Source organism: Parvibacter caecicola (assembly GCF_003725335.1).
In the GTDB taxonomy this organism is placed as follows: Bacteria; Actinomycetota; Coriobacteriia; order Coriobacteriales; family Eggerthellaceae; genus Parvibacter; species Parvibacter caecicola.
The window spans coordinates 173015-403700 of sequence record NZ_QIBY01000001.1; the positions used below are offsets into that span (position 1 = coordinate 173015).

Annotated in this window: 185 protein-coding genes, 3 tRNA genes and 3 pseudogenes (2 of these 191 cut by a window edge); 30 read left to right on the forward strand and 161 right to left on the reverse strand. The window is 64.2% G+C overall.

Annotated features, from left to right (window positions below):
* The 11 genes from DMP11_RS00775 to mreB all read right to left on the reverse strand — a co-directional run.
* A protein-coding gene (locus tag DMP11_RS00775) for a DHHW family protein (RefSeq protein WP_123184586.1) crosses the window boundary here: on the reverse strand, window positions 1-946 show its 5' portion. Its footprint begins 569 nt before the window's first position; the window shows 946 of its 1515 coding nt (coding positions 1-946); it begins with the start codon at window positions 944-946; the stop codon falls past the left edge of the window.
* 22 nt (window positions 947-968) lie between these two features.
* The gene (locus tag DMP11_RS00780) at window positions 969-2396 is read right to left on the reverse strand and encodes an MBOAT family O-acyltransferase (RefSeq protein ID WP_123184587.1); all 1428 of its coding nucleotides are present in this window, start codon (window positions 2394-2396) and stop codon (window positions 969-971) included.
* A 126-nt stretch (window positions 2397-2522) separates the two neighbouring features.
* On the reverse strand, window positions 2523-2771 hold the full coding sequence (locus DMP11_RS00785; protein WP_123184588.1) for a TIGR03905 family TSCPD domain-containing protein: 249 nt from the start codon (window positions 2769-2771) through the stop codon (window positions 2523-2525).
* A gap of 34 nt (window positions 2772-2805) precedes the next feature.
* Window positions 2806-3447 (reverse strand): TIGR03936 family radical SAM-associated protein, encoded by a 642-nt coding sequence (locus DMP11_RS00790; RefSeq protein ID WP_123184589.1) that lies wholly within the window; start codon window positions 3445-3447, stop codon window positions 2806-2808.
* Complete coding sequence (locus tag DMP11_RS00795; RefSeq protein ID WP_123184590.1) at window positions 3440-5362, reverse strand: TIGR03960 family B12-binding radical SAM protein; 1923 nt, start codon at window positions 5360-5362, stop codon at window positions 3440-3442. Before DMP11_RS00795 ends, DMP11_RS00790 begins: the two co-directional genes overlap by 8 nt.
* A gap of 32 nt (window positions 5363-5394) precedes the next feature.
* Window positions 5395-6432, reverse strand: a complete 1038-nt coding sequence (locus tag DMP11_RS00800; RefSeq protein ID WP_123184591.1) for a YcjF family protein — start codon at window positions 6430-6432, stop codon at window positions 5395-5397.
* Entirely contained in the window at window positions 6429-7652 is a 1224-nt protein-coding gene (gene rodA, locus DMP11_RS00805) for a rod shape-determining protein RodA (protein WP_214646972.1), read from the reverse strand. Before rodA ends, DMP11_RS00800 begins: the two co-directional genes overlap by 4 nt.
* A gap of 39 nt (window positions 7653-7691) precedes the next feature.
* Window positions 7692-9851: a penicillin-binding protein 2 gene (gene mrdA, locus DMP11_RS00810; RefSeq protein WP_123184592.1), complete on the reverse strand. Its 2160-nt coding sequence runs from the start codon at window positions 9849-9851 to the stop codon at window positions 7692-7694.
* Between the two features lie 25 nt (window positions 9852-9876).
* On the reverse strand, window positions 9877-10398 hold the full coding sequence (gene mreD / locus DMP11_RS00815) for a rod shape-determining protein MreD (protein WP_123184593.1): 522 nt from the start codon (window positions 10396-10398) through the stop codon (window positions 9877-9879).
* Entirely contained in the window at window positions 10398-11285 is an 888-nt protein-coding gene (gene mreC, locus DMP11_RS00820) for a rod shape-determining protein MreC (RefSeq protein ID WP_123184594.1), read from the reverse strand. The genes mreD and mreC overlap by 1 nt, the downstream gene beginning before the upstream one ends.
* 14 nt (window positions 11286-11299) lie before the next feature.
* A complete protein-coding gene (gene mreB / locus DMP11_RS00825; protein ID WP_123184595.1) occupies window positions 11300-12355 on the reverse strand; it encodes a rod shape-determining protein in 1056 nt (351 codons plus the stop codon).
* 292 nt (window positions 12356-12647) lie between these two features.
* Between mreB and DMP11_RS00830 the strand changes: the two genes are divergently transcribed.
* Entirely contained in the window at window positions 12648-13508 is an 861-nt protein-coding gene (locus DMP11_RS00830) for a cysteine peptidase family C39 domain-containing protein (RefSeq protein WP_161555255.1), read from the forward strand.
* Here DMP11_RS00830 and DMP11_RS00835 read toward each other — a convergent pair.
* The 4 genes from DMP11_RS00835 to DMP11_RS00850 all read right to left on the reverse strand — a co-directional run bounded on the left by DMP11_RS00835 (window position 13505) and on the right by DMP11_RS00850 (window position 18066).
* A complete protein-coding gene (locus tag DMP11_RS00835) occupies window positions 13505-14344 on the reverse strand; it encodes a purine-nucleoside phosphorylase (RefSeq protein WP_123184597.1) in 840 nt (279 codons plus the stop codon). The two genes, DMP11_RS00830 and DMP11_RS00835, sit on opposite strands and share 4 nt — an antisense overlap.
* 27 nt (window positions 14345-14371) lie before the next feature.
* Entirely contained in the window at window positions 14372-15481 is a 1110-nt protein-coding gene (locus DMP11_RS00840; RefSeq protein ID WP_123184598.1) for a N5-glutamine methyltransferase family protein, read from the reverse strand.
* A gap of 66 nt (window positions 15482-15547) precedes the next feature.
* Window positions 15548-16606 carry a peptide chain release factor 1 gene (gene prfA / locus DMP11_RS00845; RefSeq protein ID WP_123184821.1) on the reverse strand — a complete coding sequence of 353 codons (1059 nt, stop codon included), beginning with the start codon at window positions 16604-16606 and terminating at the stop codon, window positions 15548-15550.
* 119 nt (window positions 16607-16725) lie between these two features.
* Window positions 16726-18066, reverse strand: a complete 1341-nt coding sequence (locus DMP11_RS00850; protein WP_161555256.1) for a cation:proton antiporter — start codon at window positions 18064-18066, stop codon at window positions 16726-16728.
* 258 nt (window positions 18067-18324) lie between these two features.
* On the opposite strand from DMP11_RS00850, the gene trxA reads away from it, so the two are divergent.
* Window positions 18325-18633, forward strand: coding sequence for a thioredoxin (gene trxA, locus DMP11_RS00855; RefSeq protein WP_123184600.1), 309 nt, complete (start codon window positions 18325-18327; stop codon window positions 18631-18633).
* A gap of 15 nt (window positions 18634-18648) precedes the next feature.
* Window positions 18649-19596 (forward strand): thioredoxin-disulfide reductase, encoded by a 948-nt coding sequence (trxB, locus tag DMP11_RS00860; protein WP_123184601.1) that lies wholly within the window; start codon window positions 18649-18651, stop codon window positions 19594-19596.
* Between the two features lie 142 nt (window positions 19597-19738).
* On the opposite strand, the gene thrS is transcribed toward trxB, so the two are convergent.
* The 6 genes from thrS to tig form a co-directional block, all read right to left on the reverse strand.
* Entirely contained in the window at window positions 19739-21652 is a 1914-nt protein-coding gene (gene thrS, locus DMP11_RS00865) for a threonine--tRNA ligase (protein ID WP_123184602.1), read from the reverse strand.
* A 157-nt stretch (window positions 21653-21809) separates the two neighbouring features.
* Window positions 21810-22307: a zinc ribbon domain-containing protein gene (locus DMP11_RS00870; protein WP_123184603.1), complete on the reverse strand. Its 498-nt coding sequence runs from the start codon at window positions 22305-22307 to the stop codon at window positions 21810-21812.
* A gap of 108 nt (window positions 22308-22415) precedes the next feature.
* Window positions 22416-25100 (reverse strand): valine--tRNA ligase, encoded by a 2685-nt coding sequence (locus DMP11_RS00875; RefSeq protein ID WP_123184604.1) that lies wholly within the window; start codon window positions 25098-25100, stop codon window positions 22416-22418.
* Window positions 25101-25190: 90 nt separating this feature from the next.
* The gene (gene clpX / locus DMP11_RS00880) at window positions 25191-26552 is read right to left on the reverse strand and encodes an ATP-dependent Clp protease ATP-binding subunit ClpX (protein ID WP_123184605.1); all 1362 of its coding nucleotides are present in this window, start codon (window positions 26550-26552) and stop codon (window positions 25191-25193) included.
* Between the two features lie 28 nt (window positions 26553-26580).
* Window positions 26581-27201 carry an ATP-dependent Clp endopeptidase proteolytic subunit ClpP gene (clpP, locus tag DMP11_RS00885; protein ID WP_123184606.1) on the reverse strand — a complete coding sequence of 207 codons (621 nt, stop codon included), beginning with the start codon at window positions 27199-27201 and terminating at the stop codon, window positions 26581-26583.
* Window positions 27202-27374: 173 nt separating this feature from the next.
* A complete protein-coding gene (gene tig / locus DMP11_RS00890) occupies window positions 27375-28802 on the reverse strand; it encodes a trigger factor (protein ID WP_123184607.1) in 1428 nt (475 codons plus the stop codon).
* A 281-nt stretch (window positions 28803-29083) separates the two neighbouring features.
* On the opposite strand from tig, the gene DMP11_RS00895 reads away from it, so the two are divergent.
* The 3 genes from DMP11_RS00895 to DMP11_RS00905 all read left to right on the forward strand — a co-directional run bounded on the left by DMP11_RS00895 (window position 29084) and on the right by DMP11_RS00905 (window position 30962).
* Window positions 29084-29168: transfer RNA gene (locus DMP11_RS00895), tRNA-Leu, on the forward strand.
* A gap of 43 nt (window positions 29169-29211) precedes the next feature.
* Window positions 29212-30501 carry a serine/threonine transporter SstT gene (gene sstT / locus DMP11_RS00900; RefSeq protein WP_123184608.1) on the forward strand — a complete coding sequence of 430 codons (1290 nt, stop codon included), beginning with the start codon at window positions 29212-29214 and terminating at the stop codon, window positions 30499-30501.
* Window positions 30502-30524: 23 nt separating this feature from the next.
* Complete coding sequence (locus DMP11_RS00905) at window positions 30525-30962, forward strand: phosphatase PAP2 family protein (RefSeq protein ID WP_123184609.1); 438 nt, start codon at window positions 30525-30527, stop codon at window positions 30960-30962.
* A gap of 65 nt (window positions 30963-31027) precedes the next feature.
* Here the strand turns inward: DMP11_RS00905 and DMP11_RS00910 are convergent.
* The 6 genes from DMP11_RS00910 to DMP11_RS00935 all read right to left on the reverse strand — a co-directional run bounded on the left by DMP11_RS00910 (window position 31028) and on the right by DMP11_RS00935 (window position 39401).
* Window positions 31028-31103 (reverse strand) — tRNA-Asn (locus DMP11_RS00910).
* Window positions 31104-31177: 74 nt separating this feature from the next.
* Complete coding sequence (gene rlmKL / locus DMP11_RS00915) at window positions 31178-33577, reverse strand: bifunctional 23S rRNA (guanine(2069)-N(7))-methyltransferase RlmK/23S rRNA (guanine(2445)-N(2))-methyltransferase RlmL (RefSeq protein WP_123184610.1); 2400 nt, start codon at window positions 33575-33577, stop codon at window positions 31178-31180.
* A gap of 64 nt (window positions 33578-33641) precedes the next feature.
* Window positions 33642-34928, reverse strand: a complete 1287-nt coding sequence (gene rpoD, locus DMP11_RS00920) for an RNA polymerase sigma factor RpoD (protein ID WP_123184611.1) — start codon at window positions 34926-34928, stop codon at window positions 33642-33644.
* Between the two features lie 87 nt (window positions 34929-35015).
* Complete coding sequence (gene priA / locus DMP11_RS00925) at window positions 35016-37340, reverse strand: replication restart helicase PriA (RefSeq protein ID WP_194950427.1); 2325 nt, start codon at window positions 37338-37340, stop codon at window positions 35016-35018.
* Between the two features lie 25 nt (window positions 37341-37365).
* On the reverse strand, window positions 37366-38628 hold the full coding sequence (metK, locus tag DMP11_RS00930; protein ID WP_123184612.1) for a methionine adenosyltransferase: 1263 nt from the start codon (window positions 38626-38628) through the stop codon (window positions 37366-37368).
* 182 nt (window positions 38629-38810) lie between these two features.
* Entirely contained in the window at window positions 38811-39401 is a 591-nt protein-coding gene (locus DMP11_RS00935) for a TetR/AcrR family transcriptional regulator (protein ID WP_123184613.1), read from the reverse strand.
* Between the two features lie 329 nt (window positions 39402-39730).
* Between DMP11_RS00935 and DMP11_RS00940 the strand changes: the two genes are divergently transcribed.
* Window positions 39731-41257: a radical SAM/SPASM domain-containing protein gene (locus DMP11_RS00940; protein ID WP_235869349.1), complete on the forward strand. Its 1527-nt coding sequence runs from the start codon at window positions 39731-39733 to the stop codon at window positions 41255-41257.
* A gap of 418 nt (window positions 41258-41675) precedes the next feature.
* Here the strand turns inward: DMP11_RS00940 and DMP11_RS00945 are convergent, their stop codons facing one another.
* From DMP11_RS00945 to DMP11_RS00965, 5 genes are all read right to left on the reverse strand, one after another.
* Window positions 41676-43292: a YwqG family protein gene (locus tag DMP11_RS00945; RefSeq protein ID WP_123184615.1), complete on the reverse strand. Its 1617-nt coding sequence runs from the start codon at window positions 43290-43292 to the stop codon at window positions 41676-41678.
* Between the two features lie 128 nt (window positions 43293-43420).
* The gene (locus DMP11_RS00950; protein WP_123184616.1) at window positions 43421-43804 is read right to left on the reverse strand and encodes a hypothetical protein; all 384 of its coding nucleotides are present in this window, start codon (window positions 43802-43804) and stop codon (window positions 43421-43423) included.
* 38 nt (window positions 43805-43842) lie between these two features.
* Window positions 43843-44961, reverse strand: coding sequence for a hypothetical protein (locus tag DMP11_RS00955; RefSeq protein ID WP_123184617.1), 1119 nt, complete (start codon window positions 44959-44961; stop codon window positions 43843-43845).
* 148 nt (window positions 44962-45109) lie between these two features.
* Window positions 45110-46693 (reverse strand): YwqG family protein, encoded by a 1584-nt coding sequence (locus DMP11_RS00960; protein ID WP_123184618.1) that lies wholly within the window; start codon window positions 46691-46693, stop codon window positions 45110-45112.
* Complete coding sequence (locus DMP11_RS00965) at window positions 46690-57237, reverse strand: AHH domain-containing protein (protein WP_123184619.1); 10548 nt, start codon at window positions 57235-57237, stop codon at window positions 46690-46692. The genes DMP11_RS00960 and DMP11_RS00965 overlap by 4 nt, the downstream gene beginning before the upstream one ends.
* Window positions 57238-57586: 349 nt before the next feature.
* On the opposite strand from DMP11_RS00965, the gene DMP11_RS00970 reads away from it, so the two are divergent.
* The 7 genes from DMP11_RS00970 (at window position 57587) to DMP11_RS01000 (ending at window position 63791) form a co-directional block, all read left to right on the forward strand.
* Window positions 57587-58126, forward strand: a complete 540-nt coding sequence (locus DMP11_RS00970; RefSeq protein ID WP_123184620.1) for a hypothetical protein — start codon at window positions 57587-57589, stop codon at window positions 58124-58126.
* A 37-nt stretch (window positions 58127-58163) separates the two neighbouring features.
* The gene (locus tag DMP11_RS00975; protein WP_211236142.1) at window positions 58164-58409 is read left to right on the forward strand and encodes a helix-turn-helix domain-containing protein; all 246 of its coding nucleotides are present in this window, start codon (window positions 58164-58166) and stop codon (window positions 58407-58409) included.
* A 70-nt stretch (window positions 58410-58479) separates the two neighbouring features.
* A complete protein-coding gene (locus DMP11_RS00980; protein WP_123184622.1) occupies window positions 58480-59706 on the forward strand; it encodes a radical SAM/SPASM domain-containing protein in 1227 nt (408 codons plus the stop codon).
* Between the two features lie 72 nt (window positions 59707-59778).
* Window positions 59779-61155 carry an ATP-grasp domain-containing protein gene (locus tag DMP11_RS00985; RefSeq protein ID WP_123184623.1) on the forward strand — a complete coding sequence of 459 codons (1377 nt, stop codon included), beginning with the start codon at window positions 59779-59781 and terminating at the stop codon, window positions 61153-61155.
* A 50-nt stretch (window positions 61156-61205) separates the two neighbouring features.
* The gene (locus tag DMP11_RS00990) at window positions 61206-61982 is read left to right on the forward strand and encodes a lipoprotein intramolecular transacylase Lit (RefSeq protein WP_161555258.1); all 777 of its coding nucleotides are present in this window, start codon (window positions 61206-61208) and stop codon (window positions 61980-61982) included.
* Window positions 61975-63591 carry a glutamate--tRNA ligase gene (gene gltX / locus DMP11_RS00995; protein ID WP_123184625.1) on the forward strand — a complete coding sequence of 539 codons (1617 nt, stop codon included), beginning with the start codon at window positions 61975-61977 and terminating at the stop codon, window positions 63589-63591. The genes DMP11_RS00990 and gltX overlap by 8 nt, the downstream gene beginning before the upstream one ends.
* Window positions 63592-63593: 2 nt before the next feature.
* Window positions 63594-63791, forward strand: a complete 198-nt coding sequence (locus DMP11_RS01000) for a hypothetical protein (RefSeq protein WP_123184626.1) — start codon at window positions 63594-63596, stop codon at window positions 63789-63791.
* Between the two features lie 101 nt (window positions 63792-63892).
* Here the strand turns inward: DMP11_RS01000 and mfd are convergent, their stop codons facing one another.
* Window positions 63893-67426: a transcription-repair coupling factor gene (gene mfd, locus DMP11_RS01005; RefSeq protein ID WP_123184627.1), complete on the reverse strand. Its 3534-nt coding sequence runs from the start codon at window positions 67424-67426 to the stop codon at window positions 63893-63895.
* A gap of 151 nt (window positions 67427-67577) precedes the next feature.
* Here mfd and nth point away from each other — a divergent pair, with 151 nt between their 5' ends.
* Window positions 67578-68240 (forward strand): endonuclease III, encoded by a 663-nt coding sequence (gene nth, locus DMP11_RS01010; RefSeq protein ID WP_123184628.1) that lies wholly within the window; start codon window positions 67578-67580, stop codon window positions 68238-68240.
* Between the two features lie 319 nt (window positions 68241-68559).
* Here nth and DMP11_RS01015 read toward each other — a convergent pair whose 3' ends face one another.
* The 6 genes from DMP11_RS01015 to DMP11_RS01040 all read right to left on the reverse strand — a co-directional run bounded on the left by DMP11_RS01015 (window position 68560) and on the right by DMP11_RS01040 (window position 74221).
* Window positions 68560-69321, reverse strand: coding sequence for a carboxymuconolactone decarboxylase family protein (locus tag DMP11_RS01015; protein WP_211329057.1), 762 nt, complete (start codon window positions 69319-69321; stop codon window positions 68560-68562).
* 128 nt (window positions 69322-69449) lie between these two features.
* Entirely contained in the window at window positions 69450-69998 is a 549-nt protein-coding gene (locus DMP11_RS01020) for a hydrogenase maturation protease (protein ID WP_214646971.1), read from the reverse strand.
* Window positions 69995-70441, reverse strand: a complete 447-nt coding sequence (locus tag DMP11_RS01025; RefSeq protein WP_123184629.1) for a viscotoxin-A3 — start codon at window positions 70439-70441, stop codon at window positions 69995-69997. Before DMP11_RS01025 ends, DMP11_RS01020 begins: the two co-directional genes overlap by 4 nt.
* 114 nt (window positions 70442-70555) lie before the next feature.
* On the reverse strand, window positions 70556-71257 hold the full coding sequence (locus DMP11_RS01030) for a cytochrome b/b6 domain-containing protein (protein WP_123184630.1): 702 nt from the start codon (window positions 71255-71257) through the stop codon (window positions 70556-70558).
* 1 nt (window position 71258) lies between these two features.
* The gene (locus tag DMP11_RS01035; protein ID WP_123184631.1) at window positions 71259-72932 is read right to left on the reverse strand and encodes a nickel-dependent hydrogenase large subunit; all 1674 of its coding nucleotides are present in this window, start codon (window positions 72930-72932) and stop codon (window positions 71259-71261) included.
* Window positions 72932-74221, reverse strand: coding sequence for a hydrogenase small subunit (locus tag DMP11_RS01040; protein ID WP_123184632.1), 1290 nt, complete (start codon window positions 74219-74221; stop codon window positions 72932-72934). Before DMP11_RS01040 ends, DMP11_RS01035 begins: the two co-directional genes overlap by 1 nt.
* Before the next feature lie 337 nt (window positions 74222-74558).
* Between DMP11_RS01040 and pheA the strand changes: the two genes are divergently transcribed.
* Window positions 74559-75410: a prephenate dehydratase gene (gene pheA / locus DMP11_RS01045; RefSeq protein WP_123184633.1), complete on the forward strand. Its 852-nt coding sequence runs from the start codon at window positions 74559-74561 to the stop codon at window positions 75408-75410.
* A 22-nt stretch (window positions 75411-75432) separates the two neighbouring features.
* Here the strand turns inward: pheA and DMP11_RS01050 are convergent, their stop codons facing one another.
* From DMP11_RS01050 to DMP11_RS01095, 10 genes are all read right to left on the reverse strand, one after another.
* Window positions 75433-76014, reverse strand: coding sequence for a manganese efflux pump MntP (locus DMP11_RS01050; protein WP_235869351.1), 582 nt, complete (start codon window positions 76012-76014; stop codon window positions 75433-75435).
* A gap of 131 nt (window positions 76015-76145) precedes the next feature.
* A complete protein-coding gene (locus tag DMP11_RS01055) occupies window positions 76146-77021 on the reverse strand; it encodes an HhH-GPD family protein (RefSeq protein WP_123184635.1) in 876 nt (291 codons plus the stop codon).
* Window positions 77008-78468: a ribonucleotide reductase subunit alpha gene (locus DMP11_RS01060; protein WP_123184636.1), complete on the reverse strand. Its 1461-nt coding sequence runs from the start codon at window positions 78466-78468 to the stop codon at window positions 77008-77010. Before DMP11_RS01060 ends, DMP11_RS01055 begins: the two co-directional genes overlap by 14 nt.
* A gap of 19 nt (window positions 78469-78487) precedes the next feature.
* Window positions 78488-79330 carry an HAD family hydrolase gene (locus DMP11_RS01065; protein ID WP_214646970.1) on the reverse strand — a complete coding sequence of 281 codons (843 nt, stop codon included), beginning with the start codon at window positions 79328-79330 and terminating at the stop codon, window positions 78488-78490.
* A gap of 175 nt (window positions 79331-79505) precedes the next feature.
* Window positions 79506-80681 carry a 4Fe-4S binding protein gene (locus tag DMP11_RS01070; RefSeq protein ID WP_123184637.1) on the reverse strand — a complete coding sequence of 392 codons (1176 nt, stop codon included), beginning with the start codon at window positions 80679-80681 and terminating at the stop codon, window positions 79506-79508.
* A 37-nt stretch (window positions 80682-80718) separates the two neighbouring features.
* Complete coding sequence (locus tag DMP11_RS01075; protein WP_123184638.1) at window positions 80719-81576, reverse strand: hypothetical protein; 858 nt, start codon at window positions 81574-81576, stop codon at window positions 80719-80721.
* A 514-nt stretch (window positions 81577-82090) separates the two neighbouring features.
* Window positions 82091-82654 (reverse strand): elongation factor P, encoded by a 564-nt coding sequence (efp, locus tag DMP11_RS01080; RefSeq protein ID WP_123184639.1) that lies wholly within the window; start codon window positions 82652-82654, stop codon window positions 82091-82093.
* A 196-nt stretch (window positions 82655-82850) separates the two neighbouring features.
* On the reverse strand, window positions 82851-84293 hold the full coding sequence (locus tag DMP11_RS01085) for a helix-turn-helix transcriptional regulator (RefSeq protein WP_161555259.1): 1443 nt from the start codon (window positions 84291-84293) through the stop codon (window positions 82851-82853).
* Window positions 84294-84630: 337 nt separating this feature from the next.
* Window positions 84631-86301 (reverse strand): FAD-binding protein, encoded by a 1671-nt coding sequence (locus DMP11_RS01090; protein WP_123184641.1) that lies wholly within the window; start codon window positions 86299-86301, stop codon window positions 84631-84633.
* 37 nt (window positions 86302-86338) lie between these two features.
* Entirely contained in the window at window positions 86339-86986 is a 648-nt protein-coding gene (locus DMP11_RS01095) for a cytochrome c3 family protein (RefSeq protein ID WP_123184642.1), read from the reverse strand.
* Window positions 86987-87443: 457 nt separating this feature from the next.
* On the opposite strand from DMP11_RS01095, the pseudogene DMP11_RS10665 reads away from it, so the two are divergent.
* From DMP11_RS10665 to DMP11_RS01115, 4 genes and pseudogenes are all read left to right on the forward strand, one after another.
* Window positions 87444-87827: pseudogene (locus DMP11_RS10665) on the forward strand (signal peptidase I); the annotation flags it as partial.
* A 130-nt stretch (window positions 87828-87957) separates the two neighbouring features.
* The gene (locus tag DMP11_RS10245; RefSeq protein ID WP_235869355.1) at window positions 87958-88602 is read left to right on the forward strand and encodes a hypothetical protein; all 645 of its coding nucleotides are present in this window, start codon (window positions 87958-87960) and stop codon (window positions 88600-88602) included.
* Between the two features lie 12 nt (window positions 88603-88614).
* Complete coding sequence (locus DMP11_RS01110) at window positions 88615-89304, forward strand: hypothetical protein (protein ID WP_123184645.1); 690 nt, start codon at window positions 88615-88617, stop codon at window positions 89302-89304.
* Window positions 89305-89376: 72 nt separating this feature from the next.
* A complete protein-coding gene (locus tag DMP11_RS01115; RefSeq protein WP_123184646.1) occupies window positions 89377-92907 on the forward strand; it encodes a BspA family leucine-rich repeat surface protein in 3531 nt (1176 codons plus the stop codon).
* Window positions 92908-92974: 67 nt separating this feature from the next.
* On the opposite strand, the gene rd is transcribed toward DMP11_RS01115, so the two are convergent.
* From rd to DMP11_RS01140, 5 genes are all read right to left on the reverse strand, one after another.
* Window positions 92975-93139 (reverse strand): rubredoxin, encoded by a 165-nt coding sequence (gene rd, locus DMP11_RS01120; protein WP_123184647.1) that lies wholly within the window; start codon window positions 93137-93139, stop codon window positions 92975-92977.
* A 186-nt stretch (window positions 93140-93325) separates the two neighbouring features.
* Window positions 93326-94060 (reverse strand): YczE/YyaS/YitT family protein, encoded by a 735-nt coding sequence (locus DMP11_RS01125; RefSeq protein WP_123184648.1) that lies wholly within the window; start codon window positions 94058-94060, stop codon window positions 93326-93328.
* 197 nt (window positions 94061-94257) lie between these two features.
* On the reverse strand, window positions 94258-95484 hold the full coding sequence (locus DMP11_RS01130; protein ID WP_123184649.1) for an ABC transporter permease: 1227 nt from the start codon (window positions 95482-95484) through the stop codon (window positions 94258-94260).
* Entirely contained in the window at window positions 95471-96658 is a 1188-nt protein-coding gene (locus DMP11_RS01135; protein WP_123184650.1) for an ABC transporter permease, read from the reverse strand. The genes DMP11_RS01130 and DMP11_RS01135 overlap by 14 nt, the downstream gene beginning before the upstream one ends.
* Before the next feature lie 9 nt (window positions 96659-96667).
* Entirely contained in the window at window positions 96668-97606 is a 939-nt protein-coding gene (locus DMP11_RS01140; protein ID WP_123184651.1) for an ABC transporter ATP-binding protein, read from the reverse strand.
* A 156-nt stretch (window positions 97607-97762) separates the two neighbouring features.
* On the opposite strand from DMP11_RS01140, the gene DMP11_RS01145 reads away from it, so the two are divergent.
* Together DMP11_RS01145 and DMP11_RS01150 are read left to right on the forward strand one after the other, a co-directional pair.
* Entirely contained in the window at window positions 97763-98854 is a 1092-nt protein-coding gene (locus tag DMP11_RS01145; protein WP_161555262.1) for a sensor histidine kinase, read from the forward strand.
* Window positions 98851-99513, forward strand: a complete 663-nt coding sequence (locus tag DMP11_RS01150; RefSeq protein WP_123184652.1) for a response regulator — start codon at window positions 98851-98853, stop codon at window positions 99511-99513. The genes DMP11_RS01145 and DMP11_RS01150 overlap by 4 nt, the downstream gene beginning before the upstream one ends.
* Here DMP11_RS01150 and DMP11_RS01155 read toward each other — a convergent pair.
* The 5 genes from DMP11_RS01155 to aroC all read right to left on the reverse strand — a co-directional run bounded on the left by DMP11_RS01155 (window position 99510) and on the right by aroC (window position 104531).
* Complete coding sequence (locus tag DMP11_RS01155) at window positions 99510-100649, reverse strand: M24 family metallopeptidase (RefSeq protein ID WP_123184653.1); 1140 nt, start codon at window positions 100647-100649, stop codon at window positions 99510-99512. The genes DMP11_RS01150 and DMP11_RS01155 overlap by 4 nt on opposite strands.
* A complete protein-coding gene (gene aroQ, locus DMP11_RS01160) occupies window positions 100639-101091 on the reverse strand; it encodes a type II 3-dehydroquinate dehydratase (RefSeq protein ID WP_123184654.1) in 453 nt (150 codons plus the stop codon). The genes DMP11_RS01155 and aroQ overlap by 11 nt, the downstream gene beginning before the upstream one ends.
* A 315-nt stretch (window positions 101092-101406) precedes the next feature.
* Window positions 101407-102513 (reverse strand): 3-dehydroquinate synthase, encoded by a 1107-nt coding sequence (aroB, locus tag DMP11_RS01165; RefSeq protein ID WP_123184655.1) that lies wholly within the window; start codon window positions 102511-102513, stop codon window positions 101407-101409.
* A gap of 8 nt (window positions 102514-102521) precedes the next feature.
* Window positions 102522-103061 carry a shikimate kinase gene (locus tag DMP11_RS01170; RefSeq protein WP_123184827.1) on the reverse strand — a complete coding sequence of 180 codons (540 nt, stop codon included), beginning with the start codon at window positions 103059-103061 and terminating at the stop codon, window positions 102522-102524.
* 303 nt (window positions 103062-103364) lie between these two features.
* Window positions 103365-104531 (reverse strand): chorismate synthase, encoded by a 1167-nt coding sequence (aroC, locus tag DMP11_RS01175; protein WP_123184656.1) that lies wholly within the window; start codon window positions 104529-104531, stop codon window positions 103365-103367.
* 278 nt (window positions 104532-104809) lie between these two features.
* Between aroC and DMP11_RS01180 the strand changes: the two genes are divergently transcribed.
* Window positions 104810-105889, forward strand: coding sequence for an XRE family transcriptional regulator (locus DMP11_RS01180; protein WP_123184657.1), 1080 nt, complete (start codon window positions 104810-104812; stop codon window positions 105887-105889).
* Here the strand turns inward: DMP11_RS01180 and DMP11_RS01185 are convergent.
* The 10 genes from DMP11_RS01185 to DMP11_RS01230 all read right to left on the reverse strand — a co-directional run bounded on the left by DMP11_RS01185 (window position 105886) and on the right by DMP11_RS01230 (window position 116637).
* Complete coding sequence (locus tag DMP11_RS01185; RefSeq protein ID WP_123184658.1) at window positions 105886-106290, reverse strand: HEPN domain-containing protein; 405 nt, start codon at window positions 106288-106290, stop codon at window positions 105886-105888. The genes DMP11_RS01180 and DMP11_RS01185 overlap by 4 nt on opposite strands.
* Window positions 106283-106804, reverse strand: coding sequence for a helix-turn-helix domain-containing protein (locus DMP11_RS01190; RefSeq protein ID WP_123184659.1), 522 nt, complete (start codon window positions 106802-106804; stop codon window positions 106283-106285). Before DMP11_RS01190 ends, DMP11_RS01185 begins: the two co-directional genes overlap by 8 nt.
* Before the next feature lie 75 nt (window positions 106805-106879).
* Window positions 106880-107827, reverse strand: coding sequence for a shikimate dehydrogenase family protein (locus tag DMP11_RS01195; protein ID WP_123184660.1), 948 nt, complete (start codon window positions 107825-107827; stop codon window positions 106880-106882).
* A 277-nt stretch (window positions 107828-108104) separates the two neighbouring features.
* Window positions 108105-108641 (reverse strand): YqeG family HAD IIIA-type phosphatase, encoded by a 537-nt coding sequence (locus DMP11_RS01200; protein ID WP_123184661.1) that lies wholly within the window; start codon window positions 108639-108641, stop codon window positions 108105-108107.
* Between the two features lie 6 nt (window positions 108642-108647).
* Window positions 108648-109784, reverse strand: coding sequence for an endolytic transglycosylase MltG (mltG, locus tag DMP11_RS01205; protein ID WP_123184662.1), 1137 nt, complete (start codon window positions 109782-109784; stop codon window positions 108648-108650).
* A gap of 20 nt (window positions 109785-109804) precedes the next feature.
* Window positions 109805-110221: a Holliday junction resolvase RuvX gene (gene ruvX / locus DMP11_RS01210; protein ID WP_123184663.1), complete on the reverse strand. Its 417-nt coding sequence runs from the start codon at window positions 110219-110221 to the stop codon at window positions 109805-109807.
* Window positions 110221-112860, reverse strand: a complete 2640-nt coding sequence (gene alaS / locus DMP11_RS01215; protein ID WP_123184664.1) for an alanine--tRNA ligase — start codon at window positions 112858-112860, stop codon at window positions 110221-110223. The genes ruvX and alaS overlap by 1 nt, the downstream gene beginning before the upstream one ends.
* Before the next feature lie 128 nt (window positions 112861-112988).
* The gene (locus DMP11_RS01220; RefSeq protein ID WP_123184665.1) at window positions 112989-114455 is read right to left on the reverse strand and encodes an AI-2E family transporter; all 1467 of its coding nucleotides are present in this window, start codon (window positions 114453-114455) and stop codon (window positions 112989-112991) included.
* Window positions 114456-114478: 23 nt separating this feature from the next.
* Entirely contained in the window at window positions 114479-115177 is a 699-nt protein-coding gene (locus tag DMP11_RS01225; RefSeq protein ID WP_123184666.1) for a DUF948 domain-containing protein, read from the reverse strand.
* A 146-nt stretch (window positions 115178-115323) separates the two neighbouring features.
* Window positions 115324-116637, reverse strand: coding sequence for a replication-associated recombination protein A (locus DMP11_RS01230; RefSeq protein ID WP_123184828.1), 1314 nt, complete (start codon window positions 116635-116637; stop codon window positions 115324-115326).
* 356 nt (window positions 116638-116993) lie between these two features.
* On the opposite strand from DMP11_RS01230, the gene DMP11_RS01235 reads away from it, so the two are divergent.
* Entirely contained in the window at window positions 116994-117860 is an 867-nt protein-coding gene (locus DMP11_RS01235) for an NAD(P)H-hydrate dehydratase (RefSeq protein ID WP_123184667.1), read from the forward strand.
* On the opposite strand, the gene acpS is transcribed toward DMP11_RS01235, so the two are convergent.
* The 6 genes from acpS to DMP11_RS01265 all read right to left on the reverse strand — a co-directional run bounded on the left by acpS (window position 117857) and on the right by DMP11_RS01265 (window position 126979).
* Complete coding sequence (acpS, locus tag DMP11_RS01240) at window positions 117857-118384, reverse strand: holo-ACP synthase (protein ID WP_123184668.1); 528 nt, start codon at window positions 118382-118384, stop codon at window positions 117857-117859. The two genes, DMP11_RS01235 and acpS, sit on opposite strands and share 4 nt — an antisense overlap.
* A gap of 2 nt (window positions 118385-118386) precedes the next feature.
* Complete coding sequence (glmS, locus tag DMP11_RS01245) at window positions 118387-120222, reverse strand: glutamine--fructose-6-phosphate transaminase (isomerizing) (protein WP_123184669.1); 1836 nt, start codon at window positions 120220-120222, stop codon at window positions 118387-118389.
* Window positions 120223-120324: 102 nt separating this feature from the next.
* Window positions 120325-122817, reverse strand: coding sequence for a phenylalanine--tRNA ligase subunit beta (gene pheT / locus DMP11_RS01250; protein WP_123184670.1), 2493 nt, complete (start codon window positions 122815-122817; stop codon window positions 120325-120327).
* A 72-nt stretch (window positions 122818-122889) separates the two neighbouring features.
* On the reverse strand, window positions 122890-123951 hold the full coding sequence (gene pheS / locus DMP11_RS01255; protein WP_123184671.1) for a phenylalanine--tRNA ligase subunit alpha: 1062 nt from the start codon (window positions 123949-123951) through the stop codon (window positions 122890-122892).
* Window positions 123952-124134: 183 nt separating this feature from the next.
* On the reverse strand, window positions 124135-125250 hold the full coding sequence (locus DMP11_RS01260; RefSeq protein ID WP_123184672.1) for a coiled-coil domain-containing protein: 1116 nt from the start codon (window positions 125248-125250) through the stop codon (window positions 124135-124137).
* 181 nt (window positions 125251-125431) lie between these two features.
* Entirely contained in the window at window positions 125432-126979 is a 1548-nt protein-coding gene (locus DMP11_RS01265) for a polysaccharide deacetylase family protein (protein WP_123184673.1), read from the reverse strand.
* Between the two features lie 309 nt (window positions 126980-127288).
* On the opposite strand from DMP11_RS01265, the gene uvrB reads away from it, so the two are divergent.
* Complete coding sequence (gene uvrB / locus DMP11_RS01270) at window positions 127289-129406, forward strand: excinuclease ABC subunit UvrB (protein WP_123184829.1); 2118 nt, start codon at window positions 127289-127291, stop codon at window positions 129404-129406.
* Between the two features lie 20 nt (window positions 129407-129426).
* The gene (locus DMP11_RS01275; RefSeq protein ID WP_123184674.1) at window positions 129427-131052 is read left to right on the forward strand and encodes a DNA repair protein RecN; all 1626 of its coding nucleotides are present in this window, start codon (window positions 129427-129429) and stop codon (window positions 131050-131052) included.
* A gap of 304 nt (window positions 131053-131356) precedes the next feature.
* Here the strand turns inward: DMP11_RS01275 and coaE are convergent, their stop codons facing one another.
* From coaE to DMP11_RS01310, 7 genes are all read right to left on the reverse strand, one after another.
* The gene (gene coaE, locus DMP11_RS01280) at window positions 131357-131959 is read right to left on the reverse strand and encodes a dephospho-CoA kinase (RefSeq protein ID WP_123184675.1); all 603 of its coding nucleotides are present in this window, start codon (window positions 131957-131959) and stop codon (window positions 131357-131359) included.
* Between the two features lie 106 nt (window positions 131960-132065).
* Complete coding sequence (locus tag DMP11_RS01285; protein WP_123184676.1) at window positions 132066-132740, reverse strand: hypothetical protein; 675 nt, start codon at window positions 132738-132740, stop codon at window positions 132066-132068.
* A gap of 109 nt (window positions 132741-132849) precedes the next feature.
* The gene (gene smpB, locus DMP11_RS01290; protein WP_123184677.1) at window positions 132850-133317 is read right to left on the reverse strand and encodes an SsrA-binding protein SmpB; all 468 of its coding nucleotides are present in this window, start codon (window positions 133315-133317) and stop codon (window positions 132850-132852) included.
* Window positions 133318-133390: 73 nt separating this feature from the next.
* Window positions 133391-133633: a hypothetical protein gene (locus DMP11_RS01295; RefSeq protein ID WP_123184678.1), complete on the reverse strand. Its 243-nt coding sequence runs from the start codon at window positions 133631-133633 to the stop codon at window positions 133391-133393.
* Window positions 133634-133635: 2 nt separating this feature from the next.
* The gene (locus tag DMP11_RS01300; protein ID WP_123184679.1) at window positions 133636-134856 is read right to left on the reverse strand and encodes a M42 family metallopeptidase; all 1221 of its coding nucleotides are present in this window, start codon (window positions 134854-134856) and stop codon (window positions 133636-133638) included.
* Between the two features lie 18 nt (window positions 134857-134874).
* The gene (locus tag DMP11_RS01305) at window positions 134875-135156 is read right to left on the reverse strand and encodes a hypothetical protein (protein WP_123184830.1); all 282 of its coding nucleotides are present in this window, start codon (window positions 135154-135156) and stop codon (window positions 134875-134877) included.
* A 62-nt stretch (window positions 135157-135218) separates the two neighbouring features.
* Window positions 135219-135848, reverse strand: coding sequence for a thermonuclease family protein (locus DMP11_RS01310; RefSeq protein ID WP_161555263.1), 630 nt, complete (start codon window positions 135846-135848; stop codon window positions 135219-135221).
* Between the two features lie 138 nt (window positions 135849-135986).
* On the opposite strand from DMP11_RS01310, the gene pyrE reads away from it, so the two are divergent.
* Window positions 135987-136673: an orotate phosphoribosyltransferase gene (gene pyrE / locus DMP11_RS01315; RefSeq protein WP_371826720.1), complete on the forward strand. Its 687-nt coding sequence runs from the start codon at window positions 135987-135989 to the stop codon at window positions 136671-136673.
* On the opposite strand, the gene DMP11_RS01320 is transcribed toward pyrE, so the two are convergent.
* From DMP11_RS01320 to DMP11_RS01460, 29 genes are all read right to left on the reverse strand, one after another.
* Window positions 136666-140232, reverse strand: coding sequence for a UvrD-helicase domain-containing protein (locus DMP11_RS01320; RefSeq protein WP_123184680.1), 3567 nt, complete (start codon window positions 140230-140232; stop codon window positions 136666-136668). The genes pyrE and DMP11_RS01320 overlap by 8 nt on opposite strands.
* Window positions 140232-143078, reverse strand: a complete 2847-nt coding sequence (locus tag DMP11_RS01325; protein ID WP_148041072.1) for a PD-(D/E)XK nuclease family protein — start codon at window positions 143076-143078, stop codon at window positions 140232-140234. The genes DMP11_RS01320 and DMP11_RS01325 overlap by 1 nt, the downstream gene beginning before the upstream one ends.
* A gap of 9 nt (window positions 143079-143087) precedes the next feature.
* Window positions 143088-143996 (reverse strand): rhamnulose-1-phosphate aldolase, encoded by a 909-nt coding sequence (rhaD, locus tag DMP11_RS01330; protein WP_123184682.1) that lies wholly within the window; start codon window positions 143994-143996, stop codon window positions 143088-143090.
* A gap of 135 nt (window positions 143997-144131) precedes the next feature.
* Complete coding sequence (locus DMP11_RS10630; RefSeq protein WP_194950426.1) at window positions 144132-144818, reverse strand: flavin reductase; 687 nt, start codon at window positions 144816-144818, stop codon at window positions 144132-144134.
* A 99-nt stretch (window positions 144819-144917) separates the two neighbouring features.
* The gene (locus DMP11_RS01340; protein ID WP_123184684.1) at window positions 144918-145892 is read right to left on the reverse strand and encodes a radical SAM protein; all 975 of its coding nucleotides are present in this window, start codon (window positions 145890-145892) and stop codon (window positions 144918-144920) included.
* Window positions 145855-146817, reverse strand: a complete 963-nt coding sequence (locus DMP11_RS01345) for an NAD(P)-binding domain-containing protein (RefSeq protein ID WP_123184685.1) — start codon at window positions 146815-146817, stop codon at window positions 145855-145857. Before DMP11_RS01345 ends, DMP11_RS01340 begins: the two co-directional genes overlap by 38 nt.
* On the reverse strand, window positions 146817-147746 hold the full coding sequence (locus DMP11_RS01350; RefSeq protein ID WP_123184686.1) for a DegV family protein: 930 nt from the start codon (window positions 147744-147746) through the stop codon (window positions 146817-146819). Before DMP11_RS01350 ends, DMP11_RS01345 begins: the two co-directional genes overlap by 1 nt.
* Window positions 147747-147798: 52 nt before the next feature.
* On the reverse strand, window positions 147799-148707 hold the full coding sequence (locus DMP11_RS01355) for a DegV family protein (RefSeq protein WP_123184687.1): 909 nt from the start codon (window positions 148705-148707) through the stop codon (window positions 147799-147801).
* A gap of 102 nt (window positions 148708-148809) precedes the next feature.
* Window positions 148810-150267, reverse strand: coding sequence for a nicotinate phosphoribosyltransferase (locus tag DMP11_RS01360; RefSeq protein WP_123184688.1), 1458 nt, complete (start codon window positions 150265-150267; stop codon window positions 148810-148812).
* Between the two features lie 33 nt (window positions 150268-150300).
* Window positions 150301-151758, reverse strand: coding sequence for a regulatory iron-sulfur-containing complex subunit RicT (gene ricT / locus DMP11_RS01365; RefSeq protein ID WP_123184689.1), 1458 nt, complete (start codon window positions 151756-151758; stop codon window positions 150301-150303).
* A complete protein-coding gene (locus DMP11_RS01370; protein ID WP_123184690.1) occupies window positions 151755-152891 on the reverse strand; it encodes a DNA polymerase III subunit in 1137 nt (378 codons plus the stop codon). Before DMP11_RS01370 ends, ricT begins: the two co-directional genes overlap by 4 nt.
* Window positions 152884-153600 carry a dTMP kinase gene (gene tmk / locus DMP11_RS01375; RefSeq protein WP_123184691.1) on the reverse strand — a complete coding sequence of 239 codons (717 nt, stop codon included), beginning with the start codon at window positions 153598-153600 and terminating at the stop codon, window positions 152884-152886. The genes DMP11_RS01370 and tmk overlap by 8 nt, the downstream gene beginning before the upstream one ends.
* Before the next feature lie 706 nt (window positions 153601-154306).
* Window positions 154307-156220: a UvrD-helicase domain-containing protein gene (locus DMP11_RS01380; protein WP_123184692.1), complete on the reverse strand. Its 1914-nt coding sequence runs from the start codon at window positions 156218-156220 to the stop codon at window positions 154307-154309.
* 30 nt (window positions 156221-156250) lie between these two features.
* Complete coding sequence (locus tag DMP11_RS01385; protein WP_123184693.1) at window positions 156251-157237, reverse strand: 4Fe-4S binding protein; 987 nt, start codon at window positions 157235-157237, stop codon at window positions 156251-156253.
* A gap of 15 nt (window positions 157238-157252) precedes the next feature.
* Window positions 157253-157903 carry a 4Fe-4S dicluster domain-containing protein gene (locus DMP11_RS01390; protein WP_123184694.1) on the reverse strand — a complete coding sequence of 217 codons (651 nt, stop codon included), beginning with the start codon at window positions 157901-157903 and terminating at the stop codon, window positions 157253-157255.
* Window positions 157904-157957: 54 nt separating this feature from the next.
* Complete coding sequence (locus tag DMP11_RS01395; RefSeq protein ID WP_214646967.1) at window positions 157958-158680, reverse strand: TorD/DmsD family molecular chaperone; 723 nt, start codon at window positions 158678-158680, stop codon at window positions 157958-157960.
* 51 nt (window positions 158681-158731) lie between these two features.
* Window positions 158732-159556 carry a hypothetical protein gene (locus tag DMP11_RS01400; protein ID WP_123184695.1) on the reverse strand — a complete coding sequence of 275 codons (825 nt, stop codon included), beginning with the start codon at window positions 159554-159556 and terminating at the stop codon, window positions 158732-158734.
* Between the two features lie 460 nt (window positions 159557-160016).
* Window positions 160017-161009: a ketol-acid reductoisomerase gene (gene ilvC, locus DMP11_RS01405; protein ID WP_123184696.1), complete on the reverse strand. Its 993-nt coding sequence runs from the start codon at window positions 161007-161009 to the stop codon at window positions 160017-160019.
* Window positions 161010-161078: 69 nt separating this feature from the next.
* On the reverse strand, window positions 161079-161561 hold the full coding sequence (gene ilvN, locus DMP11_RS01410) for an acetolactate synthase small subunit (RefSeq protein ID WP_123184697.1): 483 nt from the start codon (window positions 161559-161561) through the stop codon (window positions 161079-161081).
* A gap of 3 nt (window positions 161562-161564) precedes the next feature.
* Window positions 161565-163553, reverse strand: a complete 1989-nt coding sequence (gene ilvB / locus DMP11_RS01415) for a biosynthetic-type acetolactate synthase large subunit (protein WP_123184698.1) — start codon at window positions 163551-163553, stop codon at window positions 161565-161567.
* Window positions 163550-165217: a dihydroxy-acid dehydratase gene (ilvD, locus tag DMP11_RS01420; protein ID WP_183621448.1), complete on the reverse strand. Its 1668-nt coding sequence runs from the start codon at window positions 165215-165217 to the stop codon at window positions 163550-163552. The genes ilvB and ilvD overlap by 4 nt, the downstream gene beginning before the upstream one ends.
* A gap of 493 nt (window positions 165218-165710) precedes the next feature.
* Window positions 165711-167000 carry a Ni/Fe hydrogenase subunit alpha gene (locus DMP11_RS01425; protein ID WP_123184700.1) on the reverse strand — a complete coding sequence of 430 codons (1290 nt, stop codon included), beginning with the start codon at window positions 166998-167000 and terminating at the stop codon, window positions 165711-165713.
* 42 nt (window positions 167001-167042) lie between these two features.
* Window positions 167043-167810, reverse strand: coding sequence for an NADH-quinone oxidoreductase subunit B family protein (locus DMP11_RS01430; protein ID WP_123184701.1), 768 nt, complete (start codon window positions 167808-167810; stop codon window positions 167043-167045).
* Window positions 167811-168722, reverse strand: coding sequence for an FAD/NAD(P)-binding protein (locus tag DMP11_RS01435; RefSeq protein ID WP_123184702.1), 912 nt, complete (start codon window positions 168720-168722; stop codon window positions 167811-167813). It abuts the gene before it with no gap.
* A 4-nt stretch (window positions 168723-168726) separates the two neighbouring features.
* Window positions 168727-169752, reverse strand: a complete 1026-nt coding sequence (locus tag DMP11_RS01440; RefSeq protein WP_123184703.1) for a 4Fe-4S dicluster domain-containing protein — start codon at window positions 169750-169752, stop codon at window positions 168727-168729.
* Window positions 169753-169878: 126 nt separating this feature from the next.
* Window positions 169879-170670 carry a ribonuclease HII gene (locus tag DMP11_RS01445; RefSeq protein WP_235869359.1) on the reverse strand — a complete coding sequence of 264 codons (792 nt, stop codon included), beginning with the start codon at window positions 170668-170670 and terminating at the stop codon, window positions 169879-169881.
* A 206-nt stretch (window positions 170671-170876) separates the two neighbouring features.
* Window positions 170877-171224: a 50S ribosomal protein L19 gene (rplS, locus tag DMP11_RS01450; RefSeq protein ID WP_123184704.1), complete on the reverse strand. Its 348-nt coding sequence runs from the start codon at window positions 171222-171224 to the stop codon at window positions 170877-170879.
* 165 nt (window positions 171225-171389) lie between these two features.
* A complete protein-coding gene (locus DMP11_RS01455) occupies window positions 171390-171719 on the reverse strand; it encodes an AzlD domain-containing protein (protein ID WP_123184705.1) in 330 nt (109 codons plus the stop codon).
* Window positions 171716-172483 (reverse strand): AzlC family ABC transporter permease, encoded by a 768-nt coding sequence (locus DMP11_RS01460; protein WP_214646966.1) that lies wholly within the window; start codon window positions 172481-172483, stop codon window positions 171716-171718. Before DMP11_RS01460 ends, DMP11_RS01455 begins: the two co-directional genes overlap by 4 nt.
* A 159-nt stretch (window positions 172484-172642) precedes the next feature.
* On the opposite strand from DMP11_RS01460, the gene DMP11_RS01465 reads away from it, so the two are divergent.
* On the forward strand, window positions 172643-172996 hold the full coding sequence (locus DMP11_RS01465) for a hypothetical protein (RefSeq protein WP_123184706.1): 354 nt from the start codon (window positions 172643-172645) through the stop codon (window positions 172994-172996).
* Window positions 172997-173138: 142 nt separating this feature from the next.
* Here the strand turns inward: DMP11_RS01465 and DMP11_RS01470 are convergent, their stop codons facing one another.
* The 31 genes and pseudogenes from DMP11_RS01470 to DMP11_RS01625 all read right to left on the reverse strand — a co-directional run bounded on the left by DMP11_RS01470 (window position 173139) and on the right by DMP11_RS01625 (window position 209929).
* Window positions 173139-174182 carry a deoxyguanosinetriphosphate triphosphohydrolase gene (locus DMP11_RS01470; protein ID WP_123184707.1) on the reverse strand — a complete coding sequence of 348 codons (1044 nt, stop codon included), beginning with the start codon at window positions 174180-174182 and terminating at the stop codon, window positions 173139-173141.
* Between the two features lie 72 nt (window positions 174183-174254).
* Window positions 174255-175541, reverse strand: coding sequence for an S-methyl-5-thioribose-1-phosphate isomerase (mtnA, locus tag DMP11_RS01475; protein ID WP_214646965.1), 1287 nt, complete (start codon window positions 175539-175541; stop codon window positions 174255-174257).
* A 354-nt stretch (window positions 175542-175895) separates the two neighbouring features.
* Complete coding sequence (gene ppdK / locus DMP11_RS01480) at window positions 175896-178613, reverse strand: pyruvate, phosphate dikinase (protein ID WP_123184708.1); 2718 nt, start codon at window positions 178611-178613, stop codon at window positions 175896-175898.
* Window positions 178614-178767: 154 nt separating this feature from the next.
* Complete coding sequence (locus DMP11_RS01485; RefSeq protein WP_123184709.1) at window positions 178768-179652, reverse strand: pyruvate, water dikinase regulatory protein; 885 nt, start codon at window positions 179650-179652, stop codon at window positions 178768-178770.
* A 383-nt stretch (window positions 179653-180035) separates the two neighbouring features.
* Window positions 180036-182114 (reverse strand): glycine--tRNA ligase subunit beta, encoded by a 2079-nt coding sequence (glyS, locus tag DMP11_RS01495; RefSeq protein WP_123184711.1) that lies wholly within the window; start codon window positions 182112-182114, stop codon window positions 180036-180038.
* Between the two features lie 211 nt (window positions 182115-182325).
* A pseudogene (locus DMP11_RS01500) lies at window positions 182326-183213 on the reverse strand (glycine--tRNA ligase subunit alpha); the annotation flags it as partial.
* 85 nt (window positions 183214-183298) lie between these two features.
* Window positions 183299-183871 (reverse strand): signal peptidase I, encoded by a 573-nt coding sequence (gene lepB / locus DMP11_RS01505; RefSeq protein ID WP_123184713.1) that lies wholly within the window; start codon window positions 183869-183871, stop codon window positions 183299-183301.
* Between the two features lie 87 nt (window positions 183872-183958).
* Entirely contained in the window at window positions 183959-184777 is an 819-nt protein-coding gene (gene trmD / locus DMP11_RS01510; RefSeq protein ID WP_123184714.1) for a tRNA (guanosine(37)-N1)-methyltransferase TrmD, read from the reverse strand.
* Window positions 184778-184787: 10 nt separating this feature from the next.
* The gene (locus tag DMP11_RS01515; protein ID WP_214646964.1) at window positions 184788-185204 is read right to left on the reverse strand and encodes a ribosome maturation factor RimM; all 417 of its coding nucleotides are present in this window, start codon (window positions 185202-185204) and stop codon (window positions 184788-184790) included.
* 105 nt (window positions 185205-185309) lie between these two features.
* Entirely contained in the window at window positions 185310-185561 is a 252-nt protein-coding gene (locus tag DMP11_RS01520; RefSeq protein WP_123184716.1) for a KH domain-containing protein, read from the reverse strand.
* A 7-nt stretch (window positions 185562-185568) separates the two neighbouring features.
* Window positions 185569-185811: pseudogene (gene rpsP, locus DMP11_RS01525) on the reverse strand (30S ribosomal protein S16); the annotation flags it as partial.
* A 405-nt stretch (window positions 185812-186216) separates the two neighbouring features.
* On the reverse strand, window positions 186217-187635 hold the full coding sequence (gene ffh / locus DMP11_RS01530) for a signal recognition particle protein (protein WP_123184718.1): 1419 nt from the start codon (window positions 187633-187635) through the stop codon (window positions 186217-186219).
* A 9-nt stretch (window positions 187636-187644) separates the two neighbouring features.
* Window positions 187645-188571 carry a signal recognition particle-docking protein FtsY gene (gene ftsY / locus DMP11_RS01535; protein WP_123184719.1) on the reverse strand — a complete coding sequence of 309 codons (927 nt, stop codon included), beginning with the start codon at window positions 188569-188571 and terminating at the stop codon, window positions 187645-187647.
* 25 nt (window positions 188572-188596) lie between these two features.
* Window positions 188597-192151, reverse strand: coding sequence for a chromosome segregation protein SMC (gene smc, locus DMP11_RS01540; RefSeq protein ID WP_123184720.1), 3555 nt, complete (start codon window positions 192149-192151; stop codon window positions 188597-188599).
* A gap of 9 nt (window positions 192152-192160) precedes the next feature.
* Window positions 192161-192913: a ribonuclease III gene (gene rnc / locus DMP11_RS01545; protein WP_123184721.1), complete on the reverse strand. Its 753-nt coding sequence runs from the start codon at window positions 192911-192913 to the stop codon at window positions 192161-192163.
* The gene (plsX, locus tag DMP11_RS01550; protein ID WP_170155471.1) at window positions 192910-193911 is read right to left on the reverse strand and encodes a phosphate acyltransferase PlsX; all 1002 of its coding nucleotides are present in this window, start codon (window positions 193909-193911) and stop codon (window positions 192910-192912) included. Before plsX ends, rnc begins: the two co-directional genes overlap by 4 nt.
* A gap of 109 nt (window positions 193912-194020) precedes the next feature.
* Entirely contained in the window at window positions 194021-194200 is a 180-nt protein-coding gene (gene rpmF / locus DMP11_RS01555; protein WP_123184723.1) for a 50S ribosomal protein L32, read from the reverse strand.
* Window positions 194201-194535: 335 nt separating this feature from the next.
* Window positions 194536-195132: a cysteine hydrolase family protein gene (locus DMP11_RS01560; RefSeq protein ID WP_123184724.1), complete on the reverse strand. Its 597-nt coding sequence runs from the start codon at window positions 195130-195132 to the stop codon at window positions 194536-194538.
* Between the two features lie 85 nt (window positions 195133-195217).
* Entirely contained in the window at window positions 195218-196708 is a 1491-nt protein-coding gene (locus DMP11_RS01565) for a chloride channel protein (RefSeq protein ID WP_214646963.1), read from the reverse strand.
* A gap of 217 nt (window positions 196709-196925) precedes the next feature.
* Entirely contained in the window at window positions 196926-198083 is a 1158-nt protein-coding gene (gene nrfD / locus DMP11_RS01570; protein WP_123184725.1) for an NrfD/PsrC family molybdoenzyme membrane anchor subunit, read from the reverse strand.
* 18 nt (window positions 198084-198101) lie between these two features.
* Window positions 198102-198554, reverse strand: a complete 453-nt coding sequence (locus tag DMP11_RS01575; protein ID WP_328590233.1) for a 4Fe-4S dicluster domain-containing protein — start codon at window positions 198552-198554, stop codon at window positions 198102-198104.
* 170 nt (window positions 198555-198724) lie between these two features.
* On the reverse strand, window positions 198725-201145 hold the full coding sequence (locus DMP11_RS01580) for a molybdopterin-containing oxidoreductase family protein (protein WP_161555264.1): 2421 nt from the start codon (window positions 201143-201145) through the stop codon (window positions 198725-198727).
* A gap of 215 nt (window positions 201146-201360) precedes the next feature.
* On the reverse strand, window positions 201361-202281 hold the full coding sequence (locus DMP11_RS01585; RefSeq protein WP_123184728.1) for a slipin family protein: 921 nt from the start codon (window positions 202279-202281) through the stop codon (window positions 201361-201363).
* The gene (locus DMP11_RS01590) at window positions 202278-202742 is read right to left on the reverse strand and encodes a GntR family transcriptional regulator (protein ID WP_235869361.1); all 465 of its coding nucleotides are present in this window, start codon (window positions 202740-202742) and stop codon (window positions 202278-202280) included. The genes DMP11_RS01585 and DMP11_RS01590 overlap by 4 nt, the downstream gene beginning before the upstream one ends.
* A gap of 179 nt (window positions 202743-202921) precedes the next feature.
* Entirely contained in the window at window positions 202922-203803 is an 882-nt protein-coding gene (gene nrfD, locus DMP11_RS01595) for an NrfD/PsrC family molybdoenzyme membrane anchor subunit (RefSeq protein ID WP_161555265.1), read from the reverse strand.
* A 132-nt stretch (window positions 203804-203935) separates the two neighbouring features.
* Window positions 203936-204484 (reverse strand): YceD family protein, encoded by a 549-nt coding sequence (locus tag DMP11_RS01600; protein ID WP_123184839.1) that lies wholly within the window; start codon window positions 204482-204484, stop codon window positions 203936-203938.
* 4 nt (window positions 204485-204488) lie between these two features.
* A complete protein-coding gene (locus DMP11_RS01605; protein WP_123184730.1) occupies window positions 204489-204959 on the reverse strand; it encodes an ATP synthase subunit B family protein in 471 nt (156 codons plus the stop codon).
* A 188-nt stretch (window positions 204960-205147) separates the two neighbouring features.
* Window positions 205148-205726, reverse strand: a complete 579-nt coding sequence (gene rsmD, locus DMP11_RS01610; RefSeq protein ID WP_123184731.1) for a 16S rRNA (guanine(966)-N(2))-methyltransferase RsmD — start codon at window positions 205724-205726, stop codon at window positions 205148-205150.
* On the reverse strand, window positions 205701-207887 hold the full coding sequence (recG, locus tag DMP11_RS01615; RefSeq protein WP_123184732.1) for an ATP-dependent DNA helicase RecG: 2187 nt from the start codon (window positions 207885-207887) through the stop codon (window positions 205701-205703). Before recG ends, rsmD begins: the two co-directional genes overlap by 26 nt.
* A 3-nt stretch (window positions 207888-207890) precedes the next feature.
* Window positions 207891-209522, reverse strand: a complete 1632-nt coding sequence (locus DMP11_RS01620; RefSeq protein WP_123184733.1) for a DAK2 domain-containing protein — start codon at window positions 209520-209522, stop codon at window positions 207891-207893.
* Window positions 209523-209581: 59 nt separating this feature from the next.
* Entirely contained in the window at window positions 209582-209929 is a 348-nt protein-coding gene (locus DMP11_RS01625) for an Asp23/Gls24 family envelope stress response protein (protein WP_123184734.1), read from the reverse strand.
* A 242-nt stretch (window positions 209930-210171) separates the two neighbouring features.
* Between DMP11_RS01625 and rpmB the strand changes: the two genes are divergently transcribed.
* Window positions 210172-210363, forward strand: a complete 192-nt coding sequence (gene rpmB, locus DMP11_RS01630; RefSeq protein WP_123184840.1) for a 50S ribosomal protein L28 — start codon at window positions 210172-210174, stop codon at window positions 210361-210363.
* Window positions 210364-210444: 81 nt separating this feature from the next.
* Here rpmB and DMP11_RS01635 read toward each other — a convergent pair whose 3' ends face one another.
* From DMP11_RS01635 to rpe, 5 genes are all read right to left on the reverse strand, one after another.
* Entirely contained in the window at window positions 210445-211164 is a 720-nt protein-coding gene (locus tag DMP11_RS01635; RefSeq protein WP_123184735.1) for a zinc ribbon domain-containing protein, read from the reverse strand.
* A gap of 127 nt (window positions 211165-211291) precedes the next feature.
* Window positions 211292-212209: a Nif3-like dinuclear metal center hexameric protein gene (locus tag DMP11_RS01640; protein WP_123184736.1), complete on the reverse strand. Its 918-nt coding sequence runs from the start codon at window positions 212207-212209 to the stop codon at window positions 211292-211294.
* A gap of 37 nt (window positions 212210-212246) precedes the next feature.
* On the reverse strand, window positions 212247-213062 hold the full coding sequence (locus tag DMP11_RS01645; RefSeq protein WP_123184737.1) for a histidinol-phosphatase HisJ family protein: 816 nt from the start codon (window positions 213060-213062) through the stop codon (window positions 212247-212249).
* A gap of 8 nt (window positions 213063-213070) precedes the next feature.
* Window positions 213071-214276: a cysteine desulfurase family protein gene (locus DMP11_RS01650; RefSeq protein WP_123184738.1), complete on the reverse strand. Its 1206-nt coding sequence runs from the start codon at window positions 214274-214276 to the stop codon at window positions 213071-213073.
* An 8-nt stretch (window positions 214277-214284) separates the two neighbouring features.
* A complete protein-coding gene (gene rpe / locus DMP11_RS01655) occupies window positions 214285-214989 on the reverse strand; it encodes a ribulose-phosphate 3-epimerase (protein ID WP_123184739.1) in 705 nt (234 codons plus the stop codon).
* A 160-nt stretch (window positions 214990-215149) separates the two neighbouring features.
* Here rpe and DMP11_RS01660 point away from each other — a divergent pair, with 160 nt between their 5' ends.
* Window positions 215150-215635, forward strand: coding sequence for a methylated-DNA--[protein]-cysteine S-methyltransferase (locus DMP11_RS01660; RefSeq protein WP_123184740.1), 486 nt, complete (start codon window positions 215150-215152; stop codon window positions 215633-215635).
* A 29-nt stretch (window positions 215636-215664) separates the two neighbouring features.
* Here DMP11_RS01660 and DMP11_RS01665 read toward each other — a convergent pair whose 3' ends face one another.
* The 14 genes from DMP11_RS01665 to DMP11_RS01730 form a co-directional block, all read right to left on the reverse strand.
* Window positions 215665-217335: a hypothetical protein gene (locus DMP11_RS01665; protein ID WP_136845272.1), complete on the reverse strand. Its 1671-nt coding sequence runs from the start codon at window positions 217333-217335 to the stop codon at window positions 215665-215667.
* Between the two features lie 141 nt (window positions 217336-217476).
* On the reverse strand, window positions 217477-218421 hold the full coding sequence (locus tag DMP11_RS01670; protein WP_123184742.1) for a cation diffusion facilitator family transporter: 945 nt from the start codon (window positions 218419-218421) through the stop codon (window positions 217477-217479).
* 174 nt (window positions 218422-218595) lie between these two features.
* Window positions 218596-218684, reverse strand: a tRNA-Leu gene (locus DMP11_RS01675).
* A 72-nt stretch (window positions 218685-218756) separates the two neighbouring features.
* On the reverse strand, window positions 218757-219011 hold the full coding sequence (gene secG / locus DMP11_RS01680) for a preprotein translocase subunit SecG (RefSeq protein WP_123184743.1): 255 nt from the start codon (window positions 219009-219011) through the stop codon (window positions 218757-218759).
* A gap of 99 nt (window positions 219012-219110) precedes the next feature.
* On the reverse strand, window positions 219111-219557 hold the full coding sequence (locus DMP11_RS01685) for a PaaI family thioesterase (RefSeq protein WP_194950424.1): 447 nt from the start codon (window positions 219555-219557) through the stop codon (window positions 219111-219113).
* Between the two features lie 55 nt (window positions 219558-219612).
* Complete coding sequence (gpmI, locus tag DMP11_RS01690) at window positions 219613-221157, reverse strand: 2,3-bisphosphoglycerate-independent phosphoglycerate mutase (protein ID WP_123184744.1); 1545 nt, start codon at window positions 221155-221157, stop codon at window positions 219613-219615.
* Entirely contained in the window at window positions 221157-221930 is a 774-nt protein-coding gene (gene tpiA, locus DMP11_RS01695) for a triose-phosphate isomerase (RefSeq protein ID WP_123184745.1), read from the reverse strand. Before tpiA ends, gpmI begins: the two co-directional genes overlap by 1 nt.
* Window positions 221931-222002: 72 nt before the next feature.
* Window positions 222003-223202: a phosphoglycerate kinase gene (locus DMP11_RS01700; RefSeq protein ID WP_123184746.1), complete on the reverse strand. Its 1200-nt coding sequence runs from the start codon at window positions 223200-223202 to the stop codon at window positions 222003-222005.
* Window positions 223203-223512: 310 nt separating this feature from the next.
* Window positions 223513-224514, reverse strand: a complete 1002-nt coding sequence (gene gap, locus DMP11_RS01705) for a type I glyceraldehyde-3-phosphate dehydrogenase (RefSeq protein ID WP_123184747.1) — start codon at window positions 224512-224514, stop codon at window positions 223513-223515.
* Between the two features lie 269 nt (window positions 224515-224783).
* Complete coding sequence (gene whiA, locus DMP11_RS01710; protein ID WP_123184748.1) at window positions 224784-225722, reverse strand: DNA-binding protein WhiA; 939 nt, start codon at window positions 225720-225722, stop codon at window positions 224784-224786.
* Window positions 225723-225731: 9 nt separating this feature from the next.
* Window positions 225732-226871 (reverse strand): gluconeogenesis factor YvcK family protein, encoded by a 1140-nt coding sequence (locus DMP11_RS01715; RefSeq protein WP_123184749.1) that lies wholly within the window; start codon window positions 226869-226871, stop codon window positions 225732-225734.
* Window positions 226868-227785: an RNase adapter RapZ gene (rapZ, locus tag DMP11_RS01720; protein WP_123184750.1), complete on the reverse strand. Its 918-nt coding sequence runs from the start codon at window positions 227783-227785 to the stop codon at window positions 226868-226870. The genes DMP11_RS01715 and rapZ overlap by 4 nt, the downstream gene beginning before the upstream one ends.
* Window positions 227782-229860: an excinuclease ABC subunit UvrC gene (gene uvrC / locus DMP11_RS01725; protein ID WP_123184751.1), complete on the reverse strand. Its 2079-nt coding sequence runs from the start codon at window positions 229858-229860 to the stop codon at window positions 227782-227784. The genes rapZ and uvrC overlap by 4 nt, the downstream gene beginning before the upstream one ends.
* Before the next feature lie 73 nt (window positions 229861-229933).
* Window positions 229934-230686: the 3' portion of a hypothetical protein gene (locus tag DMP11_RS01730; protein ID WP_123184752.1), read on the reverse strand. It continues 102 nt past the right edge of the window; only the last 753 of its 855 coding nucleotides appear in the window; its start codon lies beyond the right edge, outside the window — the gene reads right to left on this strand; its stop codon occupies window positions 229934-229936.

A 230686-nucleotide genomic window follows, 5' to 3' on the forward strand; every position in this document is an offset into this window, starting at 1 on the left:
AGTAGGCGGCCAGCTGGGTCCAGTGGAAATCGGTGCGGAAGTACAGGTACTCGTCACGATGGGCGTAGAGGGTGTCGAAGGTGGGCACCGTGATGATGGCGTCGTCCATGCAGCTGTAGAAATAATCGATGGCCTGGTCTTGGTTGGGCACCCCCAGAGATGCCAGCACGCTGTCATCCAGCATCACGCCACCGTTGGTGGGAAGCACGATGGAATAGACGTCCGCTTTTCCTTCCAGCATCTTGGCGGCGTCGTTTATCACTTGGGCGTAGGCCTTCGTGGCCCCCTTGTCGAAGTAGTACAGCGTGTAGGCGGCGTTGCCGTTCACATAGATGCCATCGGAAATCTGGTTCTCGATGTTGGCAGCCCGCTGGCGCACCTCCGGCTCGGAAATATCGTGATCGCGCGGTTCGCGTTTGGGCCCTTCTGGCTCGGCTTCTGTTTCCAGCGGCTCCCCTTCGCCAGTATCAGGCAACTGGTCGCTCTGGCGGTTGCCGCCGATTAACTGGGTTTCGGGGCTGATGCCGAAAGCCCGGTGCAAATCCAAGTTGGCCCCCACCAAGGCGTCGCGGAAGGGATACGTGTCCGAGTACCACAGCGCCACCTGTTCCAGGTAAGAGCCGTCCAAAAAAGCCCCAACGTTGAACTCGGGAAACTCGGTGAGCTGGCGGTTTTCCAACGCGGAGACGCTGGGGTGGGCGAATAGCAGAAGCCCCGCGAAGCAGCCCAGGGCCATAACGGCCCCGAAGGCAATGGTACCGGCCGTGTGCATTTTCTTGAGGTAGGCAACTTGGCGTCGGCTGAAAGACTTCCGCGGAGCCTGCTTCGGCTTTTCGGCGGCAGGCGCGGCGCCCCGTTGCCCCTCTTCGCTGTAAGCCGATGGCGGCAGCGGAATCTGGCTCACCATGTTTAGGGCCGCATCCCCCACTTTTCGCTTAGGTCCCATCCTTCGCCCCCTTCCGATGCGCTTAGAACTGGAAGTAGATGAAGGGGTTGTAGGAAGCGCCCGCAAGCGCCACTACGGAAACCAGCAGGCACAGCACCGGCGTCAGCGCTTCGGTGATGCCGTAAACACGAAGGAAAGAGGGGCTGCTCTGGGCCATGCGCCCCATGCGCAGGTGCAGCTTCTTGCCGGCTTCGGTGCAGGCGACGATGCAGAATATGAGCAAAAACAGGTTCTGCAGGAGAAGGGTCTGCACTTCAAGCCCGCCAAGGCCGGTGCCGGCTTGGCCGAACATGCAGCTCAGCACCCACCCCAGTTCGGTGAAGTTTTCGAACTTGAACAGCACCCAGCCGAAGAACACCACGATGAGGGCGTACACGTGGCCCACCCCGCGGTGCTTCTTTATAAAGCCGCCGATGACGAACTTCTCCAGCAGCAGGAACACCAAGAAGAACAGACCCCAGAAAATGTAGTTCCAGCTGGCGCCGTGCCAGAGGCCGGTGAGGAACCACACCACAGTCATGTTGCGCACGTACTTCAGCTTGCTGCAGCGGCTGCCCCCCAGCGGGATGTACACGTAATCCCGGAAGAAGCTGGAAAGGGAGATGTGCCAGCGGCGCCAGAAATCCTGGATGGAGGTGCACTGGTACGGGTAATTAAAGTTTTCCAGGAACCGGAAGCCCACCATGCGCCCCATGCCGATGGCCATGTCAGAATAGGCGGAAAAGTCCAGGTAAATCTGCAGCATGAAGAACAGCATGCCCAGCCAGCAGCCGGCGGTGTTCTGCAAGAACAGCCCCTCGGTGCCCATGGGCAGAAGCGTATCGGCCACCGAGGCGCAGGAGTTGGCCAGCACCGCCTTCTTGGCCAGGCCGATGCAGAAGCGGCGCATGCCAGCGTACACGTCGAGCGAGGTCACTTTGCGGTGATCGATGTCGTCGGCCACGGTGGAGTAGCGCACGATGGGGCCGGCGATGCACTGGTAGAACAGCGACGAGTACAGCAGCAGCTTCCAGAAGGTGGGCTGCGCCTGAACCTTGTCCCAGTACACGTCGCACACATAGGAAATGAGCTGGAAGGTGTAGAAGGAAATACCGATGGGCAAGAAGATTTCAGGGATGAGCTCCGGCGCATCGAAGATGGCGGCGATGTTGCCCATGAAAAAGCGGGTGTACTTGAAGTAGGCTAAAAGCCCCAGCAGCGCCACGCATTCGATGACGATGCCCAGCCGCTTTTTGGAGCGCTCTTCATGGCGGGAAATGAACAGGCCGCACCACCAGCTGATGAGCGTCTCCCCTACCAGCAGTAACAGGTACTTGGGGCCGCCCCAGGCGTAGAACACCAGCGAGAACACCAGCAGCACCTGATTGCGGAAGCGCTTGGGAACGGTGAAGTAAACGGCTAAGTTCAACGCGAAGAACACGAAAAGGAATATCAGACTCGAAAAAACCAAATCCTTTTGTTCCCCCTTCGCAAATTACCTGGTCAATAGCTATTTAGCATGGTTATTGTAGAGATTGCGCGGCCGGCATGCAATTGCCGGCCGCGCAATGAAAGATATTAATTGTGAGCGGTTGTCCTAGTGCTGCTCTAAGGCTCCTTCAATGGCCTGCGCCAGCTGATCGGCGCAGGAAGTGCTGCGGGGCCCGCAGGTGTTGCCGCGCAGCAGCTGGGCAACTTCGACGGCAGGCTTTCCCTCCACCAGCTTGGCGATGGCCTTCAAGTTGCCGTCGCAGCCGCCGGTGAACTGCACCGAACGCAGGGCGTCGCCGTCCAGCTCAAAGGCGATGTGACGCGAGCATACGCCGCGCGGGGTAAATGAATGCATGGCTTCTCCTCCTTCACGCATGGGGCCGCACTGGCTAGGAAACCACTGGCTTCCCGTCACCATCGACCTGCTGTACTCTCGTGAGGGATACTAGCACAACGTCGCTGCGGCCATGCAGGGCTTCCCGCATAAGGGCGTCGGGCCGCAGCGAACCGGTGGGCTTTGCCTCCAGCGAGAAGCGGAGGGCGTTCCCTGCCCGCTTCACAGGACCCGCCAGGTACTCGGCCACTTGCAGCACTCTTTCCTTCTTCTTGCGAACCACCGCGACGGTTTCCGGCAGCTGAACATCGCCGGCGGGGCCGGATAGCAGCGCTTCGTAGGTGCTCACCGGGAAGGCTACCGACGCCGCTGGCGCGCTGGCGGCCACATAGAAGCACTGTTCCGGCATGAGGTCGGCCGGGCTTGCCTGCTGCAGCTGCTTCAGCGCCACATCGGCATTAACATAGGAAGTGAGGAACAGGTCGAAGAACTCGCGGGTTCCCCCCACTCCCACTGGCAGCGCCGAGCCGAAGGAGATTTTCATGTGGGGCGAAAACCCTTGGGTGATGGCGTAGGGCAGCTGGGCGCGGCGCACGATGCGCTCAAGGGTGCGGGCGATTTCCAAGTGGGACAGTTGGCACAGGCGGCCGCTTTTGGCGAAGACCACCCGCAAACGGAAAAGGGACGGATCAGCCATGGTTTTCCTCCTGTTCCACCGCAGCCGCGGCATTGGAGCCCTGGCCCACGCGAGGCTGCGCCAGCTGGTTGTCGGCGCTCACCGACGGGCAGGCGCCGCAGCCGGTGCAGCGCTCGTAAGTGCAGTCGGGGGTGGTGGTTTCCTGCTGGGCCCGCTTGCGCTCCAGCGCCAGGAAGCGCGACGTTACACCGCAGGAGATGTGGGCCCAGGGCATGACGCGGGTGGTGTCGTACGTGGCCTGGGCGATGGCTTCGAGGTTGAGCCCCAGCTCGGAGGCGGCCTCGCGCCAAGCCTCTTGGTTGAACAGCTCGGTCCAGGCATCGAAACGGGCGCCCTTTTCCCAGGCCCGCTGCACCCAGTCGGCCACCTCGCGGCCGCCGCGGCTCATCACCGCCTCAACGAAAGAGGTGGACGGGTCGTGCCAGTGCACGTCCACTGCCCGGTACTTCACCGAACGGCGCAAAAGGCCGATGCGCCGCAGCGTTTCCTCAGGGGAAATTTGCCCGTCCCACTGAAACGGGGTCTGGGATTTGGGCACGAACACCGCAACGGAAACGGACATGCGCACGCTACCCCGCTGGTCGGGGGGCACATTGGACTTGGCGCGGTCGTAGGCGCGCTGGGCCAAGCTGGCGATGCCCTTGATGTCGTCGTCGGTTTCGGTGGGCAGCCCGATCATGAAGTACAGCTTGCAGCGGCGCCACCCGGCAGAGAACGCGGCGTCGATGGCGCCGAACAGGTCGTCTTCGGTGACGTTTTTGTTTATGACGTCCCGCAGCCGCTGGGTGCCGGCTTCCGGGGCGAAGGTGAGCCCGCCCTTTTTCTGGCCCGCCACCAGGCCAGCCATCTCCACGCCGAAGGAGTCCAGCCGCTGGGAGGGAACCGAGATGCGCACGCCGCAACCGTCAAAAGCGCAGTTTAGGCTTTTGAGGATGTCAGCGATTTGCGAGTGGTCGGTGGAGGAAAGCGATGTCAGCGACACCTCGTCGTAACCGGTTTCCGCCAGCCCTCGCTTCACCGCGTTCACGATGTTCTGGGCGGTACGCTCCCGCACGGGGCGGTACATCATGCCCGCCTGGCAAAAACGGCAGCCGCGGGCGCAGCCCCGCAGCACCTCCACGTTCAAGCGGTCGTGCACCACTTCGGTGAAGGGAACGACGCAGGGCTCGTGGGCGTCGCTTTCGGCGAATTGGGTGTACACGCGCTTGACAATCTGGGACGGCAGCCCTTCTTCCAGCGGCTCAACCCAGCTGCCCGCCGCCTGCGCCTCCTCTTCGGTGCGCCAGCGGTATAGCGACGGCACGTAGGTGCCGGGGATGCGCGCCAGCTGCCGCAGTATCTCGGCGCGGGGCGCCCCTTCCTGCCGCAAACGGCGAACGGCGCCCAGCAGTTCCGGCACCGCTTCCTCTCCCTCCCCGATTGAGATGGCGTCGAAGAAGGGAGCGTAGGGTTCGGGATTGTAGGCGCACGGGCCGCCCCCTAAAACCAAAGGGTCGTTTTCGCCGCGCTCTTCGGAGCGCAGCGGGATGCCGGCCAGCGAGAGGGTTTCCAGCACGTTGGTGGCGGCCAGCTCGTGGGGCAAGGTGATGCCGATGGCATCGAACTCTGCCAAAGGCGCCATGCTCTCCAGCGAGAACAGGGGCACGCCGGCCTTTTGCATGAGGGCTATCATGTCAGGCGCCGGCAAAAACGCCCGCTCAGCCGCCAGGTGCTTGGTGGCGTTCACGCGGTTCACCAGGATGCGCACCGCTTGGTTTGCCTGCCCAAGCTCGTAGGTGTCGGGGTACACCATGCAGAAGCTGAAATCGGCGTCCTGCTTGGCCTGCGCCCCCCATTCGTGGTTCAGGTAACGGGCCGGCCGCTCAGCGCGGGCCAGCAGCGGCTCGATGACGGGCCAAAGGTTCGTGTGTTGCATGTGCGGGTAAATTCCTCGAAGGTCGGGGGCTTTTACAGCTTGAGTATTTTAGCGGCCGCTTGGGCTCCCTTGCGGATGACCGTTTGGCCCGCGGGGGAACTGGCGGCTTTTCCCGCGCCGTCTGCGGCCGTGTTCGCGGCCCGCTTCACCAAATTGGCCAAGCCGGCCACGTTGCCGCCGCCTTCGAAGTACTCGATCACGGCGCGCCCCATGGCCTCGGTGCCGGCGAAGCCGATGGCGCCCTTCACCGCCCAGCCGAGCCCGGGCACAAGCCCGGCGCCCTGGCGGGCCAGGCTGCGGCAGGCGAACGCGCCCGCCACCACGAAGGCGATTTCCTTCAGGCGGTCCATGGTCATCGGCTGGCCGTAAGCAGCGCCAATCTGCAGCACCATCTTCACTTGGTTCAGGGTGAGCACTGGCATGTCGGCTCCGGGAATGAAGAGGAAGGCGCCGATGCCGGCGTTTTGGATGGAGGTGCTGGTAACCGCTTCAGTGGCCAAGGGGCGCCGCACAAAGGCGAAGGCATAGGCGAAGGCCAGCTTCTTCTCGCTGCAGGCGGTGATCACCCACTTGCCCATGCGCTCGTTTAAGGTTCTGGCCCCTTCATCGGTTAAGACTATAGGCTCGGCCACGCCCTCCCCTTCCATTTGGGCAGGGACGGCGCCTTTGGCGCTGGGGGCCGGCGTGTTGGGGGCCACGATGTCCCCCACGGGAATGGGGCAGCCGGTGGACTGGGCCAAATCGTGCACCAAAGACGGCATAGACGTGGCAACCATCACCGGAACGCCGGTGTTGCGGATGTCCTGGGCCAGCTTGCCCACTGCCGGGTTGGCGCCCGCCACGATGCAGGCCATGTCGTCCCCATCGCGAGGGGTGCTTGCGCCGTTCAGGTACTCAAGCGAGAAGCGCACTTTCGCATCGGTGCTGAAAAAGGCCTTGCGCACGTGGGCGATCATGTCTTCGGGGGAATCCTCGTCGATGTAGAGGCTCACCGAAAGCGGTTCCTGGGTCGATTGCTGCGCAGAGTCCAACGCCGATTTGACGGCGGAAAAATTAACGGGAAGGTTCATAAGCGTTTCCCTCCTAAAGTGGCATGGTGAGATGCGACGGAAGCTATGAGCCCTATCATAATCATATTGGTGACCATGAATGACGAACCGTAACTAAAGAATGGCAAAGGGATACCTGTGATGGGCATCAACCCGATGGTCATGCCGATGTTCTCCAGTATCTGGAACAGCCACATGCCCACAACGCCACACACCAGCAGCATGCCGAAAAGGTCGTCGGAGCGCAGGGCGATGCGCACGGCGCACGCGATGAAGGCGGCATAGAGCAGGATGAGGGCCATGGCCCCCACAAATCCCAGCTGCTCGGCCAGCACGCAGAAGATGAAGTCGGTGGGAGCTTCCGGCAAAAAGCCGTTGGCGGCCTGGGTGGTGTTGCCCAGCCCCTTGCCGAACAGGCCGCCGGAGCCCACCGCGATCATGGCCTGGGCCAGGTTGTAACCGGTGGCCGAGGTGTCCGCGTCGGGGTTCAGGAACACGGTGAGGCGGGAGCGTTGGTACTGTTTCAGAATCTTGTACTCGTAGCCGGTGGAAGTGGTGGGGTCTTCGTGTTTGAATACCAGCTCGTCGATGCCTAGCAAAATCGCCACCGCGGCAATTCCCAAAACCACCGTGGCGATGAGGTAAGAGGGCTTGGCCCCGCCCATGACCAGGGTGACGCCGGCGATGAAGAAGTACACCAGCCCCGTGCCCAGGTCGGGCTGGAGCATGATGACCACTGTGGGCGACAGCAGTATGAACAGCACTTTCAAATACTGGCGCAAATCGTCCAGTTTGCCGCCGTAGCGGGAAACCAGGCTGGCGGCCAAAAGCACCATGGTGACTTTGGCGAACTCGCCCGGCTGGAACTGCATTCCCAGCTTGATCCAGCTGCGGGCGCCGTTTTCCTCCACGCCCAGCCCCGGCACGAAGGGGGAAAGAATGAGCGCTATGGTGACGATGTAGAGGGGCACGGTCATGTTGCCCAGCTTGCGGTAATCGAAGCGCCATACCACCACCATGCAGATGAGCCCCAGCAGAAGTCCCAGGTACTGGCGAGAGAAATTGAAATCTTTGTCCACCAGGCAAGCAGACCAGCACACCACCAGCCCGTAGCAGATCAGCACGAAGGCCACCAGGAAAAACGACAGCAGGCCGCCGCCCAGAGGCCCTCCGTCGCCTTTCTTGTCGGGCGATTCGAAGCGCATGCCCTGCATGGGGGATATGTGCGGCAGCTGGCTCACGGGTGAAACGGTCCTTCCAGGGGTGGGCGGTCAGGGAAACTAGTCGGTGCGGCCTTCGTCTTCGCCGGCGTAGTGCACGTGGCTGCCGTTCCATCCGGGGATGGCGGCCACTGCCACCGTGCTTTTGTCCTCGGCGGCGTCTAGCGCTTCCTTCAGCAGGCGGGCCACTACTGGAGCGGCGCCGGCGGTGCCTCCCCCGCCCCGCTCGATTACGCAGGCGGCCACGTACTTGGGGTCGTTGTAAGGGGCGTAGGCCACGAACCACGCATCGTCTTCGCGGTTGGTGTGCTCGGCGGTACCGGATTTGCCGGCGGCCGCCAGCCCGTATTCGTCGAAGATGTCTGCTGCCGCTTCGTTTTCCGCCACTACGCCCCGCAGCGCGTCGCGCACCACGGCCAAGTGACTCTCGTTCACCTGCAGCTGCTGCACCACTTCCGGCTGAAATTCAACCACAATGTCGCCGTTGGCGTTCATCACCTCTTTGAGCAGGTGGGGTTTCATGAAGTTGCCGGTGGCAAGCGCCCCGTAGGCCACTGCTATCTCCAGCGGCGTTACCAACACGTCGCCCTGGCCGATGATCATGTTGGTGTAGTCGCCGCCGCGCCAAACGGCGTCCGCGGGGCGGTTGGCGAACATCTCCTGCTTCCATTGCGGGGTGGGGATGCGGCCGGCTGATTCGCCGCCCAGGTCCACGCCGGTGGTCTGGTTCAGGCGGAATTGCTCCAGGAACTCCTGCAGCGCCGTGGCGGACAGCTCGCCGCTTCCTTCGGGGCCGTGGGTGTAGAAGGCCTTGCCGATTTCATAGAAAACCACGTCGCAAGACTTCACGATGCCGTCCCGCAGCCCCAGGTAACCATGGCCCTCGTGCTTCCAGCACATTTGCGGCTGCCCGGTGCTGAAGCCGTCCCAGGAGCCGGTACATTCCCACGAGCTGTCGAAGCTGGCGAACCCGTAGTTCAGCCCCGCCAGCGAAGTGAAAGATTTGTAGGTGGAGGCGGCGGCGTAGAGGCCGTTGATGACACGGTTGTTCAGGGCCGCATAGTTGTAGCCGTCCTCTTCGTCCTTTTCCTCGTTGTAGATCTTCCACACGTCGGTGGAGATGGAGCCGGTGAAATGGGACGGTTCGAAGGTGGGGTAACTGGACATGGCCACAACGGAGCCGTCGCGCACGTCCACCACCACCGCGGCCCCAGCAACGCCCCGGCCAGTGCCGATGGTGCCGTCGGGGGCGATAAGGTCGGCCAGCACGGTGTCGGCCACGTACTGCACCCGCGCGTCCAGCGTGAGGGTGATATCGCAGCCTTTGGTGGGCTTGGTTTCGCTCACCACGTCCACCACGTTGCCGCCGGCGTCCTTCATCACGCGCCGCTGCCCGTGGTCGCCGGAAATGAGGTCGTCGTAGAAATACTCGATGCCGCTTTTGCCCACCACGTCGTTGGACTTGATTTCGCGGCCCTCGCGGTTTGAGTTCAGCTCGTTTTCCGTCACCGAGGAGGTGTAGCCCAGCACGTGGGCCGCCAGCGCGCCGTAGGGGTAGTGGCGGGAAGTGCGGGTTTCCGCCGTGATGCCCGGGAAGGCCACGGAGTGCTCGGAAATGAAGGCCACGTCCCGCAGCCGCGCCTTGGCGGCCACCACCCGCTGGCTCTGGGCCCCCAAAGAGGCGTCTTGGATGCGCTGGCGCACCACATTCACGGGTATGCCTAGCACGCCGGACAGGCGCCGCAGCACCACGGGGTCATCGGCCACTTCTGGGTCGGCCAGCACGGTTTGCAAACTCTCGTTGCCCGCCAGCACCGTGCCCTTGCAGTCGTAGATGTACCCGCGGGGCGCAGGGGTTGACACCGAGGTGTAGAGGTTTTTCTCGGCCCGCTCGGCATAACCCTCCCCTTGGGCAATTTGCAAGGTGAAAACCTTTGCGGACAGGGCGCCGAAGATGCCCAGTCCCAAAATGCCAAGAGCGGCGAAGCGCGATTTCAGGCCATCGGAGGGAAGCTTGTTGGTGGCTGTGGGACCCTGCTTCACTTCCAAATCGCCGCCTTCGCCCCGCACGCCCGCCACCGACATGTTGGAAAGCTCGGTGACATCGGAGCGATGGGGGGCCTTGTCCGATTGGCGGCGGGCCCGGGCCGCAAACAGCAGGGCAACTGCAACTATCAGCACCAGCGCCACTACGATGCCGGCCAAAACGGCGGAGACCACTGAGGGCACCCTCCTTTGCGAGTAATTAAATCACGGGCATTTCCGCGCCGGCGGAGGCCAGCCGGCCCTGTAGAAACGCCACAACGGGGTAAACGATGGCCGCAACCACAAAGTTGTACAGACTGTTGGGAAGGCTGCGATACAAAAGCGCCTGCCCCAACGCCACCGACGGCTGAACTGCGGCCACCGCGATGGCGTACAGCAGCTCAACCACAAGAACGGAGGCCAGCAAGAAGGCCACCGTCATGAAAACTGTGTCGTTGCTCACCACCATGTAAACACGAGACGCGGCAAAAGTCACCACCAGGAGGCAAAAAGCCATAGCACCCACAGGGCCGCCCCCCATGATGTCGAAAGCCATGCCCAGCAGGAAGGCGGACAGGTACGGGGGTTTGGCGGGGTTGGCCATGCAGCAAGCAGCGCACCACGCAACGATGAAGTTGGGGGTGCATTGGCCCAGCGAGATGAAGGGGGCAACGGCCACCTGCAGCAGCAGGGCCACCGCGCCGCCGGCCACGCGCAACAGCAGCAGGGACTTGCCTTCCATCAGCCCTCAGCGCCCTTGTCGCCCGAAGCGCCATCGCCGGAGCCCTCATCGCCGCCGGTATCGCCGGAAGCTTCGAAGACCACGATGACGTCCTCGTAGCCGTGGGTGATGTCGTTGGGGGAAACCACGATGGTGCGGGTGGCGTCTCCCGCGCGGCCTTCCACCTTCACCACCGAGCCGATGAGCAGGCCCCGCTGGTACGAGCCGCCCAAACCGCTGGTAAGCACCACATCGCCCGGTTCAACCGTAACATCGGCCGCAACGTTTTCAAGGTAAAGGAGGCCGTCCAGCGAGCCGCGCACGATGCCTTCGGCGCGGTTGGACTGGATAAGGGCCGCAACGCCCGACTGGGGGTCGGTGAGCAGGCGCACCGTGCAGCTCCTGTCCGCCACCGAGGCCACCTGCCCCACCACGCCGTAAGAGCCCATCACGGTGAGGCCCGGCTTCACGCCGCTGCTCTCGCCGATATCGAGGGTGATGGTTTGGTTCCAAGAGTCGGTGGAGCGGCCGATAACGTGGGCGCCCATGCCTTCTATCTCGTAGATGTCCTTGAGGTTCAGGAGGTTTTCCAGATCCTGCGCCTTCAGGCGGTACTCCTCCGCCTGGGCCAGCAGGTTTCGCAGCTCGGCGTTCTGCTGCTTCAGCGCGCTGAGGGTTTCCTCGCTGGCAGAGGCATCCGCTTGGGCCTGGCCCAAATCGTCCACGGCCCCGCTGGCCGCCTCGCCCGGCCCCTGCAAAGGCGCGATGATGCCGGCAACGGTCGCCTGTACCGAGTGCAGCGGGCCTGTGGCCCCTTCCCGTTGGTAGACCACCACCGCCAATACGCATACCACCACCAGCAGCGCGCACAGGATGGGCCCGATTCTAAGAGGGCGGCGTTCTCGCATGGGTTGATCGGCCCCTACTTCGACCGCATGAGGGTCTGACGCAGCGCGGTGGGGGTTTCCAGCACCTTAAGGCAGCCGGAAACCACGTTGGTGAGGGCGGTTTCAGAAACCCACACCGGAATCTCCAGCTTGTCGGTGAGGTAGCGGTCGAGCCCCGAAAGCAACCCGCCGCCGCCAGTGAGCAGAATGCCGTTTTGAATGATGTCGGAGGCGAGGTCGGGGTTGGTCTTCTTGAAGGTTTCCTTGATGTGCAGCACCATCTCCTCGATGGGGGCCTGCAGCGCCTCGCGCACGTCCTCGGACTGGATGGTTACCTCTTTGGGCTGTTCGGTGTACACGTCCTGGCCGGAGATGATCATGTCGCGTTCGCGGCCATCCTCGAAGGGAAGGATGGAGCCGATTTTGATCTTGATGACCTCGGCGGTGCGCTCGCCGATCTTGATGCCCAGCAGATCGCGCAGGTGCACGGCGATGGCTTCGTCGAGGCGGTTGCCGGCAAGGCGCAGGCTGGAAGAGGTGACGATGCCGCCCAGGGAAATGACGGCCACCTCGGTGGTACCGCCACCGATGTCCACCACCATCGAGCCGGTGGGCTCGGTAACGGGCAAATCGGCACCCATGGCGGCAGCCATGGGTTCTTCGATGAGGTAGGCCTGACGGGCGCCTGCTTGGATTGAGGCCTCGAACACGGCGCGCTTCTCCACCGAGGTGGCGCCGCAAGGGATGCAAATGACGATGCGGGGCTTGGGCTGCCAGGGGTATTTGCGCTGAGAAGCCTTGTTGATGAAGGCGGACAGCATGGCCTCGGTCACATCGTAGTCGGCGATCACGCCGTCTTTCAGGGGATGCTCGGCCGTGAAGGCGTCCGGGGTGTGGTTGATCATGTTCTTGGCCTCGTGGCCCACGGCAAGCACGCGATGGGTGCTCTTCTCGATGGCCACAACGGAAGGCTCGTTGATCACGATGCCCTCGCCGGTGATGGCCACCAGCGTGTTGGCGGTTCCGAGGTCGATGGCCATGTCGGCGGACATCTGTCCCGTTAGGCTGGAAAAGAAATCAAGAAAGGACATTGGGCAGTTCCCTTTTGGCTCTATAGGTTTGCGGATTACATCCTGGTATTCACAATTAGTCCGTAATTCTAGCATAGCGGCTGGGGCTATAGGCAAAATCCACAGCCGTTTAGGCGCTCTTAAGCTGTGAGCGCGGACAGACGGCGTTCGTAACGGCTTTTCTACGTAGCTCACCGCCAGTTGACCAAATGCGAAAAGTGATTTAACGGAACCTTCGGGCGTGCGACTGACAGCGAGCGGCGATGCTATGTTACAGCGGAACTACCCCGATGGGACAGAAAAGAGGGTCGTCATGCCTCATCGCCGCAAACCAGCAAAGCCCGCATCCATCCGCCTGAAAGCGCATCGCATTCCCCCCACCGTGCTCACCCGCACCGCCAAGGCCACCGGCGAGGCGCCTCTGGCGGTGCTGTCCCCGTCGTCTTCCGGCGTTGTTCCGGCCCTCTCCCCCGCTTCTCGCGCCCGTACGTCCCGCGTTGCAACCGCGGCCACGGCCCTCTCCCCCGGTTGGATTTGGGCCGCCGTTGCGGCTGCCGCGCTCTTGCTGCTGCTGGTTTTGACGGCGCTGAACCCCTTTGGGCAGCCGCAGACGACGGAAGCCGGCGCTAGCGCAGCGGCCGGCCAAACGCCCGGCTCCACCCCGGTGGCCCTGTGGAAGAAAGGGGCGGTGCCCCGGCTTTACAGCGCTGACGACCAGTGGGGTTCCGAGGCTTACGGGGCCTCCACCTTGGGACTTTCCGGAGCGGCACCCACTGCCGTGGCCATGGTGTACGTGTACGAGACGGGCGCCACCGACGTCACCCCTGCAAGCGTGGCCACCTGGGCCAACGAGCACAACGTGGCTTCCACCTCGCCCGATGCCATCAACACGGTGCTTACCGAAGGGGCCTCCACTTTAGGGCTCTCGGTGGACTCGATAGAGCCCAGCAACATCGCCATCCGCCAGGCGTTGGCCCAGGGCAGGCCGGTGGTGGCGGTGCTGGCCCAGGGCACAACCGGCCCGGTGGAATCAGCCGTGGTCATCTGCGCCATCGACCAGGACAGCCGGCTGGTGGTAAACGACCCCACCTCCGTGGAGAACACAGCCCGCACCTGGAGCTTTGACGAAGTGGTGGACAGCGCCAAAGAGCTGTACGCCTACGCCCTCGCTTAGATTTCCAGCTGCTGGAAGAAGGCCGTGATCAAACGGCCGAAGTCGAGGATGCGGGTGGCGGCCACCTCGTGCACTTCGTCGTCGCTGGGGTTCGCCCCCTCTATGCCGCAGGCCATGTTGGACACCAGGGAAAGCCCCAGCACCTCCATCTGGGCGTGACGGGCTGCAATCACCTCTTCGCACACCGACATGGCCACCGTGTCGGCTCCCAGGGCGGCAAAAGCGCGAATTTCCGCCGGAGTTTCAAAGCTGGGCCCCAAAAGCCCCAGGTAAACCCCTTCCCGCACCGGCACTTCCAGTTGCGCGGCCAAAGCCAGCAGCTGTTGGCGCAAAGCGGGGCTGTAGGCGTCCAGCATGGGCAGAAACCGCGGCGCCATGGTGTTTGGGGCGGTGCCGGTGAGGGGGTTTCGGCCCGTGAGGTTGATGTGGTCGGCCATGATGCAGAAATCCCCCACGTGGTAGCTGCGGTTCAGGGCGCCGGCGGCGTTGGTGGTAACCAGCACCCGCGCTCCCAGCCGTGCCATCAGCCAAACGGGAAACGCCACCTCTTGGGCATTGAACCCCTCGTACCCGTGCAGGCGCCCCTGCATGGCCAAAACCGCCTTCCCCCCTACCGCGCCAGCCATGAAGCGCCCCTTATGGCCGGCGGCGGTGGAAACCCCCATGAAGGGAACATCCCCGAAGGGCACAACGACAGGGTTTTCCATCGCATCGGCAAAAGGGCCTAGGCCCGAGCCGAGGATGAGCCCTGCCTCGGGAGCGAAACCGCCCAAGCGCTCTTCCATGTAGTTTTGGGCCGCCTCCAGCGCCTGCAGCAGGTTGTCGTCGTTCAGCATGGGATACCTCCTCTGGGCCCGGAGCCGTCACTGGGGTTTGCGGGCCGCCAGCACCCGCGGGCGCCCGGTCAAATCTTCCACGATTCGCACCTCCCCGAAACCCGCCTCGCGAGCGATGGAGGCCGCCTGGTCCATATGGCCCTCGAACAGCTCGCAGGCAAAACCGCCTCCGGGCTTGAGGGCGCGAAGGGCCCACGGGGCAATTTCGCGGAACAGCTGCAAGCCGTCCGCACCGCCGTCGAGCGCAAGGGACGGCTCGAAGTCGCGCACCTCGGAAGGCAGCTGGGCGCATTGGGCGCTGGGCACGTAAGGGGGGTTGGAAACCACCAGGTCGAGACGGCCGATGGCCGCGGCCGGCACCCCTTGGGCCAAGTGGCACTGCACCACCTTGACCCGCTGCTCCACTTCGCAGCGCCGGGCGTTCTCGCAGGCCAGTTGCACTGCCTGGGGGCTGATGTCGGTGGCCAGAACCCGCACGTCGGGGCGCTCGACGGCCAGAGAAACAGCGATGCAGCCGCTGCCGGTGCACAGATCCACCGCCAACAGGGGCCGCGGTGCCTTGTCCTCTGCAGGGAAAGCCGCTTCCGAAGAAGCTTCCGCCTCCGGCTCGCCCGGCTCGCCTTCTTCGGCCCGGGCGCCGATGGGGGCGTCGAAGCGCTGCTCCAATCGCTCATCGGCGGCAGCGTGGGCTTCGGCCGAGGGCTCGGGGACAGATGCGGCTTGCGCCTCTTGGGCCGCTTTCAGCAGGTCCCCCTCCCATGCGTCGATGGTGGAATCGAGGGCGATTCGCTTCTGGGCCGATGGCAGCAGGGCCAAAGCCTCGCTCACCAGCACCTCGGTTTCCGGGCGCGGGATAAGCACCCCGGGGGCCACCTTCACGGTGATGTGGCGAAACGGCGCCTCGCCGGTGATGTACTGCAGGGGTTCGCCGGCCGCCCGCCGCTGCACGTAACCGCGAAGGACATCCCGCTCGGAAACGGTGAGCGCCCGATCGAAATTCACGTAAAGCTGGATGCGGGGCATGGCGCAAGCGGCGGACAGCAGCCACTCCGCAGCCAGGCGCGGATTCTCGTCGCCCTTGCGTTCAAGGTAGCCCACCGTCCAATCCAGCGCGGCCTTTATGGTCCATTCTTCCATGGCGCGTGTGCCCTCCGTCCCTGTAGCCGGCCTGCTTCAGGCCCCTCTCCCCTGCAGCGGAAGGGATTAAACCGCCTCTTCCAGCTTTTGGGCACGATCGGCTGCCTGCAGCGCCGTGATCAGGTCGCCCAGGCCGTCTCCCAGAAGAACGCCGTTGTAGGTGCCGTTATAGCCGATGCGATGGTCGGTCACGCGGTCTTGCGGGCCGTTGTAGGTGCGCACCTTCTCGGCACGGTCGCCGGAACCGATCTGGGCCAGGCGTTTGGCGCCTTCGGCCGCCTGCTGCTCGGCCAGCATTTTCTCGTACAGGCGGGCGCGCAGCACCGCCATGGCGGCAATCTTGTTTTGCAGCTGCGACTTCTGGTCTTGCGACTGCACCACCAGGCCGGAAGGCAGATGGGTGATGCGCACGGCCGAGTCGGTGGTGTTCACGCACTGGCCGCCCGGGCCGCCGGCGCGGTACACGTCGATGCGCAGGTCGTTCTCGTTGATTTCCACTTCCACCTCGTCCGCCTCCGGCAGCACCGCAACGGTGGCGGTGGAAGTGTGGATGCGCCCCTGGCTTTCGGTTTTGGGCACGCGCTGCACCCGGTGTACGCCCGATTCGAACTTCATCACCGAGTAAACCTTATCGCCCTTCACCTTGAACTGTACTTCCTTATATCCGCCAGCGTCCGATGGGGAAATGTCCATGGTCTCGGTCTTCCATCCTTGGGAAGAGGCGAAGCGCTCGTACATCTTGTACAGGTCGCCGGCGAAAATGGCTGCCTCGTCGCCGCCTGCGGCCGCGCGGATTTCCACGATGATGTCCTTGTCGTCGGCGGGATCGGCTGGGATGAGCATGAACTTGATGTCTTCTTCCAGCCCCGGCAGCAATGCCTCGATGCGGGAAACTTCCTCTTGGGCGAAATCGTGCATCTCGGAGTCAGACAACAGCTCCTTCGCTTCGGCCAAATCATCGAAGGCCTGCACGTATTCGGCGGCCTTCTTGGCCAATGGGCCCTGGTTTGCGTACTCCTTTGCCAAGCGGTTGTACTCTTTCTGGTCGGCCAGCACGGCCGGGTCTCCCATTTTCGCCTGCAAATCGCTATAGGCCGCGATGATCTTTTCCAGCTTGTCGCGCATATCGTTGTCCGCCACGGGTTATTCCTCCTTGGGCGCATATCTCGCTAAATTGTGCATTGGTGCAACTTTTTTATACTACCAGAAATGTCAAGGGCCCCCAGGCGGTGCGGCCCGCTGCGCTACGAGGGCTTCGGGCCGTTGTCGTCGGCGCTGCCCTGACGCTTTTCTGGTACCGTGCGGGTGTGGCTCCGCCACGTTTCGCGCGAATGGCGGTGGTGCTCCCGCAGGATGCCGGCGAACTGGCGGGGATGGTCGGCGATCTCTTTCGCGGCGTTTATGGGACGGGCGGTAACAGTGCGCAACGCCACCGAGGCAAGAAGCGGCATCACCAGTACCGTGATGGCTCCGGCCGCGATGAGCACTGAGGCCACCTCCACGCTCATTGCCTGCGCGCTTACGGCGATGGAGGTGACCGCCACGATGAGGGGCAGCGCCGTGGTGCAGTAGATTGCAACAGTGAGCCGGGAGGCTGCGGCCCAGTGGCGGGTTTCCTCATCCAGGCTCATGGAAACGAAGATCGGCACCGCCCTCACCAGCAACAGCAGCACGATGAACAGCACTAGCAAAGCCGGGTTCGAGAACACGGCGGAGATGTCGATTTCGGCTCCGGAGCAAATGAAGAAAACGGGGATGAAGAGCCCGAAGCCCATCGACTGCAGCTTTTCCTCCATCACTTCGTTGCCTTCCGGCACCACGTAGCGCAGCACAAACCCCGCAGCGAAGGCCCCAAGCACGATGTCGAGTTTGAACACCGACGAAACCGTCACCAGCACGATGAGCAGCAGCACCACCGTGCGCACCAGCATTTGGGAGTTGGTGTTGGCGTTGCGTTCGATGAGGGCGAACAACTTAGAGCCGGCTTTGCGGGCCCACTTCGGCAATACGGCCGCGGCAACCGCAATGGCCAGGAAGGCCCCCAGTACTGCCATTGTCTCCCAGCGGGAACGGGAGCTGAGCAACAGGGTCATGGCGATGACCGGCATCACTTCGCCCCAGGTGCCGTAGTTGAGCACCGCATTGCCCAGACGACTGCCGAACACACCGTTTTCCTGCAGAATGGGCAGCAGGGTGCCTATAGCGGTGGTGGTGAGCGCGATGGTGACCGCCATGCCGCTGACAGAAGTCACCGAGAACGCCGGCCACAGCCACACCACCGCAAATGCCAACGCTAGGGTGGCAAACCAGGTTATCAGCCCGCGCTTGCCTTCCCTTCCTTTCAGATTCTTGGGATCTATTTCGTAGCCCGCAAGCAGAAACAGGAATCCCAGCCCCAAATCGGATAGTAACGATATGGCATTGTCGGTGCCCATGAGCCCCAACAAGCGGGGGCCCGCCACCATGCCTCCTGCCAGCAGAAACACTGTTTCCGGGATGGGACGGCCAGGGATGATTTGGGAGAGTACCGGACACAAAAATGAAATGGCGCAGATGATGGCCAGTGATATGAGATCAGCTGTCATGACTTTTCCTACCTCGCGCCGATTATGAAGCCTGCCCCCCATTATTCCATACTCGACATCCCCCAACCGACGTGATTTACCGCCCCGTTTACTGGCAGCAATGGGTCTGAGCCGCACGAACCACCCAACCATTACGACTCGTCTCCAAAATAGACCGTCAGGTTACAAACGCCTCGGTGAGAGCAAAAAATAGCATTGGTGCCGCCAAACTGAACGCGGATATATGTTTCGAGCAAACTATCACAGGAGGTATCCATCATGAGTCAAGTAATCGCCGGTCAGGAATTCCAGGACAAAGTGCTCAAGGCCCAGGGCAAGGTGCTGGTGGACTTCTTCGCCACCTGGTGCGGCCCCTGCCGCATGCTGGCACCGGTAATCGACGAAGTGGCGGCCGAGAAGGCCGGCGAGGTGGCCGTGTACAAGGTGGACATTGACGCCAGCCCTGAAATCGCCGCCCATTACGACGTGACCAGCGTTCCCACCCTCATCTTGTTCAAGGACGGCGAAGTGCTGAAGCAAACCGTGGGCGCCCAGCCCAAGCAGAACCTGCTGGCCTTCATCGCCTAAGGAAAGCGCCTGGCCATGGAGGATGTGAAAACCTACGACATAGCCATCATCGGGGCCGGCCCCGCCGGTCTCACCGCCGGGTTGTACGCCGCCCGCGCCGGCCTGAAGCCGGCGATTTTCGAGCGGCTCTCCCCCGGCGGCCAACTGGCCCAAACCGAGCACCTGGAGAACTATCCCGGCTACAACGTGAACACCAGCGGCTTCGATTTGGCCATGGTCATGGCCGACCAGGCCTTCTCGTTCGGGGCCCAGCTAATATCCGAGGACGTCACCTCCGTTGAGGACATGGGCACGGTAAAGGTGCTGCGCACGCCGTTTGGCACCTACTGGGCGAAGGCGGTGGTGATAGCCACCGGCGCCCGGCCGAAGAAACTGGGGCTTCCGCGTGAGGAAGAACTCACCGGCAAAGGGGTGTCCTACTGCGCCACCTGCGACGGCAACTTCTTCCGTGGGAAGGACGTGGTGGTGATAGGCGGTGGCGATACCGCCGCTGCCGACGCCATCTACCTCTCCCGCATCTGCCGCAAAGTGTACCTGGTGCACCGCCGCGACACGCTGCGGGCCACCCCCATCTACCATGATCGCCTGCGGGAGCTGCCCAACTTGGAGTTCTGCTGGAACAGCGTGGTCACTTCCCTGCTGGAAGCCGACGGACGCCTGAGCGGCGTGCAAATCGCGAATGCGGTGACGAAAGAGCAGCGCGTTTTGGACGCCAGCGCCGTGTTCATTGCTGTGGGCATGGCCCCTAACAGCGACGGCTTCTCCAGCGTGGTGCCCCTGAGCCCGGAAGGCTACGTGCTTACCAGCGAAGGGGTGAAAACTCCGGTGCGGGGCATTTTCGCCGCCGGCGATGTGCGCACCACGCCCCTGCGGCAGGTGGTCACCGCCGTGGCCGACGGAGCTCTAGCCGCCCTCGCTGCGGCCGAATACCTGGATGAGCTAGCCGACATGGAAGAGGAATGAGACAGAGATAGAATCTCTGCTCTTCGAAATAGCTATGGGATGGTTCCGCAGTTGTCACTGCCCCGTCCGCGCCCGATTGGGGTCGAGCGCAAAAAGAAAGGGACGCCTCGGCGTCCCTTTCTCGTGTTATCCCAATCAAGAGCTACAGGGCGGCGTCGCGAATGACGTCAATGAACTTCGCACGGTCCCACTGCCCCAGATCGCCCTCGGAGCGCTCGCGCACGGAAACCGTCTTCTCTTCCACCTCGTTGTCGCCAATGACGATCATGTAGGGAATCTTGTCGTGCTGGGCCTTGGCGATTTTCACTTTCATGGGCTCGTTTTGGTCGTACACCTCCACGCGGCCGCCCACGGCCCGCAGCTCGCCGGCGAACTCGGCAGCGGCTTCCTTGTGGCGATCGGCGATGGGAATGACCGCCACCTGCACCGGCGCCAACCACAGCGGCAGCGCGCCGGCGTAGTGCTCGATGAGGATGCCGAGGAAGCGCTCGATGGAGCCGAAAATGGCGCGGTGGAGCATCCAGGGGGTTTCCTCGGTGTTCTCGGCGGTGCGGTAAGTGAGGCCGAAGCGCATGGGCATATTGAAGTCGATCTGCACGGTGGAGCACTGCCAGGTGCGGCCGATGGCGTCTTTCACCTTGATGTCGATCTTGGGGCCGTAGAAAGCGCCGTCCCCTTCGTTGATGTCGTAGGCCAGGCCGCGAATCTCGCAGGCCTTCTTCAGGCTGTCGGTAGCGTGCTCCCACATCTCGTCGGTGCCGATGGACTTCTCGGGACGGGTGGAGATCTCCGCCTCATAGGTGAAGCCGAAGGTGGACATGATGTAGTCCACCAGCTCAAGGATGGCCACCACTTCGTCTACCACTTGGTCTTTGGTGCAGAACACGTGGGCGTCATCTTGAGTGAAGCCGCGGGCGCGCAGAAGCCCGTGCACCACGCCGGACATCTCGTGGCGGTACACGGTGCCGAACTCGAAGTAGCGCAAGGGCAGGTCGCGGTAGGAGTGCAAATCGTTCTTGTACAGCATCACATGACCCGGGCAGTTCATGGGCTTCACGCCGTACTCGGAGTAACGGGGCTCTTCATCGGTGCCCTCGTTGATCTGGAAGAAGTACATGTTGTCGTGGTAGAAGCCGTAGTGGCCGGAGGTCTTCCACACGTCGGCATTGTAGATATGCGGCGTGATCACTTCCTCGTAGCCGCGCTGGTACAGGTCGCGCCGCAGCCACTCCTGCAGGGTACGGATGATGCGGGCGCCCTTGGGCAGGTACATGGGCAGCCCCACGCCGGCCATCGGGTCCATCATGTAGATGCCCAGCTCGCGCCCCAGCTTGCGGTGGTCGCGCTTTTCCGCCTCTTCCAGGTTGTGCAGGTGCTCCTTCAAGGCCTTTTTGTCGAAGAAGGCGGTGCCGTAGATGCGGGTGAGCATCTCGTTGTTGGAGTCGCCCTTCCAGTAGGCGCCGGCGGTCTTCATCAGCTTGAAGGGACCGATCATGCCGGCGCGGGCCACATGGGGGCCGCTGCACAGGTCCACGAAATTGCCATGGCGGTAGATGGAGATTTCCTCCCCTTCCGGGATGTCGTCGATGTGCTCCAGCTTCAGCCGCTGATCGGCGAAGATGCGCTTGGCCTCGTCGCGGCTGACCACTTCGCGCACGAAGGGCTCGTCCCGCTTCACGATTTCGGCCATCTTCTCTTCAATGGCGGCGAAGTTGTCGGTGGAGATGGGGCTGGGCAGCGCGAAATCGTAGAAGAAGCCGTCATCGGTTTGGGGCCCGAAGCCGATTTGGGCGCCAGGGAACAGCTCCTGCACCGCTTCGGCCATCACGTGGGCGGCAGAGTGGCGCATGATACCCAAGGCCTCGGGGGACTTGGCGGTGATTATTTCCACCGTGGCGCCATCGGGCACAACGGAAGTGAGGTCGGCGAAGTTGCCGTCAATCTTGCCGGCAAGGGCGGCGCGGGCCAGCCCGGCGCCGATGGAGGTGGCCACATCGGCCACGGTGGCGCCTTCTTCCAGCTGTTTCTGGGATCCGTCGGGAAGGTTTACGATCATAGCGGTTCCTTTCTCGTGCCGGGTGCGCACAAAGCACCTGCACATATCGATGCACATGGGCTTCAGGGCCATTTGCACATCTTGGGCGTTTATCGAAACAAACCCGCCTGCCGGCGGGTTTCGTTCCTAAGGTGTTTAGCCGGGTTGGATGCCCCGTTTAGGCCTGGCCCGTGGGATTGCCGGTGCGGCGGCGCCGCGGGGCCGACGAAGCGGAAGAGCGGGGCAAACCCCCCACCGGCGTGGCGCAGTAGGGGCACACCTGCCAGGCAGGGTCCAGCGCGTGCTGGCAATGGGAGCAGAGGTTCTTCAGCTGGGTGTGGCAGTTGGGGCACAGCACGAAATCCGCTTCAACCGGGTATCCGCAGGTGGCGCACTCGCCGTACTTCATCAACTGCCGCTGCTTGAGGGCGATTTCCAGCTCCTGCTCGTCGCGGTCCACCGAAAGCAGCGGCGGGCGCAGCATGCAGTAGGCGATAAGCCCCAGAATCGGCACCAGGGCCACGATGCCCCAGATGTACCACAGGGTGCCACGCAGGTAGGCGTCACGCACCACCCAGACAATCGACAGGATGTAAAGGATGATGAGCAAAACCACCACCACGTTGAGGGCGGTTTGCATTTGCTCTGTCCAAAACTGCGAGAGCAGCTCGCTCATGTCATAGCTCCTTATCGAACGATCGAAGACCGGCCCGCGCAAAGGCGGGCAGCCCCTGGCGCACATGGCTGGAAATTATAGCAAAGGCGCCGGGGCTTTCCCATCGGTTTAACCCAGTTCCTCCAAAGAGGCAGCCAGGCGGCTGCGGGTATCTTGCAATTCTGCAAGTTTTGCCCGGTCTTTCTGGATAATTTCCTCGGCGGCCTTGGCCAAAAAGCCGGGATTCGACAGCTTCTTCTCGAACTTGGCGGCGTCGGCGGAAACCTTGTCCAGTTCTTTCTTGATGCGGGCGCGCTCGGCGTCGAAGTCCACGAAGCCGGAAAGGCAGGTGTAGATTTCAAGCCCCGAGGCCACTGCCGTGGAACTTTCGGCCGGCTTCGCGGCGTCGAGGGCCACCGTGAGAGAGGAGGCCTTCGCCAGCGAAGAGATGAAGGGCACCTGCTGTTGCAGCAGCTCCACGTCCCCGGCCGGCGCCTTCACCACTGCCGCCAGCTCTTGGCGCGGCGAGATGCCGTAGCGGCTGCGGGCGCTGCGCACGGCGGACACCACGTCCACCACCAGCGAAATGGCCCGCTCGGCCTTATCGCTTCCCAGTGCGGCAGTCTCTTCAGCCTTGGGCCAGGGGGCCACGATGAGGTACTCAGTTTCCCGCTCGGGCAGCTGTTGGTAAATCTCTTCGGTCACGAACGGCATGATGGGGTGCAAAAGCCGCAGGGCGCGGTCCAGCACGAACAGCAGGTTACGCTGGCACTGCAGCCGGTCTTCGGGGTCTGCCCCCTCCGCCAGACGGCTCTTGGAAAACTCGATGTACCAGTCGCAGAACTCGTTCCAGAAGAAGTCGTTCAGGGCGCGGGTGACCTCGGAGAACTCGTAGGCGTCGAAGCCGGCATCAACCGCCTCGATCAGCTTGCCCAAGCGGGCGAAGATCCAGCTATCGGCGTCAGTTGCCGCCATCGGCGCGCCAGGGGTGTAGCCGTCCAGGTTCATCAGCACGAAGCGGGCGGCGTTACGGATCTTGTTGGCGAAGTTGCGGCTGGACACCAGCTTGTTCTCGTTGAAGCGCATGTCCTGGGCGCCGGTCACCTGCATCAGCAAACCGAAGCGCATGCCGTCGGCGCCGTAATCCTTCATCAGCTGCAGCGGATCCACGCCGTTGCCGCGGCTCTTCGACATGGGCTTGCCGTCGGCAGCCATCACCGTGGGATGGATGATTACGTCCTTGAAGGGGATCTGGCCGGTGCAATATTCCGAGGCCATCACCATGCGGGCCACCCACAGCCCCATGATGTCGCGGGCGGTGGAGAGCACCTGGGTGGGATAAGCGCTCCGAATCTCCGGCGCCTCCATCCCCTCTTCGGCCCAGCCCATGGTGGCAAAGGGCCACAGCTGGCTGGAGAACCAAGTGTCCAGCACGTCGCTGTCCTGGCGCACCGGCGCTCCGCACACCGGGCACACGTCCACTTCCTCAACCGAAGCGTCTTCCCAGCCGCACTCGTCGCAGTAGAACATGGGAATGCGGTGGCCCCACCACAACTGGCGGGAGATGCACCAGTCTTTCAGATTGGCCAGCCAGTCCAGGTACACCTGCTTCCAGCGGGCCGGATGGAACTGGATGGAGCCGTCTTCCACCGCTTTGGCGGCCGCCTCCTTCAGGCGATCCACCGCCACGAACCACTGCTCCGACTCCCACGGCTCCAGCTTGGTGTGGCAGCGGTAGCAGGTCATTACCGAATGGTCGTGCTCTTCGATGTGGTCCAAAAGCCCCAGCTCGTCGAAGGCGGCCACCACCGCTTCTCGGGCCTCGTCCCGGTCCATGCCGGAGAACTTGCCGAAGCCCTCCACCACGTGGGCCGTCTCGTCGAAGATGTTGATGCGGGGCAGCCCCGCCTTCTCCCCCATCGCCCAGTCGTTGGAGTCGTGGGAGGGGGTCACCTTCACGAAGCCGGTGCCGAATTCGGTGTCCACGTGCCAGTCAGCGAAGATGGGAATCTCGCGGTCTACCAGCGGCAGCTTCACCTTCTTGCCCACCAGGTGGCTAAAGCGCTCGTCTTTGGGGTTCACCGCCACGCCGGTGTCCCCCAGCATGGTTTCGGGGCGCGTGGTGGCCACAACGATGTAGTCCAGCCCATCTTCCGGCTCCACCAGCGGGTAGCGCATATACCACAGGTGCCCCTTCTCGGGCACGTACTCGGCCTCGTCGTCGGCGATGGCGGTGGTGCAGCTGGGGCACCAGTTCACGATGCGCTTGCCGCGGTAGATGAGCCCCTCTTTGTACCAGCGGGTGAACACCTCCCGCACCGCGTGCACGTAGGCGGGCTCCATGGTGAAGTGCTCGTGGGCGTAATCGCAGCTGCAGCCCATGCCCTCGATTTGCCGCACGATGGTGGCGCCGTACTCTTTGTACCAGTCGTAGCAGGCCTCCACAAAGGCCTCGCGGCCGATTTCCAGACGGCTGATGCCCTCGCTGGCCAGCTTCTTGTCCACCTTGGTTTGGGTGGCGATGCCGGCGTGGTCGGTGCCCAGCACCCAGCGAGTGCGGTAGCCCTGCATGCGGGCGCGGCGGATGCATGCGTCCTGGATGGTGTCGTTCAGGGCATGGCCCATGTGCAGCATGCCGGTGATGTTGGGAGGCGGAATGACGATGGTGTAGGTGTCGTCGGCATGCTCGCCAAAGCCATCGCCCCGCTGGAAGAAACCGTGCTCCTTCCACGCTTGGAAAATGGGCTGCTCGTGGGCCTGGAAATCGAAGTCCGGGGCTTTCGGGGCCTTCGGTTCTGCAGTGTTTTCCGCCATGGTCTCCCTCTTTGGTCGAAACTGGTGCTGGTACGGCAAAGGGCCGGAGACTTGCCTCCGGCCCGAAAAGCTTTGGCAAATGCGCCGCGGTTAGGGGCGCGGGGCGAAGAAATCTCCCGGCTCGATGATGGGCTTGGTCTCGCCGGTCACGTCGGTTGCGTGCACCACCACCCGCGCCGGGCGCCCGAGCGCCGGCAGGTCGTACATCACGTCCATCAGCACCCGCTCGCAAATGGTGCGCAGGCCGCGGGCGCCGGTGCCGTGCTCCACCGCCTCGTGGGCGATGGCGGTCAGGGCGTCCGGGTCGAACACCAACCGCGCCTGCTCGAACTCGAACATGCGGGTGTACTGCTTCACCAGGGCGTTCTTCGGCTCAGTGAGGATGCGCACCAAATCTTCCTCCGAAAGCTCGAAAAGCGAGGTGATGACCGGGATGCGCCCCACGAACTCGGGGATCATGCCGAACTTGTTGAGATCCTCCGGCAGCACCTGGGCCAGAAGCTCAGCATCGCGCAGCTTCTGGTTCTCCGGCAGGTCGGTGGCGAAGCCCAAAGACGAGGTGCCCACCCGGTGGGCGATGATGTCGGCCAGCCCCACGAAGGCGCCGCCCAGAATGAACAGGATGTTGGTTGTGTCGATGTGGATGTACTCCTGCTGCGGGTGCTTGCGGCCCCCTTGCGGCGGCACGCTGGCCTCGCAGCCCTCCACGATCTTCAACAGCGCCTGCTGCACGCCCTCGCCGGACACGTCGCGGGTGATGGAGAGGTTCTCCGCCTTGCGGGCAATCTTGTCTATCTCGTCGATGTAAATGATGCCGATCTCCGCCCGCGCGATGTCGTTGTCGGCGGCGGTGATCAGCTTCAACAGGATGTTCTCCACGTCCTCGCCCACGTAGCCGGCCTCGGTGAGGGTGGTGGCGTCGGCGATGGCGAAGGGCACCTGCAGCGTGCGGGCCAGCGTTTGGGCCAGCAGCGTTTTGCCGGAACCGGTGGGGCCCAGAAGCATGATGTTGCTCTTGGCCAGCTCCACGTCGCCTTCCCGCGCCTCGGCTCCCATGGAGATGCGCTTGTAGTGGTTGTACACCGCCACCGAAAGGGCCTTCTTGGCGCTCTCCTGCCCCACCACGTGATCGGACAGCTGGGCGTACAGCTCGTGCGGCGTGGGCAGGTGCCCCAGCGCCGCCCCCGGGTTCTCAGAGCGGTGCTGCTCCAGGTAGGCGGTGGGCATCTGGCCCGCGTCCTGCTCGTCGGCGTCGCCCGTCATCATCTCGTGCTGCATGGCGTAGCCGAAGTCGCGCATCATGGCATCGGCGCACAGCGAAATGCACTCGTCGCAGATGTAAATGCCGTTGGGGCCGGAGATCATGGCGCTGACTTCCTCGTGGCCCTTCCCGCAGAAGGCGCAGTAAATCTGGCCGTCGCCGCGGTAATGTTTCGGATGATCGTTGGTCATGCGAATGAACTTTCCTTAAAGCCGGGCGTTACTCGGCGGCCTTGGCGCCGTGGTGGGTGATAATCTCGTCCACCAAGCCATAGGCCTTGGCCTGCTCGGCGGTCATGTAGTTGTCGCGCTCGGTGTCCAGCTGGATGCGCTCAATGGACTGGCCGGTGTTGTCGGCCAGGATCTTGTTCAAGCGGTCGCGGGTTTTCAGCATAAAGTCGGCTACGATGGCGATTTCGGTCTGCTGGCCCTGGGCGCCGCCAGAGGGCTGGTGGATGAGCACCATGGAGTTGGGCAGGCAATAGCGCTTGCCCTTGGTGCCGGCCGACAGCAGCACGGCGGCCATGGAGGCGCACTCGCCAATGCAGATGGTGGACACGTCGCACTTGATGAAGTTCATGGTGTCCAGAATGCCCAGGCCGGCAGTAACCGAGCCGCCCGGGGAGTTGATGTAGAGGGAGATGTCCTTGTCAGGATCGGCGCTCTCCAGGTGCAGGAGCTGCGCCACCACGGAGTTGGCCACGTGGTCGTCGATCTGCTCTCCCAAGAAGATGATGCGGTCGTTCAGCAGGCGGGAGTAGATGTCGTAGCTGCGCTCGCCGCGGGGCGACTGCTCAATGACGTAAGGGATGAGGGCGTTGCTTGCGCGTTCGATGCTCATACGTACTCGCTTTCGTTTCTGGACGGCCAGCTTTAGCCGCCCGCTGTCAGGTATCCTGCTTATGATAGGTTAAAGGGGGTTTGTGGCAAGGCCAGCGGGCAAAATTCCATAGCAAAAGGCCGCTCGCCCGGAAAGAAGCAAGCGGCCTTATCAGCATCGGAATGGCTGCGGGGCTATTTGGCCTCTTCCGCCGCCTCCACCGCCTCGGCCACCTCGTCGGTAACCGCCACGGCGGCCTCTTCGGCCTCTTTCGCGTCGTCGGCGGAAATCTCCACTGCGGGATCTTTGGCCGGCTCGCTGGTTTCGGTCACCACGGCGCAGTCCATCACGTTGTTCACTGCTTTGCCGCGGATGACGCCCTCGCGAATCAGATACAGACGGCCTTCCTCGCGCCACTGCTCCATCATGGCCTCGGGCTCGGGCACGCCGGCCTTCACGAACTCGCCCAGCACGTCCTCGTCGGTGGCGGTGATGTTGTTGTGGCGGGCCCAAGCGTCCAGGGCCAGGCCCGACTTAACCTCGTCGGTGGCCTGGGCCTTGATGTCCTCTTTGAACTGGTCGGAGGTGATGTTCTGCATCTTCAGGTAGCCGTCCAAGGTCATGCCGGCCCCCTGCAGCTGGCCGAAGAACTCCTGCAGCAGGTTGGCCTGCTGCTGCTCCACCAAAGCGCCGGGCACTTCGCCCTCGATGCGGGTCATCAGGGCCTGCAGGCAGTTGTTCTCCTTCAGGCGGGGCAGGTAGCCCTCCTTCTGCACCTCGATGCTCTGGGCGATGCGGGTGCGCATGTCGGCCACGTCTTCAAAGCCCATGGTCTCTTTGGCCCACTCGTCGGTCACCTCGGGCAGTTCCTTCTTCTTCACCACGTTGCAGGTGACCTCGAACTTCACCTTCTGGCCGGCCAGCGGCTGCAGCAGAACGGAATCCTCGGTCACGGGCACCAGCAGCTCGAATTCGCGGGTATCCCCTTTCTTGATGCCCATGATCTGCTCGTCGAAGGCAGCCGACAGCATGCCAGTGGCAGGAGCGTACAGGCGGGAATCGCTGGACACGGTTTCCACCGGCTTGCCGGTTTCATCGGTGGCCACAATCTTCAGGTCGGCGTAGTTGTCTTCCTTCATCTTCTTAGAAGCGGAGGCGTCCACGAACTCCACGTAATGGCCGCGCATGGTTTCCAACTGCTCGTCGATTTCCGCCTCGCTGGCGCCGGCGGCGGGCATCTCGATTTCCACCGGCTCGTAGGAGGTCAGCTCGTACTCCGGCTTCACCTCAACCTCGAAGGAGAACTCGTAGGGCTGCCCCTGCTTGGCCACCTCGTCGGCGGAGAAGGTGGGTTGGCCCATGGGGAACAGCTGCTCGGCCTCGATGGCGAACGGATAGCCCTCGTTTACCAGGCCTTCGGAAACGGTGGCCGCCACCGCTTCGGCGCCCAGGGCGTTGTCGATCACCTTGCGGGGAGCCTTGCCCTTGCGAAAGCCCGGGAAGTTGTAGCGGCCGGCGAAGTCGCGGTAGGTTTTATTGATGCGCTTGTCCACTTCTTCGGCGCCCACCGTAACGGTGACCTTTACGCGGTTGTCCTCAAGCGCCTCTTTGTTCGTCTTCACAGAAGTCCTCCATCGTGTCTCTTCAATTCTGCGCGTTAGAATGCCTAAGCGGGCAAAACGCACAGCTCGCAATTATGGCATACCTTGGGGCCGTTGCCCAGAAGTGTATTTTCCCCGTTGCAAATTGTCGGGCAGCCGCCCTGTGCGCCCCTCCACTCGGCGGCCCAGGTTGGCACCGCCGGCCATCGCGGGGTTGCGCAAACCATTATTTGCTATCATCAACCCATCACTGCAGCTGAGCGGGGTCGCGAAGCACATATATGTATGCGGTTGTTTCATGTGCGGGCGTGGCGGAATTGGCAGACGCACCAGGTTTAGGTCCTGGCGAGGAAACTCGTGAAGGTTCAAGTCCTTTCGCCCGCACCATTCCCTCCTTAGCTGTTAGGTTTGAGGAATTCGGAGGGACCCTATGGATCAAATTAAGAATATTGTTCGGAAGTACAACGATATCAGCTTGATCAAGCGCATTATCGTTGGCCTTATCGTGGGCGTGGTGCTGGCGCTGCTCATCCCCATCCAAGCCGAGCCCACCGGCGTGAACGCCTTTATCACTCTGTTCGGCGATGTATTCGTAGGAGCGCTGAAGGGTGTCGCCCCCATCCTGGTGTTCTTCCTGGTGCTGAGTGCGCTCAGCAACGCCAAGGGGGAAGGCACCATGGGCACGGTGCTGGTGCTCTACATCGTCAGCACCTTCGTGGCCGCCATCGTGGCGGTGCTGGCCAGCTACGTGTTCCCTACGCCGCTCACCCTCGACACTTCCACCATGGTGGAGCAAACTTCGCCCTCTAACGTGGGAGACGTGTTGATGGCGCTGGTCATGAACGTGGTCAGCAACCCGGTGGCCTCGCTGGCCGACGCCAACTACCTGGGCATCCTCGCTTGGGCCGCGGTGCTGGGCATCATTCTGCGCGGCATTGCCAACGACGACGTGAAAAACCTGTTCACTACTTTGGCCGACGCCGTTTCCACGCTGGTGCGCTGGGTCATCGCCTTCGCCCCCTTCGGCGTGATGGGCCTGGTTTACACCTCCGTGGGCACCAACGGCCCCGAAATCTTCATCGAGTACGGCCGCATCATCCTGGTGCTTGTGGGCTGCATGGCCTTCATCGCGCTGGTAACCAACCCGCTCATCGTGTTCGTGTGCACCCGCATGAACCCCTATCCGCTGGTGCTGCGCTGCCTGAAGGACTCCGGCCTCACCGCATTCTTCACCCGCAGCTCGGCCGCCAACATCCCGGTGAACATGGCCCTGTGCGAGAAGCTGGGGCTCAACAAGGACAACTACTCGGTGTCCATCCCGCTGGGCTCCACCATCAACATGGCCGGCGCCGCCGTCACCATCACTGTGATGACCATGGCCGCCTGTCACACCATGGGCATCTCGGTTGACCCCATCACCGCTGTCATCCTCTCGGTGCTGGCGGCCGTGTCCGCTTGCGGCGCCTCCGGCGTGGCGGGCGGTTCGCTTCTGCTCATCCCCATGTGCTGCGCCCTGTTCGGCATCGACAACGCCGTGGCCATGCAGGTGGTGGGCATCGGCTTCATCATCGGCGTGGTGCAGGACTCCTGCGAAACCGCTGTGAACTCCTCCTCCGACGTGGTGTTCACCGCCACCGCCGAGTACCGTCGCATGATCAAGGAGGGCAAGCAGGTGCGCATGGGCAAAGACGCCTTCACCGCCGACGAGCTGGACGCGTAACCCCCCCCCGCCTGCTAATTGCGATGGAAAGCGCCAATCGCTTAATCGTCTGGGTTTTCTACGCGGCCTTTGCGCTGCTGGGCATTTGCCTGGCGGCGCAGGGCCGCTTTTTTGCGCTCGCATTGTGCTACGGGGTGGCCGCGGCGGGCTTTCTTGCGGTAACGGCGCTGCGGCGGGCCATAGGGGCGCCGCGCCCCTACCAAAACGGCGGAGCTCCGGCCCGCATAGCCCGCGAGGGAGAAAACGACTCCTTCCCCAGCCGCCACTGCTTCTCGGCCTTCTTGATAGCGCTTCTGTGGGGAGCGGCGGGGTATCCGGCCGCGAGCGCTTGCCTGCTGGCATTTGCGGCGTTGCTGGCGCTGCTGCGGGTGCGCGGCGGCGTGCACTACCCCCGCGACGTGGCCGGGGCCCTTGCCTTCGCCGTGGTGTTCGCCGGAATCGCCCTCTTGTTGCTGGCGTGACAGGGGCTGTCACGCCCTTATTAAGGCACAAAAAAACCCGCTGAACTGCGGGTTTGGAATTCAAATGGCTCCTCGGGTAGGACTCGAACCTACAACCCTCCGGTTAACAGCCGGATGCTCTGCCAATTGAGCTACCGAGGAATGTGGGCGGCGCTTCGTTAAACGCGCAAGAAAGAATTATACAGAACCTGTCCGTTCGCGCAAGATGTTTTTTCCTAATCTGCGCGAACGGCACTGCGCCGTACCAAATAGCAATGGTGCACCTTCGGCGTGCGCTCGAAATCGGCGGGGATGGTGAGCGCGGTGATGTCTTCCAGCTGCACCCCGTAGCGGGCAAGTTCCTCCACAGCGGGCTTGAAGGACTTGAGGTTGCAGCTGAACACCGCCACGCCCCCCTTCGCCAGAAGACGGCTGACGCCGATCAGCAGCTCCACGTGGTCGCGCTGCACGTCCCAGCTGCGCTGCCCCATGGCCTTCGAGTTCGAGAAGGTGGGCGGGTCCACGAAGATGAGGTCGAAGATTTGGCGCTCGCGGCGCGCCTGGGTGATCCAGGCCAGCACGTCGGCCCGCACCAAACGGTGGGGGCTGGCTTCCTTACCCCGCGCCCCAGGGCCCCGTTGCGGCTTCCGTTCGGCGAAAGCCGGCTCCGCGCCGTTCAGCCGCAGGTTCTCGGCCGCCCAATCCAGATAGGTTTGGGACAGGTCCACCGTGGTGGTGGTCGCAGCCCCGCCCAAAACGGCGTGCACCGTGGCGGCACCGGTGTAGGCGAACAAATTGAGGAAGCAGGTGCCGCGGGCCATGGCCCCCACCAGCTGGCGGGTGAGGCGGTGATCCAAGAACAGCCCCGTGTCCAGGTAAGAGGTGAAGTCAACGCGGAAAAGCCCGCGCTCTTCCGCACGGCTCTGGGGGCCGAACAGTTGCAGCCCCTGCTTTGCCACGGCCGTTGCCAGGGGGGCCGCGGTGGGTAGGAAGGTCTCTTCCGCTGTGAAGGCCACGTAGCTGCGCTGGCCGCCATCCGCGTACTGGGAACCGCCCTTGCCGTGGCTGCGCACCTTCGAGAACACGTGGTCGGGGCGAAGCCCCAGCACCGCCGGCACAATGGCCAGCACGTCGCTGAAGCGCTGCCGCGCTACGGCCGCATCGATGGTCTTCGGCGCCTGGTATTCGGCCACCATGCAATAGGTTTTGCCGGCGCTCTCCCCCGCCCCTTCGTACACGTCCACCGAGCAGCTGTACTCCGGCAGGTCGCGGTCGTACACGCGGTAGCAGGAAACCTTCTCCCGCTTGGCCCACTTGCGCCGCTGGCGGGCCATCTTGGCAAGGCGACTGGCGAACTGGGCCGCCCCCTTGTCGTACACCGCCACCTTCTGCTCCCCATCGCCGTGAGGGCTGGGCACCAGGATGGCCTCAAGGGCCGCAGGGGCGGCCGCGCGCACCGCCAGCACCGCCTGCTGGTCGCCCGCCCGCAGGTTCTCCCGCGCCTCAGGGGCGCTGCCGAAGGGCTGGTCCAAGGCGCTTTCCGCAGCACTGGCGAACACCGATGACGGGGGCGCCAGGCGGCAGGCCTCCACGAAGGCGGCCTCTTCGGCACGGGCGCGGGCGTCTTCCACCGAATGGTCGGAAGGGCGCGCCCAGGCCACCAGCAAACGGCCCTCGTTGCCGGTCTTCGCCAGCTGCCGCTGGAACGCCTCCTGGCGCCCCTCTTCGGCCAGCTCCACGCTCACGTTGCAGCCCAGCCCGGCGCGGCGGGCATGCATCCGCCCCCGGGCGATGGAGGGGGAAGACGCCGAAAGCCCCAGCAGCCGCAGCAGGCCTTCCGCCTGCTGCAGGCCCTTCTCGAAGCGATCGTCCGCCTCGGCCAAAAGGGCGTCCCATGCATCCTGCGAAAACGCGGCCCAACCGAAGAAACCCCAGCTGCTGCGGCTGATGCCCGGCGCGCCGTCAAAGGCCGCCAGCGCCGCTTCCACCAAAAGCAGCTCCTCGTTGCAGGAGGGGTCGAGGAAACCGCAGCCGTCCCGGTAGAGGCGCGGCCAATCCGCCAGCGCCAGCAGCGCCGCCGCTTGGCCGATGGCGCGGGGGGCGTGGGCCCCGTCCGCCTCGTCCAGGTAGCCGCGGCGATGCAGCGAGGCGCCGCTGAGGTTCAGCGACACCACCGCCTTTTCGTCCCGCAGCCGCACCTCGATGGCGGCATCGGGGGCCTGGGGGTTCACGTCCGGCCGCCAGCCGGCGCCCTGGCTGAGGGCATCGCACAGGGCGTCTTTCACCTTGAGGGCGGTGAACTGGCTGTTGCGCAGCTGGCCGTTGGTGCCCTTGGCGCTCACCGCCACGGTGGCGCCCTTGCGCAGGATGGCGGCCCAATCCAGTGCCCGCGCGCCGGCGTAGAGCTGATCGGCATCGGCAGCCGCCACGCGCCCCAGCACCAGCGTCACATTGCCCGCCAGCCGCGACCACAAGCAGGTGCGCAGCGCCGTTGTCGCTTCACCGAAGAAGGCAGCGCCGCCCTTCAAGGGGCGCACCCGCTTGCAACCGAGTGCCTTCAGCTCGGCCGCCAGCAGCGCCTCCGCCCCCGGAGGGCAGGTGGCGAAGAATTCAAAGGTGGGGGCAGGTGCGGTCATGGGCATCTCCATTGCGTTTCGGGGGCTATCAGCAAAGACGCCCGCGGAGCGGGCGTCTTCGAGGTTAATCTTCCAGATAATCCTTCAAGCGGCTGGACCGAGAGGGGTGCCGCAGCTTCGCCAGCGTCTTCGACTCGATTTGGCGAATGCGCTCACGGGTGACGCCGAATTCGCGCCCCACTTCCTCCAGCGTGCGCGGATGGCCGTCCTCCAAGCCGAAGCGCAGGCTGATCACCTTGCGCTCGCGCTCGGCCAGGCCGTCCAGCACCTTGCCCAGCTGCTCTTGCATCATCGAGAAGCTGGCGGCGTCGGGGGGCACCACAGCGGCGTCGTCCTCGATGAAGTCGCCCAGCTGGGAATCCTCTTCCTCGCCGATGGGGGTTTCCAGGCTCACCGGCTCTTGCGAGATCTTCTGAATCTCGCGCACGCGCTCGGCCGAAAGCCCCATCTCCTCGCCGATTTCCTCGGGAGTGGGTTCGCGCCCCAACTGCTGCAGCAGCTGCCGCTGGATGCGCACCAGCTTGTTGATGGTTTCCACCATGTGCACGGGAATGCGGATGGTGCGCGCCTGGTCGGCGATGGCGCGGGTGATGGCCTGGCGGATCCACCAGGTGGCGTAGGTGGAGAACTTAAAGCCCTTGGTGTAATCGAACTTCTCCACGGCGCGGATGAGGCCCAGGTTGCCCTCTTGGATGAGGTCGAGGAACAGCATGCCACGGCCCACGTAGCGCTTGGCAATGGACACCACCAGGCGCAGGTTGGCCTCAATCAGCTGTTGCTTGGCATCCAGGCCCACTTGCTCGATGCGGGACAGGCGGCGCCGTTCGCGGCGGTCGAGGATGACGCTCTTGTCCACCTCGATGTCGCGGCCGGTTTCCTCGGCCATCTTCAGGTCGCGCTCGGCCTTGTCGGAGGCCTCCAGCTGCTCGCCGGCGGCAACGCCCGCCTCGATCTTCATGGCCAGGTCAATCTCCTCGGCGGCCGTGAGCAGCGGCACCTTGCCGATTTCCTTCAGGTACATGCGCACCGGGTCGCCGGTGAGCATGGTCACGTTGGCATCGGGGTTGCGCTTGCGGCTGCTGCGGGCCGACGCACGGGCGCGCACACGGGGCAACACCACATCGGTGGTGGCCTTCAGCTCTTCCTCGGGGATGCCGTCCAGCAGGCTTTCCTCGTCATCGTCTTCCAGGCCCGCTTCGATTTTCTCTTCGTTCAAATCGCCGGAACCGGCCTCGATATCCTCTTTGCCGGTGGGGGCGATGTCCTCTTCATCGTCGATGTCGTCCACCAGGACGTCTTCCACTTCAAGGACTTCGGTGCTTTGAGACTCGTTTGCAGAAGAATCCGCCACGCTGTCTCCTTTCTATTGTGAAAATGGACACAGCTTCGCCATAGTAGGGCGCAAGCCGCAAATATCTACATTACCACAGAGAAACGGCTACAACAAGTCCAATGGGTCAATGTCCACGGCCACGTTGGCCCGCTTGTCCGCCTTTCGCTGGCGGAAAAAGCCCAGCAGTAAAGGCGAGATGTCGCTGCCCTGGGGGCACTTCACCACGATGTGCCAGCGCCAGGCCCCCCGTAGCCGCTCCAGCACGCAGGGCACCGGCGCCAAGAGCTGCCAGCTGTCCCCCACCTGGTCGCGGATCAGCACCTCCAACTGCCGGTGCAGCTGGGCCGCCACGTCCTTCACGTCGTCCAGCGACGGGCCCCATATAAGTATGTTGGCCATGCGCACGTAGGGCGGGTAGCTGAAAAGGCGCCGCTTTTGCAGCTCGCCCGCCACGAACCAGTCCCGCGCGTAGCGGGCGGCCCCCATGATGGCGGCCGAAGAGGGCTCGTAGGTTTGCACCAGCACCTGCCCGGGCACGTCCCCCCGTCCGGCACGGCCGGCCACCTGCTCGATGAGGTTGAAGGTGCGCTCGGCGGCGCGGAAGTCGGGCAGGTTCAGCTGGGTGTCGGCGTTGATTACCCCCACCAGGGCCACATCGTCGAAATCTAGCCCCTTCGCGATCATCTGGGTGCCCAAAAGCACCGCCCTGGGTTGGGCGCCGAAGGCCTGCAGCAGCCGCTCGTGGGCCCCCTTGAAACGGGTGGTGTCGGCGTCCATGCGGATGATGGGCACCTCGGGCCCCGCCTCCGGCATGGCGTCCAGCAAGGCGCGCAGGTCCGCTTCCACCCGCTGGGTGCCGGCGCCGAACTTCTTGAGATAGGGCGAGCCGCACTCCGGGCACTTCGGCGGCACCGGGGCGCTGTAGCCGCAATGGTGGCACACCAGCTTGGCGCCGTCCTCGTGGTACGTGAGCGAGGTGGCGCACGAAGGGCAGCTGGGCACGAAGCCGCAGTCGCGGCACAGCAGAAATTTCGCGAACCCCCGCTGGTTAAGCAGCAGCACCGCTTTGCGACCGGCGGCAAGCGTGTCGGCCAGGGCGCAGGTGAGGGCGCCGGAGAACATGGAGCGGGAGCCAGCCGAGAACTCGCGGGCCATGTCCACCACCTCGATGGGAGGCAGCGGCTTTCCGTTGGTGCGGTGTGGCATGGCGGCCCGGCGCCAGCGGCCGTCGCGCCCCAGGCGCTCCAGCGTTTCGATGGAAGGGGTGGCCGACCCCAGCACCACGGTGCCACCGGCCCGCTCCATCATCCAAAGCGCTACGTCCACCGCCCGGTAACGGGGCTGGCTCTCCTGCTTGTAGGTGCTCTCGTGCTCTTCGTCTATAACCACAAGCCCCACGTTGGCCAGCGGCGCGAACAGGGCGCTGCGGGCCCCCACCACCACATCGGCCCCGCCGCTTTGGATGAACTGCCACTGGTCGAAACGCTCGCCGGCGCTCATGCGGGAGTGCATCACCGCCACACGGTTGCCGAAGCGGGCGCGGAAGCGCCCCACCGTCTGAGGGGTGAGGGAAATCTCGGGCACCAGCACGATGGCGGTGCGCCCCTCCGCCAGCACCGCCGAGATGGCCTGCAGGTACACCTCCGTCTTGCCGGAGCCGGTGACGCCGTCCAGCACCACCACCGAGCCGTCGCGGGCCGCACGGGCCTCGTTTATCACTTTCAGGGCGTTTTGCTGATCGGGCAGAAGCGGCAGCGGCTCTTGCACCGACGCCCCTTCCGGCAGCGCTTCGGCCGCCCCGCGCATCCGGCGGCGCGCCTCCACCGCAACAAGCCCGCGGTCCGCCAGCGCCTTGCAGGGGGCGGAAGCACTGCCCACCTGTTGGTTCAACTGCCCCATGTTCAGCGAGCCGCCAGCCGCCGCCAGCGCTTCCACCACCTGCCGCTGCTTCACGGCGGTTTTGGAAAGTTGCTCTAGCGCTTCCTCCGCCGGCGCCGTCAGCACCGCCCAGCGCTCTTCCACTTCCCCCACCGCCGGCGCCTCCAGCCGCTGGCCGCGGGGGCCGTTCACCAGATGCGGCACCCCTCCGGGCGGCGTGAACAGCCGCACGCAGGCGGAAAGCGGCGCGATGTAGCGGTCCGCCAGAAACTGGGCGCACGCGGCCCCCTCCTCGTCGAAGAAGGGGCCCGCCAGCACCCGTGTCACGCCCTTGAGCTTTCGGGGATCCACCGGGCAGGCAGCCTCGGTTTCCCAGCGGTCCACGGCGATCACGAAGCCCACCGCCTTGCGGCTGCCCAAGGGCACCAGCACCGCATTGCCCACCGAAACCGGCTCGCCGTCGGCGGCGCAGCCGTCCGCCAGCCCGTAGGCGTAGGGGCTGTCCAGCGCTTGGGTGGGAATGTCCAGTATGACCGAGGCCGTTTGAATCAAAGGAGCCCCTTATCGGCCGGCGCCGCTACTCAAGCCCGCAGGCCTGGCGCAGCTGCTGCACGCGATCGGTCTTCTCCCAGGTGAATTCGGGAAGTTCGCGGCCGAAGTGGCCGTAGGCGGCGGTTTTGCGATAGATGGGGCGACGCAGGTCCAGCGCGTCGATGATAGCGCCGGGGCGCAGGTCGAACACCTGGGCCACCGCCTGCTGGATCTGTTGCTCGGGCACGTGATTGGTGCCGAAGGTGTCCACCATCACCGAAACCGGGCTGGCCACGCCGATGGCATAGGCCACCTGCACCTCGCAGCGGTCGGCCAAGCCGGCGGCCACCACGTTCTTGGCCACCCAGCGGGCGGCGTAGGCGGCAGAGCGGTCCACCTTGGTGCAGTCCTTGCCCGAGAAGGCGCCGCCGCCGTGGCGTCCCATGCCGCCGTAGGTGTCCACGATGATCTTGCGGCCGGTGAGGCCGGAGTCGCCCATGGGGCCGCCCACCACGAAGCGACCGGTGGGGTTGATGTGAATCTGGGCATCGTCCGCCAGCGCCACGCCTTCCGCTTCCAGCACCGGGTTTATCACGTTGTCGATGATGGCCTCCCGCAGGGTTTGCTGGTCTACCTCTTCGCCGTGCTGGGTGGAAACCACCACCTTCTCGACGCAGGTGGGTTTGCCGTCCACGTAGCGCACCGTCACCTGGGTTTTGCCGTCGGGGCGCAGGAAGTCCAGCGTTTTGTTCTTGCGCACCTCGGTGAGGCGCTCGGCCATGCGATGGGCCAGGTAAATGGGCATGGGCATGAGAGTGGAGGTTTCGTTGCAGGCGAACCCGAACATCATGCCCTGGTCGCCGGCGCCCACCGTCTCGTAGGGGTCGGCCGCCTGGCCGTGCTGGGCCTCCCACGACTCGTCCACGCCCTGGGCGATGTCGGGGCTCTGGCCGTGGATGGCGTTCAGCACGCCGCAGGTGGTGGCGTCGAAGCCGTACTTGGCGCGGTCGTAGCCGATGTCGGCCACCACTTCCCGCACGATGCCGGGCACGTCCACGTAGGCCTGGGTGCGAATCTCGCCGGCCACCACCACCATGCCGGTGGTGGTGAGGGTTTCGCAGGCGCAGCGCACCTTATCCACATCGGCGGGCTGGCCGTCGGGGGCCACGTAGCCCTGGGCCTGAAGCTCTATCTCCTTCGCCAAAATGGCGTCCAAAATGGCGTCGGAAATCTGGTCGCACATTTTGTCCGGGTGCCCTTCGGTCACCGACTCGGACGTGAACAGATACGTGTTGGAACGCTCTTCCATGAAGCTCCTCCTTCATCGATGCTGGCCGGACCACCTTTAAGAGGGCCGTTTGGGAGCCGCCCCTTAGGTTGGTGTCGGGATCGTAAAGCCAGCTCTCTCCCCCGACTCTGGATAAACGGGTGCGCTTTGGGCACAAAGCCAGATGTTAGCGGTTGGCAGCGCCCTTGGCAAGGCGGCTTTTCTCAGCGGAGCACAACGGGCCTGAACGCCAGCGCGCCGCCCGCCTGCTGCTCCACCGTGGCTATCAGCTGCTCCAGCGGGGTGTCCTGGTCGTACTTGAACCAGTGCAGGAACACCGAGAACACGCCACCCAGGTAGTAGCGGGCCAGGTACTCGGCCGCCAGCGCGCGCTCGGGGTCGTCGGCCTCAGAGCCGTGCAGCTCTTCGAAAATGGCCGGCTGCACCATGTCGATGATGGCCTCCATGGGCACCGAGTTCAGCAGCCGCTCGTAGATCACCGGGTCCTCTTCGGTGAGGTCGCGGAAGGCCAGCAGCACGCGGCGCAGATCGATGACGTCCCCTGGCTGCCCCGACGAGCGCAGCGCCGCTGCCACTAAGTGCTCCAGAAGCTCGCGCACTTCGGCGTCCACCAAATCGTCGATGGAGCTGAAGTGCAGGTAGAAGGTTTTGCGGTCGATGTCCGCCTCGCTGGCCAGCCCCGACACCGTAATGGCCTTCAAGGGCCCCTGCTCCAGCTTGCGGCGAAACGCCTCCCGAATGGCGCGGCGGGTTTTCACCACCCGTCGGTCCAGCTTTTTAACCGCCTTTTCCATGCGCGCTCCTGCCTGCTTCCGTCAGTTTTTGTTTCCCAGCTGTCACTGCAGCGGGCAAAGGTGAGTCCTATAATCACATAAAGTTACGGGATAGGTGTGGATTATTTCCTAACTGATGATTTCTGTCAGCCAGCCGAAAACTCCCCCGCAAGGCAGTTTTCGCAAGGACAACGGAATGCAATCCCCGCCCCAACAACGCAGGGCGCAAAAGCGAAACAACTCCACGTCAATCCCATACTAAACCAATACTTCCCGGGCAACACCGCCGAAGGACCAAGGAGACACGAAACAGACGAGGGAGTGATCGCATGAGGCCCATGGACTTCGCAATGCGCGCAACGGCAAACAAACTGGTGGATTATCTGTGTGACGACCCCGAAAACCACATGCAGTCGATGTTCGACAAGCTGAACGCCATCTCCCCCGATGCCCTGTTCCCCTCCCAGCGCGAGGCCTTCCGCCGCGTCATCGAGGACAAGAACAACATGTACGACCTGCTGATGCGCGTGATGGCCCTGAACCCCGCTGTGCGCAACGACCTGCTGAAAACCTTCCTGGTGGAGGGCAACCTCATCGCCTGGGGCAAGCAGGAGAAGGCGCGCGAGAAATACCGGTGCAACATCCCCTGGGCCATCCTGCTCGACCCCACCAGCGCCTGCAACCTCCATTGCACCGGCTGCTGGGCGGCGGAGTACGGCCACAAGCTGAACCTTTCGTTCGAGACCATCGACTCCATCATCACCCAGGGCAAGCAGCTGGGCTGCCACATCTACATCTACACCGGCGGCGAGCCGCTGGTGCGCAAGCGCGACCTCATCCGCCTGTGCGAGAAGCACCCGGACTGCGCGTTTCTGTGCTTCACCAACTCCACCCTCATCGACGAGGAGTTCTGCCAGGAAATGCTGCGAGTGAAGAACTTCGTGCCGGCCATCTCGGCCGAAGGGGACGAGGCCGCCACCGACGGGCGCCGCGGCGACGGCGTGTACCAGAAGGTGGACGCGGCCATGGACCTGCTGAAGTCCCACGGGCTGCCCTTCGGCGTGTCCATCTGCTACACCTCCGCCAACGCCGACTCCGTGGCCAGCGACGAGTACTTCGATTGGCTGATCGACAAAGGCGCCCTGTTCGCCTGGATCTTCACCTTCATGCCGGTGGGCAAAGACGCCCCCACAACCCTCATGCCCACCACCGAGCAGCGGGTGAAGCTCTACGAGTTCAACCGCCACGTGCGGGAAACCAAGCCCATCCTCACGCTGGACTTCCAGCACGACGGCGAGTTCGTGGGCGGCTGCATCGCCGGCGGGCGCCGTTACCTGCACATCAACGCGGCCGGCGACGTGGAGCCCTGCGTGTTCATCCACTACTCCAACGCCAATATCCACGATATGTCGCTTTTGGACTGCCTGCGCTCCCCCATCTTCATGCAGTATTACGAGAACCAGCCCTTCAACGACAACTTCCTGCGGCCGTGCCCCATGCTGGAGAACCCCGACTGCCTGGTGGAGATGGTGGAGAAATCCGGCGCCCACTGCACCGATTTGCAGTCGCAGGAAAGCGCCCAGGAGCTGGCGGACAAGTGCCGCCCCGCCGCGGCCGATTGGGCGCCGATGGCAGAGGCCATCTGGACCGACGAGGCCGACCCGCGCGCCGCTGAGCGCCATCGCGACGATTTGGGGCAAGCGGACAGCGACCAGGACCTGCACAAGCGCCAAGGGCGGCAGCTGCGCAGCGCCTTCGACCCGGCCCGCGACAAGCGGCTGCCGAATTGGGACGGCGCCGCCGAGGCTATGGCGGCAAGCGAAGAGCGCATCCGCCGCGCCCAGGAGGCCCACCGCCAGCAAATCGCTGCCGAATAGGGGCTTGGAGCTCCGTTCTGCATCTGTTGCGTGAGGAGGGACTTGCTTCCCGACAATGCGGATAGATTGCATGCGGGCCCTACCAAAGTCGCAATTTTGCGCTTGGGTACGCATTTTGTCAGCTTTGGTAGGGCCCGCGCTGTTTCTCGCTGCCCATCTGGCAGTTATTCTGAAACAAGGACTGTTTCTAACTGGGGAAACGCCACGTATTGCAGATTCGTAAAACCGGAAATTCCGTCGCGCCCTATCAAAGCTGCGAAAACACGCGCAGAAGCCTACCAAAGTCGCCAAAACATGCAGTGGTATCCGCGTTTTCGCGACTTCGGTAGGCTCCCTTGCAGAGCCCATGCAACCGTCGGGAATCACGAAGCATTACAGCGCAGGAAGGTCTTTCCATGTAGTGATGAGCGAAAGCGCCCTACATTCCGTCCCACCAGTACATGATGTCGGAGAAGTCGCCGGCGGCGAGGTTCTCCGACGGGATGAAGAAGTACATGCGGCCGCCGTCGCCCACCTCGATGTAGCGGCCGTGGTCGGAGGAGAGCTGGAAGAGCAGGGCGTCGTAGCGGCGGTAGCGCTCCTCCCAGGAGCGGCGGTCGTCGGCCTGCACGAAGGAGGGGTAGCCGCCCACCTGCACCGCGGGCGGGTCGCCCGCCTCCTCCCCGGCCTGGATGGCGAGCTCCAGCGGGAGCGACCGGTCCGAGGCGTAGCGGTCGACGTCCTGCGTGCCGGACACCGGCAGGCCCGGATGAGCGGCGTTCCACAGCCCCGCGAAGGCGGACTGGACGCGGGCGTCGAAGTCTTCGGGGCGCGAGGGGAACGGGCCGCCAAAGCGCACGGCCCAAGGCCCCTCGCCCCATCCCAGGCCGTCCTCCGCCTCCTCCGGCGCCGCCCTCAGGGCCGCGCCCTCGGGGTCGGGGGCCCAGAGGGCCCGGAAGCCCGCCTGGGCCGCCATGTCGGAGGGGTCGAGCCCGAACTCCGGCTCCTCCCCCACGAACAGGCGCAACAGCCCCTTTTCCGGGAAGCCGGGCAGCGGCGGCAGGTCGGCCATGTCCAGCTGCGCCAGGAAGCAGAGGGGCTCGCCGCCGGGGCCTTCCGGCCACTCCTCCCCCGGCAGCATGGCTGGCGAGCCGCACACGCGCGAGCCGAGCGCCCCGCAGGGGCCGCCCGAGAGCTCGCCCGCCGCGGCGGGCAGGGCGGGCAGAGAGGCCAGCGCCTCCTCCCGCACCGCCCGGATCTCGTCGTCAAGCGCCGGCCCGTCGTAAGGGGCGGCCCCGGGCTTTGCCCCGGACGGGGCCGCGGGCTCCACGGCCGCATGCTCCGCAGCTGCGGGCCCCCCGGCCGCGGAGGGCGCCGGCGCGGCCGGCGGCTCCTCAAGCGGCACCAGCTTCTGGCCGAACGCGTCGGGGTTCTCCCGCGGAAGGCAGGCCTTGCCCCGCTTTCCGCTGTTCACGTAGTAGTCGCCCACCTCTAAAAAACCCCAGAACCTGATTGAGCCCGGAGGGCATTCGGAGTCCCAGGCCAAGACGAACTGGAACCCTTCCAGGCCGGCCGCCATCACCTTCTCGACAAACTCGTCGGTGCAGAAGCAATAGCCTATCTCCAGGCCCCGTATCTTGAAGATGGGGGCGGTTACCCTGTCCGGAACGAAGTCGAACGAATTGACCTTTTTGATGGCACGGCTCTTGGGGTCGTCGAACAGGTAGCTGACGTCCGCCAGCGGGCCCAGGCAGTCCAGCACGACAATGGGGTTCACGAGCCACGCCCCTCCCCCCACGTCAACCCGAACGAACTGGACATAGGGCGCTATCAGGCTTTCCAGGGCGCCGAAGGCCTTGTCGCTGATGACCGGCGCGCCAGGCTTGAACCAATGAAGGTCCTTTTTGAAGGGCTTCTTTTCTACAAGCCAACAGAAAATAGATGTGTCTTCGATCTTCGCACCGCGCAATAGCCCGATTATCTCGCTCGGCGACCCCTCGTCCCACCACACCTCGTCCTTGTTGCTGGGCGCGGGCTTGATTTTCCATACCCTCATTTTTTTCTCCAGATCCAGTCATCTTCTTCGGAAAGCAATCCCTTATTCGTACCAGCCAGCTCTGGCAGCATTTCGCGCAGTCGCCCCCATCACGGCGCCCGCGCCTTGCCGCCAGGAGACAGGCACCGCTAAGGCTGAGCGATCACCTTCTCGACCTTGAACCGCCCGTCCTCGAAAACGCAGATCACTTCGACTATGTCGTAGTTCTTACGGACCATGCCATCGTCAAATACAACTCTGTAGAACCCAATCTTCATCGAGCCTCCCCCGGGCCACACAAGGGAGGACTTCCTTATCAGATCCTCCTTTGCATGAAGAGAACCCTCCTCGCCAAGCTTGAAGGGACGAAAATACTCAATAGCCGACTGCTTCTCCAAAGTGGCCCGTGGGGCTAGCGTCGTCGTCTCAATGATTTCATCGTATACGGGCGCTAGAGCAAACCATGATACCCCCAGATAAGCAGCAGCAGCCAAAAGCAAAGCAACAAAAGCAATCAGAACCTTCTTTATCATTGCTCATCCTTCAATCTCAACATGCGAGGCACCGGCCATTAGCTCACAGTCACTTTAACGGCCCTCGCATCCTCCCCCGCCCCCTCGAAGCCAACCGAAACGCCAAGGGCCGGCGACGAGACGAGCCCGGGCTCATCGATCGGGTCGTCGCCCTCGGCCACGAGCAAGGCGCGCACCTCCCGCCGGGAGAGGCCGATCAGCTCGGCGCCCCTGAGCCGAGGATGGGACCCCGCCCCGAAGACGATCGACGTGCATTTTTGGTTGTCGTCGAAACCGAGCTCTACGCCTTCGTACACCTGCCGACGAACCAAGCCATTCACTGACGCCTCTTCGACCGCCAGGGCTCCAACCCTTCTCCCTGCAATGCAGGAGGGCATCCCCAGCCTTATCGCCCCGGCCCTCTCCCTGGGAACTATCTCGTAGAAACGGAACCCCGGGCAATCGAAAGAGGGGTCCCATGCGAACCCGAAGCCATCCTCCGACGTGATCGACAGCGCCTCCCCCGTCCACGCCATGGACTTCGCGTAGCTGTTCCTAACATGGACCATCTCCGGCCCGGTTTCGGCCATCAGGAACCTGCCCATCATCTGACCGCCCTTGCCGAACACGTAAAGCCACACCAAGAGCCGCTCGGTATTGCTGTCCGCAATCGCGCTGGCCTTCAGTTTGGAGGCAGACCTCTTCTCGTTGACCACCCAGATGCTCTGGTACCCAACTTCCCTGACGATGGCGCAGGCCTTCCTGGGGGATGCGACGGGGACGATGCCGTTCGCCTCCAGAACATCAAGGCCGGCCTCGACGATGTCGACAATGACCTTCTTTTTCTGGTAGTCATCGAGGTCATAGAATCCGGAGAGATCCCACGGGATGCTCACCTGGCAGTAGCCGTCGTAGCACGAGACGGAGGTTTCCTCGGAGTAGCTGTCGCAGCTAATCGTAAGGAGGTGGAACCTGTCGTTTCTCACAGGGGCCATGAGCCTTTGGATCATGCCGGTGACGCAAGTGGACATGATGTTGAACGGGCCTCTTTCCGTCGCGGCCTCACCGTACAGTTGCGCATCCGCCTCCGCCGGGTCCACGCCGTCCAGAAGAAGCCTCTTCCTCTTCTCCGGGTCCACCGTCCTGTCCCACACTACGTTAATCCATTTCCACAGCATCTTTATTCCTAAGGTCGTTCGTGCTTCTTCATAGAATTATCCCCTTTCCGGAGCGCTTTGGCATGCTGCCCCCCGATGACACCATGGCTGCGCGTTGTCGCTGCGGTATCAAACGCCATCTCAGCTCCCTGGCCCCGCATCATGGGCCCTAGCCGCAGTCCCACCAGTACATGATGTCGGAGAAGTCGCCGGCGGCGAGCTTTTCCGACGGGATGAGGAAGCACATGCGGCCGCCGTCGCCTATGGCTATCCAGCGGTCCCAGTCGCAACTCAGCTGGAACAGCAACGTGTCGTACGGGCGGTAGCGCTCCTCCCAGTTGCGCCAATCGTCCTGGCAGAAGACGGGGTAGCCTCCCACCTGCACCGCCGGCGGCCCGCCCGCCGACGCGCCCTCCCTGGAGGAGAGGTTCCACGTGAGGCCGGGGTCCGAGGCGTAGCGGTCGGCGTCGTCGTGCATCCGGCCCACCGGCAGGCCCGGATGGGCGGCGTTCCACAGCTTCGCGAAGGCGCCCTCGACACGAAAGTCCACGTCGTCGGGCCTGGACTCGAAGGGACCGGCGAATCGCATGGCCCAGGGGCCGTCGCCCCATCCCAGGCCGTCCTCCGCCTCCTCGGGGGCCGCTCGCAGGGCCGCGCCCTCGGGGTCGGGGGCCCAGAGGGCCCGGAAGCCCGCCTGGGCCGCCATGTCGGAGGGGTCGAGCCCGAACTCCGGCCCCTCGCCCACGAACAGGCGCAGCAGCCCCTTTTCCGGGAAGCCGGGCAGCGGCGGCAGGTCCGCCATGTCCAGCTGCGCCAGGAAGCACAGGGGCTCGCCGCCCGGCCCTTCCGGCCACTCCTCCCCCGGCAGCATGGCGGGCGAGCCGCACACGCGCGAGCCGAGCGCCCCGCAGGGGCCGCCCGAGAGCTCGCCCGCCGCGGCCGGCAAGCCGGGCAGGGAGGCCAGCGCCTCCTCCCGCACCGCCCGGATGTCGTCGTCAAGCGCCGGCCCGTCGTAAGGGGCGGGCTCGGGCCCTTCCGCGGAAGGGCCCGATGGCTCTATTCGCTCGGCGGCCGAAGCCGTCGGCTTCCTCAACGGCACAAGTTCTTGACCGAACGCTTCGGGGTTCTCGCGCGGCAGGCAGGCCTTGCCCCTCTTGCCGCTTTCAATATAGAAATCCCCGATGGGAACAATCCGTTCGAACTTGATAAGCCCACGTGGGGCGCTTGAGTCGAAGACAAGGCTGAAGTAAAAGCCCTTGAGCCCGGCCTCGATGACCCTTGACACAATGAGGTCGGTGCAAAAGCACCCCTTGGTCTCGATGCCCTTGATTTTGAAAAGCGACGCCCCCGACACCAATGTCTCGTCTAGCTCGTATTGCCGCACGTACCTGATCCACGTGAACCCCCGATCCGAATCGGCCACAATGTCCGATTCGGAGGTCAGGCAATCTATCACGGTAGTCACATTCACCAGCCAAGCTACTTGGCCATCGAGGTCCAGCTTGATGCATTGCGCGGACTCCTCAATGCAGCCGGCAAGCACCGAGTGCGCTTTGTCGCTCACGATCAACGCCGCCGGGTCGTAGGTGTACAGGTCGTTTCTTAGTTTTCTCCTCCTCTCCAAGGGAATGTCGTTGCCGCATTTCTCCAACCGGTTCCCGTCAAACTCCGGCATCGAGCCATACGGCGCTCCCTCGCTGCGAAGCAGCAGATCCTTGTTTGATTTGCTCGCGTCAATCCGCCATACCCTCATTGCTCTCCTCCCTTGTATTTTCCGCTTTCTAGGTCGTATCTAATTCTCCGAAGCTCCGCAATGATAGAGTCTTTTTTGTCGTTAAAATTTTTTCCGCGTTTCTCCGCCTTCATAAGCCGCTCCTGTACATCCCTGTAATAATAGTCAGTGTGGACCGACGGATGATAACTTGCTAAAAGCCCAGCATCCTTGTACGGAAGAAACACTCCGTTTGATGCGGAATTGATTCCGATATGATACTTTTCTAGCAGCTTTCGAGATTCCGCAGCTCGCGCATCGGCGCCCGCCACAATATGGTGTGCTGCGTTTGCGTATTTTGGCGGCTGAATGCCGGCCTTCTTCAAAGCCGTGCGCAATACTCCCGAGTCAGCAACTTCTCCAGGCAGAAAACCATCGTCTAAATCGCCAACCCTATCAGCCGTTAGAATGGAGTCAAAGGCCTCGTCAGCGCCCTTTGCAACTTCATCGGCAGTATGATTCGAGTTTTTAATTAAGCCCCCAACGGCATCAACAACGTCATCGCCGTACTTGGCCCCTAGTCGACCAATCTGAGCCGAATCTCCGGCAAATGGAATGGTGGCGCCAAGGGACAAAACCCCTTCGAAGTCATTTCGCTCAGCGAAGTAAATCAATGCGTTAATCAAATCGGGACCCGACCCAATAGCAGGAGGTATCCCCAGCAGATCAAGGACGGTATGGGTTACGTTCAGCGCGATCTTGACCGGTTCGGGCGTCTGCGCCCCGATGTGCTTCATATCCTTACTGCAGTAGTTCCCGCGGATCTTCTGGGCCTGAGACTGGCTGTAGCTCACCACATGGGGGAACAGGCTGCCGGACCTGGCACCGCCCCACAGCGATTTTGAGGACGAAGAAGACGAAACCTTCTTCTGGCTACCGGATTTCGGCGTCAAAGAGACATGCGTGACGAGCCCCGGCATTTCAGTGCGAAAAGCTTGGGATGCTTTCGGGGTCCCAGACGATACTCGTGCCGCCCGCGCCGCCACCCCACTCCACAGGGGGAGCTTGGACATGCTGAGCGCAAGATTGTTCATCCCCGTGCTCAGCGGCGACTTTCGGTGCTTCAGGGCAAGTTTGGTGTTGAGCTTCTGCGTCTTACCCTTGGCGGAGTTGTTCTTCAGCCAGCTGTTTCGCTGTTTCTGGCTGGAGAAGCGCTCGTGGCCGGTGGGGTCGCTGTAGGTTACGGGGTTGCCGGCGCAGTAGGCGTAGCGGTTCAGGGTGGCGGGGTCGGAAGCGTCGCCCAGGTACGTGTCGGCCGTGGGGAACGCCGCCTGGGCCGCGTCGTAGAAGCGGGCGCGCAGGTACTGGAGGGCCGTGCCGCCGCCCACGTGCTCTTGGGAGTTGTAGCCGAAGAAGGGCAGCTCGCCCGCGCCGGAGGCTTCGCCCCAGGGGCTGTAGGCGTAGGCGGAGGCAACTTCGCCCCCGGCGAGCAGGGCGGCCACTGAGCCGCGGCCATCATCCAGGTAGTAAGAGGCGCCGGTGCCGGTGAGCGCCGTTTCGGTAAGGGCGTCCTCGGCCAAGCCGTACGGGCTGGCAGCGGCTGAGGCGCCATCGGCATTCGCGGCGCCGGGGGCGATTTGCGGCAGCGCATTGGACGGGAGGGAGGACAGCAGCGCCTGGCCCTCGCCGTAGAGGAGGTTTTGGGAAGCGCCGGTGGCGCTTGACGAGCGCCAGAGGGCCTTCGAGGTGTCCCCCAGGGCGGACGCCGTGGCGTACTCCGCCAGCTCCCAGCGCTCCTGCACGTAGGGGTTCTCCACCGGCACGGGGGCGCCGGCCTGCGGCGGCGCGTTCGCGGCCGCGCCGCCTTCGAGGGCCTTGCGGGTTGCCGCCACATCGCTGGCAAGCGTCACCTGCCCTGCCACTTGGGCCACCTCCACTGGAGTGAGGCCCGCTTGGGGCAGCAGGGCCGCGAGGGCGCCCGGCGATGAGGCGGCGGGGTTGCCTTTGTTGTCCTTCGGTAAATGGGTGTTGTTTTCGTCGCCGCCAGGGGGCAATAGCGCCGTGAGGGCCCGCACCATGGCGGCGGGGTTGGGGGCCAGCAGCAATGCCAACGGCCAGGGCGCGCGATTCGGCCCGGCGGTCTCGGACACGGGGGCGGCGTCACTGCGGCTGGCGATGTTCGCGGTGGCTGCTATGGCACTGGAGAGCCCAGCACCCATCGGTGCTGCGGCTGAGGCAGAGATGAATCTCTGCCCTACGATGGATATCGGAACTTCATGCGCATCTGGCGCGGGCCGCTGGCCCGCGGTAGCCGCCTCGGCCGTACCGGCCGGAGCGCCCTCGGTGAGAACCACTTCCACTTCGTCGGTGTGGTAGAGGGAGGCCTGGCCCACCTTGTTGCCATCGCCGTCCCACACGGCGGCGAACAGCACGCGGCCGCCCTCGCGCACAGCGGCCAGCCGGCCTTCGGCGCCGTAGCTGAAGGTGCGCTCCTGGCCGCCTTCTTCTTGGGCGGAAACCAGGCGCCCGGCACGGTCGTAGGAATAGGAGGCCGCGCCGTCAGCGCCGCTCTTGGCCACCAGGCGGTTGGCCTCGTCGTAGGCGAAAAGGATCTGCCCCGGGTTCTCCCCCGCCGTGCGGGCGATGGCGGTGCGGTTGCCGGCGGCGTCCCAGCTGTAGGCCTCGCGCACCAGCAGCTGCTCATTTCCGTCGCGCTCCTCGAACGAGGTCAGCTTGCCGGTTTCGTCGTAGGCGTAGGCGCGGCTGCGCAGCCGGGAGGTGCCGTCCGGCTGGACCACGGAAGACCGCTCGGCCACCGGGTTGCCGTCGGCGTCGTAGGAGTAGGCGAAAGCGGCCAAGGGCTGCCCGCCGGCGCCTTCGGTGACCGCTTCCGTCACCTGGCCCAGCGCGTCGTAGGCCCAGCGGGTAACCGTGCCGTCGGGGCGCGTCAGGCGCACCGGACGGCCCTCCTCGTCGTATTCGTAGAGATAGGCGCCGTCGGCCGCATCCGCCCGCGCAAGCTGCCCCGCCTCGTTGTAAGAATAGCGCACCTTCGTGCCGTCGGGGTATTCCAGCACCGCCAGGCGGCCAGCTTCGTCCCGCTCATAGCCGATGCGCCGTCCGGCGGCGTCGGTTTCCGCGACAAGGCGCCCCAGCTGGTCGTATTCGCGCCCGGCTTCGCCCACGGAGTCGCTGCGGACGGAGAAGCCCTGCCCGGCGCCCTCGTAGCTATACGTCACAGGTGCGTATTCGGTGCCGGGGTAGCTCTTCTCCACCAGGCGGTCCAGCTCGTCCCAGCGGTACGCGGTCACGTTGCCGGCGCCGTCCACCATGGCGCTCACGCGGCCCGCCGGGTCCAGCTGCAACTGCTCCGCGGTGCCGTCGGGGCCCTCCACCGAGGTGAGGCCGCCCTCGGCATCGCGGCCGTAGCGGGTGGTGCGCCCCAGGGCGTCGGTAACCTGGGAAAGGCGCCCTTCGGCATCGTAGCCGTACGAGGTTTCAGCCCCCTGCGCGTCGGTGACGGAGGTGAGGTTTCCCAGGGCGTCGTAGCCGTAAAGCGTTTCGGCGCCGGTGGGGCCCAGGGCTTTGGTTATTCGCCCCATGGGGTCGTATTCGGCGCGGGACACGTTGCCCAGGGCGTCCGTCACTGCCGCCAAATTGCCGGCGGCGTCCCAGGTGAAGGCGGTTACGGCGCCTGTGGGAGAGGTTTCGGCCACGGGGCGGCCGTCCTTGTCCCACTCCCATGCGGTGCGGTTGCCCAGGGCGTCGGTGCTGGCCACCGGGTTGCCGGCGGCGTCGTATTCCCAGATGCGGGCCCCTTCCGGCCCTGCCTGTGCCAGCAGTTCGCCGGTGGCGCTCCAGGTGTAGGTAGTGCGCTCGCCCGCGGCCCCCGCCGCTTCCAAAAGGTTGCCCGCCGCGTCCCAGCGGTAGGTTTCCCGCGCCCCGAGGGCGCTCACGTAGGCCGTCAGGTTGCCGGCGGCGTCCCATTCCCATTGCTCGCTGTTGCCCAGCGCGTCGGTGGCGGACGTCAGGTTGCCGGCGGCGTCGTAGGCCCAGCTGCCGCCGCGCCCCAGGTTGTCCGTGGCGGAAACCAAGTTGTCGGCGTCGTCCCAGGCTAGCTGGGTCACCAACCCCCGCGGAGAGGTTACCTGCACCGTACGGCCGGCGGCGTCCGAAAGGTATTCCCACGTTGCGCCGGTGCGGTCGGTGCGGGAAGTCAGCTGGTCGCGGTAGCCGTAGCTGTAGGTTGCGCTGTTGCCGGCGGCGTCCGTTTCCGCAGTCACGTTTCCCGCCGCATCGTAGCTGTAGGAAGTGCGGGCGCCGGAAAGGTCGGTGGCGGCGGCGAGGCGGCCGAGGGCGTCCCATTCCCAGGTTTCCCGGTTGCCCAAGGGGTTAGTGTGGGCCACCGGCAGGCCCTGGGCGCCCCACTCCCATGTTTCCTGGGCCCCTTCGGCGCTGACCGCCTGCACCAGCTGGCCCAGTAGGTCGTAGCCGTAGGTGGTCTGGTTGCCCAGCGGGTCGGTTTCCCCCAGCAGGTTGCCGGCGGCGTCCCACTGGTAGGCGGTGCGCGCGCCCTGCGCGTCCACGACGGTCGCCAAGTTCCCCAGCGGGTCCCATTCGTAGCGCTCTTGGTTGCCCAAGGGGTCCGTAAAGGCGGCAAGGTTGCCGGCGCCGTCGTAGGCGAACAGCTCAAGCGCCCCGTCCACTTCCCTCAGCTGCGAGATCATCTGGCCGCGGGCGTCGTAAGCGTAGGCCCAGGCGCCGCCCCGTTGGTCGGTGTAGCGGACCAGGTTGCCCATAGCGTCCCATTGCCACTGCTGCACCGCCCCGCCCGGCGCCTCCACCTCGCATAGGTTGCCCCACTCGTCGTAACGGCACAGCCACTGGCGCCCCAGGGCGTCGGTTGAGGCCAGAACCCGCCCCTCCCCGTCGTAGGCGGCCGTAAGCAGCGGGCCCTCCTCGTCGGAGGCGGCCGCAAGGCGCCCCATGGCGTCGTATTCGAGCATGGTGGTGCGGCCCAGCGCGTCGGTGGCGGAAACGGCGTTGCCGCAGGGATCGTAGCCCCAGGCCTCCGTCGTGCCGTCGGGATGGGCGGCCTCCACCTGGTTGCCGGCCGCATCGTAGCTGTAGCGGGTTTCGTTGCCCAGCGCGTCGGTGACGGCCACCATGCGGCCTGCGGCGTCGTAGGCGGCAGAACGGCTGTTGCCCAGCGCGTCGGTGATTTGCACGGGGCGGCCGGCGGCGTCGTAGGCCACAGCAGTGCGGGCGCCGTTGGGAGCGGTCACAGCGATGAGGTTCCCGGCGGCGTCCCACTGGTAAACGGTGCGGTTGCCGGCGGCATCGGTGGCGGCCACCAGGTTGCCCAGCCGGTCGTACTCGTAGCCGGAGCGCTGGCCCAGGCCGTCCTCCTCCCACACCTGCCGGCCGCAACGGTCGAAGCCCCAGCGCCCCACCGGACCCGCATCGTCGTCGGCGGCGGTCAGCTGGCCGGCGGCGCTCCACTGGTAGGCGGTGCGGTTGCCGTTGGGGGCCACGGATTCGGCCAAATTGCCGGCGGCATCCCACCAGAAGGCCCAAACGGCCCCTTCCCGGTCCACCTTCGCCAAGCGCCCCGCCGCCGTCCACGTGTAGGCGGTGCGGGCGCCGGCACCGTCGGTGGAGGCCAGCAGCGTGCCGCCCGGCCCCCATTCGGCCGCCTCTTCCGAGCCGTCGGCGCTCACCTCCCGCAGCACCTGCCCCAGGGCCCCCGCTTCCCGCAAGGTGACGTTGCCCATGGGGTCGGTTTCCGCCACGGCCACATCGAAATCCGCATCCCATTGCGCAGTGGAGCGGTTGCCTAGAGGATCGGTTACGGCGACGGCGCGCCCCTTTGCGTCGTACTCGTAGGAAGTGCGGTTGCCCAGGGCGTCCTCTTCCCAGGCTACGCGGCCGCGGCTGTCGCGGCCGTAGCGCACCGTGGCACCGGCAGCGTCGGTTTCCGCCACCACGTTGCCGCAGCCGTCGTAGGCCCAACGGGAAGTGTTGCCAGCGGCGTCGGTGGCGGCGGTCATGCGGCAGCAGCGGTCGTAGGCGAAGCTGCTGCGCTGCCCCAGGGCGTCGGTGGCGAAAAGCACCAGCCCTTCCGGGTCCAGCGCGTAGGCGGTGGTGGCGCCGCAAGCATCGGTTTCGGACACAAGCTCGCCGGTGGGGCTGTAGGCGCGGCGGGTAACCGAGCCGTCGGGGGCGGTTTCGCTCACCGGCCGACCCATGGCGTCGTAAGCCCAGGTGGTGGTGCCGGCGGCCGTGGTGCGCGACCGCAGCAGGGCACCGCTCCACGTGTAGGTTTCCCTCACGCCGTCGGCATCGGTGGCGGATGTTTGGCGGCCGTAGGAGTCCACCGTGTAGGCAGTGCGCCCCGTGGCCGGGGACACCTCCGCCGTAACATGGCCGGCGCTGTTGCGCTCCCAACGCCACAGCGAGCCGTCCGCATCGGTGCGGCTGACAAGCCGTCCCTTGCCGTCGTAGGCCCAGCGGGTGGTGCGGCCGCCCACGGTGGTTTGGCGCACCATGCGCCCGGCGCTGTCGTAGCCATAAGTGCCGTTCTCGTCGGAAGCGAGGTTTCCCGCCTTGTCGTAGCTGCGCTTGGCAACGGTGCCGTCGGGATATTCCACGGCGGTGGTGCGGCCATAGGAGTCGTAGCGATAGGTGGTGACGTTGCCGCAGGCATCGGTGGCCTTCGTCCAGCCGTTGCCGTACTGCAGCGCGGACGCGTTGCCCTCGGCGTCCCATTGGCGCACCACGCGCCCAGCGGAGTCGTAGTTGTTCTGCACCACGCGGCGCCCGGCGCGGTCGTAGCGGGCGATCATGCGGCCGGCGCCGTCGTACACGTAGCGGCAGCTGTTGCCCGCCTGGTCGGTGAAGGACGTAAGGCGGCCCGCCGTGTAACCGTAAGCCAGCTTCGTGCCGTCGGGCAGCCGGATGGCGGTGATCAGCCCTTCGCTGTTGCAGGTGACGGCGAGGGTTTGGCCTTCGGGCGTCTTGATGGCGGTGAGCCGCCCCAGGCTATCGCGGGAAAACGCTGTGACCAATCCCGTGGCGGAAGTTCGCGAAACCAGAAGGCCGTTGCAATTGAACTGGGCACTGCTGCCGTCGCGGTAGCGGGCCTCCCATTTGTACAGGGTGCGGCTGCCGCTCTTGTAGGGGATGCGCTCCATCACCGCGCCGGGCAAAAGCGCACAGGAAAAGCGATTGCCGCCGGCGGGGTCGAACCAGTAGGTTTTCCCATCGCCGCAGCTCAAGGCCACGGCGCCGCTTTCCTCCAGGCCGATGTGCTCGTCGAAGGGGCTGGCCCATCCGGGGCCGAACACCGAGGGGGACTGCTCGGCCATGGCGTTGTAGCTGCGGGCCAGCTCCAAATCCTCCTCGATGCCCGCCAGCGTTGCGTCCACCGTCTCGATGGTGAAGTTGCCGGTGTTCAGGTTCACTGGCTCGAACCCGTACTCGCAGTGCATGTTGCGGCCCATGAGGGCGCTGTCGATGCGGCGCTTCTGGGCATCGGACAGCGCCTTGGGGGCATAGCGGGCGGTGGTTTTGGGGTTGCGCACGAACAGCGTGTTGCCGCCCACCACCAGCATGTCCTGCACGCCGTTGTTGCGGGCCAGTTGGTCGGTGGTGGTGCCGTAGTGGGCCGCGATGGAGGGCAGCGTGTCCTTCGCCGTTGCCCGGTACACCAGAAACTTGTCGGTGGTGGCGTGCTTGCCCACTGCGGTGCCGCTTTCGGCATGGGCGCGAATTTGGTACACGGTGTCTTCCGTAAGCCCCGTGAACAGCTTACTCTGCCAGTTGGACAGCTTGTCCCGGTACTTGGTTCCGTTGGGGAGGCTGCCCTCCCAGCTGCTGGAGTTGGGGTACTGGTAGCTGCGGCTGGCGTAGGCCCCGCCGCCGTCGGCCACCGTCGAACCGCGCAGAAGTTCGTAGGCCACTATCGAGCGCGGCTGGGCCACCCCGTCGGCAAAGGCGCCGTCGAAGCGCAGCTTCCCCGAAATGTCCGCCTCCGCCACCGGCCGCAACGTAGCGGTGGTGGCGTTGATGGAGGTGCTGTCGGGCACCGGATCGGGGATGGTCCAATCGATGGACAGTTTGGGCGGATAGGAAGTGGTGCGCTGGTCGAAGATCTCGCACTGCATGTTGCGCTCGTCCAGCGCCTTCACGCACAGCCCGTTCTGGGGCCAGGCGCCGGCAATCCAGTTGGCCACCGGCGTGCGCACATCGAACTGGATGTAGCCGCTCTTCTTCAAGGCGTTTCGGGAACAGATGAACTCGTGGCCCATGTTCTTCTGGGTATTCCAGGTGAGGGTGTCGAAATCCCACTTCGCCAGATTGCGGTACAGGCCGAACTCCGTTTTTCCGCCGCTGTAGTACCAGCGCTGGTGCAAATCCAGCGTGGCGGAGTCGATGCGGGCCTCGTCCATGATGTTCTTGAAGTTGTACTGGATGGCGATGTACACCCGGCCGATGCCCAGCCCCTCGCCGTCGCGGAAGGCGCCGGACCCGGTTTTCACGCCGTCGTCGAAGCCGGCGAAGGCGTAGCCGTCTTCGGAGATGTGCACGTTGGGGGCGTACTGCTCGGCCACGGTCACCCGCATGGCCGAAGGGGCAATGTCCACTGCAGGGTCGATGCGCACCGGGTAGGCCCGCTCGGGGGCGGACAGCCACTCCCAATCCGGCAGCACCTCCACCAGGTAGCGCCCCTCGCCCGCCTCTTCCAGCGCCAGCTGCAAGTGGTTGTCGAATTCGCCGGCGGCGTCGGTGGCCAAGGGAGCCGAAAGCACCAGCACCGGCCGCGGCCTTTCCGTGCCATCTTCGCCATCAACCGCCGATGAACCGTCGCCCACGCCGTCGGACGCGAACGCTTCTGCACCGGTGCCATCCGTTGCTAACGCGCTGTCCTCGCTCGCCGCGTCCGGCACCAACGCTTCCGCACCGTTATCGTAGGGCAGAGGTTCTATCTCTGCCTTGGCTGCAGTCCGCAAATCGGCCGTGCGGTAGACGGCGATTCCCGTGCCCTCGGCCACCGCCGTCAGGTCCTCCGACAGGCACAGCGCCTCCCGCAGCTGGAAGGGCTCCACCGGCCGCTGCAGCACCACGTCTTCCTTCACCAGGGAGCCGAGCATGGTGTACTGCCAGTCAACGCCGGGCAGCACATCGGAGAAGCGCACCGCCTCGCCTTGCGCGACGGGCCGGCTGAAATCCCCTTCCAGCGGCGCTAAGCTGGCGCGCCAACCTTCCCCTTCGTAGGTAACGCCGCTCTGGGGCCCCAGGTCGGAGGGAATGCGCACCCGTACCCCGTTGGAGCGCGGCTCCCAGGCCTCTGGCACCGCACCTGCGGCCCGCGCAAGGGGGCTGTCAGCATCCGGGGCGGCGGCGCTGGTCTCGGAGCCCGGATTCTGCGACGCCTCGTCCCCTGCGGGGCCTTCAGCATCCGGCACCGTCAAGCTCAACGTGCGAGCCTCGGCCACCAATGGCCCCGAAGCGTTTCCCACCGGTTCCGGCGCCTCCGCGGCCACTAGCGTGTTGTCGATGGCACGCGCGTCGCCGTCCTCGTCCATATAAGCGGTGTCGACGCCGCCCAGCACCGTGCGGTACTGACCGTCGCCCAAACTGTACACGGCGGCAGCGCCGTCATAGGACACCAGATGGCCCTCGGTTTCCGGCTGCTCGTAATAGTCCACCGGCATCCGCGCCGGTTGGGTGCTGGGATCATCCGCGACAGCGTCGGATTCGGCACCGGCGCTATCTGGCGCCGCAGGACCCGCTTCCGAGCCTTCCGCCGAAGCCTCATCACCCAACGCTTCGCCGCCGGCCAGAAACCCATCATCCCGCACTTCGTCGGCGGCAGCGTTGCCATCGACGGCGTCCTCAGCCTCCCCGTCGCCATCTGCGCCTTCGGAGGCATCGCCCTCCTCGCCGAGGCCCTGAGCCAAGGGCGGCTCCTGGGCCGACGGCACGGCGGACGCCTCGTCAGCCCAGGCGGGAAAACTGCTGCCCAGAAGCGAAAACGCCAGCAAGAAGGACATGAGGCACGAAAGCGCGGCCCGCGCCATCTTCCGCGAAGAGCCCACGACCGAGCCGCCCCGGCCTGCGATTGCTCCCCCAGGCCCCAAGGCCGAAGGACGCTGCGCCCAAGCGCAGAGCGCGAACGCAACCGCCAGAAACGCGAAACCCAAAAGCCCGTCGACGGCAAGGCACAGCAGATGCCCCAGCGCCCCCGGCACCAAGCCCAGCAGCCCGTGGGCGCCCCAGGCCGCCAAACCGGTGACGGCGAACAGCAGCGCAATGGCGGGCAGCGCCCGCAGGGGGATTCCCAAGCAGCGCCGCCGCCCATGGAGGCCCTCCGCGCCGCGCACCGCTTCGCCCGCCTTCGCCGAGGCGGCCGCCAATAGCGCCCCCTGCGCCAAAGCGGCCGCAAAGGCAACCAGCACTCCGAAAGCGCTTGGCGCGCCTCCCCATTCCACAAGCAACTGGGCAGCCAACGCCGCCACCGCAGAGGCACCCGCCATCCACGGCAGAGCGCCGCGTAACTGTCCCACCAAACCCGCAACCACCATCAGAGCATCCCCCCAGATTCCTGTCGAGTCCATTGCGGCAAACTTGCACAGGAACAATAAGGTAATCATCTTATAGCAAATTGTCCAAAACTTTTTGTAGTAAAAGAAAAATGAGCTATCAAAATTTGTCATAAAAATGATGCTTTTGCTGGTAATTGTTAGGAAATAAAGCTATAGTGATTATCATCTTTTAACCACGAGAGAAAGGAAGAACCATGTTGTTCTATTCCGCCCCCACCCAAGCCAGCAGCTGCATCAAAATCGGCGCGATGGAGTCGTGCATCGCCCTGGGCGCCGTGCCGATTGAGCCCGAAGTGTAGAGCGCCGCTGGAAAGACAGGAAACGAACGATGGATAAACAGCTGGAGCAATTGCAGCAAACGCAGAACACCCTGGTGAAGGCGTGCACCGTTTTGAAGTACGTCCTTTACGCCTTTTTCGGGCTCTACTGCCTCATGCTTGGCGTCGTGCTTGCCTACATGATCATCTTGCCCGAGGGCTTTTCGCTTGTGGGCACCGCCCAGCCCACCATGGTGGCGTCGGTGCTGTGCGACGCCGTTGCCGGCGGCTTGGTGCTGCTTACCATGGGCCTCATCGTCGGGTGCGTTAGCAAAGGGGCTTCCCCGTTCACGGTGCGCAACTCCCGACTGCTGATCGCGCTGGGCTGCCTTGTGACCATCAGCGTGGTGTGCAAGCTGTTCATCGTTCCCGGAATCGACGTTGGGGCGGTCAGCGATAGCAATTCCATGGTTTTCACCGCTGCCGCCCCGCAAGATGGTACTATTTTCATCGATGCCCGTGGCATATTGGAAGCCGTTGCCTGCTTCGTGCTGGCCGCAATCTTCCGTTACGGCTCGCTTCTGCAGAAAGAAACGGACGATATGGTATGATGCCCCTATGAAATACGCCATCCAGCTAAGCAAACTCATGAAAGAGCGCGGCGTGGCCGGTACAGACCTCATGAAGCTTACCGGGCACACCGCCGCTAACATCTCGCGCCTGCGCCAAGGTAAAATCCGCGCGGTGCGATTCTCTACGCTGTTCGCTATCTGTGACATGCTGGACGTGTCGCCGGGCGACATCATCATCCGCATCACCGACGAGGAGGCGCTCCATCTGGAAAAAGGCGTGTACCTCATCAAAATGGACGACTTGGACAACAAGCAAAACTAACCGAAAGGGCGCCGCGAGCGCCCTTTCTTCTTTCCACCCTGTGCGCTTTTACAGAAACGGAGGGCGAACCATGCGCTTTGGAAGCAACGTGGTCGCATTTGACTTGTGCGGCATTCCCGCCGTGGGAAACCTGGACAACGGGGCGGTGGCGGGCCTCACCCCCGAAGGGGCCCAGTTGTGCCAGAGGCTTTTCGAGGAAGACGTGGCTGAGGAGGAGGCCCGCCGCATCGATCCGACGCTGGCCCAGTGGCTGATCGACAGCGAGTTTTTCGCCGAACCGCGGGAAACGGCGCCGCTGACTTTGGCCTACCTGCATGTCACCCAGCGCTGCAACCTCAGCTGCGCCGGATGCTACTCGGAAGACGATGCCCGCAACAATTGCGAGGATGCGCCCACAGACGCCATGCTGCGCGCCATAGACGAACTGGCGGAAGGCGGCGTGAACGTGCTCACCATCTCGGGCGGCGAAACGTTTCTGCGGCCCGACCTGCCCCAGCTGCTGCAACGGGCCAAAGAGGCGGGCATCGGCACCGTGACCGTCATCACCAACGGCACCTGCACAAGTGACGAGGCGCTGGCGGCGCTGGCCCCGTGGGCGGACGCCATCGCCGTTTCGTTCGACGGCTGGTCGGCGCAGTGCCCCGCTCACATCCGCGGGGAACAGCGGTTCCACCTGCTGTGCGACACGGTGCACCGCATCCAGGCGGCGGGCATCAGCGCCCACATCACCCCCACCATCCACGGCAAGAACGCCGGCGACATGGCCCGTTACGTGCAGCTGGCGCGCGAATTAGGGGCCACCATGAACTACAGCCTGCTGTCCTGCGAGAGCAGCGACGCGTTGGCGCCCCTTTTGCCCAGCGACGAGGCGCTGCGATCCCTGGCCCAATCGCTGCTGGCCCAGGGCAGCATGCCGAAATCCTCCGGCGGCCCCGTGCCCTTCAGCCTGTTCGCCGCCACCAGCTGCGGCGCCGGCGTGAAAGAGCTGAGCGTGGCGGCCGACGGGGCGGTGTACCCTTGCCATATGCTGATGCGTCCCCAGTTTCACCTGGGCAACCTTTTCGAGGAACCATTGGAGGCCATTCGCCACCGGGCACTGGAGATGGGCTTCGGGCAGCTGACGGTGGACGAGTTCGACGGCTGCCGCGACTGCGGCCACCGTTACCTGTGCGGCGGCGGATGCCGGGCCCGGGCGCTGTTCGCCCACGGCAGCCTGCAGCAACTGGACGGCTACTGCCAGCTCATGCGCACCTACTACGACCAGTTGGGGGCTTCCTTGAAGCAACAGTTCGCCTAACCATCGCCGGCGCGCGGGCGCCATTCGCTATCATGGAAATGTTTTGCCTCCCACCTTCGAAAGCAGGTTCTTATGGCCACCAATGCCGAATTAACTGACGAGTACTTGCAGATCATCAACGACCTGGACGGCGACATCGAAGGGCGCCGCGCAGCCTTCACTTACATGGAGGGCTCCACCGCCATCGTGCACCACCAGGTGGTGGCCTGCTCGTTTCTGCCGCGGCTGTTCAACCAGCGCACCTACGACACCATGAAGCGCACCGCCGAAACCGCCCACCGCATCCTGTGCAAGGTGATCCAGCGCTACTTGGACGACGAGGACTACCGCGCCGTGTTCGATTTCGACCCGCGGCTGGAGCAGCTAATCCTGCTGCCCCGCGGCTACGACGCGCTGCTGCCCTTCGCCCGCGTGGACATCTTCCTGAACGAGGACGACTACACGGTGAAGTTCTGCGAATTCAACGGCGACGGCTCATCGGGGATGAACGAGAACCGCGAGATAACCAACTCCATCGCCCCTTCGGAGAGCTACCGCTCCTTCGCCCGCCGTCATCAGGTTCAGGGCTGCGACTTGTTCGAGCCGTGGGTGGACGAGTTCTGCGCCATCTACGATACCTACGACCACAAGGTGGCCCACCCCCGCTTCGCCATCTGCGATTACCTGGAAAACGGCGTGGTGGACGAGTTTCACCTGTTCGCCGACTTGTTCCGGCAGCGGGGCATCGATTGCGTGGTGTGCGACGTGCGCAGCCTGTCCTTCGACGGGCAGCGGCTTGCCACCGAAGACGGGCTTGAGGTGAACGCCATTTGGCGCCGCTGCGTCACCAACGACGTGATCGACCACTGGAGCGAGTCGCAGGCGCTCATCGAAGCAGTGCGGGCAGAGAAGGTGGCCCTCATCGGCAGCTTCGCCGGCCACATCGTGCACGACAAGCAGATTTTCGAGGCGCTGTTCGACCTCCGCACCCAGGCCTTCCTCACCGCCGAGGAAATCGACTTCATCGAGCAGACCATCCCCATGACGGCGTTTTTGAACGACGACGAGGTGAACATTCCCCAGATTCGCGCCAACAAGGACGAGTGGATCATCAAGCCCTCCGACCACTACGGCGCCGATGACGTGTACGCCGGCGTGGGGCAAACCCAGGAGCGATGGGACGAGCTGATCAACCGCTTCGCCAACGGGCGGGCCGGCTACCCCTTCATCGCGCAGCGCTACATCACCCCCTTCCGCACCCTCACGTTGCCGCCGGACATCGGCATCGGCGATGTGCCGGACGACGCGGTGCTCACCCGTCCCCAGTGGTACAACAACCTGAACGGGCTGTATCTGTACAATGGCCACTTCCAGGGGGTGTTCAGCCGCCTGGGGCCGCTGCCCACCATCTCGAAGGACATGAAGGGCATCACCGCCGCCACTATCTGGGTTGATTGCGAAACCTTCTAGCGATGGCCCGCGTTTGGGAGAAAGCCGTTTGCGCCGCCGGGTCGGCGCTTTTGACCGTTACGCTTCTGGCGGCGGGCTTGGGGGCGTGCTGCCTGCCGCCCACTACTGAGGCGTTGGCAGGCGCCACCGAAAAACCCGACGACAGCCCCTATACCGCCGAGCAGCTGGCACGACTCGCCCGGGCGGCGCGGGATTACACAGTGGACTTCCGCTTCGGCGCGCCCCAGGAAGCCCTAGCACGGCTGGACGGGGCCATCGTGGAGGCCGCAGTTGTCGCTTGCGAGGATCCCGCCAAGGCCGACGAGTGGACGCTTCGGGCGAAAGAGGCGGCGCTGCGTCCGCAGCAGCCCCACAACCCCGTGGCCCAAGCGCAGCAGCTGGCCGCCGTTTCCGACCGATACGCGCTGGACACCGATGCGCTGCGGCATTTGGACGACTGCAACCGGCTGATAACCGGCGCGGCGCCGGCGCTTGCCCTCTGCGCCGCGGGGGCCGTGGCCGCCGGGGCGATTCTGGCGCGCCACGGGCGGCAGCGCCTTCTGGGACGCATGCTGGTGGCGGGGCCGGCGGCAATGGCGGCGGCCCTGGCGGCGCTCGCGGCTTGGGCCGCTATCGACTTCATGGGGTTCTTCTCCGCCTTTCACGGGCTGTTCTTCCCGCAGGGCAACTGGACCTTCCCCATCGACTCGTTGCTCATCACCATGTATCCCACCCGCTTTTGGATGGGGATGGGGGCGGTTTGGGCCGCCACCACCGTGGTTTTGTCTATACTGTGCCTAGGATTTGGCATCCGTCTCAACAAGAACAAAGGAAACGATCATGACTGACGCAAACAAGCCGGTGCGCGTGCGCTTCGCGCCGTCCCCCACCGGCAAACTGCATGTGGGCGGCGCCCGCACCGCCATCTACAACTGGGCCTTCGCCCGGGCCACCGGAGGCACCTTCGTGCTGCGCATCGAAGACACCGACCCCACCCGCTCCACCGAGGAGAACACCCAGATCATCCTGCGGGCCATGGACTGGCTGGGGCTTGATTGGGACGAGGGCCCCGGCGTGGGCGGCAACTTCGGCCCCTATTTCCAAACCCAACGCAGCGACACCTACCAGGCGGCGCTGGACGCCATGATCGCCGCCGGCCGCGCCTACCCCTGCTTCTGCTCGAAGGAGACGCTGGATGCCAAGCGGGCCATCGCCGAGGCGGAAGAGGGCGGCTATGCCGGCTACGACCGCACCTGCCGCTCGCTCCCCCGCGAAGAGGCTCAGGCGCGCATCGACGCCGGCGAGCCCCACGTGTGGCGCCTGGCGGTGCCGGAAGAACACGGGCCGGTGGAGTTCTTCGACGCCGTTTACGGCCACATGTCCTTCCCCATCGACGTGATGGACGACATGATTCTAAAGCGCAGCGATGGCACCTTCACCTACAACTTCGCCGTGGTGTGCGACGACGTGAACATGCAGATGACCCACATCATCCGCGGCGACGACCACCTGTCCAACACGCCGCGCCAAGTGCTGATTTACGAGGCGCTGGGGGCCGAGGTGCCGGTGTTCGCCCATCTGCCCATGATTTTGGGGGCCGACGGCCACAAGCTTTCCAAGCGCCACGGAGCCACCAACGTGGAGCAGTACCGCGACGAAGGCTACCTGCCCGACGCCCTGGTGAACTACCTGGCGCTGCTGGGCTGGTCGATGGACGGCGAAACCACCATCATCCCCCCTGCCGAGCTGGGGCGCCACTTCACGCTGGAGCGCATTTCCAAGAAGCACTCCATCTTCGATGTGGCCAAGCTGAACTGGATGAATGGCGTTTACCTGCGGGAAATGGACCAAGACGCGTGGCTTGAGACCGCCAAGCCCTGGATTGCCCGCGCCGCCGCCCTGGGGGCCGAGGCGGAAGGGGGCGCTGTGGTGGTGCCCGAAGCCGCCGGCAGCGCCGACGCCCCGCTGGATAGCGAGGACGTCGCCGATGCCGCCTTCGCCGAAGCGGTGGCGGCCATCGAAGCGGACATCGACGAGGACGGCGCCCTGTACCGCAAGATCTACCCCCTGATCATCGAGCGGCTGGAGCGGCTGGACCAGATTCCGGAAAAAATCAGCTATCTGTTCTGGGGCCCCAACGTGCAGCTGGACGAGAAGAGCGTGAAAAAGGTGCTACTGAAAGAGGGCGCCCGGGCCGAAGAGGCGCTGCGCGCCTGCCGCGAGGTGCTGGCTCGCGAAGACGTGCCCTGGGAAGCGGAGCCCTTGCAAGAGGCCTGCCGGGCCCTCTGCGAGCCCATGGAGCTGAAGCCGAAGCTGCTGTTCCAACCGCTGCGCGTTGCGGTGGCCGGCAACATGGTGTCGCCGCCTTTGTTCGAGTCCATCGAGCTGATGGATCCCGAAGACGTGCTGGCCCGCATCGACGGCACGCTGGCGGTTGTGTTCGGAACTGAGGAGTAGGCGTGGCGGCACCCAAGAAGAAAATCATCGCCCCCTGGATTGCGGCTGCCGTGATGGCGCTGCTGTTCGTGGGCACCCTGGCCACCGTAGTGGGCAACCTGGCGGCCGGTTACTCCGAAATGGCCCAGTACGCCCGCCAACTTGAAGGCTACAGCTACTACCCCAACTTCATCGACCCGGACGACCTCATCTACACCTAAGCCGCCCGAAGTCAAGCGAAACCAAAAGAAAGGACCCGCAAGGGTCCTTTCTTTTTTTTGGCACCCAAGAAGAAGCTTGACGTGAATGGCCCCTGTAGCACCTACTTCGCAGCGCCCACTTCTTCGTGGAGGAATTGGGAGATGGGGGCCAGAAGCGCGTCTCCTTCTTCCCGCTTGAAGTATTTGAGCGGCAGGCTGAGTTTGCCCTTTTCGGGGCTGTAGCGGGCGCCGGAGCGCTTGAGCGGTATCAGCTGGGCGCGGGTAAGCGCGATGGGCTCCACCAACAGCTTGCCGGCCACCACCGACACCACCTTGATGCCGTGCTCGAAGGCAAAGGCGCGGATGCGGCTGCGAGCGAACAAGTTGCGGGCGGCCGCCGGCATGTCGGGGCGCTTCTGGGCCAGGTCCTCCTCCAGCGCATCCACTTCCTCCAAAGTGGATGCGCTGGCGATGCGGCGGTACCAGGCCACCCGTTCGTCGGCATCGGGAATGTACTCTTCAGGCAAGTAGGTGTGGCCGGGGATGTTCACCGTGATGTCCGACAGCGCTTCTGGCAGCGGCGCCGCATCCGCCCCTTCACGGGCCCCCTCGATGGCCTCGTGCAGCATCTGGGCGAACAGGTCGAAACCCACCGCCGACATGTTTCCGGACTGCTCGGCCCCCAGCATGCTGCCGGCACCGCGAATCTCCAGGTCACGCATGGCAATGCGCATGCCGCTGCCCAACTCCTGATGCTCGTTGATGGCGGTGAGGCGGGCGGTGGCCTCCTCGGTGAGGCTCACGTTGTCGGGGAACATGAAGTAGGCGTAGGCCTGAGTGGACGAGCGGCCCACGCGCCCCTTCAGCTGGTACATCTGGGCCAGCCCCAGCCGCTGGGAATCTTCGATGATAAGGGTGTTGGTGTGGGGGTTGTCGATGCCGCTCTCGATGATGGTAGTGGCCACCAGCACGTCCAGCTGGCCAGCGGCGAATTCTTCCATCACCCGTTCCAGCTGCTCTTTCGTCATTTGCCCATGGGCCACCCCCACCCGCGCTTCGCCAGCGGCGGCGTGCACCCGGTCCACCGCCTCCTCGATGGAGCGCACTCGGTTGGAAACGTAGTACACCTGCCCGCCGCGGGCCAGCTCGAAGCGGATGGCAGCGGAAACCACGTCGGGGTCCCACTCCCCCACGTGCACCTTCACCGGGCGCCGCTCGCTGGGGGGCGTGAGAATGAGGCTCATGTCCCGCACGCCGGAAAGCGACATCTGCATGGTGCGCGGGATGGGCGTGGCGGAAAGGGTGAGCACGTCGATAGATTCCCGCAGGTTCTTCAGCTGCTCTTTGTGGCCCACCCCGAAGCGCTGCTCCTCGTCGATGATCACCAGCCCCAAATCGTGGGGGTTCACGTCGCGGGAAAGCAACCGGTGGGTGCCGATGAGCACCTGCACGCTGCCGTCGGCGAAGCCCTCCAGCGCCTTGCGCTGCTGCTCGGTGCTGCGAAAGCGCGACAGCACCTCCACGGTAACGCCGAACGGCTCGAAACGGTCTTTGAAGGAAATGTAGTGCTGCTGGGCCAAAATGGTGGTGGGGCACAGCACCATCACCTGCTTTTTGTCCTGCGCCGCTTTGAATGCGGCCCGCAGCGCCACCTCGGTTTTACCGAAGCCCACATCGCCGCAGATGAGACGGTCCATCGGCTTGGGAGATTGCATGTCCGCCTTCACGTCGGCGATGGCCGCCAGCTGATCGGCGGTTTCCTGGTACGGGAAGGCCTCTTCCATCTCGTGCTGCCAGGGGGTGTCGGGGCCGAAACGGTAGCCGGTGGCGGCCATGCGGCGCGCGTACACGTCCACCAGGTCGAAGGCAAGCTTCTTGGTGGCTTTGCGGGCCTTGGCCATGGCGCGGGACCAGTCGGAGGTGTTGAGCCGCGTCAGCCGCGGGCTGGCGCCTTCGGGCCCCACGTAGCGGGTAACGCGGTCCAGCTGGTCCACCGGCACAAACAGCTTGTCCCCTTCGGCGTATTCCAGCTGCAAGTAGTCCCGCTCGGTGCCGTCCACCTCCTGGCGCACGATGGCGCTAAACAGCGCCACGCCGTGAGCAGCGTGCACCACGTAATCCCCCGGCTTGTAAGGGAACGTGACCTGAGTGATGTCCACCTGGCGCCGGCGCCGAGCCGCCGCTTGCGAGCCCTGGGTGTCGGAAATGGAGATGAGGGCCAGCTTCGCCTTCGGGATCACCATGCCCAGCGGTATGGGGTTGTCCACCACCGTCACCACGCCGCGCCGCAGTTGCCGCTTGGCCAGTGCCGCCTCATGGCGTTCCTCCGCGGGCCCTTCCGCCTTTTGGGAAGCCAGCCGGGGCGCTTCGTCGGCTTCCGACAGGCCCTCCTCCAGCATCGCGATGGGGATGGAGTGGTCCACGAACTCATGGCGCATCTCCTCCCGCACCCGGTACTGGGGCGCGCTGAACACCACCCGGTAGCCGTCGCGGGTGAGGGAAGTGAGCTTGCCGTACAGCTTGTCCGGCATTCCGGCCACATCGGCCCGCTTCACCGGCAGCTCGTCGTCGGCCACGTTGCCCACCTGCATGATGGACACGTAGGTGGCGCGCACCTGGCCACCGAAATTCAGCTGCGCGGCAGGAACGTAGAGCCCTTCCAGCGCAATGTGCGTGCCGTGAGCGCGCTCCGCCACCGCCTCATAGGCGTGCGCCGCGTCGTCGAACAGCGACCGCGGCTCGATGAGGGCGGTGCAAGTGCCCGCGCCGGCGTAATCCCCCAACGTGGCGGTCTTGTCGTACAGGTAGGGCAGCAGCACATCGGCGCCATCGAAGCGCAGGCCCCCTTCCAGCTTTTCCCGCACGTCCCGCAGCGTCGGATTGCTGAGGGCCAGCGCCTCCAGTTTCTTCTTGGCGCGCCTCAGGGCCGCCTCGGTAACCGCGAACTCCCGCACCGGGAATATCTCCACCTCACTCAAGGAGGCAATGGTTTGGCCGGTAGAGGGCACGATGCGGCGGATTTCTTCCACCTCGTCGCCGAAGAAGTCGATGCGCAGGGGCCAGGGCAGGTTGCCGGGGAACACGTCCACCGTGCCGCCGCGCAGGGCGAAGGTGCCGGGGCCGTCCAGCTCGCCGGTGTTGGCATAGCCTTTTTCCTCCAGCAGATGGGCCAAAGCGTCAAGCCCATCCATGGCCCCGTCCGGCTCTTCCCCGTAATCGCGCCCCTGCACCAGGCGCACCGGCCAGCACACTTGCGCCGAGGCCGGCGGCAGGGCGCGAACGAGCGCCGCTGCAGAGGCCACCACCACCGCGGGGCGCCCTTGCTGCAGGCTCCATGCAGCTTCCATGCGCTTGGCCACCACCGCTGCATCGCCTGTGCCGCCGGCAAAGGGGTAATCTTTGCGCACTGGGAAACGCAGCACCCGTTCGTCTCCCAGGTAAGCGGCCACCGAACGGGCGAACAGGGCCGCTTCGTCTTCGCCCACCACCACTACCAGCGTGGCCTGGGGCCTGTGGGCGAAGCGGGCCGCAGCCAGAAACGGGCGCGCCGAGGCCGCCACCGCCAACGTGGCGTCGCTGCCGGCGTCCAGTTTTCCCCAGAAGTTTTCCAAGCAGCCGGACTTCTCCAGCGCGAAGGTGAGGGCGTCTATGAGCATGGAGGCTTCCTCCCGTTAGCGAAAACAGCAAAGGCCGCAGAAAACTGCGGCTGACGATTGCGGAAACGATACCACCGCGCCCCGCCCCGGCGCATGGCAGTTCTCTATAATGTTGCAAAACGAACGGCAATCCAACAGGAAGGGCGCACCCATGGCACGGGAATCCCTCGTATCGAAGCAACAGCGGGCCGCCGAAATCGAGCGGCGCCTCTACGACTACTACGGCCGCGGCGAGGCATCGCTGGACTTCACCGACCCCTTTACCCTCACGGTGGCAGTGGTGCTTTCGGCTCAGTGCACCGATGCCGCCGTGAACAAGATCACCCCCAAGCTGTTTGCCGCCTACCCCACTCCGCTGGCGCTGGCGCAGGCCCCCGTGGCCGACGTGGAAGAGATCATCCACCCGCTGGGGTTCTTCCGCTCCAAGGCGAAGAACATCGTGGCGCTGGCGCAGACGCTGGTGGCGGATTTCGGCGGAGAGGTGCCGGCCGACATCGACCTTCTGCAGAAGCTGCCGGGAGTGGGGCGCAAAACCGCCAACTGCGTGATGTGCGCCGCCTTCGAGCAACCGCAGGGCATCGCGGTGGACACCCATGTGTTCCGCATCGCCCACCGCCTGAAGCTGGCCGGCCCCAGCGCGGACACCCCGGCCAAAACTGAAGCGGTGCTGATGAAGGCGTTTCCCCGACGGGACTGGATGTTCGTGAACCACCAGTTCGTCCATTTCGGCCGCGAATTCTGCCGCGCCCGCAACCCCCGCTGCGCCGATTGCATCTTGGGCGACGTCTGCCCCACCCGCGGCAACTGGGACTAGCGATCCCCTGTTCCAGAAACGAAAAGGCAGAGATAGAATCCCTGCCCTACGAATTCGTCCTGCGAAACATCCTGGCTGGGCCGACCCGGCGGGTCGGAGCGAGGTCCGGCCAAGCGGAGTAGAGGGGAAATCCACTCGACCGAAGGTCGAGTTAGTTCCCTTCGTACGGAGCGTCGAGCGCAGGCCTGTCGGGTCGGCCCACCCTCCTTAAAACCTGACATTATCCCCGTCCCCCGTCATGAAAAGGGCAGAGATAGAACCTCTGCCCTGGGATGGATAACGAGACATTAGGGTTGTCCCTTTGTTTTATTCCTTTGTCTTATTCGGCGGCCACTTTTTCGATGATGGCAATGGTATTCAGCACGCGGGGGTAGCCGATGTAGGGCACCATCTGGGAAATGACGTCGATGAGGTACTGGGGCTCGCGTCCCAGATTCAGGTTGCCGCGCACATGGGCCTCCACCTGCGGGTCGCACCCGCCTTGGGAAGCCAGGAAACAGAGGGTGGCAAGCTCGCGCTTGTCAAGATCCAGGCCGCCGCGGGTGTAGTAGTCGCCGAAGCAGTTGCCCGCCAGCCAACGACGGATATGCTCAGTGCTTTTGGGCTCGCGCTCCCAGTTGTCGCGCATCTCCTCGCCCCAGATTTCCACCTGGATGTCGTTACCCTTGCGCACGTGCTCGTCGCGGGTGGCGGTTTTCTGGGGGGGCAACGGCAACTTGATGGAGCGCTGGCGAAATACCTCGTTGCAGATGAGGATATAGGGCAGAACCCGGGAAAGCCCCAGGTAGGGCACGCCCTGGTACACCACTTCCTTCACCATGGAAGGGTCCACCCCCACTTCCAGAGCCGCCGGCAGCATGGTACGGAAGGCGTCGGCGCCATGGGAACCCATCAAAGCAGCCAAGATGGAAATGAAGCGATCTTCGTCGCTCACCACGCTGTCCCGGGGCACATCGCCAAAGGCAAAGTTCTCGAATATCTGGATAAACTCTGGATCGGTATGGGAAAGCGCAGCGTCGTGATGGCCGAACATCTTCCGCCGAAACTCATCGGCGTCGCCAATGATGTCTGCGTGTGTCATGAAAACCTCCTCTAACGGTTGACATCACGGCACAGCATACTAAGCCCAAAAGGGCCATCTTCGCCAAAAATTCACCAGTTACGAATCGGTAACTTGACCGCCGTCCGCCAAGGCGGAGTGCGGGACGTCTAAGCGCTCACAGCCTTCTTGCGCAGCGGGAACCCGTGGCGGTGCAGCTCTGCCTCCACGGTTTCGATCAGCAGTGGAAGGGCCGCATGGCACGGGGGCGTGAGCCCCATCACGTACTCGGCGGGCTCCATGTTCTGCACCTGCATGCCCACGCAAAAGCCTTCGGCTTCGTAGCCCAGAAGCAATGCGGCATCGAAGAGGTCCACCAGCGCCAAATCGTGCAACGACCGCAGGGCCCCGCAGTGGCGGGCCATGTCCTCGGGCGGGTAGCGAAACACCGTGCCCGCCGACTGGCCAGTGCCGTCCACGGCATCCACCGTAAGGATGAAATCGCAGCGCTCCACATAGGGCAGCATGTCCAGCGACATGCACCCCACGTCGAACAGCTGCACGTTTTCGGGAATATCGTAGAGCTTTTGCATCTCGTCAAAGGCGGCCGGGCCGATGCCCTCGTCCAGCATCAAGCGGTTGCCCACGAAAAACACCGCGGCGCTGCGGCGGGGGCCAGCGCTCCTCTCCCCTGCTGCCTGCCCGCTCACAACCGTCACAGCGCCCCCAAACCGCGCATGGACAGGTTGTACCAAGTGGCCAAGGCCAGCACGGCAACGGCGCCAACAGCCCCTGCAACGGCCCAGATGCGCTCCCGCTTCAAGTAGGTAGCGCGGCTCACCCCCAGCCGTTCGGCCCGATGGGCCGCCAAGGGTTGCGACACGATGCCGAACGCCACGCAGGAGCCCACCGTGACAACGCTCAGCAACACCGCCACCGAAACGGACAAGGGCGTGGGCTGCTGCACGGCGGCGAAAACGCAATTGTCCACGAATATCCACAGCGGATAGTAGAGGAACGTGGCCCACATGCCATGGGCCGGGCCCCAGATGGGGGCCAGCAACAGGGCGCCCCAGTTCATGCGGGGCAGCCCTTCCATAAACTTCTTTTCCTGGGCAATCTGCTCGTCTGTGAGCCCGCCCGTCGCCGCTGCGTTCGCCATTCCGCTCCTGCTTCCTTCGCCAATTTTTCAGAAATTCTATCATGGGCACCGACGGCCCAAACGAAAAGGGCGCCCCAACGGAGCGCCCTTCGCGACTAGCAGTGCCTTAAGAAGTTAGCACTTCTCCCCGGCCTTCACGTCGTTGTCTTCGCCAACGATATCGTGAACGGTGGGGTCGTAGATCAGTCCGCCATGCTCCTTGTGGATGAACATCAGGGCAGTGGGAGCAAAGCCCTCGACGTTGGCCAGGTACACATGGATGAACATGAAGATGATGAAGACGTACATGCCGAAGTAGTGGATGATGCGCATCGACATCGCGCCGCCCACCAGGTTGGTGAGAGCGGCCAGCGGGGCCCAGTTCATGACCGGCGCCCACAGGCACAGGCCGGTGATGAACATCAGCACGATCAGGACGGGGATAAGCAGGTAGCTGATCTTCTGCGGCACGCCCAGCTTGGCTCCCAAGGGATGGGTCTTGCGCAGGAACAGGTAGTACTTAATCCACTCCAGCGCCTGATGGCGGTTGTCCGCCTGAGGCAGCCAGGTTTTGTAGTCCTTCACCTGCTCGCGGGTGCCGCCGGTGGGAGAGGTCTTCACGAAGAAAGCCGCCACCACGCGGAACACGCAGTTGAAGAACAGCACGAAGCCGAACAGCAGGTGAGCGCCGCGGCAGATGCCCTCAAGGCCGCCCACGAAGGGGAAGTGAATGTAGATACCGCTGATGATCAGGATGATCATGGCCACCAGGTTGATCCAGTGGGTGACCACGAAAACCATGGGATGAGCTTCGCGGTAGTGTGCAAGATGGGCCATCTTACTTCACCCCCCAAGGATTGGTGACGGTCTCGAAGTGCTTGCCGGTGGAAGGCTGCGACACGTGCACGGCGCAAGCGGTGCAGGGGTCGAAGCTGTGAACGGTGCGCAGAGCGTTGATGGGCATCTCGATGTCGGCCACCGGAATGCCGATGAGCGCCTGCTCCAGCGGGCCGTGCACGCCGTCGGCGTTGATGGGCGCCAGGTTCCACGTGGACGGGATGATGATCTGGTAACCGGTGATCTTGCCGTCCTTGACGTCCTCGTGATGATAGAGGGCGCCACGGGGGGCCTCCCAGAAGCCGGTGCCGGAACCGGTGATGGTCTCGGGCTCTTTGAAGTAATCCTCTTCGCCGCCCTTGATGGCCTCCATGAGGTCGTCAACCCACTGGCACATGAGGTCGGCGATGTAGAGGGTTTCCACCTGACGGATGGCGGTGCGGCCCAAGGTGGACTGGAACGCGGACAGGTCGCCGCGCTGGGCGCCCAGTGCATCGGAGATGGTGTCCACACCGTCCACAACGAAGTCCACGCCCTGCAGGTACGCAGAGAACACGCGGGCCATGGAACCCGCCTCCATGGGCCTGCCGTCGTAGGCGGGGCACTTCACCCAGCTGTAACGGTCATTCACATCGTAGCTGGTGAAGTCGGGCTCGGTCACGAAGTAGGGCGAGGTGTAGGTTTCAGAACCCTTGTACCAGGAGTGGCCCATGTACTCGGTGATGGAGCTTTCCTGCACGCTGGTAACCTTGAAGTTCTCATCGATGACGCCCATGGGCAGATAGCGGTTGCGCATCTGCTCCTCGTAGTTGGCGTAGGGCCATTTCGGACCTTCGAAAACGCCCCAGGCAACGTAGCGGCCGCAGCCCTTGCCCCAGTTCAGGGCGTCGCCGTAGAACTGAGCCAGCACCAGGGTGTCCTGCAGCAGGGTTTCGTTGCACCAGGTGCGGATTTCCTCGCACATGGCCTTCAGGTCGTCCAGCTTCTGCTCGGTGGGCACCCACATGCAGCCGCCGGGGATGATGGTCATCACGTGGGGCATCTTGCCGCCCAAGAGGGCCGACACCTCGGAAGCGCGGGCCTGCATCTTCAGCGCCTCAAGGTAGTGGGCGGTGCAGATGAGGTCGGCCTCGGGGGTCATGGTGTAAGCGGTGCCCTCGTCGGCGCCGAACCAGTTGCCGGAGAAGATGGACAGCTGGCCGTTCTCGGCGAACTTGGTCAGCTTCTCGGCCAGCGCGTAGAAGTCGGTGTTCATGGAAGTGCCCACCGCTTGGGCCAGCTCGTAGGTGTCCGGAATGTTGGCGTTCAAGGCGTTCAGCGGGTTCACGTAGTCCAGCGCCGCCAGGTTGTACAGCCACAGGATATTGGAATGCAAGAACTGCGCGCCCTCGATGAGGTTGCGCACGATGCGCGCCTTGTTGGAAATGGTGATGCCGTAGGCCTTGTCGCCGGCGATGGAGGAAGCGTGGGCGTGGGAAACCGGACACACGCCGCAGATGCGCTCAACAATTTGAGCAGCGTCTTCGGGGGTGCGATCCTGCACAACCAGCTCCATGCCGCGGAAGCAGCCGCCGGAAACCCAGGCGTCGGAGACGATACCGTGAGAGTCAACCTCCATTTCGACACGCAGGTGACCTTCGATACGGGTAATCGGGTCGATAACTGAACGGGTCATTAGGACTGGCCTCCTCTCGTCTCATCCAGGGAAACAGCATGGCCGCAGTCCTTCTCGGCCAGCGCCTGACGCTCTTCGGGCGTGAGGTCGTACTTGCCGATGGACTTCTCGGGATGCTTGGCGTCCCACTTGCGGATCTTCTCAAACGGAGCACCGCCGTCCATGCGGCCGGTCAGCTTCATGCCGAAGCCGTGCACCACCAGGCAGGCGGCCACGATGGCGGTAAGACCCACGCCGATGACGGTGGGCTGCACCAGCCAGTCGCCGATGCGCAGGTCGCGCATGCGCTTGTAGAACGGAGTGTTCACCTGCACCCAGTTGTCGCCGGGGTTGGCCGGATTGGCCTCGCAGCAGCCGATGCAGGGGGCACCGGCCTGAACGCACCAGCTGCGACGGTTGTTCCACAGCACCACGCCGCAGTTCGACTTGGTCTGGGGGCCGCGGCAGCCCAGCGGGTACAGGCAGTAGCCCTTGGCCTCTTCTTCGGAACCGAACTTGTACACAAATTCGCCGTTCTCGAAGTGGCCGCGACGCTCGCAGTTATCATGGATGGTCTGGCCGAAGATGTCGTCGGGCTTGTTCTCGCTGTTCAGGCGGTCGAGAAGCAGGGAGACGTCCTTCATCACCACTACGTCCACCAGGATGGACATCAGCCACTCGGGGTTGGCGGGGCAGCCGGGCACGTTTACCACGGTGGCCTCGACGCCTACCTCTTCGAGGTACTGCTGAACGCCCATGGCCTGCGCGGGGTTGGGATGCGCAGCGCACCAACCGCCGTTAACGGCGCAAGAGCCCAGGGCAACAACGGCGTTGGCGCTCTCGGCGGCTTCCACCAAAGCGGAGGTGCCCACCTCGCCGGCAACGCGCAGCGCATTGCCCTCGAACGCCTTCAGCACCGCACCCTCGTACACAAGAATGTAGTTGCCAGCGGCGATGGTCTGAGCCTTGGCCTCCTCAACGGAATGGCCGGCAGCTGCAGAGAGGGTCTCCGAGTAGTTCAGCGAGATCAGGTCGAGAACAATGGCCCCCACGTCGGGGGTCTCGATCTGGGCGAACGACTCGGTGCAACCAGTGCAAGAAGCGCCCTCGATCCAGATGACCGGGTACAGGGCCCCTTGCTTGGCGCCGATTACAGACTCTTCGAGCGCATGGGCAATGCGCGGAATGGCCATCTGTGACAGCCCGGCGGCTGCGGCGATGGACGCGCAGAGCCCCAGGAAGTCACGGCGGGTCACACCGCGAGATTCCAAAATGCTGTCGAAATCTGCGATCTTAGCCTGATTTTCCATATGTACACCTCCTTAAGGTGTCCTCGTCTCCACTTCATGCGTAGGCCATTCTCCACCAACAGGTATCGGAAAAATTATGGAAAGCGCCCAATTGGGAACGGAAGGGGCGCCAATGGACAAATAATGTTACGAACTTTATACACCGTAACATATACGCTATATTTCGCCGTCACCCACGGTAAACCCCCTCTATATACTGGGGCTTCATAAAATACAACCCCTCTTCCCGCAGTTACTACCATTCGAAACCCCTTCAGCGCTTCCCTCTGCATTCAGATATATTTCAGCTATAGTAAAGAGTTATGTTTTCATCGAATCAGCGAGAGGAACCATCGCAATGGCAGCAATTAGCAACAGCATCGCCTTCTTAGGACCACTTGGCACCTACACCCACGAGGCGGCGCTGTTCTTCGCCGAACGATTGGGAATCGAGGACCCCGATCTTGTGGCCTGCGCCTCTTTCGACGAAGTGTTCGACTGCGTGGACCGCGGCCGCACCGCTTACGGCGTGGTGGGGAAAGAGAACTCGCTCGAAGGGCCCGTCACCGCCACGCTGGACAATTTCGCCTTCCGCTCCGGGGCGGTAATCTTAGGTGAGAAGGTGGTGGACATCCACCACTGTCTGGTGCTGCACCCTGACGCCCAGCGCGCCGACATCACTACCGTGGCTTCGCACCCCCAGGGGCTGGCTCAGTGCCGCCGCTTTTTGAACGAGAACCTGCCCGGCGTGGCCACCATTGCCGTGGCCTCCACCGCCGAAAGCGCGCGCATCGCCGCCGCCGACCCCTCGGTGGCCGGTATCGCCAACGCGCTGGCGGCCCAGCTGCACGGCGCGAAGGTGGCCCGCACCGACATCGAGGACCATCTGGGCAACCAAACCTCCTTCGCCCTCATTGGCCGCCCCGGCAGCGCCCCACAGCTCACCGGGCCTCGCACGAAAACCTCCCTGGCGCTGTTCTTGCAGGTGGACCGCGCCGGCAGCCTGTCCATGATTTTGTCGGAGTTCTCCTACGCCGGCATCAACCTGTCCATGATCCAGTCGCGCCCCACCAAGCAGCAGCTGGGGGACTACATGTTCTTCCTGGAGTTCTTCGGCAACGTGAACGACCCAGCGGTGACAACCTGCCTGAACTGCCTGCGCATGAAGCTGCGCGAGGTGAAGGTGCTGGGCTGCTACCCGGTGGAATAGGGGCGCAGGGCCCCGGCAGCGCCTAGCCTTGCAGCAGGTGCTCGCAGAGGATTTTCGCCCCGATGAGAATGAGCACCGCACCGCCGGCCACGGTGGCCCCTTTTTGGAACTTGGCGCCGAAGTAATTGCCTATGACCACGCCGGCAAACGAGAGGCAGAAAGCGGTAAGGCCGATGACCGCGGCCGCGAGCGCGATGTTCACCTGCAAAAACGCGAAGGTGATGCCCACTGCCAGCGCGTCGATGCTGGTGGCAACGGCAAGCATCAATAACTGCCCCAGCTGAAGCGGGGCGTCTTTCACCGCCGAGCACTCCCCCTCGCTGCAGCCTTCCTCATGGAAAGCGTCCCAGAGCATCTTGCCGCCGATGAAGGCCAGGAGCCCGAAGGCAATCCAATGGTCCACCGGCGTAACAATGGCGGCGAACTGACTGCCCAGGGCCCAGCCCGCCACCGGCATGAACGCTTGGAACGCGCCGAAGAACAGGGCGATCACCAAAGCGCGGCCCCAGTTCACCCGACTCATGCCCAGCCCTTTGCACACGGCAACGGCGAAAGCGTCCATGGAAAGCCCCACCCCGGTGAGGAATATGGCGGCAATGCCCACGGCGCCTCCTTTCGCGCTGGTTAGTGCCATACGACGTGCAAGCATAGCACGGACCGCCCGCAGGCGCCGCGTCGCGGGCGGGCAGCAGCGGCAAAAAGCGGACGAGGGCCCGCAGGGGCGCCCGGCCCGGGTTAGGGCCGCAGCAGGCCACATTCGCAGCGGAAGAAGCCTTCTCGCTGCAGCTGGGCCGCAATCTCCCCCTTCAGCCGCTCGTCAGCGGGGGCAACCCCTGCCCGGGCCAGCTCTTCGTCCACCAGCTGCCAAGCCTGCGCCGCGGCAATACCCTCCGGATGGGCCAGCACGCAGCGCAAAAGCGCGGCCCGCTTCTGGCGATTCGACCCCGCAAAGGGGCTCTGGCGCGCATAGGAAGCGCTGCGGCGCGACGGGTTGGCGGTTTCCGCCTTCAGGCGGGCGCCCAAATCCAGCAGGGCGTAGTTCCACCCGCGCGGCTCTTCCGTGGCGGCGCAGTCGGCCACCAGCGGCATCAGCTGCCGGTCGGCCACATTCTCCTGCGAGGGGAACAGCAGGTGCAGAAACACCGACCGCACGTTGGTTTCCAGGTAAGGAGCCGCCGTGCGGTAGGCGAAGTTGCACACTCCGGCGGCGGTTGCGGGCCCCACACCCGGCAGCGCCAAAAGCTCATCGTAGCTGCGGGGCAGCTGCCCTTGCAAGGTAGCGGCGCACACTTCGGCCGCCCGCTTCAGCAGAAGGGCGCGGCGGTTGTAGCCCAGCCCCTGCCAGTGCTCCAGCACGTCGGCGCTGCTGGCGGCCGCCAGCGCGTCCGCCGTAGGGAACGCGGCCATGAACCGGGGCCAGAAGTTCAGCACCCGGGCCACCTGGGTTTGCTGCAGCATCACTTCGGACACCAGCACGGCAAAAGGATCGTCGATGTTGCGCCAGGGCAGCTCGCGGTAGGCGGCACGCCCCTCTTGCCACACCTGCTCGATAAACTGGGGCCGCGAGAGCGCCGCTTCACCCCAGGCGATGTTCGGGCTACTCTTCGTCAAGGAAGTCTTCCAGGTTGGCCAGCCCCTCCCGGAAGCGGGCGATCACGTTTTCCTCCAGCTCCAGATACTCCTTCGAGCCCAGCGGCTGATAAGCGGCCAGCTTGTCGAACAGGTTGTCGGCGGAAACCGCCACATACTCTCCCTGGGCCATGCCCATCTTGTAAGCCTCTTCGATGGCCTCCCGCGCCGCCATGTGCATGTCGTAGCGAGGCATGCCATTGGACAGCCGCACCAGCTGGCCGCAGTCGATGGAACGAAGGGAAGGATGCTCCCGCGCCAGCTCGGCCCAGATGTCGGCCCGCTCCGCCGCCGTGGGCAGCGAGATGTCCAGCACCGTGAAGGGGGTGAGCAAGTCCACGAAGAAGGCGTCCACCGAGCTGTCCAGGCAAGACGTTGCCACCACCAGCACCGACGGGTTCTCCACCGCCTGGCGGATGAGGGCCATCGCCTCGCGCGCCCCTTTGCCCACCGAGGCGCGGATAAGGCCGCCCAAATCCTCGAAGGAGTCCACCGCCGGCGGCTCCCACAAATCCAGGTCTTCCAGCACCAGCACGCCGCCCCGTTCCAGCACCGTGCCCAGCTTGGAGGGATTGGCCTTCGGGGCGCCCAAGATGGCCAACGAAAGCACCGTGTAGCCCAGCATGTTCTCTTCAAGGCGCATGCGGATCTGCGGCAGCCCCATCTCGCCGGCCACCGCCTGGGCGAAACGGGAAGCGTCCTCACGGGCTTCGGCGCGGATGACCAGCGAATCCAACGCCGGCGGCCGCTCAAGGCCGTGGCGCTCGTTGAGCAGTTGCAGAAGCTCGTTGAATTCTGGCTCATCCTGGCGGCCGATGCCGAAGTTGCGGGCAGCGAAAACGGCATCGTCGTAGCCCACCAGCGAAGAGAAGTTGAGGGGCGGCACAACCTGCGGGCCCGGCTTGGCTTCGGCGGCGGGGCCATCAGCCTCGGCCGGCGCCTCCGCGCCCTCCTGCGCAGCCGCAGCCGAGGGCAGCGGGAAGGCGACGCCTGCGAACCCCGGCCCACCGAACACCCCCTCGGGAATGCCATTCTCTTCGAAATCGTCCTCCAGCGCCCGGGCGAAGTCTTCCAGCTGCTCGCGATCGAGCCCCAGCTGCTCCAAATGCGAGAAGGCCAAGTCCTGCAACTTCTTGCCGCACTCCCCCACTTCTACCGGCGAGAGATAAGGCTCCATCTTCTGGAAAACGTGTTCGGCCAGCGAGCGGTCCTTCACGGTGCAGGCCAGATTCCACGCCTCGCGGATGCTGCGTAGCGCCGATTGGGTGGGCTGGCCCTCCTGGCTGCCAGCATCGAATGCGGCCATGTACAAATGGGCCGCCATTTGGGAATTCCCCTGGGTGCGCGCCTCCTGCGCCTGCTTCACGAACAGTTGGGCCGAATCATTTTCGGGAGAAGGCTGCGGCAGGGAATCGTTCAATTCGGTCATTCCGTACCTCCTTCGCGGGTTATTTCTCGATGTTCCAGTCCAGTATTTCCCAGCCATCCGCCTTCGCAGTGCGCTTCAGCGGCTTGTCGGGGGTTACGGCCAAGGGCTCGCGCGCCTGCGACAACAGGGCGCGGTCGGAATGGTGGTCGCCATAGGCCCAGTCCAGCTCCCATTTGTCGGGACCGAACAGCTCGTCGCACAGCCGGGTGATGGCCAGCGCCTTCTCACAGCCCTGCACCGGCGCGCCGTCCACCTTGTTAGTGTAACAGCCGCTGCCGTCCACCTGCATGCGGGTGGACACCTGGGCGTAGATGCAATGATTGCGCATCGCCTCCCGCACAATGGGCTCGAACGACGCCGAAATCATAACCACCGCGTGGCCTGCTTCAGCGTGGCGCTCTATGGCCTCGGCCGCTTCGGGGCGCCAGCGGGGCTCCACCACCTTATGATAGAAATCCGCCAGGAACGCGTCCACCTTCGCCTTCGGCTGCCCCTCGAACGCGCTGAACACCAGCTCACGGGCCAGGCTCTCGTTCTGGGGCAAGCGGAACTTGTACCGGCCGGCCCACAGCAGTATGCGGAAGGCCGCTTTCTTCGACATCAGCCCGTGCTTCAACAGGTAGCGCACCAGCATCACCGGCGAGTCCCCCTGGATGCAGGTGCCGTCGAAATCGAAGGCGGCCACCGACACCACGCCCTCGCCGCTGGCCTTCACGGGAAACCGGTACACCATGCTTCCCTCCGGGGCCATGTGGCTGATGCGCCGCTGGCGCGCCTCTTCCGGCGAATCGGGGGCCGCGACGAAGACCGAACGGCATGCCCCGTCAACCGCGCCGCAGGTTTCTGTTTCCAGAACTGTCACCACAATCCTCACGTAACCAAGTACCTTACTTGTTTCAAATATCGAATTTTACCATTCGGCCCTGTCCTCTGCCGAAAAACCTTGCAGGCTGCACCGGCCGTCCACAGTATTGCGGCCGAAACGAAAACGGGGCCCGCTTGGGGCCCCGAGTGGTTCGACGCAGGTTCGCGGCGCTTTAGCGCTCGTAAATCTGGGAAATGCCGATAAGATCCTTCATGGAGTGAAGGATGGAATGGGGGTTGCTGGGCGGGTTCTTCAGCGGCGCCATTTCGTAGCGATCCACCGCGCCGGACAGCAGGTCCACCGCGAACACCTCGTCGGAGAGCCACAGGGCGTCGGTGCGGCAGATGTCGGTGCAGCAGCGGCACTTCACACAGTCGCCGGGATAATGCTCCACGCCGAAGGTGCCGTCCTCCCCCTGCCACTTGCGGATGGCGCCGGTGGGGCAGAAGGTGGCGCACATCTGGCAAGAGGTGCACTTCTCCGGATCGATCACCACATGGCCCCACAGGCGGGTGTCGATCATAACGTCCTGCGGTTCCCCCAAAGCCGCCAGCGCGTCCAGCAGTCGTTCGCGACGGTCGGGGATGAAGTGGGGCAGCGTGCCGTCCTCCATCACCTTCAGGTACTTCGGCGGCTCTTTGCGCTCGATTTTCAGGGCGTCGTTGATGCTCTCTTCCGCCACGATGGAGGCGACGGAGGTGGCTTCGTCTTTCATGTTGGTGAAGAAGCCGCGGCGGCCGGCGTCGAATTCCTCTTCGCCGGTTTTGCGGATGAAGCTGGGCAGCTTCGCGGAGATGCGCACCTCTACCGGGCTGTTCCACGTTTGAAGCAGCACGTTGGCGGTGTCGCGCACCAGCTGGGCGGTTTGTAGCCCCACGGCCAGCTCGCAGCTGTCGCACTCCCCCTGCACCAGGGTGATGCGCTTGGCGCCCATCTCGGCCAGGGTTACCAGCAGGCTTTCCTCCACGCGTCCCAGGCAGGTTACCGACACCACCTTGGCGGGGTCGTACAGGCCCGAAGCGGCGCTCAGGATGCGCTCGCAGGCGATGACCGCCTCGCCGTCGGCGGCGGCCATGGCGTCCAGACAGTCCTGCAGCAGCTGGGCATCGCCCGGTTTGTGGGCCTCCAGCGCGCACGTGGGGCACACGGTGGCGCAGGTGCCGCAGCCAACGCACTTCTCCGGCGCAATGATGATGGTGTTGTCGCTATAGGAAATGCAACCGGAGGTGCAGGCCTCGGCGCATCGCATGCAGCTGGCGTTGCGGTTGCGCACGGAAACGCAACGGTTTTGGTGAACGGTGATATTCTGGCTCTCAAGCTTTTCGAACAGTTCCATCAGGTTGCTCATAGAGCTCTCCCCTCTCTATGCGGTTGTTTCACGGGGCCTAGTCTACGAACTCAGCCTTGGCGCTGTCGTAGGTCTTCACGGTGCCGTCGGCGTAAGTGACCGACCACAGGGTGTAATCCACGTCGAATTCGGGCACGATTGCCAGCCGCTCCTCTTCGGCAAGGCTCTCGTCGGCCGCGGCCTCTTCGCCTTCCACCTGGGCCACCAGCTCTTCGGCTGCGTCGCCCGCGGCGGCCTCTTCCTCAAGGCCCTCTGCCAGGGCAACCGCTTCAGCGGCCTTTTCGGCCTCAGCAGCCTCGGCTGCAGCGGCGGCTTCGGCTTCCGCCTTGGCCTTCGCCTCGGCATAGGCGGCGGCGTACTGGGCGTCGTAGCTCTCGCGGGAAGGGATGCACACGGCAACGGCCCCTTCGCCGAAAGCGCCGGTGACGGCTATCTCGCGCAGGTCCTCGATGAGGTCGATGGTGGAATCGGGAATGGAGCTGTCATCGGGCGCCTTCACCGTGACGGCCATCTTGTTCACGAAGTTGATGCCGGTCCAGGGGAAGTCCAGCGTGGGACGGCCCTTCTCGCGGCGAATCTTGTTGGAGGCGGTGATGGTGTTGGACACCTTGAAGAACATGTTGTGCAGCCACTTGGGCATGACCGCTTCCCACAGCTCCTGCGCCTCGGGATCGTCCTTTTCCCAATAGGGACGGTGCATGCGCACCGTGAGGGTCATCTTGTTAGCCACCGGCCACACCACATCCTCGGTGTCGGCCGGCGCGGGGGCCGCCTTCACCTGCGACGGAGCAACGTATGAATAAGAGCGCTTGATGTCGGCGACCGCTTCGTCGCTGAAGTCGCGCTCATCGATATCAACGTTGAGGATCAAAGAAGGGCGTACATAAGAAGGCATGACTGTTCCTTTCCGTAAATGTTCAATCCCCAAACCCAACTTGCAAGTATCGCCCAAGCCAGAAACACTGTCAACAAACCCCGCCCCCAAAAGCAGATTCACCACAGGTGAGCATCTGAGGCCTGTCGAAAACCCAACCGGGGCAACAGCCCAGGCAGAGATAGAATCTCTGCCCTACGAAAAACCAGCAGAGAACCGTCCTCCAACACACAGGCCCACCCCCTTCGTAGGGCAGACATTCTATGTCTGCCGAAAACGCGACCGAGGTAGACACACAGGCAGAGATAGAATCTCTGCCCTACGAAAAACCAGTGGAAGTCACCCCGAGCAAACCGAATAACCCTTCAACACAGGTCCACGCAAGCAGCATAAAAGCCACCCAGTGCCCCAGATTGGCTTGAAGGCCGGCCGAACGCACTGCGGTGCGTGAGGGAAAGGCCTGAACGCCAAGATGGAGTGCTGGGTGGCTTTTAGGCGGACGAGTAGTCCGACGGCCGTCAGGCCGTCGGAACCCCTACACGCGCTTGATGAAACGGCCGTCGCGGGTGTCGATCTGCAGCACGTCGCCGATCTCGATGAAGGTGGGCACCTGCAGCTCTTTGCCGGTTTCCAGGGTGGCGGGCTTGGTGGTGTTGGTGGCGGTGTCGCCCTTGAAGCCGGGCTCGGTATGGGTGACTTCCAGCTCCACGAACATCTGGGGCTCCAGGGAAATCAGCTCGTCGCCGGCGTAGAGCAGGGTGGCCTCGTCGTTCTCCTTCAGCCAGTCGGCGGCAGCGCCCACGGTTTCGGCCGGGATGGCCAGCTGCTCGAAGGTGTCGTTGTCCATGAAGTTGTAATCGGCACCGTCGTTGTAGAGGTACTGCATCTTCTTGGTTTCCAGGCGCACCGAATCGAACTTGGTGCCGGCGTTGAAGGTGTAGTCAACCACGCGGCCGGTTTTGATGTCCTTCAGCTTGGTGCGCACAAAGGCGCCGCCCTTGCCGGGCTTCACATGCTGGAACTCGACGATGGTGCACATCTTACCGTTGTTGATGATGCACATGCCGTTCTTGAAATCGGCGGTGGAAATGCTTGCCATGGCTCCTCCTTGAGGCTTCATATATGTACACATGCGCAATCGCACGTTTCGTGCGGTTTCAAACTTGCCCATTATGCCACAGCTTATCCTCTGCGGGGCAAAAACCGCAAATCCCCCAGACCAGCGGCTGTACCGCCCGCAGATTCCCACAACGGGCGCCTGCTCCTGCGCAGAAAACGCACGGAGGCCGGCTTCCCTACCCCTTCTCCACCAAATCCAGCAACTCCTGGTGGGAATGGATGCCAAGCTTGGCGTAGACGTGCTTCACATGGGCCTTCGCCGTGTTTTTGGAAACCACCAGATCGGCCTCGATGTAAGCGCGGTCGCGGCCGCGGGCAAGCATAGCGAACACCTCCTGCTCGCGCGGGGAAAGCCCGAAACGCTGGCCGATGGAAAGGCACTTCTCCTGGAAGCTCTCCTGCTGGGCCGCCGCGGACGGCGCCAGGGTGAGCGGCTCCACTTCCGCCACCGCCCCGGAAAACGAGAAATTGCGCATCACGAAGAACATGTAGGCCACGAACACTATGAGGAACAGGGCCGGCAGCACGAAATGCAGCTGGTAGTTGGCTTGGGCGCTGTGATTGCACAGCATGGCTGCCGCCGCGCCCACCAGGCTGCCCAGAGAGGTGACGCCGAGGCCCCAGGCCAGCACCGTCACCGAACCGGCCACGTTGCGGGCAGCAATGGCCACCAGCACCATGCGCGACACCATGGAGAAAAGGCTGTTGCCGCCGTTGAGCAGCACCACCGCGCCGGAATCGTAAAAGGGATTCCCCGACAGCACCAGCAAAAAGCCGCCCACCACCGCCAGCGCCGCGAACGACACAGCGCCGTCCATGGAAAACCACTTGCCGCCCTTCAGCGCCAAGGTAGAAAGGGCGATGACGAACAGCCAGTTCAGGTTCATGAACGGAGACGCACCGTCCACTTCCCCGAAGCGCAGGGCGAAACCGAAGGCCGCCTGGAACAGGAACAGGCAAACGAACAGGGTTGAAAACGGCGCCACGAACGATGCGGGGCGCACCACCGACAGATCCCGCGGCGCCTCATGGGCGCAGGCGCGGCCCATCACCTCGGCGCCGGGCCGCACCACCAGCAAGAGGGCGAACAGGGGAAACAGTTGGAAGAATCCCAGCGACACCAGCGAAGGGATAAAGGGGGTGATCAGCTGGCCCGCCGACTGCAAGAGGTAGGCGGCGCAGATGGCCAGCACTTGGGCGCGAAACGGCAGAAGCACCAGCGCCAGGCACACCAGAAGCGAGGCGCCGGCCCGCCCGATGGCGCACACGCTGGCGCTCAAGGTGAGCAGCAGCGGAGATGCGGCCACCAACGAGGCGGAAAGCCCCACCGCCCCCGCAATGAGAAAGGCGAAGGACAGCCCCGCGAAACTTCTGGGAGTGAGCACCTTCGCGTAAGCGTAGGCCACAACCCCCAGCACCAGCAGGGAAACGGCATGGGCCGTCACCGATATGTCGCGGGCGAAGGTGAAGATGGGGTCGAAGAGGGGAAACACGTGGGAGTTCATTTCGGTGCCCGCCATCAGCACCAGAGACAGCGCCGCCGTGGCGGCCAGGAACAGCCGCCTTTCGGCGCTCCTCTCTTCGCCTGGCGCGAACAAGCCCTCCGCAAAAACGCCCACGTGCCCTCCTTCCGTTTGCCCCATTGTACCTGGGCCTATGCCCGCCGCCGCGCAGAAACAGCAAAACCCCAGATAGCGATAAGTGTGTCATAAGTGAACGTCCCCCTGACATGCTCGGAGAGGTGCAGGTGTATTCATAGGGCAGAGATTCTATTTCTGCCTAACGGACAGCCCGCATGCGGCTGCACCCCAGGCAGACATAGAATGTCTGCCCTACGAAGGCGCGGGCTGGAGGGCGCGAACCGGGCGCACGAAGGCGCGCGGGGCGGAGGGGGTTCCTCGTAAACGAAAACCGCTCCTTCCCGTAACTGGAAAGGGGCGGCAAGGGGGAAACGCCTTAGGCTTGGCCGGTGGCGGCGAGCATGCCGGCACGGCGGCCGAAGGTCATGGTGCGGCCGCAGGCCAGCCCTGTCATGAGGTTGGGGTAGCTGACGCTGAAGAAACCGCCGGAGTCGTTGCCGGTGAGGTAGAGCCCCTGGATGGGGTTGCCGTCCGCATCGGTGGGGTGCATGTTGGTGTCGATGGACACGCCGTCGATGGTGGCCAGGAACCACGCGCCGGTGCGCACGCCGTAGAAGGGCGGCGTGGTGAGGGGCAGCAGGCGATGGGGCTCTTTCCAGTAGTCGGTGTCCTCGCCGTTGGTGGCGAACTCGTTGTAGCGCTGCCACGAGGCCACGGTGGCCTCCACCGGCAGGTTAAGCTTCTGGGCCAGCTCCTCCATGGTGTCGGCCTTCTGCACGTAACCGTCCTCGATCAGCTTCTCGATCATGCCGTCCACCACGGCCATGGGGATGTTGTTGCGGGCACCGTTGTCGAAGGGGAACAGGCGGCAGCAGCCCACCTCGTCCATCATCTCCGCCTGCTCAGCGTGATTGGCGTCCCAGATGTCCACATAGGTGTGGTGCGGTTGCATGTAAGCGGCGTGCAGCATGTAATCGTAGGGGCCCGACTCGTTGCAGAAGCGCTCGCCCTTCAGGTTCAGCTTCAGGAAGGGCTGCTCGCCGAACCAGAACCAGCGGCCCAGCACGCCGTCGCCGGCGGTTTGGTCCGGCTTCACGCAAGCGCGGTTGAAGGTGACGGCGGCACCGATGGGGTCGATGGTGGCGCCCAGCCACATGGCGGCCTTGATGCCGGAGCCGGTGGGGTTTCCGCCGGAACCGGGGGCGGCGATGCGCAGCTTCTGGTTCCAGGGTTGGCGGTCTTCCATCATCTCCAGGTTGTTGCCGTAGCCGCCGGTGGAGAGGATGACGCCCTTGCTGGCGTTGATGCGCAGGTAGTGGCGGTCGTCATCCACTGCGCGGGCGATGACGCCGGTCACGCGGCCGCTTTCGTCCTGCTCGCACTTGATAAACTCAGTGCGCCAGCGCACTTCGGCCCCCTGCTCGGCCGCGTAGGCCAAGATGGACTCGGCAAAGCCCCACTCCTCGTCCGCCAGCTCGGTGGGCTGGGGGCTGTGGCCGGTGGCGAACGCCTTGCGGATGCCGGGCTCATCAATGTTGCCCACGCCGCCCTCGAACTCCATTACCATCTTGCCGTCGCGCTGGATGATGTCGGTCAGCCAGTCAATCATGGCGCCGGACTCGTTGGCCCACAGCTTCACCAGGTCGTAGTTCACGAAACCGTTGGCGTGGGTGGCAATTTCCTGCACGATGTTGGTTTTGTCGATGCGGAATTGCGGGAATTCCTCGAACGAGGCCTGCTGCAGGCGGGAATCCACCGCGCCGATGTCCTCGCGCACGTTGCGGGGGCTGTTCTGGCGATCGATGCCCAGCACGCGGGCGCCGTTCTCGGCGGCGCTGATCATGGCGGGGATGCCGCCGGTGCCCACGCCCACCACCAGCACTTCGGTTTCCACGGTTTCGGTGATGAGGCTCTCCTCTATCACCGGCGCCTCCCCCAGCCAGCTGGGCACGCCGAAGTCGCCCACGCGGGGGTTGTTGGGCTCTTGGGCGGTGTAGCCCTTGCCGCACCCGGCCAGGGTGCCGGCGGCCAGGCCGGACAGCGCCATGAGTCCGGCTCCTTGGAGAAAGCTGCGGCGCGATACACTACTGCTCACTGGGGGCCTCCCATCCTTCCGGCATTTCCAGGTTGTGGCACTCGTTGCACACCAGCACGTTGGACTCGTGGATGCCGTGGCAATCGCCGCACTCCAAGTCCAGATCCTGATGGCTGATGTGGGGGTTGTACTTCTCGTCGTTGCCGGAAAAGCCCCACAGGTTGGCGGAAATCTCGTCGTAGGTGTCGCCCAGCCCATGGTGGCATCCGCTGGCGGCGCAGAAAGCTTCGCTGGCGAACTCCTTGCCGTCGGCCAGCTTGGTGCCGTCGGGGGTCATGGGGTAGTTGTCCGACACCCATCCGGCCAGCTCCTGCAGCTGCAGCCACGGAGTGGCCTCATGGCACTTCAGGCAGGTGACGTCGTTCTCGGCGTGCACCGTGATGCCCTTGTGGGGGTCGTTCTCCTCGTAGGTTTCCACATAGTAGTCCATCGGGCTGTGGCAGATGGCGTTGCAGAAGCTGGGCTGCTCGTGCCACACCCAGAAACCAACTCCCGCTACCGCGATGATGGCCACCACCACGCCCGCGGTGATCCACCCGCGCTTGTGGCCCTTCTTGGGTTTGGGGCTTGCGACCCCCTCCGTCTGGACAGAAGCCTGCGAAGGCTCTCCCGCCTTCGACCTCTCTTCTTCGTCCATGGTCCCTCCTTTACTTGTTTTCGGGGTTTCGTTGGCATGCATTTATAGGGGGCGCTGGCGGAAAACACCATTACCCCAGCGGGGTAAAATATGAGTTTTACCTGGTGAGAACGGGGTTATGCACCAAAAGTCTTTTTCGCTGAGCCCAGATGCGCCAAGCGGCTTTGGGCACTGGATGGCGAACATGCAGCGAAACGGCAGCGCCACTTTGGCGAACCCCCGCTTGCCGGGGGCATGCGAACAAGGGAATCCGCGGCGAAACGGCGGCGCGCCCCCGCAGGGGCAAAGCGGCCCCGGCGACGGCCGGGCAACGCTTCGGGCCGGCAACCTCGGCGCCTTTTGGCGCTTTTGCTGTGGTCGGGCTGATGGCGAGCTGGCGCCCCGTTGGCGATTGCGGAACCTATAGTGGCCCCTGCAAGGCCCCTTGGCGGGGCTCCCCCACCGAAAGGCACCTGTCGTGAGCTTCCCTTCATCCCCATCCTGGCTGCGAACGTTGGTTTCAGCGGCCCTTACGCTGCAGCTGGCCGTCGCGCTGGCACTGGCAGCGGCCACGACGGGTGCCCCGGCGGTCGGCTACACCCCCTTCGCCATAGTGAGCGGCTCGATGGAGCCGGCCATCCCCACCGGTTCGATGGTATGGGTGGACGCCACCCCGGCCGCCCAGCTGAAACCGGGAGACGTGTGCGCTTTCGACGGGGCGGGACAAGTGGTGGTGCACCGGGTTGCGGAGGTAGGGGCCGACGGGCGCCTGCGCACCAAGGGAGACGCCAACGACGCAGCGGATGCGGCGCCGGTTTCCCCCGAGTGCGTGCGGGGGAAGGTGGCGCTGCACCTGCCGCTGTTGGGGCAGGCGGTTATGTGGGGCCAGGAGAGGCGCGGCGCGGTGGCCGCGATTCTCATCGGAATCAACGGCGCGCTGGCAGCAGCCGCAGCGGCCGTGGCCATAGTTCAACGCGTGAAAGGAGCGCACAGTGCAAAAGCAAAAGCAGCAGCATCGCAAAAAGTTCCTCAGGGACATGGGAAAGGTGACCGTGGCGCTGGCCGCCTGCGGTGCCGTGTTCGCCGGGGCGGCAGTGGCGTACTTCACCGCAAATGGCACCGCGGAAAACACGTTCACCCTCTACGGCGGCGGTGGCGGGGAAACCCTGGCCATCCAAGTTGAGGAAACCGACTGGGACCCTGATGGCAACCATACCGTGCTGCCGGGCACTGAGCTGGAGAAGAACCCGCTGGTGACCAACACCGAAGGAGTGGAGGCCTACGCCTTCCTCATGGTGTCCGTTCCCCTTGGCACGGTGGACGGCAGCCCCGACAGCCCGCTGTTCGCATTGAACCAGCTAAACACCGGCACGAGGGAGAATCAGTGGACCTCAGTTGAAAGCTGGAACAGCAACGGCGAAAAGCACGAGGTGTTCGCCTATAACGGCACCATTGCCAAAGGGCAGTCCACTTCGCCCCTGTTCAACTCGGTTTCCTTCAGCCCCGCCATCACCGGCGACGAGGTAAAGGCGCTTCCGGAAACGGTGGCCATCAACGTGGAGGCCTTTTCCGCCCAGAAGAGCAACATCGCCACCGCAGCCGACGCCCTTGAGCTCTCCGGCTGGCTGCCCAAATAGAAAAGACGCCCCATGAAATCCATCATCGCCGCCATCGCCTGCCTCGCGCTGTTGCTTGCCGGTGCTTTTCCCGAACCCCCTTTGGCCTGGGCAGGCGAGACGCAACCTTACCGGGTGGAATACCGCGACCCCTTCAGCCCCCTTACGGAAAACGGCTCCGACTTTTTCGCCCACATGCAGCCGTTTCGGCCCGGGCAAACCCAAAGCGGGCAGTTCACCTGCGCGAACAGCAGCCAGCAGGCGGTGATGATGGAGGTGCGGCTGGTACCGGCCCAAAACAGGCTGGGGCAGCACCTGAGCACTGTTATCGCAAACGACGAAGGGGCGGCGGTGGGGCACGTCTCCCCCGCCCATCCGGAAGCGGTGACGCTTTGCCTGCTGCAGCCAGGGCAGGAAGAGACGTTTCGCTTCGAGGCAACGCTTGAGGCGGACACGCCCGCGGAGCTGGCGGCGGAAACCGGCGCGGTGCGGTGGGAGTTCTTCGCATCGGCCCAGCAGGGCGGCCCCGCCCACGACGCACCCGTTTCCGGCGACGACGGGGGCGACCCGGGTCCGGAAGGGCGGCCGGGAAGCGCGGAGGGCACCCCCGGCCCCCTGCCCCTCACCGGCGACGGGTTCGGCGCCATCGCTGCACTGGCCCTCGCGGCCCTTGCCCCCTGCGGGGCCCTGGCCCTTGCGGCCCGCGGCAACCGGCGCAGTTGAGGCGGCCCTTTGCCCGCCCGGCCGCCTCGCCACGGCCGGCCCGCCTGCTCCCTCGTTCCAGAAAGGATCATCATGGCATCTCCTGCACGCCGCTTTCCCTGGGGCCGCTGGCTCATGGGCGCCCTGGCCTCCCTTGCCGCCGCCGCGGCGGTTACCGTGGCCGGCGCCGGCGCCTTCTACACCGCCACCGACCGCGTGGCCAACAGTTTCGCGCCCGATGCGGAAGAGCCCCAGACCATCGTGGCCTTCTATTGCGACACGGACAAGAGCGTGAACTTCGCCGCCGTCGAAGAGGGGGACATCACCCGCGAGGGCCCCTACTACTTCATCATGGGCAAGCGCTGCGACGTCTACTACGACGCCCAGCAACCGCTGCACTACGACGACACGGGGCAATCGGCCTTCTGCACCTGCAACCGCAACTTCGCCAGCAAGGTTTACCCCAGCAAAGAGCAGCGCATCAAAAAGGTGCGCTTCCTGAACCCCGTACGCCCCACCGCCATGAACGGCTGGTTCTGCCAGTTGGGGCGCGTGGATACGGTGGAGGGGCTGGAGAATCTGGATTCGTCCCGGGCCGCCACGTTGGACTGGTGCTTCTCCGGCAGCAGCGGCGCAGGCCTCACGGCTATTGCGGCGGCGCTGGACACCCGGTCGGTCACCTCGCTTCGCCATTGTTTCGACGGCGCCCACTTAGAGGGGTTCAACCTATCCAGCTGGAACACGGCGGCGGTGCGCGACATGAGCGGCGCCTTCGCCGAAGCCACCGGCGGCCATCTCGACTTGAGCGCTTGGGACGTGAGGGCCGTGGAGAGCTTCGACGAGATGTTTTTCGGCGCCTTCAAGCAGTACTATTTTGAAACGAGCGGCCTGGAGAGCACCGACCATCAGGCCGCCTGCACCGAAGAGTGGTGGCAGCTGAACGTTTCCGGCTGGCAGCCGCAGTCGATGAAATCCTATCGCGACATGTTCCGCACCTGCTTTACGAAGGAAGTAGACTTGAGCGGCTTTTCCAACGGCGGCATCGGCCACGACCCCGGGCTCGGCGCCTCTTACATCCGCCGCATCACCGTGGGCGAAAACTGGGATTGGAGCCGGGTGAAAAGCGGAAGCACCCCCTGGTTCGCCTGGGACACGCGGGAAAGCTTCGGCCCTTGGGACCAAGGCAGGGGCGCGCGCCCCGGCAACGGCCGCGCCGACACCTACGACCGCAGCTGTCTTTTGGCGGTGCTCTACCAAGGCACCATGACGGTGTACGAGGTGCTGCAAACCACCCAGGACGGCTCCGATGGCATCTTGGGAAACAAGCTGTACCAGGTGTTCCAGCGCTACAACGAAGGCCTCTACGACCAGTATTTCGAACTGGATCACAAGCGCAGCTACGGAAACGGGGCCGAACTGCCCTGGGCAGAAGCCGCCCCCGATGTTTCCCGCTTCGTGTTCGCAAGCGACATCTCCCCTGCCTCCATGGAGCACTGGTTCGACGGGTTCACCAGCTGCAGCACCTTCGATTTGCAGAAGATTGACGCCAGGAACTGCTGTCAGACCACGCCCCTATTCGCCAATTGCGAGGAGCTGCAAACCGTCCGCTTCGGCAGCAATTGGCAGTTCGCGGAAGCCCGCGACGGCGCCACCCGCTTGCCGGCGGGCACCTGGTCCGGCGATGAGGGGAACTACGACGCCGCAGACCCCCTGCCGGTGCCGGGCCAGTACCAGCGCCTGAATCCGATGGCCTACCTCACCGAAAACGGCACGCTGCACTTGAGCGACGGAAAACAGTGGCCGAGCGTCCCTGCCGGAGAGGGCAGAATGGTGAAGCATGCCTATCTGGGCTTCGACTGGCTTTCCAGCCTGCAGCCGCAGATGCCCTGGAGCTCATGGGATTACCGCGCCGTGACGGTGGACACCCCCTTGGCGCCCGCCTCTTGCGTCCGCTGGTTCCAGGACTCTTCCGCCGAGAAGATGAACGTGGCCCTGCTCGACACCACCGACTGCTTAGCCATGGAGGAGATGTTCGACGGGTGCGACGCCCTGCGGGACATCGCGCTGGGGGAAGCCTTCTCCTTCAGCGGCAGCGGCGACGAGCCCCTGTGCCGCCTGCCCGGCACCCAATGGAAATGCATGGAAACCGGGGAAGCCTATACCCCCGACGAAATCCCCAACCGCACCGCCGGCCGCTACATCCGCGGAATGGAGTGGCAGGCCCTGGTATTGGAGCGGCCGGCCACGGGCCTTACGCTCAGCTTCCGGCTGTGCGGCGCGGTAGCGGAAGGGGGCGCCCTTGACGACGGCTCGACGGTGCTGGCCGCCTACACTGGCTTCGACCGCACCGCCTACCAATGCGCCGAGGACGTACCTTGGGCCCAGTGGGCCGGCCAGATAGGCGCGGTGGAGGTACCGGACAACCTGGCCCCAACGGCCACCAGCTACTGGTTCGCGGGCCTTTCCCGCTGCAAGACGATGAACCTGAGCGGTCTGGACACCAGCCGCTGCCAGAGCATGGCGGGGATGTTCGACGGCTGCCGCGCCACCACCATCGAGCTGGGGGAAGCCTTCTCCTTCGAGGGGTGCACTGAAAGCCGCCTGTGCAATCTGCCCGAGGGCACCTGGGTGGCGCAGCGGGAGAACATCGGGTACCGAACCGCCGCCGACATCCCTTCCGGAAAGGCAGACCAGTACAAAACCGGCCTTGTGCCCTACGTTTTGTACCTGACCAACAACGAGCTGCACTTCGTGCTGGCCGACCCCGCCGAAGACTGGGAAGATGGCTACCAGGGGCAGGGGGTGCGGTGGTATCGCCGCTTCAGCGGATCCCTTGCCAGCGCCCCCTGGCACGACGAAGTGGGCTACGGCAGCCTGAACATTGCAATGAACGCGAAACGGGTGGTGGTGCAGCACCCCATGGAAGCAATGTCGGTGGCCGGCTGGTTCAAAAACTTCACCGCTTGCACCGAAATGGACCTGCGGCGGCTGGATGTATCCCGCTGCACATCGCTGGCGGAAACGTTTGCCGAATGCACGGCGCTCGAGCAGCTGCATGTGGAAAGCTGGAATGTGACCAACGTGACCACGATGGTCGGCGCTTTCTACCGCAATTTGAAGCTAACCGAGCTCGACCTGTCCGGATGGCAGCCGGAAAACTGCGCGTCGTTCTCTACCGCCTTCGCCCGCTGCATCAGGCTGTCGTCACTTGACATCTCCCATTGGAAAGCGACAAAGGGCACGGATTTTTCATCCATGTTCCTGAACTGCAACGCCTTGGGCCAATTGGATCTGCAAGCCTTGAATCCTGCGGTCGCCACCGACCTCAGCTCAATGTTTAAAGGATGCGGGAATTTGCAGCAGCTCGACATCTCCGCTTTCACGGTGGACGGCAGCTGCGACGTGTACCGCACGTTCGAGGACTGCGAAGCGCTGCGCACCGTCTACGCCCCCACATGGGACACGGCCGCCTGCAAGCATCCGGAATACACCTTCAGCAACTGTCTCGCCCTCATCGGCCAAAACGGCACCACCATCGCCACGCTGCGCTCCTGCGCGGTTTCAGGGGCGCGACTTGACCTGCCGCAGCAGCCGGGGCTGTTCAGCCAGCGGCCACCGGAGTAACGGCGCAACGAAAACGGGCCCGGATGCTCCGGGCCCGTTCCAACACCGTAGCGCTTGCCGTCCGGCTTTAGTCCTCGTACAGGGAGAATTGATCCTTGCTCACGCCGCAAACCGGGCACACCCAATCCTCCGGGATGTTCTCGAACGCGGTGCCGGGCTCAATGCCGCCGTCCGGGTCGCCCACTTCGGGATCGTAGATGTAACCGCATACATCGCACACGTACTTCTGCATAATGCGCCTCCTGTTGATTCGTGTTTTTACAAGCTACGGCAGGGCCCCGCATGGCAAACCGCCGCGGGAACCGTTGCGCATCCATGTTCTCACGCCTGGCCGCCGCGGCGGCAGGGACAGACCCAGCCGAAACCATACCGTAGGCTGGGCGATAGCTGGAAGCGGCAGCACCCTCGGCGCCGGCCGCTATGGTTCGGTCACAGGGGTCATCTCCGCCTGCTTGGCATCGCGCCTGCGCGCCCGCAGCGGGCTAAGTCGCCCGCGCAGCTTCCCGTAAAGCCCCATGTACACGTTCACGATCATCCCGGTGAAGACGGCGCATACCACCGTGCCCTCCCGCACGCCCGCCAAATGGCCGGTGAAGGCGAAGGCGCACCCCAGCGCCAAGGCGGCGCAAACCAGGTCGAAGCACACCTTTATGGTGCCGAAGCGGGCGCCAGTTTTGCGCACCACCGCCTGCACCACCGCTTCTCCGCAGTTCATCACCGTGCCCGATACCACCGTCATCACGATGCCCGCCGCCAGCACTGCCATCCCGACGGCAAGCCAAAGCCACGAATGGAAATAGCTGGCCGGCGCCGTGTCGCCCAGCGCTGTGACGAAGAAATCGATGCACAGGCCGAAGAAGACCGAAATGGGGATCTGCAGCAAATCCACCAACCGGAACTGGCTGCGCAGCAGGGCCACTTGCACCAGCACCAAAAAACACTGCCATGCCAGCATAAAGGACCCGAAACTGACGGCGGGAAACGCGATGCTGAGCACATTGGGGCAGGCGGAGATGGGGGAATTCCCCAACTGGGCCCGCACCACCACGTCTATCCCCAAGGCCATGACGGCGATGCCCGCAAGCATGAGCCCGATGCGCCCCGCCATGAAAAGGGCGGCCGCCGACGGCCGCCCCGAGCGCTCGCGCCCCATGGACTTTCCCTTAACCCGAATCTCGCTTCCGCGGTTTTTCGGCCGAACCGTCATTGTTCACCACCCTTTCTTCTCGCGTTTGGATACCGCCATTAGTTATAGCAAGGTAACATCCGCCGCTAAGGATGATTTACGCCAGACGAGCCGAACCGCCCCGCCGGTGATGCGCCCCGAAGGGCGGAAGGTGCCGAAGCGCATCAGCGGCTGCGGGCCGCCGCCGCATTGCCGCCGGCCTGGGAGCTTTGCAGCCGGAGCCTTCCGCCCACCAGCGCCGCTACGAAAATCGCCACGGCGAACAGCGCAAGCACCCCAAGCGACGGCAAGGCGGACGCCCACAGGGCATCGGTGGCGCCCCCGGCCTCCGAGCAGGAACTCAGGACGTTCGTAAGCCAATACACCGGAGTGAACGAGGCCACCGCCTGCACGCTGGCGGGGAGCAGAGAAATGCTCACCCAGGCGCCGCCCAAGAACGTGAACACCATCCCCACGATGTTGCCCACCGCGTTCGACACCATTTCGCTTGCCCCCAGCTGTCCGAGAAGGAAGGCAATGGCGAGCGGCGTGAGCGCATAGAGGAACGTGGCGATGAGCGCCAAAGCCAGCGCCCCGGGCGGCAAGCAAGCGGCGGACCCCCGGAACGCCGCAAGCCCCAGCCCTATGATGAAGGCCCACACCGCAACCGTCACCACAAACCCGGCGGCCACCTTCTGCATCCCCAGGGAAAGGGCGCTCACCGGGGAAACCAGCACCCTGCGGCGCACGTCAACCCGGCTGAAGGCGCCCATCAGCAACCCCACCGACACCACGATGGCCGCCGTGAGCGGGTAGCTACCCCACATGAGGTAAAACAGGAACGCATCGGCGCCCACCGCAAGCTGGGGAGGATTGACCACCTGCACCGAAGCGCTTTCCTGCGCAGCCTCGTTGGCGGACGCAATGGCCTGCGCGGCGGAGGCCCCAAGGTCGAGGGCCGCTGTCACCCCTACCAAGCGCAGGTACTGGTTCACCTGGGTGTCCGCCAGCATCGCCGAGGAAGACTGGAAGCTGAACACCGACTCCAACTGCGGCGCAACGCCGCTACCGCGGGCCGCGGCCATGAAATCCTCTTCAAAACCCTCTGGCACTATGAGCAGGTAATCCACCTGGCCGGTGGCAACCGCATCCTGCAGGGCCCGTTGCTCGTCGGCAACTTCCACCCACTCCCCGCGGGCGGCCAGGAACTCCCCGATCGCCCGGGACAGCCGGCTGTCGTCCCGGTCCACCACCGTGAACGGGATTCGGGCGGCCGAGAACTCCCCTTCATCGGGGGCGGCCACCAAGCTCTGGCCCATGAACAGCCCCATCAGGCTCAAAAGGCCCACGTAAACTATCAGGTAAACCGGATGGCGGAGGCACACCCCCAACGCGGTCTTAAATGCTTGCATAGCGCTGCCTCCTCATGAACACCATCGCCACCGCGAAAAGCACCGCCGTCGTCGCGGCCAGCAATGCCAGCTTCTCGCCAAAAACCGCCAGGCCGTCGTAGTAGTACAGGCTGTAGAACATGTCGCATATGGCCTTCGCCGGATTAAGGGAGGCCAACAGCGGGAAATTGCGGGCAACTTCGTCCGCCAGCTGCATGCAGGGCTGCCCGTACAAACCAGCGAACAGCGACAGCAGGCAGGTGCCGCCCGTCAGCAGCCCGGCTTTGCCTCCCATGTCCACCTTGGGCAGGGCCCCCAAGGCGCATCCCACCGAGCAGGCCATCAGCGCCGCGGCTGCCATGCCCAGAAGGGCCGCGCCGTCGCGATTGCCGAAATCCACCCCCACCACTAACCGCACGTAGGCGAACGCCACCGCCAGGCAGGCGAAGCTCACCAGCCAGGACGCGGCCACCGTGACCAGCAGCGTGCGGCCGCGCGACAGACCGCCCAGCGCCCGCCTGGCCCCAACCGGCGAGAGGTTGGGCTGGGTTTGGCAGATGGCGTACATCGCGATTTGGGCCCCGAACAGCGCCGCCATGCCGAACAGCGCGTAGTAGAAGCGCACCGTTTCCCGCGGGGCCGACCGGGTAAGGGAAACTTCTTTCGTGTAGCCCTCTTCGCTGAAGGCGGCCTCGACGGCCGACAGATCCGCGAAGACCAACGGGTTCTGCGCCGCCAAGTCGGCGATGAGCCGGGCGTTTTGCAGGTAAGCGGTGGCCACCGTCTCCAATATGGAGCGGTTCACATCGCCAAGCCCCGCTACGCCCTCCAAGCTGACCGCCGGGGCCACCTCCACTTCCGGCCGACCCTCGGCGTCCACCCGCAAAACGCCGGCCACTTCCCCGCTTTCAAGCGCCGCGCGGGCCGCTTCGCCGCTGGCGAATTCGCGAATGTCCAACAGCTTATCGCCCCCCGGTTGGGAGAGCTGATCCACCACTGCGGAGAAGCCCGACTCGCCCCAAGCCTCGTCGGCCACCACGGCCGTCGCCACTGGCTCGAATACCGTTCCCTCGTCAATCTTGTCGAACATGAACATGAAGATGGTGGATAAGATGAGGGGAAACGCCAGCGCCCACACGAACAGCGACCGCTCCCGCACCAGCATGCGCAAGGTGCCCAAGAATACCGTGCCCATGGTGCCCCCTTAATCCCGCAGCTGTTTGCCGGTTATCTCAAGGAACACGTCGTTCAACGTGGGGGGCTCGGAGTACAGGCGCCCCACGGCGATGGAGGCGTCCGCCAGCACCCCCAGCACGTCCCCCACATTGTGGGCCCCTTGCTCGCAGTGCACCGAAAGCAGCTCGCCGTCGTAGTCGATGCGGCGCACGTGGGGCAGGCTGGCGATGCGGCGCCGCACCTCGTCGGGCAGGAGCGCCACTTCCGCGCGGATGCGCTCGCCGGTGCCCACCATGGCCTTCAGCTCGGCGTTGGTGCCCACCGCCACCGCGCGGCCGCGGTCCATGATCATGATGCGGGAGCAAATCTCCTCCACTTCTTCCATGTAATGGCTGGTATAGACCACCGTGCAGCCGCGCTCGTTCATGAGGCGAATGCCCTCCAGGATGGCGTTGCGGCTTTGGGGATCCACCGCCACCGTGGGTTCGTCGAAGAAGGCCAGGCTGGGACAGTGCGCGATGCCGCAGGCGATGTTCAGGCGCCGCAGCAGGCCGCCGGAGAGCTTGCGGGGGCGGAACTTGCGGTAATCCTCAAGCCCCACGAAGCTGATGGCCTCCTCCACAAGGCGCCTGCGCTCCTTGCGATCGGCCACGTACAGGGCGCAGAAGAAGTCGATGTTCTCCTGCACGGTGAGCTCTTCGAACAGGGCCACGTTCTGGGGCACCACGCCGATCTTGCGTTTGAGCTGGTAGGCGGTGGGGGTCATGGGCTGCCCGAACAGCTGGATGATTCCCTTGTCGTAGGTGAGCAGCTGCAGTATGCAGTTGATGGCGGTGGTCTTTCCCGAACCGTTGGGTCCCAGAAGCCCGAACACCTCCCCCGGCTGTATGGTCAGATCGAAATGGTCCAGCGCCATCACGTCCCCATAGCGCTTCACCAGATTGTTCACTTCGACGATGGCGCTCATCGGCCTCCTGCTCCCTTCTGCGCCGTTGCCCCGCCGGCATGGCGGGCAAACGCTCCTCTCGGCTTTTTCGCATTGTGCCCCGAAACCGCCGCTGCCCGTAAGTGCCAAATGTCACCACTTTCAAGCTGCCCGCGGCGGCGCCGCTATAATGGCCCCATGGATCGCGCCATAGACCAAACAGTGCTTCTCGTCCTTTGCACCGCTTGCGCCCTGCACGGGCTGCCAGGGGAAAACCCTGCTGTCCTGGTGGGGGCCTGCCTCGCGGCCTTTTCGGCGGCAGGCCTGATGGAGTTCTTCCGCGCCGCGCCCCACAAGGCGGCAACGGGCATCGTCTTCCTTGCAGCCTGCTGCGCCTGGGCGCCCCTGGGCGCCTTCGCCCCGCTGGGGGCCTACGGCGCCGTGGTCAACCATCAGCGCTGGCTGGCGCCGCTGTGGCTGGTGCCGCTTTTGCTCTGCTGGCCCCGCTTGAACCCCGCCGCCTTCGGGGCGCTGGCGCTTTTGGCGGCGCTGGCGGCGTTCATGGCATGGCGAAGCCGCACGCGCACTGCCGAAGAGCAACGCCTGCGCACCCTGCGGGATAATTTGCAAGAAGAACACCTGGCGCTGGCCGCCCGCGCCCGCAACCTCCAAGAACGCCAGGATTTGGAAGTGCACTGCGCCGTGCTGGACGAACGGGGCCGCATCGCCCGTGAAATCCACGACAACGTGGGGCACCTGCTCACCCGGGCACTGCTGCAAACCCGGGCGCTCGCAGTAAGCCGGCAAGAAGACGCGGCCCTGAGCGCGGCCATCGCCCCGCTGGAAACCACGCTGGACGAAGCGCTGGCCACCGTCCGCGCCAGCGTCCACAACCTGCACCAGGAAGCATTCGACCCGCGCCAGGCGCTTGAAGAGGCGGTTTGCGATTTGCCCTCGCTTCAGGGAACGCTGCGCTACGAGGTGTGCCACCTGCCGCGCCCGGTGGCCCTGGCGGCCATCGCCATCGTGCGGGAAGGGCTCTCCAACGCCGTCAACCACGGGCACGCCTCCGCCGCCTCCGTCGCGCTGGAGGAGTTCCCCGGATTTTTCCGGCTGCGTCTGGAAAACAACGGCACCGCCCGGCCCACCGACACCGACGGAATGGGCATCGCCTCCATGCGCCAGCGAGCCGAGGCCCTGGGCGGCAGCTTCTCGTTCGCTCCGCGCGAGCCGCACCTTGCCGGCAGCCGCATCATCGCCACGTTCCCCAAGCAGCAGGAGCAGCCATGACCGAAAGCCCCCTCACCGTCGTGATGATCGACGACGACCCCTTCATCCTGGAATCGCTGACCACCATCCTGCAGGCCAACGGCCGGGTGCAGGTGGCTGCCGTCAGCACCAGCGGCGCCGACGCGCTGGCACTGTACCGCCGCTTTCGCCCCCAGGTGCTGCTGTTGGACATCCGCATGTCCCTCGTCTCGGGCCTCGCCGCCGCAGAAGAGGTGCTCGCGGCGTTTCCGCAGGCGAACATCGTGTTCCTTACCACGTTCGCCGACGATGACTACCTGGTGCGGGCCCTGGCGCTGGGAGCGCGCGGCTACCTGATAAAGCAAGACACCGCCCAACTGGAGCAGGCGCTCTTCGCCGCTGCCGACGGCCAAACGGTGCTGGGGCAGGAAGTGAGCGGCCGCGTGGGGCAGCTGATGGCGAAGGGGCGCGCCCGAACGCAGCAGGCCGGCTGCGACGCCAGCAGCTTCGGTGCGCAGCTCAGCCAAAGGGAACGGGAAGCGGCCCGCCTGATCGCAGAAGGACTGGACAACCGCGAAATCGCCCAGGCGCTGTACCTCTCGGAGGGCACGGTGCGCAACTACATTTCCGCCATTCTGCAGAAAACGGGGCTGCGGGACCGCACCCAGATAGCCATCGCCTGGTGGCGCGGCAGCCGCTAAATCACCACCATCTCGTGGGTGGAGGCGGTGAACACGTCGAAACCGGTTTCCGTCACCACGCCGAAATCCTCCAAGCGCATGCCGAAACGACCTGGCAGGTAGATACCCGGCTCCACGGTAACTACGTTGCCGGCCGCAAGCGGCTGAGGGTTGCGGGGCGAGAGCACCGGCTGTTCGTGGATGTCCAACCCCACACCGTGCCCCAGCCCGTGGCCCATTTTGCCCCCGAAGCCGTGGCCCTCCAGCACGTCCTCGGCCAGTTGATGGGCCTCGGCGCCGGTAACGCCGGGGGCCAGCATCGCCTCTACCGCCTCGTTGGCGGCCCGCAGCGCCTCCCAGGCCGCCGCCATCTCCCCCTCTGGCATCCCCAGAAAAACCGTGCGGGTCATGTCCGAGCAATAGCCGGCGAAGCGGGCACCGAAGTCCAGCACCACGCACTGCCCCGCCTCCAGCACCGTTTCGCCGGGAATGGCGTGGGGGCTCGCGCCGTTTTCGCCAGTGGCCACGATGGAAGGGAACGCCAAGCCCTCTGCCCCGTGGGTCATCATGTAGTTTTCCAGCTCCAGCTGCACCTCGCGCTCGGTCACGCCCGGCGCCATGAATCGCACGATGTGGGCGAAAGCGGCGTCGGTCATGGCTTGGGCCCAGCGCATGCGAGCAATCTCGTAGGGGTCCTTCACGGCCCGCAGCCCCACCACCACGCCATCGGTTTCCCGCAGCGGAAGCGGGGCCTCCCCCTCGCCAAAGGCCTTTTCAAGCGCGCGGTATTCGCGAAGTTCGATGGAATCCTCGATGCCTAGCTTATCCGCCGCCTCAGCCATGAAACGGTGGTTCCATAGCTTCGCCGCGAAGGCCCCGTGGCCCTCCCGCACGTCGTTCACCGCGATGCCGGTGCCCTCGGCCGCCCGACGGCACGCTTCGCTGTAACGGGAATCGGTGTGCAGCACGGCGCGCCCCTGATCTACGAACAGGGCATGGGCCGCCTCTTCATCGAACACGCGGTCGAAGGCGGTGAGCCATTGGATGTTGGAAGTGCCGCGCGCCAGAAAGGCGGTCAGCCCCTCTTCGGCCATGCGGGCCCGCAGCCGCCCCAGGTGGCGGGCCGGGGCTTGGGCGTCTGTCAGCTCATCGGCCATCTTCGGCCCCCTCCCAGCTCTTCAGCAAAATATCAAAGGCCCGCAGGTAACCCTCCTTGCCCAGCCCCTTCACTTGGGCGATGCAGGCGGGCGCGATAACCGACGTGCGGCGGAACTCCTCCCGTTTGGAGATATCGGAGATGTGGATTTCCACCACAGGCACATCGATACATTCCACCGCATCGTGCAGCGCATAGGAGTAATGGGTGTGGGCGCCGGGATTGTACACGATGCCGTCGTAGTTGCCATGGGCGGCCTGCAGCGCGTCCACCAGAGTCCCCTCGTGGTTCGACTGGAAGCAATCCACCTGCACCCCATGGGCGCGGCCGTACTCCTCCACCATCTGCTCGATGGAGGCCAAGGTGTCGCTGCCATAAATGGCAGGATCGCGCACCCCCAGCATGTTCAAGTTAGGGCCGTTCATCAACAGCACTTTTCTCATCGCTAAATCCTTTCTGGGACAAGCATCTCGTGCATACTTCGTAGGGCAGAGATTCTATCTCCGACCGACGAGCAACGCGAACTTCGTTAGGCAGAGATTCTATCTCTGCCTAACGGACAGCCGGCACACGGTCGCAACCCAGGCAGACATAGAATGTCTGCCCTACGAAATCAAACCGCAAGGGCGCCATGCCCGCACATCCGTCAACCCGCACGGGCGCCAGAGCCGCCACGTCCACACCGTCGTTAAACGGCACATCCGTCAAGGCCGCAATGTTAACGAGTCAGGCGGCCCCAGCATTGCCCCTGTTTGCGGCTATTCGCCGAAGTAGAGGCGCAGGTGCTCCAGAATCGTGTCGTCGTCCACGGAAACCAACTCCCAAGCGCCCACGTCGGCCGGCAGCACGAAACGCACCGCCCCTTGGCGGGCCTTCTTGTCCCGTTTCATGGCGTTCAAGATATCTTCGGCCGGCGCCTTCCAATCCAGCACCGAAAGCCCCAGCTGATCCAGAAGCGCGTCCTGCGCCTCCACCAGCTCAAGCGGCGTGCCCGCAAGCGTCTGCCCCAGCCGCGCCGCGAAGCGCATGCCCTCGGCCACTGCGGCCCCGTGGGAATAGGTGCCGTAGCCGGCCAGCGTTTCGATGGCGTGCCCCAGCGTATGACCATAGTTCAAACACTCGCGCACTCCGCGGCTCTCGGTTTTGTCCTGGGCCACCACCCCCGCCTTGAACACCACCGAGCGGGCGATGGCCTCCCGCACCACGTCCGGCTGCCGCTCCGCCAACAGGGGGGCATTTTCCACCAGCCAGAAGAAGAAATCGTCCGAATCGATGAGGGCCGACTTCGCGATTTCGGCGCACCCGCAGGCCCACTCCCGCTCGTCCAGCGTGGCAAGCACATCGGTGGAGGCGCACACGTAACTGGGCTGGAGGAAGGTGCCCACCAGGTTCTTGCCGGCATCCAGGTTGATGCCGGTTTTGCCCCCCACAGAAGAATCCACCATGGAAAGAAGTGTGGTGGGCACTTGCACCACCCGCACGCCGCGCATGTAGGTGGCCCCGGCGAAGCCGGCCAGATCGCCCACCACGCCGCCGCCCAGCGCCACCACCACGCTGTCGCGGGCCAGCCCCAAGGCAGCCATGGCGCTCCATACTTCGCCGATAACCTCAACGCATTTCGCCTCTTCGCCGGCGGGAACCGTAATGTCGCTCACCGGGCAGCCGAGCGTTGCCAACCCCTGCTTGCAGGTTTCCAGGTACAGCGGCGCCACGTTGGAATCGCTGATTACCAATATGCGGCTGGGGGGCTGAACCTCCAGCACCGGTGCCAACTTCGCCCCCAGGTCTTTGAGGATGTCCTCGCCGATGCGCACGTCATACTGACGCTCGCCGGGAATGTCCACCACCACACGCGTTGCCGCCATTGCTCCTCCTAGGATAAGGTGTCTCGTTCTTCAGCTGCCGCTTGCCCGTCTTTCGGCTGCGGCCGCACATCGCCGCGGCGCCGCAGCGCCCCCATCACCTCATAAGCGATTTGGGCCACCGACTTGCCGGCGGTGTCCACCACCACATCGGCCGCCGCATCGTAAAGGGGGGCGCGCCGCTCGCACAGGGCGCGGGCACCCTCGATGTCGTTGAACAGCGGCCTTGTACTCTTGTTGCTGATGCGGCCGGCCGCCTCGTCGGCGGAAACCCGCAGATGCACCACGGTTCCCAGCCTCTCCAGCAACTCCCGGTTCTCCGACCGCTCCACAATGCCACCGCCGCAGGATACCAGCGACGGGTTGGGGCTTTCCCCCACCTCCCGCAGCACATCGGTTTCGATGGCGCGGAAGGCCGCCTCCCCGTCTTCGGCGAAGATGTCGCGGATCACGCGCCCTTCGCGCCGCTCCAGGTAAACGTCCAAATCGATGGCGGAGAACTTCCAACGGCGGGCCATGTAGCGGGAGACGCTGGTTTTCCCGGCTCCCATGAAGCCCACGAAGAACACCGGCCTGGCGAGGGCCGCTGGGGCCTCTTCGCGCCTGGGGGCCGGAGAACCCTGCCGTTTGGGCCCCGGTTTTCGCCCGCTGGCCGCGCGCTTTTCCGGTGCAGCCGGGGAAGCGGCCGCCCCTTCCCGTTGGCCGGCGCCGCGCTTTCCGCGCCGTTTCCGCCGCCGCGCACCCGAGCGCTTGCCCCCCTCGTTTTGCCGGCCGCCTTCACCGCGCGCCGTCGCATCGGCGCCCGAAGGTGCCGGCCCTTGCCCGTTGCCAGAAGGTTTCGCCATGGGCACGGCCTATCGCGCAAAGGCCCGCAGGCGGCCCTTGTACTGTTCCAAGTTGCGACGAATGTCGGCCATGCAGGTGCCGCCGAAGGCCTCCTGGTAGGCACTGGCCAGCACGAAGGCCACCTCCGCCTCCGCCACCACGGCGGCAGCGGGAACGGCGCACACATCCGAGCGCTCTTTCGACGCCTCTTCCGGCGCCAGGGTTTCCAGGTTCACAGTGGAAAGCGGCGTCATCAGCGTGGGAATGGGCTTCATAGCCGCCGTCACCACCAAAGGCAAGCCGCTGGTCATGCCGCCCTCAAGGCCGCCGGCGTTGTTGGAGGCGCGGTCGAAGCCGGCGCCCGCCAGCAGAATGGGGTCATGCACCTGACTGCCGGGCAGCTGGGCCGCCTCGAAGCCAAGGCCGAATTCAACGCCTTTGATGGCGGGAATGGAGAACAGGGCCGCCCCCAGCTGCCCGGTGAGGCGCCCCTTGGCCTGGGCGTAGGTGCCAAGGCCCGGCACCAGGCCGGTAGCCACCACCCGGAAGGTGCCCCCCAGGCTCTCGCCGGCGCGGCGGGCGCGGTTGATGGCCTGCTTCATGGCTTCGGTGGCCGCGGCATCGGGGCAGCGCATTTCGGAAGTCTCGATGGCCATGGGGTTGTAGGAGGCGGCATCGGCCGGGGAGGCCTCCTTCATGGCCACATCCCCCACCGACACCACATAGGAGTAAATTTCCACCCCCAACTCCGCCAAGAACTCGCGGGCGATGCCGGCGGCGGCCACCCGTGCCGCCGTCTCGCGGGCGCTGGCCCGCTCCAGGATGTCGCGGCAGTCGTCGGTGTTGGTGCGCAGGGCCCCCACCAAATCGGCATGGCCGGGGCGCGGGGTAACTTCCCGCTTGAGGTCGGCCGGAGGCTGGCCGTCGGCCGCCATGCGCTCGGTCCAGTTGACCCAGTCGCGGTTCTCCACCACCAGCGCCACCGGGCTTCCCAGGGTGCGGCCGAAGCGCACGCCGGAAACGATGCGAGCATGATCGCGCTCGATGGTCATGCGGCCGCCGCGGCCGTAACCGCTCTGGCGGCGCGAAAGGTCGTAATCAATCTGCTCGGCGGAAACCTTCAGCCCCGCCGGCACATCTTCCACAATAGCCACCAGTTCAGGGCCGTGGCTCTCCCCCGCCGTCACATAGCGCATGCGCTCCCGCTTTCTGTCGCTCAAACGTTGCGGGTAATTGTAGCGCAGCCCCAAACCCCAGGCCCGAAAAGCCAACCCCAACAGCCCAATCCGCACATTGTGCGGCGGCGCGCCGGGGAGCTGCTTGCCCGACCACCCTCCGTGCTACAATCTCACCCATGGTACGCTCAACCGACATATTCGAGCTTCGACTCTTCGACCAGCCGCTCTTACGCTTTTCGTTCGGAGAAGACAATCCGGCTGTTCTGCACGAATGGGACAGTTCGCGCCAGCACCTCATGCCGCTGGGCCTCCAGCTCACCGACGAGGGCCTATGGCGGTGGCTTTCCACGCGGGCCATCCCCCAGAACCGCCGCTTCGCCACCGAGCTGTGCCGGTCGCTGGGGCTTTCCACAAACGACCGCAGCGGCATCTTGGCCATAAGCCGCGGTCTTTCGCTCAACGACTCCTACTGGATTGCGCCCGAAGGGAGCGATGGGTCCTTCGCCGAGTGCAACCTCTATGACAACGATTTTTCATCGGTGCTGGCCGCCGTGGCCTACACCGGCATCGTGAGCGACCAGCGGGGACTCACTCCCACCACCCCCGAGCTGACCACCAATGGCAACCTCCGCAAGGCCTGGCGCATCGAAGCCGATGGAACGCGGCGCCTTTACAAAGGCAGCAGCGAGTCTGGCGAATTCGGCGAAACGCGAGCGGAATTCCTCGCGGCCCAGGTGGCCGCGACCATGGGCCTTAATGCCGTGGCGTACGGTCTCACCCGCTGGGACGCCGCCTCCCCCGACGCGTGCTGCAGTTGCGATTGCTTCTGCACACCCGAAGTATCCTACGTGCCCCAAGCGCTCGCCTTCGGCCAGTCCTCTCACACGGGCGCCGTGAAATCGTACCTGCGCTGGGGGCTGGAGCACTTTGAGGATTACGCCTCCATGATGGTGTTCGACGCGCTGATTTACAACACCGACCGCCATCTCACCAATTTCGGCGTGCTGCGCGACAGCCGTAGCGGAGATTTGCTGGGCGCGGCTCCTGTTTTCGACAACGGCCGCTCCCTTTTCTTCAACCATGAATTCAGCCAGGTGGGCTCCTTCGACACGGAAGCCCAGTTTGTGCTCCCCTCCTGGCCGCAGGTCACCTTTGACGAGCAGGCGGCCCGCCTGATGGGGCAACGGCAAATCTGCCAACTGGAAGCGCTGGCCCGCTTCGAGTTCGCCAACAGCGAAGAGGAGCCATTCCCGGAAGACTTCCTGCGCAGGCTTTCCGCCTTCATTCAACGCCGCGCCGAAAAGCTGGCCGCCCTGCGGCCCGTCTCCCGGGAAGAGCTGCTGGCCCGCGCCCAAACTAGCGCCGAGCGCCCCTAACCGATGGCCTCCCGCTCCCGCTTAGCCACCTGCTGCAGGTAAGCGTCGATTTCGGGAAGGGCCCGTTCAATCTTGCGCGCCTCGATGGCGTAGCCAAGAATGTAGCGGCTCTTCGCCTCCCACTGCGTGAGCATCTCCGCATGATCGTCCAGGTACTCTGGCAGCGTGAAATCCACATCCGTCTCGCGCCCGATGCGAATGAGCTGATCGATGTCGTGAGTTTTGGGATACTCCACCCCGTCCTGCTCCAGCAGATACTTCAGGCACAGCTCCATTGCCTGTTGAAGGTGATACCCCACGGCGTTGAGCTGCTCTTCGTCGCCACCAGAATGACGGTGCAGAATTTGAGCCGTTTTCAGATTCGCCACAGATTTGTCGAACAGGGTGCCTGCGCTAGCCATACACCCGCACCCCCTTCTGCTCTATCTCGCGCTTCAAGCGCTCGTCCGCCGTGCGGTTCGTCCACAGATCGCAGGGAAAATCGAAAGCTATCTTGACCTCCCCGTCCCCGTCTGCCAGCTCAAGGTACACGTCCAGATCGCTGTCCTGGCGGCAGCGCTGCGTAACACTCGACCCGAATATGGTAACCGACTTCACCGCATCGTTGCCGCGCAGCGCATCGAGCAGCTGGCGAACTTTGCGCTGCTGCAACGGGTACACGCGCTCGCAATTGGGAAACGGATCGGGAATGCACACCTTCCAGCGCGACTTCTCGGGCACGAAGTACGGATCTTTTTCACCGGGCGCATCGGCGGCCATCGCAGGCGCCAACTTCTCCATCATGGCCAAAACATAAGGGGCAGGCGAGCTTTTGCCCTGCTCCCACTGCTGCAGCGTGCGCACAGGTATCTGGAAAGCCTCCGAAAACCCCTTCTGGCTCAGCCCTGTTGATGCCCTTAGCTCTTTGATGCCCATAAAGCTCCTAGCTATACGTTATTAACGTATAGTACATCATCCCAGCTGCATCCCGCAACCATGGGGCCGCGCCGCTTAAAGCTGGCCGGGGAACCCGGCGTCGGCCATCAGGCGGAAAATGCCATCGAAGCCAAGTTCGGTCTCCACCCCCGACAGATCGAACAGGATGAGGGCTGTGACCACCGCCTGCCCCACCAGCATGCCAGCGCCGTTCACGAACTGGCAGCCCCGCTCCTTTGCAGCCTTCGCCAGCGCCATTTCCCCATGGCCGTACACCACGTCCATCACGAACTGCCCATCGCTCAACAGAGCCGGGTCGAAAGGGGCAGGGTCGCCCGCGTGCATCCCCAGCGGCGTAGCGTCGATGATCACATCGGCGGCGGAAATGGCCTTGGTGGAAGTGGCGTAACTGCCGTACTTGAACGAGCAGTCGCGATAGGTGTCGGCAATGGAGCGGTGATGGTCGTGGGCCGCGGGCATGCCGGCCGATGCCTCGGCCATCTTCCGCAACTGGCGCACGTAGCCCTGCGCCTGCGCCTTGGCTTTTTCCACCTGGCGCCCCAGCAGCAGCACCTCAGCCGCGCCGGCAATGGCGGCAGCGTGGTAGATGGCCAAGGAAGTGGGGCCGGTGCCGCATACGGCCACCCGTTTTCCGGCAAAATTCACCCCTGCCCGCTCAAGATAGGCTACGCAACCCTCGCCGTCGGTGTTGTAAGCCAGCAGCTTTTCGCCGAACGAGATGAGCAGGTTGCAACCGCCGGCCAACTGCGCGGACGCCGCCTTCACATCCGCCTTCTCAAGCGCCAAAGGCTTGTAGGGAGTGGTGATGTTGATGGAGAAGAACTCGCGGGCGTCAAGGAACTCGGCCGCCTGCGAAGCGTCGGCGATATCCATGAGGCCGTAAGTCCAAGGCAGCGTCAAGTAACCGTACAGGGCATTGTACATGGCCGGCGATTTGGAGTGGGCCACCGGATGCCCCAGCACGTAGAGCTGCTTCGCTTCATCGTTGCCCGTTGCGGTCATTGCGGTTCCTTTTCTTGAAATATCACTTGCGGCCTCGCCTGGGCCGTTCGCGGTTGCTGATTAGGCAGAGATAGAATCTCTGCCCTACGAAATCGCACATAAGAGCCCGCGAACGCAGCACCATTCCTGCCATGGGGCGCAATCGCGCGCAAGGCCTGCAAACGCAACGCCACCCCCTGCCATGGGCGAAATCGCGCGCGAGCGGCCGCGGGCACGACACTATCCCCGACCCCTGTCATGCGAGTGACTGCGGGCATGACATTATCCCCGTCCCCTGTCATGGGGTTTGACGGGACGGGTCATCTGCGACGACGGAAACGGGCTCGGGGCGCCGGTTACCCAGCACGGCCCGCTCAAAGTTGCGCAGCGCCATGGTGTGGGGCAAATCCACTTCCACCAGCGGCTGCACCATGTACACGGGCAATCCCACCAGGTGGGCCCCTAGCACATCGGTGAGCAGCTGGTCGCCCACCACCACCGTGTTCTTGCGGGTGCCGCCCACCTTGGCCAGCCCCAGCAAAAACCCTTGGGGCAGGGGCTTGCAAGACTTCCCCACCACCGGCACGTCCAACACGCCCGCCAACTGGTGCACACTGGCATGCCAATTGTTGGACACCAGGCAGAACTCCACGCCGGCCGTGCGCGCCTTGCCCAGCCACACCCCCACGTCACGGGGTATGTCATGGGTGGCTCGGGAGAGAATGGTGTTGTCCACGTCCAGCAGCACATGGCCGAAACCGGCCCCCATCAAATCCCGCTGGATATCGATGGAGCTTATGCGCGAAAAATACCGTTCCGGCGACAGCAGTGCCACGGCGCCCTAGTTTCCGTTGATGGCGCTTTGGTGCTGCTCGTAGGTTTCGCTGAAGATGGTCTCGCCAGCGGTACCGTCGCTATTGGAGGGAGTGTAGAAGTACATGTAGCTGGTCTGGGCCGGGCTGCACACTGCCTTGATCGCCTCAAGGCCCGGCGAACAGATGGGCGTGGGGGGCAGCCCCGGATTGCTGTAGGTGCTGTAAGGGGTGTCGGCGTGCACTTCTTCGGCGCTGGGCTGGTGCCCCACCTCGTAGGCGGTGGTGGCATCGGACTCCAGGTACGGGCGGTCGGAGCCGAGGCGGTTGTAGAACACGCTGGCCACCTGCGGCCGCTCGTCGGCCACCGCCACTTCCTTCTCGACGATGGAGGCCAGGTTCACGGCCTCGTACAGGTTCAGCCCCGCCTCGGTGGGGTACGCCCAATCCAGCCCGGCGGTTTCCGTCTGGAACTGTCCCAGCATCATGCGCACCACAGCGCCGGCATCGGCGCTCTCCTCCACCGTGTAGGTTTTGGGGAACAGGAAGCCCTCCAGCGAATTATTGCCGGCGGTTTCCAAGAAGGGGAACTCCTGCGCCCAGGCGCTGGCATCGGAGGAAGCGTCCATGAACGACTCCACGCTGATGCGGCCGCCGGTGGCGTTGGACACCGCTTCGGCCGTGGCCTGGCGAGTGAGTCCTTCGGGGATGGTAACGGTGTTCCCGGTGGCCGCGGGTCCTGCCTGCAGCAAGGCCACAATGTCGCGGGCAGGGGTTTGCCCCGCAATCTCGTACTGGCCGGGAATGAGGGACGAATCTGCCTTCATCTCGCGGGCGGCGTTCACGAACTCGTCCGCAGAAGCCAGCAGCTTGGCGTCCGCCAGGCTTTTCCCAATGGCAGACGCGCCCTCTCCTTCCTTCACCACGATGGTGGCGGTTTCATCGGCGGACAGCAGATCGGGGCCCGCAACGCAGCGGCTCACCCCCACCGCGATGGCGATGAGGGCCGCGATGGCCAGCACCAGCGCGATGATGGCGGGCACCTTGGAGTGCTTGGGGCGGATGGCGGTGGTGTCGTAAGTGCGGAACATCGCATCGCCGCGGGCGTGGGCCGCCCGTGCCGCATGGGTGGGTCGCTCGGAATAAGTGATGTTGTTCTTCCTCATTGGCCATTCCTCCCTGCGGCTCAGGCGCGGGAAACCTCATCCAACCACGCCTGCAAAAAAATACTCGCCGCAATCATATCCACCTTGCCGCGCATTTCCTTCTCCGACAGCCCGCTTTCACGCAAACTCCGTTTGGCCTCGGCGGAACTGAGGCGCTCGTCGGCGAACTGCAACGGAAGCCCGGCCGCCTTGGCAACCGCCTCCGCCTGCGCGCGGATCTTCTGGGCCTGGGGCCCCTCTTCGCCCGCCATGGTGCGGGGCAACCCGCACAACAAAAGCTCCGGCTCCCAATCCTCCAAAAGCCGCTTCCAAGGCTTGGCGTTTCCCAGCACCTCGGGGGCAGGCAGCACGGCAACCGGCGAAGCAACGCGCGCACCAGGGTCGCTTACCGCAACCCCGATGCGCGCGTCTCCGATGTCAAGCGCCAATACGCGCATTACAGAATGTGCTCGCGGGCAATCTCCAGCGCCGCATCCAGGCCGGAGGCGTCCTTGCCGCCCGCCTGGGCCATGGCCGGCTTGCCGCCGCCGCCGCCCCTGATGGCAGGTCCCATGGCCTTGATGAGGGCGCCGGCGTCAAAGCCCTTCGCCACCGCCTCGTCGGTGCCCGCCGCCAGCAGCAGCGGCTTGCCGTCGGCCGTTTGGGCCGCCAGCACCACGGCCCCGGGCGCCGCCATGCGGGCCCGCAGCACGTCCCACAGGTTGCGCAGCGCGCCGCCTTCGGCCACCGCCGCCTTGCCGATGATCACCGGGTAGTCGGCCGGGGCCTCCTGCACCAGGGCCAACAGCGCGGAAACCTGATCGTCGGAGGCCGCGTCCTTGGCCCGCTTCCCCTTCTGGGTAAGCTCTTTGAGGGTTTTCACATTGGCGGCAACGCGGTCGGCCACATCGGCCACGGGCACTTTAAGCACCGCTGCCGCCTGCTTCAGCTCTTGCTCCAGCTTGTTCACATAAGCCAGCGCACCGTAGCTGGTAACCGCCTCCACGCGGCGCAGATTGGCACCCACGCTGGATTCGGAGGTGATCTTCATGAAGCCGATTTCGGCCGTGTTGGACACATGGCACCCGCCGCACAGCTCGCGGGAGAACTCGCCGGCCTCCACCACGCGCACCACATCGCCGTACTTCTCGCCGAACAGGCCGGTCACGCCGCTGGCGCGCGCCTCGTCCAGCGAGGTTTCGTACACGGTCATGGGGGTGGCGGCCATGACCGCGTTGTTGGCCACCCGCTCCACCTCGGCCAGCTGCTCGGCCGTGACCGCTTCGAAATGGGTGAAGTCGAAGCGCAGGCGATCGGGGCCCACATAAGAACCCGCCTGCTTCACGTGATCGCCCAGCACTTCCCGCAGCGCCGCATGCAGAATGTGGGTGGCGGTGTGGTTGCGCTCAATGGCGTGGCGGCGATTGGCATCCACCACCGCTACCACCGCGTCGCCCACCTTCACCGGCGCTCCTTCGTTGCGCACCGTGCACACCGAAAGCCCCTTTTCGGGCGCCTTGGTATCCAGCACGTACAGGCGGCCCTCGCCGTTCAGAATCTCGCCGGTATCGCCCACTTCGCCGCCCATCTCGGCGTAAAACGGCGTGGCGGCAAGCACCAACTCGCCCTCTTCGCCGGCGTTTAGCTGGACCACCCGCGCGCCATCTTTCACCAGCGCCGCCACCGTGGTTTCAAGCTGGGTGGCGCTATAACCCACGAACTCGGTGGGGCCAAGCTCTTTCAGCAGCTCAGCATGCACGCCGCCATAGGTGGACCATGCGGCCTCGGCGTCTTTGGCGCCGGCGGCGCGGGCACGGGCCCGCTGCTGCTCCATGGCCGCCTCGAAGCCCTCCATGTCAACGGCGATGCCCGCCTCGCCGGCAATCTCTTGGGTGATCTCTACCGGGAAACCGTAGGTGTCGTGCAGGGTGAAGGCGGTGTCGCCCGGCAGAACGGCCCCCTCAAGCCCCGCGAGGGCCTGGGAAAGATAGGCCTGCCCCTGGCGCAGCGTGGCGCCGAAGCGCTCTTCCTCCGCCAGGATGAGCTTGCGCTCCAACTCACGATTCTCCACGATTTCCGGGTACACGTCGCCCATCAGGCGCACGATCTCGTCCACGTAATCGTTCAGGAAGTGCCCCTCGATGCCGATGGAGTGGGCCTTCATGATGGCGCGGCGCAGCAGGCGGCGCAGCACGTAGCCGCGACCCTCGTTGGAGGGCAGGATGCCGTCGGCGATCATGAAGGTGACCGAACGGCTGTGGTCGGCGATGATGCGCAGCGCCAAATCGGCAGCCGCGTCTTCGCCGTAGGCCTTGCCGGAAAGCTTCTCCCCCACCGCAACCAGGCTGCGCAGCACGTCGGTTTCGTAGTTGGACTGCACCCCCTGCATGATGGCGGCCATGCGCTCAAGCCCCATGCCAGTGTCGATGTTCTTCGAGGGCAGCTCCTTCAGCGTGCCGTCCTCCTGGCCGTCGAACTGGGTGAACACGCAGTTCCAGTACTCCAGGAAGCGGTCGCAGTCGCAGCCGGGGGCGCAGTCGGGGCTGCCGCAGCCGAACTCCTCCCCTTGGTCGAAGTAAATCTCCGAGCACGGGCCGCAAGGGCCGGTGGGGCCGGCGCGCCAGAAGTTGTCGTCCTCTCCCAGCTTGGAGATATGGCTGGCGGGAACCCCCAGCTCTTTCCAGATCTCAATGGTCTCGTCGTCGTCCTCGAACACGGTGAAGTAAAGCTTCTCCGGCGGGAGCCCCAGCACGTTCACGGAGAAATCGTAGGCCCAGGCGCACATCTCCTTTTTGAAGTAGGCGCCGAAGCTGAAGTTGCCCAGCATCTCGAAGAAACTCAGGTGACGGCCCGTGGTGCCGATGATGTCGATGTCGTTGGTGCGAACGCACTTCTGCACCGTGGTGGTGCCGATGTAGGGGGCCTCCAGCTCTTTCTGGTGCAGGAAATAGGGCTTGAACTGCACCATACCGGCACTGGTGAGCAGAAGCGAGGGGTCGTCGGGAATCAGCGACGATGAAGGCATGCGCTTGCAGCCCTTGTCCTCGAAATAGGCAAGGTACTTCTCACGAATCTCAGCGGTGGTCATGTACTTCATTACATGCACGTCCTAACTATTCGAATGGGTTGGCGCACCGAAAGCGCCCGGCGGGGCGCTTTCCAGGGGCAGCGCGAACAGGGCCGCCCGAAACCATACCGACTTATTATATAGGCAACGGCTCAGGCTCAGTACTTCTTCTTCGTGAAACGGGCAAAGAACTTCCCCGCCTTTCCCATCTGGCGATCGTAGTCCTTGGCGCTGTAACTAGGACCGGTGGCGTCCATCAGGGGCTGGGGCACGTTGCCAGGGGTGTCCTCGAAGCCGCTCTTGAACAGCACCCCCTCTTCCGACACGATGCGCCGCCCGGTATGCTTCTCGAAGTAGTAAACGAAGAAGGACTTGGCCACGGCGGCGGCCGGGATGGAGGCCAGCATGCCCACCAGCGACCCCATGAGCCCGTCCATGGCACCGCCCAGGGCGCTGCCGATCATCAAGGCCAGCAAGGTGACCGCCGGATGCACGTCGCAGGAAGACTGCATGAGCCGGGGCGAGACGAAGGTGTACACGAACTGCTGGATGATGATGGCCGCCAGCACCGCGATAAGCGCGGCGATGGGGCTTTTGAACAGGGCCACCAGCGCCGCAACGACACCGCCCAGCCAGGGGCCGATGATGGGAATGATGTTCATGATACCGGTGATGGCCCCCAGTGCGGCGGCATTGGGGATGTCCAGCAGCAAGAACACCAAGGCGCAGGCAACGCCGATGATGGCGCACTGGATGATGGTGGCCTTGATGTAGCCACCCATCACCCGCGTGAAGGTAACGTGCCAGAAGGCGGCGTCCACCGCGTGCTTGGGGCCGATGATCAGCTTCGTTTCCCGCCCGATGGCCGGCAGCTGCAGCAGCACCCAAAAGGCGATGACCATGGCAAAGCCCAAAGCCATAAGGGCGTTAGCCAGAGCAGTACCAAAGCCCACGATGCCCTGAGCGCTGCCCTGGGCCAGCTGCGATGCGAAGCTGGCAGCGCTAGCCTGCACATCGCCTATCACCTGCTTCACCGTGTCGTCTTCAAGATAAATGCGATACTGATCGTACAGCGACATGAGCCAATCGGAAACCCCCTGCACGTAGCTGGGCATGCTTTGCATCAGGTCGAGGAACTGGCTGTTGAGGCCGAACATTGGCGAGAACAGCAAAAGCCCCACCAAGGCCAGCACCACGAACATCAGCACATAGGCCAAGGTGGTACCCACAATACGGCTGACGCCACGCTTTTCCAGCCCCGACACCACGCCCCGCAGGCAGAACACGATGACGGTGGTCCAGATGATGATGGAAGCCGGCAGGGCCAGCACGTGCAGCAAAAACACCACCGCAGCCGCCAGCAGGATGGCCCCCACCACCGTCCACACGTTCAGGAAGCGGTGCCGGGCCCGCTGCACCTTGTACTCCAGCCGCTCCCGCTCGTCGGGGCCGGCGGTAACCGGGCAGCTGGGGCCATCAAACTGGTAGGCGGCGGCTGCATCATCGAGGGTGCCGCATTCGGCAACGGCGGCCACAGCCGCAGAGCCCTCGGAATAAGAAGGGGCACCCGCCTCCGGGGCGGGGGCAGGTGCCGTGCTTTCACATGCGTCGGAACGCTTGCTCATGATGGAATCCTTGTCAGAACCGCTTATTTGTCAGTGACAGCGGGAGGGATGACGGTGTAACCGGGAATCTCGGCCGCCGGGGTGTCGGCGCCCGCAGCGCTCACCACCGCATCGGTGAGGCCGTCGGCGGTTTTGTCCAGCTGCTCGCCTTTGGCGGCGTCGTAGGCGCTGCGCTCTTCGCGAGCCGCCTTGCGATCGGCCATGCGGGTCTTCTGCTGGGAAACGGCATCGGTGGCGGCATCGGCGGCAGCGTCCACGAAATCCGCCACCGTGGTGCTCTTCTTGGCCTCGGTCTGCCCCAGCTTCACCGATTCGTCCGAAGCGTAGCGCGGCTTGAAGCGGGAGCGCATCTTGTTGGTAACCGAGTTCACCAGCTCCACCGGCGCGGAGGTTACCGTGTCAACGGCGTCCATGGTCTTGCTCACCGAGCCGGTGATCTGGCCCACGTCCTCAAGAATCTGGTCCACTCTCATGATTTCGAGATTGGCAGCGTCCACCGTGAGGGCAACGCGGTCCATCAGCGGATCCACCTTCGCGGTTACCGGCACCACCGATTCGGAAATCTTGTTCACGTTGGCCAGGGTGGGAAGCAAATCCTTCTCCACATTGGTCACGGTGCCGCGCGCCTTGCGCACCAGCATGGCCAACTCCACCACAAACCAAATGAGGGCAATGCCCACCAATGCGAACACGATGGGCAGCAAAATGTCGAAGAAGTTCATGTCAAACCTCCTTGGGGCCTTTCGGAAAACCCAACTATAGCAGAACCTGTGGGAATTTTACCCAAGTGGGAATTAGGCGGCGCACGGCCACCTTTATACGTTACTTATCTGTATGGACGAAGATTTACCGCCGAAAGAGGGGGATGTCAAGAATCCGCCCGGTCGCGGGCGGTGGATTCCACCCGCCATGCCTCCCAGCCGCGGGGACTCGGATGGTAGAAATCCCCTTTTTCCAAGCCGTCGGGCAGGTAGCGCTGGTTCACCCAGCCCCCCGGGTAATTGTGGGGGTACAGGTAGGTGCCGTAGTCCTCCGAACCGGGGCGGTGGCGGTCACGCAGACAGTCGGGAACCGGCCGCAAGGGGCCGTTGCGCACTTCCCGCAGCGCCGCATCGATGGCGGCCTCGGCCGCATTGGATTTCGGGGCCAAGGCCAGATAAATGGCCGCTTGGGCAAGGTTGATGCGGCATTCGGGGTAGCCAATCACCTCAGCCGCCCGAAACGCGGCCTCCGCTACCAGCAGCGCCTGGGGGTCGGCGTTGCCGATGTCCTCCGAAGCGGCGATGTACATGCGCCTGGCGATGAACTTAGGATCTTCCCCGCCATCGATCATGCGGGCCAGCCAGTACACCGCGGCATCCGGGTCCGACCCGCGCATCGACTTGATGAAAGCGGATATGATGTCGTAGTGCATGTCCTTGTTCTTGTCGTAGGGCAGCGCCCGATGGGGGTTTGAGGTGCGCACCATGGCCTCGGTTATGGCGGCGGGCGCCTCCGGGGTTCCCGGCGGCTGCAGGCCGGCCGCCAGCTCCAGCGTAGTGAGGGAGGCGCGGCCGTCCCCGCCCGAAAGGGTGACGATGGCCTCCAGCGCCTCCGGCTCCAAAACGTAGGCACCGGCCAGGCCCCGCTCGTCGGTTACGGCCCGCCCCACCAGCTGGCGCACCTCTTCATCGGAAAGCGAGGACAGCTCCACGATGCGGGAGCGAGAGATGAGCGCCGAGTTCACCTCGAAGAAGGGGTTTTCCGTAGTGGCGCCGATCAGCACCACCGAGCGATCTTCCACCGCGTGCAACAGCGCGTCCTGTTGGCTGCGGTTGAAGCGGTGGATCTCGTCCACGAACAAGATGGTGCGAAGGCCCCCCATGGCCAGCCGCTGCTCGGCGCTGGTTATCTCCCGGCGAAGATCCGCCACCGTGCCGCCGATGGCGGAGACCTCCACGAACACCGCCTTCGTTGTGGCGGCCACCACGTGGGCCAGCGAGGTTTTACCAGTGCCGGCCGGGCCGAACAATATGACCGAGCTCAAGGCGTCCTGTTCGATGGCGCTGCGCAGCCAGCTGCCGGGACCCACCGCTTCGGCCTGCCCCACCACCTCGTCCAAGGTGCGGGGCCGCATGCGCACCGCCAGGGGCGCCACGCTCAATTTCTTTTCGGCTTCAATCTCAGCAAATAAAGTTTCCATGGGCACCATCATAGCAGACTATCGGGCTGTTTTACGCAAAACCAGAACAAATGTTGGGGTTACAGACAGCACATCTTAAGAATTGTTTAGATTGCCCCGGGGCATTTTCATAATTTGAGCACCCCTCCGTCATTTCCTCTCCAAAGGTGGTTTCTATAATAGGTGACAAGCAAATGAGGTCTTTCCCCTCCTTACTCATTTGCCTGCTGTTAAGAAAAACAGCGCGGTTGTTCAAACAGCCGCACGTCCCCTCCTTCTGGACCGGCGCCCCTCTCCCCTCAATGGCGCCGGTCCCTTTCTTTTTTGCGGTATCCTTGAAGCGCACATCTACCGTTTCCCGAATGATGAGAGGCCCCATGGCAGAGCATTGGCCCGCCCAGCAGCTAGCTGGCGCCCTTCCCCCGCTGAACCCGCTAGCAAACAAGTACACCCGCGGCCACCTGCACGTGGTGGCCGGCTGCAGCCGCTACCCCGGCGCCGCCGCTCTGTGTGCCGCCGCAGGCCAGAGGGCCGGCGCTGGCTACACTTCGGTGGCCTGCAGCCCTGAGGCCGTCGCCCTCGTGCGTGCCTTCCGCCCGTCGCTGGTGGCCTCGAGCTGGGACGACTGGAACTGGAACGCGGTGGCCGCCGCCCCCCGCCATCCGGCGGCGGCGGTGGTGGGCCCCGGGTTCGACGGCGAAGACGATACCTGCTGTCGCCTGGCTTTAGAGTCGCTGACGGAAGCGGCCACGCCGCTTCTGCTGGACGGCGGGGCCCTGCGGGCCCTTGCCACCCCCTACGGCCTTGCCCGGGCCCAGGCGCGTGGCCGGGCGCAGCGCGGGCCCCTGGTGCTGACGCCCCACGGGGGCGAAGCGGCCGCCTTGGCCCGGGCGGCGGGCATCGATGATGCTTCCCCCGCCGAGACGGCCTCGGCCCTGGCCCGTGCCTTCGGCGCCATCGTGGCGCTGAAGGGGCCAACCACCTTCATATCCGATGGGCAGCGGCTGGTGGAGGTGAACGAGGGCACCGCCGCTTTGGCAAAGGCGGGCACGGGAGATGTGCTGGCCGGCATCATAGGCGCCCTTCTGGCCCAAGGGGCAGAGCCCTTTGCGGCGGCCGTACTGGGATGCACCCTCCACGCCTGGGCCGGCAACAGCGCAGCCGCCTCGCACGGGCTGCGCTCGGTGGTGCCCGAAGACGTCATCGAAGCGCTTCCGGACGCCTTCAAGCAACTGGAGGGCTAAATCTCGTCCAAAAAGGAGCGGGCCTCCTTGAACTGGGCCGCCAGCTCTTCCATGGGGTCTTTGCGCTTCTCTTGGGCCTCCACCGATTTTTCCGTGATGGCCAGGGCGCACGCCACGCCCTCGCTATGGGTGTACGAAATGGAGAGCGGCATTTCCCGCACCCCCATCTGGACGGCGATTTCCTGGGCACGGCCGTGCAGCGCCACCACGGGCCGCCCCTTCGCATTGCGCTGCACCTCCACATCGCGGTAGGCGATGCCTTCCGAGAATCCGGTGCCCAGCGCCTTCAGCACCGCTTCCTTGGCGGCGAAACGGGTGGCATAGTGGGCGGCCCGGTTGGAGGTGCCGTCGCAGTAGGCGCGCTCTTCGGGGGAGAACACCTTCTCCGCAAAAGAGGGGGTGCGCTTCAAAATGGCCTCCATGCGGGCCACTTCCACCACGTCCACCCCCAGCCCCACCGCATCGGGGGCCATCTTTATGGAAGCGGCCTCGGCCAAGGTTTTTTCCAGCTGCTTGCGTCCCATGTCTACTCCACCGTAACCGATTTGGCCAAATTCCGCGGCTGGTCCACGTCGCAACCGCGCTCAAGGGCAATGCAGCGGGCGAACATCTGCAGCGGCACGCTGGCGGTAATGGGAGAAAACGCGTCGCGCACCTTCGGAATGTAAATTACGTGGTCAGCGTGGCGCTTTATCTCTTCGTCCCCCTCGGTGGCAACGGCCACCACCATCGCCCCGCGGGCGCGGGACTCCTGCAGGTTCGACACCACCTTGTCGTACACCGGCCCCCGGGTGGCGATGGCGATGACCGGGAACCCTTCGTCGATGAGCGCAATGGGACCGTGCTTCATCTCGCCGGCCGGGTAGGCCTCGGCGTGCAGGTAGCTGATTTCCTTCAGCTTCAATGCCCCCTCGTAGCTGATAGCCGAGCCCATGCCGCGGCCGATGAACAGGGCGCTGGTGGCATCGGCGCAGGCCCGCGCCGCCTCCTGTATGGCGGAATCGTCAGCCAGGATGCGCTCCACTTGCTCGGCGGTGTCGGCCAATTCGCTGAACAGCAGCTTGATTTGGCGGGTGGTGAGGGTTCCGTGGCTCTGGCCCAGCAGCAGCGCCAGCAGCGTGAGGGAAACCACCTGCCCCAAGAAGCTCTTGGTGGAGGCCACGGCAATCTCCTTGTTGGCCTTGGTGTAGATAACGCCGTCGCTTTCGCGGGCGACGGGGCTGCCCACCACATTGGTGATGCCGAACACTTTGGCCCCCTTCACACGAGCGTCGCGAATGGCCGCCAGCGTGTCGGCCGTCTCGCCCGACTGGGAAACCGCCACCACCAGCGTGGTGGGGGTGATGATGGGGTCGCGGTAGCGGAACTCGCTGGCCACCTCCACCTCGCAAGGGATGCGGGCCCACGCCTCGATGAGGTTCTTCGCTATCAGGCCGGCATGGTAGCTGGTGCCGCAGGCGATGATGTACACCCGGTCCACCAGGTGCAGCTCTTCAGAGGACATGTCCAGCTCGTCGATGGAAATGGAGCCGCCGTCCAGCCGGCCCGCCAGGGTGTCGCGGATCACCCGCGGCTGCTCGTGGATCTCTTTCAGCATGAAATCCGGGTAGCCGCCCTTTTCGGCGGTGTCCATGTCCCAGTCGATGTGGGTGATAGGCGGGTTCACGGGGTTGCCGGCCGCGTCGAAGAAATCCACCCCGTCGGGGCGCAGGCGAGCCACCTGCCCGTCGGAGAGCACCACCACATCGCGGGTGGCGTCTATCATGGCGATGATGTCGGAGGCCACGTAGCTCCCCTGGGCCCCCACCCCCACCACAATGGGGGAATCCTTGCGGGTGACGGCGATGGTGCCCGGTTCGCGGTCGCACACCACCGCAATGCCGTAGGCGCCCACCAGGCGCCCCGCCGCCATGGATAGCGCCGCCGTCAAATCGGGGCAACCGGCCTTGAAGGCCTCTTCCAGCAGATGGGCGATAACCTCGGTGTCGGTGTCGCTGCGGAAGGTATGGCCGGCCGCCTTCAGCTCTTCCCGCAGCTCGGCAAAGTTCTCGATGATGCCGTTGTGCACCACCGCGATGTCCCCGTCGCAGGACACGTGCGGATGGGCGTTGGCCTCAGACGGGCGCCCGTGGGTGGCCCAGCGGGTGTGGCCGATGCCGCAGGTACCCTTGAAGTTGAAATGGGAAAGGGTGTGCTCAAGCTCGGACACCTTGCCCTTGCGGCACACCACCTCCAGCGCCCCTTCCGGCTGCAGAATGGCAACTCCGGCCGAATCGTAACCGCGGTACTCCAACCGCCGCAGCCCCTCGATCAAAACGGGCTGGGCGGCAATGCTCCCGGTGAACCCCACGATTCCGCACATAACAATCCTTTCCCGCACGGACGGCCGCCAAGCGGCGCACCGGCCCCAAAAACAAAAGCGGCGCACGCCTTGTTCGGTATGCGCCGCTGTGGAACTTACCCGCTAGCCGCGAACTTCCGCCCCCGTGGCCCCCTGCACTTTCGCCTGCAACTTGGCCACCGTCTTTTCCACTTCGTCGCTGGTAAGCGTGCGCTCGGGCGAGCGGAACACCAGCTTGAAGGCCATCGACTTCTTGCCGGGGCCCACCTTCTCCGCATCGCGAAACACGTCGAACAGCTGAACGCTCTCCAGCAGCTTGCCGCCGGCCGACTTGATAACCTGCCCCATGCGCTCGGCGGTCACGTCCTCGTCCACCACGAAAGCCTGGTCGATTTCAATCGGCGGGAAGCTGGGGACGTCCACGTAGGGCCGTGCGGCGTTGCGGCTCTTCTGCAGGGCGCCCAAGTCAAGCTCGAAGGCGGCCACCGGCCCCTTCGCCTCGAAAGCCTCGCAGGCGCGGGGGTGAATCTCCCCCACCCAGCCAAGGGCGGTGCCGCCAGCCACAATGGACGCAGCGCGGCCCGGCTGCAAAAAGGGGGCCTCCTCGGAAGAGAGCGGGGCGAAGCGCACCTTGAAAAGCGCCAGTTCGCGCACGAGGTTTTCCACCACGCCCTTCGCGTCGAAGAAGTCCAGCTGCACCGGCGCCGTGTTCCAGCCGGCCCGCTGCAGGCTGCCCGCCAGCACGCCGGCCACCTTCTGGCGCTCTTTGGGCTTCTTGCGCCCCTCGGCGGTGCTGAACACCGTGCCCATCTCGAACAGCTGCACGTCGCTCACGCCGCGGGCCTGGTTGTAGGCCACCGACCGCAACAGCCCCGGAATGATGGACTGGCGCATTACCGACTGGGCGGAGTTCAGCGGGTTGATCAGCTCTACCGGCAAAACCCCCGCCTCGAAGGTCATGCCCAGCCGCTCCATGTCGGCTGGATCGGCGAAAGAGTAGGTCATGGTGTCGTTCAGACCGCTGGCCCGCAGCGTGGCCACCACAATGTCGTTGGCCAGCGCCGCCGCCGTGCGGGTGCCGAAACGGCCGCGGCCACCGGGAAGCGTAGCGGGGATGCGGTCCATGCCCCAAAGCCTCAGCACCTCTTCGTAAAGGTCGATTTCCCGCTCCAGGTCGGGGCGGAACGTGGGGGCCACCACCTGCAGGCGATCCCCCTCGTTGTCCTCCACGGCGCAGCCGAGGCGCTTCAAAATCTCCACCACGATGGCGCGGGGGATGTTGGCCCCCATCATCTGGCAGAAGCGAGAAATGCGGAACTGCAGCTGCTTGGGCTCGGTCTTCTTCGGCCAGGCGTCCACCAAGCCCTCGTTGTTGGTGATGGCGTACACCACTTCCCCGCCGGCCACTTCCACGATGAGGGCGCAGGCGGCAGCCGAGCGCACGTCGATGCCGTGGTCGTCCACGCCGCGCTCGTAGCGCATCGAGCTTTCGCTGAACAGCCCCAGGTTGCGGCTGGTGCGGCTGGTGCGACCCGGACAGAAGGTGGCCGCCTCCAGCAAGATCTCGGTAGTGCCCTCGTCCACTTCGGTGGCGGCGCCGCCCATCACGCCCGCCAGGGCGATGGGGCCGGCGTCCGGGGTGGCGATAACCGTCATGTCCGGGGTGAGAACGCGGTCAACGCCGTCGAGGGTTTCCAGATGCTCCCCTTCTTCGGCGGCCCGCACCATAATGTTGGCGTAACCGTGGGCGTTGCGCACCTTGGCCAAGTCAAACGAATGCAGCGGCTGGCCGAACAAAAACAGGATGTAGTTGGTGACGTCCACCACGTTGTTGACGGAGCGCTGCCCGATGCTGGCCAACCGCTCCACCAACCAATCGGGGCTGGGACCCACCTTCACGCCGCGAATGATGCGGACGGTGTAGCGGGGGCAGCGATCCGGCTCGGGGATGGTGATGGACACCGTGGAGTCGATGGCCCTCCCCTCGCGCACCGGCTGCATCTTCTCGGCCATGGAGTTGAGCGGGTTGCGGTACGGGATGCGGTACATCGCCCCCACCTCGCGGGCCATGCCCACCATGGACAGGCAGTCAGGGCGGTTAGGGGTTATCTCCAAATCAAGCACCATGTCGGTGAGCTGGGCGTATTCCGCATAGGGAACCCCCACCGGAGCGTCCTCAGGCAAAATCATGATGCCGGAATGATCGGAAGAGAGCCCCAGTTCGCGGGCAGAGCAGTTCATGCCGCAGGAGGCCACCCCCCGAAGCTTCGACTTCTTGATCTTCACGCCACCGGGCAGCTCGGCCCCGGGCAGCGCCGTCACAATGTGGTCGCCGGCCTCGAAGTTTTGAGCGCCGCACACCACGGTGATGGGCTGGGGGTTGCCCTCCTCGTCCAGATTGCAGGCCCCCACGTCCACCGTGCACACCCACATGTGGTCGGAATCGGGGTGCGGCTCCTTGGCAAGCACCTGCGCCGTCACCACGTGCTCGAAAGTGGCTCCCAGCGTCTCCACCGCCTCCACGCCGGTGCCGGTGAGGTCCAACCGGTCACAGAAGGCCTTCAGGTTGCTGGGCACCTCAACGTATTCCGAGAGCCACTTCAAAGATACTTTCATCTGTCCATCTCTTTCCTGTACCAGCGCCCGGCCGGCGCCGGGGCTAAACGCGCGTAGAGGGCCGGAGGGCCGTTAGAACTGTCGCAAGAAGCGCATGTCGCCTTCCAACAGCATGCGCAGGTCGGGCACGTTGTACTTCATGCAGGCGGCCCGCTCCACCCCCAGCCCGAAGGCGAAACCGGAATACACTTCCGGATCGATGCCACTCATTTCCAATACGTTGGGGTCCACCATGCCGCAGCCCAGAAGCTCCAGCCAACCGGTGCCCTTGCACATGCGGCAGCCCTCGCCGTGGCAGATGCCGCAGCTCACGTCCACTTCGGCCGAGGGCTCGGTGAAGGGGAAGTAATGGGCGCGGAAACGGGTTTTGCGCTCGGGGCCGAACAATTGCTTGCAGAAGTAATCCAGCGTGCCCTTGAGGTCGCCGAAAGTGATGCCCCGGTCTACCACCAGGCCTTCTATCTGATGGAACTGCGGAAGATGGGAGGGGTCGGCCACGTCGCGGCGGTACACCTTGCCGGGCGCAATGACGTAAATGGGCAGCTCTTCGTCCTCCATGGCGTGCACCTGCACGCCAGAGGTTTGGGTGCGCAGCAGCACCTCCGACTCGCCGCGCACCGCCGCAGCAGCGCCGGACAGGTCGCGCACGTAGAAGGTGTCCTGCATGCTGCGGCTGGGATGGTCGGCCGGGGCGTTCAACGCCTCGAAGTTGTAATAGTCGGTTTCCACCTCGGGGCCGGTGGCCACCGAATAGCCCAGCCCCAGAAATACCTCAGAAATCTCATCGATGATGTTGTTGATGAGGTGGCGGGTGCCGATCACCTGGGCGCGGCCGGGCAAAGTGACGTCCACCGCCGCCGCGTCGATGGCCTGGGCCATCTCCTGGGCGGCCAGCGCCGTCTTGGCCTGGGCCAACGCCTCTTCCACTGCAACCCGGGCGGCGTTCACCGCCTTGCCAACCTGGGCCCGCTCTTCCTTGGGCACGCTGCCCATCGAGCGCAGGTATGCGGTGAGGGTGCCGGATTTGCCCACCACCGCAACGCGTATCGCCTCCAACTCAGCAGATGTGCCGGCAGCGGCGATGGCGGCCAGGGTGTCGGCCTCAAGCTGAGCCAGTTCTTCCGTAATAGCCATTCGGACCAAAGCCTTTCTGTAGCCCCGTTATGGTTTTCGCTGCCCCATGCGGGGGCAGATATGCTCCACCGTGAAATACGCCCCATCGTGCGGGGCGTAACAGGTAACAACGAAGTATAGCAAAATAGCGGGGTAACTGGGCAAAAACACCGCGTCGAACTGCGGACGCCACGTAAGCGGTACCTAACCCAGAATGCGGTAGCTCACCTTCCGGCGGCCCCAGTCCTCGGCAGTGGGGTACCCCAGCTTGGCGTACACGCCCGGTTGCAGGTCAAGCGAAGTGATGCCGCCCCCCATGTAGCCACAGTCGTTGATGACGGCCAGCACCGTGACGCCGCCGTAGGATATCTCCACCTTTTTGCCGAAGTAACTGCGGTAGTTGGGCCAGGACATGGGGACGGCCACCCCCATGGTGCCGGGGCCGCACTGACTGCCGTTGGCGGTGGTGCCCACCACGTTGTAGGCGGTGGCCCAACCGGTTTGCCAGCCGGCGCCGCTGGGAGCCGACGAACCGCCGGAAGAACCTTGGTTGCCGCTGTTGCCGCTGTTGCCAGAGCTGGAATCGCCCCCCTGGTTGGCTTCCTGCTCCGCCTTCGCGGCCGCTTCGGCATCCTTGGCCGCCTGCTCTTCGGCGGCCTTGCGGGCCTCTTCCTCCGCACGGGCGCGGGCCAGGGCTTCCGCCTCGCGGCGCAGCTGCTCCAAACGGGCCGCTTCCGCCGCCTGGGCGTCCGCCAGCTGGGCTTCGGCGCCGGCCACCACCGCCTGGGCCTCTTCGCGCTTCTGGTCCAACGTGTCCTTCAGCGCTTCCTGGGTGCTCATCTGGGCGTTCAGGGCGTCAATGGCCTCGTCGAAGCGCTCTTTGTTGGCCTTCTGCTCCTCAATCACGCTGGCATGGTGCTCCATGATGCGACTCATGTAATCGAGGTTCTTCAGAAGGTCGGAGAAGCTATCGGACTCCAGGATGATGGTGAGCAGCGACACGTTGGTGTCGTGACGGTATTCGTAGTTGGCCGCCTCGCTGATGGCCGCCTGCCCGTCGATGACCGCCTGCTGGGCCGCCATGGCCTCGTCGGCGGTCTCGTTTATTTGGGTTTGCAGGTCCTCGATCTGCTGCTGGATTTGAGCATACTCTTCGGAAATGGCCGCCACCTGGGCTTCGGCGCTGTCCAGGGCCCGTTGGGCCTCGTCCACCGAAATGGCCAGCGAACGGGCGGGCACAGCGCACAACACCAGCAGGGCGCACAAGGCAACCCTGCCGAAGGCAACGAAAGCGGATATGACGTTTTCCCGTTTGGTCACTGAGGCCTTTTCCTGTTTTCCACAATATGGATAGCGCGCTGCAGCGCAGCGGCATATCCCAGGTAAAAGCAGGTTTTTCATTTAAGTGGTATCGTTTTCCGCTCTAACCTTGAGGGGTAATCATCCCTAAACACGCCGTAAAATGCAAGCAAATCGTCCATAAATTCACAAGCGGCGCCGACTACATGTCCTCCGGATTGTTGTAGGCCAGAAGCTCGTCGATGGTCACGAACCTATAGCCCTGCTCCTTCAGTTTCGGCAGGCATTCGGCCAGCGCCTCAACGGTTTCGCTGCGATCGCCACCGCCGTCGTGCATCAGCACGATGTCGCCGGAGCCGGCCTTCATCAGCTGCTTTTCCACTTCGTCGGTGCCCGGCCGGCTCCAGTCCATGGTGTCGATGTTCCAACCGATCTCGAAGGTGACGTAGGGTTCGAGGGTTTTCAGGATGTCGCCGTCGAAGTTGCCGCCCGGCGCGCGGATGACGGTGGCGGGCACTTGGCCGGTAACCGCCTCAATGGCGTCGTAGCCCTCGGTTATCTCGGCAATTTGGTCCTCCGGCTTCATGCGGGTAAGGTCCACCCCGTTGCCGTCGCCCTTGGCATGATCGCGGGAATGGGTGAGAATCTCGTGCCCCGCATCGAAGACGCGCTTCACCTGGTCGGGAGCGTTCTGGATGCAGTTGCCCACCGTGAAGAACGTGGCCTTGGCATCGTTCTGTTCCAGGATGTCGAGAATCTGGCGGGTGGTGTCGGGGTTGGCCCAGGGGCCGTCGTCGAAGGTGAGGGCAATCACCTTGTCGCCGCCGGTATCGGCGTTGTAGCACTTCAGCTGGCCGTCCACCGGCTCTTCGGTCATCTCGTCCACCTGAACGCCCGACTCCGCCCCCGTCTTGCGGTTCATCTTGCCCGGAGTGCCGGCGATGTAAGCGTGGATGGCGCCGGTGCCGGTGCGCTCCACGCCCGACGGGGCCGGCAGCTCCTCGGTAGTGAAGTCTTCGGTGGTGTCGGCGCCGTTTTGGAAGGCCACCTGAGCGCCCTCTTGCAGCTGCAGGGGCCCATCGGGCGCGGCCTGCCCGTTTACGTTGACGCTGTAGGGCTCGCCGCCCCCCTCCTCTATTACGGAGCCGTCGATGGCTAGGTGGTTTCCGTGGACCGGTGCTTCCATGCCGGCGGCAACGGCGGCGTCTTCCAGCTGCTGGGCCGTGACGTTGGGGGCCACGCTCACCGCGATGCCGTTCACCGTCACCGAAACCGGCGCCGGGTTAAAGTGCGCGAACGCCGCCACACCGGCGACCGCCAGCACAAGGGTCGCCACCACCGCGCCGGCGACCGCTGCTTTTCTGCGGCTTTTCCGGGGGCGCGGCTCGTAGGGGTCTACCGTGGGGGGTTTCGAGCCGGGCCAGCGCACGTCGGCGGGGGCCGCAACGTCGGAGGCGGTGGTGTGCACCGGCTCCCTCATGTGATCGCGCTGTTCGGCGGCTTCTTGGACGCCATGGGCCACGTGGGGCGTAGGGGAAGAGCCGAGGGAGGAAACGCGGGGAATCTTCCCCGTACTGGCCGCATTGCCGTCGCCCCGTGGCTGTTCGGCGGGGCCTTGCCCTTTGTCGTCAGCAGAAATGTCGGCATCCACCCGGGGAAGCTGGGCGTCGAGCGCGGCGCCCACAGAACCTTCGTGCGCCGTCTCATCGCCGGCGCTTGGGTCGAACTCCGTTTCGTGCTGGTGGTACATGGCGCAAAACCCCTCAATCCTTCATTTCTGCTACGTTTTCAAACTGGGCGCAGCCCCTGCGCTTTCACGTGCTTGTCTTCTGTTGCTTGCACGGCGAAATTCTAAGGCGCCGGCCCTGCGCCAAACCATATTCACAACGAACTGTAAATAAGAATTTAAGATTGTTGCCATAGAGCGTCCACGGGATGGCCACAATTGCCGACGGTTCCTTTTCCGCCAGCTTGACCAGTGGTACCATTCAAACATTCGTTCGTAATAGTTCAGGAGGCATCGTTGAGTTCCCATCTGAGCAATATCGAGGGCGCCCCCATGGAAGGCAAGCTGCCGGAAGTGAGGCTGGCCTCCACCCCCTTGGAAGTGATTTCCCCCTACCGCCCTTCCGGCGACCAGCCCCAAGCCATCGAAAAGCTGGCCCGCGGCATCGGAGAGGGGCTGCGCTACCAAACCCTTCTGGGGGTGACCGGCTCCGGCAAAACCTTCACCATGGCCAAAACCATCGAGGCGGTGCAGAAGCCCACCTTGATCATGGCCCCCAACAAAACACTGGCGGCCCAGTTGGCTAGCGAGCTCAAGGAGTTCTTCCCCAACAACGCCGTGGTGTACTTCGTCAGCTACTACGACTACTACCAGCCGGAAGCCTATGTGCCCTCCTCTGACACCTTCATCGAGAAGGACGCCTCCATAAACGAGGAAGTGGAAAAGCTGCGCCACGCCGCCACCAGCGCCCTGCTGTCGCGGCGCGACGTGATAGTGGTGGCATCGGTGAGCTGCATCTACGGCATCGGCAGTCCCATGGACTACGCCGGCATGGCGGTGTTCGTGGACAAGCAGGTGCCCCAGGAGCGCGACGACGTTATCCACCAGCTGATCGACATCCAGTACGATCGCAACGACTACGAGCAGAAACGCGGCACCTTCCGGGTACGGGGCGACTCGCTGGACGTATTCCCCCCTTACGCCGACCACCCGCTGCGCATCGATTTCTGGGGGGACGAAATCGAATCCATCGCCGAAATCGACCAGGTGACCGGCGAGGTGCTGGGCACCTACGAGGCGCTGCCCATCTGGCCCGCCTCCCATTACGTCACAGCGCGGCCGAAGATGGACAAGGCGCTGGGCACCATCCGCGACGAGCTGCGCGGGCGGCTGGAGCAGTTCAAAGAGGAAGGCAAGCTGCTGGAGGCGCAACGGCTGGAAATGCGCACCGCCTATGATTTGGAAATGCTGGAAACCATGGGATTCTGCAACGGCATCGAGAACTACTCGCGCCACCTGGACGGCCGCGCCCCCGGCGAGCCCCCCTACACGCTCATAGACTACTTCCCCGACGACTTTCTCTGCATCATCGACGAGTCCCACGTGACGGTGCCCCAAATCCGCGGCATGCACGAGGGCGACCGCTCCCGCAAGATCACGCTGGCCGAGCACGGCTTCCGGCTGCCCAGCTGCCTGGACAACCGGCCCTTGCGCTTCGATGAGTTCGAAGCGCGGATTCCCCAGTTCGTGTACGTTTCCGCCACCCCCGGCGACTACGAGGAACGGGTGACCCAGCAGCAGGTGGAGCAGATCATCCGCCCCACCGGGCTTTTGGATCCGGAAATCGTGGTGCGCCCCACCTTGAGCCAAATCGACGACATCATCGACGAGGCGAAAGAGCGCACCCAGCGCAAAGAGCGGGTGCTCATCACCACCCTCACCAAGAAGATGGCCGAAGACCTCACCGACCATCTGTTGGACCGCGGCGTGAAGGCCCGTTACATGCACTCCGACATCGCAACGCTGGAGCGGGTGGAGATATTGAGCGACCTGCGGCGCGGCGAATTCGACGTGCTGGTGGGCATCAACCTCTTGCGCGAGGGCCTCGACTTGCCGGAGGTCACTTTGGTGGCCATCTTAGACGCCGATAAGGAAGGCTTCCTGCGCAATCACCGCTCCCTCATCCAAACCATCGGCCGCGCCGCCCGCAACGTGTCCGGCCAGGTAATCATGTACGCCGATCGCATCACCGATTCCATGAACCGCGCCATCACCGAAACCCGACGCCGTCGCGAAATCCAGATGGCCTACAATCAGGAGCACGGCATAGAGCCCCAAACCATTCGCAAGGCCATCAACGACATCATGGGCTTCGTGGAGCAAGAGGCCGGCAGCCGAAGCGCCGAGGACATCAACCGCGAGCTGGCGTCGTTCTCCCGCGAGGAGGTGCTGCGCATGATAGCCTCGATGCAGGAGGACATGAACTCCGCCTCCGCCGCCATGGACTTCGAGGAGGCGGCCCGTCTGCGCGACGAAGTGGTGCGGCTGAAGGCCAGCGTAGAGGGCACCGACGAATCGGCGGCTCTGAAGGAGCTGAAGAAAACCGCCCGCAAGGGCAGCGCGTTCGGCAACCGCAAGAACGCCGCCTACGGCTCGGCCCGCCGCAGCTAGCCCGGGACAGGAACAGGTATATGATCGACGAACTGCAGGTTTCCAACATCGCCCTCATCCGGGAGGCCACCCTGGCCCCCTCCCCCCGTTTCACGGTGCTCACCGGCGAAACCGGAGCGGGCAAAACTGCCTTGCTTTCCGCCTGCCGCCTGCTGATGGGGGCACGGGCCGACAAGACTCTAGTGCGGGAAGGGGCCGAAAGCGCCACGGCGGCCGGCCGGTTTTTCCGCGGCGACGAAGAAACGGTGGTCATCCGGCGGCTGTCGGCCGACGGGCGCTCGCGCGTGAGCGTGAACGGGCATATGGCCGCAGTGGGCGAACTTGCCCAGCTGGTGGCCCCCGCCATCGACCTCTGCGGCCAGCACGACCAGCAGCAGCTCACCGACGTGGCACGGCACCAAGCGCTGTTCGACGGCTGGGCCCATGAGGGGTTGGCAGAAGCACTGCAGGGCTACGAGCACGCATGGGAGCAGCGCCAGCAGGCGCAGGCGGCCTTGAGCCGGCTCACCAGCGCCGCGCAGCAATCCGAAGCGGCCATCGCCCAAGCGCGGGCCGACCGCGACCGCATCGAAGCGGTCGACCCCCTCGACGACGAATACGACGACCTTTTGGGCCGCACCCAACGGGCCGAGCACGCCGAAGCCCTCATGGCTGCGGCGCAGGCGGCCCATGGGGCGCTGGCAGAAGAAGAGGGCGCCCTCGATGCCCTCAACAGCGCCATCTTCGCCCTGGACGGGGTCGCAGCGGCCGATGCAGCCTTGGCGGACTTCGCCAAACCGCTGAAGGAGGCGGTGTTCCTGGCAGAAGACGCCGCCCGCGACATCGCCCGTTACCGGGAGGATTTGGACTTCAACCCCGAAGAGATGGCCCTGCTGCAATCAAGACTGCAAGAGCTGCAGGCGCTGATGCGGCTGTTCGGCCCCACATTGGCCGACGTCAACAAGCGCCGCCGCGAAGCCCAGCAACTGCTGGAGTCCATCGACTGCAGCGATGAACTGGTAGAGAAGGCAAAGTTGCAGCTGAACGCGGCCAACAGCGCCTTGAGCGAGGCGGGCCGCGTCCTGTCCGCAGCCCGCCACGGCCAGAAAGGCACCTTCGAGCAGCAGATCAACGAAGTGCTGGAGCAATTGGAAATGAAGGGCGCCCAACTGGAGTGCCAAATGGCCCCGCTGCCATTCGAGCAATGGACCGCGAACGGCCCGGACGCCATAGAGTTCCTGTTCTCTCCCGGCAAATCCCTCACGCCGCGGCCCTTGGCCCGCATCGCCTCGGGCGGTGAGCTGTCCCGCGTGATGTTGGCGCTCAAAGTGGTGATGGGCCAGGCCGACCCGGTGGACACCCTGGTATTCGATGAGATAGACGCCGGCGTGGGCGGCGCCACCGCCCACGCGCTGGGGCGCTTGCTGGCGCAACTGGCGGAAACCCACCAGGTGATCGTGGTTACCCACCTGGCGCAAGTGGCCGCCTTCGCCGACACCCATTACGTGGTGGAGAAAACCGACGGCGACGCCCCGGAAACCCTCATGCGCCCCGTAACCGACGCCGCCCGCATCCAAGAAGTGGCGCGCCTGCTGTCCGGCAGCCACACCGCCACCTCCCTAGCCCACGCCGAAGAACTCCTCGCCTCCGCCCAACAAGAGCGCTAACCAAACAGCAGCAAGCTCATCCAGACAGGCGAACGAAATTCGTAGGGCCGAGATTCTATCTCGGCCTATACGGACAGCCCGTATGAGGCAGCGGCTTCAGGCAGAGATAGAATCTCTGCCCTACGAATTCGACCTGCATTAACATTGTGGCTGGGCCGGTTGGGCGGGGCGGAGCGAGGTAAGGTAAAGCCAAAGGAGTGCCGAGACTACAGGCTCGGCGCGACAACGCGTCGAGCGCAGCCCCGTCCAACCGGCCCACCCTCCAAAAACCTGACGTTATCCCCGTCCCCTGTCATGGGGGGGGTTACAGGTTGTCGGCTTTGTATTGGCTCCACCAGCTGATTACCTGGTTAGCAAGCTCTTCTTTGGTGCCGTCGTTGTTGAACACCACATCGGAGGATTGGATGCGGTCGGCATCGGTGATTTGGCGGGCAATGCGACGGCGCACGTCCTGCTCGTCGAAGCCGCTGGCCACCGCCCGCTCGATGCGGGTTTCCATCGGGGCCAGCACCGCCAGCACCACGTCGGCCGAGTAAGCCAGGGACATCTCGCGGTTCTTAAACACCGAGTACTCCACCACAACCGCCGGCACCCCTTCGGCTTCCAGCTCATCAACGCGGTCGGAATAGGCCTCCTCGATGCGGGGCATGGTGATGCGGTTCAGCTTGCGAGTTTCCGAGGCGGAAACGAAGGCCTTGGCCGCCAGCGCCTTGCGGTCCACTTCCCCATCGGGGCCCATAATGTCGGCGCCGAACTCTTCGGACAGCTCCTCTTTCACCACAGGCCAGCGCAGCACGTCGTGGCCCACCTTGTCTAAATCGATGAAAGGCAGCCCCTGGCTCACCAGCGCCTGCGTGGCGCAGGATTTTCCGGCCCCCATACCACCTACGACGAAAATCTTTTTCATAGCGCGTCTCCCTCCCCTTTTCTCGATGGCGTTTCCCCAAAAAAAGCGGGCCCGCGAGCAGTTGACTCGCGGGCCCATGCGTTTCAACTATGGTAACGATAGCCGATTATCCCAGCGGGTTCTTCAGGAAATCGAAGCTTGCCTTTATCTCATCGGCCACCGACTTGAACTCCCCCACCACTTGGGCGCCCTCCCGGTACACCTCGTTCATGTCTTTGGTGGCCTCGGTAACACCGTCGCGGGAAATGTTGAGGTCGAACTCCTTTTCGTCGGAGGCGCGAATCACCTCTACGCCCGCCTCGCCGTCCTCGTCTTCCTGGTCGTCGTCTTCAACGTAGTAGTATTCCTGCTGGTTGCCGTCGTCGTCGAGCAGGATGAAGCCAATCTCGTTGTCGTCCTCGTCCACGATAACCGCGTAGATGTCGCCGTCCTCGATTTCCATCTCGATGACTTCCGCTTCCAAATCATCGTCGTCTTCGATGGCGTAGCCCTCGCCGGCCAAATCGCCGTCTTCCTGGTTTTCAGCCGCCACCTCGTCGTCGAAGCTGGGAACGTAGGCATCGGAGCCTTCCGGCACGCCGCCGTTATAGCCGTCGTAGTCGGCCTCGTTATGGGTGGAGAAGGGCTCGTAGGCGCTTTCCAAGTCGGACTCCATGGCGCCGGCGCCCAGAATCTCATCCTCGTCGCCCTCGAAATCTTCAAGCTCCGTTTCCTGATCGGTCCACTCGGCCTCGGTTTCCCCGGTTTCCTCCATACTCTCCAGCTGCTCGTCCAAATCCATGGCGCTGCTCCTTCCTGATGCGGCCGCTTCGTTGCCGCCCTCCATCATACCGCCGTCCGCATTCGGCCCCGCGCCCTGGCGCGGATTGCCACAATTCCGTTAGATGGCCCTAGCGGCTGCGGGATTTCAGCTCGCGGTCTATCTCGCGGCGGGTGTCCCGCTCTTTCATCGATTGGCGCTTGTCATAAAGCTTCTTACCCCGCGCCAGCGCCACTTCCACCTTCACCAGGCCCCGGTCGTTGAAGTACATGCGCAAAGGCACGATGGCCAGGCCCTTCTCCTTCACCTTCTCGTGCAGGTAGCGAATCTGCTTCTTGTGCATCAGCAGCTTGCGGCGCCGGTCAGGGTCGGGATTGTGGTAGGTGCCGTTCACATACGGGGCAATGTGCACGTTGTTCAGCCACAGCTCCCCGTCGCGGATGAGGGCGAAGCAGTCGGTGAGCTGGCAGTTGTTCTCGCGCAGCGAGCGCACTTCGGTGCCGGTGAGCTCCAGCCCCGCCTCGAAGGTTTCCAGCACTTCGTAGTCGTGCAGGGCGCGGCGGTTCTTGGCAATGGTCTTCTGGCCGGTGTCTTTCATAAGGTCCTCCAGAGCGAATTCATCTGGTCAGGGCCCCGCCGAGCAGGCGGAGCGATCGGGGTTGCGCGGCAGGTTACTGGTCCCGGCGCTCATGGCACACGCCGGCGCCGCTGGAAAGCTCTTCGGCGGCGGTGCCATAGGTGCGGCTGAGCACCTCCATGGCCAGCGGGTCCACGCCGGCATCGCAGTTGTCGGCGTCGAGGTCGGCCACGTCCAGCACGCCGGCCTCCAAACCCGTTTGGGCATCGTTGTCGCCCGCGCCGTTTTGGGCGAAGGGGAAGCTGGTATCGTCCACGTAAATCTCTTCGTTGTCCATCGCTACTCCTCGGATGAGATGAAATCTTCGATGGCCCGCACCTCCCGGTCCAGGCTCTCCATCACATCATCCATCCGAGCGGCCTCCGATTCGGCCGCAGCCCGTTCGCTGTCTTCAATCTGTTCACCGGCCGACACCTTTTCCCCGGTGCCGTCCCCCATGCCGGGCACGAACGACAGGTCGCCGTGCAAATCGAGCGCAAAGCGGGTGATCAGCTTCACAGTGTTGTCCAAGTCCTCCAGGCACACCACTTCGGTGGGGGTGTGCATGTAGCGCAGGGGCACGCTGATGAGTCCCGTGGGGATGCCGCCGCGGGTCACCTGGATGGCGCGGGCGTCGGTGCCGGTCACGGAAGGCTCCGCCTCCAGCTGGTAGGGAATGCCCTCTGCCTCGGCCGCCGCCACCAACCGCCTAAATACCACCGGATTGATGTTGGGGCCGCGGGCGATTACCGGGCCCTCGCCGCAGGTGATGCTGCCGTACTTCGATTTCTCGATGCCGGGGTAATCGGTGGCGTGGGTGACGTCGAAGGCCAGCGCCACATCCGGGTTCACCGCATGGGCGCAGGTGATGGCGCCGCGGGTGCCTATCTCCTCCTGCACGGTGGCGGCGGCGATGAAAGCCCCTTCGGCCCTGCCGGCCTCCGCGAGGTTTTCCAGCACCCGGGCTGCCACGTACACGCCGCACTTGTCGTCGAAGGCACGGGAGACGGCCATGCCCTCACCGAACAGCTCGAAGCCCACGCCGTAGGTTATCTCGTCGCCGATGCGCACCCGCTCCTTCACTTGGTCGGCCGGAAGCCCCAAGTCGATGACAAGCTTGTCCATGGGGGTGACGTTCTTGCGCTCATCGGGGGAAATGAGGTGAATGGGCTTGCGGCCCACCACCCCCCGCAGCACGCCACCCTCCGTGTGCACGTCCACCCGCATGCCTGGCAAAACGGCGGCGTCAACGCCCCCCACCATGGCAACGGAAAGAAAGCCCTCGTCGCTGATGTAGGTGACCATCAGCCCCACTTCGTCCATATGGGCCGCAAGCATCAAGGCCGGACCCGCGCCGCGCCCCTCCAGCCGGGCCGTGACTGTGCCCATGGTGTCGGTGGCAATCTCGTCGGCGGTGCCGGCCAAACGCTCGCGCGCCAGCTGCGCCACCGGTTCCTCGCAACCGGTGGGCGACGGGGTTTCCAGCAGTCCCTGCAGGAATGCGATTTCTTCTTTGTTCATGGGGATACCTTTCGCTGATTACCAGTAGGCCTTCGTGGCCTTGCGCTTGGGCTGGGGCTTGGGGTCGCGGAAGTCCAGCTCCATCTGGCCGTCGGCCACCTTCGATTTGGCGCCTTTCCGCTCCACTTTGGTGATGGTCCAGCTTACGGCGTCTTTTCCGAACAGCTCCAGCAGTCGCAGCCGGGCATCGTGCAGGTTCGCGCGGGTGCCGATGCGGGCATCGCTCTCGAATTCAAACACCCCCAGGCCGCTCACGTCGGCGCCGTCGGGGGAACGGTAATTTGCAACGTATGTCTGCATTTGCTCGCGCACTACCTCTCGTCCCAGATGGTTTTGCCCATCATAGCACCCGCGAGCCTTCCTCAATTCCAGAAGTCGCTCACCCCGCGGCCCTCTTCGGCCGCTTCGCGCCCTAACTGCTCCAGCGCCTGGGCATGGGCGGTGTCCTCGCCGTAGCGGCGCGCCTCAGCGTACCCGTCGGCCACCAAAATGCCGTTCAGCATCTTCTGGCGAATTTCGCCCACATCGTTGGGATCAGTGGGCTTTTCCAGCCACACATAGCGCAGCAGCCGGTCGTACTGGTCCCGGTCGTTCGCGTCCGATTCCAACCACACGGTATCCCCCTCGCCCACCAGCTGCTTGGTGTAGCGGCAGGCTTCGCGCCCCTCTTCGCTGTTGCGCTCCTCTTCCGGCGCCACCGATTCCGGGCAGTTGATGCCGATGAGGCGCACCCGCTCCTCGGCCCCGTCCACCTGAAGCACCAGCGTGTCGCCGTCCACCACGCGCACCACGCGCGCCTGCTGGAAATCGTCGGCGTTCGCCTGCAGCCCGGCGGCATTGCCTCCGGAAAAGCCGCCCACGGCCCACGCCACCGCCACCACCAGAAGCGCCCCCACCACAATGCCGGGGCGGCCGATGATGAGGTTCTCCCAAATGGTCTTCATTCTCGATTGCGGCGCCGTCTGCGGCGCGTCGAACTTTCCATCGCTCATGGGCGGGCCTTTCCGCAAAAACCTACTTCGCACCGCCAAAGCGGCACCGCGTTCCATAGTAGGGCAATTTGGCCGCCGCCCTCCCTCCCACACGCTATCATGTGACCCAACGGAAAACCGACCATGCGAGGAGCGCCCATGGAACTGCCACTGTACAAACGGAATTTCATCGAGTTCATGGTTAAGAGCCATGTGCTGAAATTCGGCGATTTCACCCTGAAAAGCGGCCGCCAATCGCCCTTTTTCATGAACGCCGGCGCTTACGTGACCGGTCAGCAGCTGCACCAGCTGGGGCTTTATTACGCGGAAGCCATCAAGGACAACTTCGGCCTTGACTTCGACGTGGTGTTCGGCCCCGCCTACAAGGGCATTCCGCTGGCGGTGGTCACGGCCATCGGACTTCAGGAGCTGTACGGCAAAGAGGTGAAGTACTGCTGCAACCGCAAAGAGGCGAAGGACCACGGCGCCGATGCCGGCAATTTGCTGGGAGCGAGCCTTGCCGACGGCGACCGCGTGGTGATGGTGGAAGACGTCACCACTTCCGGCAAATCCATCGACGAAACCTATCCCATCTTGAAAGCGGCCGCCGACGTGGAGGTGAAGGGGCTGGTGGTTTCCCTGAACCGCATGGAAGTGGGCAAAGGCGGCGCGGTGACCGCCCAGCAGGAGATTACCGAGCGCTACGGCTTCCCGGTTGCCTCCATCGTGACCATGGCGGAAGTGAAGGACTACCTCACCGGCCGGGAAGTGGCCGGCGAGGTAGTGATCGACGAGGGAACGGCCGCTCAGCTGGACGACTACTACGCCCAGTGGGGCGTCAAGTAGCGCGGCGCCGGAACCGGTAGCGCACAACCTGGGGCTGGCCGGGACAGGCGGCATCTTCCTGCTCTACCCGCACGAAGACGAAGGACACCTCGGAAAAACCTTGGCGGAGCACCGCGTAGGCATAGCAGAGCGCTTGCAAGCGGTGCTTCCAGTACAACTGGCGGGCGGTCTCTTGGGGCTGCCCGCCCGTTTTGTAATCCACCACAAAAGCACGGCCGCCCTCGCCGGCGGGGCCATTGGCGCAGAACAGGTCGATTTCCCCTTGCAAGGTATTGGCGCCCAGCTGCGCTTGGAACGACAGCTCCGGCTGCACCCATTCCCATTCGCGGGCCTCGCGGCGCACATCGCTGGCAAGCCAGCGGGCGAAAGCCTCCTGCAACCGCTGCCGCTGCCGCACCCCGTAGGCGTCGGCAACCGCCTCGAAGCGGCCCCAAGCGCCCTTCTCCCCCGTCAGGGCGTCCAGCTGGCACAGCCGGTGGAGCGCTCCGCCGAAGTCGGTGGCCTTATCGCGGTCGGAGAAGCTCTCGCCCCTTTCCTCTCCGGCGCCGTCGCCGAAGTCGGCCGTCGGCGAAACGGGCGCCGGCGCCCCGCCCTCCGGCTGCACCGCCGGCGCCTCCTGCAGCCCATCGGCAATCGGCCCGTCCAGCTCTTCCACATAGGCCTCCAAGACGGCCTGGGCACCTTCCAAGGCGCCGCCTTCGCATCCGGTCAAGGAAGAATAGGACACAAGGCCCTGGCCGTCGCCCCAACCGGCGACAACGGCAGGCGCGGGGTCGGGCGAAAGCGGCGGGTATTCCACCACCCGGCCCTCTGCGGCACCGGCCGTCTCTTCCCGCTCCTCTTCCGACTGTTCGTTCCACAGCCGGTCGGCATCGATGAAGGCGAACTCCAGCGGCTGGGACCCCCCGTAATCCGCCGTGCCATCTTGGCGGGGCACCTCTTCGCCAAACAGCGCCCCCAGCACATCCGCCTGAACCCCTTTGGGGGCAAGCCCCTCTTTGGTGTTGTTCACGCACAGCGAAACCAGCATGGCCTCGCTGGCGCGGGTGGCGGCCACGTAGAACAAGCGCCGTTTCTCCAGCAGCCCTTCCTGGGCGCTCTCCTCTCGGATGCCCTGGTGGTGACGGGCAAGCGGGGGCAGTCCCGGGGCGCCCTCCTCATCGTTTTTAACCGTGGTCCGCGCCTTCTCGAAGGCCGCCTTCAGCCCATCGTCCCCCAAAGAAGACGCCAAGCTGGCCGCCGCCCGGCCGTCGCGCACCGCGCAAAGCAGAGCGCCGGATTCGGGGCGCAGTGTGTAGCAGTCCGCCACCGCCACGAAGGGAAACTCCAACCCCTTCGAGCCGTGCACCGTCATGATGCGCACCGATTGGCCGCCGTCGCCCTGCAGCGATCCCAGCTTCTCGTTGCCGGCGGCCAGCGCCTGGTAGCGCTGGGCCACCTGGGCCGTCCCCGCGCCCGGCTGCGCCTGCAGCCCCTCCACCACCGTAATGGCCTTCAGGAAATTGGCCGCCTTCGCCTGCCCGGTAACCCCTTCCTCCTGCAAGCGGGAGAAGTAGCCGCTTTCCCGGGCTAGCTGCCGCAGCGCGCACGCGGGCCCGTCGCGGCGCACGGTGGCCTGGGCGCGGCACCAAATCTCCAGCACCCGCCCAAGGGCGGCGCCGGGGGCCGGCAGCAACGGCTGCAGCACCTCCCCGTCCGTCTCTTCGGTTTCCGCCCCGTCGCCATCGCCCACGACAAAGGGGCGCCCGATGGAGCGGCGGCGCACCTCGGCGCACTGTTCGCCACTGGCCTTGACCACGGTGGAGAGCGTCATGAAATCGTCAGCGGAAAGCTGGAACATGGGGCCCGAGAGCGCCTCGAACAAATCCCTCGTATTCAAAGGGCATACCAGCGCCCGCAACAGGCTGGCCGCAAGTTTGGACTCGGCGGTGCCGTAAAAGCCCGACCCGCCTTCCATATGGCAGCTGAAACCCTCTTGCTGAAGCGCGTCGGCGTAAACGTCCAAGTGGGTGGTGCTGCCCAGCAACAGCACCATGTCCCCCGCGTCATGGCCCGCCATGCGCAGACGGGCGAACCATTGGGCGATGTGGCGGGCCTCCTGCTGTTTGGCGAAAGCGGTCTTGGCGGTCTCGCCCCGCTGCTTCGAGCCGTAGGAGGTAAGCGCCACTGAAATGCGCGGGGCCAAGGCCCGGTAAGCGCCCGATGCTGCCGCCTTTTCCTCGTTGCGTCCCGCCTGCAAATCGAGGAAATCCTCCGAAAAGAAGCCGGGGGCGCCGCAGATCCGCCGCACGAAGGCGAGGATGTCGCCATGGCTGCGGAAATTGGCGTCCAGCTGCAAAGAGCGCGCCTTCGCTTCGCCGGTCATCTGCCGCTTGTGCTTCAGGTACACGTTCACATCGGCCCCTTGGAACCGATAAATGGACTGCTGGGAGTCCCCCACCGTGCAAAGGTTGGTAAGGCCGGGGCGGCAAAGCAGCCCGATGAGGTCTATCTGCAGCTGGTTGGTGTCTTGGAACTCGTCCACCATGATCAGCTGGAACCGCTGCTGCAGCTGCTGCCGCAACAGGGGCCTGTCGCTCAAGGCCCGGTAAGCAAGGCGGAGGATGTCGGCAGTGTCCACACAATCCGCCTCTTGCTTGAGCGCCCCGTATTCCTCCTGAACGCGGCGCGCCACGGCCATGAGGCTTTCAGCCACTGCTTCGTTGCAGCCGAGAACGCACTCCATGACCAGCCCCGCAAGGGAGGTCTTCAAGGCGCGTACCGCCTCTTTCGCCTTTCCCTGGGCGCTCGGCAACCCTAGGCCCGCCAGCGCGGCGGCCGCCTGCCGGTAGGTCAGAGAGCCGCTGCTCTCCAGCAGCTCCCGCACTTGCCGCAGCGCCTCTTCAGCCTTTTCCATCTGCTTCGGCGATCCTCCGCCGGCCAGGAACTCTTCCAAACCCGCAGCTGCCTGCCGCATGATTCCCGAAGGGGATGCGGCGGCGGGGCCGAAATCGAAGGCATCCAGCCCGGCGGTCAAGGTGTCGCCGTGCTTCATGAGGGCGAACGTGAGAGCCCGGGCATCGGAGCCCTTCCCCGTGGCCCCCAGAGCCGCAATCAGCTGCGCCAAGGGGCTCTCCGGCTGCCCCTCGCTTTCCCGCAGCACCACATCGAAGGCCCGTTGCCGCAGCTCGGCGGCGCGGTCTTCTTCCAGCTGGGCAAGACGGGGAGGCAGCCCCAGCTCCAGCCCGTGCTCGCGCAGGATGCGCAGCGCCATGCCGTGGATGGTGGATATCCAGGCATCATCCACTTTCAGCGCCTCTTCCGCCATGCCGTTTTCCCGCAAAACGCTGCGCACGCGGCTCTTTATCTCGCCAGCGGCCTTGCGGGTGAAGGTGATGGTCAAAACGCGGTCCACCCCTTCCACCGCCGGCCCGCTTTCCGGCGAAAGGGCGTAGGCGATGCGCTGCTGCAATGTGAAGGTTTTGCCGGAGCCGGCGCCGGCGCACAGCAGCAGCGGGCGGTCGAGGGTTTCGATGGCCTGACGCTGGGGCCCTGTGGCTCCCAAGGTGTCGAGGTTCACTATCCCAACCTCCTTTCGCAGGAAAGTGCAGGGCAGTACTTGCAGGCCTGCGCGTCTGCCGGGCAGGGGGCAATTTCGCCGGCGAACAACTGCCCCAGCCGCTCCCCCACTGTTTCTTCAACCCACGTTAGCAGCTCCCCGAAACTGGGAAAGCCCGCTTCCTGCACGCTGATGCCCTTGGGTGGGAAGCCTTCGATCTGGGCAGGCCCCAGCACCAGGCCGTCGTAGGCCCCTTCCACCTCGCCGGTGAGCGGGTTGAGGTACAAGGTGGCCACCACCTCAAGCCCCAGCAGTTGCCGCACCACTTGGGCGTAGATGAGCGCCTGCACCTTGCGGGGCAGCTGGGGCTGGGGCTCTTCGCCCTCCTCTGCCGCCAGCGCCATCAGGCGGTAGCCGTCATCGAGGGAGGTTTTGTAGTCGATCACCACCGCGCGCCCGTTGCCGTCCACGTCGATGCGGTCCACGCTGCCGCACAGATGCTGGCCGGCGTAGGGCACCGGCTGATCGAACCCGTAATGCCATTCATGATAAGCGGGGGCGAAGCCGGGCAACCAACGGGACTGCTGGCCCAAGGCACCGGAGAGCTGGGGCAAAAGCCCTTCCCGCAACCGCTGCTCCCACGGGGTCACCGCTACGTAGCGCCGTCCTGCCTCATGGCCCTCTTGGGCCTCAACCACTTCGCGGAACACCTGGGCCAGAAGCGCGCGGCTCTCTTCCAAGTTGTCCGGCGTCACCCGCGGCACCTGGCCCTCGACCAGCTGCTGGTAGAAGCGCTGCATCACCTCGTGCACGAATGTGCCCCGCTCCAGGGGGCCGAAACCCTCCTCTGTGTCCTGCAGCGCCAAGCGCCGCTGCACGAACCAGAGGTACGGGCATGAGAGGAAGCTCTCGATGGCCGACGGGGAAAGCCGCATCGCGCCGCCGTTCGCCCCTTCCGTTTTCGGCAAAGCGATGAACGGGCGCCACCGCTCCCCCACCTGGCCCATGGGCAGCTGCGCCTCTTCCACGGCTGCCGGAGCGCCCTCGTCAACCCCCAGGCAATGAAGGAACCGGGTTTCCGCGAGCGTGCTGCAATAGGGGGCCAGCACCCGGGGCAGCTGGCTGTCGCGCAAAAGGTCGTCGCTGCAGGTGGGATCGGCCCGGAAGCAGTCGGTCACTTCCTGCATGAGGAAATGAGGGTAGGCGGGCTCGCCGGCAGCGTCGGTCAGCGACCGCTCCAGCACCACGGCCTCCGTGGGCACGTTCAGGGCGTCCCACAGCCGCTGCCGCAGCAACTGGGCCCCCTCCTGCTGGTCGGGCAAGGCGAATTTGGACAGCAGCGCTTCCAACGATCCGGCCGTGATGCCTCCGGGCCGCTCATCGCGGTTCATTTTCGTCAACAGCAAGGCGCGGGCGCAGCCGGCCGGCAGCTGGGCCGCCGTAGCCAGGTCGCACAGCAGCACCGGCGCCTCCCCCGCAGCCCCATCAGCGGCCGGAGCGCTTTCCAATGACACGGGGATGTGCACGTCGGCGCACAGTTCAACGGCACTTTCGAAGCAACTGCCGAAAAGCATCTGGCGGGCCAAACCGGCAAAAGCCGAAAGGGCGGACAGCTCCACCAGCTTACGCCCCTCGTCTATCGGCAGCGCCGCCACCGCGGCGCGCAATCCGTCGACCATCGTGGCGACACTGCCGCCCGACGCCTCCAGCAGGGCGCGAGCCGTAGGGCTCTCGTTCGCCAGCATGCGCAGCGCCTCCGCAGCCCCAAGGGCCCGGTTGGCAGCCCACTGGCGCGACAAACTCAGCAGCGTTTGCTGCCGAAGCCCCGAAAGCGGATTGGCCGCCAAGTCCTCCCACACCGGAAGCCCTCCCTGAGGCGCCGCCGCCCACGCCGCCACAAAACGGCCGGCAAAGGTGTCGGAGAACGCCACTGGCCCCCGCACCAGCAAATGCAGTTTCCCTGTTTCACGGTTAGCGCGCAGCAGCTCGAAAAGCCCCACCGGATCGGTGTCGGCCACCACGACGCGATAGGCAAGCGCGGTTTCTCCCTCCGCTGCGCCAAAATCCGTCTCCGCAAGGGCGGCCACCGTTTCCGCCAGCAGCTGCAGCTCGGCGGTTTTGCCGGTGGCCAGCGCCACCCGAAGCGCCCCGCCCGGTGAAACGGCCTCACTCCTGGAACCGTACAGGCGCCCGAGCAACTGGCCCAGCTCGCCGCCGGGACGCGACGGCGCCGTGCGGCCGTTGGCCACCGCCACCGCCCCCAGCTTCCCGAACAGCCACTGCTGCGCCAACGGCAGCTGGACGGGCCACTGCCCCGCCAGCACCAAAGCCTCATCCGCGCCGGGGCGGGCATGGCACGGTTGCCCCAGCAGCCAACAGGCTTGGCTGTGTTCCACCAGCCCCCGCACTTCCAAAGCTTCCGAGTACAGCCGAAGGGCCTCCGTCACCGCCGGCTCGCTTCCTTCCAGCGCGCGGAGGGGCGCATCGCAGAGCCAGGGCAGCGCCTGGCGGGCCGCCCGCGCCAGCCACGGGGCCATCGTTGCCGGCTGCGCCGGAAGGTCTGGAGCCTCAGCGGCAACCTGCCAGGCCAGCGCCAGCCGTTGGGACGGCTCCACGAGGCTGCGCCCATCGCCCCACAGCTGCCAGGCGTCCTCCAGCCAAAGGTCGAACGTGATTACCCGCACTCCCAAACCGCGGTCGTCTTGTCCCAGCAGCCGCTTCAGCTCTGCCGCTTCGTCGAAGTCGGCGGCGATCACCGTCACGCGCCTCTTTTCGGCAACCATCCGCACGGCCAGGCGGGCCGCTTCGGCGAAACAGGCTTCGCGGTTCGGGGCCTGGGCCACAACCGGTATCGCTGTAAAATCCAAGGAAACCCCCTATCGCCCCAAAAGGGCGCGGTTGAACGGCAGCCCCAGCTTCTCGCAAATGCCCTCCAGCACTTCATCGGGCACCGAAGCGCGGTAATCTTGCGCCCCCATCCCCGCACTGCGGCACGCTAGCCAAATGGAGGCCGCCTTCACCAGCACCTCCATGCGCCGGAACGCCTCCTCGGCCGTGGCCCCCGTGGCCATGAGGCCGTGGCTCGCCCACACCGTGCAGGAATAAACCGCCGCAGCTTCGGCGCTGGCACGGGCCAATTCCAGGCTGCCGGGCACCAAGGGGCCCACGTAGCCCACCCCTTCGGGCACGTACATCACCGTTTCGGTCATGGCGCGCCACAGCCCCTCGGTGATGGCCTCCGCAGAGGGGTCGGCCATCTTGCCGTAGGCCACCATTTCCGCCGGATGGCAGTGGTACACCAGCCTGGACTCGCCGCCCGTGGCCTTCCCGCGCACCTCCAGCACCAGCAAGTGTCCGTTCAGCTCGCTGGTGGGGCGGGCGCCCCTCTCAAACCCGAACACCGGCCGCCACGCGCTGCCGGATATGTCCAGCTCCACCACCCCCAGGCAGCTGGCGCCTTTGCGGGCAAGCTCGTCCATGCGGCAGCCGGCCGCTGTAACCAGCACCTGCTCGCTGGCCAGGCCCGGCACCGGCTGCTCCAGCATCGTCCATTCCATTGGCCGAGTATCCAAAAACGGCGCCAGCGCCGCGCGCTGCCGCTCCGTCAGCCACAGCGATCCGTTGCCCCCATTGGCCTCATGCCATCCTCGCTCGGCGCAACGGCGGGCCAAAGCAACGAATTCCGCCACGAAGTCCAGGTGCAAGGCGCCGGCCTTCGCCGCCGCCCGCTGGGCCGTGCCCACCGCCCCGCGCCCCGCTGCCACCGCGTCTTCGAAAAATCCCATGGTCCGCCCATTCTCTCGCTTTTCATACGCCCCTATGGTAAGCGAAAACCTCCGCCCCACGGCCCATCTGCCCCATAAAAGTGAAGCGCCTCCGAAGGGAGGCACTTCAGTTGCAGCGCATCGGAAACGGCAGTTCTACAAGGTGATGCGCTCGAACATCTCGGGCCCCACCCCGCACACCGGGCAACGGAAATCCTCCGGCAGCCCGTCCGGATACCCCTCCACGATGTAGCCGCACACTGTACAGCGCCATCCGCACTTCGCCACAGTAGTCTCCGCATCGTCCGCCAGGGCCCCGCTCGCCCCTTGCGCCTCGTCGGCAATATAGGACGAGGCCTTTGGCGGCGTCTTCCCCCGCTTCACCGCATGATAGTAAGCATAAGTGAGCGGCTCCGCCTTTCCCAGCACCTTAGCGTCATCCACCTGGCCGAACACCACCAGATGAGTGCCCATATCCACCGTGCCCACAACCGAGCAGCAAAATGCCGCCACGCCGTGTTCCAACAACAGCGGCAAGCCAGCAGCATCTACCTCAAACGCTGCATCGGCGAATTTGTCGGTTTCGATGCTGTTGCGGAACCCGAAAACGCCAATCAGCTCCAGAGGAGTTTCCTGATCCAGTACTGTCACGCAGTAACGGCCGCTCTCAAGCACCGCCGCCAAGGTAACGTTTTCCTTGTTCAAGGCCACGCTCACCTGCAAAGGCTCGTTGGTCACCTGCTGGAACGTGTTCACTACACAGCCGCACTTGCGACCCTCATCGTTTACCGAAGAGACGACGTACAGCCCGTAGCTGATGGAATGGAATGCCGCAAGATCCATGATTCCTCTTTCTTTTGATTGAAAACTACATTACACCCTACCACAAGGGCCGCATGGGAGCAGTTGTGCGATGGAAACGGAAGCGCGTTGTCAAAATGCCTACTCGAACTCGGGGATGAAGGACTCGTCGGCCGCCTGTCCCTCCTGCCAGAAGTAGTCATCCATCCCCAGGCTGTCGGCGAAATCCAGCAGGCGCTGGTAGGCCCCTTCATCGGCTGCGCGTCCCAGTTCGGGGTAACGGGCCAGCATTTCGGCGGCGTTGCCCCTCCCTTCCGCGGCGCGGCGGGAAATCACCGGCGTGTACTGGTTCATCAGCGAATACAGCACGCCATCGCCAAAACGGCCGTACAAAAGCCGCAGCGCCTCGAAGGATTCATCCTCGTGGCCGGGCAGCAGAAGGTGGCGAACGAGAACCCCGCGCACCATGCGCCGCTGCCCGTGGTAACTGTCGAACGCCGGAGCTCCCACCGCCTCCACCATGGCGTCGATGGCGGCAAGGGCCACCGACGGGTAATCGGCAGCGGCCGAGAACGCATGGGCCGTCTGGGCGCGGGCGTATTTAAAATCCGCCAGGTACACGTCCACGGCGCCCTCGTTGGCGCGGACGGCCTCCACTGTCTCGTAGCCGGAGGTGTTCCACACAACGGGCAGGTGCAGGCCGCGCTTTCGCGCCCGCCGCAGCGCCTCTCGCACCTGGGGGCCGTAATGGGAGGCGGTCACCATGTTGATGTTGAGGGCCCCCTGCCCTTGCAGCCGCAAAAACCCGTCGGCCAGCTGGTCAATTGCATAGGGCTTCCCTGCCTCCCCCGCTGCCAAGCGGCCGTTCTGGCAGTACACGCAGCCAAGGGAGCAGTGGCCGAAGAACACCGTGCCGCTGCCGTCGGTGCCGCTTATGGGCGGCTCTTCCCAGAAGTGCAGCGCAATGCGCCCCACTTCCACCTGGTCAGATGCACCGCACACCCCCCGCTGGCCGGCAGTGCGGTTTGCCCCGCAACGGCGCGGGCACTCCCTGCAGCAGGCCAACCGGGCGGCCGCGTCAGTTGGAAGAGTAGTCGAAGGTGAAGAAGTCGCCATAATCGTCCAGGTCGTCGTCATCGTATTCGGCCTCATCGGCGTCTTCGTCCCCGTGATCGTGGGAGCGGTACACCTCGTTCGCCCGATTCCAATCCAACCCGGCACGGCGCGACTCATCGTCCTCGCCAAACACCAGCGAAAGCGCCGCTACGGCCAAATCGGAGCCGCCGATGATGGCCAGCAGCTCCAAAAGGTGCAGCGCCGATTCCGCCTGGGGCACGATCAAATCGGCGTCATCGGCAGTGGTGAGGGCGGCGGAAACCTCCGAAAGGAACAACTCCACCGTGAAGTCGCTGGTGAAGCGCTTTTCCTGGACGGCCTTGAGCAGCCCCTCGTTTCCGCAGGCGAAGGCGGCCGGCATCGCGTCCGGCACCCCCTCTCCCGCCGAGAAGCGATGCACCGCGTGGTAGAGGGCGTTGGCCTCCACCGTGCTGATCACCTGCGCCGCCACCTGCAACGTATGGGCCGCTTTGGCAAGCTGGGCACTGCCGGCGCCGCCGGTTGCCACCGCATCGGACACCAGCACATCCAAAAAATCGCGGGCGCCGGCCACCACGTCCTCTTCCCCGGCCACGTAGCAGAACAAATTCTCGCGGCCGAAGCACTGCTCAAGCGTGATGTCGCGCACCACCAAAGGCGCTTCCACCAGGTTCAGCCCCGAAACCAGCGCCACCGATGAGATGTCCCGGGCCAAATTGGGGGAAGCAGGAGACAGGTCCACCAAAAGCGCCCCTTTGTTCAGGTGGCTCACAAAGCCCTCGTCGCCGAAATACAGATCCTCGATTTGCTGCTGGGTTTCGCAATAGCTCACCACAATATCGGCGCTGGCAGCGTCGGAGGAGATGCCATAACCGGCCGCCTTGAGGCGCTCGGAGGCGGCGGAGGCAAAGTCCTCCTTGCCAAACAGGGCAACAATCTTGGCCATTAGTCGCGGCCCCCTTTCACCTTGCGGGCAATTTTGTCGGCCAGGGAAAGGTTCTCCCGCTTGTCCTGGCCCCAAAAGCCCACCGCCAGCATGCCGGGCCCCACATGGCTGCCGATTACCGGGCCAATGTTGCAGATGACCGGTATCACCGACTCGTCCGCTTTCACCAGCAGCTCCTTCAGCTTCTGGGCATCTTTGGGGCAGTCGGCGTGGCCGATGAGCACCGTGGATATCTGGTTGTCCTCGCTTTTGCGCTTCAGGAAGTCTTCTACCAGTGCCTTCATGGCCTTCTTGCGGCCGCGCGCTACGCCCGTCACCGCCAGCCGGCCGTCTTTGTCGATGGCCAGCAGCGGCTTCACGTCCAGCGCAGTGCCCGCTACCGCCACCGTGGAGGGAATGCGGCCGCCGCGGCGCAGGGTGTCTAGATCTTCCACCATGAACTGCTCGTTCACGAAATAACAGGCCTCCCGGGCCCATGCCGCCAAATCGGCCGCGGACATGCCCCGCTTCCACTGGTGGATGGCTTCATGGACCAGAACCCCTTCGGCAATAGAAGCCAAATGGGTGTCCACCAGGTAGATTTCAGCATCAAGCCCTTCTTCCTGCAGCTGCGAAAGCGCCAGCACGGCCGCATCGTAGCTGCCGGAAAGGCCGCTGGAAAACGAAAGGTATACCGAGGGCCTTCCCGTGGCGGCCAGCGAACGGAACAGTTCCAGGAACTGGGGCATGGGCACCTGGGAGGTGGTGGGTGCCGACCCCTTGCGCATCGCATCGTAGAAATCCTGCGGCTTGCGACTTTGGAACAGGTCGTCGAAGAACGAGCCGCCGTCCATCAGGTACGGGAAGTTCAGCAGGTATAAGCCATCGGCCTCCAGCAGTTCGTAAGGAAGGTCGCAGCAGGAATCAACTACCAAATTGCAAGTGCGCATAGAAATCCTTTCCATATCGTCCGGCTTTTGTGGGAAACGTAGGCACGGGGCTTTACACTCCCATGGCGAAAATGCTTTCGTTGTAGGGAGCAGTGAGCTTGCCTTCCAGCGGGGAATTGCACTCATAGGCGATGCCGATGGCGGGGCCCGTGTGCACACCCAGCACCGGGCTCACCGGCAAAATGGGCACCTCGTGCCCCACCAACGGAATAATGGTGTCCCGCGCCCACTCCAGCGCCGGGGCCTTGTCGCCGATATAGTGCACCGCCAGGCGCTTCAGCCCATGGAGGGACATGTCCTCCTTGAGCTTTTGCACCATGCGCTCAAGGGCCTTTTTGCGGGTGCGCACTTTCGCGAACGTTTCGGCAGCGCCGTCGATCACCGTAAGGATGGGCACCAGCTTGATGGCGTTGCCCAAAAGCGCCGCCGCGCCGCCGATGCGCCCCCCTTTGTGCAAAAACGTCAGGGTTTCGGGGCTGAACAGCCAGCGGGTACAGGTGATGCCGCTCCACACCGCGGCGGCGCAGTCTTCCAAGCTGCCGCCGGCATCGCGCTTGTCCACCGCGTCGTACACCGGCCATGCTTCGTCGTAACCGTTGGACATGGAGTCCATGAGGATGCACTTGAAATCAATGTTTCGGGACTGCACTGCCCGCGCCGCCCGGATGGCACCGTCAAAGGTGCCGGAAAACTTCGAGGAAATGAACACACCCAGCACCTCATCGCCCGCTTGCGCGGCCTTTTCAAAAAGCTCCTCAAAAGCATGCTGGGAGGGTTGGCTGGTAGTGGGAATGTTGTTTACCATCTCGTTTATACCGGCATAGAACTGGTCCAGGTCAAGCTCGGCATCGGCGTACTCCTCGCCATTGTGGTTCACGTAGAGCGTCACCACTTCCAATCCCAGCCGCTTTGCCTCCTCTTTGGGAATGGAGGCCACAGAGTCGGTAATTATCCTGATCATTGATCATCATCCTTAGCTCTCAAACGAACAGGGCCTGAAGGCGCTTCCTCGCTTCGGCCGCAACGCGGGACCCATAGCCGCCGGCGCGCCAGCCCAAAAACATTACGGTACCACATCCCGCAGCTCTGAAACCAAAGAACGGCGAACCTCGAACAATTTGCAATCCAGCCCCACCGGATAGGTGTGGGGGTTGAGCATGCGCAGCTGGCTTTCGTCCAGGCACGCAAGCCCTTCTTTCGCCCGCGCCTGGGCCGCTAGGGCGCTGGTGCCCAAGCCGTCCAGCACCGACTTGCCGTTGCGGGCCAGAGGCTTCAGCAGGGTTTCGAATCGCAGGCCGGAAAGCTTTTTCTGGCGCAGGTCATCGGCCGGATCGATGATCACCTCGCGCCCGTCAACGCCGCTGGTCACATCGAACACCATGTCGCCCGCCAAACGGCCGCTGTCATGGTAGTAGCGCCGCACGTCCAGCACACCGGGAGTGGTCAGCTTCGCAGCGGTTTCGGATATCTTCAAACGGCGCGTCCATTGGGCTTGCCCCTTCTGGCGCACCGCCGAAAGCTTGAACACGCCTCCCAACGTGGGTTGCTCATAGGCGGTGGCCAGCTTCGTGCCCACCCCCCACGAAGTGACGGGGGCGCCTTCATCCAAGATGGACTTGATGGTGTACTCGTCCAGGTCGTTGGAGAGCACGATGCCGGTGTCGGTGAGCCCCGCCTCGTCCAGCATGCGCCGCGCCATCTTGGAAAGCCAGGACAGGTCGCCCGAATCAATGCGCACAGCGGCCAGATGTTCGCCACGGTATTTCATTTCCAAACCCACCGTGATGGCGTTTTTCAGCCCCTGCTCCACGTCGTAGGTGTCCACCAGCAGTACGCAATTGCGAGGAAACTCGCGGGCGTAAGCGCGGAAAGCTTCCAGTTCGCTGTCGAAGGCCATCACCCAGGAGTGGGCATGGGTTCCGGAAACCGGGATGTCGAACAGCTTGCCCGCAAGCACGTTGCTGGTAGAGGCGCAGCCGCCCACCACGGCCGCCCGCGACGCCCACACGCCCCCCAGCCCCTGGGCACGGCGCAGGCCGAACTCCGCCACTGGCGCCCCCTTGGCAGCCAGACACACCCGCGCCGCCTTCGTGGCGATGAGGGTTTGGAAGTTCACGCAGTTCAAAAGGGTGGTTTCCAGCAACTGGCATTGGTCGATGGGGCCCGTCACCCGCACCAAGGGCTCGTGGGGGAACACCACGGTGCCTTCGGGAACGGCATCGATGTCAAGGGTGAGGCGGAAATCCCGCAGCCCCTCGAGGAAATCGCCGCTGAACAAGGGGCCTCCGCCCGGCGCCTGCAGCGTGGCCAGATAGGCCACGTCGCTTTCGCTGAAGCGGTAGTCGTCAATAATCTCGGCCAGCTGCTGCATGCCCGCCGCGATGGCGAAGCCCCCCTTGAAGGGATAATCGCGGAAGTACATGTGGAAGCAGGCCTCCTCTTCGGCTTTTCCGCAATCCCAATAGCCCTGGGCCATGGTCAGTTGGTACAAGTCGGTGAGCAAAGCGTAATCAGCGTTCATGGAATTCTCCGTTGCGTTACTGGCGGCGGACCGCTACTCCTGGGCTTCCCCGGTGCCCCTGCTGCGACGGCGACGGCGCCGGCGCGACGACGAGGCGCCCTCTGCCGCAGCGCCGCCGCCGGATGCCGGCGCGGCCGGCGGCCGGGACAGGCCGCTGGAGCGCTGACCGGGGCGGGTGGCCTTCTTCGGCCGCTCGGCCCCTTCGGACCGGGGCCCTTGGCGCCGCTGCTTGCCGGAAGAGGAACGGCGCTTTTCCGCCGCCTCCCCCTTCGCCTGGCCGCCGGAACGGGCCGCCTGCGGCCGCTGCCGCTTGGCGTTTCCGTGCCGCTGCTCATCGCTGCACTCGCCCCCTCGCCTGGCCGCCTGCCCCTCCTGGGGCACGGAGCCGTCGGTGGAAAGCGTGGTGGAGCGGCGCCGCGGCTTGCGCTCCGCCGGCTTCACCGAAACCTTGTCCTGACGGCCGCGGCGGCTGCGCTCGCCACTCTTGCCGAAACCAGAACCCGCGCCGGGCTGCGACTTTTTGCGCGAAGGGTTGCGGCGCACCGCACCCGCCTCCGCCAGCTTGTCGGCGCCGGTGAACTGGGAGGTGGAGAACAGGGCGGATTCGCCGCCGATGCGCGCCTGGGTTTCCTCGTTGGCGGCGGCCCATGCGTCCTCGGTCACCACCGAGGGGCGCGAGCCGTCTTCTTTCTTCTCGAAGCCGGCGATGGGGATGCGAACTGGCTTCTCCCCTTCGATGCGCACCGAAACCAGCTCGCGGGGCACGTCCAGATCCACCACTTTTGCGGGGCCGGCCGGCGTGGTTACGGTGGCGCCCACCTTGGGGCTGCGGGTCTTGAAATCCTTGTAGGCGTCGAACTCGTGGCGCAAGCAGCACATGAGACGGCCGCACAGCCCCGAGATTTTCTGCGGGTTCAGCGAGAGGTCCTGCTCTTTGGCCATGCGGATGGACACCGGGCAGAACTCGCCCCCCAGCCGCTTGCAGCACAGCTCTTGACCGCAATGGCCCAGGCCGCCCACCATGCGGGCCTCGTCGCGCACGCCGATCTGGCGCATGTCCACCCGCACATGGAAGTGGCCGGCCAGCTTCCGTACCAAATCGCGGAAGTCCACCCGCTCTTCGGATTCGAAATAGAACACGGCCTTGTCGCCGTCGAACAGAAACTCCACCGCCACCGGGTGCATCTCGACGCCGGACTCTTCCACCATCTCCTTGAACAGCGGAAGGGCCTCGCGCCCCTGCTGCTCAAGGGAGGCGGCCTTTTCGATGTCCTCCTCGGTGGCCAGCCGCTCCACCGGCTTCAGCGGAGTTTTGAGGGCCTTGATCTGGGCCTCGTCCACCTCCAGCAAGTTGCCGGCCGCCCGGCCGAACTCAAGGCCGCGGGCGGTGCTCACCACCACCGCGTCGCCTTTGGATATTTCAAGCCCCTGCGGATCGAACCACAGGGTCTTCGGATTGTACGCAGTATGTACCGGGGCGACTTTCGTCACGAAATTACCTCTTTCACTTTGAACAGAAGCGCATCGATGCAGGCTTCTGGGGAAACATTATAGGCAATGGAGGCTTCGCATTCGTCCACCGCACGCAAAGCACAGAGGGCGCTGGGCAGCGTGGCCCGCTGGGCAGCCGCCTGCAGCGCTGGCAGAACGTCCTGGTTGATGACCAAATCGGAGCAGCCACTGCAGATCATCATCACGTCCCGAATCCACGAGCGGATTATGGAGGTCAGCTGCCGCATGCACTCCGACGACTTTGCGGTGATCTGGCGCTTTTGGCGCGCCTCCAGCTGCCGCAGCGCCGACTTCGCCAGGAAATCCTGGTTCTGGGCCAGCTCCTGCTCGAACTGCTGCCGCGCGGCGTCCAGCGGGAAATTGGCGGCCTTAATGAGGTCGGCCGCCATGCCCACCACGTCCCAGTCTTCGCAGTGGCGCAGCCGCTCCAGCGTGTCCAGCACCCGCTTCCTGAACTCCATGCGGGCCGACCCGGCCGCCAGGAATTCGATGGCGCGGCTGATGGAACCGCCGCAAGCTTCGATGGCAATGCGGGCGTGCAGCAAAGAGGCGCCGGTGTTCTGAGCCACGATCCCGGCCGCCTCGGACGCCGGGATGTGCCGGAAGGGCACCACCTGGCAGCGGGACAGAATGGTGGGCAGCACGCCATCGCAGGTGCGTCCCAGCAAGATGAACACCACGTTGCCCGGCGGTTCTTCCAAGGTTTTCAGGAATGCGTTGGCGGCCGAAGTGCCCAGCTGGTCCACCCGGTCGATGATATACACCTTCTTTTTCGCCTGAATGGGGGCCATGGAGGCATCGGTCACCATCTCGCGCATCTGCTCGATAAGGTAGCCGTTGGCCCCTTCGGGGGCGAAATAGCGCACGTCAGGATGCTTGCGCCGCATCACCTTGTCGCAGGCATCGCACGCCCCGCAGCGGCCGCCCCGGGGGCCCTTCGCCCCCTTCGGGCACAAAATGGCCTGGGCGAAGGCATAGGCGGCCTGAGTTTTGTTCGAGCCGGCGGGCCCAGCGAACAGATAGGCGTGGCTAATACGGTCGTTGGCGGTGGTGGCGCGCAGAAACTCGCGCACCTGCGGCTGGCCCACTATGCAGTCGAATGCGTCACCCATGGGCTTTTACGTCCAAAACCGAGAAGTAGTCTTCGTCGAACAGGGCCGAGTCCGCCAGCGCCGGCACCACGTCCACCAGCGCCGAGAACACCTGGGCCGCCGTGAGCGACTTCGGGCCTGACGTGTCGATTACGCGGATGCGGCCGTCGCTTTCACGGCACATTTGCCCAAAGCCGAGCTCCACCCGCTGATGAAAGTCAAGCCCCGCCTGCTCCAGCCGGTCGGCGCTGCCGTGATGGGTGGCGCGCACCAGCCCCTCGGCAGCCCCCTCGCAGCGCAGCAGCAAGGTGGCGTGGGGCACCAGCCCGTCGGCGGCGAAGGCATTGGCGGTGCGCACCTGCTCGCGATCGATGCCGCGGCCGAACCCCTGGTAGGCCTCGGTGGAATCGGTAAAGCGGTCGCACAGCACGATTTTGCCCGCGGCCAGCGCCGGCTTGATCACCTCGTCCACCAGCTGCGCGCGGGCGGCCTCGTAGATGAGCATCTCGCACCGGGGGCTCACCGGGCCATAGGCTGGGTCGAGCACCAGCGCCCGCAGCGCTTCCCCCAACTCGGTGCCGCCGGGCTCTCGAAGCATGAGCACCGAATAGCCCAGCCCTTCCAGCGCTTTCGCCAGAAAGCGGATATGGGTGGTCTTGCCGGCCCCTTCCCCGCCCTCGAACGTTATGAACACTCCCGCCCCATCCGGGCGGTTGCCAGCGTTATCCATATATGACCTCCTGGAAGCGGCCGCTTCCAGCCATCAAGCGTACTAATAGGGCTCTATTCTACTTTACCGCCCGCCAAAAGCCCGCGGCATTCCCGCCGGCAAGGAAAACACACCGCCCATCGCAAAAAGGTGGAGATTCCATCTGGCAGGAAACGGGAGCTAAACGCAGATTCAACCTGTAGGTAAAACGGCTTTTTATCCAAAAACCTCTCCCCTATTATGATTTTCAGGCACGAGGGGCACGGCCCCGCCTGTTGAAAACTCAATATCCCGATCGTCCGTTGTTTGTCTCCTGCGTGAAAACCTCCTCTCTCTCAACCCCTCAACGGACGTGAGAACATACGCACGTTTCCCCTTCTCCTCCGTGCGTACTGAACAGCCCCTCCGGGTCCCCCAGCCCGGAGGGGTATTTTTTTGCCCAGCGTATCGAGGCGGCAAGGGGGAATCCCAGGTCCACCAAAGCAAGCGAGGCACACCGTGGTGCCCGTAATTGCCCCGAAAAGCGGCTGAGCGTGCTTCGGCACGCGACGGAAAGCTTTGAGGGGCAAGGACAGGCGCCACGGTGGGCCGCAGCGCCGGGCCGTTCCGGTGTTCACAGAACGCCGGAACAAAAAAAGGACCCGCTCTTAGAGCGATTCGCATTCCCCTTATCCCCCTTGCAAATGCGAATCGCTCTTAGAACGGGTCCTTTTGCCCGAATGAGAAACTAGTCGGTGGGCAGAATCACCGGCAGGAACTCGCTGGCAGTCAGTCTAGCCATGCGCATGCCGTTTTTCAACCGAATGCGGTCCACCTTCAACTTCAGCTTTTCAGCCCCCACCAGGTCGATGGACGTGAAATAGGAAACCTGCAGCTGATCGGTGGCCTTCCCCAGCACCGTGTAGAGGAAGCGGGTGTCCGCTTCGTGCATCTTCTCCTGCTTGTCCAGCGTCACCACCGTGGTGTCGAAGTAATCGCGCTCGGGGATGAACCCGTTGTCGAAGCCGCACACCAAAAGCGCCTTGGGAGAAGAGCCCACCACATGGGCGCCCGAGCCCATCATCACGCCGCCGTTGCCTTCCAGCCGGGAGTCGGTGAGGCGATCGGTAACCGTGGCGGCGATGACCTTGGCGGTAGCGGCGCCCGGGACGGGGGCGCAGAAGGACACCACCATTTCCTCCACCTTTTCGGGAATAATGGTCTCTCGCACCGAAGCCGGAGCCGTGGCGTCCACCGCGGCCACCAACTTGCGGATCAGCTCAAGGCCGGACAAGCCGTCCACCTGCTCCACCACCGCGCAGCCGCTGCGATAGGCCGCCACAATGCGACCGGCGCCCGCAGAGATGAGCGATGCCGCGCCGGCGTCCATTGCGGTCAGCGCCTGCAGGGTTTCCAGCAGGTTATAGCCCTTGTCCTTGGCCCATGCGTAAATCTCGGACAAAGCGGCGCTGTTGCCCAGGTAGTCGCCAAAACCGATCCAGCAACGCCATGCGAGGCAGTTCTCAGGGTCGGCCGCCAATTGCAGGGCGGTGATTACCCGCGCCGGCGCGCAACGGGCGTAATCGCGATAGTCGCCCGCGGCCAAACGGCCGTCGAAGGCACTGTTCACCGCGATACCCTGCTCGGTCAGGTAGCGCTTGAGCTGACGGGCCCACTGCTTGTTGAAGGTGAGCAGGAAGATGTCTTCGGCGGTAACGCCCGCCTCAGACAGCTGCCCCACGCGCTGGGCGATGGAGCTGAACTCATCGTGGGAGGTATCGCAGGGGAACTCCCCGAAGCTCACCGACGCGTCCAGGTTATCGGGGTTGCCCAACACCACCGCACCGGCTTCCAACTCATCCGCCAGCACCTGGGCCGCATGGAGGCTGGCACCGCACAGATGGCAGTCCTCCAAGGCGCGCACTTCGGCACCGGCCTGCTCCAGCTCGTCAACGCCGGCGCCGTAAGGATAGCTGTCGTACACCTCGATGCACGCCAGCGGATCGGCCGCGGCGGTCACCGACTGCCGCGCCACCATGTTCGCCACGAACTGGGAAGCGCGAGAGAGCTGCTGGTAGTCGTCCACCAGCACGTGATCTACCGAAACCGCCGCCAGCGCATCCTCGTGGCCATGCAGGTAGCCCCAGGTAAGGGCGGCCAGCTCCGGTTCGAGGATGGAGCGGGTGAAGCCCAGCGTCCCCTTCAGCATGCCGTGCACCGACTCTTCTTCCGCCGTCACCAACCACTCCGGGTCCTCCCCGGAAAGCTCGGTCCAGCCGCGGTAGAAGAACTTGAGCATCTCGCGCAGCCGCTTGATCTTCAAACCGGACACTTTCATGTCCTCCATGATGAAGGCCTGCTCGAACGAACTGACCAGGCGCGGGTCGCGGCCGGTGGCCTCGCGGGCGGCCGGCGTGGACAGCACCTCCAGGCAGAAAGCCCGGGGCGTGGTCACCCGAACCGCGCCCACACCGGCAGCGGCGAGGCGCTTTTCCAGCTGAGCGGCAGCATCGGGAGTGGACGCGAAAACCAGTAGGCTTTCCGGCGCGGCTCCGGCGGCCACCTTCTCAGCGGCCGCGGCCACGAGAGCGGAGGTCTTGCCGGTTCCCACAGCGCCCTTGTACAGGACAACTTCCGGGGCAGTACGCAGGGTTAAGGTCATAAGACGATCTTCTTTCTTGAAGTTGGGCGCCTATGCGCTGGCCTCTGCCCCCACCTCGTCGCCCGCAGGCATAGCGGTGGGTTTCTGGGGCAGGAACGGCATTTTGATCGCCGAGGTGGGGCAGTTTTCAACGCAAGCGCGGCACTTGGTGCACTCGCTGAAGGACATGCCGGCCTCGGGATGGCGCGGATTGATACCTTGCGGGCACACCTGCGAGCAGATCTCGCAGGAACGGCCCTTTGCGGACTCCAGACACTTGGCGTTGTCGATGGTGGGCACGAAGGTCTTGTTGCCCTTGCCGATGAGGCTCATCAGCGCAGAGATGGGGCAGATCTTCGAGCACCACTTGCGGAACACCAAAAGTTCCAGGATGAGGATGACGGGAACCACCACCACCGACCAGGTTACATCGCCGAAGGCGAACAGGCGCATAACCAGCAAGATGGTGGCCAGCGTCAAGCCAATGGGGCAAATGAGGCAGAATACCGGGAAGCCGAAGATGGCCGCGGACACCAGGGAGCCGCCCAGGATCACATGGCGCGAGTCCAGCTTCTGGAACTTGCTGGCACAGGAGCCGCAGCTGCCGGAGCAGCCCTTGAGAGCGTTCTTCTCTTCCTCGGTCAGCGCGTCGCCGGCCGCCTTCTTCTTGTCGGCTGCCATGGCGGCCATGGCAGCTTCCGGCTCAAGGGCGGCGACACCGGTCATGTCGGTGTTGGAAGCCTTGCCGCCGAAAATGCCGCGAATCTTGGAAACCACGGGCACCGGGCAGATCCAGCCGCAGAAGGCGCGGGCGAACAGCAGAATGAGCACCACTACCACCACGAGCGAAATGAGCACGCGGGGCACGGCCATCTTGGAGGCCACCAGGGTGAGCAGGCTGCCCAGCGGGCAGAGCAGCGAGATGTCCATCCAGCCGAAGGCGGAGATGGTGCCGATGCCGAAAGCGGTCACGTAGCCGATGGCCACCAGCAGCAACACCACCAAGGGGATGATGACGCGAAGCTTGTTGGATTTCATGAATATCCCCTTCCCTTACTGAATGGGCTCGACGATGATGGCGCGGCGGTTGGCGCCGGCGGTGATGGAACCGTTCTGCATGGAAACGCAGACGCTTTCGCAGGCACCGCAGCCGTTGCACTTGTCGTCGATCACGTAGGGACGGTTGTTTTCATCCAGCTCGATGGCGTCGTACTCGCAGGCGTCGTAGCAGAAACGGCAGCCGATGAGGCGGTAGGCCAGGCAGAGGTCGGTGTCCAGATCGGCCAGGCCCAGCAGGGTGTTCTCGGCCGTGGCGCCCTGGGGCAGTTCCAGCGCTTTGGTGGGGCACACCTTCACGCACAGCGGATCGCCGCCGTTCTCTTCCTTACACCAGTCGCACCAGTCCTGGCTGTAGGTCATGACCGGGGTGCGCATGTTCAAGATGCCGTTCTCGATGTGAGCAGGAGCGATGACGTTGCGGGGGCACACCTCATAGCACTTCTCGCAATGGATGCAAGCGGAAACCAGCTGATCCTCGTTCTGGCCTCCCGGAGGGCGCACCAGCGGATCGGAGCCGACATAGCGCACAGCGCCAAGGCCGCAAAGAACCGCAGTGCCTCCTAACCCCACTAACAGCGAGCGCCGAGAAATGACGCCGCTCGAACCCTCCTCTACGGGAGCGTTCTTCTCTTTTTGCTCGGTCATGGCTCCTTCTCCTCTCCCTAAACGAATAGGTTCCCGACTCCCAGCAAATTATTTCTACGCCTGCAGCAAGTCCTGCAGGAACTCGAAATCAACGGTCATGAATCCGTCGGTCAGGCTGGCCAGGCCCCGGTACAGATCCGTCTTGGCGAAACGACGCATGTCGGAGGTCATCATGGGCACCCAGGCCATCAGGTGGTCCTCCAGGAAGTTCTTCTGGGTGGTGAGCAGCTCGATGGCGGCGTCCTCGTCGCCGGCCTTCAGCGCGTCCACGGTGCGGTTGGCCAGGATTTGCATGAACTCCAGTTCCAGCGCCAGGTGGTCTTCCGCCTCTTTCCAGGTTTCCTGCTTGTCCAGCCCCTGGCTGCGGTAGATGGCCAGCACCTCGTCGCGGGCGTCCTGCATCATCAGGCGCTTCTCGGAGGTGTACACCGACTCGTACGGGTAAGCGGCCGAGAAGGCGTCCACGCCGTGGCCGATGAAGGTGCGCACGTAGTCGATGGCCAAATCGGTGATGGTGTTGCCCCAGGTGTTGGAAAGGAAGGTGGCAATGAGGCGGTAGCCCTCGTCTACCTGGCTGTTGCCGGTGGCGGCGGGGAAGCGCATGCCCTTCATTTCCTTCAGGAACTCCTCATCCACCTCAACGCGGTACAGGCGGGACAGCAGGCCGTAGGTAGCGGAACGCTGCTCGGTGATGGAGATGAGGGCCGCTTTGGTCTCCTCGTCCATCGGCTCGTCAACTTCGGTTTCCTCCACGATTTCAGTGATTTCTTCAGTCATTTGATATGCATCCTTTTCTCAAGGGAACAAGTTTCGGGAAGGTTCCGCGCTCTAAGCGTCGGCGTTCTCGGCCTCATCGCCGCCCTGGGTCGCCATCATTTCCTTCACGATGGCCAGGCCCTCGCGGCCGATTTCAGTAGTGGTCCAGGTGTCGGCCCACTCCAGCGCATCGCACTTCTCCAGCTTATCGATGAAGTGCGGCGCGTACAGGCGCGGCTTTTGCACCAGCGGATCGTCGTCCACCTGGGCGTTGATTTCCTTCACGGTCTTGCCGTCCTCGCAGATGGTGAGGATGCGCTCGTAAATGGGAAGGTAAAGGGTGTCCTGCTCCAGGATGTCGCGCAGGCGGTCCAGCGGACGGTCGGAATCCAGGTACTCGGCCCCCTCCTCGGTGATCACCCAGTAAATCTCGGGCGGATCCACCGGCTGGAGATACTCCACACCGTCGATTTCCACGATTTCCGGCTCGTTGTGGATGTTCTCGTAGGGCTCGCCCTCTTCGGTGACGCGGGTGATGGCGCCCGCCTGCTCCAGCAGGGCGGACAGGTTGCCGGAAGAGTACACCGAGAAGTTGTGGGCCTGCAGCTCGTCCACTTTGGCTTCAAGCGCGGTGGTGGATTGCGGGGTTTCCACGAAGGCGAGGATGCCCAGCAGCGTCTTGCGGCGCGGGGCCATCGACTTGAACAGGTTCTGGATGCGCTCGGCGGCAGGAATTTCCGGAACCGCTATCTCCTCAGCGGCGTGCTCCTCCCCCAGATAGCCCTCGATGCCAACGTAATCGTCGTCATCTTCCTCCGGTTCAACTTCATCCAGTGGGTTGTAGTCCTCGAAATCGGACTCAAGATCTAGTTCAAGAAAAGAATTATCGTTCGTCACAATAACCGCCCCTCTAAATAACGTTTGACAAATACCTTGCGCATTAAAGCACAAAGTGGTGACCCGCGCCCCCGCGGACCAACTTTTGCAAACATTATCCGTGCGATTACTTCGAACGGTTTCCCCAACGGCAATGGTAGCAGAGGTTTCACCCCTGTCAAGCAACCCCTCGCCGCGCGGCCCGTTTACCCCCGCCGCGCAACGAAAGGCGAATCAAGCACGCAGGCAAACAGCGCCCTTCGGGCAGAGCCCGCCCATGACATTAACCCCGTCCCCCTGTCATCAAGCCTTGCCGGTTGACACGCAAGTAGCCGAGGGTTTCCCAGGTGCCCCGGATTGGCCCGAAGGGCAGCCGAGCGGCCTTCGGGCCGTGAGGGCAAGCCCTGAGCGCCAAGGCGGGGCGCATGGGGAATCCTCGGCGGACGAGGGGTTCCGGTGGCCGACAGGCCACCGGAACAACCTACTTAACCCAGGTGAACATGGAGCGGATCTTCTCTCCGGTCTTCTCGATTTCGTGGTCGTTGATGGCTTCGCGCTGCTCGATGAGCCACTTGTGGTTGTTGTTGCAATCGGCCACGAACTCCTCAGCGAAGCTGCCGTCCTGGATGCGGGCCAAAATTTCGCGCATGGCCTCGCGGGACTGCTCGTTAATCACCTTCGGGCCGGCGTAGTACTCCCCGTACTCGGCGGTGTTGGAGATGGAGTAGTTCATGAAGTGGATGCCGCTCTCGTACATGAGGTCAACGATCATCTTCATCTCGTGGTAACACTCGAAATACGCCAGCTCGGGCGGATAACCGGCCTCCACCAACGTCTCGAAGCCAGCCTTCACCAGCTCTACGAGGCCGCCGCACAGCACCGCCTGCTCGCCGAAGAGGTCCTCTTCGGTCTCCTCCTTGAAGGTTGCCTTGATGATGCCGCTGCGGGCACCGCCCACGCCCCAGGCATAAGACAGGGCGATGTCCCAGGCATCCCCGGTGGCGTCCTGCTCAACGCACACCAAATCCGGCACGCCGGAGCCCTCCGTGTACTGGCGGCGCACGATGTGGCCGGGGCCCTTGGGGGCGCACATGATCACGTTCACCGTCTCGGGCGGGGTGATGTAGCCGTAGTGGATGTTGAAGCCGTGGGCGAAGGCCAGAGTATCGCCGTCTTTCAGGTGCGGGGCAATGAACTCCTCGTACACCTGGGGCTGCAGCTCGTCGGGCACCAAGATCATGATGAGGTCGGCCTCCTCGGCGGCGGTGTCCATGGTCATCACCTTCAGGCCCGCTTCTTCCGCCTTGGCCCAGGAGGACGAACCCTCGCGCAAACCCACCCGCACGTCAACGCCGGAGTCCTTGAGATTCAGGGCATGGGCGTGGCCCTGGGACCCGTAGCCGATCACCGCCACCTTCTTGTTCTTGATGATTTCCGGATTCACGTCCTCTTCGTAATAGATTGTCACAGCCATGGTGTTCGCTTTCCTTTCGTCTCGGCTGATTGCGTTTTCTATAATCACGGGCGCCCGGCCCGGTGATGCCTATTCCTTCGAGCTGCGGCTCATGGCGATGGTGCCGGTGCGCACTGTCTCCTTGATGCCGTAAGCCCGCAGCAAGTCCTCCAAACCCTTCAGCTTCGGCCCGTCGCCAGTGGCCTCGATGGTAAGGGAATTGCGCCCCACGTCAACAATCTTCGCCCGGAAAATGTTGGCGATCTCTATAATCTCGCTGCGCCGTTCGGGGCTGGCGTTCACCTTGTACAGCACCAGTTCGCGGTCGATGGCGTTGTCGTTGGTGAGGTCGGTGATCTTGTGCACGCTTATCAGCTTGTGAAGCTGCTTGGTAATTTGCTCGTAGGCCACATCGTCGGCCACCACGATGGCGGTCACCCGCGACATGGTGGGGTCTTCGGTGGGGCCCACCGACAGCGACTCGATGTTGAAGCCGCGGCGGGAAATGAGGCCAGTGACGCGGGACAGCACGCCCGGCTTGTTCTCCACCAGCACTGAGAGCACGTGGTACATCCTCTATGCCTCCTCTCCCGCTTCAGGGGCCGTCTTCTGGGCAAGCCCCGCCGCTTCGGCCGCGCTGCGCTCCATCCGCTGCCCCACATCTTCGGGGTTGAATTCCCAGCGGCCGCCGAACTGGGCGTCCAGCTGGGCGCACGGGGAAACGGTGGGGGGCTTCTGGGCGCCGGCGGGCATGTCGGTGCGCACCGCCCCCACCGCCACGTCGATGGCCCCCATGATGTTGTCCAGCGCAGCGCCGGGGGCCACCATGGGATACACGTTCTGCTCACGGGAAATGGCCACGTCCAAAAGGTAGGGCCCCTCGCTTGCCAGCATCTCGTCAAGGGCGGCGTCCACCTGGGCCGGGTCGGCGATGCGCCTCCCCTGCCAACCGTAGGCGTCCGCCAGCTTCACGAAGTCGGGCACCGGTTCTAGCAGCGTTTGGGAATAGCGCTTGTCGTAGAACAGCTTTTGCCACTGGTGCACCATCCCCAAGCAGCGGTTGTCCAAAATGAGCACCTTCACGTTGGCCCCGTTGATGGAGGCGGTGGCCATCTCCTGGCTATTCATCTGGAACGACCCGTCGCCGGCGATGCACACCACCGTTTTGCCCGGATGGGCCACGGCGGCACCGATGGCGGCGGGGAAACCGAAGCCCATGGTGCCCAGGCCGCCGCTGGACAGGAAGCTGCGGGGCACCTCGCGATCCACGAATTGATGGGCCCACATTTGATGTTGCCCCACCTCGGTGGTGACGATGGACGCCCGTGGATCCAGCTTGTCCGACAGCTTCTTCAGCACCACCTCGGGCACGATCTCGTCGGTGGCGTCCCCCACGTTGGGATGGTAGAAGGGATAGCGCTCGTGCCATTTGCCGATGCGCTCCAGCCATTCCGAATCGGCCGGCGCCGCGCCGTCTTTGCGCAGCTGTTCCACCATGGCAGCCAGCACGCCCTTCAAATCGCCCACGATGGGCACCTGCGCCTCCCGCACCTTGCCGATTTCAGCGGGGTCGATGTCGATGTGGATCACCTGCGCGAACGGGGCGAACTCAGAAAGCCGCCCGGTAACCCGGTCGGAGAAGCGGGCACCGCAGGTGATGAGCAGATCGCACTCGGTCATGGCCAAGTTGGAGTACTTCGCCCCGTGCATGCCCACCGCCCCCAAATTCAACAGATGGCTGGCGGGAACGCCCCCTTTGCCCATGAGGGTGGTGACCACCGGTATCTGCATCAGGGAAGACAGCGCCACCAGCTCCTCCGACGCGTTGGCGCTTATCACGCCGCCGCCCACGTACAAAAGCGGCCGCTTCGAGGCCTCGATCAACTTGCATGCGGCGCGCACTTGCTTGGCGTTGCCGCGGTAGGTGGGCTTGTAGGAGGGCAGGTTCACCTCGTCCGGGTACTCGAACACCATCTTGGCCCCTGCCAAGTCGCTGGGAACGTCGATGAGCACCGGGCCCGGCCGGCCGGTGACGGCGATGTGGAAGGCCTCGCGGATGGTGCGGGTGAGCTCGTCGGTGGACTGCAGCAGAAACGAGTGCTTCACCACCGGCATGGTGATGCCCACGATATCGGACTCCTGGAACGAATCGGTGCCGATAACGGCACGGGGCACCTGACCGGTAATCACCACCAGGGGCACCGAATCCATGTAGGCGGTGGCGATGCCGGTAACCGTGTTGGTGGCGCCGGGGCCGGAGGTGACGATGGCCACGCCGGGGCGCCCGGTAGAGCGGGCGTAGCCATCGGCCATGTGAACGGCCCCCTGCTCGTGGCGGGCCAGCACATGGTTAATCTGCCGGGAATCGTAGAGGGCATCGTAGAGCTTGATGGCCTGGCCGCCGGGATAGCCGAAAACGGTGTCCACCCCTTCCGCCTCCAGAGAGGCCACCACCGCCTCGGCTCCCAGCATGGTTTTCCCCTGCTTCGGGGTTTTAGAGCCGGCGCCGCGCGGAGCCCCCACTGCGGCGGCAGTGCGCCGCGGTTCGCTTACGGAATTGCTCATGAAACGTACGCTCCTTCATCGGCCGAGGAAACCATCTTCGCGTATTTGGCCAGCACCCCGTGGTTGTGCTTGGGGGCCGGCGGCTGCCAAGCGGCACGGCGCGCCTCCAGTTCTTCTTCGGAAACGTTCAAGGTAAGCGCGCCCCCTTCGATGTCCACCGTCACCGAATCCCCTTCCTGGATAAGCGCGATGGGGCCTCCGGCCGCCGCTTCAGGGCTCACATGCCCCACCGCCGGGCCCTTGGTGGCGCCGCTGAAGCGGCCGTCGGTGATCAGCGCCACGCTGGAAGAGAGCCCCATGCCGCAGATGGCAGAAGTGGGGGTGAGCATTTCCCGCATGCCGGGGCCGCCCTTGGGGCCCTCGTAGCGGATGACCACCACGTCGCCGCCGTCGATGGCGCCCCCGTTGATGGCGGCGCAGGCTTCCTCCTCGCTGTTGAACACCCGGGCCGGGCCGGTGTGCCTCATCATGGAAGGGTCAACCGCCGCCTTTTTCACTATGGCCCCGTTCGGAGCGATGTTGCCGTGCAGCACCTTCAACGCGCCCTGGGGCGAAAAGGGGTTGTCGGCCTTGCGGCACACTTCCCCGTCGGCCGGTTTGCAGCACTTCTCCAAATACTCCGGCAAGGGGCCCACACAGGTAAGCGCGCTCTGATCCAAAAGCCCCAGCTGCGCCAGCTCGCCCATCACCACCGGCACGCCCCCCACCTGGTACAGGTCGATGAGCGGCCGCGGCCCGGAAGGCTGCAGCTTCACCAGGTGCGGAGTGCGCGCGCTGGCCGCCTCCCAGTCGTCCATGGTGATGGGGCAGCCGGCCGCTTTCGCGATGGCGGTGAGGTGCAGCACCGTATTGGTGGAGCCGCCGAAGGCCATGTCGCATTCCATCGCGTTGTGCACGGCGGCGCCGTTTAGGATATCGGTGAGGCGCACGCCCTTCTCCACCAGCTCCATCACCTTCATGCCGGCGTGCTTGGCCAGCCGCAGCCGCTCGGAGTACACGGCGGGAACGGTGCCGTTGCCCGGCAGCGCGATGCCCAGCGCCTCGCAGAGGCAGTTCATGGAGTTAGCGGTGAACATGCCCGAGCAACTGCCGCAAGTGGGGCAAGCAGTGTTCTCGTAATAGGCCAGATCAGCCTCGTCCATGGCGCCGGCCGCCACCTTGCCCGCCCCGTCGAACAGGGTGTTGAGGTCGGTGGTGGGGCCGCAGCCGCCCGGCTGCACTCCCGGCAGCATGGGGCCACCGGACACGAACACCGTGGGAATGTTCACCCGCAGCGCCCCCAGCACCATGCCGGGCACGATCTTGTCGCAGTTGGGTATGCACACCAGGCCGTCGAAGGCGTGGCCCTGCACCGCGCACTCCAGCGAATCGGCCACCACTTCCCGCGATACAAGCGAGTAATGCATGCCGTCGTGGTTCATGGCAATGCCGTCGCACACGCCGATGGTGGAAATCTCGAAGGGAACGCCGCCGGCCATGCGGATGCCCGCCTTCACGGCATCGGCTATCTTGTCCAGTTCGGTATGGCCGGGAATGATGTCGTTACGGGAGTTGAGCACCGCGATGAAGGGGCGCTCCATCTCCTCATCGGTTATGCCGTCAGCCTTCAGCAGACTGCGGTGGGGGGCACGGGCCACTCCCCTTTTTATCTGATCCGATCGCACGCATCCGTCCTTTCTCTTGCGCCCCTTCCGAATTCGCCCATAAAAAACCTGGCGCCAAGCCGGCCCAGGTTGCCTCATGCAAAAACAAAACGCCCGAAAGGTGCGCAACGTTAACGGAGTTACCGGATCGGCTTTACTGGCCCCAGCGCCCCGGCGGTAAGCCTGCGAACGCTTAGGTTTTCTCAGCTGAACTGCTCGGAGGTGGCATTCGGAACGCCCGCTGCCGGCTTGCAGCAACCGCCGGCTCTCTTGAAACGGGTTAGCCCCTACTATCCTCTTCATCGCATTTGGAATATGAAGTTGTTGTGGGCAGTATACGCCGACGCCGCGATGCCGCAAGAACTTTTTTGCGAACGGTTTTCGCGAAACCGCCGCGAAGATTCGGCTGCAGCTTAGGCAGAGACAGAATCTCTGCCCTACGAAGAAACCGGACCGCGAACAAACAGTGCAGACCGGCTGATTCGAGGGCTCGCGGATACTCCGCAGACGGTGTTTAGTGAACGCTGCAGGAGAGGCAGGGGTCGTAGGCGCGCACCAGCTTTTCCACCTCCAGCTTGATGGCCGCAGAGCTGCGGCCGGCGTCGGCGAAAGCCTGGGCCACTTCCGCCATGTCGGATTCCATGTTGGCGATGTTCTGGGCCGTGGGAGTGAGGATGTTGGCGCTGCGCACCCGCCCTTTGCCATCGAGGGTGATCCGATGGAACAGCGCGCCGCGCGGCGCTTCCGTGAATCCCACGCCGCTGCCTTCCCGCACCTCGAAGGACACCGGGGCGCTGCCGCCTTCGTACTCGTCGGCGGCAAGGCGGCGGCAAATGGTGGCACAACGGTCAAGGGCGTCCAGCAGCTCCACCGCTTGGGCAACGTTGTTCATGAAAGGGTTGAGGTTCGGCGGCCGAAGCCCCGCCCGCGCGGAAGCGTAGCGGGCACGGCGCCCCAGCTGACCCCACGAGGCGTTGATGCGGGAAAGGGCAGAGGTCATGTAGGGCTTGCCGGTTCGGGCCGCCCGGGCCAAAAACGCCGCCGAGTGGCCGATGACGTATTCCTCTATCTCTTTCTCGGCGTCCTGGGCGGAGAAATCGTAACCGGCCCGCACGAAACGGGCGGTATCGCTGCCGCACACCGGATAGCCCTCCGGCGCCACCATGGCCAGGAAATCGCCCTCCGTCTGCAGATCCATCACCTCGAAGGAGGCGATGAGGTCCACCGCCTCTTCCGCAAAATCCATCGCAGCTTCCATTTTGTCCGCCAGCTTCAGGTACTCTTCCGCCCCCACCTCGTGGGTGAAACCGCCCACCACCGCGCAAATGGGGTGGATGGAGCGGCCGCCCACCTTGGTGCACAGCTCGTTGCCGAGCGCCTTGAGTGCCAGCGCGCCATCGTAGAGGGCGCGGTTTTCGGAGGCCAGGGGAAACACGCTCTTGTGGCCGAGGAAATCAGGAGTGGCGAACACGAACAGGTGGGTGGCGTGGTTCTGCAGGAACGACCCGTACAGCAAAAGCTCCCGCAGGGCGTTTGTGCGATCGCTCACCTCCACGCCGAAAATGCGCTCGATGGCCAAGATGTCGGTAACCGCATGGCTGGCAGAGCAGATGCCGCAGATGCGCGAGGCGATGTAGGGCACTTCGTCGAAGGGGCGCCCCACCACCATGGCCTCGAACAGGCGGGCCGATTCCACCACCTCCATCTGGCAACCGGTCACCACGCCGTCCTCCACGGTGAGGTGAATGTCGCCATGGCCCTCGATGCGGGCCACGTGGTCAACGTCTATCTTCATAACGGCCATGAGGTTCGGCTCTCTTTCTCGTGCGGCGGCATCGGCGGCGGGCTAGGCGCCCGCCTGCAATTCCACCGAGTTGAACAGCTGAAGGGCAGTGTTAAATCGGGCCTCCCCTATGCCGGCGTCTTGCGCCATGCGGCGAGCAGCGGCTACGTTGGCCTGGGGGGACAGCCCCGCGCACCCGTTGCAGGCGCGCCCCAGGTTGGGGCAGCGGGCACCGCAGCCGGCGCGGGTGACAAGCCCCATGCACAGCTGGCCGCGGCCGTAGAAGCAGCCGCGCTCGTTGCGCTTGCACTCGCCGCACAGGGTGGCGGTGGAGGGCAGCTTGTTGGAGCCCACGATGAAGCGGTGGAGGGCCGCCATGAAATCGGCCGGGTCGATGGGGCAGCAGCGCACCTCCCAATCCACCGGCACCACCTGGGAAATCGGCACCGGGCTGATCACGTTTCCAGCCGCTTGCGGCACCTGGGTCCCGTACACCGTTTGCAGATGATCGTCGAACTCCGGCGCTGCAATGCCGGGGATGCCGGCGGTAACCGCGCACGCCCCCAAAGCGATCACCACCGAGGCGCGGCGGCGCACCCGGCGCATGGTTTCCAGCGCCTCCTTGGTGGTGACGGCCCCTTCCACCACAGCGATGTCGAAGTCTTCCGGCAAGGGATCGGAAGACGCCAACTGCCAGTGCACCAATTCTATCTGGTCCAACAGGCTCAGCAGATGCGGCTCCATGTTGGTGATTTGCAGCTGGCATCCAAAGCAACTGGCCAGCCCGATGATAGCCACTTTGGGCCGTTTCCCGTGAAGTGTGCCGCTCATTTACATCGACCCCTGAATGTTCTTGGCCTCCCAGTAATTGAAAACCGGCCCATCGATGCAGCAGTACTGATGGCCTATCTGGCAATGGCCGCACTTGCCCATGCCGCACTTCATGTGGCGCTCGAAACTCATGTAGATGCGGTCGTAGGAAATGCCCTTGTTGCGCATCTCCTGCACCACGAACTTGTACATCACCGGCGGCCCGCACACGGCGCCGAAGGTGCGGTCGGGGTCAACCTCCAAATGCTGGAAGGGCTTGGTGACCAGCCCCACCTCACCATCCCACCCGTCGTCGGGGTGGTCCACCGTGAGGTACAGGTCGAAGTCTTTGCGATGGCGCCACATTTCGAACTGATCGCGGAACATCACCTCTTGAGGGCTGCGGGAGCCGTAAATGATGGTGACTTTCCCGAATTCGGAACGCTCGTCATGGATGTTGTTGATCAGCGACCGCAGAGGGGCGATGCCCAAACCGCCCGCCACCAGCAGCACATCGTGGCCCTTCATCATCTCGAAGGGGAAAGGGCGACCGTAGGGGCCGCGGATGCCCACGATGTCGCCGCACTGCATTTCATGGAGGCGCTGGGTGAACTCGCCGGCGCGCCGCACGCACAGCTCGATGAAGCCGCTTTTCGAAGGGCTGCTGGAAATGGAAATGGGTGCCTCCCCCACCCCGAACAGCGACAGCTCCACGAACTGCCCCGGCTGGTGATGGAAGGCGTTGCGGATATTCTCGTCGATGAAGCGGAACTCGAACAGCTTCTCGTGCTCGGTAAGGGTTTGGATGGAGGTAATGCGGGCCGGCCATGGACGGTAGGGATTGGCCGCTATCAGCTCTTCCCCGGTCATGGGCGCCCCGCCGTCGCGGTAGGGGCTCACCCGCAGCGCCTCGATTTCAGGAGTGGCGCTCATGGCCTCACGCTCCCTTCTCTTCAAAGAACTTGAGCACCTCTATGGGGGAAATGTGCGCTTTGCAGGCGCGCACGCAGCGGCCGCAGCCGGTGCACAGCATGCGGTCGTGGGTGGCCAGAAAGCCGTTCAGCTTGTGGTACATGCGGTGGCGCACCCGGTTGCGGTTGGAATCGCGGAAGTTGTGGCCGCCGGTGACCATGGCGAACTGCGGCGAGGTACAGGCGTCCCAAATGCGCTCGCGGCGTCCGGTTTTCCCATCGGGCCCCAACGTGTCGGCAATATCGAAGCAAAAACAGGTGGGGCACACGCTGGAGCAGGCGGTGCAGGCCAAGCAACGGCTGCCCAGCTCGTCCCAGAAGGGATCGGAGTGGAAGGCGTCCATCAGCATGGCGATTTCCTGCACGTCGGGAATCTCCTCGTTGAAGGATTCCTGCCGTTTGCGGGTGGCCTGGCGAAACGCGATGCGGTCCTCGTCGGTGGCCTCGCGCGGATTGCAGGCGGACTCCAAAACGTTGGCCGCCGTCACACTGCCGATGGAAACCAGATAGCGGCCGCCGATGTCCTGCAAGAACAAGTCGTAGCCGGTGCGCGCCTCATCCGCCTCCATGAGGTGGCAAAAGCAGCTTTCAGTGGGCGTGCAGCTGATGCCGATGATCAGCGTGGCCCCGCGGCGCGCCTCATAATAGGGATCGCGGTAGCGGCTGTCCTCGAACACCATGTCCAGGCTGTTCAGCGCATTGATGTCGCAAGCATGGGCGCCGAAAATCACCCGCGGCGTCACCTTTACCGTGAAGTCGGTCACCTCGTTGTTCAAGGCGTCGAACTTGAACAACGTCTCCCGCGGCGGCAGCACGTATTTTTTACAGGACGTGATGGTGGTGGGGTAATCCAGTTTGATCTCGTCGAACGAGGTCACCTTCTCAAAGGCGTAGCTGGCCCCCGATTCCACCGGAGCGATGACTTCGTAATCCTCCATGAATGCCTCGACCAGCGCCGGAAGCTCCTGGCTGTCGATAACGCGATAGAGCATGCCTTCACCCTTCGTCCATCCCGAACCCCGAACACGGCGTTTCGCCCATAGTAACCTATTGGAAACGAAGTGGCAGCCACGGGCCCGCCGCTGGGGCCAAAAGCACGGTGGCCTTCCTAGAGCCGCTCAGAACAGCGATTCCTGCAAAAACCCTTGGCAAAAGCTCACCCGGTGCACCGGGGAAAGCCCCAGCTGCCTGATGGCCTCGATGTGCTCGGCGCTGCCGTAGCCCTTGTTGCTGGCCAGGTGGTACCCGGGGAATTGCTCGTCCAAAGCGCGCATCAGCTCGTCCCGCTCCACTTTGGCCACGATGGAGGCAGCGGCGATGGAGGCGCACTTCGCATCCCCCTTCACCACGTTTTTCTCGCGGCGGTCGAAATGAAGCGGATTGCCGTCCAGCAGCGCCAGATCCACCGCAAGCCCCTGGGCCTCCAAAGCGGCCAGTGCCTGGGAAAAGGCGGTTTTCAGCGAGAAAGTCATACCGTGGGAATCGATGAACTCGGGAGGGATGAACTGCACCGTCCACCCAAGGGCCACCTCCTTGATGCGCTGCGCCAATTGGCGACGCACGGGCTCGGTCACTTGCTTGGAGTCGTTCAGCCCCGGAAGATCGGCCTTTTGCGGCAGCACCACCGCCGCAACCGCCAAAGGCCCCGCCACCGGGCCGCGCCCCACCTCGTCCAAACCAGCCACTACCTGGGCGCCCGCCTCCTGGGCCAACTGGTTCTGAAAGTCGAACAGGCCCTGCAGCCGCTGCTGCTCCGCCTGTTGCGCGGCAATGCGCTTCTCGGCGCTGGCAACAGCCGACAGCACCCCTTTGCGGGTTTCCGCAGCCAAACTCCGCTTGAGGGCCGCCAGCTCGGCGGCATCCGCCGCCGCCAGCCGCGCCTTCAACTCTGCCACCGTCAAGTCCAGCACCGCGCCCCGCCCTTTCCGTCAAAACCGGATCACCCGGTAAGTGTATCGCCCTTCGCACCCGCCACGCCCGCCAAACCGGCCCGGATGTCCCAGGCGCGCCTGAAATGCAAAAGGCCGCACGACGGTGCGGCCTCGCATGCCCCAGCCCCGGCAAATCCGGCACCCAGGCGCAAAAAAAGGCGGCCTGCAGGCCGCCTTCGCAAAGCTTAGCGGAAGGACTTCTCCTTGATCTTGGCGGCCTTGCCCACCTTGTCGCGCAGATAGTACAGCTTGGCGCGACGCACATCGCCCTGGCGCACCACTTCAATCTTGTCAATCTTGGGGGAATGCACCGGGAAGGTGCGCTCGACGCCCACGTTGAAGCTGATCTTGCGCACGGTGAAGGTTTCACGGGAAGACTCGCCCTGACGACGGATGACATCGCCCTGGAACACCTGGATACGCTCGCGGTTGCCCTCGGTGATGCGATAGTGAACGCGAACATTGTCGCCCACATGGAACTCGGGGACGTCCTGCTTAATCTGCTGCTGCTCGATGGCGCGAATGATATCCATGGTCGATTCCTTCTATATTGTCAGATTCTTACCTGCGTAAATTCCTGTAAACGCACGATTGGTTAGTTTAGCATCTGGCAATGCGGGTTGCAAGGGATTTTATATTACGTCCATTTCCCACCGCAGACGGCGGTTTTTGGCCTGCAACGGGCCGTCGAAGCCGCCCTAGCTCCCTATCGCCAGCAACAGTGCGAAGGCGGCCACGCCGGCCAGGGCGCTCCAGAGAAGCGACTTCGTCTTCAGGGCCACCGCCACAACGCAAACCGCTGCCGCAAACGGCGCCGCGGCCGGCCACAGGCCATCGGCGAACATACCCGGCTTCACCAGATCATTGGCCACCAGCGCCGCAAAGGCCGCAGGCGGAATGAACCCCAGCGCGCGGTTGAGCCCGTCGGGCAGCTCGCGCCCCTTCAGCAAGAACAAGGGCAGCACCCGGCAGGCGAGCATGGTAACGGCGCAGCAGCCGAACACGATCCAGAACTCAGTCCAGCTCACGAGCGCTCCCCTTCCCCGCCGGCGGAACCGTCCGGCAGCTTCGGCCCGTTGGTGGCATGGTAGGCAATGGCGGCCATTACGCCGATGAGGGCCCCGATGAGGATGGCCGGCCCCGTGAGCCCTAAGAGCTTCGCCAAATATACCCCCAGCATGGCACCGGCCATGGCCACAATGTTGGCGGGCACTAGTTTTTGGGTGACCATCAGGCAGATGAAGATAGAGGTCATGGCGAACGAGGCGATGTTCAGCGGAATGTCGAGGGCGCTTCCCACCAGCACCCCCGCCACTGTAGAAAGGGTCCAGGAGGTTTGGGAGAACAGGTTGAGCATAAGCGCCCGGTCTACCGACCAGTCGCCCTCCTCGAAACGCTTGGTGGAAACCCCATAGGTCTCATCGGTGACAGTGGCGGCAAAGAAGAACGCCAGGCGCTTGGAAACACCATCGCAGCACTTCGCAAACGATGCCGAGTAGAGCATTTGGCGGGTGTTCACCAACGACACGCTGGCCACGATGGAGGTTACCGACGAAGAGGCCAGGTACATGTTGGGAATCATGAACTGGCCGGCGCCTGAATAGAATAGGGCCGAGAGCAGGAACACCTGAAGCGCGTTCATGCCGATGGAGTCAGACAAGATGCCGCAGGGGATGCCGATGGCCACATAGCCCAGCATCACCGGAATGGCGGCGGAAAACGCATCTTTTATGTGGGCCCTCGTGAACACGGTGCCGTATTCTACCCCAACCGAGGCGGAAAGCGGCTCCATTTTCCCGCCGCAGCGGCGGTTGGCACCCCAGGTAACGGGGAGCAGCGAAAATGCCGCTCCTCCCCCGGCGGCAGCGGCGGTTTCGGTTACACTGGTACCATCGAAACCGGCCGAAGCCCGTTGCGCTTGCGGCCCCGAAAGCGGCAAAGGAGGTGGATTTTGGACCGTTCGCTTGAAGAGGCGCTGCGCCTGTACGAGGAAATGCCCCAGAAAACCCGGCAGATAAACGGCCTGGAATACCACCGCATCATCGCCAGCTACACCATGCCCATCACCTGCCGCAGCCTGGTGATGTGCGCCCTGCCCCGCCCGCCGTTCTCGCCGAAGGAGGCGGGGGATGTGGTGTACCTGGACGAGCTGGGCAACCGCTTCGCCTTCGCCGGCGTAGCGCTGCCGGACTTCCGCACGCTTTCCAAGAAAGACCGCAGCGCCCTGGTCACCGTGGCCCTGCGCCCCGCCTGCGCCAACGGCCCCATCGGCGAATGGATGACCGTGGTGCGCCCGGAGAAGTAAAGTTGCCGCCAGAAATGCCTTGAGGGCAGGATTCGCAGGGCGGACATTCTATGCCTCCCTAAGCTGCAGTCGAATGCAGGTTGTCAGTTGGCCAGAGATAGGATCCCTGGCCTGCGAGCAAATCGCCCGCAAGTCTTAGCCCCTAGAACGACAGGGTATTGGGCTCGAACAGCTGGCGGATTCGGCTTTTCGCGTAGCGGTCGGTCATGCCGGCGATGTAGTCGGAAACCGCCCGCAACTCGTCTCCGCCGGAAATGCTGTGGTACTCCTGCGGCACTTCATCCGGATGGGCAACGTAATAGTCGAACAGGGTGTTGATGAGCCGCGTGGCCTTGTCCACCTCTTCAAGCACCTCTGGCGCCATGTACACCTTCCTGAACAGGAATTCCCTGAGCTCCATCATGGCTTCCCACACATGCGGGGAAAGCCGGATGTCCCCTTCGCTGGCCGATGCGGTCACCATGTCGCTTACCAGCGTCTCGATGCGGGCCGAGTGGTTCTCCCCCAGCACGGCGTGGGTACTGGGGGGCAGCTGCCCTTCGGTGAGCAGCCCCGCGCGAATGGCGTCGTCGATGTCGTGGTTCACATAGGCGATGCGGTCGGCGGTGGCCACGATGCGCCCTTCGAGGGTTTCCGCGCGCACCTCGCCGGTATGGCACACGATGCCGTCCTTCACCTCGAAGGTAAGGTTGAGCCCCGCTCCGCCGTTTTCGATGAGCTCCACCACCCGCAGGCTCTGCTGGTTGTGGCGGTACAGCCCCTCTATTTCCGGATTGCTTGGAGCCATGCCTCGGTGGCGCCCGATGCAATGGGCCAGGGCGCTTTCACCGGTATGGCCGAAGGGGGTGTGCCCCAAATCGTGTCCGAGGGAAATGGCCTCGGTGAGGTCTTCGTTCAAGGCCAGCGCCCGGGCAATGGTGCGGGCAATCTGGGCCACTTCCAAGGTGTGGGTGAGGCGGGTGCGGTAATGGTCCCCCTGCGGCGCCAGAAACACCTGGGTTTTATGGGACAGGCGACGAAATGACTTGCAGTGGAGAATTTTGTCGCGGTCCCGCTGGAACTCGTTGCGCAGAAGGTCGGGGGCGGTGCTGCGCACCCTGCCTTCGCTTTCGCGCGACAAAGTGGCATCGGGGCACAAGAGCGTTGCCTCGCGGTCTTCCTGCTCACTTCGCCAAACCACTTCCATGAGCGTTCCTTTCTCGCCGGCACCAGGGCGTCAGCGGCGCCTGTCACCGCCCGCACATCGTCGACAGCGCTATCAGCTTAGCGCATTTGCCAGGTCATCGGGAGTGGAAACCCCGTCCTCTGTGATGATGGCCGCCACCAACTGCGCCGGCGTAACATCGAAGGCGGGATTGTCCACCTGCACCCCCGCTATCGGCCGGGGCAGCACTTCGGCAGCGTCCCGCCGTTCGATGACGATGGCCTCACCGGTTGCGATGGACGCGTCGATAGTCGAGCGGGGCGCCGCCACGTAAAACGGAATGCCGAAATGGCGGGCCAGCACCGCCACCCCCAAAGTACCTATCTTGTTGGCCACGTCCCCGTTGGCGGCAATGCGGTCGGCCCCCACCACAACAGCGTCTATCTTCCTGCTCGCCATCGTGGATGCGGCCATGTCGTCGCAGATGAGCGTCACCGGCACGCCGGCTCGGGAGAGCTCCCAGGCCGTGAGGCGCGCGCCCTGCCCCACCGGCCGCGTCTCATCGGCATACACCCGCTCAAGTTTTCCCTGTTCGAAAGCGGAATACACCACCCCAAGGGCAGTTCCGTAAAATGCGGTGGCCAAGCTGCCGGCATTGCAATGGGTGAGCACGGTGGCCCCGTGCGGCAAAAGCTCGGCGCCGTTGCGGCCGATGGCGCGATTTGCCGCCTCGTCTTCGCCGATCATGTCCCGGCACAGCCCATAGAGCGCGTCGGCCACGGCAGCGGGCCCCTCTCCCCCGTCTTGCACCATCTTCCGCGCCAACCGCAAGGCCCGCTTCACCGCCCAGGACAGGTTCACCGCCGTGGGCCGCGCGGCCGCAATCTGACGCCCGGCGAAATCCAGCCCCATGGAGAACAGCTCCGAATCGAAGCCGTCTTCGTCCAGCACGAAGGTGCGATGGCCATCAAGCGCCCGATGGACCGCATCGCTGCTTTCCGGCCGGTCGAAGAAATCCCCGGCCGCTTCGGCGGCGGCGCAGCCCTCTTGGCCCCGCCGCTGGCACATGAGGCAATCCGCCCCGGCAGCTGCGGGCACGTCGGCCCCATCGCCAGCTGGCGCTTCCAGCACCGGGGCCTTCCCCCCTGTGCCGCTGCCACCCCCGGCCGCCAAAAACTCCCAGGCCCGCAGCATCACCGCCGCCGCCCCGGCAACGCCGATGGCAGGGGCGCCGCGCACTGCAAGCGTCTTGATGGCGTCCACCACCGTGCGCCAATCGGAAGTCTCCAGGTAAACCTCCTCGTAGGGCAGCAATCGCTGGTCTATCATGCGCACCCGCGGCACGCCGGAAACCTTATGCACCTCTATGGTGCGCGGCAGGTTGTCCAGATTCAATGCCATGCCTCCTCCTGTTTCCGTAGTCCTTGATCCATCGTCGAACCATGTTCGACGCAAACGCCCCAATCTGGGAAGCTTATCGTAGGGCAGACATCCTATGTCTGCCTAGGCCGTAATCACAAGCAGGCCATCGGCTAGGCGGAGATAGAATATCTGCCCTACGAATTCACGAATCAGAACATACCCCCTGTTCTGCAAATCTATCAGGCTGGACATGCCCCCTGCCCTACGAATTCACCAGGCAGTTTTCCCGCAGTCATAAATACTGCAGGCACCTCCGTCCCCCGAAAGCAATGCAATTGCAAGAAGGGCCCCGCAATTGCGGGGCCCGTGCTCAGGCGACAAGCGCGCTGCAGCCTACTTCTGGGAAAGGGCCGCTTGGGCGGCGGCCAGGCGGGCCACCGGCACGCGGTAGGGGGAGCAGCTGACGTAATCCAGCCCGATGCCGTTGAAGGTGGCAATGGAGTCGGGATCGCCGCCGTGCTCGCCGCACACGCCACACACGATTTCGGGATTGCCCTCATGGCCCAGCTCAACGCCCATCTGCACCAGGCGGGCCACACCGGCGTCCACCGTGGCAAAGGGGTTGAAGGGCAGCAGGCGCTCAGAGAGGTACTGGGGCACGAACTCGCCCTCCACGTCGTCGCGGCTGAAGCCGAAAGTGGTTTGGGTGAGGTCGTTGGTGCCGAAGGAGAAGAAGTCCGCCACGCTGGCAATCTCGTCGGCAGTGACGGCGGCGCGGGGCAGCTCGATCATGGTGCCGATGGGAATCTCCAGCTCAACGCCTTCTTCCGCTTCCACCTGAGCGATGACCTTTTCGGCCAGGGCGCGCAGCTTGGCCAGTTCGGTAACCACCGAAACCAGCGGAATCATAATCTCGGGCTTCGGATCCAGCCCCTCCTTCTTCAAGCGGGCGGCCGCCGTGGCGATGGCGCGCACCTGCATAGTGGGCAGGATGGGGTACACGATGCCCAGGCGCACGCCGCGCATGCCCAGCATGGGATTCTGCTCGGCGAAAGAATCGATCTTGGCCATCAGCTCGCGCTTCTCCGCCACCAGAGCGGCATCAGTGCCGGCAGCCTCAAGGCGGGCAATCTCCACATCGAGGGCGCGGGCGCTTTCCAGGAACTCGTGCAGCGGCGGATCCAGCAAACGCACGATCACCGGCAGGCCGTCCATGGCCTTGAACATGCCGTAGAAGTCGTTGGTCTGCACCTCCAAAAGCTCGCGCACCGCTTCCTCGCGCACCGCTTCGTCCTCGTTCAGGATGAAGGTTTGGATGATCTGCTTGCGGTCGCCCAAGAACATGTGCTCGGTACGGCAAAGGCCGATGCCCGCCGCCCCGAAGCTGCGGGAGAGCTCGGCGTCCTCGGGGTTGTCGGCGTTGGCACGCACGCCCAAGGTGCGGAACTCGTCGGCCCACTCCAGGATGGCGTCCAAATCGCCGGTGATTTCCGGCATCACCAGGGAAACCGGCCCCAGCACCACGATGCCGGTGGTGCCGTCGATGGAGATGATGTCCCCCTCGCGAATCACGATGTCGGTGCCGGAGATGCGGGCCTCTTTGGCCTCGGCGTCGATTTTGAGCGCCTCCACGCCGCACACGCAGGGCGCGCCCATGCCGCGGGCGATAACCGCAGCATGGGAGGTTTTGCCGCCATGAGAGGTGAGGATGCCCTCGGCGGCAATCATGCCGGCCAGGTCGTCGGGGTTGGTTTCCCAGCGCACCAGCACGCAGTTACGGCCGGCCTCGTTGGCGGCCACGGCGTCGGCGGCCGAGAACACAGCTTCGCCCACCGCGGCACCCGGGCTGGCGTTCAGGCCGCGGGCCACCACGTCGTAGGTGGCGTTCTTGTCAAACTGCGGATGCAGCAGCTGGTCCAGCTGATCCGGCTCAACGCGCATGACGGCCTCTTCTTTGGTGATAAGGCCCTCTTTAACCATTTCGATGGCGATGTGCAGTGCGGCGGCGGCGGTGCGCTTGCCCACGCGGGTTTGCAGCATCCACAGCTTGCCCTGCTCGATGGTGAACTCGATGTCGCACATGTCGCGGAAGTGGTTTTCCAGCACCACGAAGATGTCCTCCAGCTGCTGCCCCGCCTCTTCCAGGCCCTCCACCGTTTTCAACTGAGCGATGGGGCTGGTGTTGCGGATGCCGGCCACCACGTCTTCGCCCTGGGCGTTCACCAGGTAGTCGCCGTAGAATTCCTTTTCGCCGTTGGCGGGATTGCGGGTGAAGGCCACACCAGTGGCGGAAGTGTTGCCCTTGTTGCCGAACACCATAGACTGCACGTTCACGGCAGTGCCCAGGTCATCGGCGATCTTGTTCTTCTGGCGGTACAGCACCGCGCGGGGGTTGTTCCAGGAACCGAACACCGCCTCGATGGCCAGCTGCAGCTGCAGGGTGGGGTCTTGCGGGAACTGCACCAGGCCGTCCACCACCAGCGACGGATAGGCCACCGGGTCCACGTTCTGGCTGAAGATGCCCTTGAACTCGGCCACCAGCTGCTGCAGGTCCTCGGCGGTCAGGTCGGTGTCGCTCTTCACGCCGCGCTCGTTCTTCATGGCGGTGATGGCGTTCTCGAACAGGTCGCCGTCCAGGCCCATCACCACGTTGGAGAACATCTGGATGAAGCGGCGGTAGGAGTCCCACGCGAAGCGGGGGTTCTCAGTTTGCTTGATAAGGCCGTTGATGGACTCGTCGTTCAGGCCCAGGTTCAGCACGGTGTCCATCATGCCGGGCATCGACATGGGAGCGCCGGAGCGCACCGAAACCAGCAGCGGGTCCTCGGCGTCGCCGATCTTCTTGCCCATGCGCTCTTCCAGGTCCGCCCGGTACTCGGCAATAGTGTCCAGAGCACCCTCCGGCCAGCTGTTGCCGCCGTTGGCGAATTCCATGCAGGTCTGGCAGGTAATGGTGAATCCCGGAGGAACGGGAAGTCCGATGTTAGCCATCTCGGCAAGGTTGGCGCCCTTGCCGCCCAGAACGGCCTTCATCTCGGTGTTGCCCTCGGTAACGTTGTTGCCGTTGGCGTCTTTGCCAAATGCATAGACGCGCTTAACTGCTTCGCTCACCTTGACTCCTTCGCATCGCGCCCGCACCGGGCGCATCCCTTGTGCGCACAGGGCCGAATGCCGGGAGAACACCCCGCTCAAGCTTCCCCGCGTCTTCCTTCCACTTCCCCGCCCGGGCAGTGCCCGCGGGAAAGCTCACCGCCATTGACAGCGATTACTCAATAATACCAGTTGGCGATGGATGGCACCGTTCGTAGTAACGCAAAATCTCCTGAGCGGTCTCCTCCACGGCTTTTTTCTCGGTGTGCACCACGATGCAGCCCAGCTTGCGCATAAGGGCACGGGCGCTTTCCAGATCCTGGTAGATGTACTCGATGTCGGCGTACTCTGCCGCCACGCCCCGGGCGTTGCCCAAGCGGCGGATGCGGATGTCGGAGAGCACTTCCGGCGTGGTCATCAGCCCGAAGATGCGGGTGGGGTCCACGTCGAAAAGCTCTTTCGGCACATCGGTGGTGGGATCGAGCGGGATGTTGGCCACCTTCAGCCCTTGCTGGGCCAGGAAAATGGACAGCGGCGTCTTCGACGAACGGCTTACCCCCAGAATAACCAAGTCGGCCCGAGTGATGTCTTGGGGATTGCGCCCGTCGTCGTGCTCGATGGTGAACTCCACCGCTTCGATGCGGCGGAAATAAGAAGCATCGGCCGCCCGCAGCGTGCCGGGCGTGCTGGTGGGCTGCATGCCGCTCAAATCGGAAATGGCCCGGATGGCGCCAGTCATGATGTCCACGCCCTCGATGTTGTCGCGCTGGGCGATGTAGGCGGAAAGCTCGTCGCGCATGTCGCTGTGCACCAGCGTGTAGAACACCAGCAACCGGTCGTCCCCCAGCGTGTCCACGTGGCAGGCCACGTGCTCTTCCAAGAACCGTTTGATCTCGGCAAATGATTTCACCTTCGGCAGAATCTCGATTTTCGGTTCCATCACCCCGAACTGGGCTGCCGCTGCCTTGGCCACCGCCTGGGCGGTCACGCCCACCGAGTCGGAAATGATGTGAATGGTGGGCATGCAAGCCGCCCGCTCCGCCGGAGTAAGGTTCTCCATCTTTCCCCCTTTGTTCTTGTTGTTACGTCAACGGAAGAAAGGGGCGGGGCATCCTGATTCGCTCAGACAGTCCTGCTCGCACGAAAGTGCCACTGGCACTTTCGGCTCGTGCGGAACTCGCTCGGTCAGAACACCCCGCCCCTTTCTAGACAACCGTCATCCACTCGCAGCAGACGACTCCCCTCATTTCAACCCGGAACCAAGTTATTGGCGCGGGGCGGAGAGGGTCCCGCGCGCAGTTCCGCACGACGAAAACGCGCCAGTGGCGCGTTTTCCAAAGCCCAGGACTGTTTGAGCACGGGCGCCCCCTCCGCCCCGCGCCCACCCGAGCGGCTTCAACCTGCATCCAGGATGTGCCGTTGACTCTGCCCAGGCGAGCGGTTTTACGCCAGGAGCGAGAAGTCGGCCACGGTGCTGAACACGCCCACCATGCGGTTGAGCAGCTTCAGGCGGTTCTCGCGGATGGCCGGATCCTCGTCCATCACCATCACTTCCTCGAAGAAGGCATCGATGGGAGCGCGCAGCGTGGCAAGTTGCGTCAGAGCTTCGGCGAAGTCGCCTTCGCGCATGGCCTTGCCCACTGTGGACTGGGCCGAGGTGACGGCGGCGGCCAAATCGGCCTCCACCGGCGTGAGCAAGTCGCGCTTGAAGGAAGTGCCCAGGGAGGCATCGCGCAGGTTGTTGGCGCGCGAGAAGGCAACGGCCAGATCTTCGAACAGCTCCGGCTGGTTCTTGCGGGCCTCTTCCAGGGCGCGCACCCGCTTGGCAATCTCCACCGGCTCTTCCACGCCCGTGGAAAGAACCGCCTCAATGGCCTCGGGGCTGGCGCCTTCGTCTTTGAGGATGGCCTTCAAGCGGCCGATGAAGAAGGCGATGATCTCGTCGCGCACGGCGCCGGAATCGAACTGCAGGCCGCCGCGGAAGTAGATTTCCAGCGAACCCTCCACCGCCTTCACCAGGCTTACCGGGAAGCCGGCGAACAAGATGGACAGCACGCCGATGGCAGCGCGGCGCAGCGCAAAGGGGTCGGAGGAGCCGGTGGGCGCCTGGCCGATGGCGAACAGGCCGCAGATAGTGTCCAGCTTGTCGGCCAAGGCCACCGCCTGGCCCACCTCGTCGGCGGGGATGGAGTCGCCGGCGAAGCGGGGCTTGTAGTGCTCGGCAATGGCGCGGGCCACCCGCTCGTTCTCGCCGGAGGCCAGGGCGTAGTAGGAGCCCATGACGCCCTGCACCGAGGTGAACTCGATCACGGCATTGGTTACCAGGTCGGCCTTGGACAGGTAGGCGGCGCGGGCGATGTCGCGGGCCTGATCGACGTACAGGTCGCCGTCGGCCACCAAGCGGGCGGTCATCTTCACCACGCGGGTGGTCTTTTCCAGCATGGTGCCCAGCGTTTCCTGGAAAACCACTTCGCTCAGGCGCGGCACGTACTTGTCCAGCGACTGCTTGCGATCCTCGTCGTAGAAGAACTTGGCGTCGTAGAGGCGGGCGGCCACCACGCGCTGGTTGCCCTCGATGATGTTGGCGCTGGCGGCCGGGTCGCCGTTGGAGACGATGATGAAGCGGTTGGTCAGCTTGCCCTGCTCGTCGTAGAGTGGGAAGTAGCGCTGGTGCATCAGCATGGCGTCCACGATGATCTCTTCCGGCACCTGCAGGAATTCCTCGTCGAAGGTGCCCATCAGCACGGTGGGATACTCGGAGAGGTTGATCACTTCGGTGAGGGTTTTCGCGGGAAGCTGCGCCGTGCAGCCGGTTTCCGCCTCGATTTTGGCCACGCCCTCGCGGATCGCCGCTTCGCGCAGCTGCTGGCTGGGCACCACGTAAGCGGCCTTCACCACATCGATCAGCTGATCGGCGGAGGGCACCTCGTGGGCGCCGGGAGCCAGCACGCGGTGGCCGAACGTGGCATTGCCCGCCTCAAGGCCGGCGAAGGAAACCGGCACCACCTGGGTGCCCAGAAGGGCCACTATCCAGCGCACCGGACGGGAGAACTGGGCCGAGGTGGTGCCCCAACGGCAGGACTTCGGCCAGGCCAGCTTGGCGATCACGCCCTCCAGCACCGCCGGCAAAAGCTCTGCCACCGGCTTGGAGGGAGTGTTCTTGGTGGCGAACACGTACTGCTCGCCGTTCTCGTCGCGCAGCTCCAACGCCTCTACCGTCACGCCCTTGCCGCGGGCGAAACCAGTGGCCGCCTTGGTGAAGTTGCCCTGGTCGTCGAAAGCGATCTTCGCCGAAGGGCCGCGGAAAACCTCGGTGAGGGCTTCGGTTTCGGTGGCCACATCAGCCACAATGGCGATCAGGCGCCGCGGGGTGGTGAAAATCTCCACCGTGCCGTGGGGGACGCCGGCGGCGTCCAGCGCCTGGGGCACCAGCGCCTCCAGCTGCTGGGTGGCGTTCTTCAAGTCGAACGCGGGGATTTCCTCGGTGCCAATCTCGAAGGCGAGGGTTTCGGTGTTAGCCACGGGAGGCCTCCTTAGGGTCGAGGTTGGCGGAAGGGCAGCCGGCGCAGCTCTCGGCGCTGCAGCCGGAAACGCCGCAGGACGAAGCAGCGGCCTCGGCCATCACTGCGGCCTGTTCCTCTTCGGCCGCCTCCAAGGCCGCCGCTGCCGCTTGGGCCTCTTCTTCCAGTTCGCGGCCGAACTGCTCACCGGGGTCTTCCACATCCATGCCCACCACGTGCAGCATGTACGAGGCGCAGCAGGCTTTGGCCAGGGTGCGCACCCGCAGGATGTAGGCCATGCGCTCGGTGGCGGAAATCACGCCGCGGGCGTCCAGCAGGTTGAAGGCATGGCAGCACTTCAGCACCGCGTCGTAGGCGGGCAGGGGCAGTCCCGCCGCCAGGATCTTCTTGCAATCGCGCTCCCGGTCGGTGAACTCCTGGAACAGGAACTCGGTATCGGCCACCTCGAAGTTATACTTCGAGTATTCCTTCTCGTTTTCCAGGTACACGTCGCCGTAGGTGAAGGTAACGCCGTCGGCGCCGCGGCTCCACACGATGTCGTACACCGAGTCTACCCCTTGCACGAACATGGTGAGGCGTTCCAGGCCGTAGGCAATCTCCACCGGAATGGGGCTGCACTCGAAGCCGCCCACCTGCTGGAAGTAGGTGAACTGCGTTACCTCCATGCCGTCGATCCACACTTCCCAGCCAAGGCCCCAGGCCCCCAGCGTGGGGCTTTCCCAGTCATCTTCTACGAAGCGCACGTCGTGCTTGTCAACGTCGATGCCGATGGCCCGCAGCGAACCCAGGTACAGGTCCTGGATGTTGTCGGGGGACGGCTTGATGAGCACCTGGAACTGGTAGTAGAACTGCAGGCGGTTGGGGTTCTCGCCGTAGCGGCCGTCGGTGGGGCGACGGCAGCCCTGCACATAGGCGGTGCGCCAGGTGTCGGGGCCCAGCGAACGCAAGGTGGTGGCGGGGGCGTTGGTGCCGGCGCCCACCTCGTTGTCGTAGGGTTGCAGGATGACGCAGCCGGCATCGGCCCAGTACTTCTGCAGGTTCATGATGACCTGCTGGAAGGTGGGGGGAAGCTGCCCTTCGCAACGCGCTTCTTCGTTCATTTCTCTCCTTCTTCTCCGAAAGCCGCTCCGTGCGCCCAGCGCCCCGGATGCGGCCGTTGTACCCGCAGATGAAAGCCCGGGCAACCTACTCGACCAGGCCGAAATTGCTGAACGGCCAGTAGATGAGGGCCGCTTTGCCGGTAATGGACGACACCGGTATCGAGCCGAAATAACGGGAGTCCTGCGAATTCACGCGGTTGTCCCCCATCACCCACACCTCGCCTTCCGGCACGGTGTAGGGATAGCTTATCTCTAGCCCCCGCACAGGGGTCAGCTCGTAAGAGGGCAGCCCGTTGGTGTAGGGCTCGTCCAGCTGCACGCCGTCCACGTACACGTAGCCGTCCCGCAGATCCACCTGCTGCCCGCCGGTGGCAATCACCCGTTTGATGAGGATGCGGGAGGGAATCTGGGGGTCGTTGAAGGTGACTATCTCGCCGGCTTTCGGCTCCTCGAAGTAATAGGTCACTTTCTCGGAGAACAGGCGGTCGCCCGGCATGATGGTGGTCTCCATCGAACCGGAGGGGATCTCGTAGGCCTTGAAAACGAAGTTGGAAAGGGCCCAGGAAAGCCCCATGACCAAGGCAATGATGACGACGATGTTGACAATCGACCGGATAATCGACGGCTGTTGCCGCGTTGCGTGTTGACCCGAATACATGGAGTTCTCTCAATGCCCTTCTTCGGAGGCGCTGCCTCCCTCTCGCGCGGCGCCGCATTAGCCAAGGCGCCCAATTTCAGCAACTATTTATGATAGCGCTTTTCCCTTGTCGCGCCCGTTCTCGTTCAAAGTCTTCAGAAATGCGCGATCGCTGTCGGAAAGCGGCGCCGCCTCCAACAAGTCGGGGCGGAAGCGGGCCGTGCGCTCCAGGCTCTGCTGGCGGCGCCATTGGGCCACCAAAGCGTGGTTGCCGCTGGTGAGCGGCGCCGGCACCTCCATTCCGCGAAACTGCGCCGGCCGGGTGTACTGGGGGTACTCCAACAGACCGTCGGCGAAGGATTCGTCATCGGCGCCTCCTTCGGCCCCCAAAACGCCGGGGATCTTGCGCACCACCGCATCGATCACCACCATAGAGGCCAGCTCGCCAGAGGTGAGCACGTAATCCCCCAGGGAAATCACTTCGTCCGCCAGAGCGTAGGCGCGCTCGTCAATGCCCTCGTAGTGGCCGCACACGAACAAGAGCCGCTTGCTTTTGGCCAAGCGGTTGGCCAGCTGGTCGTCGAAGCGCTGCCCCTGCGGCGCCAAGAACACCACCGTGGGCGCAGGGCCGTCCGCATGGCGCGGGGCCGGGCCGGTGCGGGGGCAAGCGGGCTCGTCCTCCCAATAATGGGCGCTTTTGCCCGACAGGTCCTCCACCGCCTCGAAGATGGGTTGGCACTTCATCACCAGTCCCGCTCCCCCGCCGTAAGGGTCGTCGTCGGTAGTGCGGTGGCGATCGTAGGTCCAATCGCGCAGATCGTAGGCAGTGAAGCTGATGATGCCTTTGTCCTGAGCCCGTTTCATCATGGAGGCGCCCATAACCGAGTGGTACATTTCCGGGAAGGTGGACAGGGTTTCGATTATCACGGCCCCTCCCCTACAGATCCAAAAGGCCGGCGGGCAGCTGCACCAGCAGCCGGCCGTTGCCCTCATCCTCGCCGACGATGAACTCCTCCACCAGGGGCACCAGCACTTCGCGGCCCGCATCGGTGCGCACTACCAACCGCGATTGGGCCGGCCCTTCCTGAATGTCGGAAATCTGGCCCACCGGCCCCATCTGGGCATCCACCATCTGCCAGCCCAGCCAAGGGTGGGCCTGGGCCGCCAAGGGCAGGCGATCGGCCACTTCAGCGCGGCGCACCAGGCAGCTGCATCCCACCAGGCGAGAGGCAGCACCCGCATCGGCCACGCCGTCGAAGAACACCGTGGCGGTGCCGTCGCCCCGCAGCGAAACGGAAGCCACCGTCGCGCGGCGCGGCGCATCGATTTGCGGCGGCACGAAGGCCACCTCCATGCCCTCTTCCAACAAAAAAGGAAGATTCGCCGCGGCGCGCGCAACGAATCCTCCTTCTAAATTATAGGTTCGAGCCAGAACGGCTACATTCACCCAGACTCGCATTTAATCGACGAGTTCCACCTCGACGGCGGCGCCATCGCGGGAAGCGGCGGCACGGGCCAACGTGCGAATGGCTTTGATGACGCGCCCTTGACGGCCGATCACCTTGCCGGCATCTTCCTCGTTCACGCGAATCTCCGCCAGGATGGTGCCGTCTTCGGCCTCCTCGGCGGTCACTTCCAAATCGTCGGGATAATCGACCAGCGGGGCAACCAGGGTTTCCACCAAGCTGGCGATGTTCTCTACGGAGTCCATGAACTTACGCGTTCTCGCGAGCGTTCTTCAGCAGGCGAGCCACCGTGTCGGTGGGCTGGGCACCCTGGGCAATCCACTTGTCCACCAGCTCCATGTCGAACTGCACCATGGCCGGGGTGGCGATGGGGTTGTAGCGGCCCACTTCCTCGATGAAGCGGCCATCGCGCGGGGCACGGGAGTCGGCGACAACGATACGGTAGTAGGGGCGCTTCTTGGCACCGTGGCGGGCGAGGCGAATTTTAACAGCCATGAACTTAGAACTCCTTTTGTTTAAGTTTCTCTATACGCAAGCACAGTTATCTGTGCGCGAAAACAGCAATTGCCTATATTAGGCCACCTGCCAGACTTTGGCAAGCACCATCAGACAAGCGGCACATCCGCCCCCATCGGCAGAAAAATCGCATCCGCCGCCAAAGCACCTCTCAACCAAATTTCGTAGGGCAGAGATTCTATCTCTGCCCACGAATTCAACCTGTTTTTTTCATTCTTGGTCCAAGCAAGTAGCAGAAACGGGGCCAGGTGCGTCAGATTGGCGTGCGCCGCTGCCCAAGTGTGCTTTGGCACACGCCGAGGCAGCGGGAACCGGCAAGATGACGCGCATGGCCCTGTTTTTGCGGACAACCAGTTCCGGCGTTCGCCAGAACGCCGGAACTCCTTACTGCTGCATCATGTCTTGGATGCGCTTGAGGTCGGCCATGGACATGCCGCCCATTCCGCCCATGCCGGGGATGCGGGGGCGCTTTTTGCCCTTCTTCCCCTTTTTGCCCTTGCGGCCCGTCTGCTGCTCCATGCCGGCGGTCATCTTCTTGACCATTTTCTTGGTTTCGTTGAACTTCTTGATCAGCTGGTTCACTTCGGTCACCGACACGCCGGCGCCGCAGGCGATGCGGCTGCGGCGGCTGCCGTTGAGCACCTCGGGGCGGGCCCTCTCTTCCTTGGTCATGGAGTTAATGATCACCTCCATGGCATCGAGCGCCCCCTCGTCCACCTGCCCCGAGCCCAGCGCCTTGTCGCCGCCCGGCAAGGCCGAGATGAACTTGGAGATGCCGCCCATTTTGCGAATCTGGCGGTTCATGGTGATGAAGTCGTCCAGGGTGAGGTTGCCGGCCGCCATCGCTTCGGCCTCTTCGGCCTCCTCCTGCTCTTGCTGCAGCCGCACGGCGTTTTCGATGAGCGACACCATATCGCCCATGCCGAGGATGCGCTTGGCCATGCGGTCGGGATGGAACTCCTCCAAAGAATCCGGCTTCTCACCAGAGGAGATGAACTTGATGGGCTTACCAGTAACTTCGCGCACCGAAAGGGCGCCGCCGCCGCGGGCGTCGCCGTCCATCTTCGACATGATAACGCCGTCGAAATCCACCGCTTCGGCGAAGGCGGAAACCACGTTCACCACGTCCTGGCCGGTCATGGCGTCCACCACCATCAGGATTTCCTCCGGCTGCAGCGCCTCTTTGATGGCGCGGGCCTCCTCCATCATGGCCTCGTCCACATGAAGGCGGCCGGCGGTGTCGATGATCACCACGTCGCGCAGGCTGTCGATGGCCTCCTGCACCCCTTCCCGGGCAATGTCCACCGGGTCGGCGCCGTCGTGGCGGTACACCTTCACCCCGATTTCGCCGCCCAAGGTTTGCAGCTGGTCGGCGGCGGCGGGGCGGTACACGTCGGCCGCCACCAGAAGCGGGCTGTGGTTCTGCTGCTTCAGCCGATAGGCCAGCTTGGCGGCGGCGGTGGTTTTGCCGGAACCTTGCAGGCCCACCAGCATGATGACGGCGGGGATGCGGTTGCCCAGCTCCAGCTTGGCGTCGCTGCGGCCCAAAAGCTCGGTCAGCTCATCGAGCACTATCTTGATGACGTTCTGGGCCGGCGTGAGGGAATCCAGCACGTCCGCTTCCAGGCAGCGCTCCTTGGTGCGGGCCACAAAGGCCTTCACCACTTTGAAGTTCACGTCCGCCTCCAGAAGCGCCATGCGGATCTCGCGCATAGCGGCATTGATGTCCTCTTCGGTGAGGCGCCCCTTCGAGCGCAGTCCCGAGAAAATGCCCTGCAGGCGATTAGAAAGGTTCTCAAGCATTGCCGTCTCCTACTCTTGGGCCTCTTGGGCGAAATCCCCCACCAAGGCACGGGCGAAATCGGACGAGTCGAAATCCCGCAGGTCGTCGATGCCCTCTCCCACGCCAATCTTGACGATGGGAAGGTTCAGCTCGTGGCTAACCGCAAGGGCGATGCCGCCCTTGGCGGTGCCGTCCAGCTTGGTGACGATGAGGGCATCCAAATCCAGCGCCTTGTTGAATTCCCGCGCCTGCTGCAGGCCGTTCTGGCCGGTGGTGGCGTCAATCACCAGCACCAAATACACCGGCAGCTTCGAGCGCTTGCGCACCACCGAAACCACTTTTTTCAGCTCGCGCATGAGGTCGTCGGAGGTGTGCAGGCGCCCGGCAGTGTCTATCAGCACCAGATCGGCACCGGTGGCTTCGGCCCGCTCCAGCGTCTCGAAGCACACGCTGGCCGGGTCGGCCCCCCGCTCGCGGGTGACCATCTCCACCTCGGCCCGCTGCGCCCACACCTCCAGCTGCTCGATGGCGGCGGCGCGGAAAGTGTCGGCCGAGCCCAGAATCACTTTGCGGCCCTGATCGGTCTTCTCTTTGGCGATCTTGCCCACCGTGGTGGTTTTGCCGGTGCCGTTGATGCCCACGAACAGCACAACGGCCCCCTCCCCGTCCAGGATGTCCCGGCCGCCCTCGGCGAAGGTGTCGGCAATTTGGCCGTTCAGCATCTCCAGCACCTGGGCGGAATTCTCCAGCCCCTTGCGGGTGGCCTGCTCTCGCAGGTTCTCCACGATGGCGGCCGCGGCCGGCGCCCCGATGTCGGCCATGATGAGGGTGGCCTCCAGCTCTTCCCAAAAATCCTCGTCCACCACCGGACCCAAATCCAGCAGCAGGTTCATGGATTCCACGAAGCGCTCGCGGGTGCGGGAAAGCCCTTCGCTTATGCGGTCGAAAAAGCCCACAGGTGCCTCCTTCTCAGGCTAGCGGTTACTCGGCGTACTCCAGCGCGCGGTCCAGTTTCTGGCTTATCACCTTGGTGATGCCGTCTGCCTGCATGGAAACGCCGAACAGCACGTCGGCCATCTCCATGGTGCGCCGCTGATGGGTAATCATGATCAACTGGGTGGTGGCCCGCAGCTGGTCGATGTAGGCGATCAAGCGTCGCAGGTTGGTGTCGTCCAGCGCCGCCTCCACCTCGTCGAGGATGTAGAAGGGGGTGGGACGGGTGCGATACAGGGCGAACAACAGCGCCAACGCGGTGAGGGACTTCTCGCCACCGGACATGAGGGTCATCTTGGTGATGCGCTTGCCGCGGGGCTGGGCGTTCACCTCGATGCCGGAGTTTTCCATGTCGTCCGGATCGGTGAGGGACAGATGGGCCGAACCGCCAGGGAACAGCACCGAGAACACCTCTTGGAAATTCGTGTTCACCTCGTCAAAGGTGCGCTCGAAATCGTTTTTCATGCGGGCGTCGATAACCCGGTTGATGCGGGCCAGGCTGCGGCGGGCCGATTCCAAATCCCCCACCTGCTGCATCAGGTAGTCGTAGCGTTCCTTCAGCGTGGAGAACTCCGCCGCCGCCTCGGGATTGATGGCGCCCAGGTTCGCAATGCGCTTGGACAGCCGCTGCGCCTCTTCTTCCACCTGGGGGCGGTTTTCCAGCTCCGGCAACCCCAGTGCGAATTCCAGCGGCGTGTTGCAATCTTTCACGATCACGTTCACCGCCGATTGCACCTGCAGCTCCAAGCGGCCCTTCTCCACCCGCAAATCCGCCAGCTGCTGAGAAAGGGATTCCAGCCGCTCATGGGCGTCTCGGCTGGTTTGGCGCGCCTCCTGCGAGGCCGCCTGCAGTTGGGTGGAGCTGTCCTGCGCTTCCCGCGCCTGCTCTTCCAGCACCGCCATGCGCCGCTGGGCCGAACGGGAGAGCTCTTCGAACAGGGCCCTCAGCGGCACCAGCCGCTGGATGGCCACCGTTTTCACCGACAGCGCCTCGGCCGACTGCCGGGCCGTGGATTCCAAATCCTCCAACGCGTGGACGCGGGTGTCCAGCATGCGGCGATTGTAGGTTTGCCGCTCAACATGGCGGGCCGCTTCCAACTTCGCCTGGTTCAGGGCGTCATTGGCCTTGCCGGCGGCCTGGCGAAGCGGAACAATCTCTTCCGCCAACTGGGCCGATTGGGCCCGCAGCTGTTCGAGGTCTTGAGAGAGCCGCTGCTCCTCTGCCTCCAGAGAGTCCACATCGGGCTGGGCCCTCTCCACCGCCTCCAGCGCTTCGGCATGCTGCTTGGCAATGGAGGCCAGCTCGGAGGTGAGCTGCTCCACCCGCTCTTGGGCCTTCGTCGCCTGGGCTTTTGCAGAAGATTCCTTGCCGATGAGGGCCGCCAGCTGCTGGCTCAGCGAAAGGCTTTCCGCCTGGAGCTTGGAGAACGCCTCTTCGCTTTCCGACTGCCGCACCTGCGCGGCGTCGTAGCCCTCCTTGGCCTGAGACTGCAGCAGCGCCAGCTCTTCCAAGCGGCGAATGCGGGCCAGAACGCCCTCACCGCCTTCTCGGGCCTGGCGGCCGAACGTCACTTTGCCGGAAGGCCAGACGCACAGCCCCTCCACCGTGACGAAACGGTGGGCGCCAGCGTCCTGGCCATGCAGGGCCATGGCCTCATCGATGTTCTCGCACACCACCACATCCCCCAAAAGGGCCTCGATGGCGCGGGCCGCGGCGGGCTCGAACTCCAGCTCTTCGATGAGGGAGAAGGCCCCGGGGCCGTTCACCAGCTCAAGCGCGCGAGGGCCGCGGTCGTCCCGCAGCACCAGCGTCACCTCGCCGTCCATGTCCTGGTCCGCCGCCTGACGCACCACGTCAAGGGCGCTGCCGGCGTCTTGCACCAGGTAGGCTTGAACATCGCTGCCCAGCAGCTGCTCCACCAATCCCTCCAGGTGCGGGGGCGCCGTCACGGCGCGGGTAAGGGGCGCCGGAGCGCCCGGCAGGGCGGCGGCGTGCTCCGCCACCCATCCGGCTGCCTCGCCGGCCGCCAGCTGCGTGGCCCGCTCGATTTCCTCCAAAGCGCGAATCTTCGCATCGCAGTCCAGCAAGGCCTCGCGCAGGTTTTCCGTTTCCTTGCGACAGGCGTCCCGCCGCTGCAGCGCCAGCCCCAGCTCTTCGCGGGTGCGCTGCTCGTCGGCCGCCATCTGGATGCGCTCTTTCTCCAGCGAAGTCGCCTCTTGGGAGAGCGCCTGGGCATCGGCGGTGGCGCTCACGCAGGCCAGTTCACGGTCGGCCCGGCGCCCTTCCACCACCTTGATGTGGGCCACGCCGGCCGATAGCGCTTCCCGGGTTTGGGACAGCTTGCGGCGCACCGATGCCAGGTTCGTCTCGGCTTCCCGCATGGACGAGGCGGCCTTGCGCTGCAGCTCTTCCTTTTCCTGGCGCTGGGCCGAGATGGCCTTGCGCTCTTTCTCCAGCGTCGCCACTGTCTCGTTGGCCTGGGCCACGTCCCGCTGCCCGGCCGAGAGTGTTTCGCGGGCGGCGGCCAAGTCGGCCTCAAGCGCCTGGCGCTGACCGGCGTGCTGGGAGATGAGCAGCTCTATCTCTTCCACCCGCTGCTGGGCGGCCCGCTGGCGCTCGGCGGCCGAACGGCCGGCGGATTCCAGCCGCTCGAAGGCCAACGACACGGCCCGGAACTGCGCCGACAGGCTGCCGGTGGACAGGTTTTCCTGTGCGATGGTGGCCTGCAGCTTCTCCATCGCCTCCTCGGCCGCGCGGGCCGCGGCGCGGGCCTCTTCCACCTGGGAAGCGCACGTTTCCTCTAGCTTTTCCTGGGCTTCCCACTTCTCCTGCAGCCGCCGCAAGTCGTCCACCGAAAGGGCCAGCTTCGCCTCGGCCAGCTGCCCCGAAAGCTCTCCGAAGGTGCGGGCCCGCTTCGCCTTGCGCTCCAAGGGCCCCAGCTGCCGCTCCACTTCGGACACCACGTCGCGCACGCGGGCCAGGTGCTGGTCCATGTTGGCCAGCTTCCGCTCGCTTTTCGCCTTGCGCTGCTTGTGCTTCAGCACGCCGGCCGCTTCCTCCACCAGCGCACGGCGGTCTTCCGGCTTGGAGGCCAGCACTGAATCGAGGTTGCCCTGGGAGATGATGGAGTGGGTGCCGCTGCCCAGACCCGAATCGTGCAGGATGTCCAGCACGTCCAAGCGACGGGCAACGGTGCCGTTGATGAGGTATTCGCTCTCGCCGCTGCGGTGCATGCGGCGGGTTATCACCACTTCGCTGTAATCCACCGGCAAGGTGCCGCAGCTGTTGTCCAACACCAGGTCCACCTCGGCCAAGGCCGCGCCTTTGCGGGCGGACGAACCGGCGAAGATGACGTCTTCCATGGCCTGGCCGCGCAGGTTTTTGGCATTGCGCTCCCCCAGCACCCACAAAACGGCGTCGGAGATGTTCGATTTTCCGGAACCGTTGGGGCCCACGATGGCGGTGATGCCCGGCTCCAGGGTAAGCGCGCTTCGGTCGGCGAAGGACTTGAAGCCCTTAAGCACCAGCGATTTCAAGTACATGGGTACCGCCTATTCCTTGGCCCCGTGCCCGTCGGCGCAGGGAAACCCGCCAAGCAGCGGGCAGTACTGATCGAAGTGCTCCATCGTGTTCTTGGCGGCCACGCTCTCCGCCTCCTTCTTGGTGCGCCCTTCCCCCTTCGCCAGCCCCACATTGCCGGCGAAGGCCTGGGCCACGAAGGTGCGGTCGTGGGGAGGCCCCTGGGTTTCCAGCACCTTGTAGGTGGGGGTTATGCCGTGCTCTTGCAGCATCTCCTGCAGCGAGCTTTTGGGGTTCTCCGGCTCTTTTGCCAGGTCGATGGACATAAATGGAATGAGGGTGCGCTGCACGAATTCGGTGGCCGCCTCTATGCCGCCGTCCAAAAACAGCGCCGCCACCACCGCCTCGTACACGTTCTCCAGCGCCGTCTTCAAACCGCGGCGCCCCGTACCGGTTTCCGAAGAACCGAACACGATGACATCGGAAAAGCCCAGATCCTGCGCCACCTTGGAAAGGCTGCTGCCCGACACCAGCGACACCTTGATGCGGGTGAGGCCCCCTTCGTCCAGATCGTGGTAGCGCTCGAAGGCCTCGGCGGCCACGATGGCCCCCAAAATGGAGTCCCCCAGGAATTCCAGCCGCTCGTAGGAGAAGCGCACGTTCAGCCCTTCGGTGGCGGAGGGGTGGGTGATGGCGGAGAGCAAGAGCCGCTCGTTGCGGAACTGCCGGCAGATCAGCTCTTGGGCGCGGTCGAGCTTGGCCCGCTGCTCGGGAGTGGTTTTCACTGGACGGCCTCCTCGGCAAGGGTGGCGGCGATGACGCCGGCCACATCGGCCCGCACCGTCTCGGCCGCCTTCGCAATGCCGTTGGCCACCGCCAGCGCCCCCGAAGAGCCATGACCTACCAAAACGGCCCCCCTAACCCCCAAAAGCGGCGCGCCGCCGTAGGTGTCGGGAGAAAGCTTCGTCTTCACTTCCGCCAAATCCGCCTTCACCAGCAAAGCGCCCACCTTGGTTTTCGGCGAGGCCATGAACACGTCTTTTATGTACCGGAAAAGGGTCTTCGACGCCCCCTCCACGGTTTTCAGCACCACGTTGCCGGTGAAGCCGTCGGTCACCACCACGTCAAAGTGGCCGGTGAGAACATCGCGCCCCTCGGCGTTGCCGGAAAATCCGGGGAGGGCCGCCTTCAGCTGCCGGTGGCACTCTACCGCGAACTCCGAGCCCTTTTCCTCTTCTTCGCCAATGTTCAAAAGCCCCACCCGGGGCGCGGCAACCCCCATCAGCTGCTGCATGTACACAGAGCCCATGAGGCCGAACTGTACCAGGTAATCGGGCTTGCAGTCGGCGTTGGCCCCCACGTCCAGAAGCAACGTGGGCCGCTCGTAGGCGGGCAGAATCTGCCCCAGGGCAGGCCGCTTGATGCCCTTGATGCGCCCCACCACCAAAGTGGCCGCCGAAAGGCAGGCGCCGGTGGAGCCGGCGGAGAAGAACCCTTGGGCCGCCCCCTCCTTCACCAGCCGGCAGCCCACCACGATGGAGGAATCCTTCTTGCGGCGCACGGCGTTGGCCGGGTGCTCGTCCATGGCAATCACCTCGGAGGCCGCTTGCGCCTTGCAGCGCTCGTGAGCGGCGGCGAAGGGCTCCACCACCTCGGGCAGGCCGCAGGCAATAACTTGGATATCGGGGTTTTCGGCCAAGGCCCGCTCTATGCCGTCCAGCACCGCTTGGGGGGCGTTGTCGCCGCCCATCACATCCACGGCGATGGTTACCAATTCGGCCATAATTCTCCGTTCATAGCGAAAAGCCCCCTGGCAAACCGGCCAAATTGCCGGGATGCGAGGAGGCTCTACCGTATCGATTCAGGACTTGGGACAAGTCCCCGCGAAATGCTTACTCGGTTTCGATGACCTCACGGTTCTTGTAGAAACCGCAGTTGGGGCATACGCGGTGGGGCAGCTTCACTTCGCCGCACTGGGGGCACACGCTGCGAGAGGGCGCGTTGATAACATCGTTGCTGCTGCGACGGGCATGGGTGCGAGCACGACCCATTTTGCGCTTAGGTACTGCCATGATCGATTCTCCTTCTATGCTGCGGACCACCGTAGGCCCGTTTTGCTTCGTAAACGCACGAACCGATATATTAACAAACCGGTTTATCGCTTGCAAGAAGTCAACACCCAATGTCCATGAACGGCAGCATTGTCCGCCAGCGCACCGCACATAAAGGTTCGTAGGGCAAACATTCTCTGTTTGCCTGGGCTGCAAGCATGGGCGGGTTGTCGGTTAGGCAGAGATAGAATCTCTACCCTACGAAAACGACGAAACCGCCAATCCGGAGAGGATACGGCGAAGTCGCCGAACCGGGGGGTGCGGCGAAGCCGCCGAGCCGAGGCGGGAAAACGCCGTTAGGCTTCCAGGTATCCCAGCACGGTGGCAGTGCTCACCACGCGGCTGTCGTAGCACCGGGAGAAGTACTCCAGCCCCGCCTCTTGGGTGCCGATGAGGAAGGTACCGCAGGCATCGGCGGCCACCACGGTCTTGTAGGTGCGGAAATAAGCGCCGGCTAGGGTTTGCAGCACGCAGATGTTGGTGTCGGCGCCGCACACGATGAGGGTGTCGGCCCCCAGCTCCCTGAGCGTCAGGTCCAAATCGGTTTGGAAGAAGCCGTCGTAGCGGCGCTTCGGCACAATGTAGTCCCCCGCGCCCGCCTCCAAAAGCGCCAGCGGTTGGGCGGCATCGGTGTCGGCGATACCGTGCTCGCCCCACAGCTCCAGCTCCTTATCGAGCCCCGGCACATGGGCGTCGCAGCTGAACACCACCGGCACCCCCGCCTTGCGAGCGGCCTTTGCGATGGCGGCCGCGTTTTCGGCCATGGTTTCAAGGCCCGGCACCACGCCGCCTTCGCCCCCCAGCACGTCCACCACCAAAACAGCGGTCTTCGCCAAATCAATCTGGTCGCTTTGCTGCCATGCGGTCTGCTGGGCAACGGGCAAGTAAGCCATAGGGCACGTCCTTCCGGATAGGTTTCAGTTCGGGCCATAGTAGCCCACTGAAGGCCGCACGGGCCCCTCGCCCCAGGGGATGGCGCTATTTGCTTTCTTTCGGGCCGCCCGGTTGGTCGGCCCCTCCATGGTGCAGCTGCTCCAGCGCCCCTTCCAGCCGGGAAGTGAGGGCGTAGTATTCCGAAAGCTTTGCAGAAACGAAGGTCTCCGCCGCCCGCAGCCGGTGTTCCTGCTGACGGCCATCGTCCTCCCCTTGCCGTTCAGCCCGGCGCACCGCCCCTTCCGCGGCGTTCGCCACCGCTTCGGCTTCGGCGGCCACAGCCGGGTTCGCCCGCCGCACAAATGCCCGACGGCTGAAGGTGCGCATCGCCGAGTAGGCGCCGCGGCCGTACATGCCCACATCGCGGCCGAAGGCAAAGCTGGTGGCCACCGCGATGGCGAAGAACGGGGCAAACTGCCAGCCGAAAATCTCGCAGCCCATGAGGAAGGCGGCCACCGGGCAGCGGCTCTCCGCCGTGAAGAACGCCACCAAACCGATGGCGGCCGAATACGGGGCCTCCCCGCCGGTAACCACAATGCAGGATGCCCCCAGAAGCGCGCCGATGGTGAAGGTAGGCATGATTTCGCCGCCCTTGAACCACAGGCCCAGGGCCAAAATGGTGAAACCGGCCTTCAGCAAAAATCCCCAGGTGGGCTGCGTTCCCGCCAGCGCCATGGCCAGCAGATTGCCGCCGGTGCCGCCGTATTCCGCCCAGCCGAAAGCAAGGGTGAGGGCCATGACAATCACGCCGCCGGCAATCACCCATATATAATAGTTACGGGAAATGCGCCGGGTGAGCTGCTGAAGCCCGTCCACCCCCTTGCTGAACAGGGCGCCTCCCAGCGCTCCCAGCACGCCGATGATGAGGCACTCCCCCACCAGCTTCCAAGACAGCGCCGGCGCGGCCACCGTGGGGATTATGTCACCTATACCAACCGTTTTCGCAATAGCGTAGGCCACGAAACAGGCCAAGAGGATGGAAGCGCCGTGCTTCACCACCGAGCGCTTGTAACGGGAAAGCTCCAGTACGAACATCATGGAACCCAACGGGGCGAAGAACAATGCTGCGAACGTTGCGGCCATGCCGGTGGCGGCGGCGTAGCCGTCCATGGGCTCGCCCATGTCGGCAGCGTGCACCGGCTTCAGTTTGAACGGCCGCCCTACCACGTTTCCCAGCGATGCCCCCATCTGCAACGCGCCTGCCTCTTTGCCCACCGAGGCGCCGCCCAAGATGGAGAGGCAGGTGCCCGCCAAAATGCCCGGGGCCAAAAGCGGGGACACGGGGCGGTCGGAGCGGATGGAGTCCACCACATGGCGCGTGGACATGTCCAAGGGCAACTGGGCGCGATGGTACAGCCAAAGGGAGAGGCACCCCAGCGCCGGCAGCAGGAAAATGAGCCACCAATGGGCAAGGTAGAGGTTGTAGACCGCCGTCACGCACAGGCACAGCACAATGCTGGCAAGAGCGGCCACCGCCCCCATGCACAGGGCGAACAGCCCGTGAGTTGCCACCTGCTTGCCGTCTATAGCGCTCATACGAAACCGCCTCCTGCCTGGACCCTCTCACTTTAGTCCAAACAGAAGGCCACAGGGCGAACCGTCATCGCCCCGAACCGATGCCACAACTGTTTCGTTATGGGCCATCGCACGGCCCAACTGCGAAAAGGCCCGCGTGAACGAAACAGCGCATCGTTCACGCGGGCCAACTGGCGTCTCGCTGCCCCCTGCGAACAGCGGGGCGCATCGCATGGCATTACTTACGGGTTATCTTATCCAGTCCAAAGCACAGAATCGCGCCGCCCAGAGCCACGACGCCGAGCGTTACCATAAATTCAATGCCGGTGGGCCAGTACACCAAACCGCCAACGGTATTGGCCGTGGTAGCATACGGGCCGGTTACCGCAATCGAATCGATGTTGGCAATTTGGAAACCACCGACCAGCAGCTGCACGCGCTTGCAGAAGATGCCCACGATGGCAAGCGCACTGGCAACCGCCAACAGGCCGTTCTTTCGCAGGCTGGGCACGAAGCAGATAACGGCAGCGACGGCACAACCGATGATTTCGGTCCAGAAGAAGGGCGCCAGCGGGCCCTCGACAAGCATTTGCACAACTTCCAAACCGGAGCCTTGCGGGAAAGCGCTGGTCAGCAAATCGCACCCGAAGAAATACAGGTCCACCATGATGAACCCGCCCAAAAGCTTGGTCATCTTCACGATGTTTTCCTGGCCAAGCTCGATGCGGCCAGCCTTGCGAAGCGCGATGGCGACGATAAGCACCAGCGCCGTGCCGCACACCAAGGCAGAGGATACGAACCAGGGGCCGAGAAGCGCGGTATACCAGAATTCATGGGAAATCTGCAGGCCAAAAATCCAAGCGGTAACGGAATGCACGAGCACTGCGGTCACCAGCGAAACAACGGAAAGAACGCGCAGCGCCGTATGGCTCACCTTCCCCTTCTCCTCGCCGTACATAGCCCAAATGAGCACAATGGAGAGAATCAGGTACACCGAAATCACGATGATGTCCCACATGAGGGGGCTGCTCAGGTTAGAGTAGGCGAAAAGCTCCCAGAGGCGCTGAGGGCCGCCCAGGTCAACCACGACAAAGCCGATGGCAGCGCACGTGCAGGAGATGGCAGTCCAGACGGCAATCTTCGAGATGTTGCCGAAACCCTGGATGCCGAAGGCCTTTGGCATACTGGAGATGATCAGGCCGCCGGCAGACAAGCCCACAAAAAACATGAAGCAGGTGATGTACAGGCCCCAGGAATCAAGATTGCGCATTCCCGTTTGCACCATGCCGCCGCTCAACTGAATCATCCAGAAAACGATGCCGGCAGCGGCCACCGCGCTGCACACAATGCCGGCGATGGCCAAGGGGGAGAGTTTCTTCTTTGCAGTTTCAACCATTTTCGATTCACTCCCCTTCTACACCAGGTAATAGACGGACGGATTGGTGCCCTTCTCGGGAAGCAGCCGCTTCCACTCGCGAGTGGCAATTAACTGCGACACCTCGCTGTTCGGGTCATCCAGGTCGCCAAAGTAACGGGCACGGCCCGGGCAAAGCACCATGCATCCCGGCGTTTCGCCTTTGGAAATGCGCTGATAGCAGAAGGTGCACTTCTCCACCGTGTGCTTCTGATGGGCGGGCACTTCCGCATCGCCGGTCGCGAACGCCAAGACGTACTTGGGGTCTTCCCAGTTGAAAGAACGCACGCCGGTGTAAGGGCAGGCGGCCATGCACATGCGGCAGCCGATGCACTTGTCGTAGTCCTGGCGCACCACGCCGGTCTCGGGATCCTTGTAAGTAGCGCCCACCGGGCACACTTTCACGCAGGCGGGGTTTTCGCAATGCTGGCAGCTCATCGTGTAATACGACATCGAATTGTTCGGCCAAGTCCCCGTGGGCGAGTCCAGCGACGGGCCTCCATCGTTATACACCCGGTTCCAAAAGATCCCTTCGGGCAAGTTGTTCGTTGACTTGCAAGCAACCTCGCAGGTGTGGCAGCCGAGGCATCTCCCCATATCGATTACCATTCCATATCGCATGACTACGCCTCCTGGTACTTTTCAACTTCGCACAGGTTGTCGAAGTAGTAGCAGTTGTACATTTCCGGGATGAAATAACTGGAAGTCAAATCAGAGATGTGACCCGCTTTGTGCTCCCCTTCTTGCCATCCCTTTGGATACACCACAACGCCGGGCATAACGCCGTTGTTGATTTCGGCGCGAAGAACGACGAAGCCGCGGTCGTTGTAGGCCCGCACATAGTCGCCGCCCTGGATGCCGCGGGCGGCGGCGTCGTCGGGATTCAGCCAAAGGGTAGGCTCGGGCGCAATCTCCTTCAGCCACGCGCAATCCCAGAATTGCGTGTGGGTGCGGTACCGGTTGCGGAAGGACATGTAGACCAGCGGATATTTCTCGCGCAGCGGGTTGTCGGGCATGACCTCGTTCGGGGGCATCCATGTGACCAGGCGGTTGCGATCGGGGTCCACCACCTCGAAATCCTGTTCGCCGAAAATGCGGAAATGGGCTTCCTGGTAAATGCCCATGCGGCCGTCCCGGGTGTTGAACTTGCCCTCGGGGGCATAAGGATCGAAGCCATCGGGGTCGGTGCCGAGATAGATGGACTTTTCTTCCTTGAGCCGCTCCAACGTGATGCCGAGACCGGTCATCACCGGGCTTTCGAAATACCCGCTCCAGAAATCATCCAGGTCGACAAAGGCCTTGTCTCCAAGCCCCATGCCTTCGCAGAGCAGCTTGTAGATTTCGAAGTCGGACTTCGACTCGTACAGCGGATCGATGGCCTTTTCCAGGTAGTTCACAAACGGGGCAGTGCCGCCATGGCCGACTTCTTCAATTTCGTACCATCCGGCCACCGGCAGCACGATGTCGGCGTACCGGGCCGTCTCGCACATGTTGAAGTCCGCCACCACAACCAAATCGACGCTGTTCAGGAAACGGATCGCCCGCTGGCGATCGGCAACATTGGGCACGTAGTTGTGCATCCAGATGAACATGCTGCGAATCGGGAACGGCTGCTCGTTGAACGTGCCCCTTTCCGCAATTTCGTACAGCTTGGCAACGGCCAAGTTCTTCCCCTGGGGAACATCCTTTGCCACCATCCGCGCATTCGACAAACTGGAATTCGACGTGGAGGCGCCCACTATGCCCATGCCGCTTTGCCCCCACTGGCCGCAGACGCCGGTGAACGTAAACATGGCGCGATACGTCATATGGCCGCCGTTGTAGTGGTCAAGCCCGTAGCCCGTGAACACGCAAGAGGGCCCGTGATGGACATACTGGTCGGCAATCCATTCCAACTTTTCGACCGGTATGCCGCAAATCTCGGAAGTTTTTTCAAGCGTCCACTCGGACAGCCGCTCCTTGAGCAGTTCGTAGGCGGTGATTGCCTCAATGTCGCCAATGGTGTATTCGCCCTCAAGGGCAGTGTCGGTTGCGCTCGTTGCGGGCACCGCCTTGCCAGCCGCCGCATCCCATACGCAAGCGACAGAGGCCTCTTCCTCGGTTGTGGCGTACAATTCGCCCGCACGCACGAAAAAGCCCGTTGCCTTGTTCACCAAGTACGGCGCATTGGTGTGCGCTTTGAGGAACGACTCATCGGCCCACCCTTGCTGGATGACGTAATTCGTCAAGCCCATGAACATCGCGCAATCGGTGCCGGGGACAATGGGGATATGAACGCTGCATTTCTCGGAAGTAATCGTGTAGTTGGGATCGATGTGGATCAACGTAGCACCGGCATCTTTCGCCTCAAGGGCGAAATGGAAACTCTGCACCATGGAAATGGCCGCATTCGAGCCCGGCATGAGGATGGTCTTCGCATTGTGCATGTCCGCATGCCAGCTGGCGCTCATGGAAAGGCCGGACCCCACCACCTTGATGCCTTCTTCGATGCCGGCGGCGTCGTAGCTGATGGAGGTTTTCGAGGCGCCCATCATGCTCTGCAGGTGCTGGTAGACGTTCGGAGATGTGGACAAGCAGCCGGTGGCGCTGGAAAACACAATGCTGGGGCTGCCGGATTCCTCCTGGTACTGCTTCCATTTCGTGGTGATTTCCGAGATGGCATCCTCCCAGCTGATGCGCTCCCACTGATCGGAGCCGCGCTCTCCCACGCGGCGGAGCGGGTACTTCACCCGCTGGTCGGAATAGGTGCGCTGCGGATGGGACAGACCCTTCGAGCACACGCGGTTATAAGCCGGCAAAACCTGTTCCTGCATCTCAGTCTGCACGAGATACCCATCGCGAACCTTGCACTTCAACCGGCAAACCGACACGCAGTTGCCACGGCAGTTGTTCACCACAAAATGCTCGTTGTTGCCCGAAGCGGCGACCCCTTCCTTGCCACAACCAGCCAAAGTGGCGCCCATCGCCGCAGCACCCACCACGGCGGCAGTAGTCTTCAGGAAGCCCCTGCGAGAAATATCCCGACGAGTCTTTTCTTCCGACATTCCTCCTCCTTCTTTCGTGCTTGCCCGATGAGACAGGAATTCGTTTGCAACCGACTTCCTTCTTGATTCGGGCATCAAAACGGAATATGAGAGTAGCCTACTCTTATAGTGTCATAGTATGCTAGTACACTATAAGAGTGCAATAGCTAAGAGAAGTTTTCTCCCAACCGTATTATTCTATTTTCAGGATAATTTGGGGATTCAGGTCTCTGCTGCTATTCCAATCCGGTTCCGGAAAACGCATCCGCCAGATTGCTAGGGGCGAAAATGACGCCTTTGCCATCACGGGAACTTTCATATGCCAAGTTCATGGCGCGGAGCTTCATTGCCTGGGGGCGCTTTGCGTACAAATCGGCAGCTTCGTAGTACATCTCCGAAATGTCCTTCTCCACTTCGGCCAGCACCACGCGGGCATCCCTTTCGCGGGCAGCCTGCGCTTCCCGCGACAAAGCGTCCTGCAATTCCTTGGGCACCCGGATATCGCGAATCTCCACGCTGAGGATGCTGATGCCCCAGGCCTCGCATTTCGCGCTCATGATTACCTGCAGCTCGTGATCCAGTTGCCGGCGCCTCATGCTCAAATCTTCCAGATTCACCTGCCCTACCGCATCTCGAATGGCGGTTTGGGCGCTGCGCAGCACCGCCCGGGGATAGTTGGCCACTTCCAGGCACGCTTTCTTCGGGTCCCACACCACCCAGAACAGAATCGCTTCGATATCCACCGATACCAAATCGGCCGTAAGCGCCTGTTCGGCGTTGAAAGCGCTGCTGATGGTGCGAATGTCCATGTGCATGGCCACGGAATCCACGAAGGGAATCACCAGGTACAGCCCAGGGCCAGCCACTTTGCGAAACTTGCCCATGCGCAGAAGCGCCACCCGCTCCCACTGCGGCGCAACGCGAATGGTGGCCGCCGCCAGAAAGCCCGCAACAACGCCCACCACTATCGCCCACGATTGGAGGAGGGCGAAAGTGGCCGCACCCACCAGCACGGACACCACGCAAAACAGCGCTGCAGCGAACCCGTAAACGCCCACCCGGGAAGCATCGCTGCGGCGAATGTTCTCATCCAAAATTTCCCGCTGCTCGGACACCGCGGGAGTGACCTCCCTGGCTTTGGCTCGGCGCAAGTTCATACGTAAATCCCCCCTGCTCGCTTCGCAACTAGGGATGCGGCCTCTTGCTGGGAAATGCCCAGCTCCTTGCATTCCTCGAAGAAGCGGGTCACCAACAGATCGGCCGCAGCGGCGCAAGAGTCGGCTCCCTCGGCCGTATTTACCTCAGCCACGAACGTGCCCCTGCCGCGACGGGTTATCACATAACCGTCTCGCTCGATATCGCGAAACACCTTGCTCACCGTGTTGTAGTTCAAACCAAGGTCAAGCGCCATCTCCCGCACGGAGGGCAACTGGGCTCCCGCCGGAAACGCACCGCTGGTAATCAGGTACGTGAGCCGATTGCGCAATTGCATCCACAAGGGCACGCCGCTGGTCGCATCAACGGAGATGAGGCTCTTGTCCACTTCCTTTGCCGCCACGGGGGCAGTAGTCGCCGTGCTCAGCTGGTTCACAAAATCACTCCACCCTGCGTCGTTCACTGAATCCCCCTCATGAATTGCCCCAATTTACGCACTATGATAGTAGACTATGACACTGAAAACAAGAACAGCTCCCGTTGACGACCGGAGGAGCCCCCGCGCCGCCCCTTGGCAGCGAATTCGTCCCCGTAACGGCAGCATCTGCACCCGACTGGCCAAACATGCGGCCGATCTCGGGGCTATTCGAAAAGCCCGCCGAAAGCCAACGGGGAAAGCACCACGCACTCGACGATGCAGTACCTCAGCAGGTATCCGCCGATAAGCGTGCACCCCGCAGCTGCAAGGACCAAACCGCGCTGGCCGGTCATGCGCCGCACCCAAGCAGCTGCCATCGGCGCCACCAACCCTACAGCTATCACGCCGCCCCAGAAATATCCTGCCAGGTTGCCGGTGAAAAGCGCCATGCAAGAATCCCTGCCCGCCTCGCTGATCATATAGCGAGACGAAAGAAACGCCACAAGCACCAGCACCTCCACCAATGCCGAAGCGCACCGCGCCAAACCGAGCCCATGCTCGCGTCGGTATGAACCGCCCAGCACGAAACCCACTACCGAAATGACGGCAATGCCGCATGTCAAGCCCGAAATGGCAAACAGGGCAATCAGGAGCGGCGTGTCCCAGAAATCCACCGTTCGCATGCTGCTCAATAACACGCCGGCATAAACGAGGACCCCCACGCTGAGGATGCTTCCGACAATTTCCAACGCCAATGCGATGCCGTAATTTAGGCGTCCGACAACCGCAAGCGCAGCAGTAATCGCAGCCAAAGCAGCAGAAAGGGCCACCAGCCAAGCGCCTTCGCTCATTAAGGATTGGAAGGGATTTGCCACTACCTGAAGAATGCGGGCAGGATTTCCCAAATCAGCAATTAGGAACACGCCGGACAGCACATAGCCCGCAGCAGCCACTATGAAACCGAAAGACGATGGGTTCAGGCTGTGCACATGGGCTTTCAGCAAAGGCTCGTTGCCTTCAACCAAACTGATTGCGGCGGCCCCGAGAAAAGCTCCGGCCGCCGTACCAGATAAGAACAAGTACCAAACGATAAACTGGCTAAACACCGCCGCACTCCCCCTGCATCCCCCGGTGCCGGCAACATTCCGGCAAATGCGGCATCAGTCTAGCACACCCCGCAGCGATGCGCACACCTGCACACACGACCAGATCGCGCACAAGCAACAACGGAGTTTGGGCTATTCGCCTTCCAGGTTCAAGTCCTTCAGCACGGCAAAGGGATTGCCGGGGGCGGACTGCCCCTCCTCTGCCGGAGCGCAACCACAAGGGCCATCGTTCAAGTTGGCGCCGCACTGGGGGCACAGCCCCTTGCAGTCGTCTTGGCACAGCGGCAACAGCGGCACCTCCACCAGCAGCGCCGCCTGGATGAGCGGCACCAGGTCGATGGTGTGATCGTCGGGCAGCACGTCGAACTCGTCGCCCTCCATCTCCTCGTCCGCTTCCACGTCGCCGTTCAGCAGGAAGTAGCCTTCTATCTCGCCGATGCAGCGGACGCTGGTGGGCTCTAGGCACCGGGCGCAGGAAGTGGTGGCATCGCCTTCCACCATGCCGGTTACCAGGAAGGCATCGCCGGTGTTGGTGATGTCCGCCGACCACGCAAGCGGCTGCTCGAAGCTGTACAGATCCGGACCGGCCTTGAACACCGGCATGGCCAGCTGCCCTTCGTAGTGACGGGTTTCCGCTGGCGAGAACAGCTCGTTCGGAATGGTTATGCGCAGGGACTCCATGGCGCTAGCGCACATTCACGGAGTTCTGGTTCAAGCGGTCGCGGCAGCGACGGGCATTGCCCAGAAGGGTGTCGAGGGTTTGCTCCACGTGGCCGAACACCTCGTCGGCGTAATCCTCGGCGCCGGCGCGGGTTTGGCGCTCAAGCTCGCGGGCATCGGCCAGAATGGTTTCCGCCTGCTGCTGGGCGATGCGCACGATTTCCTGCTCGGAGGCGATGGTCATCGCCTGGCTGCGGGCATCCTCGATCATACGGCTGGCTTCGGCCTCGGCGTCGTCCATGAGGCTCTGACGTTCGCGCACAATTTGGCGCGCCTGAGAAAACTCACTGGGGAAGGTCTCTCGAATCTCGTCCATGATCTCGAAGGCGGCGGCAACGTCCACCTGGCGCAGGTTGCTCTTGCCGAACACCTGCTTCGAATCCTCAAGCAAAATGGACAACTCTTCGAGCAATCCGAGAACTCCGGTTTCGTCCATGGTTTTCCTCTCTTTACAACTCGCGGGCTGCTGTGGATGTACTTCGTTTCTTCCGCGAAACTGCAAATCACCCATACGTATTTTGATTTTAGCATGAAGTTTTTCGGCGGACGGCCACAAAGGTTACCGGCCGGCATAATTCCCGTTACAGGAAAGCAGCAGCCGGCCGCGCGGGGCGCGGGCGGTGGCTAGCGGCCCGAAGCCAATGCCAGAAAATCGATGGAGGTGTCCTTCCAATGGCGCCGGTTAACGCGCTGCCACACCGTCCCCTCCAAGCAGGCGTCCAACGGCCCGTCCGAAGCCGTGCTGTGCTCGTAGCTCACCAGCACGTCATCCTCCAGCGCCCCCGCCTTCCGCAGCGCCTCCAGCAATGCCAGCGCCGCCTCCGGCCGAAGCGCGTAGGGAGGGTCTAAAAACACCAGGTTGAAGGGGCTGAAGCTGCAAGGCGGCCGCTTCAGCACGTCGCCCCGCGCAACCCGCGCGCTGCCTTCCAGCGAAAGGGCGGCAATGTTGGCGGTAAGAGCCGAGAGGGCGTTGCGGTCCATTTCGCAGAACACGCAACGCTCGGCGCCTCGGGAGATGGCCTCCAGCCCCAGCGCCCCCGAGCCGGCGAACGCGTCCAGCACCACCGCGCCGTCGAAGCCGCCGCGGGTAGAGCCCACCATGCTCATGAGCGATTCGCGCACCCGGTCGGTGGTGGGACGGGTGCCCATCCCCTTCGGGGCCACGAGGCGCCGCCCCCTATGATCGCCGGCTATGATGCGCATCTTTCTCCTCCTCGGCTTTCTTCTCGCGGCGCCCGAACATCTCCACCTCACGCGCCAGGAAGCGATGCTCGGGCAGCGACAGGTCGGGGTCGGCCGCCAAAAGCGCCCGGGCGTCTTTATGGGCCGCCTCTATCATGGCCCGGTCGCGGGTGACGTTAACCAGCTTGAGCGCCGATGCCCCCGACTGGCGGTTGCCCAAAATATCACCCTCTCGCCGCAAGGACAAGTCGAAATCCGCCAGCTGGAACCCATCGTCGGTGGCTTCCATAGCCTTCAGGCGGCTCAAAGCCTCCGGCTTTTTAGAGGCCGACACCAAAAAAACGTGGGAAGGCAGCCCGCCGCGCCCCACGCGCCCCCGCAGCTGGTGCAGCTGGGAAAGGCCGAAGCGGTCGGCGTCTTCCACAATCATCACTGTGGCGGCGGGCACGTCCACGCCCACCTCGATGATGGTGGTGGACACCAGCACCTGGCTCTCGCCGCTGCGGAACCGCTCCATCACCTGCGCCTTTTCCTCCCCCTTCATGCGCCCGTGCAGCAGCTCCACCCGGTAATCGGCGAACACGTGGCTTTGCAGAAACTGCGCCTCGGCCTCGGCGGCCACCAAATTGTCGCCCTGGTAGTCCTCCTCGCCTTCGATGGTCACCTGCGGATGGGCCGCTTCCTCTTCGTCTGCACCCGCCCGCTTGTCCCGCTCCTCCGCCGAGCAGCCGATGAGGGGGCACACGATGAACACTTGCTCCCCCGCCTTCACCCGTTCAAGCGCCATATCGTAGGCGCGGCCCCGCTGGGAGCGCTGCAGCACCGTAGTGGTGCGGGGCGCAGTGCCGCGCGGCCGGGAATGCAGGTAGGAAAGGGTCATGTCGCCGAAAAAGGTGAGGGCCAGCGTGCGGGGAATGGGAGTGGCGGTGAGGTACAGCGCATCCGGCGCCTCCCCCTTGGCCAGCAACTTCTCCCGTTGGCCCACGCCGAAGCGCTGCTGCTCGTCGATCACCGCCAGAGTGAGGTTGGGGCAGCGCACATCCGGCTCTAAAAGCGCATGGGTGCCGATGAGAACGGGAATCTCTCCGGAAGAGAAGCCTTCCAAAAGCCGCGCTCGCTCTTCAGGGGCGGTGCGGGCGGTGAGCAGGCCGCTGGCCACGCCGGCCGCCTGAAGCAAGGGGCCGATGGAGGCGAAATGCTGCGAAGCCAGCACCTCGGTGGGGGCCATGAACAGCGCCTGCCCGCCGAAATCCACCGCCGCCGCGAGCGCAAAGGCGGCCACTACCGTTTTGCCGGTGCCCACATCGCCCAGAAGCAGGTGGTTGGCCACCCGGGGGGCCGCCATCTCCTGGAATATCTCCCCCAGGACGCCCTCTTGCTCGTCGGTGAGGGCGAAGGGCAGCGCTTCCCGAAGCGCCGCCACTGCCGGGCCGTCCACCCTGTGGCGCACCGCCTGCAAATCGGCAACTTCCCGCGCCCGCCGCAGCATGAGGAACAGCTCCAGCAGAAACACTTCCTCAAAGGCCAGGCGGCGCCGGGCCTCCTGGGCCTCCTGCAGGGTACGGGGGCCGTGCACCGCCTGCAGGGCGCAGCTGCGGGAAGGCATCCTATAGCGCAGCCGCAGCTCCAAGGGCAGCGGGTCCTCGCAGCCGCAGGTCTCCCGCAGTGCCTCTTGCACAAACCTCAGCATGAAGGCGGCGGACACTTTGGCGCACGCCGGATGCACGGGGATGATCTTCCCCCTCACCGGGCCCTCCCCCACCTTCTCGATGAAAGGGTTGGTCATGCGCTTGAAACCGTAATTGAACTCCACTTTGCCCGCCACCGCCACGCGGTCTCCCACCTGGAAGCTCTTCATCAGCCATGGCTGGCGGAAGCAGGTGATCATCAGAAGCCCCGTGGCGTCGGTCAGGGAAATCTCCACCAACTGCAGGTTGTAACGGGGCTTTTTCAGCTTCATCTCGTGGATGGTGCCGCAAATGGTGCAGGACTGCCCAATGCGAGACCCCTCCACGGTGACCACCGAGGAGAGGTCGATGTAGCGGCGCGGGTAATGCTCCAGCAAATCCCGCACCGAGTATATGCCCTTCGAGCCCAGCGCCTTGGCCCGCGACGGGCTGACCTGGGGCACGTTGCCCACTGGCTCGTCCAGGAAAAGGGAGGCCTGAACCCTGTCAATCATGGCCTATTCGACGGAGAACACAACCGGGTACAGCGGCTGCCCTCCGCGATGGGCGTCAATCTCCAAATCGTCGAAGCGCTCTTCGATGCGCTCGGTGAGGGCAGAGAGCGCCTCGTCGGAGAAGTCCTCACCAGCCAGCAAAGTGCAGGTGTCGGCGTCCCCGGCTTCCATGGCCTCCAAAAGCGCCAGCACCACGTCGGCCACGTCCTTGCCCACCGCTTCGATGGAGCCGTCGGCGATGCCGATGACGTCGCCGGTGGCGATGGGGCCGCCGTGGGCGTCGCGGGAATCCTTGATGGCGGTGGTCACTTCGCCGGTTTTCACCTCGGCGAAGGCTTCCGTCATCTCTTCCACGTTGCTCTCCAGCGAGGCGTCCTGATCCACCGCGAACAGTGCGGCGAAGGCCTGGGGCACGCTCTTGGTGGGCACCACGGCGCAAGGCTTCTCGGCCAGTTGGCAGGCGGACTGGGCCGCCATGATGATGTTGGAGTTGTTGGGCAGGAAGATGATGGAGGCGGCATTCACCTTTTCGGCCGCGTCCAGCAGATCTTTCGTGGAGGGATTCATGGTCTGACCACCGGAAACCACCACGTCAACGCCGAGGCTCTTCAGAATCTCGCCGTTGCCGTCGCCCGCGGCCACCGCAACGAAGCCCAGCGGCTTTTCCTGCTGTGCCTGCTCTTGCTCCAGCTTCTGGGTGCGCTCCTCGCTCTGCAGCTGCATGTTGTGGATGAACACCTCGGAAATCTGGCCCCGCTCCAGAAAGTAGGCCAGCACTTTGTCGGGGGTGTTGGAGTGCACGTGCACCTTGAACTTCGGCACGTCCCCCACGCACAGTTCGCAGTCGCCCATGGTGGAGAGGAACTGCAACGCCTCTTCTCGGTCGAGGGTGTCGGAGTCCACCAAAAACTCGTTGCAGTAGCGGTACTGGGAGCCCTCCCAGTCGTTGATCTGCTCGATTTCCACCTTCGGGGCCGTTTCGCGGGAAAGGGCCAGCACGTCTCCCAACGTGCCCTCCTTGCCCATGAGGGCCGAGGCGAAGCCATCGAAGAAGATGGCCAGGCCGAAGCCGCCGGCATCCACCACGCCATTCTCCTTCAGCACCGGCAGAAGGTCGGGGGTGCGCTGCACCGACGCATAGGCCTCGGACACGATGGCCTCCATGGCCTCGTTCACGCCCAGCTTCTCGCGGGCGGCCGTCTGGGCCGCCGCGGCGCTGTCGCGCAGCACGGTGAGGATGGTGCCCTCCACCGGCTTGCGCACCGCCTGGAACGCCACGTCCTGCGCACGGGAGAAGCACTTGGCGATGGCGTCGGCGTCCAGGGCCTCCAGCCCCACGCTGCCCTCGCACAGGCCGCGCAAGATCTGGGAGGTGATGACGCCGGAATTGCCACGGGCCCCCATCAGGGCGCCGGTGGTGATGGCCTTGCGCACTTCGTCGCCCGAAGCGCCAATGGTGAGTTTCGCCAGGTTGCTCACCACGCTTTCGATGGTGAGCGACATGTTGGTGCCAGTGTCGCCGTCGGGCACCGGGAACACGTTCAGGCGGTTTACTTCATCTTTCCTGGCGCTCAGCTGCTTGCTGGCAGAAGCGATGGCGTTCAGCACGTCGTTGGTGGTATACACATGAGTCATGGGAAGGGTATCTCCTTAAGCGAACAGGCTTCCTGGCAGCCGAGGCCGCCGAAGGGGGCCTAGCGGCGAATCTTCACGTCCTGGACGTGCACCTCAATCGCCGACACGGGCACGCCCGCTTGGTCCTTAAGGGCAAAGGTCACTTGGTCGATGAGGTTGCGGGACACCGTTTGCAGGTTGGTGCCGTACTCGATAACCACGTACAGGTCTACGCGCAGGCCGGCCTCTTCGCTTTGGATGGTGACGCCGCGACGCAGGCGCGATGCGGGAAGGATCTTCGCGATGCCGTCGGCGGCGTTCGGTGCGGTCATGCCCACCACGCCATAGCATTCCATGGCCGCGTTGCCCACGATGTCGAGCAGAACATCGTTGGCCACGTGCAGGTTGCCGGGAATCGTTGTGCTCACGATGACTCCTTTCGGTTAATATGTTCAGTCCGCCTGCGGGCCACACGGGGCGGAAGCGGGCGGGGCTTCATCAGGTCAGCCTTTGCAGTATAGCGCATCTTCGCCGTTGGCCCCACAATAAGGCGCGCCAAAGACGGCTTTTTCCATAAGAATCTCTTGTAGGGCAATTCCATGTTGTGGTATAGTGTTTAGCGCTTTTTGTCCTCAACGGGTAAAACCGATAGAATTTGGAGTTGATTGACATGTCTAAGGTATGTGAAATTTGCGGCAAGCACCCGGTGGCCGGCCGCAGCATCAGCCACTCGCACCGCGTTTCCAACCGCGTGTTCCGCCCCAACATCCAGAAGATGACCATCAAGGACTCCAAGGGCCATGTGCGCAAGGCCAACGTGTGCACCACTTGCCTGAAGAGCGGCAAGGTGGAGCGCGCCTAGCACCTCCCCTCTCATTACATGGGAAAGCCCCCTCCATGAGGGGGCTTTTTGTGGTTTCACCTACGAAAGACCGGCAGCGCTTCAGGCAATCACCAGCAGCCGCTTGCAGCTAGGACACACCCCCAGCGGCGCCTGGGCCTTGAGGTCTATCAAGCGGCCCCCCTCTATGCGGGAACGGCAGGCTCCGCAGCGGTTGCCGTCCAGCTGGCCGATGGCCACGCCGCCGCAGCGGGCGGAGGTCTTGTCGTACACCGAAAGCACTTCGGCGGACACCTCGGCCGCCACCGACTGCCGCTTGGCCTGCAGCTGGGCGATGGCCCCCTTCAGGGCGCCCCCTTGCTCCCGGAAGCCTTCCACTTCCTGGCTCTCCTGGGCTTCCACTTCCTCTTGGGCCAAGCCGATCTGGGCTTCCAGCTCTTCCAGCTTCGCGATTTCGCCGCGAATCTTCTCCTGCTCCTGGGCCACCGACTCGCGGCGGCGGGTGATGCCCGCCAGCTCTTTGCTGCGGGCCTCCACGTTGCGGAAGTCGCCATGGGCCGCCTCTATGGCCGCTTGGATGCTGGCCTGACGCTTGGTAAGGGAGGCATCCTCGTCGTTCATGCGGCCAAGCCGCTGCTTGGCGTCCTTCTTGTACTTGGACACTTTCGCCAATTGCCCGGCAAGGGCCTCTTTTTTCGTGCGTAGCTTCAGGATTTTATCCCGCTGCGGCAGCTCATCGAACTCTTTGGTCTTCTGCATGATGTCCAAATCGATGGTTTGGAGCGTCAGTAGCGCCGCCAATTCCTCTCGCTCAACCTGCATTAAGATCCCTTTCCCTTGCAATAGCGGACCATGCGAAAAACCCGGCCGTACAGCCGGGTCTTTGTTGGCTTGCTGTAATTATAGCAATCAAGAGGGGTAATCGGCGGCGCAATTGCCGTCGCGCTTCTTAAAGACGGATGTTTTCCGGCAGCCACCAGTTCTCCGCCTGGTTCAGCACGGTGATGGCCTCCTCGGGCACCCCCGCCTTCTGACAGGCCTCTGCCAGCACGGCGGCAAGCCCCAGTTCGGACACGTCGTGGCCCAGCTCCACAATGGCCACGCCGGCCCGGGAGAGGTCCAGCGCGTCGTGGTAGCGCACCTCCCCGCACACGATGCAGTCGCAGCCGGCCGCCAACGCCGCGCGGCCCACCGGCCCCAGCGACCCCGTGGCGGTGACCACCCGCGACACCTTCGCATCGGGGGCGCCCCACACTCGCGGCTGTCGCTTGAACACCGCCGTGGCGCGGGCGGCGAAATGGGCCAGGTCGGTGCCTTTGTCCGCGGGGCGCAGCTCGCAGATTTGCCCATAGCCCAGCTTCTTCTCGCCCGGCAGCGGCTCGGCAAAGGTGCCCGTGAAGGAAAGCCCCAGCATGTTGGGGAGCATCTGGGCCGCCTGGGGGCTCACGTCAAGGGCGGTGTGGAAGTTCATGAGGGCCACGCGGCTGCGGACCGCCTCCCACACCCCCGCCCCCGGGCTGAGGGCCACCGAAGGCTCGGGCGAGAACTGGTCGGGGGCCGCAAGATAGGCGGGGTGATGGGTGAGCAGCACGTTGGCCCCCACGGCCGCCGCTTCGCGAATGGCCTCCACGGTGGGGTCCAGCGCCACGGCCACGCCGGTCACCGCAAGCCCGCGCTCCCCCACCAAAAGGCCGGTGCGGTCCCACTCTTCCGCCTGAGAGGCGGGAAACATCTTCAACAGCTTTTCTTCCAGGCCCCCGATGGTCAGGGGCGCGCCGGCCTTGGCCAGCGCCGCCGAACCACGCTTGGAAAGGGGGCCGCCCTGGCCCTCTTCGCGGGAGCTATCTTTCTTTCCGAACAATGCCATACGGGTCATCTCCTAAATGAGCGAATAGGAAAACACCTCATTCGATGGTAATGCTGCGACGATCGCCCGTGGGGGTCGGCACCGTAACGGCCCGGTAACCAGCTTCGTACAGGGCGCGGTAACCCTTGCGGATGTCGCGGGCCACGTTGGCCGGCGCATGGGCGTCGGTGCCCACCGTAGCGGGCACGCCGGCGCGACAAAACGCCCGCAAAAGCCCGGGCGAGGGAAACATCTCGGCGCAGGCGTAATAGCTGCCGGAGGTGTTCACCTCTATCATGCGGCCGCTGCTGGCCACCGCCTCGGCCATCTGTTCATAGAGGGGGGCAAGGCCGAAGGAAGGGTAATAACCGAATTTCTTGGCCAAATCGGGATGGGACATCGCCGTGAAGGGCTGGCGCGCATCGGAGGCCGCGTCGCACCACAGCTCAACGTAGCGGCGCCAGATGGCATCCGGCGCTCCCGGCTCAAGCCAGCGCCCCTTTTGGGCCGGGTCGTCGAAGGCCCAGCCGTCCACGAAGTGCACCGACCCCAGCACGATGGCATAGCGGCCGAAGTCCACCTGATCGAGGCGGCGGTCTTCCAGCGCCCCCAGGTAGTCCAGCTCCACCCCCAGCAGCACGTCCATCGACGGGCAATCTTGCGCCGCCTGCGCCACGTCCCGGTGATAGGCCTCCATCTGGGAAGCGGGCACCGACAGGTAGCCATCGGGATCGAAAGCGGACGAGAGCGGATAGTGCTCGGTGAAGGCCAAGGTGGTAAGCCCCGCCTTGCGGGCCTCGGCCGCGTACTGGGCCACCTCCCCTTCCCCGTGGCCGCAAAAGTGGGAATGGCAGTGGGTGTTCACCAGCTCCATGGCGCCCCCTACCATTCCAGCACCTGCCGCGCCGCCTGAGCGAACCGGGCAACGTCGTCTTGGGTGGTAAGACGCCCCATCGAAATGCGCAGGGCTCCCTGGGCATCGTCGGCCGACACCCCCATGGCCCGCAGCACGTGGCTGGGCTCCAGCGATTGGGACGAGCAGGCAGACCCGCCGGACACCCCGAACCCCAGCATGTCGAAGCGCAAGATCATGGTTTGGCTTTCCAGCCCGTCCACCAGCACGTGCACGATGTTGGGCAGGTAATCGCCGCTGCCGGGGGCCACCTCCACCGTGGCCCGCACGCCGTCAAGGGCCGCAAGCTCCCGGTACAGGTAGTCGCGCAGGCCCCGCAGCCGCAGCTCTTCCTCTTGCTGCGCCTCCACCGCCACCTGGGCGGCGGCGGCGAAACCGGCCATGGCGGCCACGTTCTGGGTGGAGCTGCGCAGGCCGTTTTCCTGGCCGCCCCCCAAAAGGAAGGGCTCGAAGGGGGTGCGGGCCTTCAGGTACAAGCAGCCGATGCCCTTGGGGCCACCGATCTTATGGGCGGAAAACGAGGCGGCGTCCACCCCCAGCTGCCCCACGTTCACCGGCACTTTCCCCAGCGCCTGCACGGCATCGGTGTGCATCAGCGCGCCGGAGGCGTGGGCAAGGGCGGCGAGGCGGGCGATGTCCATCACCGAGCCCACCTCGGAATTGGCGGTTTGCACCGAAACCAGCATCACATCGGGGCCAAGGGCCCGCTCCAGCGCGTCCGGCTCCACAAAGCCCTGGCGATTGGGGGCCAAATACTCCACCGCGAACCCTTCGGCCGCCAAGGCGCGGGCCGGCGCCAGCACCGCATCGTGCTCGACGGAAGACACCAGCACCTTCGGCACCACATCCCCTTTGCCCGCCAACTGCAGGCGGCGGCGGGCGGCGCGGGCCAGGCCGAACAGGGCGCAGTTGTCGGCCTCGGTGGCGCCGGAAGTGAACACCACTTCCTGGGGACGAGCTGCCCCCAGGGCGCAGGCCAGCTGCTTGCGCGCCTGCTCCATGGCGGAAAACGCCGCACGGCCGGGGCTGTTGAGGGAGTTCGCGTTGCCCCCCAGCGCCAGGTTAAGCTTGCCGGGCACCAGGTAGGGGGCCATGGCCCCGGCCGCCTCTTCGGAAAGCGGGGCCGTGGCCGCGTAATCCAGATAGGTGTAAGTTGCAGGATCGAAATTGCTCACGGGAAACCCTACGCCTCCTTGGCCGCCAGGGCCCGCAGCCGCGCTTCAGCGGCCACTGCCCGGATGTCGCGGATGGCCGCCGCCGGGTCTTCCGCTTTGAACACCGCATTGCCGCACACCAGCACGTCGGCGCCGGCCGCAGCCACCAAAGGCGCCGTTTTCAAGCCGATGCCGCCGTCCACCTGAATGAGCGGGGAAAGCCCCAGCGCCTCGCACATCTGCGCCACGGCGGCCACCTTCCCCTCGCTGCCGGCGATGTAGCTCTGGCCCGAGAACCCCGGCTCCACCGACATCACCAGCACCATGTCCACCAAATGAAGCACCGGCGCCAGCTCTTCCACGTCGGTGCCGGGCTTGATGCTCACCGCGCTCTTCACACCGGCCATGCGTATCTCTTCCAGCGCCTTCGCCAGATGGGGCACCGACACCGCCTCGGCATGGACGGTTATGGAATCGGCCCCCGCCTCGATGAACCAGGGTACCTGCTTGTCGGGGTTCGCGATCATGAGGTGCACGTCGAGGGGAATCTTCGCATAAGGCGCCAGCTGCTTCACCACCGGTATGCCCATGGTGAGGTTGGGCACGAAATGGCCGTCCATCACGTCCACATGGATGAAATCGGCCCCGGCCGCGGTAATGAGGTCCACCTCCTCTTTCAGCGCCATCAAATCGGCGGACAGGATGGAGGGGGCAATCTTCACAGGCTGGTACACGCAGGGCCTCGCTTTCAACGGCAACGGGCATACAAAGTGCATCCCGCTATTGTAGCCCATGGGGCCCGGCGGCGCCTGACGCGTCCGTGAAGGTTTGGCCCTGAAGAGCGGCTTGGGGTAAACTGGGGCGAACTGCCGCTCTCGCCAAAAAGTAGAGGCCATGCCCGCGAAACCCAACTACTACATATACTTCACCCCCTTCGGCCCCATCTCCATTGGGGCCCGGGGCCGTTTCATCACCGCGGTGGAGCTGGGCAAAGCCCAGCTGGAAGGCACTTTCGCCCCCAGCGAGGCCACCAACCGCTGCGCCACTCAGATTCTGCAGTACCTGGGGGAAAAGCGAAAGGGGTTCGATATGCCCCTGGCCCCTGCGGGCACGGCGTTTCAGAAGAAGGTGTGGGCCGCCGTGGAGAAGATCCCCTACGGCCAAACCCGCACCGCATCGCAGGTAGCCGCGGCCGCCGGCGCGCCGGACAGCGCCCGGTCGGTGGGCACGGCGCTTCGGGCCTGCCCCATCGCCGTGCTGGTGCCGGCCCATCGGGTGGTGCGGGCCAACGGCTACACCCGGGGCGAAGACAAACGGGCGCGGCTGGGGGCGGCGTGCCTGGCCTTGGAACAGCGCGTGGTGCGCCAGGCCAAGCTCTGAGCGGGCAGGCGGCACCCGCCGGCGGGCGCTTACAGCGAGGCGGTTTTGCTGGTGGGCAAATGCTCGCCGCAGTGGCCAATCACCAGCTTGCCCTGGTCGTAATCGGCGAAAAAGTGCACCCGCAGGGTTTCCCCCGGCTTGTTGGAGCGTCCCTTCACGTGGGCGGTCATGTCGTGCACCTTCTGGTTGTACTCCACCGTGCGCAGCCGGGCGAAGGCCTGGTTTCGCTTGTTTGCCTTCATGTCCCGCAGCGTCAGCTCGAAGCCCGCCTTGTCTTGGAACCGCTTGGCCACGTGCCCCCCTTCTTGCCCGAAGATGAGCGGGTGCAGCACCGCCGCCATCGCCCGCAGCACGTCCCACACCTCGGCGGTGGAGCCATGGGAAAACTCCTCGGCGCTCTTCACGGCCGGGGGCAAAAACAGCAGCCGGTCCGGGAAGGCATCAGCGGCCAGCCACAGCGCTTCGGCCGGCGTCTGCGGAAGGCGCAGATTGTCCACAAGCGACGCGCGGGTGCGCAGCGAGCCGTTCTCTTTGCGCAGCGCCTCCGCCTCCATCTCCAGCGTGCGGGTGCGGTGGAGGGTGGAAGCCAGTTTGAAGTTAGCCTCCGACACCGCTTTGTCGAAGCCGGCCCGGGCAGCCTCCAGCTCTTCTTGCAGCCGCAGGTTCTCAAGCCACGCCTCTTCCAGCCGCGGGTCCTCGCTGCGAGGGGCGCCGTCGGTGAGAAGGCCGGCGATGAGGGCGGCCTCCTCCCCTGCGGCAGGCTCCGCGGCATCCGGCTCCGACGCATCCGGCGAGAGCTCCGCGTCCGCCGGCACCTCTTCGACCGACGCCCCGGCCTCGGGAGAGGGCGCCGGCGGCTCATCGCCCTTCGGCTCGGCCTCACCGGGCACTTCCTCTTCGGGCGTGTAATCCAACAGCGCCGTGAGCACCTCCACGCCGTCCTCTTCCGAGGCCAGCAGCGTGGCGCGGTCGCTCACCGCCATGGCCACGATGTTGTCCACCACGGCGCCGAACTCCTGCTCGTCCAGGAAGGGGTCGTAGTAGAAGGGGGCGTCAACGCAGGTGCCCATGCCGCTCAACTGCATGATCCAGGCGCGGCGGTGCTCCGCCTCGCTGAAGGCGCGGGCGGTGTCGAAGTTCTCGCCGTTCAAGATGAGCTTCGACTCGATAGCCAGCGCCCAGCCCTTGGGGCCGGCCCCCACGTAGTAAAGCAGCACGCAATCGGCTTTGTCGTCGTAGACGGGGAACACGAACACGTGGTCCAGCTCTTCGTCGAACAGCGTCCACTGCAAGGGGCGCACGTCCACCAGAAGGCAGCTGGGGAACAGCCGGTCCAGCTGGCGCAGCGGCGTGCCCAGGAAATTCTCCCCCTCGTCGAAGGCCTGAACGGCCCGCGGCCCCAGCTGCAGCACGCGGGGCATGCGCTCCCACAGCTGCACGATGGAGGGGTAGAACATCACTTCCAGCCCCTGCAGCTGCAAATCGCGGTCGATGGCGTTGCGCAGAAACGAATCGCCGCGGTAGGTGTTGGGAGTGCCGGCCGCCAGCGGATGCCCGTCTATCTTTTGACGGTCTTGCATGAGCAGCGCCGGAAGCTCTTTGGAGAAGCGGTCCACCTCGGCGCTCCAATTGCTCTTCAGGATGCGCTTCTGCCGCTGCACCACTTTATGGTGAAATGATTTCTTCTTTGCTTTTGCCATGGCTCTCTCGCAGTTCACTGTTTTGTTTCGAGAGCATCATAGCAGTTGACGGCCGCCGTTTTCCGCAAGCGGCCCTTCTCAACGAGAAGTCTATCAACGGGCGCAGGCCAACGGGCAGAGCGCCCCGGGCGCCGGCGAAAGTCAGGGCCTTCGCGGGCTTTCCCCTTCGATGGCGCGTTCGCCCGCCCCTTCGTCCCCCAGCGGCTCCACGTGCACCAGCACCTCGATCACCGAGGGGAATTGCCGCTTCACCGTCGCCTCCACTTCCTCTGCCAGGGCATGGGCCCGAAACACCGTCATGTCCGGGTCCACCTCGATATGCAGATCGCAGTACACCTCCCCCTCGGTGCCGCGGGTGCGCACCTGGTGCACGTTGGACACGTCCGCCACCGAGGAAGCGGCCCGGGCGATAGCGTCAGAGGAAATGCGCGAATGGTCGGACAAGGTGCGCAGCGCCGTACGGAACACCCCGAAGGCGGTAACCAAGATGGCCGCCGTCACCACCAGCGCCATCACCGGGTCGGCCGCCGGGAACCCCAGCTTCACCAGCACCAGCCCCGCGATTACCCCCAGCGACACGAAGGCGTCGGAGAGGGTGTGGGAGGCGTCCGCCACGAGGATTTCGGAACGGTAGCGCTTCCCCCGGTTGCGCTCGTAGCAGGTAACGGCTATGTTCACCGCCAGAGTGCTCACCATCACCACGAAGGAGAGCACCGACACCTGCGCCGTGTAATTGCCGGTTACCAGCTTCTGCACCGCAGTGGAGCCAACTTCGAAGGCGGCCGCCAGCAGCAGCACCCCGATGACCAGCGAACCATAGGTTTCGAATTTCGCATGGCCGTAAGGGTGGGATTTGTCGGCAGGGCGGCTGGCCATGGCCAGCGCGATGATGCCCACCACGTTGCCGAAACCGTCGAAGAACGAATGGATGCCGTCCGCCCTCATGGAGGTGGAACCACTGGCCAAGCCGAAGAAGAACTTGGCCGCTGCCACCGCCATGTTCAGCAAAAGAACGATCCACAGCACCCGCTCCACCGCAGCGGAACGGTTCTCTTTGCCGTGGGCTGCCGCCTCTTCGCCCATCATCGCCCTCCTTGCATCATCGCCGCGAACAACGGTGCCAGAGTATAGCACTGGGGCGTGACAGGGGGACGTACACTTTTGACACGCTTAAGCGTGTCAAAAGTGTACGTCCCCCTGTCACGCGTCCCCCCCCTCATCGTACGAAAAAAGCCCCGCGTTTGCGGGGCTTTGAGTTTCTGGTGTCGGAGGCGGGATTTGAACCCGCACACCCGAGATGTGGGCACTAGCACCTCAAGCTAGCGTGTCTGCCGTTCCACCACTCCGACATAGGAAAAAAGTGCGTTGCCTATATTAGCATAGCCGCCCTTTTATGCAACGGAAAAAATCCGCGCCGCCCCTTAACGGGCGATGGTGCCATGGGGGTAGATGACCATGAGCACGATGAGGGAAAGCAGGAACACCACCGCGCAGATGATGGTAATGCGGTCGAGGTTCTTCTCGATGATGGAAGTACCGGTTTGGGTGGAGTACATGGAGCTGGCGATCATGTCGGAGATGCCCGTGCCCTTGCCCGAATGGAGCAAGATGAAGATGACCAGGCCAACGCCGGAGACTACCAACAGGATGAGCATGATGATGAGCAGCGGATTCAAAACGTTTCTCTTTCTTCCCGCAATCGGATGTGTTCACACAAGCTAGTTAGTATAGGCCGCTTTTGCCCCCTGCGCAAGGGAGCAGCGCCGCAACCATAGTTATTTTATACTGTAGGCGGTCACTTCCATCTTCGCCACCGGCCGGCCGTCGCCGTCCACCACCTCCACCTCGTAGAAGCTCAGGCGGTTTCCCTCCCGCACCACGCGCCCCGTAGCGATGAGCTTGGGGGATTTGGGGCTTGAAAGGAACTGAATGGAACTGGAGGCGTTCACGCACGGCCCGCGGCCGGTGACGGAGGCCACCGCCAGGGCGTAGTCGGCCAAGGTGAATATGGCGCCGCCCATCACGTGCCCCTGGGCGTTCAGGTGCACCTCCCCCACTTCCATCTCCACCACGGAAAAACCGCGGCGCCCTTCCACGATGCGGCAACGGGCCGCCTCGGAAGCGAACCGGTCGTTCTCGAAAAAGCTGTTCAACTGCTCAAGGGTAGGGTTGTCGGTTTGCACCACCGGATCGACGGCGATGGGGTTTTGGGGCTGGGCCATGGTTCTCCTCTATGTCAAAAACTGAAGAAGCGCCCCCGTTCAGGGGGCGCCTCGTTTACTGAAGCAGGCTGCGACCGGTCATCGCGGAGGGCTTTTCCACCCCGATGGCCTCCAGCAGCGTGGGGGCTATGTCGCAGAGCGCCCCCGTCTCGGGGCTAAGGGTGCGCCCCTCCCCCGTAGCGTCCACCAGTACAAACGGCACCAGCGCAGTGGTGTGGGCGGTGTGGGGGCTGCCGTCGGCCGCCAGCATCTTGTCGGCATTGCCGTGGTCGGCAGTCACGAACGCCACGCCCCCCTTGGCCACGATGGCGTCCACCACCGCGCCCACGCCGGCGTCCACCGCCTCCACCGCCTCCACCGCGGCGGGGATGGAGCCGGTATGGCCTACCATGTCGCAGTTGGCGAAGTTAACGATGTACACGTCCGCCTCGTCGTTTTCGATGGCGGCCACCAGCGTGGCGGCAACCTCCGGCTGGCTCATGGAAGGCTGCAGGTCGTAGGTAGCCACCTTGGGGCTGGGCACCAGCACCCGATGCTCGCCCGCCTTGGGCTCTTCGCGACCGCCGTTCAGGAAAAACGTCACGTGGGCGTACTTCTCGGTTTCGGCGATGTGGTACTGGGAAAGCCCTGCCGAGGCCAGCACGTCGGCCAGCACGTCTTCCGGGAACTCCTTGACGAAGGCCACCGGCGCGTCGATGGTGGGGTCGTATTCGGTGAGGCACACGAAGCTCACCTGGGGCCAACGCTTGCGCTCGAAGCCGGCGAAATCGGCGTCCACCAGCGCACGGGTGAGCTCGCGGGCGCGGTCGGGGCGGAAGTTGAAGAATATCACTGCGTCCCCGTCGCGCATGCCGCGGCCGTCCAGCGCCACCGGCACCACGAACTCGTCGGTCACCCCTTGGGCATAAGAGCTCTCCACCGCCGCCACGGCGTCTTCCGCCACCAGGTTCTCCCCCAGCGCCACGGTGTTGTAGGCCTGCTCCACCCGCTCCCAGCGGTTGTCGCGGTCCATGGCGTAGTAGCGCCCCTCGATGCTGCCGATGCGGGCGTCCACCGCGCCATCGGAGGCGTTGTTCACCCGCCCCAGCACGTCCAGCAGCTGGGCCACGTAACCGGCGCCGCTGGCAGGAGGCACATCGCGGCCGTCCAGGAAGCAGTGCACCCGGATGGCACGCACCCCGGCCTTGGCGGCCGCCTCGATGAGGGCGTAGAGGTGCTCGTTGGAAGAATGCACGCCGCCGTCGGAGAGGAGCCCCATCAGGTGCAGCACCGCCCCCGGCTTGGCGGCCGCCTCGAAGGCGGAGGCGATCACCGGGTTGGATTCCAGCTCGCCGGTGCGGCAGGCGCGGTTGATGCGAGTGAGCTCTTGGTACACCACGCGGCCGGCGCCGATATTGAGGTGCCCCACTTCCGAATTGCCCATCTGCCCCTCCGGCAGCCCCACCGCTTCCTCGGAAGCCTGCAGCTTCGTCCACGGGCGCTCGGCGAACAGGGCGTCCAAGCGCGGGGTGCGGGCCAGCGAGATGGCGTTGCCGGGCCCGGCTTCCGCCAGGCCGAAGCCGTCCATGATGATGAGGCATGCGGGCAGGTGCTTCGCCATTATTTCACCGCCGCCTCGATGATGGCGATGAACGATGCCGCCTTCAGGGCCGCCCCGCCGATGAGACCGCCGTCGATGTTGGGCTGGGCCAACAGCAGCTCGGCGTTGCCCTCGTTCATGGAGCCGCCGTAGAGCACGCGCATCTTCTCCGCCACGTCTGCCCCGTAAAGGCGCCCGAGGGTGGCGCGCACGGCGGCGCACACTTCCTCCGCCTGCTCGGGGGTGGCGGTGCGGCCGGTGCCGATGGCCCAGATGGGCTCGTAGGCCACAACGCAAGTGACGGCGTCGGCGGCCTCGATGCCGGCGAAGGCCGCTTCCACCTGGCGGCACACGTAATCGATGTAGGCGCCGTCATCGCGCACCTCCAGGCTCTCCCCCACGCACACGATGGGGGAAATCTTCCCCTCGATGAGGGCCTTGGCCTTCAGGTTCACATCCTCGTTGGTCTCGCCGAACAGGGTGCGGCGCTCGGAGTGGCCCACGATGCAGTAGCTGCAGCCGCACTCCTTCAGCATGGCCACCGAAATCTCGCCGGTGTAGGCGCCTTTGGGCTGGAAGTACACGTTTTGGCCGCCCACGGCCACCTTGCAGCGGTCGGTGTCGAGCACCGTTTTAGCGGGCTTGATGTCGGTGAAGGGAGGGCAAATGCACACGTCCACGTCCTCGGCCCACTCCTTCTCGAAGCGGTTGGAAATCTCTTGGGTGAGCACCACCCCTTCGCTGATGGTGTTGTTCATCTTCCAGTTGCCGGCGATGAGCGGTTTTCTGGTCATATGGCATCCTTTCCGTCGATACCCAGCAGTCTTCAAAAACCCTGCGCTCCCAAACGAGCGCCGTGATGGCCCTTAGGCCGCCGTTACCCTCAGCGCCTCCACGCCGGGCAGCGCTTCGCCCTGCACCAGCTCCATCGACGCGCCGCCTCCGGTGGAGATGAAGGTCATGGCGTCGGCCAAGTTGAACTTGTTCACCGCCGCCACCGAATCTCCGCCGCCAATGATGGTGTCGGCGTCCTGGTTCTCGGCCACGGCATTGGCCACCGCCAACGTGCCCGCCTCGAAGGGTTTCATCTCGAACACGCCCATGGGGCCGTTCCAGAACACCGTTGCCGCACCGCCGATGGCTTCGGCGTAAATGGCGGCGGTGTCGGGGCCGATGTCCAGCCCCATCATGTCATCGGGGATGGCGTCCACCGTCACCGTGGCGGTTTCGGCGTCTTCGGCAAAGCGGTCCGCCACCACAACATCCACCGGCAGCAGCAGCTTCACGCCCTTGTCGGCCGCCTTCTGGATCATCTGGCCGGCGCGCTCCACCCAGTCGTCTTCCTTAAGGGAGGTGCCCACCGAATAGCCTTGGGCCAGCAGGAAAGTAAAGCACATGCCGCCGCCGATAATCAACACGTCGGCCTTGTCCATGAGGGCGTCGATCACCTTAATCTTGTCCGACACCTTCGAGCCGCCGAGGATAGCCACGAAGGGGCGGCGCGGGTTGTCCAGCATGCCGGTGAGCGTGGCCACTTCCTTTTGCAACAGGTAGCCCGCATAGGAAGGCAGGTACTCTGCCACGCCGGCGGTGGAGGCGTGGGCGCGGTGGGCGGTGCCGAAGGCGTCGTTCACGTACACGTCGGCCAAATCGGCCAGGGCGCGGGCGAACTCGGGGTCGTTTTTCTTCTCGCGCTTGTCAAAGCGGATGTTCTCCAGCAGCACCACGTCGCCGTTGCCCATGGCGTCCACCACCTCGGCCACATTGGGGCCGATAAGATCGCGGGTGAGCACGATGTCGCGGCCCAGCAGCTCCTGCAGGCGGCGGGCGATGGGGCCCAGGCTGAAGGCTTCCTCGTAGCCGGTGCCGGCCGGACGGCCGCGATGGCTGGCAAGGATCACCTTGGCGCCGTCGTTGATAAGTTTGTTGATGGTGGGCAGCGCCGCGCGCAGGCGCGTGTCATCGGTGACGTTGCCCTCGCCGTCCACCGGCGCGTTGAAGTCAACGCGCACCAGCACCTTCTTGCCGGCGGCGTCCAAACTGTCGATAGAAGCGATATCAGCCAAGGTGAGGCTCCTTTCACGTAATAGGAGGAAACCCCGAACCCACAAACACGGGATCCGGGGCTCCAAATTGATGAGGGGGCGGAATCGGCGCTTCGCGCAATGTCGGAGCGCTCTCCCAGTTTTCAGGCAGAGATAGAATCTCTGCCCTACGAATTCAACCTGCAATATCGTCCCAGAAGTAGCAGGTCCAGCCACATAAGCGAGGGTTTCCCCGGTGCCCATAATTGCCGCGAAATCCGACTGAGCGTACTTTCGTACGCGAAGGAAGGAATTGAACGGCAAGGATGGGCGTCGGGGGAAGCCGCAGCGCCTACAACATTATTTTCACGAGGTCCTTGATGCGGTTGGAATAGCCCCACTCGTTGTCGTACCAAGACACGCACTTCACGAAGTTGCCTTCGCCGCCCATCACCATGGTCAGCTTGCTGTCGAAGATGGAGGAAGCCGGGTCGTCCACGATGTCGATGGACACGATGGGGTCTTCCTGATACTCCAGGATGCCCTTCATAGGGCCCTCGGCGGCAGCCTTCATGGCGGCGTTGATCTCGTCGATGGTCACGTTCCTCTCAAGCTCCACGGTGAGGTCCACCATCGAGCCGTCGGGGGTGGGAACACGGGTGGCGAAGCCGTCCAGCTTGCCCTTCAGCTCGGGCAGCACCAGGGCCACGGCGCGGGCGGCGCCGGTGGTGGTGGGGATCATGGACATGGCAGCGGCGCGGGCGCGACGCAGGTCCTTGTGGGGCAGGTCCAGGATCTTCTGGTCATTGGTGTAAGCGTGGATGGTGTTCATGTAACCGCGCTTGATGCCGAAGTTGTCCAGCAACACCTTGGCGAACGGGGCCAGGCAGTTGGTGGTGCAGGAAGCGTTGGACACGATGTTGTGCTTGGCGGGGTCGTAATCCTGGTCGTTCACGCCCATGACGATGGTGATGTCCTCGTTCTTGGCAGGAGCGGAGATGATTACCTTCTTGGCGCCGGCGTCCAGATGGGCCTTGGCCTTGTTGGCGTCGGTGAAGAAGCCGGTGGACTCCACCACCACATCAACTCCCAGCTCGCCCCAGGGCAGGTTGCCCGGTTCGCGCTCCTGCAGCACCTTCAGCGGCTTGCCGTCCACGATCATGCCGTCTTCGGTCACTTCGATATTGTCAAAAGCACGGCCGTGCACCGAGTCGTACTTCAAAAGATGGGCCATGGTGGGAATGTCGCCCAGGTCGTTCACGGCCACCACTTCGATGTCCGGGTCGTTGAACATGGCGCGATAGGCCAGGCGGCCAATGCGCCCAAATCCGTTGATGCCTACCTTAGTGGTCATAGGTATCCCCTTTCGTAAAATACTGGCAGCTCGTCTGCCGCCGCCCTCTATTGTGCCACAACATGAAAACCATGCGGCGAAAATGGAAAGCGGCAGAAAATATGCAGAAAGCATAGAGGGCGCCAACGGCCCTTTAACAGGAGAATCCCAGGCCGAAAGCCAACCGTTACAAGAGCGCGCCCTGGCCTGCTGTTCCCGGCGACAACCGTTTCCCCTGCGACTCCATCGACAACTCGCAAACCAGCTACGGTGCGCCCGGGCGACAAGAATCAACTGCTGGCTTCCTCGGCCATTTGCTGGAGGCGGCGGACGCGGTGGTTGATGGCGGATTTGGAAAGGGGTGGGTCGGACATCTCCCCCAGCTCTTTGAGAGACGCTTCCGGGTGCTGCACCCGCAGGCGGATGAAATCTTGCAGTGCCGGCGGAAGTTTCTCGAAGCCGTAGGCGGAAAGCACTTCGCGAATCATCGCGATTTGCGCCCCGGCCGCCTTCGAGGTTTTCTGCTGGTTGGCCATCTCAGCGTTGATCAGGCGGTTCACGTCGTTGCGCAGGCTCTTCACCACCCGCTGCTCTTCCATGAACAGCGCCGCCTGGTGCGCCCCCACGTAGGCGAGGAACTCCATGATGGCCTCGCCGCTTTTCAGGTACACCATGAACGAGCTGCGCCGCTGCATGATGCGGGCACTGATGCCCTTCAGCGCCATGAGCGCCTGCAGCCCTTCCGCCAGCTCTTGGGTTTCCGCCATTATCTCGAAGTGGAAGTCGCTTCGGGGGTTGGAGATGAAGCCGCTGCCCAAAAACGCGCCGCGCAGATAAGCGGCGGCGTCACACTGCTTGCGCACCAGAGACGGGCTGATGCCCAGTTCAAGGCCGCCGTCGGCGGTGAGGATTCCCAGGTCCTGCAACGCATCGGCCAGCGCCGGCTGCCGCGGCACCTCGATGAGGTAGTTCGGCGTTTTGTGCAGCACGCTGCGGCGCACCGTGAGGTCGGTCTTCAGCTGGTACAGCCCGTGCAGCAGCCGAATCACCAGCCGCGCCACCGAAGCGCTGTCAGTGGCCACCTCCATGCGGTAGGCGCCGGTGCCCGACAGGAACAAAGTGCCCTCGATGCGCACCAACGCCGCCAGCGTGGCCTTCTCGCAATGGGAGCACTCCGGCTCCACGTGGGCCAGTTCTTCTTTCACCGAAGAGGAAAACGATGCCGCCACCTTTTGCCCCTAACGGCGCCGACGCGCTTCGATCATGGCCATCACGTCGCCGAAGGCGCGGCAAAGCGCCTGGGGGTTGTGCCAGGTGGGGCGCTCGGCGTCCGCCAAATCGCGTTCCAACACCATGGGGCCACGGGATTGGATGGCCTGCAGATCGTCGTAGGTGAAGTTCACCCGGCGCACCTGGTCGTCGTCGGAACCGCCCGGGGCGTCCACCATCTGGCCGAAGCGGCCCGGGTACACCGCCGCCCTGAAGCTCTGCTCCACCGGGTTCTGGGAGCGCACCGGCCGTGGCGAATGCACCAGCATGAAGTCCACCAGCCCCTCCATGCCGTGGTCGGCCAGCGCCTCGAAGTGCTCGCGGGCGGTGAGTCCCCACGTTTCCCCTTGCACATCGGCAAGGGAGCACACGAACAGCACGCTGCCGCGGGATTCGCGGATAGCCTCCACCACGCCGGGCACCAGCAGATTGGGGATGATGGAGGTAAACAGGGAACCAGGGCCCAGCACGATGAGGTCGGCGTTGCGGATGGCGGCGAGCGCCGGCTGGTAGGGGCGCACTTCGCCGCCCCTCGACACCAGGGCCACCCGCTCCAGCGCGGTTTTGGAATGGCACGCCACCGCCTGCCCTTCAAGCAGGGCCCCGTCGCGGGTGCGGGCCCGCAGCTCCACGTGGTCGAGAGTGGAGGGATACACGTGCCCCTGGGTTTCCAGCAGTCGCTCGCACACGGCGATGGCTTCGGGGAAGCTGCCGCAGGCGTCCTCCAACCCCGCCAGCACCAGGTTGCCCAAGGCGTGGTCGCGGGCCACGGCGAAGCGGTACTTGAACACCTTGACCAGGGGATCGTCGGGATTCTTGGCGAAGGCCACCAGGCACTTGCGGATGTCGCCGGGAGGGGTGACGTCCGCCTCCTCCCGCAGGATGCCAGTGGAGCCGCCGTCGTCGGCCATGGCCACCACCGCGCTGGTGGATGCCCCCAGCGACAACAAGGTGCGAATGGACATGGGGGCGCCCGTGCCCCCGCCGATCACCACGGCGTTGAGCGGCTGGGCGCCGCGGGACGCAGGCATCTGCTGCATGTCCAGGTTCAGCGCCTGGAAGGCGCTAGTGGCGCCGGGGTCGCTGCGGAAGGGACGGCTCAGCTTCATTCCTGGCCGCCCGTCTTGCGCTGGGCCTTCTCCAAGTCGCGGTGAGCCACCGACACCCGGTAGCCCTTCGACTTCAGATAGTCACCGGTGGCTTCGGCCAGCGCCACCGAACGGTGCTGACCGCCGGTGCAGCCCACGGCGATGGCCAGCTGCTGTTTGCCCTCGGCCACGTAGCCGGGCATCACCACGTCCAGCAAATCCTCCCACTTCCGCAGGAACTTCACCGTCTCGTCCTGGAACATCACGAAATCGCGCACCGGAGCGTCCAGGCCGGTGAGGTAGCGCATGTTGGGGTCGTAATAGGGGTTCGGCAGAAAGCGCACGTCCATCACCAGATCGGCGTCGGCGGGCGCCCCGTGCTTGAAGCCGAAGGAGTACACCGTCACCGAAAGGCCGCGGCGCTCGCTTTGGGAGGCGAACAGCTGACCCAAGTTGCGGCGCAGATCCTGCGGCAGCATCTCAGTGGTGTTCAGCACGAAATCGGCTCGATCGCGCAGCGGCATCAGCAGCGCCCGCTCCCGCTGGATGCCTGCGGCGATGGAGGTGCCGTCGGCGCACAGCGGGTGGCGGCGACGGGACGATTTGTAGCGGGCCACCAGCTTGTCGTCGTTGGCGTCCAAGAACAAAATGCGGTAGTCGATGCCCTGCTGGTCCAGATAGGCCAGCTGCTGCTCCAGCGTGTTCAGGTACTGGCCGCTGCGGGCGTCGCACACGATGGCCAGCCGGCGGCGGTCCTCATCGGGGCCGGCCAGGTAGGTGTCCACCAGCGACGGAATCAATTGGGCCGGCAGGTTGTCCACGCAGTAATAGCCCAGGTCCTCGAAAATGTGGCTGGCCTCGGTGCGGCCGGCACCGCTCATGCCGGTGACGATCACCACTTGGGGCAGCTCTTGGGTGTCTATCGTGTAGCTCATTGCTCGTCCTCGCTTTCGCTTCCCTGTTCGTCGCTCAACTCTTCGCTCAGTTCTTCGCAGCCGTATTCCACCGGCAGTTCCGGCATCTGCGCCGGGGCCAGCTGCCGATCGTACTGGGCAATCACCCGCGCCACCTCGTCGGCCACCTCCTGCGGGATGCCCGGCACTGCCCGAAGCTCCTCCACCGTGGCGGCGCGAATGTGCTTGAAGGATTTGAAGTGCTTCAGCAGCGCCTTCTTCCGCACCGGCCCCAACCCCGCCACCTCGTCCAAGATGGAGGCGGTCATGCCCTTGCCCCGCAGCTCGCGATGGAAGGTGATGGCGAAGCGGTGGGCCTCGTCGCGCACCTGCTTCACCAGGTACAGCGATGCCGAGCCGCCGGGCAGTACCACCGGGCCCGAATCCTGCCAGGGAACGAACAGCTCCTCGTCCCGCTTGGCCAAACCGCAGATGGCTATGTCGTCGATGCCCATTTCCTCGAACATCTCCAGTGCCGCCGACAGCTGCGGCTTGCCGCCGTCCAAGATAATGAGGTCGGGCTTGCTGCCGAAACGCTCGTCGGCCATGCGCTCGGGGCTGTAGCGGCGCCGCATCACCTCCTGCATCGACAGGAAGTCGTTCGCCTCCGTGAGCGGCGTCTTTATCTTGAAGCGGCGGTACTGGTTCTTGTCCGGCTTGCCGGCGGTGAACACCACCATCGAGGCCACCGTATAGGAGCCGTGGATGGTGGAGATGTCGAAGCACTCGATGCGCATGGGGGGCGCATCGAGCGCCAGCGCGCTCTCCAGCTGCAGCAGGGCGTCGTTCACCCGCTTGTCGTCGAAGTTGGTGCGCACCTTGTAGCGCATCAGGCTGTGGCGGCCGTTGGTAACGGCCATGGCCAGAAGGTCGGCCTTCTCCCCTTTCTGCGGCGCCGTGAAGTGCACCTTCGCTCCGTGGGGGCTGGCCAGCTTTTCCGTCAGCCACTCTTCCAACGCCTCCACGTCGTCGGGCAGCTGCTCCAAAACCACCTCATGGGGAATGGAGGTGGTGGCGTCGTAGTATTTCAGCAGGAAATTGCGCAGCAGGTCCTCCAGCGGCACGTCGCTGCCGCGGTTCAAGATGAACTCATTAGCGTTGATGACGCGTCCCTCGCGCACCTGCAGCACGTTCACGCCGGCCACGGTGTCTTCCCGGAACGCCCCCACCACGTCGGCGTTGAGGTTGCGGTTGGAAACGGCCCGCTGCTTGTCGGTGAGGGAGTTGATGGTGTCGATGCGCCCCTTCAGGCGGCCGGCCCGTTCGAAGTCCAGCTCTTGGGCGGCCGCTTGCATCTCCTGGGCCAGCTCGTCCACGAACTCGCGCCGATGCCCCAGCAAAAAGCGCTCCACCCGCCGCACGTTCTCGGCGTAATCCTCCGGCGTGCAACCGCCGCAGCAAGCGCCCGGCCCCAGCCCCACATGGGCGTCGAAGCAAGGGCGCGGCAGCGGGCGGGCGGCGAAGGCCTCGTAGCCCTCTTTGCGGATCTTGCCGTTCATCTGGCGCCAGTCGGCGCAGGAGGCGGCGCAGATGGGCACCACCCGGCGCACGATGTCCACCATCTGGCGGGCGGCGCGGGAATCGGTGTAGGGGCCGAAGTAGCGAGTGCCCTTCACGTGGCGTTCGCGAGTGTACTTCACCGCCGGGAACACGTCCCCCTTGGTAAGCGCGATGAACGGGTAGGACTTGTCGTCCTTGAAGTCGGCGTTGAAGTAGGGGGAGTACTGGTTGATGAGGTTCTTTTCCAGCACCAGGCTCTCGTGCTCGTTCGACACCACCAGGTACTCGAAGGAATCTATCTGGTGCACCAGCAGCGGGATCTTGGCCCGCTCGTCCTGGAAGTTCACGTACTGGCGCATGCGGTTGCGCAGCTGCTTGGCCTTGCCCACGTAAATGACGGTGCCCTCGGCGTTCTTCCACAGGTAAACGCCCGGCTGCGTTGGCACGCTGGCCAGCTCCCGCTTGATGCGCTCGATCTTCTGGCTCTGGGTTTCCCCCTCCTTGGCACCGCCGCTGCGAGTGGCCTCGGGCCCCAGTATGTTCACTCCTTCGCTCATGAGGGGAATTGTACCGCGAAATGAACACGCCCGGGCCCGTGGCGCCCCCCGCTTACGAAATGCCCATGGGGCGTCAGGCCCAGAAGAGCTCTTGCTCCATCCGGCGGCGACTGGCTTCGGCTTCGGCGGCGAAACGCTTAGCATGCCAGTTCCCCTCCGTCACGCAGGCGCCGAGGGCGCGGGCGGCGCGGCCGTAGCTCTCCTGGGCCAGGGCGATGCCGGCCAAGTCCTGCGCTTGCGCTTCCGCCGCGCGGGCGAAGCGCAGCCAGGCGCTCCCCTGCTGCCACTCATCGGCGCCGGCCAGCTTTACCGCCCGGAGCGCCCAATAGCGCGACACCCCTTCCGCGTCCGCCAGAAGCCAGCAAGCCTCAGCCGACCCCTCGCCCGCCGCTTCCCGCAGAAGCGCCGAAGCCCGCGCCGCCAAAGTGCGCCGCGGATGCCGCCCCAGGAACCACGAGCCGCCGCAGCACAGATCGTCGCGGTAGATAACCGCCAAGCGCACCTTGGCCCGCGTGTTGCCCCGCGTGGCCGCATGCAGAAAGCATATCTCAGCTGCTTGGAAGCACTGGATGCGCAGGGCCCCGTCGGCCACCGCTGCCGCCGACAGCCCCTCGGCGAAACAGCGCTCCCCCAGTTCTTCGGCCTTCAAGCCCCCTTTGTCGGGACCCGAAGGGTACACCGCGCAGTATTCGCGCCCCTCTGGGCCCGGCTCGGTAAGCCAAATGCGCGGCAGCTTTCCCGGCTTTCCCGGCTTGTCCAAGCGATAGACTCCATTGCGGCCAGGCTGGGGCCCCGTAGGCTGCGCCCCTTGAAGGCGGGCGCGGGT

Bases quoted from the DNA above. Each gene is read 5' to 3' on its own strand.
- DMP11_RS00785 (WP_123184588.1), bottom strand. From the start codon at position 2,771: ATGCATTCATTTACCCCGCGCGGCGTATGCTCGCGTCACATCGCCTTT.
- DMP11_RS00790 (WP_123184589.1), bottom strand. From the start codon at position 3,447: ATGGCTGATCCGTCCCTTTTCCGTTTGCGGGTGGTCTTCGCCAAAAGC.
- DMP11_RS00795 (WP_123184590.1), bottom strand. From the start codon at position 5,362: ATGCAACACACGAACCTTTGGCCCGTCATCGAGCCGCTGCTGGCCCGC.
- DMP11_RS00800 (WP_123184591.1), bottom strand. From the start codon at position 6,432: ATGAACCTTCCCGTTAATTTTTCCGCCGTCAAATCGGCGTTGGACTCT.
- mreD (WP_123184593.1), bottom strand. From the start codon at position 10,398: ATGGAAGGCAAGTCCCTGCTGCTGTTGCGCGTGGCCGGCGGCGCGGTG.
- mreC (WP_123184594.1), bottom strand. From the start codon at position 11,285: ATGCGAGAACGCCGCCCTCTTAGAATCGGGCCCATCCTGTGCGCGCTG.
- mreB (WP_123184595.1), bottom strand. From the start codon at position 12,355: ATGTCCTTTCTTGATTTCTTTTCCAGCCTAACGGGACAGATGTCCGCC.
- DMP11_RS00830 (WP_161555255.1), top strand. From the start codon at position 12,648: ATGCCTCATCGCCGCAAACCAGCAAAGCCCGCATCCATCCGCCTGAAA.
- DMP11_RS00835 (WP_123184597.1), bottom strand. From the start codon at position 14,344: ATGCTGAACGACGACAACCTGCTGCAGGCGCTGGAGGCGGCCCAAAAC.
- DMP11_RS00840 (WP_123184598.1), bottom strand. From the start codon at position 15,481: ATGGAAGAATGGACCATAAAGGCCGCGCTGGATTGGACGGTGGGCTAC.
- prfA (WP_123184821.1), bottom strand. From the start codon at position 16,606: ATGCGCGACAAGCTGGAAAAGATCATCGCGGCCTATAGCGATTTGCAG.
- DMP11_RS00850 (WP_161555256.1), bottom strand. From the start codon at position 18,066: ATGACAGCTGATCTCATATCACTGGCCATCATCTGCGCCATTTCATTT.
- trxA (WP_123184600.1), top strand. From the start codon at position 18,325: ATGAGTCAAGTAATCGCCGGTCAGGAATTCCAGGACAAAGTGCTCAAG.
- trxB (WP_123184601.1), top strand. From the start codon at position 18,649: ATGGAGGATGTGAAAACCTACGACATAGCCATCATCGGGGCCGGCCCC.
- thrS (WP_123184602.1), bottom strand. From the start codon at position 21,652: ATGATCGTAAACCTTCCCGACGGATCCCAGAAACAGCTGGAAGAAGGC.
- DMP11_RS00870 (WP_123184603.1), bottom strand. From the start codon at position 22,307: ATGAGCGAGCTGCTCTCGCAGTTTTGGACAGAGCAAATGCAAACCGCC.
- DMP11_RS00875 (WP_123184604.1), bottom strand. From the start codon at position 25,100: ATGGCGGAAAACACTGCAGAACCGAAGGCCCCGAAAGCCCCGGACTTC.
- clpX (WP_123184605.1), bottom strand. From the start codon at position 26,552: ATGACCAACGATCATCCGAAACATTACCGCGGCGACGGCCAGATTTAC.
- clpP (WP_123184606.1), bottom strand. From the start codon at position 27,201: ATGAGCATCGAACGCGCAAGCAACGCCCTCATCCCTTACGTCATTGAG.
- sstT (WP_123184608.1), top strand. From the start codon at position 29,212: ATGGATCAAATTAAGAATATTGTTCGGAAGTACAACGATATCAGCTTG.
- DMP11_RS00905 (WP_123184609.1), top strand. From the start codon at position 30,525: ATGGAAAGCGCCAATCGCTTAATCGTCTGGGTTTTCTACGCGGCCTTT.
- rlmKL (WP_123184610.1), bottom strand. From the start codon at position 33,577: ATGACCGCACCTGCCCCCACCTTTGAATTCTTCGCCACCTGCCCTCCG.
- metK (WP_123184612.1), bottom strand. From the start codon at position 38,628: ATGGAAGAGCGTTCCAACACGTATCTGTTCACGTCCGAGTCGGTGACC.
- DMP11_RS00935 (WP_123184613.1), bottom strand. From the start codon at position 39,401: ATGGAAAAGGCGGTTAAAAAGCTGGACCGACGGGTGGTGAAAACCCGC.
- DMP11_RS00940 (WP_235869349.1), top strand. From the start codon at position 39,731: ATGCGCGCAACGGCAAACAAACTGGTGGATTATCTGTGTGACGACCCC.
- DMP11_RS00945 (WP_123184615.1), bottom strand. From the start codon at position 43,292: ATGAGGGTATGGAAAATCAAGCCCGCGCCCAGCAACAAGGACGAGGTG.
- DMP11_RS00950 (WP_123184616.1), bottom strand. From the start codon at position 43,804: ATGATAAAGAAGGTTCTGATTGCTTTTGTTGCTTTGCTTTTGGCTGCT.
- DMP11_RS00955 (WP_123184617.1), bottom strand. From the start codon at position 44,961: ATGCTGTGGAAATGGATTAACGTAGTGTGGGACAGGACGGTGGACCCG.
- DMP11_RS00960 (WP_123184618.1), bottom strand. From the start codon at position 46,693: ATGAGGGTATGGCGGATTGACGCGAGCAAATCAAACAAGGATCTGCTG.
- DMP11_RS00965 (WP_123184619.1), bottom strand. From the start codon at position 57,237: ATGGTGGTTGCGGGTTTGGTGGGACAGTTACGCGGCGCTCTGCCGTGG.
- DMP11_RS00970 (WP_123184620.1), top strand. From the start codon at position 57,587: ATGGATAAACAGCTGGAGCAATTGCAGCAAACGCAGAACACCCTGGTG.
- DMP11_RS00975 (WP_211236142.1), top strand. From the start codon at position 58,164: ATGAAAGAGCGCGGCGTGGCCGGTACAGACCTCATGAAGCTTACCGGG.
- DMP11_RS00980 (WP_123184622.1), top strand. From the start codon at position 58,480: ATGCGCTTTGGAAGCAACGTGGTCGCATTTGACTTGTGCGGCATTCCC.
- DMP11_RS00985 (WP_123184623.1), top strand. From the start codon at position 59,779: ATGGCCACCAATGCCGAATTAACTGACGAGTACTTGCAGATCATCAAC.
- gltX (WP_123184625.1), top strand. From the start codon at position 61,975: ATGACTGACGCAAACAAGCCGGTGCGCGTGCGCTTCGCGCCGTCCCCC.
- mfd (WP_123184627.1), bottom strand. From the start codon at position 67,426: ATGCTCATAGACGCCCTCACCTTCGCGCTGGAGAAGTCCGGCTGCTTG.
- nth (WP_123184628.1), top strand. From the start codon at position 67,578: ATGGCACGGGAATCCCTCGTATCGAAGCAACAGCGGGCCGCCGAAATC.
- DMP11_RS01015 (WP_211329057.1), bottom strand. From the start codon at position 69,321: ATGACACACGCAGACATCATTGGCGACGCCGATGAGTTTCGGCGGAAG.
- DMP11_RS01025 (WP_123184629.1), bottom strand. From the start codon at position 70,441: ATGGCGAACGCAGCGGCGACGGGCGGGCTCACAGACGAGCAGATTGCC.
- DMP11_RS01030 (WP_123184630.1), bottom strand. From the start codon at position 71,257: ATGGCCCATCTTGCACACTACCGCGAAGCTCATCCCATGGTTTTCGTG.
- DMP11_RS01035 (WP_123184631.1), bottom strand. From the start codon at position 72,932: ATGACCCGTTCAGTTATCGACCCGATTACCCGTATCGAAGGTCACCTG.
- DMP11_RS01040 (WP_123184632.1), bottom strand. From the start codon at position 74,221: ATGGAAAATCAGGCTAAGATCGCAGATTTCGACAGCATTTTGGAATCT.
- pheA (WP_123184633.1), top strand. From the start codon at position 74,559: ATGGCAGCAATTAGCAACAGCATCGCCTTCTTAGGACCACTTGGCACC.
- DMP11_RS01060 (WP_123184636.1), bottom strand. From the start codon at position 78,468: ATGACCGAATTGAACGATTCCCTGCCGCAGCCTTCTCCCGAAAATGAT.
- DMP11_RS01070 (WP_123184637.1), bottom strand. From the start codon at position 80,681: ATGAGCAACCTGATGGAACTGTTCGAAAAGCTTGAGAGCCAGAATATC.
- DMP11_RS01075 (WP_123184638.1), bottom strand. From the start codon at position 81,576: ATGCCTTCTTATGTACGCCCTTCTTTGATCCTCAACGTTGATATCGAT.
- efp (WP_123184639.1), bottom strand. From the start codon at position 82,654: ATGGCAAGCATTTCCACCGCCGATTTCAAGAACGGCATGTGCATCATC.
- DMP11_RS01090 (WP_123184641.1), bottom strand. From the start codon at position 86,301: ATGGCGCTGTCCGGCCTGGCCGCCGGCACCCTGGCCGGGTGCGGCAAG.
- DMP11_RS01095 (WP_123184642.1), bottom strand. From the start codon at position 86,986: ATGGACGAAGAAGAGAGGTCGAAGGCGGGAGAGCCTTCGCAGGCTTCT.
- DMP11_RS01110 (WP_123184645.1), top strand. From the start codon at position 88,615: ATGAAATCCATCATCGCCGCCATCGCCTGCCTCGCGCTGTTGCTTGCC.
- DMP11_RS01115 (WP_123184646.1), top strand. From the start codon at position 89,377: ATGGCATCTCCTGCACGCCGCTTTCCCTGGGGCCGCTGGCTCATGGGC.
- rd (WP_123184647.1), bottom strand. From the start codon at position 93,139: ATGCAGAAGTACGTGTGCGATGTATGCGGTTACATCTACGATCCCGAA.
- DMP11_RS01125 (WP_123184648.1), bottom strand. From the start codon at position 94,060: ATGGGGCGCGAGCGCTCGGGGCGGCCGTCGGCGGCCGCCCTTTTCATG.
- DMP11_RS01130 (WP_123184649.1), bottom strand. From the start codon at position 95,484: ATGCAAGCATTTAAGACCGCGTTGGGGGTGTGCCTCCGCCATCCGGTT.
- DMP11_RS01135 (WP_123184650.1), bottom strand. From the start codon at position 96,658: ATGGGCACGGTATTCTTGGGCACCTTGCGCATGCTGGTGCGGGAGCGG.
- DMP11_RS01140 (WP_123184651.1), bottom strand. From the start codon at position 97,606: ATGAGCGCCATCGTCGAAGTGAACAATCTGGTGAAGCGCTATGGGGAC.
- DMP11_RS01145 (WP_161555262.1), top strand. From the start codon at position 97,763: ATGGATCGCGCCATAGACCAAACAGTGCTTCTCGTCCTTTGCACCGCT.
- DMP11_RS01150 (WP_123184652.1), top strand. From the start codon at position 98,851: ATGACCGAAAGCCCCCTCACCGTCGTGATGATCGACGACGACCCCTTC.
- DMP11_RS01155 (WP_123184653.1), bottom strand. From the start codon at position 100,649: ATGGCCGATGAGCTGACAGACGCCCAAGCCCCGGCCCGCCACCTGGGG.
- aroQ (WP_123184654.1), bottom strand. From the start codon at position 101,091: ATGAGAAAAGTGCTGTTGATGAACGGCCCTAACTTGAACATGCTGGGG.
- aroB (WP_123184655.1), bottom strand. From the start codon at position 102,513: ATGGCGGCAACGCGTGTGGTGGTGGACATTCCCGGCGAGCGTCAGTAT.
- DMP11_RS01170 (WP_123184827.1), bottom strand. From the start codon at position 103,061: ATGGGAGCCGGGAAAACCAGCGTCTCCCGCTACATGGCCCGCCGTTGG.
- aroC (WP_123184656.1), bottom strand. From the start codon at position 104,531: ATGCGCTATGTGACGGCGGGGGAGAGCCACGGCCCTGAACTGGTGGCT.
- DMP11_RS01180 (WP_123184657.1), top strand. From the start codon at position 104,810: ATGCCGCTGGGCCTCCAGCTCACCGACGAGGGCCTATGGCGGTGGCTT.
- DMP11_RS01185 (WP_123184658.1), bottom strand. From the start codon at position 106,290: ATGGCTAGCGCAGGCACCCTGTTCGACAAATCTGTGGCGAATCTGAAA.
- DMP11_RS01190 (WP_123184659.1), bottom strand. From the start codon at position 106,804: ATGGGCATCAAAGAGCTAAGGGCATCAACAGGGCTGAGCCAGAAGGGG.
- DMP11_RS01195 (WP_123184660.1), bottom strand. From the start codon at position 107,827: ATGACCGCAACGGGCAACGATGAAGCGAAGCAGCTCTACGTGCTGGGG.
- mltG (WP_123184662.1), bottom strand. From the start codon at position 109,784: ATGAGGAAGAACAACATCACTTATTCCGAGCGACCCACCCATGCGGCA.
- ruvX (WP_123184663.1), bottom strand. From the start codon at position 110,221: ATGCGCGTATTGGCGCTTGACATCGGAGACGCGCGCATCGGGGTTGCG.
- alaS (WP_123184664.1), bottom strand. From the start codon at position 112,860: ATGAAGTACATGACCACCGCTGAGATTCGTGAGAAGTACCTTGCCTAT.
- DMP11_RS01220 (WP_123184665.1), bottom strand. From the start codon at position 114,455: ATGAGCAAGCGTTCCGACGCATGTGAAAGCACGGCACCTGCCCCCGCC.
- DMP11_RS01225 (WP_123184666.1), bottom strand. From the start codon at position 115,177: ATGAACTTCTTCGACATTTTGCTGCCCATCGTGTTCGCATTGGTGGGC.
- DMP11_RS01230 (WP_123184828.1), bottom strand. From the start codon at position 116,637: ATGGAAACTTTATTTGCTGAGATTGAAGCCGAAAAGAAATTGAGCGTG.
- DMP11_RS01235 (WP_123184667.1), top strand. From the start codon at position 116,994: ATGGCAGAGCATTGGCCCGCCCAGCAGCTAGCTGGCGCCCTTCCCCCG.
- acpS (WP_123184668.1), bottom strand. From the start codon at position 118,384: ATGGGACGCAAGCAGCTGGAAAAAACCTTGGCCGAGGCCGCTTCCATA.
- glmS (WP_123184669.1), bottom strand. From the start codon at position 120,222: ATGTGCGGAATCGTGGGGTTCACCGGGAGCATTGCCGCCCAGCCCGTT.
- pheT (WP_123184670.1), bottom strand. From the start codon at position 122,817: ATGAAAGTATCTTTGAAGTGGCTCTCGGAATACGTTGAGGTGCCCAGC.
- pheS (WP_123184671.1), bottom strand. From the start codon at position 123,951: ATGGCTATTACGGAAGAACTGGCTCAGCTTGAGGCCGACACCCTGGCC.
- DMP11_RS01265 (WP_123184673.1), bottom strand. From the start codon at position 126,979: ATGTACCACCAGCACGAAACGGAGTTCGACCCAAGCGCCGGCGATGAG.
- uvrB (WP_123184829.1), top strand. From the start codon at position 127,289: ATGGAAGGCAAGCTGCCGGAAGTGAGGCTGGCCTCCACCCCCTTGGAA.
- DMP11_RS01275 (WP_123184674.1), top strand. From the start codon at position 129,427: ATGATCGACGAACTGCAGGTTTCCAACATCGCCCTCATCCGGGAGGCC.
- coaE (WP_123184675.1), bottom strand. From the start codon at position 131,959: ATGAAAAAGATTTTCGTCGTAGGTGGTATGGGGGCCGGAAAATCCTGC.
- DMP11_RS01285 (WP_123184676.1), bottom strand. From the start codon at position 132,740: ATGGATTTGGACGAGCAGCTGGAGAGTATGGAGGAAACCGGGGAAACC.
- smpB (WP_123184677.1), bottom strand. From the start codon at position 133,317: ATGAAAGACACCGGCCAGAAGACCATTGCCAAGAACCGCCGCGCCCTG.
- DMP11_RS01295 (WP_123184678.1), bottom strand. From the start codon at position 133,633: ATGGACAACGAAGAGATTTACGTGGACGATACCAGCTTCCCCTTCGCC.
- DMP11_RS01300 (WP_123184679.1), bottom strand. From the start codon at position 134,856: ATGAACAAAGAAGAAATCGCATTCCTGCAGGGACTGCTGGAAACCCCG.
- DMP11_RS01305 (WP_123184830.1), bottom strand. From the start codon at position 135,156: ATGCAGACATACGTTGCAAATTACCGTTCCCCCGACGGCGCCGACGTG.
- DMP11_RS01310 (WP_161555263.1), bottom strand. From the start codon at position 135,848: ATGAGCGATGGAAAGTTCGACGCGCCGCAGACGGCGCCGCAATCGAGA.
- pyrE (WP_371826720.1), top strand. From the start codon at position 135,987: ATGGAACTGCCACTGTACAAACGGAATTTCATCGAGTTCATGGTTAAG.
- rhaD (WP_123184682.1), bottom strand. From the start codon at position 143,996: ATGGGATTTTTCGAAGACGCGGTGGCAGCGGGGCGCGGGGCGGTGGGC.
- DMP11_RS10630 (WP_194950426.1), bottom strand. From the start codon at position 144,818: ATGGATCTTGCGGCATTCCATTCCATCAGCTACGGGCTGTACGTCGTC.
- DMP11_RS01340 (WP_123184684.1), bottom strand. From the start codon at position 145,892: ATGGCGACTTCTTCACCTTCGACTACTCTTCCAACTGACGCGGCCGCC.
- DMP11_RS01345 (WP_123184685.1), bottom strand. From the start codon at position 146,817: ATGGCCAAGATTGTTGCCCTGTTTGGCAAGGAGGACTTTGCCTCCGCC.
- DMP11_RS01350 (WP_123184686.1), bottom strand. From the start codon at position 147,746: ATGCGCACTTGCAATTTGGTAGTTGATTCCTGCTGCGACCTTCCTTAC.
- DMP11_RS01355 (WP_123184687.1), bottom strand. From the start codon at position 148,707: ATGATCAGGATAATTACCGACTCTGTGGCCTCCATTCCCAAAGAGGAG.
- DMP11_RS01360 (WP_123184688.1), bottom strand. From the start codon at position 150,267: ATGAACGCTGATTACGCTTTGCTCACCGACTTGTACCAACTGACCATG.
- DMP11_RS01370 (WP_123184690.1), bottom strand. From the start codon at position 152,891: ATGGGTGACGCATTCGACTGCATAGTGGGCCAGCCGCAGGTGCGCGAG.
- tmk (WP_123184691.1), bottom strand. From the start codon at position 153,600: ATGGATAACGCTGGCAACCGCCCGGATGGGGCGGGAGTGTTCATAACG.
- DMP11_RS01380 (WP_123184692.1), bottom strand. From the start codon at position 156,220: ATGACCTTAACCCTGCGTACTGCCCCGGAAGTTGTCCTGTACAAGGGC.
- DMP11_RS01385 (WP_123184693.1), bottom strand. From the start codon at position 157,237: ATGAAATCCAACAAGCTTCGCGTCATCATCCCCTTGGTGGTGTTGCTG.
- DMP11_RS01390 (WP_123184694.1), bottom strand. From the start codon at position 157,903: ATGACCGAGCAAAAAGAGAAGAACGCTCCCGTAGAGGAGGGTTCGAGC.
- DMP11_RS01395 (WP_214646967.1), bottom strand. From the start codon at position 158,680: ATGACTGAAGAAATCACTGAAATCGTGGAGGAAACCGAAGTTGACGAG.
- ilvC (WP_123184696.1), bottom strand. From the start codon at position 161,009: ATGGCTGTGACAATCTATTACGAAGAGGACGTGAATCCGGAAATCATC.
- ilvN (WP_123184697.1), bottom strand. From the start codon at position 161,561: ATGTACCACGTGCTCTCAGTGCTGGTGGAGAACAAGCCGGGCGTGCTG.
- ilvB (WP_123184698.1), bottom strand. From the start codon at position 163,553: ATGAGCAATTCCGTAAGCGAACCGCGGCGCACTGCCGCCGCAGTGGGG.
- DMP11_RS01425 (WP_123184700.1), bottom strand. From the start codon at position 167,000: ATGGCCGTTATGAAGATAGACGTTGACCACGTGGCCCGCATCGAGGGC.
- DMP11_RS01430 (WP_123184701.1), bottom strand. From the start codon at position 167,810: ATGAGCGGCACACTTCACGGGAAACGGCCCAAAGTGGCTATCATCGGG.
- DMP11_RS01435 (WP_123184702.1), bottom strand. From the start codon at position 168,722: ATGAGCGCCACTCCTGAAATCGAGGCGCTGCGGGTGAGCCCCTACCGC.
- DMP11_RS01440 (WP_123184703.1), bottom strand. From the start codon at position 169,752: ATGCTCTATCGCGTTATCGACAGCCAGGAGCTTCCGGCGCTGGTCGAG.
- rplS (WP_123184704.1), bottom strand. From the start codon at position 171,224: ATGGATATCATTCGCGCCATCGAGCAGCAGCAGATTAAGCAGGACGTC.
- DMP11_RS01460 (WP_214646966.1), bottom strand. From the start codon at position 172,483: ATGGAGCCGCTTTCCGCCTCGGTTGGGGTAGAATACGGCACCGTGTTC.
- DMP11_RS01470 (WP_123184707.1), bottom strand. From the start codon at position 174,182: ATGGAAGTGGTTTGGCGAAGTGAGCAGGAAGACCGCGAGGCAACGCTC.
- mtnA (WP_214646965.1), bottom strand. From the start codon at position 175,541: ATGGCATTGAATCTGGACAACCTGCCGCGCACCATAGAGGTGCATAAG.
- DMP11_RS01485 (WP_123184709.1), bottom strand. From the start codon at position 179,652: ATGGAGAACCTTACTCCGGCGGAGCGGGCGGCTTGCATGCCCACCATT.
- lepB (WP_123184713.1), bottom strand. From the start codon at position 183,871: ATGTATTCGGGTCAACACGCAACGCGGCAACAGCCGTCGATTATCCGG.
- DMP11_RS01515 (WP_214646964.1), bottom strand. From the start codon at position 185,204: ATGGAGGTGGCCTTCGTGCCGCCGCAAATCGATGCGCCGCGCCGCGCG.
- DMP11_RS01520 (WP_123184716.1), bottom strand. From the start codon at position 185,561: ATGGACTCCGTAGAGAACATCGCCAGCTTGGTGGAAACCCTGGTTGCC.
- ffh (WP_123184718.1), bottom strand. From the start codon at position 187,635: ATGCTTGAGAACCTTTCTAATCGCCTGCAGGGCATTTTCTCGGGACTG.
- smc (WP_123184720.1), bottom strand. From the start codon at position 192,151: ATGTACTTGAAATCGCTGGTGCTTAAGGGCTTCAAGTCCTTCGCCGAC.
- plsX (WP_170155471.1), bottom strand. From the start codon at position 193,911: ATGGCCGAATTGGTAACCATCGCCGTGGATGTGATGGGCGGCGACAAC.
- rpmF (WP_123184723.1), bottom strand. From the start codon at position 194,200: ATGGCAGTACCTAAGCGCAAAATGGGTCGTGCTCGCACCCATGCCCGT.
- DMP11_RS01560 (WP_123184724.1), bottom strand. From the start codon at position 195,132: ATGGCTTACTTGCCCGTTGCCCAGCAGACCGCATGGCAGCAAAGCGAC.
- DMP11_RS01565 (WP_214646963.1), bottom strand. From the start codon at position 196,708: ATGAGCGCTATAGACGGCAAGCAGGTGGCAACTCACGGGCTGTTCGCC.
- nrfD (WP_123184725.1), bottom strand. From the start codon at position 198,083: ATGGTTGAAACTGCAAAGAAGAAACTCTCCCCCTTGGCCATCGCCGGC.
- DMP11_RS01575 (WP_328590233.1), bottom strand. From the start codon at position 198,554: ATGTCGTATTACACGATGAGCTGCCAGCATTGCGAAAACCCCGCCTGC.
- DMP11_RS01580 (WP_161555264.1), bottom strand. From the start codon at position 201,145: ATGTCGGAAGAAAAGACTCGTCGGGATATTTCTCGCAGGGGCTTCCTG.
- DMP11_RS01585 (WP_123184728.1), bottom strand. From the start codon at position 202,281: ATGAACTTGCGCCGAGCCAAAGCCAGGGAGGTCACTCCCGCGGTGTCC.
- DMP11_RS01600 (WP_123184839.1), bottom strand. From the start codon at position 204,484: ATGGAGTCCCTGCGCATAACCATTCCGAACGAGCTGTTCTCGCCAGCG.
- DMP11_RS01605 (WP_123184730.1), bottom strand. From the start codon at position 204,959: ATGGACGAAACCGGAGTTCTCGGATTGCTCGAAGAGTTGTCCATTTTG.
- rsmD (WP_123184731.1), bottom strand. From the start codon at position 205,726: ATGCGCATCATAGCCGGCGATCATAGGGGGCGGCGCCTCGTGGCCCCG.
- recG (WP_123184732.1), bottom strand. From the start codon at position 207,887: ATGATTGACAGGGTTCAGGCCTCCCTTTTCCTGGACGAGCCAGTGGGC.
- DMP11_RS01620 (WP_123184733.1), bottom strand. From the start codon at position 209,522: ATGACTCATGTGTATACCACCAACGACGTGCTGAACGCCATCGCTTCT.
- rpmB (WP_123184840.1), top strand. From the start codon at position 210,172: ATGTCTAAGGTATGTGAAATTTGCGGCAAGCACCCGGTGGCCGGCCGC.
- DMP11_RS01635 (WP_123184735.1), bottom strand. From the start codon at position 211,164: ATGCAGGTTGAGCGAGAGGAATTGGCGGCGCTACTGACGCTCCAAACC.
- DMP11_RS01640 (WP_123184736.1), bottom strand. From the start codon at position 212,209: ATGGCATTGTTCGGAAAGAAAGATAGCTCCCGCGAAGAGGGCCAGGGC.
- DMP11_RS01645 (WP_123184737.1), bottom strand. From the start codon at position 213,062: ATGGAGCTGGTGAACACCCACTGCCATTCCCACTTTTGCGGCCACGGG.
- DMP11_RS01660 (WP_123184740.1), top strand. From the start codon at position 215,150: ATGCCCGCGAAACCCAACTACTACATATACTTCACCCCCTTCGGCCCC.
- DMP11_RS01665 (WP_136845272.1), bottom strand. From the start codon at position 217,335: ATGGCAAAAGCAAAGAAGAAATCATTTCACCATAAAGTGGTGCAGCGG.
- DMP11_RS01670 (WP_123184742.1), bottom strand. From the start codon at position 218,421: ATGATGGGCGAAGAGGCGGCAGCCCACGGCAAAGAGAACCGTTCCGCT.
- DMP11_RS01685 (WP_194950424.1), bottom strand. From the start codon at position 219,557: ATGGCCCAGCCCCAAAACCCCATCGCCGTCGATCCGGTGGTGCAAACC.
- gpmI (WP_123184744.1), bottom strand. From the start codon at position 221,157: ATGGCGAAGCACCTGCCCGCATGCCTCATCATCATGGACGGCTTCGGC.
- tpiA (WP_123184745.1), bottom strand. From the start codon at position 221,930: ATGACCAGAAAACCGCTCATCGCCGGCAACTGGAAGATGAACAACACC.
- gap (WP_123184747.1), bottom strand. From the start codon at position 224,514: ATGACCACTAAGGTAGGCATCAACGGATTTGGGCGCATTGGCCGCCTG.
- DMP11_RS01715 (WP_123184749.1), bottom strand. From the start codon at position 226,871: ATGAAGCTGAGCCGTCCCTTCCGCAGCGACCCCGGCGCCACTAGCGCC.
- rapZ (WP_123184750.1), bottom strand. From the start codon at position 227,785: ATGAGCTACACGATAGACACCCAAGAGCTGCCCCAAGTGGTGATCGTC.
- uvrC (WP_123184751.1), bottom strand. From the start codon at position 229,860: ATGAGCGAAGGAGTGAACATACTGGGGCCCGAGGCCACTCGCAGCGGC.